The organism is Paenibacillus sp. Y5S-9, from assembly GCF_036894235.1.
Taxonomy (GTDB): Bacteria; Bacillota; Bacilli; order Paenibacillales; family Paenibacillaceae; genus Paenibacillus.
On record NZ_CP145887.1, the window covers coordinates 4,786,729 to 5,017,414 of the forward strand.

Below are 230,686 nucleotides of genomic sequence, written 5' to 3' on the forward strand. Positions count from 1 at the left end.
CATAATAGCTTTCCGTGCTGCTTCTGCGGCACGATTCTCACCAGTTGATTCACCAATCCCCATAAGGGCTGAACCACGTTCGTGCATAATCGTTTTGACGTCAGCAAAGTCAAGGTTGATCAGACCCGGTACAGCGATCAAATCAGAGATACCTTGTACCGCTTGACGAAGTACGTTATCCGCTTGACGGAATGCTTCAAGCATAGGTGTCTTTTTATCTACGATCTCGAGCAAACGATCATTAGGAATCACGATCAGTGTGTCGACTTTTTCTTTGAGAGCTTCAATACCTTGCTCTGCATGGCTGGAACGCTTGCGTCCTTCAAATGTAAATGGACGAGTTACGACACCAACGGTAAGTGCACCACACTCTTTAGCGATTTCGGCAATAACCGGAGCCGCACCTGTACCTGTACCGCCGCCCATACCGGCTGTAACAAATACCATGTCTGCACCTTTCAACGTGTTCATGATCAGATCGCGGGACTCTTCCGCTGCTTTTTTACCTACATCCGGGTTGGCGCCAGCACCAAGACCACGAGTCAATTTATCACCGATTTGCAATTTATGCTCGGATTTCGCCAGATGTAACGCCTGAGCATCCGTATTCACCGTAATAAATTCAACACCTTGTACACCATTTTCAATCATACGGTTGACTGCATTGCTTCCGCCGCCGCCTACACCGATGACTTTAATTTGAGCCAAGCTCTCCATCTCGAAATCAAATTCCAACATATTATTCCATCTCCCCCTCAATGTGCATGGATGGCCCGTCCAATTTTTGATTTGAACCGAATCAATTTCATATATCGACGAACGAAAGCGTTTATTTTAGTACCGGCGCATTCAGACGGCTTCAAGAATGTATGAAATGGATCCAACCTGTTATATAAATTCGCTGAACATATTCTTCAGCCGCTCGAACAGACCGGGTTTTTGCTCCGATTCCTGTGCCGTATTTGGCTTCGGACGGTTGGTCGGTTTCTTGTTGTTATTATTGTTGTTGTTATTTCCACCGCCGTTATTGATCGAGGGACGAATGCGCAAACTGCGAATTACACTGTGCAATATGCCGACTCCGCTTGTAAACCCGGGGTCACGCACACCAATATAATCCGGAACTGCAACTCGTACCGAAGCAGCAAGCTCATGCTGAGCGACCTGCAGAACCCCCGGCATAGAGACCGTACCTCCCGTTAGTATATAACCTCCAGGAAGCTCGTTGTAACCAAGACGCTTCACTTCTTGGGATATCATCTGGAATATTTCCTGAACCCTAGGTTCAATAATTGCTGCCAGATCCTCCTGTGAAAACTCCTTGTCTACATTACTGCCAATTCGGGTGACTTTGAACATCACATCCGCAGCAGCATCATCCAGCCAGGCGCAGCCATATTTCAGTTTCACTTTCTCTGCCTGATCCGTTAACGTGCGTAAGCCATAGGCGATATCATTTGTTACGAATTCCCCACCTATAGGCAACGTTGATGTTGCAACAAGACTGTCTTCTTCAAAAATGGCGATGGTTGTAGCACCTGCTCCAATATCAACAAGCACTGAACCCATCGTTTTTTCATCTTTGGACAAAGCCAGTTGACCCGCTCCAAGCGACATGAGAACCAGATCGCTTACTTTCAGACCCGCTTTTTCCACGCAGCGCAAAAGATTATGTATCGCGGTTTTTGCACCTGTTATGATCGTTGCTTCAACTTCCAGACGAACACCAATCATACCACGGGGGTCCTGTATGCCCTCCAAGCCATCTACAACATATTGCTTGGCGACAACATCAATAATTTCCCGTTCCGGCGGAACTGCAATGACTTCGGCTGCTTTCAACACCCGTTCCATGTCTTCTTCTCCGATTTCACGATCCTCGTTAGACACAGCCACGACGCCGTGACTGCTCATCAGTCCGATATGATTTCCCGAGATTCCAACATACACTTCGGATATTTGAATACCTACCATACGTTCTGCATGATCCACTGCGTTGCGAATCGACTGCACCGTCTGATCGATATCTACGATTACACCTTTGCGAATTCCCTCCGAGTCGGCAGATCCAACTCCTATAATATTAAAGGTTCCATTATTCATTTCCCCAATAATAGCGCGAATTTTGGATGTACCGATGTCCAAACTAACAATGATGTCATTGTTGCTCAAGTCTGTGGCACCTCCTGACTCCAATAGTAAATTACGTTCGAATTTAAACACTATTAAAACATATTCAACACACTTCAGGCTTTCCCTCTTTTTTCTACAATGTTTTTGGGTGTCAAAATCTGGTTGCCAGACATAAAACATTGAAGAAAAAAGAAGGAGGCAACTCATGTGCCATAAGTTCAAGTGTATCATTTTTTCTTCATCTCAGAAAGAACAAGTTTCATTGCTCTGACGGGGCCAAACCCCGACCTGCCTAGGCTTTCATATTCAGTCCAGCCTCATCATGGCAAAGATCAGGGGGTTGCTCCTAGTTCAGCATCATCTTCCGGGTCATCCGGGATGAAAGGGACATAGGTATCTGCCTCAAGCATGGTGATTTTCCCAGGCCGTTCGGTCTCAATCACCTGATTCAGATACTCCACTTTATCCGATAAAAGAGAGACGGTTGTAATCACTTCAAACTGCGATTTGGTATACATCCGAATCTGATCCGGAAATGAAGGCGTTGGATTCGGAATAATTTCCGAAATATCCGTCGTCAATTCATTCGGAATTTTAGCCAGTGTCTGGCTCAGTTTGGCTTTGAGTGGATCATCAGCCTTCCATTGGGTCAATATGGGCTTCTCCACAGCAACACCAATTGTTGCCGGAACCGTCAAGCTTGTCCCACTGGCTAATATCGCTTTTAACGTACCGTCAGAACCAAGCTCATAAGCAACCGTGGCATATTCCTGAACCTTGATATGGATAATACCCGGAAATTGCTTGTCCACGGTAACGGTGGAAATCGCCTTGATGGTCTTGAGACGCTCAATAACCTCGGCAGTACTTGTCCCAAAAAATTGTTCGCCTTCTTTCAGCCCGCTTTTCTCCAGCAGTTCTGAAGTTGCTGTATATACATTACCCGTAATTTCAATTGCCGAAATCCGACTCATGGAAGAACGAAAGAATAATACAGCGAGCAATACAATAAATAATAATAAGAGAATAATTACAATTTTGCGGCTTGTGTTTCCTTTTGGCCGATTCTTCTTCAGAACCGGAATTTGACTTTTAGGCATAAGTAGCGCTCCACAAAGCCTCAGGTCCCCTCCCTTCAAGAAGGGGACTCCAAGGACGTTAATTGGCAAAATCCAACTGTTTCGAAACGGGCGACTGTCTCTCAACCGATGCTCCAAGACTTTGGAATAACTTCTCGATTTGATCGTAGCCCCGGTCAATATGATGCACTTGCTCCACAACCGTTTTGCCTTGAGCAGCCAGACCAGCAATGACCAGAGCTGCACCTGCACGAAGATCGGTTGCTTCTACTGTAGCCCCGTACAGACGGGGAACACCACGGATAAATGCTGCGTTCAGATCGACTGAAATATCAGCCCCCATCACATTCAGTTCATCCACATGTTTGAACCGACCCTCGAATACCGTTTCCTTCATCACACTGAATCCGTCTGCCAGACTGAGCAGCACCATGATTTGAGATTGCAAATCTGTCGGAAACGAAGGATACGGAGAAGTCACAATACGGTCTACTGATTTGGGACGGCTCATACAGCTCACCGTCATTATATCATTGCAGACTGTGATTTGAACACCAGTGCGCTTCAATACATGTATAAGTGAAGTAAGATGAGCAGGATTGCAGTGTGTAAGCGTAACATTGCCTCGTGTTGCTGCTGCTGCAATCATCACGGTTCCGGCCACGATTCGATCCGGTATAATCTCATAGGAGCAAGGCTCCAGTTTCTCAACGCCATTGATCGTGATTGTATCCGTTCCTGCACCAATAATGCTTGCACCCATAGCATTCAAAAAGTGTTGCAGGTCTTGTATTTCAGGTTCTCTTGCCGCGTTGCAAATGGTTGTCGTGCCTTTAGCCAGGACGGCTGCCATCATGATGTTTTCGGTCGCTCCCACACTTGGGAAATCCAAATGAATATCTGTACCCACCAGATTGTGCCCATGACAGATAATCTGTTGGTCCTGCTCTTCAATCAAAGCTCCGAGCGCTTCCAGGCCCCGGAGGTGAAGATCAATTTTGCGTTCTCCAATGGCACAGCCGCCTGGCTGATACACTGACACTTGCCCAAACTTAGCCAGCAATGGTCCCATCAAAAAAATGGAAGAGCGCATCTGCTTCATTAGATCTTCTGGCACATCATATGACCGGATAGACGAGGTATTAATCGTCACTGTTCCCTGTTCATGCCGACACGTGCATCCAAGCCGTTCCAGGATATACAGCATCACCTCAATGTCCAGCAAGTGTGGAACGTTATGCAGTGTAACTTCTCCATCTGCCAACAAACTTGCGGCCATAATCGGTAAAGCGGCATTTTTTGCTCCATGGATGCGTATGGATCCTGAGAGGGGTTTCCCGCCTTCAATCACCAATTTGTCCAATGTATCACCTCCGGGGTTTACCGCTCACCCACTACGAAGACTTCCGGTACCAGGTTAATACCGTTTTGAGATGATATAGTGCTCTGTATCTGCTGCATTAGGGTGATAACGTCCTCTGCTGTTGCTTGGCCTGTATTAACAATGAAATTGGCATGCATGGTGGATACCTGTGCGCCTCCCTGGATCATTCCTTTCAGCCCTGCTGCTTCAATCAGGCGGGCTGCATGATCACCCGGTGGATTTCGGAATACACTGCCTGCACATGCCATCTGCAGTGGCTGTGTGCGGCGCCGGCGATCTTTGTAAGCCGCCATCGTTTCCGAAATGACGTTGCGCTCCCCATGCTGGAGTTCAAATGTGGCTTCCAGCACAATGCCTCTCCGATCATGCAGAACAGAGTGGCGGTAGGCAAAATCCAAGTCCTCCTTGCTGTAACGTACCAATTCCCCTGTCTCCAGTACAATCTCAGCGAATTTGAATATCCGTGACACATCCGATCCATGCGCGCCTGCATTCATGTACACAGCTCCACCGACAGTGCCGGGGATACCGCTGCCGAATTCCAGACCGGTCCATTCCTTTTTGGCAGCAACCACACTGAGTTTAACAAAAGAATGCGCCGCTCCGGCGGTTACACCGCCTTCGTGAAATTCGGCATAATCAAAGCCCTCGCCTGGTTTCACCACAACACCACGTATTCCTTTGTCTGACACCAGCATGTTTGAGCCCCGCCCAAGTTGCATCCACGGAATCTGATACGTGTGAAGCAATTGAATGAGATTCATCATCTGCTCTTTATTCTCGGGAATGACCAGTGCATCCGCAGGACCGCCGATCTTCCATGTGGTGTATTTGGCTAGCGATTCGTTTTCAAGAACTCTGCCAACATTATTCTGGGATAGTAACGATATCCACTGATGCATGTTTGCTTCCTCCTTTGCTTCAAAACCGATGAGCACGGTATCTTCTGTTGTTACAGACCGTGTTCTGGCGCCATGGAACGATGGTCACGATTTATACGGTATCTTATGTCAGCCCCGTCTTGTGTGTGACAATCGCCCACAATCGCACTTTATCGGCGTGCAGCAAGACGCTGAATTTCATGAACAAGCACTTCAGCTGCATCGGGTTTCCCCAGTTTCCGGGAGGCTTCAGCCATTCGTTTGCGTCCCGATTCATCATTCATAATCTTGGCGATGGCTTCATACAGGACTTTGCCTGTAAGATCCTTCTCCAGCATCGTGAGTGACGCACCTCCACCTTCAAGCGTGCGTGCATTGGCTTCCTGATGATTATTAGTCACGTTAGGTGAAGGAATCAGGATCGAAGGAATACCCAGTGATGTAATCTCCGCAAGGAATGATGCACCTGCGCGGTTTACAATCAAGGATGTGCAGGCAAGCACCTCAGGCATATTGTGCACGTAAGGCAGGACATGCAGGTGGTTTGGCATCGTACCCAATGAGCTGCGAATGGCTTCACGTGTTTCATCAAAATAGGTATCCCCTGTCACGTAAACTACGTGTACATCGTCCAGTTGTTCCAGCATTGGAGCCATGTCCACCATGGCCTGATTGATTGCTTTTGCCCCGCGACTGCCACCAACCACAAGAACAACACGGCTGTTCATCGGTACACCTAACGTGGCAAAACCACGATCACGGCTAGCCTGGGCTACCGTAGTCGCTCGCGGATTACCAGTGTAGATCACCTTTTTTGCGCCGGAAAACGATTTTTCAGAACCTTCAAAGCTAACGGCAACCGTGTCCACATAACGCATCAAAAATTTGTTCGTCAGACCAGGGATGGCGTTCTGTTCATGAATTATACTCGGAATTCCCAGTTTTGTTGCTGCATATACCACAGGTCCACACACATATCCACCTGTACCAATCACAACATCCGGTTTGAATTCCTTCAGCATTTTTTTGGACTTACGTACACCTTGAATGAAACGCATGACTGTTTTCAGGTTGTCGATGGACAATTTCCGCCGAAAGCCCGTAATATCAATGGATTTAAAAGGAATATTTTCCTGGGGTACCAGTTTACTTTCCAGCCCTCTGGTTCCTCCAATATATAGAAATGTCGAGTCCGGGTTCTCCGCCTCGCATTGTCTTGCTATGGCAACGGCCGGATAGATATGTCCACCCGTACCGCCACCGCTTAGAACGACTCGCATCGCATAGTCACCTCGCATAACGGGATAAATTCACTAAAATGCCCAGTGCTGTGAGCATGAGGGTCAATGATGATCCGCCGTAACTGATCAGAGGCAATGTAATGCCCGTAACAGGCATCATGCCAATGACAACACCAATGTTAATAATGACCTGTACGGCGACCATACCTACGATACCAACACCAAGCAGACTGCCGAAGGCATCCGGAACGGTCATGGCTACACGCATTCCTCTCCACACCAGCACCAGAAACAACAATAATACAATCATTCCACCTATAAAGCCGAGTTCTTCGGCCAAAATACTAAAAATAAAGTCCGTTTGCGGTTCAGGTACATAACTGTACTTCTGCCGGCTCATACCCAGTCCCAATCCCGCCAGTCCACCAGGACCAATCGCGTATAAGGATTGAATGATCTGATATCCGGCACCCAGCGGATCGGACCACGGGTCCAAAAACGCTGTGATACGCTGCAACCGATAGGGTGCTGCTGCAATCAAAGCTGCAAACCCCGCTACGCCGCCAAGAGCAAGCAAGCTCAGATGTTTCATTCGCGCTCCGGCTGTGAAAATAATAAGCATCGATGCGCCCATCATCACAGTGCCAGTCCCCAAATCAGGTTGCAGCATAATAATCCCAAAAGCCAAACCGATCAATCCCAGCGGTGGCAGAAGCCCCGTTGTGAAGGTTTTGATTTTGCCCGGTTCCTTGCTCAACCAGTGAGCAAGAAACAGAATCATGCCCAGTTTCATGAATTCTGAGGGCTGAATACCGAACGAACCAATGCCCAGCCAACTTCGTGCACCACCGCGAACCACACCGATGCCAGGAATGAGCACCGCGATGAGCATAATAAAACAGGCAATCAATATAGGTTTGGCATATTTCCTCCACACCCGGTAGTCAACGTTAGCAGTTACGAACATGGCCACAAGCCCAAGCACCGCAAACAGGGCCTGTCTTTTTACAAAATAAAATGAATCGCCATAGTCATGAAAGGCAAGCACCGAGCCCGCACTATATACCATAATAATGCCGATGGCAAGCAATGCCAAAATACAAATCAGCAACCAGATATCTGGTGCCGGTCGCGTCTGTTTCATCAGGAGGCCACCCCTTGCATGGAAGTAGGGGCTTTTCCACCCCCCTACTTACAAGTTATGCGCCGCCTCTTTAAAAATGCGTCCCCGCTCTTCATAGGAAGCAAACATGTCCCAACTTGCACATGCCGGGGATAACAAAACGACATCACCGGCACTGGCAAGTTTCGATGCTTCCTGCACAGCAACGGTTAACGTCCGGGCAGCGTCCTCCTCATTATCGACGACCTTAATTTGCTTTAATCCGGCAAGTTCCGCGACCTTGGCAATTTTTGTCCGTGTCTCTCCAATTGCAACGACAGCTTTTACCCGTTCCTGGAACAAGGGTAACAACTCCATCATGTCTGACCCGCGATCCAACCCTCCAGCAATCAATACGACCGGTTCCTTGAACGAATTCAGGGCCATAACCGTAGCTTTCGAATTGGTTGCTTTGGAGTTGTTGTAGTATGCAGAGCCGTTATGCTCCAGGACATATTCAAGTCGGTGTTCAACCGCCTTGAAATCTGCAAGCGGAGCAGCCAGCACTGCTGGATCAGCTCCTGCCGCTACGGCAATGGCCACAGCGGCCATTGCATTTTCCACATTGAATTGTCCAGCGATGCCAATGTTCTCGATGTCAATAATGGTGTGGTGATTTCCCTTTTCATCCGCGTAGATAATCTGACGCTTCACATCATCCTCTTCTCCATCCACATAAGGAGGATCTGCATACACACCTACATCCAACTTCTCAATCATTGAGAAGGGAAGCAATCTGCCTTTGATGTAAGGAACCAGGCCACGACATACCGCATCATCCCAATTCAGAATGGCCACGTCGTCAGGCTGCTGATTCGCGAACAGTTTTGCTTTGGAAGCCACATAATCATCCAGATCCCCATGATAGTCCAGATGCGTCTCTGCAACGTTAAGCAAGCTGGCAATCCGGGGACGGAAATCAACCGTTCCTTTGAGCTGGAAACTGCTAAGTTCAACAACCATCCAGTTATCTGGAGAAGCTTGCTCTGCCGCTTCACAGAGAGGTGTTCCGATATTACCGGCAACGATCGGGTTGAGGCCGGCATGTTCCAACATTTCCCCCACCCAAGTGGTTGTTGTTGTTTTGCCGTTCGAACCCGTAATACCGATCATGGGTGCAGCACATAGATGATAAGCAACCTCTACTTCGGTCACCACTTCAATGCCCAATGCCAAAGCTTGCTGCACAGGAGCTGCATGGTATGGGATACCCGGGTTTTTGACAACCAGCTTCACATCACTGTGAATCAGATCATCCGGATGCCCTCCGCATACAACAGAAATTCCCAAAGCCTCCAATTCGGAAGCTTCGGGACATTGATCTCTCTCTTTTTTATCATTTACTGTAACCTTCGCTCCGGCGCGATCCAGCACTTTGGCGACCTGTACACCGCTTTTGGCCAATCCGAGCACAACTACTTGTTGTCCGCGATATGATTCAGGATGGTTCATGATCTACAACCCCTTGTTGAGATAAAGTCCAAGAGCGGCCAAAATTGCGCCTACCGCCCAAAAGGTAATAACAACCCGCCATTCTGACCAACCACTTAATTCAAAGTGATGATGAATGGGGCTCATTTTGAATACACGCTTGCCACGAGTCTTGAATGATACCACTTGAATAATAACAGACAGGATCTCGATAACAAAAATACCGCCAATGATGACAAATAGAAGCTCTGTTTTGGTTACAATGGCTACCGCACCAATCGCACCGCCAATACCCAGAGAACCGGTATCTCCCATAAACACTTTGGCCGGATGTGCGTTATATACCAGAAAACCGAGTACGGCACCGATCATCGCTGCTGCACACACTGCTGCTGGCATCGACGTAGCTTGCATCGCCACAATGGCAAACGCGCCAAAGGCAATCGCACTTACCCCTGATAGCAAACCATCCAGACCGTCCGTAAAGTTAACCGCATTGGTAATGGCAAGCATCATGAATACAACAAACGGATAATAGAACCATCCGGTCCAGTCAAACGAGAATGACGTTCCCGGAATAGAGATGGCTGTGCTGTGTCCATTCTGGATCAGCAAGAAACACATCACTGCACTGAACAACAATTGGCCCAGCATTTTTTGTCTGGCCGTCAGTCCCAGCGAACGTTTGAACACAATTTTGATGTAATCATCCAGGAAGCCAATCAGCCCAAAGCCCAGCGTAGCCACGAGCAAGACATAAAAGTCTGTATTCTTGACTGCCGAAAATTTCAAAAAGGCCAATGTGAACGCAACTAAAATGACGACTCCACCCATTGTAGGTGTCCCGCTTTTTTTCAAATGGCTCTGAGGCCCATCTTCCCTAACTTGCTGTCCAAATTTCATTCGACGTAACAGCGGAATCAGGAGCGGTGCGGCAATCACCGCCAGAATAAATGAAACACCGATTGTTAACAGTAATACCTGAAAATCCATGGGTTCACCCCTCTAGTCTACTCGATTCTGTAATGGTGCTATTTGTAGTGCTTCGACCACGTCCTCCAGCTTCATGCCTCTTGAGGCTTTGAACAAAACAACGTCTCTGGGATGTAGTTTCTCCAGTAGATAACGGGTCATTTCTTCTTTATCTATAAAAGCATGCACAGCCTCTGCCGGCATATGCTTTCTTGCTCCTTCAGCAATATGTGCTGATAGCGGGCCATATACGAGCACCATGTCCATTTTGACAGATGTAATATACTCACCAATTCCAAGATGCAGATCCTGCTCCTCAGGACCAAGTTCAAGCATATCACCAAGCACAGCCACTTTCATACGGTATCCTTTCAGACCCTCTAGTACATCAATTGCGGCCTTCATGGAGGTTGGACTTGCATTGTATGCATCATTCAGCAGGGTTAGACCACTAACGCCTTGCGTAACCTCAATACGCATGCCTGTCAGTTTCAAGCGAGACAATCCCGCGGCAATCTGCTCCGTCGTCACTTTGAAATGACGGGCTAGAGCCAAAGCAGCCAGACAGTTAACGACATTATGCGTTCCCAGCAGAGGTAGCGTAAATGCATGTTCTCCAAACTGTTTGGTGGTGAAAACTACGCCGTTCTGTGCATTCATAAGTCCGGTAGGATAGTCATCATTATCGGTTTGCAGACCAAATGTAAACCGCTGCAATCCATCGGGTTGTTTCGTTGCGGGCTCTTCAAGGACTTGTGCAATTAAAGGCTCGTCTCCGTTGTAGATCAGTAATCCGCCTGGCTTCAATCCCGCGGCAATCTCGGCTTTGGCTCTGGCAATCTCCAGTCTGGACCCCAGCTGAAGCAGATGAGATTCACCAATATTGGTAATGATCGCTACATCAGGTTGCGCAATAACCGACAAATCGTTAATTTCCCCGCGACCACTCATACCCATCTCCAAAATGATAATCTCCGTATCCGGGTCCATACTTAATACAGTCAGTGGTAATCCAATGTGATTATTAAAATTGCCTTGCGTCTTATGCACTTTGAACGTCGTCGAGAGAATGGCATCAACGATGTCCTTTGTTGTTGTCTTGCCGTTGCTGCCTGTAATGCCAACAACAGCCGCTTTATTCTCCGCTAGATAAGCAGATGCGAGTGCTTGCAGTGCGATAAGTGTGTCGTCAACAACAATGACAGCTCCTTGCGGCGGAATACCATGATCCTTTTGCCAGATCGCGCCTGCAGCGCCCTTCTCTAGACAGGCTTGCACAAATTCATGTCCGTCAAACCTTTCACCCACTAGCGGGATAAACAAACTGCCTTCCAGAGGTTTACGCGAATCGGTAAACACCCCTTCGACCATTACATTGCCATGAGCGGCAACGTCACTTAATGTTCCTCCACACATCTCGGCCAATTGTGCCAATGTTCTTTTTATCAATTGGATTTGCCCCTTATCGCTTCTTTGGCTATGATTCGGTCATCAAAATCGGTTTTGGTTGTGCCGATAATCTGATAGGTCTCGTGACCCTTGCCCGCAATCAATACTACATCGGCTGGGCTTGCCATTTCAATAGCTTCATGAATCGCCTGGCGTCGATCCACAATCATCGTATAACGTTCGGCAGGAACAGATTCTTCAATCAGGCCCTGTTCAATGTCTTTGAGAATCAGATCCGGATCTTCTGTCCGTGGATTATCGGAAGTAACCAGTACAAAATCACTATAATTCGCAGCAATTTTCCCCATGAGAGGGCGTTTGGTACGGTCCCTGTCACCACCACAGCCAAACACGCAAATTACACGTCCTTCGGCAAATTCTTTCACCGTCCGCAACACATTCTCCAGTCCATCCGGTGTATGGGCATAATCGACAATAACAGCAAATGGCTGTCCTTCGTCCACTCCTTCAACACGTCCATCCACGCCCGGAACCGTCTCCAGACTGCGCTTGATCTCTTCCAGCGGAATACCTTCCACCAGCGCTGCAGAGATGGCTGCCATTGCATTGTACACATTGAATTTGCCTACCATGCGCAATCGAATATCCGCGCTGCCTGCAAATGTATCCACGTGGAAAGAAGTTCCCTGAGACGTGATTGAGATTTGGGATGCGCGTACATCCGCCTTTTCACCCATGCCATATGTAATCACTTCAGCCGCCGTCACAGAGATGAAATAAGCCGCAGCCGGATCATCTGCATTGATGACAGCGAATTTGCGCTGTGAAACATCTTCTGTATAACCGTTACCCAGACGTGCAAAGAACAATCCTTTGGCCCCGCGATATTCCTCCATGGAATGGTGGTAGTCCAGATGATCTTGCGTCAAGTTAGTAAATACCGCAGTACGGAAATTTGTTCCCTTTACTCGCCCTTGTTCCAATGCGTGAGAAGAAACTTCCATAACACAACAGTCCGTACCCTTCTGAACCATATCATGCAGACTACGCTGCAGATCAAGCGCCTCTGGAGTTGTTCCTGACATCGGGTAGGTGCGACCGTCATACCGCATTTGAATAGTACCGATCAATCCCGTCTTGCGTCCGTAATCACTCATGATTTTTTCAATCAAATAGGTGGTCGTTGTTTTTCCGTTCGTTCCCGTTACACCAATCATATTCATCTTCTGGCTTGGCGAGTCAAAAAAGAAATCTGCCAGAACAGCCATCGCAAATCGGCTATCCTTCACCAGCAATTGTGGTACAGGAAGATCCAGCTGCCGTTCAACCACCAATGCAACTGCACCAGCATTTACAGCTTTTTCTGCATAATCATGACCATCTACCGTATGTCCCGGAAGACAGATAAACAGATCACCCGGTTTTACCTGCCGGGAATCTGTCTGAAGGTTTTGGCATTCTGTATTTGATTCGCCCACGAGGCGGGCGGTGGTCAGCATCGATGCAAATTGTTTTAAAAGCACATGAATAACCTCACTTTTCCAATTATACTTCTGTTTTAACATATGTCTGTATTTATTAATATCGTCAATACAACCCAATAATGAAACGCACTTGGATGAATTTTGTTGCGCTAGAAGCCCCAAACTACCCCTAAGCCCCGTTATTCATCCTTTGTGTGATCATGTGCATCGTTCAGTACATTCCCCATATAAATGCGGATGGTTGATCCCTGCTCTACCCTCGCCCCAGGTTTGGGTGCCTGATTAATCACGTATTTACCACTGCCAGACTTCGCCAGCATAAAATTCATGTTCAGGTCTTCGTACAGATCTTCAACAGTAGCTCCTGTCAGGTCTGGGACTGTCACGATTTTGGTTTCACCATACTTGTATTCTTTGGCGACCTGATCCTTACGAACAGGTACATTCATATAATGCAAAGCATCTTCAAGGATGTTCTGCACAATCGGGGCGGCAACCACGCCTCCGAACTGAATTCCTTTGGGATTATCAACTGCGGTATAGACCACAATCTGTGGATCATCTGCCGGTGCAAATCCGATAAAGGATACGATATGCTCGGTTGAGGAATAACGTCCGTTGATAACCTTCTGGGCTGTACCTGTTTTGCCACCGACCCGGTATCCATCAATGAATGCCGGACGCCCGGTGCCTTTTGCGACAACACTCTCGAGTGCTTCACGTACTTGTTTGGATGTATTCTCCGAGATCACCTGACGAACCAGTTCCGGCTTGGCTTCTTCCATGACTTCTCCCGTTACCGGATGGACCCACGCTTTCGTAACATATGGCTTGTAAAGTTTACCCCCATTGATGGCCGCTGACACAGCTGCTACTTGCTGAATAGGCGTAACCGATACACCTTGACCAAAAGCAGTTGTTGCAAGTTCGACAGGTCCCACTCTGGACAGTTTGAACAGAATTCCACTGGCTTCTCCGCTGAGGTCGATCCCTGTCTTGGTGCCGAAGCCAAAGTCTTTAATATAGGAGAAGAGCGATTCTTTGCCCAGCCTCTGCCCCAAAGCCACAAAGCCCGGGTTACATGAGTTCTCCACAACTTGTAAGAAGGTCTGACTTCCATGGCCGCCCTTTTTCCAGCAGCGCAGACGTGCTCCACCCACCTCAACATATCCAGGGTCAAAAAATTGATCCTGTTGCAGATTAACCTTTTTCTCTTCAAGCGCAGCTGCCAAAGTAATGATCTTAAATGTGGAGCCCGGCTCGTAGGTCATCCAGATCGGCAAATTCCGATTGTATATCTCCGCGGGATATTGCTGATAATCGGCAGGTTCGTATCCCGGCCTGCTGGACATCCCCAAGATTTCACCCGTTTTGGGATTCATCGCTATGGCCAATGCTGAGTTCGCCTGGAATTTCACCATGGCCTGGTCCAGTTCTCTCTCCATGATGGACTGAATGGATTTATCAATGGTCAGCTTGAGGTTAAGGCCGTCCTTCGGTTCCACATACTTCTCGGATGAGCCCGGCATTAGCCTTCCGGCCGCATCGGACAAGTAGGACACACTGCCATTCAAACCATTCAGCTTATCATCATATTTCTTCTCGACACCGGTTAAGCCCTGATTATCAATGCCCGTAAAACCAAGAATATGGGCAGCCAAATCGTCATAAGGATAAAAACGTTTATTGTCCTCAGCAACAACGATACCCGGAAGCTTCAAATCACGGATGCGCTGAGCTTTCTCCATCGTAATTTTGCGGCCGCCGGGTTGTAGTCTTACAATGAGTTCTCGTTTCTTGATGGTTGCAAGCACTTTTTCTTCCGTCATCCCAAGCAATGGGGCCAGCGCTTTAGCTGTGATTTCAGCTTCTTTAACCTGAGCCGGAATGGCCATAATGGTCGGTGTTGTCACATTATAGGCCAGAGAGGTTCCATTTCGATCCAGGATCTCCCCCCGCTTGGCTGAGTAAGGAATATTACGCCGCCAGGATTCTTCTGCTTTTGCTGACAATTCAGGGCCTTCCCCGAGCTGTACATAAGCAAGCCTGATCATCAGGGCCGAAAATAACAAAACTAAAATCATTAAACTCCATAGCAACCTGCGCCGCAGATTTACGCTTGATCCCTTCACGAAAAGATCCCCCCACTCGTCCCAAAATCATGACATTCGTTCCATTCATGAATATTCAGGACAACCGGGGGTTAGAACAAGCTGTCAGAGCTCCCTAAGGAAGCGAAGCTCCGTTTGTTGCTGGATCGTCAGAGGATTCGGATTCATTGGCAGGAGCCTTGTTGTTATCTGTTTTGTCTGTTTCGTCGGTTTTACCTTCTCCGCCCGAAGCCTCTTGTTCCTTCACTTCAGCTTCTGACGACGGATCAGAAGAGATTGGAGCCTCATCGGCTATACCTGTCACTGCAGCTTTGGCAGTTTGCAAGTTTAACTGTACAGTTCTCTGCTCACCTGCGACCTGCTCGGTTTGCTTCACGACATAACCCTCGCCCTTGACCGTAACCCCCACTTTCATGAGAGAAAGTACTTCTAGGGCATCACGGAGAGATTCTCCTGTTAGATCGGGAATCTTCATCTTGCTGCTTTCTTCCGTTAGCAGATAGATTCGTTGGCCTGGATTCATAGAGGCGCCAGCAACCGGATACTGCCGAATTACATTATCACCTTGACCAAGAGTCACATAAGCAATACCTGCGCTTAGAAGCTGGCTTCTGGCCTGTTTGGCTGTCTTGCCACTCAAGTCAGGCGCCTTGGCTTGCACGACAGAGACTTCTTTTGACTTTTTGTCAGGAGTTTTGGCTGTATCTTTGGGTATTCCCATGTATTGAAGAGTCTGGCTGACAATCTTTTTGAACACCGGCGCAGCTGCGGTTCCTCCCCCAATGTTGGTTCCATCCGGTTGGTCAATGACAACAAGTATAGCAATCTTCGGATTATTCACTGGCGCGAATCCAATAAACGATACAACGTCTTTCGATTTGCTGTATTCTCCGTTAACGACCTTTCTTGCCGTACCTGTTTTACCAGCTACACGGTAACCTTCAATATAGGCGTTACGACCGGTACCAATCGTTTGATCTGCAACCACTTGTTCCAGATAACCGCTCACCAGTTTGGAAGATTCCTTGGAAATCACCTGACGAACAACTTTGGGTTTGATGACTTCCGTTGTTCCATCATTCGGGTTCTTGATTTCCTTCACCAGATGTGGCTCCAGCAATTTGCCGCCGTTGGCAATCGCAGAGATGGCTGCGACCTGTTGAATTGGTGTTACCTGTACAAGACCATGCCCATAGGCTGCCGTAGCAATCTCGGATTTGTAAACCAGTGGCTTGATCGGGGACGCTGCCTCATTTGGCAGATCAATACCCGTCTTTTTGCCGAAGCCGAATTCGTCTATGTAATGACGCAGACGTTCGCCGCCAAGCATGTTGTAACCCAAGTTAACAAAAGCAATGTTACTTGACCGTTTGACACCTTCGAGATACGAGATCCAACCATAGGAATGACCATTATCACTAATCGGGAAACCACCGATATACATGCGTTTGGATTCAAAACTTGCATTGGGATCAAAGAGTTTTTCTTCAACAGCCCCTGCTAGTGTAACTATTTTGAATGTACTACCCGGCTCATAGATTGATTGCGTAGCATGGTTGATAAAATTCTTTTGATCAGGTGTACTTCCATACGTATTCGGGTTAAAGGTTGGCCAGTTCGCCATCCCTAGAATCTCCATCGTGTTTGGATCCGCGGCAATGACCGTCATGCTCAGTGGATTATACTTGGCAACGGCTTCTTTCATTGCATCCTCAATGTAGAACTGGATCGTATCATCGATGGTCAGCGTAAGGTTCTTACCGTTCTGAGGTGGCAGATAGTTATCTTGTGAATCCGGAAGTTTAATGCCTTTGGCATCCTTCTGATAATTCAAATATCCGTCTGTACCTGTCAGTGCTTCATCATACGAGACTTCAAGTCCATTGACAGCTTTCCCATCACGGCTCATGTATCCCAAGAGGTGAGAAGCAAGTGTTTCTTCAGGGTAAAAACGCTTCGACTCCTGAGCCATCACAATTGCATTACGCGCCTTATATTCCTCTTGCAGTTCTTCACGCAACTCGTTGACTTGTGCGGCAAGTTCAGGACTTATCTTATACCCTTCACTGCGTACTTCACGTTGCTGATAGAACTTGCCATCTTCCTTTTTGGCTGTGACCAAAGCACGCATTTCACTCTCATTTTTCCCAAGAAGGGCAGAGAGCTTCTCCGTAACAACATCCTGAATTCCGAGTTCATTAATTAATAATGGATTAACGGAGACCGTATAGGCAGGGGCATCGGTAGCCAAAATATTACCGTTTCTATCCGTAATCGTTCCACGTGCAGCCTTAATCGTCTGTTCCCGCTCTACCAATCCGGCCGCTCGTTCCTGCCATACACCGCCATTCACAACTTGAATGAAAAAGATTCGGGTTACGAGTACAAGAAAAAAGAGGGTAATACATCCCCCTATAAGCAACGTGCGCATCTTTATTCTTTTTATCATCGGAACACCTCTTTACTTACTGCTTGCTGTATTGGAGGACGACTCAGTACCAGTTGATTTCGTACTTGTTGAGCGAGGTACATAAATGACATCTTTACCGGAAGCTTCAACGTAACCAAGTTGTTTTGCATTTTCGATGACCTGGTTGTTCAATGTTTCTTTTTCCACCTGCAGGTCTGCAATTGTCTTTTCATACCCCTTGATATCCGAAATAGTGGACTGCGCCTGCTTGTTCAGATCATAGATATGAGCATAACGAGACATCAAGGCTCCTCCAACAAGGATAACTGCAACCAGGGTAATCAGATACAAAATCTTCTCTCGTGCCGGAAGACCCGTACGACGGGTCACCACTTTGGTGGTTTCTTTGTATCGTTGCTGGGTCACACGTTCCTGGGACGCTTTTTCTTTTACAGCGAGATTACCACGTGTATATGCCATACTCCGACTCTCTCCTCCACTCTTGATCTACAATTTCTCGGCTACGCGCAGCTTGGCTGAACGAGCACGTGAATTTTCGGTCAATTCCGTTTCCGTTGGAATCAACGGTTTTCTGTTAACTAAACGCAGGCTCCCCTTGCCGCCGCATACACACAACGGAAAATCGGGTGGACATGTACATTTTTCCAGATAACTGCTGAAAATCTGTTTACATATCCGATCCTCAAGGGAGTGGAAGGTAATAACAGATACACGTCCTCCTGGTGCCAGACAACGAACAGCCTGATGCAAGCCTTCTTCGAACGCACCCAACTCATCATTGACGGCAATGCGTAATGCCTGGAAGCTGCGTTTGGCAGGATGTCCACCAGTACGGCGAGCTGCCGCCGGGATGCCTTCCTTGATCAGTTCCACGAGTTCACCTGTCGTCTCAATGGTAGACTGCGCTCGTTTTCCGACGATAACACGGGCAATTCTTCTCGAAAACTTCTCTTCACCATAGCGATACAAAATTCGAGCAATCTCTTCTTCTGGCCACTCATTCACAATCTCTTTGGCCGTCAGCATTGCATCCTGGTCCATTCGCATATCGAGCGGAGCATCGTGATTGTAGCTGAAACCACGTTCTCCTTCATCAAATTGCGGAGATGACACACCCAAGTCGTACAAAATACCGTCAACCTGTGGTGCACCATCCTTCATTGGTACATCCAGATCCTTGAGTACCTGTTCCAGATCTCGAAAATTGGTTTTCACCAATGTTACACGTTCTCCATAAGCAGCGAGCTTCTCGCGAGCATTATCCAAAGCCCAATCATCCTGATCAAGTGCGATCAGACGTCCCCCTGGACCGAGCTTGGAAGCAATCACGGAGCTATGTCCGCCACCGCCTAAAGTGCAGTCCACGTATATACCGTCCTGCTTGATGTTTAATCCCTCTGTTGCCTCTTCTTTGAGTACGGTTATGTGGTGAAACAACCTGCACCCCTCCTGACTTTATAAATCAAAATTAAAATCGACCAGCTTTTCGGCAATGTCGTTGAATGCTTCTTCGGATTGATTGAAATAACTCTCCCATATGCCTTTGCTCCAAATCTCCACCCGGTTCGACACGCCAAGAACAACACAATCCTTGTCCAGCTTGGCATACTCTCTTAAATTGCCCGGCAGATTTACCCTGCCCTGTTTGTCCAGTTCACATTCGGTTGCACCCGAGAAAAAAAACCGGGTAAACGCACGTGCATCAGATTTCATCAATGGCAGTGCTTTGAGCTTCTGTTCCATGACCCCCCACTCCTCCATGGGGTACACGAAAAGACACTGGTCCAAACCCCGTGTGACAACGAAAGACGGTCCCAGAGATTCGCGGAATTTAGCCGGAATGATAACCCGACCCTTATCATCAATGCTATGTTGGAACTCCCCCATAAACATTGGCCCACTCACTCCTCACCCGTTTCTCCCACTTTGCCCCACTTTCCACCACCTAAGCATAATAGATTCGCACAAAAAAATCAAAACCCTTCTTGCATTACTTGATTTTTTAATTTTTCAGCATAAAAAAACGTCCTTGATCCTGTCACTCAGGATCAAAGACGCTTCCCGTAAACGGGCAATCGTATGTCTACCCGCACATGAGCCATATCATCAATAAACCATTCTATACCTATTGAATCATTTCATCAGCTTGTAATTATTGGATAAAACTTAAAATTTCCAGCTATCCAGGTATTTCTCTTGCTCAGCTGACAAGGAGTCGATGCCAATATTCAGGCTTTCAAGTTTATAGCTGGCAACCTGCTGGTCAATATCATAAGGTACATTAACAACGTTTTTACCCAAGTTTTCATAATTCTCACTTACATAACGCAGACCAAGCGCCTGCAGAGCAAACGTCGTATCCATGATTTCGGCAGGGTGACCATCTGCTGCACCCAGGTTCACAAGACGACCTTCTGCAAGAAGGTACATTTTACGACCGTCTTTGAAACGATATTCCTCAATGTTGCGACGAACTGTGCGAATCGATTCGGAACGTTTAGCCAGTTCAGGTTTATTCACTTCAACATCAAAGTGACCTGCATTACTCAGGATCGCTCCGTCCTTCATCACATCGTAATGCTCACCTGTGATAACATCCTTATTGCCTGTAACTGCAATAAAGAAGTCGCCCAATTTGGCGGCTTCCACCATTGTCATAACACGGAACCCATCCATGTGTGCTTCTACCGCTTTGATTGGATCGATCTCGGTTACAATCACATTCGCACCAAGACCTTTGGCGCGCATCGCTACACCTTTACCACACCAGCCATAACCTGCTACCACTACGTTTTTACCAGCGATAACCAAGTTAGTTGTACGAATAATCCCGTCGAATGCAGATTGTCCAGTACCGTAACGATTGTCAAACAGATACTTGCAGTATGCGTCATTAACCGCAACCATCGGAAACTTTAATTGGCCTTCTTTCGCCAATGCTTTCAAACGAATAATACCCGTTGTCGTTTCTTCTGCTCCTCCGCGAATGGTTGCTGCGAGGTCAGGGCGCTCGGATGCAATAATGGTTGCAAAGTCTCCACCATCATCAATAATGAGATCAGGCTTCACCTCAAGCGCACGCAGTTGCAGTGATTTGAATTCCGCAGGCTCCGGATTGTACTTCGCATACACCGTAACGCCGTCTTCCACCAATGCTGCGCAAACATCATCTTGTGTAGACAATGGATTGCTGTGCGTAATCGTTACTTCTGCGCCGCCGGCTTGGATCACTTTTGCCAAGTAAGCTGTTTTTGCTTCCAGATGAAGACAAATGGCAACCTTCAAACCTTTAAAAGGAAGATCCTGTTCAAATTGGCGACGAATACGGTTCAGTACTGGCATATGCGCTTCTACCCAGTCAATTTTCAGATGACCCTCTGAAGCGAGTCCCATATCTTTAACAATACTGTTTTGCAATGCAGGTGTAGTCATTCCATGTCCTCCTCGTTTATGTGTTTCTTCTATTATAAAGGGCTCTATAGTGCAATAACCTTATGCTCTCCAAGGAATTCACTTGAGGCCTTAATCAGTTCGTCGATCCACTCGGTGCCATAACGATTCAGGTAAAAGAGTGCATTATGTACTCGTTCCTGTGGTTTGCCCGTTGGGAATAAGGAGTTCTGAATGCCGTTCCAGTGCCTTAGACTCACATTATGTTTGTCTTCGATGGCTTTGTGAGTCTGCTGTTTCAGATATTGCATTTGCTCGTTGATTTTACCCAAATTGGTATCGCCAATTCGTTCCAGCCCCGGATGAATCTCCGCGATCTCATCTAGCAATGGTCCATACAGATCAAGAAACGCTTCCTGAACCTTGTCAAACTGTTCATCTACCTGGAACGTCTCCTGTTGTGCGAGCCACTGTTCCTTCTTTTCTTCCATATGATATTGAACATCCTGATAAGAAAGTCCATATTGTTTCATATGTTTGTGATGAATATCTTCCATAATGGTGAAAGACAACCGCGGCAACAAAATGGGCATTTGCAGTCCGAACTGACGGAATGCTTCCCGAGTCAAACCCCAATATGCAATTTCACCATGCCCCAAAATAACAGCGGCTACAGGCAGCACGGAATCTTGCATTAATGGTCGTGTCAATACGTTGTTACTGAAGCGCTCCGGATGTTCTCCCAGTTCCTGAAGCAAACGTTCCTCTGTGAAAGAAACCAAACCTTTGCGATCACTATATAAACCGTCCTTCAACAACAAGAGCAGACGCGTACCTTCATGAATGTAGAACAGATTGGCTCCATCCTCCGCTACTTCGGCAGGCATAGCATAACCAGCTTGTTGTACCAGCGAAGCACCTTGTGTGTATGCGCTGCGCAGCACTTCATTTTTTCGTATCAACCGCTCAAACACGGGCTGTTCCAACCTGCGTAAATCTGGATCCGATGCATCCATTAGAACAAGTCCACTACTGGCAAACAAGGCAGATATCATGCGGGCAAATGCATCACTCAGATTTGAACTGGATTGATGGATCTCTGTGATACATTTCATCAGTCCTGGTTTATGTATCGTATCAGGTAAAAGATGTTCCACCTGTTCGAGTACATTCATCCACTGCTGCGTATCCACATGAACATTACTCACAGAATCCCTTCCTGCGAATCGTCCTTGTAACTTGACCTTCTTCATGTCTCCCTGATGATCAGGTAGATATGTGTGGTTAACCTCATCCCAGTCATGGTCTTCACCAGCAATCCAAAATACTGGGACTACCGGGCGTTGAAGTCTTTCTTCCGCTTCACGCGCAGCTGCCACTACGCTGGCGGCTTTGTATATGACGAACAGTGGTCCAGTGAGCAGACCGCTCTGCTGTCCTCCTGTAACCACTAGTGCATCTTGTTCTGCAAGACGTGTGATGGACGCATGAACCTCTCCATGGTCGTTCACCCGCTTATTATATATACGTAAATACTCTGCCAGATCACGACGATCAATACGTGTGTTTTCCGATTGGTCCAGCCACTCGGCACGCGCCTGAAGTCCTGATTCCCAGCGAATGTCATACTCGTAAAGGCCACGCGCAGCATCTCTTGAACAGATATAATCTTCTGCAAGTCTTGATCCGCTGCGGAGTGCCTCGGTAATACCGTTCATGAGGTCTGCCTCCTATTCTGCTTCAAAGAGCCTTTCTTGATTGTACCGAATTCAAGGCCTCTTCGTCAAAAGAAAGTGATTAAAATACGAAAAAAACCGCCGAACGAGTCGGCGGCATTTAATACATCAATAATAGCATATCGTATTAATATTCCTATTATACGTAAGGTTCTGCAACCCAGTGACCTTTGGAAACCTCAATCAATTGAGCATTTTCCAGGTTGTACGGGTCATTTGCAGGACCACCAGATCCATTCTGAATCGGGCTCATATGCTCTTCCGGCAACAAGATGCGACGTTTGTTCGCTTCCACTTCCGGATCAGGTACAGGGATTGCTGAGAGCAATGTTTTGGTATAAGGGTGGATAGGGTTCGCATATAGTTCTTCACTTTCTGCGAGCTCAACCACTTTACCCATGTACATTACAGCGACACGGTCACTGATATGTTTAACCATCGACAAGTCATGCGCGATAAACAGGTAAGTCAAGCCGAGACGTTGCTGAAGTTCTTCAAGCAATTTAACGACCTGTGCCTGAATGGATACATCCAGTGCAGACAATGGCTCATCACAGATGATGAATTTAGGGTCTACAGCGAGTGCACGCGCAATCCCGATCCGTTGTCTTTGACCACCGGAGAATTCATGTGGATAACGAAGAGCATGACTTGGATTCAAACCTACCAGATCAAGCAGTTCCTCCACTCGTCTCTTACGCTCTTTAGAGCTGGAAGCCAGACCATGAATATCGAGGGACTCCCCGATAATATCCATAACATTGAAACGCGGGTTAAGAGATGCATATGGATCTTGGAAGATCATCTGCATATCTTTACGCATTTCTTTCATTTTACGCGGGGACAACTTGTAGATATCCGTTCCGTTGAAGTTAACATTTCCGCCAGTTGGCTCATAAAGACGCAGAATGGTACGACCTGTTGTGGATTTACCACAGCCAGACTCGCCTACAACGCCAAGTGTTTCACCTTCAAAGATATCAAAGCTTACGTCATTGACCGCTTTGAGAATGTTACCTTTACCCAAATTAAAGTACTGTTTCAAGTTTTTCACTTGTACCAGAGGCTTATTGCTGCCTTTGATAATACCAGCCGGAGCTGGTTTTTCCTTTTTGGGCTCGTCCAGACGAGGCAAAGCATTCAGCAATTTAATGGTGTATGGATGTTGAGGGTTACTAAAGATTTCAGCAGTTGTTCCTGTTTCAACAACTTCGCCTTCCTTCATAACAACAACACGGTCACACATACCCGCTACGACACCAAGGTCATGCGTAATCAGCATGATCGATGTTCCCAGCTTTTGCTGCATGTCTTTCATGACATCCAGAATTTGAGCCTGAATTGTAACGTCAAGTGCAGTTGTCGGCTCATCCGCAATCAGAAGGGATGGACGACATGCAAGCGCTATTGCAATCATGGCACGCTGACGCATACCACCAGAGAATTGGTGAGGATAATGATTCATGCGAATAGCCGCATTTTTAATACCTACAAGTTCCAGCATCTCCAAAGCCGCTTTATTCGCCGCTTGTTTGGACATGTTCTGATGCTTGCGCAATACTTCAGTAATTTGTTTACCAATTTTAATGGTAGGATTCAATGAAGTCATTGGATCTTGGAAGATCATACCGATATCTTTACCACGAATCGCTTCCATTTGTTTGTCTGTCTTATTCAGCAGGTCTTGCCCGTGAAAAGTAATTTCTCCGCTTTTGACCTTCGAAGGCGGGGAGGGAATCAATTTCATGATGGTTTGGGCGGTAACACTCTTACCACTACCCGATTCACCTACGATCCCCAGCGTCTCTCCTTTGCCAAGTTCAAAACTCACATGTTTAACGGCATCAAATTCACCAGAACGTGTTGAGAACGACACACTCAGGTCTTTGACTGTTAAAATCGGCTCCATAATCCCACCTCCTGTTTCTATTTACGTAATTTCGGATCGAGTGCGTCACGCAGACCGTCTCCGAGCAAGTTAAATGCAAGCATTGTAAGAACCATCAGACCTGCTGGGAACCACATCCGCCACGGGAATAGCGTCCAGCCTGTAAGTGCATCATTGATCATAGAACCAAGTGAAGATCTTGGTGCAGATACACCCAATCCAAGGAAGCTCAGGAACGCTTCGGCAAAGATTGCATTTGGAATAGACAATGTCAATGTTACAAGAATCGGTCCTATTGCATTGGGCAGCAAATGACGGAACAATTGACGCCCTGTGCTTGCTCCCATGGACCTTGCAGCAAGAATAAAGTCTCTGTTTTTGAGTTGCATAATCTCACCACGCACAATCCATGACATGCTGATCCAGCCTGTGATGGTGAGGGCAATGATAATCGTTGTCAGACTTGGTTCCAGTACAACCAGCAACAAAATTACAACAAGCATGTACGGCAAGGAGTAGAGGATTTCGGAAAACTTGTTCATAATTCCATCTACACGTCCACCGTAGAAACCCATGATCGCTCCATAAATAACCCCGATAACAAGGTCAATCAAGGCTGCGGCCAAACCTACAGTAAGGGATACACGTGCTCCTACCCAAGTTCTTACCCACACGTCACGACCAAGCTCGTCCGTACCGAACCAGTGCTCCGCACTCGGCGCTGCATTGGCATTCAACAAATCATTGGAATAATAATTATAACTTGTGAACAAAGAAGTTGGACCAATCAAAGAGAAAATCACGACAAGAACCAATACACCCAGACTTATCATAGCAGCCTTATTGGTTGCAAGTCTGTACATGGCATCTTTAAAAAGGGATACACTTTCTTGCGGTTTTACCGCTGCCTGACTAGTCAGGTTCGTGTTCGCCGTTTCATTCTTTTTATTATTCGTGCCAGACAACGTTATGCCCCCTTCCGGCTTTCCAGCTTAATTCTAGGATCAATCAGCACGTAAGCGATATCCGTAAAGAAACGAGCCAACATCAGGAGGATACCATAGAAAATTGTAATCCCCATGATCATAGTGTAATCACGGTTTGTGATACTCTCTACGAATACTTTACCAATTCCCCCGATGTTAAAGATCTGTTCAATTACAACGGAACCTGTGATGATATTCGCTGTCATTGGACCAACATAAGTTACTACCGGTAGAATACCGTTTCTTACAACGTGTTTAAACATAATTGCAGGCCATTTCAGACCTTTGGCTTTAGCTGTTTTGATATAATCTGCATGTAAGACTTCAAGCATGCTCGAACGCGTCAAACGAGCGATAAAAGCAATCGGAGATGCAGATAGCGCTGCAACCGGAAGAACGTAATCCAATGGACCATCAAAGCCCATAACGTTAAACCAGCCTAATTTAGTAGCAAAGAGATACTGCAATAGTGACGCAAGCAAGAAGCTCGGAACAGCTATACCTATGACAGCGAGGATCATCGTGATATCATCAATGAGTTTACGATGGTAAACTGCAGCAATAAGCCCCAGCAAAACACCCACGATAATGGAGATAACAATTGCAAACACTCCAAGCTTCAGCGAAGCGGTGAATGTTTCGCCGATCATTCCGGCTACATCTCGATTGAGATATTTCATTGAGACTCCGAAATCGCCCTTAAGGATTCCACCCATATACTTCAGGTATTGTTCATACATCGGTTTGTCCAATCCATACTTCTGTTCCAGCAAAACCCGAATTTCAGGAGATACTTTTTTCTCGGATGTAAAAGGGTCACCCGGAATAGCCTTCATCAGGAAGAAGGTTGCAGATGCGAGTATGAAAAGCGATAGCAGCATAAATAATAGTTTTTTCAACACATACTTAACCAACCCTTGCACACCTCCACAAACAATATTTTGTATACAAATCGATTGTAGAATTAGACAGAAATAAAGTCCAATCCATTTATCGGAAATTTCAAGAATTATAAGGAAAATCGGTGCACATACAAAAAATCGGGATATATATGGAATTCCACATATATATCCCGAAGTATTCATATTAGACTTCAGAACAACTTATTTCTCTTCCAGATATGCACGCGTGAAGTCAATAGCTCCACTGAAATCAAGTTGTACGCCTTTCAGGTAAGGCTTGGTCAAAGATACGTTAGTGTAGTAATAGATTGGCATAACGCCCATTTCATCTTGAATCAGGATTTTCTCAGCGTCAGCAAATGCAGCCATACGTGCAGCTGGATCAGCAGATTTTACAGTGTCTTTAACATCTTTGTCATACTGTTCGTTGCTGAATTTGGAATCATTGTTTGTGTTTCCAGTAGTCCACATTTCCAAGAAGTTGTATGGATCGTTGTAGTCAGCAGACCAACCTGCACGAGCTACTTGGAAGTTTTGATTTTGACGGTTCTCAAGGAATACGCCCCACTCTTGGTTTTCTGTTTTCACATCAACACCAAGATTTTGTTTCCACATGTCAGCAACCGCCAAAGCGATTTTCGCGTGACCATCACTAGTGTTGTAGATCAACGTAACAGCTGGCAATGTTGTGTAACCTTCTTCTTTCATACCTTCAGCAAGCAATGCTTTAGCTTCTTCCACATTTTCTGTGAAGTAATCGTCTTTGTGCTCATCACGGAATTCGCCGTTTTCACCACGGATACCTGGAGGTACAAAGCCGAATGCTGGAATTTGTCCACCTTGTGTAACTTTGTCAACAATCAGCTGACGTTGAATTGCCATTGCAAATGCTTTACGGATTTTAACGTTGTTAAATGGTGCTTCGTTTACGTTGAACTGATAGTAGTACGTACTTGCAATACCAGTAGCTTTGAACTCGTCCGGCAATTCCGCTTTTACAGAAGGAATTTGGTCGGATGGAATTTCACCGTTAGGTGCACCAGTGTAGTCCAATTGTCCTGATTTGTAAGCTTGCAGTTCGGAAGCACTGCTGTTCGTCAGAGACATATCGATTTCAGCCAATTTAATATCGGCAGCTGCATGGTAACCATCGTTTTTCTTCACAACAATTTTTTGACCTTTGGAGTATTGATCCATTACAAATGGTCCGTTAACGATCATGTTTTTGTAGTCTGTGAAGAATTTGTCATTTGTGTCAGCAGATGCATGTACTGGGTAGTACGTGTAGAATGCTGTCAGACCCAAGAAGTAAGGTGTTGGGTTTTCCAAAGTTACTTCCAATGTGTGCTCATCAGTAGCTTTAACGCCTACTTGTGAGAAATCTGTGACTTTAGTACCTTTGTATGTTTCATCTTTGCTGAGGTTGTAACCTTCAGCGCCTTTGATGTAGTACAATTGGTATGCATATGGAGAAGCTGTTTCCGGTTTCAAAGCACGTTCCCAAGAACGAACAAAGTCTTCGGCAGTGATTGCATCACCGTTGCTCCATTTAGCATCCGGGTTCAGGTTGAAAACATATTTCAAACCATCTTCGGAGATTGTCCAGTCTTTAGCTACGCCCGCTTGTTCTTTACCATCAGCATCGATGCGTACAAGACCTTCATACAAGAATTTCAGAACTGTGTTGGTTTGGCTGTCTTTTGCTTGAGCCGGGTCCAACGTAGGAGGTTCAGCTGACAGGTTGATTTTCAGAATTTGATCTTTTGCAAGACCATTTCCTTCGCTTGCAGAACCAGTATCGGTGTTACCTGTGCCTTCGTTTTTCGATCCGCACGCTGCAAGTACGGTACCGAACGCCAAAATCAGCGTCAAAAGGACTAATAGACTTTTCCTTTTCATCTAACACGTTCCCCCTAAATTGATATGGTTTATATGTTTATAGATTATACAACCACCGGTCAAAAAAATCTACATTACTTTTTCAGAAAGTAATGTTTTTTTCAGTTTTCGACAAAATCGACACATTTTTTGCCTCTTTTGCGTTATGTAACCTCACATCTGTTTCATGAAGTATCTAAATAATCCAAATAAAGTAAACAAAACATACCCGAAACTCATAATGATGAAGGCCATGCGCCATACGGCCCGGAACATTCTCCCCCCATCGACCTTCCCCTTTAGTCGATTTTGCGCACCTCCGATGAATCCAAGTGCTAGTAGTATGAGTAATAGTGTCAGATAAAAACCAAAATTCGAATCAAATGTTAAGTTGAATAACGCCGATACTGAAAAAACAAGAAAAAAAGTGGTGACATCCATTGCCATCCGCATGGCGTTCCGTTTGTCTTTTTTCCATACGTACATGCCCCAATAGACAAGAAAGAACGGAAAAAAGGGCAATATGCTCAACACAATAAAAAGTCCCATTAATTCACTCCTTCCGGTTGCATTCCTTCAATCAGATGAAGCAGTATTTCATGTGTAGGTGCAACAAGGTCCAACTTCTGTGCCATCTTTACAACATGACCGTTAATTGACCTCACTTCTGTACCACGTCCAGCGAGAACATCTGCAAGCATAGAGGAAGTATTCGTGGCAGTAGAACGACAGACCGATATCAGTTGATCCCACATATCCTGATCCAAACATATTCCACTTGCAGAGTAGATTAACAATACTTCATCATATAACTGGCGCATTAGCCTCTTTCGTTCTTCCTTGACGATCAATTCTCCATTAGGGATTCGCCATAGTGCCGTAAGCGGGTTAATGACTGAATTAATCAATAGTTTCCTGTATATCAGCTTATCGATTTCATTCGACACTGTACAGTCAAATCCTGCCTGCTGCAACGATCCCGACAGAGTAAATGTTCTCTCCTCCTCTATAGAGGTAGAAGCTACTATATGTATGTTGTACCTCCCCAGCCTGGTTTCACCTGTACCTGCACGAGTTACCTGACTTTGTGTACGCTTCGCACCTTCTGTTGTAACCGCACTACACAAAAGCGACTTTGGCAAAGCTGCCTGAAGTTTTGCCAGATGGCCCATCCCATTCTGAAAACAAGCGATATTCAGCACATGATCTTGTAACGGACTAATCTCATGAATGAAATCATCAATGCTTGTCTGCTTAACCATGAGCAGTAACCATTCTCCTGGTGTGTTCATCCATGTGTCAGTCAGCTCACTTATTGGTTTCGCCTGTATTTGATCCGGTAAAATGTGTATCTCTTCGTCTTGTTCCACAATGGTTACTCCATTATGGCGGAGGAGGTCAGCCTGAGCTGTTGTTCTCGTCCAAAATCTGACCTGGTTACCTGACGCCAGCAGTCTCCCGCCATATAAAAGACCCAGTGCCCCCGCTCCTACGATGTCAATGATCATATGATGCACTCCTCTCCGCTTCAGTAGTTGCTCTTCTATTATCTATAATAGAACAAAAACACCAAACTAAAAACCCGTCATACCTGCCGTTGTGTAACGGAGGTGTGGCGGGTTCATACCTGACTTTCACAAATCAAACGTCTGAACTTGTTATTCAATTCGTTCCAGATTCCCGTTGGCATCCATCTTGAAACGTGTCTTAAGTTCCTCTTCTTCTTCGGACAAAAATGCGAGTCTGCGAGCCCGATCCATAATCTGAATCAAAGCTTTGTAGTCGTCATTCACCACACGGTAATCCGTCTGTACTTCATTCACTTCCTTGGAGAGACGGTCATTCTCAAGACGTAGTTCAAGCAATTCATCTTCTTTCTCGCGAAGCTCCTTCTCCAGCATCTTGAGTTGACGATTACTCTCCTGCACTGTTCCCTTCCATTGCCGCAGGAAGCGGATTACTGCATCCATCGATAATGAATCGTCTGAGATCCCATCTGATTTGTACAGATGTTCTTCAGTGTCCAGTGTAGACAATGCTGCAACCTGCGGTCCGAGCATAGCTGGCTGCTTTCTGAGATAACTTCGTTTTTGTCGTTGTGCCTTGGCGTTACTGATGGCAGAATCATACTTTTTACGTACACAACTGTTCCAGCGAAAACCGCATGCGGCAGATGTTCTGCCTATTTTTTCGCCCACCTCTTCAAAAGCGGCCAATTGTGTACTGCCTTCCCGAATATGACGCAAAGTAACCTCAGCCAATATCAAATCGTCCTCTGTACTCCAAGCATCCTGTCTCACTGCAGTCATGCTATAATACCCTCCTAACAACATCCTAAAATAACCGTCCGCATTACCGGAAGCCCGGTATGTGAATTAGGTATAAAAGCTGCTTCATTCATTCTTATGCCTCTCATAGAGTTCATAGAATTGATTTCATACTAAAATGTATTTCCACATTCAGGCTTGCTCATACGTGACATACGTAAAACATATCCCTATATACTTACTTTGAGTAAAAAAAGAATTCGCTTTCATATCCAAATTTGTTTACACGTTTTTCCTTTCCCGGTATAATGTTGTGTAGACAATCTATGAACGTACTTAGGAGAGGAGGATTTACCGTGGCACGCATGTTTCGGGTACTCGGGTTCTTCACGCTTGCAATTGGCCTGATGGCTTTTGCGGGAGATCTGGTCGAAATGGCTTTGCTTTTTTTCCTGCAGACTGCGTTTTTTGTCATTTTGGGATACTTGAAATTTACCGAGCGAACGTACATATTGCTCTTCTGGGGTTATATGATCGTAACATTCACGGGGTTCAGCTACTGGACCGTATTCGAAATGGGGTTGCCGCTCTAATCCACCTGCAGCATCAAAGTGATCCGATAACTGTCGGGTTGCTTTTTTGTTGTGTTCAGATTAATGAATGTTCATGGTGTTATGTAACCACTAAGGATATTTCACGTATTTGTTTCATATATTGTCTGGAAGACAACAAGCCTGTACGATTGTCATTTAAGAAGCGGAAAGGAGAATGGATCGGTGAATCGTCAATACGGCATTGCCGCCTTTATATTATGCATCATTTTATTCCTCCAGCTACCTTTAGCCCATGCCTATGGAGAGTCTTCACCTGAGGATACACGTGAGATATTGCAAAAAAGTCTATCCATCGTTGAAATCGATCACGAAATCGAACGGATCGCCGAAAGGCAGAAACAGCTGGCTCAACAATACGAGACATTATCCGTCCAGCTTCAGGAACAGGAAGAGCAGATACATATTCAGCAAGATCGGGCCGGAGCTGTCGTGAGGTCCTACTACACAGGAGAACGCGACAGCCTCCTCATGACGGTCCTGGGAGCCAGGTCGTTCAAAGACTTGTTTGTACTGTATGATTATTACCAGATTATTATCGGACGGGATCAGGCTGTGCTGGACAAGTATCAGGACCGTTATCACACCCTGCAACAGACTTCCACTCAGATTCGTCAGACTACAACAGAATTAACCGAAATGAAGACTAATCTTCAAAACCAGCGGGAACGTGTAGTCACCTTGCAAAAAGAAGTGGATGCCCAAATAGCCACCAGCGGAGATGCGGCAGCGATTCAGAAACTGATGGATGAATTAACCCTTTATTGGGAGAATATCGGCATCTATGAGGTGAAACGATATTTCAAAGCATTGGCATCTGCCATGCAGAACCTGCCCGATTTTATCCAAAAACAAAACGGAGGTATATCCACGACTGGAACAACGTATACGATTCGAATTGGGCAGGATGAGCTTAATGCATTTCTGCGTTCCCAAAATTCAATCTTTGAAGATTTTGCCTTTCAGTTTAATCAGGATAAGATTATAGCTTCCGGTCAGCGGGATCAATTGCAATTAAGCATTGAAGGACATTATACGGTAGAAAATGAACCTCAAAACTCCATTCGTTTTCATGTGGACAAACTTGTATTCAACCAGCTTGAATTACCAGACACTACTCGCCGAATGCTGGAAAGAGAATTTGACCTTGGGTTCTATCCACAGAAAATCCTGTCGTTTGTCAAAGCAACCGATGTTTCAACAAGTGAAGGCATACTGGAAGTAAAACTAGCTATATCCTTTTAAAGTTAGTTCGCCGTTCTAATACTGTCTACGTATTGATTCGCTGTAATTTCTCCCTTTAAGAATTGTTGTACTTTTTTATGAAAACGAGTTATTAGAGCATGACTTTCGGTCGTTGCAGCGGGGACATCTTGGGTGGTTGAGAACCAGGATTGTCCCTTTGTCATATCATAACGTCCAACGAGTTTCTCAGACTCCAAATCCAGCTCCTGTTGCTTTGCGGGCAACCGGTTAACCTGTTGGTACCATTTCAGCTGTGTCGTAGCGGACGTCATTCCTTCAATCCATCTACTGGCCTCCTCAGCCTCAACCGAACCCGCAGTAATAACGAGGCTTCTGGAGTTTACAGTTTCCAAGGTTTCGAAAGAAAACCGCTCCAAAGAATCTTCATCAACTGCACTCTCTTGATCTGCACTTAATAATTGAGATAACAATGATACAACCATCGGTGTGTCGTTCTGGTCAGCAGTTGGAGAAAACCCTGGATTGGTAGACTTGAGCCTAATAAGGGGCTGAATCTGATTCATCAACTGAATCCCCTGCTGAAGATCTCTTGTTTGCGAATCTATTTGCGTTTGACTAACTTGATCTAGCGCCATCCTTGGTTCCAAATGATTCAGCCACGCATTTGTCCCGTACATATCATTGATGTTCATTGTAATTAAAGGGATGCCTTCCGCAATGGCTTGTTGAGTAAGTCTGACCCACTGATCTTTATTGTGAGGTAATGACTCCAGACCAGATCTTTTCAGAAATGAAGATTGTGCAGCCAGAATGTACGGATCAAAATCAAAAGGCATCCCCCATTGATAACCATTCCACTCTGTCATTCCCCGTAACCCAACTACCGTATCTCCTAGCGACTTCGACAATGTTGTTCCGTTTAACGGATACAGGTACCCTTTTTGGGCATAGTATTGCACTTCCTCACTATCAAGCAGAACAACATCACCATTCTCCCCTAGTGAAAATTCAAGATCCAAAACATGCTTATATGTATCCGGCTTCTCATTCCGAAGATTAATCTCTACCAGCTGGGAAGCAGCAACTTCTTTAGCTATTTTTTGAAAGGCTTGGAACTCAACATCCGACATGGCCACTACAATCTCCAGCGGAGCTTGAGCATCTTCATTACGGGACAACGAACCCGGAAAGGTATCCTTCTCCTGGTCGCGTTCCTGATTGAGCTGTGAACCTCTAAAGTCAAAACTCGGTGACAAGATCGTTAACGAAAGCAGCAATACCGCGAACAAAACAACCTGATGTCTACGCTTCATTAACTTCCCTCCCTGTTCACCTAGTTTTTTCCTGCAGCAATTATTGTAACAAATAAGTAGTACTCTTGTCCTACCCTGCCGAAAAACACTTTTTCGGATTTTTGCATAATACGAGCATATCGAGTTCTGTGTAATAACGCTTACTTATTTTTTCAGCAAAAAGCCGGCTCCAGGAGCCGGCTTCAATAACAACATTTTCCGGGAAATAAATCCCCCTTAATTTTACAATAAATCAGCTGCAAGCTGTGCCAGCTTGGACCGTTCTCCTTTTTCGAGCATGATGTGTCCGCTGATTCCCTCTTGCTTGAACCGTTCCACGATATACGTCAGGCCGTTACTGGCAGAATCAAGATACGGATGGTCTATCTGCTCAGGGTCTCCCATCAAAATAATCTTACTGCCTTCACCGACCCTTGATACAATGGTCTTCACTTCATGGCGGGAGAGATTCTGGGCTTCATCAATTATGATAAACTGTCCAGGTATCGATCTTCCACGAATATACGTTAAAGCCTCCACCTGAATACTGCCAAGCCCCATTAGAATTTTATCGATATCTCCGGCTTTTTTGGTGTCAAACAAAAACTCCAGATTATCATAAATCGGCTGCATCCATGGACGAAGTTTTTCTTCCTTCTCACCAGGCAAGTAACCGATATCTTTCCCCATGGGAACAACAGGGCGAGCGATCAGCAGTTTTTTGTACTTATGATCATCCTCTACCTTAAGCAGACCTGCTGCAAGTGCCAGCAAGGTTTTCCCTGTTCCAGCTTTACCGGTGATGGTAACAAGCGGGATGTCATCATTCAAAAGCAGTTCCAGTGCCATGCGTTGTTGTGCGTTACGTGCGCTAATGCCCCAGACATTGTCATTACTGAGGAAAAGCGGCTCCAGCTTGGTTCCCTCTGTGTTCACTTTAAGCAAAGCCGATTTATTGGTTCCCATCTCATCCTTGAGAATGACAAATTCATTCGGATACAACGAATAAGACAATTGTAACGGTTTGATTGGTAAAAAACGATATGTGTAAAACTCATCAATCACTGACGGATGAACTTTTAGGGCCGTATAACCTGGATATAACTCACTGAGTCCTGCCGTCCGATCTGATAAGTAATCCTGTGTGAACAGACCAAGTACATCCGCTTTGATACGCACAAGTACATCTTTACTGACAAGCACGACCTGACGTTCGACTACTTCCTTTTCATTCTCCTCAATCTGATAATTCAGTGCGACAGCCAAAATGCGATTATCGTTGGACACTTCACCAAACATTTCCTGAACTTTCACGAAACTCCGATGATTCAGCTCTACTTTCAGGTTACCTCCATTAGCCAAAGGTACCCCACTGTGCAAGTGACCCAGCTCACGTAATCCGTCTAACAGTCTGGATACATTACGGGCATTACGCCCAATTTCATCGGCATTTCTTTTTTTGGAGTCGATCTCCTCCAGTACAACCGCGGGAATGATTACCTCATGTTCCTCAAAGGCAAATATGGCATTGGGGTCATGCAGAAGCACGTTGGTATCCAATACAAAAATCTTTTTCATTCAATCCCCTCCAAAGCGGCGTCGTTAAAGGCATGAATAGTGTGATCTTTCAGCAGCGGCATGGACAATCATGATCCCATACATAAATGTATTCGACTAGGGCAAAATAATTGTCAACCATTCTGAAAAACTCCAAGAAAGGATGAACATTTATGAAAATATGGGTTTGCACGCTGCTTCTGATCTTTATACTTACAGGTTGCAACAGTTCCACACGCAGCGCTTCGCCGAATCAAGGTACACATGCGAAAGGTTACGGAGGAAATGTAACAACTCAGCAAGATCAAGGGAAAGGATCTCACATGCTCAATGCACAGGAAGATCGGATGAATCCTTCACGTTTGGACCGCCTCAATGAGAATACAGGTGAAGTCCATGATACCAACATTGCGGATGATGCACAGAGTGGCCGGATGCCAAATGAAAAACGAATCAATCACCTTAAAGCCCTTGCCAAGCAAGTGGAAGGTGTTGAAGATGCGAACTGCGTCATACTCGGTAATACAGCCGTAGTTGGCATCGATGTTGATGGTGAACTGGAACGTGCTCGGGTTGGTACCATTAAGTACGCAGTTGCCGAAGCACTTCGCAAAGACCCCGAAGGTGTAGATTCCATCGTTACTGCAGATGCAGATGTCACCGAACGAATTAAAGAAATCGGTGAACATATTCGTCAAGGGCACCCAATCTCCGGTTTTGCTTCAGAACTTGCTGACATGGTGGGACGAATTATCCCTCAACTCCCGAAAGACGTCAAAGTCCGTCAAAATCCGGATGAAAACGTGAATCAAAAACAACAAATGCAGCAGCTGCATTCATCTGACAAAAGACAACAAAAAGCCCAGTGATCTCTCACTAGGCTTTTTTCATTGCAGCAAAAACCTGCTCATCTAATTTCTCAGCAGCACGCTGATCATATATTTTGACATATTGAGGCACAGAGGACAATTGAGCGCCGTAAAACAGAGCATTCCTCACCGCTTCAATTGTGATGTCGAAACAGCACATATTAAATGGAACATCCTGCAGCGGATCTTGTCGTACCACAGCACGTCCGTTCACTGCGTACACCATCTCTTCTCCAAAGACAGTAACCGTAATGAGCGGATTAGTAATCATGTTATTCACTAAACGTGAACGATGATCAATTGCTACACGAAAAGTAGAAGCATTCTCCGCATAAATCCAGGAGATGGCTGTTGAAGTCGGACCTCCGGATTCTACATCCACTGTGCTCAGAAGCACAAAGGTCTCATTCTTGAATTGCTGTAAAAGAGATTCAGTTAATTGTGTGACGGCTTCGGACATTCAACCAGCCCCCTAACCTTCTTTATGCAATTCTTGTACTTGGTTTATGTTATTATAGCATACCGATTAACGTGCTTCCAATCCCAAAAGAATGAAGGTTATTCGCCTGAAGGTGAAGCCGTTACTTTACCTGAAAGTGTATCTTGTAAAGCCTGCTTGGCATTGGCGAGTTCCGTCTCATTAATATACACATATGGACTTCTCCACTCTCCGGTAACCGGAGTATAATGTACATCCGAAGTGGAAATGTTCCAATACGTCGAGATAAAGTTTTTCATTTGTTCCGATTCCACATCTGTCGTCATATTCTTGTCAACTGCACCAATCACCTTGCTGATCTTTGTAATGCCCCCAAGAGATTTCATCTGATCCAGCATGGAGTTCAGCACTTGGTTTTGACGTTTGTTACGATCAAAGTCATTGGATTCATCAGTCTTTGGATTACAATTGGATTTGCGGTAACGAACAAAATCTAGTGCTGCTTTACCATCGAGATGTTGTGCGCCTGCGACCAGATTGATATCTGTACCATCGGCTGTATCTCTATAACACATATTTTTATCCACAGTCACATCCACGCCACCCACGGCATTGACAGCATCACGGAATGCCTGGAAATTCAGAACGGTTGTATAATTAATATCTACATCCAAATACTTGCCCATCATTTCTTTCATCTGATCCTCTGCATTTTTGCCAGTAGTTTTTTCTTGTGCTTTGAATCTTGGATAATAGGAATTCAGCTTGTTGGATTTGTACCCATCCAATTGAATACGCGTGTCTCGAGGCAAAGATACAATGGTTGCCGTCTTGGTCTCCGGATTCAACGAAGCCACCATAACAACATCCGAGAGATATGTGCCAGTTTCAGGACGGTTATCTGTGCCTAATAACAGCATCGTGATCGGTTTGGTTGTGGCTGACATCCCGGGAGGTACCGGTTTATCGATGCCTGTATCCACGACTTGATTGTATACCCAGTACGCATATCCACCACCTACCACAATGGCAATAACCAATAGACTTAAAAGGATTCTGCCAAAAGCATTCATTCTCTTTTTCTTCTTAGGCTGCTTGCCCTTGCCATTCTTCGATCCAGAAGCACCGGATTGCGTTGGTGCCTGTCTCCGTGGAGGCAGTCCGTTCGAATTTGAGTTCATATCTTCAACACCTTTATCACATCTGTTTTTGTCTAAATAAAAGACAACCGCTTTCCCTAAGGAAAACGGATTGGTCTGTACAAGACAGGATTTATGAGTTTCGAGCGGCAGCTTCCGCTTTTTTCTTTTGACGACCTTCAATAAAATAACGCACTCTCACTAACAACATCAAACCAACCGCGACCAACAAACATTGAATGATGGGCAGCTTGTCGATCTGAAAAATAAGAAGCATGAATGTGCCCATCGCCATCAAAATATAGAGAACGATTTCCTTACCAAGTGGCAATTTCTGACGTACCCGAAACACCTTGTTATATACGTAAGTAATCAATACAAAGATGACGATGTAGGCTACGATCGGGTTTGATGCGAACCATGCTTGCATGCACAGCCAGCTCCTTTCGTGTTCATGCTAGGATATAAGTTAACTGGTTGATGGAAAAACACCAACAACATTAATTACAAAGCTCTGCAATGTGACCGTTTCGGATTCGGATCGTTCTTTTGGTCGCTGTTATCCCCAGATTTTTTTGATCCATTTTTCAATGGTAAAATCCGGGGATAAAGGCGAACGCTTCGCTCCTACAGAATCGATTCCGTATCCTCCACTACTTTAGTGGGTTGTAATTAACGCCGATGGTGCATATGTGTTCCATCAAACGTTAACTTATATATATTATTTTGTTGTTATTAAGCTTTAGAAGCCATTTTGCGTTGTTTTTCTGCACGCTCACGCTCGGATTTATTCAGGATCTTCTTACGAAGACGAATAGATTTTGGTGTAATCTCACAATATTCATCTTCATTCAGATATTCAAGCGCTTGTTCCAACGAGAAGATAATTGGAGTTTTAATTTTAACCGTATCATCTTTACCGGAAGAACGAACGTTAGTCAGTTGTTTTTCTTTGCAGATGTTAACAACGATATCATTGTCACGTGTATGTTCACCAACAATCATACCTTCGTAGATTTCAGTACCTGGCTCCAAGAAGAGCGTACCGCGATCTTCAACGCCCATCATGCCATAGAACGTAGATGTACCAGTCTCAGTTGAGATCAGCACGCCTTGGTGACGTCCACCCACTTGACCGGATACTACTGGAGCGTAGCTGTCAAATGCATGGTTCATTACACCGTAACCACGAGTCAATGTCAGGAAGTTTGTGCTATATCCGATCAAACCACGTGCTGGAATCAGGAACTCCAGACGAACTTGACCACTACCTGTGTTAACCATGTTAACCATCTCTGCTTTACGTGCGCCCAGGCTCTCCATTACGGAACCCATGCTCTCTTCAGGGATATCAATCAACAAGCGCTCGAGAGGTTCCATTTTCTTACCGTCAACTTCTTTAACGATAACTTCTGGTTTGGATACTTGCAATTCATATCCTTCACGACGCATATTCTCAATCAGGATACCCAAGTGAAGCTCACCACGTCCGGAAACGACAAATGCATCCGGGCTATCCGTTTCGTCAACACGAAGGGAAACGTCTGTTTCCAATTCTTTTAACAAACGCTCACGAAGTTTACGGGAAGTTACCCATTTACCTTCACGACCTGCGAATGGACTGTTGTTCACGAGGAACGTCATTTGCAGTGTAGGCTCATCAATTTTCAAAACTGGAAGTGCTTCTGGATTGTTAGGGTCGGCAATGGTTTCACCAATGTTGATGTCCTTGATTCCTGCAATGGCAACGATGTCGCCTGCTCCTGCTTCTTCCGTCTCAATACGTTTGAGACCTTGGAAACCGAACAGTTTCTCGATACGTGCAGTTTTGCTCTTACCATCACGCATAATAACCGTTACCGATTGTCCTTGACGGATCACACCGCGGTTAACACGACCAATGGCAATACGGCCAAGGTATTCATTGTAGTCCATCAAAGTAACGAGGAATTGAAGTGGTTCTTCAACATTTTCGGTAGGGTGTGGGATATGACTAACGATGGTATTGTAAATCGCCATCATGTTGTCATCCTGTTTTGCAGGATCATTATCCATGCTGGATGTTCCGTTCAATGCGGAAGCATATACAACAGGGAATTCAAGTTGTTGATCGTTGGCACCCAGTTCAATGAACAGGTCCAATACTTCATCAATAACCTCAGTCGGGCGAGCCGCTGGACGGTCAATTTTGTTAACAACAACGATTGGTGTCAGGTTGTGCTCTAGAGCTTTACGAAGTACAAACTTCGTTTGTGGCATACAGCCTTCATATGCATCAACAACGAGCAATACGCCGTCAACCATTTTCATGATACGTTCCACTTCACCACCGAAGTCGGCGTGTCCTGGTGTATCCACAATGTTGATCAGATAATCTTTATAAGTTATAGCCGTGTTTTTGGCCAAAATCGTAATACCGCGTTCACGCTCCAAATCGTTGGAGTCCATTGCGCGCTCCTGTACCGTTTCGTGATCACGGAAAGTACCGGATTGCTGGAGCAACTTGTCGACGAGCGTAGTTTTCCCGTGGTCGACGTGGGCAATAATCGCAATATTGCGAATGTGTTCTCTTGAATGCATGGTTTGTATCCATATCCTTTCCAATTTCAATTCTTATCTACTAAACTTCCCGCAATTTCGCAGGTTACTCACAAAATAAGCGTCGGTGATATCCCGACGCATGTCTATATCCCTTATATTATAGTTTATTATAGGTAAAAATCAAGATATTTCGCACGAAAAGACCAATGGGAATGTTACCAGCCTCTCCCTTGACGTCCTCGCCCAAGCAATAACCAGACTCCGGCCAAGATCAAAAGGACAGCAAGTACATAGATTATTCCCGTTTGCAGCAAGGTAAATCCGAATAATATGATGGACACCGCACCAAGGATCAAAGCTGCAGGTAACACATATTCCGGTCTTCGCCGTTCAGCCATTCCATATTCGAGTAACCCTATGGCGAACCCAAGCAAGAATGCTGGCCACAGCCTGCTCATAAGTCCAGCGCCCCATGTATTCGTTATACTGAATAAAACACCATACACCGTTAGTATGCCGGCAGGGACAAGGGACCACGATGGTAAAATGCGCGCATAATATAACGCATGAAGGGCGATTCCTGGCAGCAGGATCAGCAAAGGCCAGAAATTGCGACCTATAAATCCAAACACGCCAAACTTGCCAAGCAGAATAATAATTCCCGCAGCTGCAATAAATAGTCCAATCGCTTTTTCATTTCTCATCCTCATCTGCAATCACCTCTTATACTATGGCTATGTACTTTATTTCCTCATAAACGATACGCATTTCATGCTGACTGTTGATTTTAAACCTGTAATCCTGCTTCTAGTGTATCCGATGTTTCGGCAAAAAACTATACTTTATGTCGCACTTTGCGTGCGTCCTTTACCTTTATTACCCTAAAATGTGCAACTTATGACTAGCCCAATGGTTGTTGTATTCACAAGCGTATTCTCTCAACACAAAACCGCCTAAACCGGACGGTTCAGACGGTCATATGTTCAAGCTTTTATCCAAAATTAAACTATGCGTTCTTCCGCACAAATTTATGTGCGCCTCCAATCGCAACCACAAGACAAGCCATTGCTGCGGGTAACAGCGTATGCACCTCTGATGCCATACCTCCCAGCCATTCTCCTAACTTGGGGTCTTTCATCACCATCTCACCTGCTGTGAAGGCTAGGATGCCTGAGCCAGCGAATACAAGAATCGGAAATCGCTTCAACAAACCAACAATTAACCCGCTCCCCCATACAACAATGGGGATACTGATTGCAATACCGATGACAATCAAAGCCAAATCTCCATCTGCCAAAGCCGCTATGGCCAAAACGTTATCCAGACTCATTACAAAATCCGCAATCAGAATGGTTTGAATAGCTTTCCAGGTCGTAGAAGCTTCTCGAATATGTACCTCATCCTCATTTTGAAGCAGCAGCTTTACTGCAATCCAGAGTAACAACAGCCCACCTGCCGCTTGGATAAAGGGAATTCCCAGCAATAATACCGCTACAAAGGTTAATACACAACGCAGCAGTACCGCACCAAAAGCTCCCCACCATACCGCTTTTTTGCGTTGTACTGGTGGCAGATCCTTGCTGGCAAGCGCAATAACAACCGCATTATCTCCACTCAATACCAGATTGATCATTAAAATTTCAGTTAACAGCCATAGTGTATCCATGTCCTCATCCCCCCACATTAACTTGTATGTCAGAGTTGTCCATGCTATTCTTAATGATTGAACCGTATATAAGGAGTGACATATCTCATGGAGCTATTTAGTCCCACATTCTGGCTGGCTTTGCTGAACGTTGTCTTTATTGATCTAATTCTGGCTGGGGATAATGCCATCGTCATTGGTCTCGCAGCTCGAAATTTGCACCCTTCCGTGCAGAAAAAGGCGATTCTATATGGAACTGGCGGCGCACTTTTGATTCGAATTTTAGCAACAGTTGTTGTTTTATGGTTGCTTAAAGTTCCGTGGCTCTTGCTTGTGGGAGGCATACTTCTGATCTGGATTGCCTATAAATTATTGGCGGATCAGGGAGATGAACACAATGATGTCCAGGCGGGAACTTCCTTGTGGACCGCTATTCGTACCATCGTGATCGCGGATGCAGCCATGGGACTCGATAACGTGATTGCAGTTGCTGGAGCAGCGCAGCAGCATCTCGTGCTTGTCATCCTTGGACTCCTGATTAGTGTACCTATTATCGTCTGGGGCAGTACCCTGTTTATCAAGCTAATTAATCACTTTCCTTGGATCATCTATGTCGGAGCCATCGTTCTCGGGTATACGGCTTCCAATATGATCACTGAGGAACAGCGACTCTTGCCTTACTTTACTGAACATCCGGCATTGCGCATTCTCTTCATCGTTGTGGTTATTGCAGGCGTAGTCTTTGCAGGTTATCGCAAACGCTCCAGCAGTTCCAGCCACAAGGGATCTGGCGGGGAACAGCAGCGCTCCTATTCGTAGGCTAATTTAAACTAAAATTTTATCTGAATACAGCAAAGGACTGAACGATATTTCATCGGACAGTCCTTTTTTGCAGTTAACATAGCCCTTATTATGTCAGCCATGCTAAATTTTATTGAGTTTAGAACCAGTCATCCTTCATGCCATTGTCGCCTGTCTGATTCGTTACCACAGAAGTTTCACCAGCGTGTAATGTGATCGTTTCAGTTTGTTCCACTGCTTGATCCACCCATTCTGAGAGATGGCTCATTGTTGATTCAATTTTATCAACAATTCGAAGATTTGGATTGGTTGAAGGTGACTTTGGCACAAAGAGAGTACAGCAATCCTCATATGGCAAAATAGATATGTCATACGTTCCGATCTGTTTTGACAGGGTAATGATCTCCTGTTTATCCATCATAACCAGTGGTCGCAAAAGTGGCAGATCCGTCGCACGACCAATGACATTCATACTCGGAAGAGTCTGACTCGCTACTTGGCCCAAGCTATCCCCGGTGATCAGTGCGATTGCCCGCTCACGCTCGGCAAGTTTGGATGCAATTCGCAGCATTGAACGTCGCATCAGCGTAATAATCAGATTGTCCTGACCCAGTTGGGTAAATGCTGTTTGAATCTCTGTAAATGGAACCAGATGCAACTTGATTGTTCCTGCATGATCAGCAAGGGCACGTGCCAAATCAATGACTTTCTCTTTGGCACGCTGGCTTGTGAACGGGTAACTGTAAAAATGTACACATTCCACTTCAAGTCCACGGCGCATGGAAGACCAGGCTGCAACCGGGCTGTCTATTCCACCTGATAGCAGTACCATCGCTTTTCCATTCGTGCCCAGCGGAAACCCACCTACTGCCGGAATGGTTTCGTTGAAAATATAGGTGCCCTGATCTCGAATTTCCACTCGTAGCTCAATATCAGGCTCGCGAACATCAACACTCAATTGCTGGAACTTTCGAAGGATCGGGGAACCAACCAGATGGTTCATTTCATGGGAAGAGTTCGGAAACTCCTTCCATACCCGCCTTACATTCACCTTGAATGTGGTGCCTTCCTTGAATTCGTCCTCCCTTTCGTCCATAAATGCGACTGCTGTTTTCACAATCTCATCAAGCTCGGATGGAGTAACTTTAACCGGACTAATCGACATCACGCCGAATACCCGCTTCAGCACCTTAATTAGTTCAGTATGTGATTCACCGCCAAGATCCACATAGACACGGCCATATTCTTTGCGAAGGCTCGCTCCTGGATAAGGTTTAAGCAAAGCTTTCACCTGTGTAATGATCGTTTTTTCAAATCGGGCACGATTTTTCCCTTTTAACATAAACTCTCCGAAACGGAGAAGCAGCATATCATATTTCATATCCATTACATCCGCCTTTCGAGGGGCCGCAACTGCGCCACCATCTGATGTAAAGCCTGTTCAAGCAAGGCTACATCTTCTTCTGTATGTTCATTTCCAAGACTAATACGCAATCCGCCACCAGCACAAGCTGCATCTCTGCCCATCGCAAGTAGAGCCCTACTCGGTTCAGCCGAACGCGAAGAACAGGCAGATTGGGTCGATATGGTTACACCAAGTTGCTCCAAGGTGTGCAGCGCCACTTCTGCCTTCATCCCGGGATAGGAGAAGTGCACAATATGAGGTGCACCCTCTGGGCGACTGTTCAATTCAAATTCAGGAATGGCACGTATCGTTTCCATCAATCGATCACGGAGCACCGTTGTACGCCGGGCAAAATCAACCTGATCTTCTGCTGCCATTCGCATCGCCTTAGCCATGCCTACCAGTAAGGCCACGTTTTCTGTGCCTGCTCTTAGGCCCTGCTCCTGTGATCCTCCTGACAATAGTGGCGTAAGCTCCACTCCACTTCGCACATACAGGAGACCTGCTCCCTTCGGTCCACGAATCTTGTGAGCAGACAGACTGTACAGATCTGCACCCCAAGCCGCAGGTGTTGCCTTCATTTTTCCAAAGCCCTGAACACCATCCACATGGAAAAGCACGCGTGGTGCTTTCTTTTTGAGCTGTTTGCCGATCTCTGCAATTGGATGGATGGCACCTGTTTCATTGTTTACATGCATCAGACTCACAAGCACCGTATCCGGTCTGATCGCGTCTACAACCTGCTGAGCGTTGACCACACCATTGGAATTGACAGGAATTAACGTCACGTCCCATCCCCATTGCTGCAATTGCATAAAACTTTCATACACCGAGGCATGCTCGGTAGCCGTAGTGATGATGTGTCTGCCTCGTGACTGATAACGTAATGCCGCACCTTTTATGGCCAGATTATTGCTCTCGGTCGCACCAGAAGTAAACACAATCTCTTCAGGCTTAACGCCGATTGCCGCAGCACATCCGGATCGTGCACGACGCAGCAACTGATGAGCACGCTCTCCATACCCATGGATGGAGGACGGATTACCGAATTGTGTCTCCATAATTTCGGCCATCGTACGAATCACATCCGGATGAGGAGGTGTGGTTGCAGCATAATCAAAATATTTCAAATGAGGTTAGACCTCCCTTTATCTCTTCGTTCATGAACCTACAGTGAGCATTGTAACATGATACCCATACAACACAAAAAGACCAACCGGGAACAGGCGTTTCAAGCGCTACTGCTCCCACATTTGATCTTGGCTTGCCTATCATGTGTTTTCACAAATGTCTATCTGTGAGTTTAGATCACATACTTTGACTGTGCCTTCTCCACCTTGGAGATATAATTCTGAGTTTCGGAAGGCAGACGGTTAAGTACACTCATCAGTTCGCTATCACTCGACACGCCCAGGCGTGAAACGCGCCCTGGTCCTGCATTATACGCGGCAAGCGCCATCTTCACTTCTCCACCGAAACGCTGGAGCTGAAGGGAAAGATACTTCGTACCCGCATCAATGTTCTGGGCAGGATCAAATGAATTACTCACACCCAGCCCTGCAGCCGTGCCATCCATTAATTGCATGAGCCCTTTGGCACCGGCGGAGGACACGACATTTGGATTAAAATTGGACTCTGTGTCAATGACCGCCTTGATCAATGATTCAGGAACACCATACTTCGCACTTGCTTCCGCAATCAAAGATTCATAATCCGTAGGTACAGATGCTCCGGAATCCACGATTCCTGCATTGGATGAAGATAATAAAGACTCAACGATGTTATTGGAGACAGAGGACGATCCTGCCGTATTTATATCCGGATTGTACGTGCTTCCGAGTTGCAGCCACAACAGACCATCACTGGATCTTTTGGAGACCGTAGCGGTAGAATCTGTATTGCTCGTCGAATTGGCACCCGTACCTAACAGCCCGTCCATCACATTGGCGAAATCCACTGTTGAACCAGCATTTGGTTGTGATCCACTGGTTTGGTTATTCACATTGGACAATTGCAGTTCCAATAACTGCCGCGATCCGCTTGGATCAATCTGCATGAGTTATACCCACTCCCGTATAATTAAGCGTATTATGACCTTATTCTACATCCTTTTACAGCAAGGTTCCATTGTTTTCAAAAAAATATATGAATCTTCCCACTTAACCTGCGCATATACGAAAGAAACCTTCTGTAATTCACCACATTTGGGTGAGAACAGAAGGCTTGTGAGTGAATCATTTTACAATTTAGCGAGCGAATGGAATCATGAAAAAATAACTCAGCGTGGCTACAATACCCAGTCCAATGGACCAGGCTCCCGCTGTCTTACGACCATTCACATAAGCATAGTAACCCAGTACGGCTGCGGCCGGCCCAAGTACGATTGACCACATGAACAAGGACGCAATCCCGAAGGCAAGTCCCATGTAACCCGCGACCTTGCCTGTTGATTCCATGACCCGGTCTGCCTCATGTTTCTCCGGTACAGGCTCTGCCCGTTCGGTACCTCCAGTTCTTACAACAGTCGGAGGAGCGACCTCTGCCCCGTATTCTTCCCGATGTGCTTTTCTGGGATAATCGACGCGCATACGCTGTTTTTCACCGTCAACATTGATTTTAGGACGATCTTGAAAATTAAACTTATTATCGTCATTTTTCATTGGGAAGCACCTCCGTTATGAATAGGGATGACTGCTCACTTGGGTTTGAACGTGTGACAGCATGTTGCAGAGGATGTGCGTGCATGATCATGGTGATCGGAGTCAAATGTCTCACCGGCAAATTCCTCATGCAGACGACGGGTGGCATGTTGGTCGATGTCAATCATGATGGCATCAGCGTGGCAGAAGTTGTTCTCTCCCCAAAAGTTGCAGTTGGAGACGCTGCATTTGACAATTGGTTTGTCTTGGCTCATTTTTTATCACCTCGACTACTATTGTCTCCCCGCCACAAACCTGATATTCCCCGTCAAAATGCCAGATGATGACATGATTACACCTCGTCTGATTCTCACTAAAAACACAAAAAAACCGCCACAAGGGCGGTTTCGTCCAATTTCATATTCAGGTTTAAACGTTAATTAGGCGTGATTCCGTTGATTTTGCATACGGCGCTGGGTCAGGTAATCACTTTCATAATATGCCAGATCATCGCGCAATTCTTCGTACGTTTTGGAAACCTCAAGAATAACATCCCGTACTGCACGGATTGGCTTGTCACGGAAACGAATGGCATCTTGTCCTGTGTAAGCGTATCTTCCGTCTTCGGAATAACATTCATTTTTGGGATAGAAAAAGCTGTTTACGCATTGGTGATACGTATTATAAAGAGCCTTTTCGGCAAAATCGACATCAAAGTTGGCACGACGCAGCACAACGCCAAGTTTTTCGTAAGAAACTTCAGAAAAAACGAGCAAATGACGGAGATCTGAAAGAAATCCTTTGTAGAAGGCTGTTGATTCTTCCGTCTGATTCTGATCCAGTTCAGGCAAAGCATTATCATTCAAAAATTTTTCAATCCGATCGATAGCCGGTTTTAACTTTTCCCTAGTTGACTCACATGTTTTCTGTACATTGGCTGCTGACATAAAGGTAGCTCCCCCTTAAATAAGTCCTTACATATAGGTCGGCCAACGGTGGTTTTCCCCTGACCTTTGAATTCTCAGCTATAATCCTACCATAAAAAGATGACGAGCGGTATCCCTTAATCATGCTTTCCGCTTCTGCCGTTAAACATGCCTATTATACGCAGTTAGACTCGAACTCGCCTGCATAAAAATATCCGCTTTTTCTAACGATAGATATAACCAGTGACAACGACGAAGCACTGTTAATGATTGTCCAAAATGAACGAAGGAGGTTCCATCCACCATGTCCAGACCGAAATGGATTAACTGGGCCCTTGCAGCTGGTGCGGGTGCACTCGCCCTGACGCTCCTGCTTCCAACATCCAATCGTCCCGAATCTAAGCCAGGTGCCCTGTCAGACTCTGCTCATGAAGAGCACACGAGTAAACAGCGTCTGAAAGTGCAGGATGTCAAAGCAACCGATCTTCTGACCCGTATGGATGCCAAGCAACATCTCAGTATCATGCTGGAGAAAACCGCCACAATGAATGCTGCGCAGGTTAGCCGATATGTGAATGATCTCCAAAGTTCACATGAACATATCAGATCCATTCATCTCATGAATACCAATGGCTCTTTTAACAAGCCCTTTGATCACGCCTCCACACAAGGAAGCAAGTTGGAACAACAGAAGCTTCAACATTCGCTCAACCTTGCCAAAAAAGCGGTAAACAAACGTCAAAGTTTTGAATCCTCTTCTTTTCCTTTGGGAAAAGAAAAATATTTTGTTATGGGGCAACCCTCCAAAGATGGCAAAAGAGCTGTGATTGCCTTGTTCAGCCAGAACGTATTAAATGCTGTTGAACAACATCAGCGGAAAAATCTGCGCATGATCCCTTATCCGCGTGAGGGTAAATTCAAAATTGAGTCTGTTCACCCGGATACGCTTAACGAAATCACAGTAAAGACCGGACATGATAATGCAAATGCCAGTCATTTTTACGAAAATGAAATCGTCATCCGTTTTCGCCAGGATCCCGGTGAACGGGATATGCGTATCATTAAATCCGATCTAAGAGCGCAATCTGCGCGCAAGCTGGGATACACGTATGTTTTTCGGTCAGAACACATGAGTTACAAGCAATTGCATAGTTATTTCGAAAGCAAATGGAATCCACTCTATATGGAACCCCACTATATGTATTTAACCAATGATACTGTAACTGAACAAACAGATGTAACGATACCCAATGACATTTTGTTCTCCGATTATCAGTGGAACCTGCCTGCGATTGAGACAAACAGAGGTTGGAATATTAGCAAGGGAAACAAAGATGTCATCGTAGCAGTGGTCGACACGGGGGTTGATATGAATCATCCTGACCTGAAGGGCAAGCTCCTTGAGGGTTATAATGTGGTCGAGCCGGGAAGCCAACCGATGGATGATGTGGGACATGGGACACACGTCGCAGGCATTATAGGCGCTATTGTCAACAATAACGAAGGCGTGGCAGGCATGAGCTGGTATAACAAGGTACTACCGGTTAAAGTACTCGACAACTCAGGTTCTGGTACCACGTATGCCGTTGCCGAAGGCATCATCTGGGCAGCCGATCATGGAGCCAAAGTTATCAACATGAGTTTGGGTAATTATGCTGATGCGCAATTTCTTCATGATGCCATTAAATACGCTTTTGACCGGGATATCGTCCTGATTGCAGCCACGGGGAACGATAATACCGAGCGTCCAGGATACCCAGCTGCCTATCCGGAAGTATTTGCCGTATCTGCTACGGACCCGGATATGAGCAAAGCTTCCTATTCCAACTACGGGGATTATGTAGATGTGATGGCTCCAGGGTCCAGTATCGCCAGTACCTATCCAAACAATCAGTATGCGGCCTTGTCTGGAACGTCCATGGCTAGCCCCCACGTAGCCGCACTTGCAGGTTTGATTCGTTCATTGAACCCGGACTTGACCAACACGGAAGTGATGGATTTGATGCGCCAAAGTGTTATTGACCTCGGTGATCCGGGTCACGATAAGTATTTTGGCTATGGCCAAATCGATGTCTATAAGGCACTGCAAGCCGCATCAGGCAACAGCGCTCCTTTGCAATTCTGGCCGCAACATGTCAGACAACAAATGGATAATACGATGAAAAAGTATACCCAGTAATCGTAATGACTCTACTCAGTAAAAATACAAAAGCAGCTGCGCCCCGGGGCGTACGCTGCTCTTTTGGTTTATATTCAATTCCCCGGGGCACCCGCTGCGCTTAGCGCTTGCGAGAAGATGTGCGGGCTTTACTTGATTTTTTCACGGATTTTTTCTTCGGATTATGGCTGGATACATAACAAGGGTCTTCTTCTTTGACAACAACAGGATACATGTGGTGATGAATCGGAACACAGTGATGTTTTTTGATCACTTCAATCGGGTGAATTACAGGCACGATTTGTGGGATGTAATAATCCTCAACAACCTGGATCGGGTCACAGACAATCGGGCAAAGCGGTGGACAGTAATGGTTCATTTCAAAACCAACTCCCTTTCTGGTGATACTATAACCTATTGCAACAGATCGAAAGTGGATTGGATGTATGTCCATAGTCCGAAAAATTATATGAGCGGTAGCCTGTCCGCCACTGTCCCACCCTGCCCAGGTGTTACTCTGTCAATGACTTGGCACAGTACACGAAGTCCTTCACACAAAAGCTCAACGTTTGTTACCGTGAAGCAGATACGCAGACTTGGTGTATCCATCTCCCCTACATAACAGGCGGAACCGGGGAGGAAAGAAACCCCTGCAGCAAGTGACTGATGATGCAACTCACGCATATCCAGGTTACTCGGAAGTTGGAGCCACAGATTAAGTCCTCCCTCTGGCAAGCGCCATTGCATGCCCATAGTAGCATGCTCTTCCAGCACTTCAGATGCTGCGCATAAGCGAGAATACAATTCATCCCTCAATCGGGATACATAGGCATCGTACTGATTCTGAATGAAAGATTGCAATGCCTTTTGTGTAAGCAGCGGACTCCCCAAGTCCGCCGTAGATTTCGCGGCCACAAGCCGGGTCAATACACTTCCGTCTGCGATGGCGCAGGCTATACGGCAACCAGGAGACAGTACCTTGCTGAAGCTTTTGATATATACGACATGACCAGTCCCATCCATCGATTTAATGGAAGCCGGGGGAGGGGCCCGAAAATAAAGATCTGCAAACGGATCATCCTCCAGAATGAGGCAGTGGTAGCTTTGCGCGAGATTAAGAAGCTGTGCTCGTCTTCTTGCACTCATCGTGATACCTGTTGGATTGTGATAGGTCGGGATCGTATAGATCAGCTTGGGTGGATAGGTATCACATAATCGTGTCAACAGATCAATACGCATGCCTTCGTCATCCATCGGGACCGTAATGATCTTCGCGCCTCTACTCGTAAATACATCAATGGCTCCGGTATAGCTTGGTGCCTCCATGTATACAACATCCCCAGGTCCGACAAAAGTCCGTGCCACAAGATCGATCCCCTGCTGTGCACCACTTGTAATTAACATGCGTTCAGGTGCAGCCTGTAGTCCACGCTCGGCAAAATGTTCGGCAAAGATCTGTCTAAGCTCCCGATCCCCCTGAAAAGATCCGTAAGCTGCCATACGCTCTGTGTGATCAGAGGAGAGTCGGTAGGCGCTGTCGATAATCTCGCGTGTAGGCAACAATTCCGGCTGAATCGCTGACATATGAAGTTCATACCGCACTTGAGGTGACGTATCAAAATGTCTCCAGAGCTGCGCTCGAGGTAAATAATCCACCAGTGCCATCTGCCAATTCCATGACGTACTGGATTCACTGTTGGCATTATTTCGCTGCGCTCGGTCCATATCCTCCGTCTGATCCACGTTCAATGTACCTCTCACATAACAACCTTTCCCCTGGGAGCAGGTGATCAATTGAATCGCTTCAAGTTCAGCATACGCTTTGGATACAGTGACCAGGCTGACACCCAAATCCGTGGTCATTTTACGAACAGAAGGAAGCCGGGTTCCGGGTTCAATGAGTCCTGATCTGATGCGATCGGCAATCGTTAGCGCAATCTGCACGTACAATTTGGTACTGCTTCCCCGCTTTAATTCAATATGCATGTGTGCTCCCCCAACTGTTATGATCTTCATTTTACTGTTATAGTGTAGTCCGTCTATTATAGTTTATAATATCAGTATAACAGTGAATAACAGGAGATGAGAATAACATGAGTATCCCTTGGTCCAAAATGGCACAAAACACCCCGTCCTCTGTCGTTCGCGACATGCTCCAGGCCGCTCAGGCACCTGGAATGATCTCACTAGCCGGTGGATTACCAGCCCAGACTTCATTCCCGCTGGAAGCCATCCGCGTTGCATATGAAAAAGTATTTATGAGCGGAGCAGCCGCTCTTCAATATGCGGAGACTGAGGGTTACCGTCCTCTTCGCGCCAAAATCGCCGAACGTCTTGAATCCAAGGGCATTCCCGCTTCACCCGATCACATGCTTCTCACTACGGGTTCACAGCAATCCATTGACTTGGTTTGCCGCATCCTTCTTGACCCGGGTGACCGTGTATTGGTTGAATCACCAACCTACCTCGCTGCTCTGCAAGTCATTCATTCCTATCAGGCTGAATCTCACGGCGTAGCCTGTGATGATCACGGTATGTTACCTGTATCTCTGGAGGAACAGCTCCAGTTGCATCGTCCAAAACTTGTCTACATTAATCCCACGTTCTCCAATCCTACGGGAAAAGTATGGTCCCGAGAAAGAAGACAGCAGGCTGTGGATCTGTGCCGCAAGTATGGTGTACTCATTCTGGAAGATGACCCCTATGGTGAAATTCGGTTCAATCCGGAGCAATTGGATGTGCCTGCTCTCGCAGAACTGGATGCAGCATCCTATGACGGCCCTTCCAATGTTATCTACACCAGTACATTCTCCAAAACGGTAGCACCTGGCCTTCGTACGGGCTGGATACTGGCTGCTCCCGATATTGTCAAAATGGCAGCACGAGCCAAACAAGGTGCCGACTTGCACTCCAGCAGCATTGACCAAAGAGCGCTTCATGCACTGCTTGAATCTTTCGATCTGGATGCGCATATTCGCCGTATTTCAGAGGATTACGAAAAACGCATGAAAACACTGACGACTCTTATGGCAGCCAAAGCTTGGGAAGGCATCTCGTGGAATTCACCACAAGGTGGCATGTTCTTGTGGCTGCAATTGCCTGAAGGCATGCTTGCAAGCAATCTGTTCACTTACGGGATCCAAGAGAAAGTGTGCATTGTGCCAGGTGATTCCTTCTATGCAGGTACACCAGAGTTAAACCGCATGCGGATCAACTTTACTCATACGGACCCTGAGCTCCTTCCGGAAGCCGTGGAAAGAATGGATCGCGCCATCCAACGCTGGCATGCTTCCTTAACATCCGACAGTGTTGTTACACTGTAATGAACTGTCATAAACGTTTCGCGATTCTTTAGCGTATAAAGGTTAGTTAACTTGATATGAGAAATAAAAATAAGGCGGCAGGCCCGAGAATCTCGGAACTGCCGCCTTATTTTTATAGAACCTGTTATCAACAGGAGTTATGTTTTTTCGTTCATGGGTCCTTCTGATCAGTCAGGCCATCGGATGATTCATACGAGTTGTCCTCGACTGATAGGTGGACTACATTGTGTTGCTATGGTGTTGTTGTTGCAGTTAGGAAAGCTTACCGTAAGCCGGGTTCTGTGCTCTTCGTGGTTCATACGGGAACTACCCTCCCACCAGAAGCGACAATCATCTATCTAGGCCATACATTGCTGCACAGCTCAAGCGACCAACCTAGACACACCTCGGGCTAAGGTTGCCTCCTCCGAAAAGGGGGCTGTGTCCCATTAGGTCTTGCTCCAGATGGGGTTTACCAGGAACGAAGTCACCAGCGTTCCTCGGGGTCTCTTACACCTCGGTTCCATCCTTGCCTGTGCCGGAAAATCCGGCCATCGGCGGTCCATTTCTGTGGCACTATCCTTCAACTCGCGCTGACTGGACGTTATCCAGCATCCTGCCCTGTGGAGCCCGGACTTTCCTCTCGTGGCAACAAAGGCCACCAGCGATTGTCTGTCAAGCTTTCCGAACAACATTACATAGTATACAGGCAATTGGGTTCCCAGACAAGCTTAATATTACTGGGAATCACACAGCAACTGTCTTTTTAGATAAACTGGAATACTTCCGTATTTACCTCTGAAGCCGTAACTTTCGTATCATATCGTTTCTCTTCCAACCGGGAACGAAGCCAATCAGCTGTTTTTGGTTTCATAATCTTCTCGGAATTATGTCCAGGGTCGATGATACACATACCTGCCATTAACGCATCATGAGCCGTGTGATAATCAATATCTCCGGTCACAATAACATCCGCACCTTTGAAACGGGCAGTGAGCGCGTAACGGCTGCCAGAGCCGCCAAGAACCGCTGCTTTTTTGATCTGTTTGTTCAGATCTCCTACTACACGCACATGAGGCACATTGAATTGGGTCTTTACGACCTCCACAAGCTCACCTAATGTCTTAGGTTCCCTAAGGGGTCCCAAGCGTCCCAGACCGAGTGTACGGCCTTTTAAATCCATGGCATAGAGGTCGTAGGCCACTTCCTCATAAGGATGAGCCTTAAGCATCGCCTGCACGACCTTACTTCTCAGACTTTGGGGTACGATGGTCTCAATCCGCATTTCTTCCACACGTTCCATCTGCCCTTGGGTACCGATAAACGGTTGAGTCCCTTCACCAGGTACAAACGTTCCTGTACCTTCCGTATTAAAGCTGCACTTGTTATATTGACCGATACTCCCCGCTCCGGCTTCCAGAATGGCCTGAAGAACCTGTTCATGATGGGTACGAGGCACAAACACAGCCAGCTTGTACAGATGATCTGTGTGTACATCTTCCAGCGATTCTTTACTCTCGATGCCAAGTGCCTCGGCCATCCAGTCATTCATACCACCCTCGGCCACATCCAGGTTCGTATGACTGATATAAACAGCGATATCATGCTTAATCAGCTTTTCATACAATTTACCCATAGGTGTATCTGTACTCAGTGACTTAACCGGACGGAAAATGATGGCGTGATGAGCGATAATCAGGTTAGCACCAATACGAATCGCTTCGTCCACCACTTCATCCGTCACATCCAAAGCAACTAACACGTGACTGATTTCTTTTTGCAAACTGCCGAGCTGCAGACCAATGCGGTCATCCGGTACAGCCAGATGTTTTGGAGCGAGTTGCTCCATCAATTGAATTACAGTTTGACCTTTGGCAAACATGCCAAAACCTCCTTCAAGTTTGCGATAAGACGCTCTACCTCAGCCGCCTTGTCCCGGGAAGAATCCTGATCGGATTTGGAGATGGAGTTAACAACCCCTTGCAGTTTGACGATCTCACTTTCCCATTTGGCAAAAAATACATCCGTTGGACGATCCACCAAATAAGGTCCCATCCGCAGCAGCAAATCTTCCGTTAATTCTGCCCCGCCTTGAAGCGGACGTGCACGATACACCTCAACATTTGCAATCGGGCTTACGGATTGTGGCATCGCTGTTATAATCTCATAAATCTTGCCATCTTCTTCGAGCAACTGTTCTGCTACAACCACCCAGTGATGCTCCAGCAACCAACGTCTGAGGATATCCTCTCCCACATTTGGTTGCAAAATAAGTAACTGGACTCCTTCCAGTTTGGATAAACCTCTGTCCAAAATAGAAGCAATCAGGGCACCACCCATGCCTGCGATGGTAATGACATCAACTTCTCCTGCAGAGATTACATCCAATCCGTCTCCACGGCGTACCGTTATTTTTTCTTTCAGGCCAGCATCACTGACTTGTTTGCATGCAGCATCATAAGGGCCTGGATTGACTTCCCCAGCTACTGCACTTGCAGCTTTCCCACTGCGGATTGCAGCTACTGGCAGCAACGCGTGGTCTGAACCGATATCAGCCATGCGGCTGCCATCGGGAATTTGATCATGTATTCGCTGTAATCGATTCGAAAGTTTCATGAAGCACCTACACCATTCATTTAATTTATTGATTTGCATTGAACAAGGAAAAGCGATAAAATAAAATCCAATAAAACATTTCAAGGATGAATTTCCAAAACCAAGAAATCAAGACGTTTAAATTAAAAATAAAGGAGACCCCGCCGCCGCTAAAGCGTCTTGCGGAAAGTCTCCCATAGTTCGATTATTCGAGGAAATCCTTGAGTCGTTTACTACGACTCGGGTGACGCAATTTACGAAGAGCCTTGGCTTCGATCTGACGAATACGCTCACGCGTAACACCGAATACCTTGCCGACTTCCTCCAGCGTTCTCGTCCGTCCATCGTCCAGACCAAAACGTAGACGAAGTACGTTCTCTTCACGTTCAGTAAGTGTATCCAATACATCTTCGAGCTGTTCTTTCAGCAACTCATACGCAGCAGCATCCGCCGGAGCAAGTGCTTCCTGATCCTCAATGAAGTCACCAAGATGGGAATCATCTTCCTCACCAATCGGTGTTTCCAGAGAAACCGGTTCCTGTGCAATCTTCGTAATTTCACGAACTTTCTCTACACTCAGATCCATCTCAGCAGCAATTTCTTCTGGTGTCGGTTCACGACCAAGTTCCTGCAATAGCTGACGGGATACCCGGATCAGCTTATTAATCGTTTCCACCATGTGCACAGGGATACGAATGGTACGCGCCTGGTCAGCAATAGCACGAGTGATCGCTTGGCGAATCCACCATGTAGCATACGTACTGAACTTGTATCCTTTTTTGTGGTCGAACTTCTCAACCGCTTTGATCAGACCCATATTACCTTCCTGAATCAAATCAAGGAACAACATTCCACGTCCAACGTAACGCTTGGCGATACTGACTACAAGTCGAAGGTTCGCTTCAGCCAAACGACGCTTGGCTTCTTCATCCCCGTTCTCAATCCGTTTAGCCAGTTGTACTTCATCATCTGCCGACAACAGTGGCACACGACCAATTTCCTTGAGGTACATACGGACAGGGTCATTGATTTTGATACCTGGCGGCAAGCTCAGGTCATCATCAAAGTGGAATTCGTCCTCTCCCTCTCTGGTGTTGTTCTCGGAATCTTCACTAGGACGAAGTGTAACCTCTTCATCATTTTCATTCACTACATCGATACCCAGATCGCTCAGTTGCTCATAGAACTCATCCATTTGCTCTGCATCCTGCTCAAAAGGAGAGAGTTTCTCTATAATTTCCTTGTAATTCAGCGAAGCTCTTTTCTTACCTGATTCAATCAATTGATCTTTAACCTGATCCAGTGTCAATTCTGTTTCTAGTTCAGTATGCTGATCATTCGCCATAACTCGACTCCCTCCTCCCTAGAAACATCTAATCATCAGACGTTCACTGTCTCTCTAGGGCAATCATTTCAATTGCAATCTGTGCCGCGCGTACAGAATCACCTGCCCGCTCTGCAGCAATCATTTCTTCTTTTTTCAAATCGTACTCTTTCTTACGTGGATACTTCAGCACTTCCCTGATGCAATCATCGAGCATTTGAATACTCCATTCACCTGGACCATCCATCATCGAGATTGAACTGACCGTTTTTTCCAAGCGATCGTCATGCAGTGAAGACATAAAACGGCTTGTATCCGACGGTTTGCCTTGCGCATAGTAGGCATATAGATAAGCAGCAATAGCTGCATGATCATCCAAGTTAAAAGCTTCACCAAGATGCTCATTCACGTACTGGGCAGCCTCATCATCCTGCAACATCCAGGCAATCAGTTTGCGTTCGGCAGCGTGATAAGCCGGCAACAGATTGGGTGTAGGCACCTGCCTATTTTGTTGCCTACCATTATTCCACCTTTTCGGGTTATTATCCCCATACTGGAGGTTATTTTTCATTGCCTCCCGTTCTTCATTACACTCCTGCTTCAATGTTTCGAAGGATACGTCCACTTCTGCAGCCAGTTCACGAAGATACACTTCCCTTTCTGTTGGAGAAGGTAAGGGGGCAATCAATTTTACTGCTTCTTTCGAATAGGCGATTTGTCCGCCACCCTCTAGCAGTATATGGCTTTTTTTTAAGTTTATAAGTTTAAATTTTGTAGTTGTCACGGCACCGTCCACAATCTGGTTTCGGAACCGTTCACCACCATGCTTCCGGATAAAATCATCCGGGTCAAGTCCCTCGGGAATGAGAGCCACTTTGACCTGCAATCCGGCTTCCTCAAGAATAGGGAAGTTTTTGAGTGCAGCAGCCTGTCCTGCTTTGTCGCCGTCATAACATATGATGACTTCGTCGCACATCCCTTTGAGCATCAGTGCCTGATTCTCGGTTAACGCAGTACCCATTGCCGCTACACCATTCTGGATGTCCTGATCCCATGCGGAGATGACATCACCATATCCCTCGAACAAAATGGCTTGTCTTTGTTTGCGAATTGCATTTTTGGCATGATGCAGATTATAGAGAACACGGCTTTTGTTAAATAACCGGGTTTCCGGTGAATTTAGATACTTCGGTTGCCCATCTCCCAATATGCGTCCTGCAAATGCAATCGGCTTACCGCTCCTGCCATTAATCGGGAACATAATCCGGTCTCGGAATCGATCCACATATCCCTGACCTTCATTTCGCGGTGACAGAAGTCCACCCTTTTCCATCTCTTCAAGCGGATAGTTACGTTTCTCGAGAAATTGTACCAGTGTGTCCCAACGATTTGGTGCGAAACCAATCTGGAACTGGTCGATCAATTTGTCGCCAAAACCTCTTGAGCGTAAATACTCCATGGCTGACTTGCCGTGCTCTGTATTTTTCAACAAAAAATGATACAGCTTCGCGGTAAGCTCATAAGCCTCCAACAGACGTTCAGTCTCCGGATTCACATGAGCAGATTCACGCCCTTGCCAGTCCCCCATAGAGATGTGACTTTCTTCCGCCATCGTCTTGACAGCCTCGGGAAAGGATAACCCTTCGATTTCCATCCTGAATTTGATGGCATTTCCACCCGTGCCGCAACCGTAGCAGTAGAAAATCTGTTTCTCAGGTGTAACGGTGAACGAAGGCGTCTTCTCGGAATGAAAAGGACAGAGGCCTTTCATATACTTCCCCTGCTTGGTCAGATGCACAAATCGGCTCACCGTATCGACAATATCATTCTGCTGTAACACCGATTCAATAATACTTTCGGGTATACCGCCTTGTCCGGTACTCATCTCTGGCCACCTTCATCTCTTCAACACGTAAATATAATTCGATAAACTTACACATTCTCCTGCAAATCTTTTAAAAGTTTTGTCAGTTTATGTTGAAAAAATTCTCGATCCTGCTCTGTGAAAGGCTTTGGGCCTTTCCCGTAATGGCCTCTTTTTCGTGCTTTGGCCGCAGTATGACGAGAATCCAACATGAAATCAATGTCACGATCGTTGAACTCACGACCACGAAAGGATAAAACATAACAACGTTTGCCGAGCGCAAGTGCCGCAAGTCCATAGTCCTGAGTGATAACCACATCGTATGGCTTAATATGATTAGCAATATACAGGTCTGCGCTCTGATCACTGCGATCCACTTGCACGGTGCGTACCCCTTCTCCTCCTTGAAGCAAATGATCAAATGAAGAGACTAACAATACGGGGATGTTGAAAAGGCGAGCGGTTTGCGCAATCTCGGTTTTGACCGGGCAAGCATCACCATCCACAACAATGTGGCGTATATTTAACTCACTCAAACCCAGACCACCCGGTTTCATAAAATAGCTGCATATTGTTATATACGACCCCGGCCAGGCAAAATCCTTCTGCCGGAACGAGGGAAATCAAAGGCTAAAATACGGAGCGGTTGTCAAAAATACATTTCACAACCCGTTCCGTATATTTATACCCTCATATATCCTTCTTTAATACTGAATTTTAGCTTTGTGCCAAGTCTGTGGAAAAGGACTCATGAAATACGCCCAATTACCAAACCAACTTGGAAAAATCAGCAAATCCTTTCAAGTCACGATCAATAGCCGCAAGCAGGGCAAGTCGATTCGCCCGAACAGCTTCATCTTCGGCCATAACCATGACCGAATCGAAGAATGAGGTAATACCATCCTTCCAGGCAGATGCAATAGCCAGTGCTTCAGCAGCATGATGCTGAGTCAACGCCTGACGATATTCTGCATTCGTTTTGCTCCATGCGTCATGTAGCTGACGTTCTCCATCTTCTGTGAACAGTTCTGGATGTACGGAAGCATTTGATGCTTTGGCAGCCAGATTACCCACACGGTTGAACGATTCAACCGTTGTTTTGAATGCGTCTCCTGTCAGGACAGCCGCCATCAACGCTTCACCTTTTGGAACCACAGCGCTGATATCATCGAATCCGGAAGAAATTACGGCATCCACTACGTCGTAGCGAACGGTTTCGGACAACAATTTTTTCACACGAAGACCAAAGAAGTCTTGCAGATCTTTACGAACCTCTTCGTCTGCACGTTTCAACAGGTTCATCTGGGCATGCACTTGAAGTGCTACTCCGAACACGTCTGACAATGTCAGCGGAAGGTTGTGATCCAGCAAAATCTGTACAATCCCTGCAGCCTGACGGCGCAACGCGTACGGATCCTGAGAACCCGTTGGAATAATGTTGATGGAGAAACAACCCACGATTGTATCTATTTTGTCAGCAGCACTCACAATGGCACCAACCAGAGAAGCAGGGGATTGATCTCCAGCGAAACGTGGCTGATAGTGTTCAAATACCGCTTTAGCCACTTCTTCTTTTTCGCCAGCTTTACGAGCGTAATCCTCACCCATCACACCTTGCAGTTCCGGGAATTCTCCCACCATCAGTGTCACCAGGTCGAATTTGCAGATATCTGCTGAGCGGCTAACGGATTCGGCAACATCACCGGATACTTGCAGTTTGGCAGCAAGCCCATCGGCAATCTTGCGAATACGACGTACTTTATCTCCAACTGTCCCCAGTTCTTCCTGGAAGACGATACTTTCAAGCTTCGACAATGCATCCTTAATCTGAAGTTTCTGGTCTTCCTCATAGAAGAACTTGGCATCAGACAGACGTGCACGCAGAACTTTTTCATTCCCTTTGGCAATAACGTCCAGTGAATCACTTCCACCGTTACGTACCGTAACGAAGAATGGCAATAATTGACCCTCATTGTCCAGTACAGGGAAATAACGCTGATGCTCACGCATGGAAGTAATCAATACTTCTTGTGGAATATTCAAGAATGAAGAGTCAAATGTCCCGAACAATACGGTAGGTGTTTCCACCAGGAACAGGACTTCCTCCAGCAAGTCTTCTTTAATCGCGATATCCCATTTTTTCTCAGCAGCCAGTGCCTGAATCTGGGATACAATCATCTGTTCACGTTCCTGTATATCAGCAATGACATGTTCTGCACGCAACACTTCCACGTATGAAGACGGAGTGGAAATCACGGCCTCCTTACCGAGGAAACGATGTCCACGAGTTACATTACCCGATTTAACACCTGTCACTTCCAGATCGATAACATCACTGCCGAGCATAGCCACAATCCAGCGGATTGGACGTACAAATTTGAAATCATAGGAAGCCCAACGCATGAATTTCGGGAACGTCATGGCATGTAATACAGAAAGTAATCCTTCGCCAACCACAGAAGCCGTCTCCACACCTTTGCTGCTCTTCGTTGCATAGATATATTCGACACCGTTCAGTTCCTTGAACGTGAACTGGTCCGGTTCAACACCTTGACTGCGAGCGAATCCGAGTGCAGCCTTGCTCCAATTGCCACTGTCGTCCAGGGCAATTTTGCGTGAAGGACCTTTCACTTCTTCCTCGATATCTTCCTGCTTTTCAGCCACATTCTGAATCAAAACAGCCAGACGGCGCGGTGTAGCATATGCATTCACTTCACCATAAGCAATGCGGGATGCGTCAAGCCATTTCACGACACGCTCTTGCAGCTGTGCGATCGCTACGCGCATAAAGCGTGCAGGTACTTCTTCCAGCCCGATTTCAAACAACAGATCATTAGACATGCTCGGCTCCCCCTTTCTTGATCAGCGGGAAGCCTAGCTTCTCACGCTCTTCCATATATGTTGCAGCGACTTGGCGAGCCAGATTACGGACACGTGTGATGTAGCCCGTACGTTCCGTTACACTGATGGCTCCACGTGCATCCAGCAGGTTGAACGTGTGGGAACATTTCAACACATAGTCATATGCCGGGAATACCAGATGCTGCGCCATAGCCTTGTTTGCTTCTTCTTCATGCATGTTGAAGAGTGTAAACAGCATTTTGACATCAGATACTTCAAACGTATATTTAGAGTGTTCGAATTCTGGCTGACGGAATACATCACCATAAGTGATACCTTCCACCCATTCCAGATCAAACACATTCTCTTTATCCTGAATGTAAGAAGCCAAACGCTCCATACCATACGTAATTTCAACAGCTACCGGATTCGTCTCGATTCCACCAACCTGTTGGAAATACGTAAATTGCGTAATTTCCATTCCGTCCAACCATACTTCCCAACCAAGCCCTGCACAACCAAGGGAAGGATTCTCCCAGTTATCTTCAACAAACCGAATATCATGTTTGAGCGGATCAATACCCAGACGCTTTAGACTTTCCAGGTAAATTTCCTGAATATTGTCCGGAGAAGGTTTAATGATTACCTGGAACTGATGATGCTGGTACAGCCGGTTAGGGTTCTCACCATAACGTCCGTCCGAAGGACGACGGGAAGGCTCAACATAGGCTACTTTCCAAGGTTCGGGTCCAAGCGAACGCAAAAAGGTCATCGGGTTCATCGTACCTGCCCCTTTTTCCGTATCGTATGGCTGGACAATAATACAGTTATGCTCGGCCCAGAATTGTTGCAGCGTTAGAATCATCTGCTGAAAATTCATAATCATGCTCCTTTTCAATGGTTTGTTAGCAAGCTTAGAACGGTGCAGACAACAATAAATAGCCCCCGTCCTACGCCTGTTGTACAGACGTAGGGACGAGAGCTATTCCCGCGGTTCCACCCTACTTGGCTTGGATCAAACAGAAAATTCTGTTCGTTCCAGCCCACTTTTCCGTGTCCATTCATGCTCCCGAGTGCCGTTTCAAAGACCGATTCAGCCAGGCTTCCACCATCCCCGGCTCGCTCATTCATGATTCACAAGAGTTATATAACAACTTGTCTCCATAAATGCAATAAATCCAGTCTTTTACTTTCTCGTTCAATGCATGTCTCATAAAGAGAAATTATATTTCATAATATATAAAATCTAGTATGAAGTCAAGATATAGTTTCGCTTTCACCAAAACGCCTCAAATCCCGTACTTCTCCATCTGATCGAGGAAAGAACGGGATTTGAGATTCAGACCGAGCTGATGATCCATAAAGGCACGCATCAACTTTTTGATCTCATCACGGGTAGACTCACTCACTGATATATTCCCCAAGCGCTGCAGATCCAACTGCGCGAACAAACGCAACAACTTCAGAGCCTTTGGACTTACTGACATCGCTGGAGGATCGAAATGTTTGCATGCTCGACACAAGACGCCACCAAGTCTGGGACTCATAAACAACTGCTCATCTGGTCGCTCCTGGTTGCAGGAGATGCACTCATCGAACTGTGGACCATATCCGGATGCCTGTAATATTTTCATTTCGTACAGACTTGTAATAACAACCGGATCTTTTTCTTCCTTCAACGCCTGCAAACACGCCTTTAACTGTTTGAACCAAAATGTACCCGTTTCTTCATCCTGAAGCACCCGATCCAATAGTTCACACGCATAAGAAGCATATGAGGCCTTGACCAGATCTTCACGCAACTCATGATAAGATTCAACAATTTCTCCAGCGTTCAGTGTGCCTAGACCTGTATTGCGAAAATATACATATTGACCATACGTAAACGGCTGCACCAGTGCAGCATGTCGGCTCTTGGGCTTTTTGGCACCGCGGACGAGTACCCCTACTTTCCCGCCACTTTCGGTGCAAAGCGTAATGATTTTGTTCCCTTCGCCGTAGTCCATGCTGCGGATGACAATCCCTTCCACCCTGTATAGCATGCCTCGTCACCTAACCATTCCCGAATCAGCCAATTATCCTTCGGCTTCTTCATCTTCAATCACTTCCCTTGCATTATCCGACTCCTGTCCTAATGAGTTACATGCCTCGGTATATAACAAATAGGACTCTACATCCCCCGTCATCGCAAAAACCTTCCACGAAAAATCTCGCATCGGAATTTCATCCTCTCTTCGGAAATGACGTCTGCATCTACCAAATAGGATGGAGTCTTGCAAGGTAAACTATGTGTTGCAATTACTGGATACAATTCCGACGATCAGTCGCGGCCAAAGCCAAGGTCACGCAGAACTCTATCCTGATTTCTCCAGTCTTTTTTCACTTTAACCCACAGGTCCATGAAAATTTTGGAGCCGAGCAAGTTCTGAATATCGTGTCGAGCTCGTTTACCCACTTCTTTCAGAAGGGCTCCCTGCTTCCCAATAATGATTCCTTTTTGCGAATCCCGTTCCACAAAAATGACAGCTGAGATATAAACGACACCGTTATCTTGCACTTTCATATCCTCAATCGTTACGGCAATGGAGTGTGGCACTTCTTCACGAGTCATCTGCAAAATTTTCTCCCGGATCAACTCTGCACATACAAACTGCTCCGGATGGTCAGTAACCTGGTCATCAGGATAGTACTGTGGACCTTCTGGCAAATACTTGCCGAGCTGTTCCAATAAGGTGCTTACATTGCTGCCGAGCATGGCGGATACAGGCACGATTTCAGCGAAATCATGCAGTTTGCGATACTCCTCAATAAGAGGCAGCAGCGCTTCCGGCTCAATTTTGTCAATTTTATTCATGACAAGAATGACAGGCGTACGGATATTTTTCAACTGTTCGGCAATATAACGGTCACCGCCACCCATGCCTTCCGAAGCGTCAATCAGGAACAGCGCTGCTTCTACTTCTCCAAGTGTGTTCAGAGCAGTCTGGTTCATGTAATCGCCAAGTTTGGATTGACGTTTGTGAATACCCGGTGTGTCCAAGAATACGATTTGCTGATGTTCGGATGTGTACACACCATGAATTTTATTACGTGTGGTTTGTGGCTTGTCCGACATGATCGCAATTTTCTGTCCGATCACCTGGTTCATCAGTGTGGATTTACCTACGTTTGGACGTCCAATAATAGCTACAAAACCGGATTTAAATGCTTGTTTTTTCATATGTTCCTCCTCAGGCGCCTAGGCCTGGAATATTGGTTTATTTTTTGGCAGAATTCAGATCAGAAGGCCCAAAAGCCCAAGGTAACAGTTCAGCAACGGTGGTCTCTTGCAGATCACCTTTCATGTTCCCCAAGATGACTTTCATATCCGGTTCACACAGTTCGTACATGACCTGACGACATACGCCACATGGAGCAATCGGACCATCCGTGTCTCCCACAATGGCGATCGCTTTGAAGCTGCGAGGCTTCTGCCCACCTGCAATGGCACTGAACATCGCTGTACGCTCAGCACAGTTACCTGGGGTATAAGCAGCATTCTCAATATTACAACCATGATGCACATGACCTTCACTGTCAAGCAAAGCCGCGCCTACACCAAAATGGGAGTAAGGCGTATACGCCTTCGTACGTGCCTTAATTGCTTCTTGCATTAACAAACCGTTATCCATTCATATTCTCTCCCTTAGGGTGCAATATAAAGTTAGTACCTACGAATTAAGTTCAACCAAAGCCAATTTTACACTAGCCACTCCGAGTCCAGAATAACCCTTCGATCGCTGTTATCCCCAGATTTTTTGATTCACTTTTTCAAAGTGAAAATCCGGGGATAAAGGCGAACGCTTCGCTTCTACAGGTTTATTTCTGTCCTCTTCATTATCGTGTAACGTCTATAAGTTCAACTTAAAAAAGGTCTAACTTTACAAAGTTGTGTAGTATTAAAATCACAAAACGAATCAAAATCAAAACAAAATCAGTACAAACCCAGCCAGCTCATCACCGGCTTAATGAAAACGATACAACCGATGATGACGGCGAATACCGCAGCCAGCAGAACTGCCCCGGCCGCGGTATCCTTTGCCGCTTTTGCCAGCGGATGGATATGGGGGTGTGCCAAGTCAACCACTGCCTCTACAGCCGTGTTCATCAATTCAGTCACCAGCACCAAAAAGACAGCGGTCAGCACAAACATCCAATCCGTTCTTGAGATTCTGAAAAAAAAGCCGGCTACACACATCAAAATAGCCACTCCCGTGTGAACTCTCACATTACGCTGAGTCCGCAACCCATATGCGATTCCTTCCGCAGCATTGCGGAATACCAGACCCCAGGAGCGTCTTTTCATTATCGTGTCAACCCGGCCTGGGCCAATACCGCTTCTTGTTTGCCCATCATTTCAGCCTCACTGGCTTCATCCTGATGGTCGTATCCGAGCAGGTGCAAGAAACCATGGACAAACAGAAAACCAAGCTCACGTTCAAATGAGTGTCCATACTCTTCACTTTGCAGGATGGTCCGTGGTACGGAAATGATGATGTCTCCAAGAACATCCGGCATTTCTTCCATTTCTTCATCTTCGTCAAGCTCATAGATAATATCGAGCTCTTCATCCACCGTTTCGTTCATCGCAAAAGACAGTACATCCGTAGGACGGTCAATGCCGCGATAATCACGGTTCAACTCATGGATCTGCTCATCGTTTACAAAAGTCAGAGCCACTTCCCCGTCTGTAACACCTTCCGCTTCTCCCGCGAGATTAAGCAACTGTTCCAGCATTGCAATCATTGGGTCTGTAATTTCTTTATCCTGTTGTTCATTATTCCATGCCAGATTAAGACTCATTCTTTCATAACTCCTGTCTGCTCATATTATTAAATTAGCCCGCTTCGGGTGAAGTTGGCTTTGGTTTCTTAATCTCCTCCGGATATTCTATCCTGGAGTGGAAGATACCCATCACCGTTTCCTTTAATGTTCTGGCGACGATATCCAGCTCACGCATCGTAAGGTCACAATCATTGAATTGGTGATCGTCCAATCGTCCTTTAATAATCTTCTCAATCATGGACTCCACTTGCTCCACTGTCGGTTTGCGCAAAGATCTCACAGCAGCCTCCACACTATCGGCAATGCCAACAATAGCCGATTCCTTGGACTGAGCCTTCGGCCCAGGGTAACGGAAATCTTCTTCCGTGAAATCAGGCTCAACGCCTGCTTCTTCCGCCTGGCGCAGTGCTTTGTGATAGAAATAGTGGAGAAATGTTGTGCCGTGATGCTGTTCCGCAATATCCCGAATAGGTCTGGGCAGCTTGTAATCCTTCTGCATTTCCACCCCATCGCGCGCATGGGCTACGATAATGGATTTGCTCAGTTTCGGATCAATTGAATCATGCGGATTCTCCATATTGTTCTGATTTTCAATAAAATAGATGGGGCGCTTCGTCTTGCCAATATCATGATAATACGAACCCACTCGGCAGAGCAATCCGTTAGCTCCTATGGCTTCTGCTGCTGCTTCGGACAGATTGCCTACCATAACGCTATGATGATAGGTACCCGGTGTCTCCGTCAGCAACTTGCGTAGAAGCGGATGGTTCGGATTAGACAGTTCCACCAGTTTGAGCGCTGACAAGATACCAAATGATGTTTCGAAAAATGGCATCAGCCCGATGACCAGTATGGCAGTTAATACGCCACCAGCAAATGCAAATCCAACGCCATACAATGTCGTGGTTCGATTCCAATCGCCCGAGTCAATCAAAGCCAAGGTGAAGACGGCTATGGACCCGAACAGACAGACCATAATGGCCCCTTTCAGGATCGTTGATCGCTGGCTAGCCTTATGAGTGGCGAAGATCGCAACAAATGAAACCAATACAGCGAAGAAACCTAATTCGAAGTCAAAAAGCTGACCCTGATGGGTATTCAAAATGATGCTGGACAACATACCGATCAATATCGAACATACAAAGGCAAGCGAGGTATCCAGTAACAAGGCAATTAACATCGCTCCTACCGCAACTGGTGCAAGGAAGCCAACATAAGACCTCTCATTGGTCTGGATAATCGCCGTCACATGCATAACTACAATCGTAATAATAAAAATGAGAACAAGCATCAACAGCTGCGCATTATTATATTTGAAATGCGTTCCGCTGCCTTGCTGAATATACATCAGAATGGCTGCCGACAACAGGCAGGAAAACATAAGAAGTCCAAGCTGTGGCCAGTAGTTTACTTCATTTTTCAACAAATCATTCTCATCCAGCAAAGTATACATCTCCGGGGTGATCATCTCACCCTTGGCAACTAATGTGTCCCCTTGCTTGATAAAGACGGTTTGCGTGTTCTCACGCGCCTGAACTTTCGCTTCCTTGGTTCCCTCTTCATCGTAGAAGCGGTTAGCGGTCACCACGAGGCGAGCAAGCTCTTGCACGACCTCACGTTGCGTACGCTTACCAAGAGAGCTGACACTCACCATCTCAGCTACTTTGGCACGGGCAGTGGTTGCATCGCTGATCTGATCCGTCATTAACCGGGCAACAATATCCCTCGCAACCGGTTTCATCTCCTGGATATCATCCGATGTGAGACGCGAGATTTTGATGTAAGTTTCTTCAGGAATACGGTAGCTTTGCTCCTGTACCACATTTCTGATCTCTTCCAACAGAGTCTCGGAGTATGTACCGGCTTTCCGATTATTATTGATATAGTTGGTCACAAAATCCTTCTGGCGCTGCGGAATTTCATCCCGATAAATATCAATCTTGTCCTGACTTGAAATCTGATCATCCTGATTTAATCGATCTACACGATCAAGCAGGGTAGTCATCAAATTTTCGTTTCGCAACTGGACAATCTGAAATATCGGCTGTACCCGTTCAGCAGCTTCTTCCTGTGCTTTGAGTGTGGCCTTGTTATTCGGAATCTGCATGGGCGCAGCAATGTCCACTTCACTCCGTGTCCCTTCCTGAATATCATAGCGCTCAGGGAGCAGCTTGGAAGCCAGACTGACGTAGAAAAGAATCACCAGAAACAAAAACAGAAGATAGCGTGCCCACACGCTATACTTCCATCCTGTAGCCTTATTCTGAAAAGATTTGCCTTTTGACGGTTCCTTCGAGGTCACTTTAGACAATCCCTTTCTATGCTTGATTTTCTGCGGCGTGGTTGTAAGCCACGATAATTTTCTGGACAAGGGAATGCCGTACAACATCTTGCTCGGCAAAATAGACAAATCCAATCTCGTTAACTTCGTTCAAGATCGCATTCGCTTCCACAAGCCCGGATTTCTTACCACGCGGTAAATCAATCTGTGTCACGTCTCCGGTGATGACCATTTTGGAGCCAAAACCAAGACGGGTCAGAAACATCTTCATCTGTTCCGGCGTTGTGTTCTGTGCTTCATCAAGAATGATGAAGGAGTCATCCAGCGTACGCCCCCGCATGTAGGCGAGTGGTGCAATTTCGATTAACCCACGCTCCAGTGCCTTCGCAGTCTGTTCTTGTCCCATAACGTCATACAGAGCATCGTACAGCGGTCTCAGATAAGGGTCTACCTTCTCCTGAAGATCACCTGGCAAAAACCCAAGACTCTCTCCTGCTTCAACTGCAGGCCGTGTAAGTACAATCCGTTTGACGCTGCCTTCTTTAATTGCGGCAACAGCCAGTACAACAGCAAGGTAGGTTTTACCTGTACCGGCAGGACCAATGCCAAATACAATATCACGTTTTTTAATTGTAGTTACATAGTGTTTCTGTCCAATGGTTTTAACACGGATTGGTTTACCTCGGTATGTCGTCGTAATCTCGCCCTTGAACAGATCCAATAGCTGGTCTGCCCGCATATCCTTGGCAAGTTCAATCGCATACTTCACATCTCTCTCGGTTAACACATATCCATTGCGTATCAATTGCAGTAACACATCAAATAATTGTTCAAGCGATTCCACCTGCTGTGCGTTGCCAAAAATCACAATCTCCGCTTCACGGGATGCAATCTGGGCGGGAATCTCGGATTCAATCAGTTTAAGAAAAGTATCTTGGGGTCCAAAAAGAGATTGGCCCTCTCCCGCACTCTGGAGGGAGATTTGTATGCTGCGTGTTTGCTCTGACAAATATCCTCATTCTCCTTGACTATGGACTAACGGAAGTTCTTCCGCAATGCTTTCTTCTACTTCAAATAAGACTTTCATATAAACTTTACCATTCTCTTTCTTCTCATGCAAAATTTTTTCACTTATAATTTTTGTTCCTTTGCCGTTTTTGGCGATAATATCGTTCCTTGCTCCTTCCAATCCTTTTGTTCTGGCCCATTCTATCGTCTGTTGTTGCTCATGCTCTCGGGTCTCCAGATCTTTCTCTGTCAGCCAACCCATGGGAAGTGTAAAGGATCGCCACGTCAATGGTTTATGATTACTCTCGGTATCAAATGAACTGAACGGTGTACTTCCGTACCCCCACAGTTGGATCGCCCAATTTCCCAGCACCATGTAAAAACGTTCTTTACTCTCACCTGTCATTGTATTATGTTTTTGCACCAGCGGAACCTCTACCTGATACTCACGCCATACCAGGCCACGAACTTCACCTTTGGCAACGATGGTTTTGGTGTTCTCCTCATCCCCGAGAATTCCCGAGATCAATACCTGACCCTTTTTGACACGCATGTCCTTCTGAACAACAGGGCGTCCCTGCTCCGCATAGATTTGAGTGACCACAGCATCTGACTTACTGATCAAATGTCTGGGATTCAGCAATGGTTCGCGCTTTGGTTGCGCCGATTCTACGACCTGAATGGTAATGGTTGTCCCCTCTTTGCTCACGCCAATCCAGGTTACATCCGGCAGAGCGAGTGCAAGCTGCCTGGAGAGCTTGTCTTGGCTTTGCAGACGGAACCCCCATTGCAAAGGATATATCCCCTCTTTCTTCGCTGCTGCAAGCACCTCGTCGGTGGGAATGGTGACGTTACCCTTGACCTCCACACTCCATACCATGGACGACAACGCAAACAAAGCTGCCACAAAAAACAGCATCCCCCCAAGAAAGAACTTCCTCCGCAATAATCGGGCCGCAAAAAAGGGGAAACCGCTGCGATGGGTTACTTTCACCCTGCAGCCTGTCCGTTTCAACACAGGACGCAACCTGAAAAAATGCGGCAGCAGAATGTTCATCTCTGCCACGCGTCCATCGTGAGCACGCAGGTTCCACACTTCCAGTCCCTGCTCTGCCACCGTGTTGATCAATGTTTCAATGTCTCCCCCAGTGACCGTGATTCGGACTGCTCCCCGCAGTTTGTACAGACTGGGCTGCTTCATCCGTTCCCCTCCACTCCATTCATATGAATATCCAGAATCGTTCCTTCAACAGCTACTTCATCCGGCAAAATGTTACGTATCACCAAGGCAGTTCCTTTGATCTCCAACTGGCCTTGGGAAAGAGCCAGCACGATGCGATCCGGGGTGAAATGGATGACACCGCGATGATTCTCTATATACAGTTGCTTACTGCCGATCAGGGTTAACCGTGGCATATCATAAAGCACATCCTGCGGCAGATCCAACACTTCACTGGTCCATCTGCGCAGCTTGCGGCTGATCCGGGTCATTCGAAGGTCTTCCCCCTTCCTCTACAGTTCAACTTATGCGCAGATTCATGAATTTATGAAAATTCCGGGGCGTGTTAGGGACGAATGTTGAGAAAAAAGGATCGCACACAGAAAAAGCCGTCTCCGGCGGCTTTATGCTCACCAGAGACGGCTTTATTTCCGTCCAATAAATTGACTTCTTTACAGTTTTCCTCTTGTACCAAACGGTTGCTTGGAACGAGGAGAACCCAGTACTTCTGCCCACAGGACACCTGTGCGAATATCAGCAGGACGAAGCGGAGACGCTCCCGATTCATCGATGCTGGTCTCATCCCAACTGGAATCAGACACAACTGGCCGATTCGCAGAAGAGATGCGATTCAAGCGTTCTTCAATCAAGCGCTGCTGTTCTTCCATGCCTCTCATCTGTTCCTCAAGTGAATTTTCCATGGCACTCATCGTGCCCTCACTTCTGTAGCCAGTTGCAGGGCGAGAAGAAGCAGCAGGCTCTGAATACGGCTCATCATACTGATTCTCATATTGCACGTCATCATACCGATCGTCATACTGTTCATCATAGCGGGGGTCTGCAGGTCCGGAAGACTGCTGCTGCGGAGATGAGTTGTCTCTTGAGCGTTCATCCCGGCCTGAATCACCGCTACCTCCAAACGTAGGCATCCCGTTGGCAGGACGCTTTTTGTTCGGATCAGCCGATTTGGCAGCTTTCCCCAAGAAGGAGAAGAGTGCAAAACCGATGACGGCCACAATATACAGATTATCAAAAATCCATTCAAATAGGCCCATATGCACTCACCGCCTATCTTCCGTTTTTGGAATCACCCTGATCGTTGGAATTCGAACCTTCACCAGGTTTTCCCAATGTGTTACGCATTTGAGTATCCGCTTCAATATTCTTCAGGTTCATATAGTCCATAACACCAATCTTACCACTACGCAGAGCTTCAGACATTGCCAAAGGTACTTGGGATTCGGATTCAACAACGCGTGCTCTCATTTCCACTACGCGTGCTTTCATCTCTTGCTCTTGGGCTACGGCCATTGCGCGACGCTCTTCCGCTTTCGCTTGTGCGATACGTTTGTCAGCTTCTGCTTGCTCTGTTTGCAAGAAGGCACCAATGTTTTTACCTACATCAACGTCCGCAATATCAATGGACAGGATTTCAAAAGCAGTACCTGCATCCAGACCTTTGGACAATACGGTACGGGAGATCAGGTCCGGATTTTCCAGGACGTCTTTGTGAGAATTGGATGAACCGTTTGTACTTACGATACCTTCACCAACACGGGCGATGATCGTTTCTTCACCAGCACCACCGACGAGACGGTCAATATTGGCACGAACCGTAACCCGTGCTCTAACTTTAACTTCAATACCATCTTTAGCTACCGCAGAGACAATCGGTGTTTCGATAACACGTGGGTTAACGCTCATTTGTACGGCTTGTAATACGTCACGACCTGCGAGGTCAATGGCAGCAGCACGTTCAAATTCGAGTGGAATGTTGGCACGTTGTGCAGCAATCAGAGCGTTTACAACACGGTCAACGTTACCACCGGCCAAGAAGTGACTTTCCAATTGGTTCATTGAGAGTTTAAGACCGGCTTTGGTTGCTTTAATCATTGGATTAACGATACGGCTAGGCGTTACACGTCTCAGTCTCATCGCTACCAGTGTAATAATACTTACACGTACGCCGGATGCAATCGCTGAAACCCAGAGCATAACCGGGAAAAAGCTGAAAAATACGCTCAATACGATAATACCTACTACCGCAATGAGCAAAATCGTAATCATAGATGTGTCCATTGTTTAATTTCCTCCATTTGCAAATAGAATTTGATAAAAATATTTGAGAAGGCATTCATAAGTCCGCTGCTAAAATTAAAGAATGCACCACGCTGGCAGCTTCAGCTAATGGTTATGTACATTGCCAAAGCGTTAATCCGCTTCGACAACAGAGCGAGTTACACCGGCAAAGCTTGCTGAACCACAATCCGGGTACCTTCCGCTTTAATCACAATAATCGGAGTATCGATGGGAATAAAATCTCCGTCCGTCACAACGTCAATTCGTTCCCCTTCAAACATCGCTGTTCCAGAAGGACGAAGTGGTGTCAGACTGATTCCTTGCAGACCAACCAGCTCTTTGCGTTCTGTGGCTGATGAATAACCCCGATCCGCAGACATGCTGTCACTCAATATGAACCGATTCCATATCCCTCGATCCTTAAAGATAATTGAGATGATCGCAATGACTACCAATGCTGCTCCAAAAGCGATACCCAGAGATACAAATGCATCACTCGTATCATAAGCGGCCCTTACAACACCGGCCACAAGCGCAATTGATCCCAAAATTCCCAGAATACCAAAGCTCGGAATAAACATCTCCAGAATCATCATGATGAGTCCGACGGTAAATAGCACCCATGTCTCTGCTCCGGCAAATCCCGCAATGTAATTACCCGAGAAATACAACACGAAACACACGATACCTACAATACCAGGAACTCCAAAACCAGGAACAATCAATTCAATGATCACACCCGCGATTCCGAGGAACAATAACACAGTCATGACAACCGGATTGGTAAGAAAAGAGGAGATATTCTCCGCTGTTGTTCGTTCTACCTTAAATACGTCATCCTGACTGTAACCTGCCCAAGCTGCCGCTTCTTCCGGTGTGTTGCTGATGTGGTCGGCATAACCAACTTTCAGCGCTTCTTCAGCCGAGAGAGCAATAATTTCACCTTTTTGCTTGGTTTTATTAATCTCTGGCATTTCAACAACGATGTTAACATCCGTCATTCCAGCTGCAATCTTGCCATCACGACCACTGATTTCTGCCGCTCCCTGCATTTTGCTTTTCCAGAATGCAACAAGCTTTGGATCATCAACATGTTTACCCGTACTGTCCACCATTGCTGCCGCACCAATCATACTGCCTGGTGACATTACGATCTTATCTGCATTCAGAGCCAGAAAACTCCCGGCTGAAGCAGCATCTCCACGAACAAATGCAACAGTCTCAATCGGACTGTCCTTGATCAGGGTACCCAATGCTTCTGCAGTGTCGACACGGCCTCCCGGCGTATTGATATCAAGAACGATCAGGCCAGCATTCATCTCTTCTGCTTGTTTGAACCCGCGTTCCATAAACTTGCCAAGTCCCTGCTCGATTGGTTTATCAACCGGAATAATATATACGGCGCCACTCTTCTCAGCTGCATGCGCTGACGGTGATCCAATCCAGACAGGAAGCAACAGCGTCAGCAGCATTAAGAGCATCAATGGCCCCGTAAGCTTCTTCCGGCGCTTTCCCTTCACAATAGTCCCCCCTTTTCCATTAATGTTATACTGTCCAGCTTATGGTATTTATTACGTGCAATGCAACATTTCGTTTCAAAATCTTAAAATTATATTTGAAATCTCGATCAATTGCAAGAATAAAAATCCATAATAATATATATTAACCATTAAAAAGAAATTTCATCATCCCAAGGTTATCATGCCTTCTGGTAAATGGAAAAAACACCTCCTGACAAGTCAGGAGGTGTTTATTGATTTGCTTTATTGCAGAAATTGTTGAACTGCTTGATTTACCAGTTTGCCGTCCGCTTTGCCTTTAACTTTCGGCATAAGGGCCGCCATGACTTTCCCCATCTCGGCTTTCGAAGAAGCACCGGTTTCCTGGATGGTCTGCTGTACAATAACTTTAATTTCTTCTTCGGTAAGCTGTGTGGGAAGGTACTGGATGAGTACTTCAATTTCCGCTTTTGCATTTGCCGCGAGATCTTCACGGCCCGCTTTGTCAAATTCTTGGAGGGCATCTTTGCGCTGTTTGATTTCACGACTCAGGATATCAAGCACTTCGTTGTCATCCAAATCTCTTTTCAAATCTATTTCAAGATTCTTGATCGTCGAACGAATCAACCGAATGTTGGAGAGTCTGAACTTGTCCTTACTCTTCATCGCTTGCTTCATATCTTCGTTCAATCGTTCGCTAAGATTCATGTAATTAAAATCCTCCTAAAACTTTCTCTTACGAGCAGCCTCGGACTTTTTCTTGCGCTTTACGCTTGGCTTCTCATAATGCTTACGTTTCTTCACCTCAGCCAATACGCCATCTTTAGCGATGGAGCGTTTAAAACGACGAAGTGCAGCATCAATAGTCTCGTTTTTGCGAACTTTAGTTTCAGACACCAGTTTTCCCTCCCTCCGACCAGACCGTCCAAGAGCAATAACACGGTTCATCATCTTACATTATAGGCGAAAGATAATAAAGGTGTCAACCTCAATGTAATGATCACTTATTTGAATCCATTTTATAACTCAAAGGTATTATGAAATGGATTCATTATATAAGCATTTGGTCACACATTCATGGATTTAATGCATATGACTAAATCCTCAATAGTAGTACCCATCAGCTCGTTTATTTGTGAGAATCGGACAGACTTGTCAACACGCCAAGTCTGGTACCACCCAACAAGTGGTAATGCAGATGATGAACGGTTTGTTCTCCATCCTTACCACAATTGTTGATTAATCGATATCCTGTTTCCTCCACGCCAAGACGCTTCGCCGCTTCTTGAGCAGCCAGATGAATCTCGCCGATCAATGGCAGATCTTCTGCAGTAACTTCATTCATGGAAGCAATATGTTTCTTCGGAATGACAAGAACATGTGTCGGTGCAGCGGGCTGGATGTCATGAAAAACGATAACATGGTCATTCTCCAGTACTTTATTGGAGGGAATGCTGCCCTCTACAATTTTGCAAAATAAGCAATCCATAGTTCATACCCTCCTTTGTATTCCAGTGTATGTATTCCCCTCTATCATACTAAAAGTAAAAACCCACGTCCAATCTCTAGACACACAACCAGGTATTCTAGGTCAACTCTCCATCTATCATCGAGCCGAACACTATACAACATTGGATGTATACCAAGCCATTTTATCGAAATATGGTTTTATCACGCACTTTTCCCAATTAAACAAATATGTATGGTTAATGACACACAAAAGGAGATTGGTTAATTTGACCGTTTATCAACATGTACAGGAACTTATAGGAAATACACCTTTGCTTGAATTAACTCGTTATCCATTACCGGAAGGAATCCGCCTGTTCGCCAAACTGGAATTCATGAATCCCGGAGGAAGTGTGAAAGACCGGATCGGCAAGTTTTTATTGGAGAAGGCCTTGGCAAGAGGAGATGTTAAGCCAGGTGGAACAGTGATTGAAGCTACCGCAGGCAACACAGGAATTGGGCTTGCAATGGCGGCTGTAGGCCTAAATTTAAAGGTCATTTTCACGGTACCTCAGAAGTTCAGCGTTGAGAAGCAGCAGTTGATGAAAGCCCTTGGTGCTACGGTCGTCAACACACCCACATCCGAAGGAATCACTGGTGCCATACGCAAGGCGGAATCGCTGGTGAAAGAAATACCGGGTTCGTATATTCCAGGTCAGTTCTCCAATGCGGATAACCCACTCGCACATTATGAACATCTGGGCCCTGAGATTTGGCGTGATCTGAACGGGCAGGTGGATGTATATGTCGCCGGAGCCGGGTCTGGCGGAACTTTCATGGGAGTGTCTCGCTATTTGAAGGAGCAAAACCCGTTAATTAAAACATGTATCGTAGAACCCGAAGGTTCGATTCTCGCAGGAGGTCCATCGGGACCACATCGGACAGAAGGAATAGGGGTCGAAACGTTATCTTCTTTTATGGATGTGAGTTACTTTGATGCCATTCATACGATCTCAGATGTAGATGCCTTTGAGCGGGTGAAGGATCTAGCCCTATTGGAAGGCTTACTGGTAGGAAGCTCATCAGGTGCAGCTATGCAAGCCGCATTAAACGAAGCCGGCCACGCAGCCCCCGGAAGTAACATCGTCGTTATTTTCCCGGATAGCAGCGAACGGTATTTAAGCCAAAATATCTATGATGGAGGACAATAACATGAGACCAAAAACAAAGCTGATTCATGCAGGAATTGTTGGTGATCCACACACTGGAGCAGTGAGTGTACCTATCTATCAAGTAAGCACGTATGAGCAGGAATCGGTTGGCGTACACAAAGGATACGAGTATTCACGTACAGGCAACCCTACCCGTCATGCGTTGGAAGAAGTCATTAAAGAGCTGGAGGATGGCGTTCGAGGTTTTGCTTTTAGTTCGGGCATGGCTGCAATTCACGCTGTACTGTCTCTGTTGAAAACTGGAGATCACGTCATTCTGACGGATGACGTATACGGCGGGACTTACCGCATTTTCACCAAGGTTCTAAATCGTCTGGGGATCGAGTCTACCTTTGTAGATACCACCTCACTACAAGCAATGGAGCAGGCTTTGCAATCCAATACAAAGGCCATTTATGTAGAAACACCTACCAATCCGTTACTCAAGGTCACCGATATTGCTGCTGTAGCGATGTGGTCGAAACAACATGAATTGCTGTTCATCGTGGATAACACGTTTAGTACGCCTTATTGGCAGACCCCGCTGGCTCTGGGGGCAGATATTGTACTGCATTCTGCAACAAAATATATCGGTGGTCATAGTGATGTCGTGGCAGGACTTGCGGTTGTTAACAGCGAGCAACTTGGAGAAGATCTGCATTTTATCCAAAATGCAATCGGCGCAGTCCTGGGACCCATGGATTCCTGGTTGTTAATGCGAGGTCTTAAAACATTGGGATTGCGGATGGAAGCGCAGGAACGGAATACAGAGCAGCTTGTGACATTTTTGAATCAGCATCCAACAGTGAGCAAAGTTTATTATCCCGGGTTGCCCGACCATCCGCAGCACAAGCTCGCTTCCACGCAAGCGAGAGGATATGGCGGCATGGTTTCCTTTGATGTAGGCAGTGCTGAAAAAGTAGATGAAATATTAAGCAAAGTTCGTTATTTCACATTGGCTGAAAGTCTGGGCGCGGTGGAAAGTTTAATTTCTGTCCCTGCCCGAATGACACATGCTTCCATTCCGTATGAACGTAGACAAGAATTGGGCATCACGGATGGTTTGATTCGTATCTCCGTTGGGATCGAGGATGTTGAGGATTTACTTGAGGATTTGAAATCTGCATTAGGTTAAGGGCATTTTGAAGTCCGTACTGGCTGATACTCGTGAATGGGTAGTCGAAGATTTTCTAAGGAACACAGGACGTCTTATTTGATGTTCAGGTCCTCATTTGAAATTATAAGGAACATCAGGCACGTTATTTCCCAAAATAACCTCACAACAATGCTGAAAAAGGCTGTTTATCCGGTTATAACGTGTCTCAGATTCCTTAGATTGCTGCTGACGCTTCAAAACCTTGAATAAGATGTCTCAGATTCGTCAGCGCTCGCACACCATGCTCCGCTCCTCTAACCGTGGGCAAGAGAACAGCAGCGATTCCACCCGAAGCGAAGATTTTTATCGGGATAAAGAATTAAAGCTTTATGTCTTGATCGTTTGCTCGCACTTAGGAACGTTCTCACATATTCAGGATGTGGTATGGATGTGGTATACCTCTGCTGCGACACGTTTAGACCTGCTTCTGCTTTCAGCAAGGTTTGAATACACGCTATATACTATCCGTTCATCCTCAACCTTACACTAATTAGGTTCAAAAAAAGGTCATGCCTTACAGAAGTTCGCTTCTGCACAGGCATGACCTTTTTGGATGTTCGTATGTTGCCAGTTGTATTGCAATGACTGTTGCGATACATCAGGCTGAGACTCCGTATGTGATAAGACCTCTCTGTTTCATGTTGTACGGTACCATGAATGAAACCGCCATCCTCAGCTAGTTATTTTTCGAGGATTTTCATAGGATGCCCATAGGGTACATGAGATTGAATCACGTAGTTATGCCTGCTTTTTTAATTTCAATAGTACGGTAAAAGAGTTAACGCTGTAAGCGCAAATAACGGGAGCACCAGTCGGTTAAAACGTCTACGGCCATAACCATAATACGGATAAGGAGTAGGGTACCCGTATCCTGGGTAAAATCCGCGAGTATGACCTATCGGATAGTTTGCTCCCGGCATTGCATTTGGAGCCCAGTTCGCATGATTCACCATGACTTCCGGTCCAACGGGAACAGCCAGGTAGATCATTTCGTCATCCACATTTTCCATAATGCCATCGTAGTGCATACCGTCATTCATCTGTACACATACATAACGGTGCATGTGTTCCTTGCATATTTTCTTCGCTTCCACTTTTTCCACTTGCCAACGCCTCCCTGATTCTGCTCTTGATCACCTTTTCATGGTATTCAGAACTGGGCGAATTGACACTACTGACGAGAAAACACAAAAAAAGAAGCACCCCGTGAGCGGCTTCCTTGGAAGTCTGCTGCGCGGACATCTATTCAGGAAACGTCCTGATCAGATGTCCGCCGGGGTACTTAAATAAAGTTTGTCGGCTTAGCTGTAGTATAACAGCGGGATGAACCTGTATCTGTGATGTAACTCACTCCGCTAAGTTATAAAAGCAAGAAAAGAAATATTTCTACAAAAATAATATTCCGTAATAGTGCGTGTTTAAAAAGGGCGGTTTTCAGTACCAAAAAGACGGGATAAAGCTAGAAATGGAGTAGCGGAGCATAGATAGAGCTACGTGAGCAACCGCAATGTTTCCGAAGGAAAAACCTCCGTAAGCCCCTACTTATTTCAGCTGAATTCCATATTCGATGTTGATGATGCCGCCAGGCACCATTCGTAATCAAAAGCGGACTTTTTGAACAACCTCTAATATTCATTTTGCTTGGACTATTAGAGGCGCTTCTATGATCTATATTGCTTACACATTGCCCTCTACAGGGTCTCCAAGACCACACGTGAGCCGTTTCCTGCCTCACCTGCCGGAATCACCACAAGTTTGCGCGGCAAGCGTGCACGCAGTTCAGGCACGTGACTGATTACACCAACAGCCAATCGGTCGTCATGCAATTTTTCCAGAGACGTAATGACGGTATCCAACAGTTCAGGGTCAAGAGTACCAAACCCTTCATCCAGGAAGAAGAATTGAAGTGGGTACTGACCTCGCAGCTGAATCTGGGCCGACAGTGCCAAGGCCAGTGACAACGAAGTCAAAAATGTCTCGCCACCTGACAACGTTGATACCGGTCGTTTGACTCCCCCGTTGGCATCATCACAGATTACAAAACCACCACCGGAATCCACCTCCAGTGAATAACGCTGTTTGGTCAGAAAGCGCAGACGCTGAGATGCCGCATGGCTAACCTGCATCAGTTGTTCTTCGGCAATATACTCAACAAAAGCATTACCTCTGAACGCGGATTGCAGTTTGCTGAGCAGTTCGCCTTGACGGCTTACCTCCACCCGCTTGTTCTCAAGTTCGGTCCAGCGAACATGTCGCTGCTCCACATCCTCCAGATCACGTTCTGCACGTGCTTTAGCACGAAGGGCAGCCTCGTCCTCAATTCGGACCTGCTGCAAACGTTCGGTGCAGGCTAACCACTGTTCCTCCGATACGACAGCTCCAGCCAGCTTTTGTTCCAATTCACGCAACTGGGATGCCAGTTCACGCTCACGTTCACGGTGCTGCTGGATCTCCCCTGCCAGTCGCTCTGCTTCCTGGGAAGGAATCGCCGCGGATACAACAGCATCATCCGAGTCAAACGGGGATTGTTCCAGCAATTGCTTCCACCGTTCCTGTGCCTGCTGCAGATGTTCTGTGGCCGAGGCGGCTGCCTGCTGAGCCATAACGTCTTTCTTGGCTGATTCCTGCTTCAGCGTGTCCGCTTCTTTGAAGCGTTGTGCCAAGTCTGTAGCTGCTTTCCGCAGTCCATCCAGACGAGCCTGAGCCGCAGCAATCAGATCCTCTACCCGCTGCTCCCCTACCCACTGGCGTAAACGTTCTTCCTTCTCGGCCAGCTGTTTGCTATTGCCCTGCCACTCCGTTTGCCACTGAATCAGTTGTTTATCCAATTCAACCAGCTTCTGCTGGAGAGATTGGATGATCTGGTCTTTTTCCTCAAGGAACGTCACGCTTTTGTTCAGACGTTCCTTGATGTCTTCGGCGCGTGCATCGCGCTCCTGCATCGCCTGATAGAGGGCCTTGGCCTCCTCCTGTGCGATGCCCGGCAGTTCCGCGGCCCAGCGGCTCTGCAAGGCAGCCGCTGTGGCCTCGCTCTCGGCCAGCTTGCGCTCCGCCTGGGCGAGCCCGGCACGGCCGGCCTCTTGCGCAGCTGCCGCTTCCATGCGGCGCTGCTGCGCGCCCACAGCCGCCTGCTGCAACGCGGCGGCTTCGGCCTGGAGCGGCGCTGCTGCGGCAGCCAGCGCCTGCGCGGCTTCGCGCAGCGCAGCGGCACGCGATGCCCAGCCTGCCGGGGAGCGCCCGTGTTCGGGCGACCCGGCGGGCTCGGGCTCCGCTGCCGCAGGCGCGGCCTCGGCTGCGGCCGGAGCTTCGCCGGCCGCAGCGCCAAGCTGCGTCAGCAGGCTGCGACGTTCGTGCAGCTGCTGGCGCAGCCCAAAGCGCAGCTCCTGCAGCTCTGCGTGCAGGCTGCGCAGCAGTTCCAGGTCCGCATCGCCTGCGTGCGGACCTTCTCCCGGCGGCGCAGCCGGGAGCGGGTGATGCGGCGAGCCGCACACCGGGCATGGCTCGCCGTCACGCAGCTCGGCGCGCAAGGCGGAGGACAGCCGGTGCAGCTCCTGCTCACGCATCGTGCCGCGCAGCTGTTCCTCCGCAAGGGCCAGCAGGTTCTGTTCGCGGCTAATATCCTGCTCACAGGCAAGCAAGGCCTCAAGACCTGCTGACGCCTGTTCTACCAGATGCTGACGCTGATCACTCAGGCGTTTTTCTTCCTCAGCCGCCGCCTTCAGCTTGTTGGCTCCCTGTTCTGCCGACTGCTTATAGGCTTGCATGTCAGCCTTGTTTTGCTGCAACTGCTCCGCGGCAGTATCCACACGATGCTTCAGTTCAAGCGCAGCCTGAAGTTGCCTGCGTTCCTCTGACTTCACTTCATTTGGTTTGAGGCTCTCCTGTAGTTCTTCACGCCGTTTGCGTCCGCGCTGCTGCAGCTCCTTTTCTTTCTCAAGCTGCTGTCCCAGAGCAGTCTGTTCGCCCTGCCCCTGTTCCAGCAGCTGCGTGAGGCGCGAGCAATCGGCCTGAAGCCCGTCCCGTTCTCGTTGCAGCTCTTTTGCTTGTTCGAGTTGCTCCAGGCGCAGCAAAAGTTTCGGTTCTTCCTCCGTCATTTGCTTGCGTGCCGTCTCGGCCTTCTCCGCTTCCTGAACAGCCATACGCTCATGTTCCAACGCTTGCTGATGAGCTGTCTCGGCGGTATCCTGCCGCTGCTTCTGTGTAGCTGCGGCATCTCGAACCGTCTGCAACGCAGGCAGTATTGTATCTGCCGCAACGGATTGTTTCAGCCGTTGTTCGCCTGCCTCTATCTGTGGTTCCAGTGCTTTCAGCTTCTGCTGTTCATCCGTCCGGGCCTGCCGTTCGTTACTTAACTCACGAATTTTGCCCAGTTGTTCAGCTTCCTTCGCAGCTTCATCCAGCGCTTTGCGGGACAATTCAGACTGCTGAACAGCCGCTTGAAGAAGACATTTCGTTTCTTCCAGCGTCTCCTTGCTGGCATTGCCCAGTCCCTGTTGCTCCGCAGCAAGAGATTGGTGAACCATATCATTATCCTTGACCCGCCGGCTTAATTTGATAGCCAACTGGTCCCCATACTTCTCCAGATGGAATAATCGTTGCAACATCTGGCGACGTTCACTGCCTTTGAGTGACAAAAACTCGGCAAACTTTCCTTGCGGAAGCACCACTGCCCGTGTAAAATCATCCATCTTCAAACCGATCACATCTTCAACGCAGCGATTAACATCTGCCAATTTGTCGGCAAGTACCTTTTCTTCGCCATTAACAGTCTCTATGAATTTGCTGATCGTGTTACTCACCGACACTTCATTATTTCGTTTGAAACGTCGTTCTACCCGGAACCTTCGAGTGCCTTCCGCCGACATCAGTTCAAATGTAAAAGCAACCGACAACGAATCCTCTGCATGATTCATAATGCCTTGCGTCCCGTTCACAGCGCGTTCCACTTTTCCGTACATGGCGAGTGTGATGGCATCGAGCAAGGAAGATTTACCACTACCCGTTGGACCGAAAATACCGAATAGCCCCGTCTCTGTCAGCACGGTAAAATCAATCTCCTGCATCTCCCGATAACTTTGCAGTCCGGCAACTTTTAATAGAATCGGCTTCATCTTTCCTCAACCTCCTCACGCACACCCGGCTCATCTTCATCGACAAGTTCCAGGAAAAGCTGTACCAGACTGTCTTCCGGTTGTGCGCCACCGGTCTGACGCTGATAGAATTTACGGAACAGTTCATGTACAGGTAGCTCGGATCGTTGCTCCAAAAGTCCTGCTGCAGCCATCTCGGGATACACCGGGCGAATATGGATGATACCTTCATGTGATTTTCGCAGCTGCTGAATCTCCTTCAGAGACATCGCCTCGTCCAGCCACACTTCCATGTCGATAAAAGCCTGCGGATCACGTCCCTCATCCAGCCAGCGATATACTTCTGCCAGACCACCACGCGCCTGCCAACGCACAAGCGGACGCCCGGATGTTAACAAAACTTCCTCTACCTGTGCTGCTCCACCCGGTGCCAGATCAACCATCGTGACAGACTTGCTCTGCCCTGCTTCGGAGAAGCTGTAGGCTAGGGGAGAACCGCTATATCGAATCACACCGTCTCCTTTGACAGCCTGTGCGCGATGAAGATGTCCGAGCGCCGTGTATTGCGCACCAGTCGATAAAGACGAAGGGTCTACCGTGTAGGCCCCACCGATCTGAATCGGACGTTCCGAATCGCTCTCAAGTCCGCCGAGCACATAGATATGGCTCATGGCCAAGTTCACGGTATCCGGGCGAAAAGAAGCGGCCAGACGCTGCATTAACATGCCCACACGGTGACTGTATGCCTGACGAAGCACATTTTCGTCACCATCCGTTGTCAGCAATTCATTCAATCTGGCTTCAGAAGGATAAGGTAATGCGGCAATCTGTGCAATTTCTCCGGTTCGCTTTGCATGAATGGTTACCGCTTCTGAAGTAGGCATCCCTACGAGTGTGATGCCCTGTCTGTTCACAAGTGGAGTTACAGAAGCTACACGTTCTGGCTGATCATGATTTCCTGCAATCACCACAAGAGGTCTTCCATGCTCCGTCAGACGCGCTGCCGCTTCATAAAAAAGCTGTTCCGCCGCTGCGGGAGGATTCACCGAATCATACACATCTCCGGCCATCAATATAGCATCCGCCTGCTGCTCATCAGCCACCCTGACGAGTTCATCAACGAAATCTTCCTGTTCACGCAGTCGGCTTCGTCCTTCCAACGTTTTCCCCAAATGCCAGTCCCCTGTATGCAAAATACGCATCGTCCGTTCCACCCCTCTCCCATATGAAATCCATAGTTTTAAATTCCGATCCAGTTCTTTTACAATTTCACTGCATGTCCACCATCAAAAAAGTACAGCCATTTCCGGTCAACTTTCCGTCCCAATATATCTTCAATGGCCCGTCCATACAGATCCAGCTGGAAGCGATATTTTTTGGTGAGTTCATCCAAACCACCACGATGCTCCAACACCCGATCCGTCTTGTAATCAAGCAAGACAAGCTCGCCGTCCACCTCATACAGACAATCGATAATCCCTTGTACAAGCACGGTTTCACTTTCAATCGTTGCCTGCATTTTGCTATCTTCATTTAGCATCTGCATATCTGAGTTCGCCGCCTGTTCATGTAGCCATTCCACTGGAGACTGATGTGCCGGAAGTCCATACACAAACGGAATTTCCCGTTTCACCCACGCTGCATGCAATAATTCTTTTCCTGGTTCTGTATTGAAAAATCCGGCCAGTTCTTCAGGTTCGATAGCCGCAGCATGATGGGGCAGCAAAATCTGAAGCTTAATCAACCGCTCAATCGTCTGTTCAATAAGCTGTGAATCAACGGATGAGCCATCTATAGGAAGATGCTGAATCAACGTATGATACACGTTCCCCCGTTCTGCCCCTGTCAGCTGCGTTGCCTCCATGAATTTGGGACGACGCAGGTGCAGTTTGAAAGACGTACCCGCAGATCCCGCATCCGAAACGTTCACAGTACGGTTTGAATCTGACCCTAACCCAGCCTCATGCTTGATAGATTCACTGGATGCATCACGATGAGCATGACTTGTTTCATCCTTGATGTTATTGATTCCTGAGGTGTTATAATCCAATAATTTCTCGGACTTCTCCCCCAGTTCCTCCATCACCTCTACGGACTGGATGTCCTGCATCGCAAGTAACGTTTTCAACTCCGTGACAGATGTACTGGCTGCTACTTGAGTTGCTGATTCATAGGGATACGTCCATGAAAGCCGTTGATCAACCTCGTTGATCAGGCGTGTCTCCTCTTGTTGAAGAGCTACTGTAGCTGCACCTTCATCTCCAATGTTTTGGTTAGCCGTGACTTGTGCACTCTTCGTCAGCTCTTCTACTGTTGAGGCTGGAACCAACTTCACAGGCTGAACGGCTTTTAGTGCAGCAATTCGTTCTTTCCGCACCTCAGTCATCCCGTCTTCTTCTCCGAGTGTCAGATCTACCACATGATCACGGGATACCTGATCGGCGGAAATAATAGAAATCGCCCAGCGTGATTGATCATCTGCAAGACAGGTTGAGAACGAATCATTGCTTCCAGCAAGTTCACGCAGCACAGCCGCATCTGGATGTCTCATCAGGGATGGTCCAATCCAGTCCAGGTAGCTCCGTCCTGCAGCAAGCAGATAGTCTGGCAATGCCAGTTCAGGGCTATCTTTGACCTGAGACCACGCCAGCGCTTTTTTCGCGGCATCTTTTACAGTACCCAGCAGAATCATTTTCTCTTTGGGACGGGTCAACGCAACATACAGCACACGCATCTCTTCAGCAAGCAGTTCAAATTGCGCACGACGACGAATCGCCAGATTGGCTAATGTAGGATAGGCAACGCGGTTCTCACGATCCACAAACCTCGGGCCAAATCCCAGTTCCTTATGCATTAGAAACGGTGCGTTCAAGTCCTGCTGATTAAACATCTTGGATATGCCACCGACAAAGACAATTGGAAACTCCAAACCTTTACTCCGGTGAATCGTCATGATCCGTACGGCGTTGTCCTGCTCGCCAGAACTACTTGCTACAGTCCCGAGGTCTCCCCCGTTTTCCCGCAGTCTGGAAACATAGGTCAGGAAACGGAACAAGCCGCGATTCGCAGTTGATTCCTCATATTGTCGTGCGCGATCGTACAATGCCTTAAGATTACTTTGACGTTGCAGTCCTCCTGGAAGGCCACCAACCCAGTCCAAATAACCGGTTTCCCGATACATACGCCAGATCAGTTCACTTAGACTACCTTGTCTTGCCTCAAGTCTCCACTGCTCCAATTGACGCATAAAGCGAATTAACTTTTGCTGTAACTCCGAGCCCGAGATCTCCGTTATGCCCGGATCCTCACTTGCATGTCCCGCAATACCAGCATCTTGCATTTCATCTGTATGCAATGTGTGCACATCGAATTCATAGACATCATCCAGGATCTCTGCCTCGAATGAAGCTGCTGTCTCCCGCTGTCCCTGTTTCATCTCTGACCAGGCTTCCGGCCACTGTAACTGGACGATATTGGTATCAGGATGATTATCCTGCCGGGATTGTTGTACGGCATTAGTGGAAGAATCGCTCCACTCTCCAGCAGCCGATATAACCGCATCATAGAATGACTGTCTTTTGTCACCAAGCCGAATCTGTGCCAGTTCTTCTTCATCCAGTCCTACAATCGGGGAACGAAGCACGGAAGCGAGCGGAATATCCTGCCTTGGATTATCAACAAGCTGAAGCAGAGACATCATGATTTCCACTTCTGTAGCCTGAAAATAGCCCTTGCTCTGTTCTCCTCCAGCAGGAATTCCCTGCTGTCTGAATTCCTCAATCATGAGCGGAGCCCACATCAAGGTCGAACGCAGCAAGATGACCATGTCACCGTAACGTGCCAGGCGCATCGTTTGCAGGGCTTTGTCATATACATGGAGGGCAGGTTTGTCCGTATCCCCAACCATCTCACGAATACGCCTTGCGATCGCCCTTGCTTCCAACTGGGCTGTTTCAAGTTCGGCACTCTCCAGTTCTGCGGAGACCGATGCATCCCCATTCTCATCTGTACTCTCTGTCAGATCAGGACCACCACCCTGACGATCGATCAGCATGATTTCAGGTGTATACGCCTCATCACCAAGCGTTTCTGACGGGAACGTAGCTCCATATGCCAGTTGAGCTCGTTCATCGTAAGCAATCTCTGCCACACCTTCGTTCATGAGTTGCCGGAATATCATATTGACCGAATGCACGACTTCCGCACGACTGCGGAAATTCCGCGCAAGATCAATACGTTGCCCTGTACGATTCAGGCGATCTTCATTATTTCCGTTCTCACGCGTGCTCGCTCCATACTGGCGATACTTGTTCATAAACAGACCCGGCTCTGCCAACCGGAAACGATAGATACTCTGTTTGACATCACCGACCATGAATCGGTTCCCCGGGTTTTCTCTGGAGATTAGTCTCACGATATCTTCCTGAACCGTATTGGTATCCTGATATTCATCAAGCAACACTTCATCGAATCGCGAACGGTACTCCATAGCGGCATCAGAAGGCATTGACAGTTCAGGCGTTGAATCCTCATGTCGCAAAATGTGAAGGCAATAATGCTCCAGATCACTGAAGTCAACTTGCCCACGTTCCTGTTTGGCCTGTCGATAACGTTCTCCAAATGTACTAACCAACCTCGACAACTCCTGCATGAGTGGTGCCGCCTGCTCCAGCTCCTGCCAGAACGAAAACGCAGTTCTTCCGAACAGTGAGCCTTTCAGGTCAGTAACTGCCTTTTTTGCAGCCTCCCGAAGTTCCTTCACCTGATCCTGTAAAGCCGGGTCCGTCTGATCTTTTTTGCACGGTTTCAGTTTGCCAAATGCAGCGGGTTGAAACACTTCAGGCAACCTCTCCCATGGCATAACCTGGACCGCAGACAATAGCTCTTCTACCATCACCAGGTCTTCTTTTAACGTATCTGCATAAGGTGCCGGACCTTCAGGCTGCATGGAAATATGGATGCCTTGACGAAGCAGTCCTGCTGCACCACTTAAAGCAAGAGCCGCATCACGCAAAATACTCTGAACCCATGCTGAATGTCCAAGCGCCTCTACACTTTCCACCTGAAAAGCGGATGCCATCTCGGAGAGCCAATGATCCGGCCAGGAATGACTGCGGGAGAAATCATATAATCGTTGCACCAGTCGATGCATGGCATCATCATTTCGTTCTCCACTGAACCAGTCCACCAATTCGCGGAATGTACTCCCTTCATCTTCTTCGCCATACTTTTCCTCAAATAGTTCTTCGAGTAGTTCCTGGCGCATGATTTCCGCTTCATTTTCATTCAGGATACGGAAAGCCGGGTTCAACGGAATTTGCTGATAGTAACGGCGAATGACTTCCATACAGAATGAATGTAGCGTTGTAATAGATGCCCTTCCAAGCAACGACAGCTGCTTACGCAGATGCTCTTCTCCAGGCTGTTCTTCAAGCGCACGTTCCAGCGCTTCCCGAATCCGTTGTTTCATCTCGGCGGCGGCGGCTTTGGTAAATGTAGCTACAAGCAAACGATCCACACTGTATCCTTGGGAGGGATCTGCGATCTTGCGAATAATTCGTTCAACCAGTACGGCTGTCTTGCCTGATCCCGCCGCTGCGGCAACAAGGATGTCTTCTCCGCTTTCAGAGATGGCACTCCACTGGTCATCACTCCAGAAGCTACCCTCCGGTTTTGGCATATTCGTCATGATGTTTCCCCTCCCTTGGTGTGAGATAACATATCCCAGATTTGCTGTTTGCCCGGTTTGGACAACAGGTTATATTCATTTCCTTCTATATTCTCATCAAACTGACAAACAGGCTTATACGGACAGAACGTACACGCCACTTCCTGCTGAATACGATAAGGTTCAATGGCCACATCCCCATCCGTAATCCGGGTACCAATCTCACGGATATTACTGCGAACCGAAGCAAGCAGCGTATCCCATTGCTCTGGTGTGGCTACAGCGGCACTGCTATAAAAGCTACCGTCCGCCTTAAGAGCAACTGGAATAATAGCTGAATACCCCTTATCCAGGGTATTGTCCATTTGGGCGATTGCGTCCCGATCCGCCAGCAGCAAACCTTTCATTTTGAACCGTTTCAGCAGTTCTTGTCCTGCCTGCTCTGATGTCATGCCGTTTGCCGATTGCAACAGCGGGTTATGCACATGGAAATACAACGTTCCTCCCGGCATAGCCGTTTCCCCAAGCCATTCCTCGGCAGCACTAAGCAGCACCTCCAGATAGGTGAGCATCTGCAACGACAGACCATAGTACACTTCATGTAACTTGAGGTCCGTCTGGCTTGATTTATAGTCAATGACACGCAAGAGCAGACCATTCTCGCCTTCTGCCACATCCACACGGTCAATCCGACCCACGATCTCCATCACACATCCGTTCTCCAGTTCAAAACGTAGTGGCGGCAGTGTTTTATCCGGTCCAAAATCAAGCTCCAGCCCAATCGGTTCAAAACTTCCACGTCTGGACTGTTCACCGAGAATAACGGATGCCCGACTAACAATGTCCTTCAACTTACGGAAAATATAACCGTATCGCTTGGTGCTTAGCAAAATCTCCCCTTGCAGCTGTGGTGCAATCTGCTCCACAGTTTGCTCGGCTTCCTGACGGCATTGGTCTGGAGTCAAACTGCCCCAACTACGATTTTCTTCGCGCAACCGCATAGCCAGCTGGCTTAGTGCAGCATGAAACAGCTGTCCGATATCAGGAGCCTGAAGGCGGTACAATTGCCGTTCTTTGAGGCGTAGCCCATGCGAAGCAAAATGAGAGAACGGACAGGCTACGAACCGCTCCATTCGCGAGACACTCGTCCTTACCTCTGTGCCATACAGTCTGCGACTGGTGGCTGTCCGAAGTGGTAATGCCCGATTACGATAAAAGATCGATCCCATCAACCGCTCCAGTTGAGGTCTGCTTGTCTCCCGAGATACATGCCAATTGTAGACCGCCCACCACATTTCAGGGATGTCTTCTCCGCGGCGCCATTTGCGCAATTGTCCAATGAGCGTAGACAGACTCTGACCTGGATGGGTGACATAGGACCAATGCGCTTCTTCCGAGTTCGCAACCGGTGGTTGAGCGAGCAATGGCTGTTCTTGTAGACCAAACATCTTCCGTACATGGCGGACAATCTCGGAAGGAAGCAGTGTTTTCCCCTCATCATCAGCAACAGGGTAACTCAGCCACAACTGGCTGCTTGCCGCTGTAAGTGCCGTATAGATCAGGAAACGTTCATCCAGCATCTGCCTTGTTGCACCTGGTCCAAGTGCCACGCCTCTTTCCGTCAGTAACGATCTCTCCAGTTCCGTTAATACGCCATCATCCTGAGGTACGGCAGGTAATTCACCATCAACCGCGCCGAGGATAAATACGTATTTGATGTCCTGAAGGCGTGTACGGTCCATGGAACCCACCAATACTTGATCAAGTGCTGGTGGTACCAGACCCAGCTTCAGTTCCGTCAATCCGGTCTCGATCATTCCGGCAAACAGCGTGATATCCAGCCGTTCATTCCCCATCATATCGACCATCTGATCCAATAAATCCAGCACAGCTCCCCACATCTGCCGATGTTCTCTCGACCGTTCGGGGTCACCCTGAGCCTTAGCTTCAGCAGACATATTCTCCAGCTTCCATGGAATCTCAGCATCTTCCAGCAGTCTGTATAGTGCCTCGCATTGGGCTTTAGCTGTCTTTGCCTTTTTCATCCGTTTCTCAAAAACACCCAAGGAATCTGTAATGACCGTTCGGCAGCTCTCCATTAAGGAAAGCATCTGGTCCCGTCCTCGACTCCGACCATCCTGACCGTTGTCTTCCAGCGACAGGCTTGGTACATACTTCCACGGTTTGCCGTCAGTCCAGCGATACCCGTGAATACCACAAGCCAGTACATAATTCTCAAGCTGGTCCATATCTTCACGAGTGATGGAACCATCACGCGGAAGCAACAGATCCGTTTTGACACAGCGAAATACATCCTCGTAACGCCAGTGGCGCCGAACAATATCCAGTGCGGAACGGATAAACTCGGATAATGGATGATGAAGTTCATTTCTTCTGCGGTCCAGAAAGACGGGTACGTCATAATCCCTGAATAGAGATTCAGCTATATCAGCGTAGGTATCCAACTGACGAACAAGTACCGCCATATCCCGATAACGCGCACCTTCGTTTTGCGCCAGACGCCGCATCTCACGCAGTGCTCCCTCCATCTCAGCTCGTCGGTTCTCCGCTGCAACCAGTCGGATTCCGGAATCAAGGCCATCACTTTTCCAACGAATTCGGCGGTCGAAACCAGCCTCCAGATGAGCAAGTCCCGGACGATCCTTGTATCTCGGTGGAATCTCCGAATCTAGCACGGTTATATCGCTCGGTACACCCAGTTCGTCAGCCATCCCTTTGAGACGCGCGTAGGCACTTGCCGTAGGATAAAACAGTTCCAGTTCTCCAGGCAGTGCGCCGTGATCATAAGGACGATCCAATGTCAGTGCAATGGTCACGGAAGAGGACTGCAACATCAGCCGACCGATCACACTCATCTCCTGTGGTGTGAATCCCTGAAAACCATCAATCCAGATCTGGGCATCCTGCAGCAATGCACTTTCCGACAAACGATCTGTCAGCTCGGTCAACGTGTCTTCATCATCAATATATAAATTGGTCAGTTCCTGTTCATAGTCACGATATATCAGATTCAAGTCATGCAACTTGTCCTCCAGAATTGGCGAAGTGGACGAGATATTCCCTCCAGACAGCCCTTCTTCCAGCAATGATGGATCAACTTCATAACGTTTAAATTCACTATATAAATCATTTAATTCGCCTATAAAACCCAGCTGGCTGCCGGATGCACCAAACAGCTTCAATTCTTCCTTACGGCGCTGGATGACTTTGTAAAGCAGCATTTTTTTTCCTTCGGCTCCGATCGGAATACGAGCAGAACCACCTGCTTCTTGCATTACACGATAGGCTAAACGGCGAAAGCCGAGCACTTCTGCACGCATGGTACCTTTAATTGCTCCAGAAGACACCAATGCCTGCTCTGTTCGAAAAGAACTCTGTTCGGGAACGAGTACAATTAAAGGTTTACCTTGTGGCTCCTTTTGAAGCAGGGATGTAATTTCCCGGGTAATCAGCGAGCTTTTACCGCTGCCTGCCCGGCCAATAACAAAACGAACGGACATGTCTAATCCTCCAAACCACACGTACAAGATTTTAATTCCCAGTATAACATATCTGACTTGGTTCGGAACATACGTTTGCCACTATTCGGTAAAACCGGAGATCATCTCCGTTAACACAGCAAAACAGCAAAAAGCCCGCAGCTATCACACTGTGGACTTTTGACTTGATCTATACTTGATTGGAACGGAAATCATACAATTAATTCTTTTTACTGCGCACTTCGAAAATAGCAAATTTCAAGTAATGTCCTTCATCCACGCCCAAAATTTGCGGGTGATCCTTACCGGCTGCTTTCCAGTCGATCAGACGAAGCACTTTGCCTGCATCTTCTGCTGCATCCGCAATCGTGTCCAAGAAAAGGTCAGGACGCATGTGATACGAACAGCTCGCTGTTACCAAATATCCGCCCTCATTAACCAGTTTCATTCCTTGCAGATTGATATCCTTATATCCACGGCATGCACCTTTGACTGCTGATTTCGTTTTGGCAAATGCAGGAGGATCGAGGATGACCACATCAAATGTTTTACCGCCAGCTGCCAGCGCTTTGGATGTATCCACTTTCTGTTCGCCTGCACGTGCACGTGTGGTACGTTCATCCAGCCCCTTCACTTGTTCACGCAAGTACTGGAATGCATCAGCAACTACAAATTCGACCCGGTCGGTAAAACCGTTCAGCTCCACATTTGTTCGTGCACTCTCAATGGCATGCTCCGAAATATCAAGACAAGTCACTTTTTTGGCTCCATACTTGCAAGCATTCAACGTAAAGCTGCCCGTGTGTGAGAAACACTCCAGTACAGTAGCACCGTCCCAATAAGGGAATGTAACTACCTTACCGCTTTTATTCACAGGCAAGAGCTGCTCTGTGCCATCCTGCTCAGTCGTTTGAAGTGTGATTCCACTCTTGTAGCCCCAACCCTTCATGAGCGGTTCGATGGCTGCACGATTCTCACGTTGGTCGAAGAAGTAACCTGTCTTCTGCCCTTCCACGATATCCACTTTAATGAGTAGTCCATTCTCTGTAACGGTGACATGTCGTGGGCACTCTCCGTACAGCGGACCTTTGGTCTGCTCCAAACCTTCGAGTTCACGAATTGAGACATCACTGCGCTCATATATGCCTTCCGGCTGCATTACTTCAATGAGCGCCTGTACAATCGCTTCACGGCAACGATCCATGCCAAGTGTAAGCAACTGTACAACGAGGATGCTGCCGAATCGATCAACGATCAATCCTGGCAGAAAATCAGCTTCTCCGTAAACGAGACGGTATGCCTCTCCATCCTGGATAAAACGTTCCCGATGACGCAAGCAATCACGGAAACGTGCTGCAAAAAACGCGGTGTCCATCTGTTCGGACTCCAGCGGTTGATAAGCTACAACTCTTACTGTGATTTGAGATGCAGGATTGTAATAACCTGTCGCCAGATAGCGACCTTGATGATTCAATACATTGACCAGATCTCCCGGTTCCGGGTTTCCGTCAACAGAGGCAATTTCATTGTTAAATATCCATGGATGGGCATGTTCAAGTCGCTTTTTGCGACTGCGTTCGAGTGTAACTGATGGCAAGGTAGATCCACTTCTTTCATAGTTAGTTGAAAAGATAGGTTTGGTACAAAGGAGACGCTACGGCGACGAATTGTTCCTCTGATCGCTGTTATCCCCAGATTTTTTTGATTCCCTTTCTTAAAGGGAAAATCCGGGGATAAAGGCGAGCGCTTCGCTTCTTCGGTAACAATTTCGTCTTCTTCGCTACGTTTGCACGAATCACCGTATCTTTCGAATTGTGTTTGGGTAGTGAAGACGCATTTCCGGACTTTTGGAATTGAGGGGCCGATAATGTAGGTCGCTTCCCTATGAATTCCTTTAGGCTTGTCATGGTTGTCTTTTCTTACTCATAGGATGAGTTAAGGAACCGGACGGAAGGAATGATATTTTTATGTTTAGAGATGTGATATTGCCCCTACTCTATGGGCTTATTATCTTTTTTGGTGGCATGAAGCTGATGGAGACGGCCTTGCAGCGCATGGCAGGGCCCATGTTGGCAGGTTGGCTCAATCGCGCCACCTCTGCTCCATGGAAAGGCATGGCCTTCAGTGCAGGTGCAACGGCCTTGTTACAGAGCAGTACTGCGGTCACCGTGCTCACCATTGGACTGGCTAATGCCAGATTAATTACCTATGGACGCACACTCGGCATCATCCTTGGCACCAACATCGGGACATGTCTGACGACGGAGCTGGTGGGATTGCAGATCGGACGTGCTTCCCTGCCGCTACTCGTCCTGTCGCTAACGGGCTGGGCCATGTTTGTTGTTCTTGGTGAACGCAATCTGGTCGCTCCTGAACGCACACGCCGGACTCTGTTTAACATACAGTACAGCTTCCTCGCAGCTGCGGGATTTGCACTTGTTATGACAGGCATTCAGGTGATGCAATCCATTGCTTTACCCTTGCGGAGCATGGGCGTATTTCAATGGTTTCTCGACCGCTCGGCAGACAGCTTGTGGTGGGGCTTCCTGGCAGGTGCCTGTCTGACAGCGCTCATTCACAGCAGCGCAGCTGTCATTAGCATGGCGATTACGCTCGCAGCCACAGGGGTATTGCCTGTGGAGATCGGCATCGCCATTGTGATCGGGTCCAACGTGGGGACCTGCATCACCGCTGTGATCGCTGCCGCGGGCGGAGCATCCGCAGGCAAATTTGTCGCAGCCTCCCATGTTGTATTAAACATTGCGGGAGCGCTGCTGTTTATGCCGCTGATCGGCCAGCTGCATGCAGCTTCGGCCTGGCTGTCAGCGGACAACGGGGCACAGATTGCGCATGCCCAGACCCTTTTTAACATCACCAGTTCACTGCTTGCTTTACCGTTCTGCTACTTGCCAATCTGGCACAAAAAACCACCGGTCCACGCCCCTGCGGCGAAGTCACCCGTGGCTTGATGATCTGCCTATCCAGACCCACAGAACGCGCGGCTAACTGACTCGAACCAGAACAATAATGCGTTATACGTTAATGCCTAACTTGTTCAGGGCTACACGCAAGATATCATCGTTATTATCATATCCGTTCTGCTGCTGTCTGGACCATGCTTCTTCCGGAGCATACCAATCAACACCCTTGATTTCTTCAATCTGAGGCTGCAGATCTCCACTCTTGGCTTCAACGAGATAATAATGAACTTCCTTGTCCACCGGGCCAAAATCTGCATGTTGGTACGTGTAAGCAATGATATCGACCGGTTCTACAATGCGACCCACCATACCTGTCTCTTCCAAAATCTCGCGCAGTGCCGTCTGTTCAATTGTTTCTCCCTCTTCCATTTTGCCCTTGGCGAGAGTTGTTTTACCATAACGATCTACGATAAGCTGAATTTGAAGACGTCCGTCTTCCCCTGTTCTATAAACAACTCCGCCTGCTGAAATTTCTTTTTTGTTCATCATGCTCTCCCCCATCAACTTCGATATCTTTATCTTATTTTTTGCAAAAGAAGGACCTCATCTCCCCGGGTAAGCTCCCCAAGGAAATGAAATCCTTGTTTCTGACGCCTCGATTTACATCGCGGCGGACTTAAGATTCTCTTCCAACACACGTACCAGTGTAGCCTGACTCTCGTTGACGCCAGCTTCAACAACTTTAACTCGGCACACTTTACCGACCATATCCATGGTTCCGTCAAAGACCAGTTGAATGTAGTTGTCGCTATAACCATGCAGCTTGCCACTTCCCTCGCGGCCTTTGGCTTCACCTTCGGGAATAACATCCAGTACCTGTCCAACAAACTGCTCAGCGTACTCCAGCTGCATCTGCTCAGACAAGTCAATTAGTTCATGCACACGTGCATTTTTGACCTCTTCGTCCACCTGATCTTCCATTCGTGCTGCTGGCGTACCCGTACGCTTGGAATAAGGGAATACGTGCATTTCGGAAAAACCGATCTTCCGCATCAACTCATAGCCATTACGGTACATCTCATCGGTCTCACCCGGAAACCCAACAATAATGTCTGTTGTAATCGCTACATCCGGCATCGCTTCCCGAATGCGAAGCATCTTATTGTAAAACTCTTCTGTCGTATATTTGCGGCGCATGCGTTTCAACACCGTATCATCCCCAGCTTGCAGCGGAATATGGAAATGACGAACGAGTTTGTCCGAACGTTTGATCACGTCAAGCATGCGGTCATCGATCTGGCTGGCTTCAATCGAGCTGATTCGAATACGCTCCAAACCCTCTACCTTATCCAGGTCCCACAGCAGATCGGTTAGATCATAATTCTCCATGTCATCGCCATACCCACCTGTATGAATACCGGTCAGAACAATCTCCTTGTATCCGGCGTGTACAAGCTGATGCGCCTGTTGAATAATGCTGTTCGCCTCACGGCTGCGTGAGAGACCACGAGACCATGGAATAATGCAGAATGTACAGAAGTTATTGCAACCATCCTGAATCTTCAGGAATGCGCGGGTACGGTCAGCAAAATCCGGTACGTCCATTTCTTCAAACACACGGGTTTTCATAATATTACGCACCGCGTTAACCGGTTGACGGGACTCCTGAATTTCATTTACATATGGCAAAATCTTGTCACGGTCCTGTGTACCGATAACCAGATCCACCCCTGGGATGTCCAGAATCTCTGCCGGAGAAGTCTGCGCGTAGCAGCCTGTAACGGCCACAATCGCCTCCGGGTTGCGCCGAATGGCACGACGAATAATTTGACGGCTCTTTTTGTCGCCGGTATTGGTTACTGTACAAGTATTAATCAAGTATACATCCGCTGTCTGTTCATCAAAGTCCACTTGATCGTAACCTTCGTTTTTGAACAATTGCCAAATCGCCTCTGTATCATAGAAATTAACTTTGCAGCCTAAGGTGTAAAACGCCACGGATGGCATAATTACATTCCTCCCATTTCTCCGGATTCATATAGCACGCAAGTTAGTGCTGCCATTCCAGCTGTCTCAGCACGCAAAATGCGTTTGCCCAGTCCAACAGATACAGCACCTGCCTGATCAGCCTCTGCCGTCTCCTTCTCAGAAAATCCACCTTCCGGTCCAACCACGATTAATACTTCTGCACTTGCACCAGGTGCAAGTTGCTCTACAAACGGCTTCAGTACATCTCTCAGCTGTTTACCGTTTTCTTTCTCATAACAATAACATACCAGGCTATAGCCCTCAAAAGAAGATAACAGCCCTTTCCAGGAAAGCGGCTGCTCAACAGTTGGAATACGATTCCGGTGACTCTGTTCGGCAGCTTCCTTGGCAATTTTCCGCCACCGCTCCAACCGTTTGCCTTCTTTCTTGGCATCATATTGCACAATCGTACGTTCTGACAGGAAGGGTACAAATGATACCGCCCCAATCTCAGTACATCTCTGGATGACTGTTTCCATCTTGTCGCCCTTGGGCAAACTCTGTGCCACGGTTACACGAATCCGTGCTTCACGGTCCATAACCAGAGACTCTACAATATTTGCAGTAACTTGGCCAACTTCAATAGTTTCAATTTCCACGAGTGCTTCTTTGGAGTTTCCGTCACTGACAATCAGTTTATCTCCAGGTTTACCACGCATGACCTTGCCGATATGGCGTGCATCATCACCTGTGATGATCACAGCGTGTTCATTAAACTGTTCTGCAGATACAAAATATCGCTGCATTAGTCAATCCACCCATTCTGTCCTGTTATGACTGGAATTCACCCCGCCTGATGACAGGCGTGAATCCAATCGCCACAGATGATCATACAACTTTTACGTGTTTCTGACCAGTATATCAGCCCAAAACACGATTCGCTTTTAGCGATATAATTCAATAACCAGCTTTGCCAGATCCACATACATCGTTTGCGCAAACTCATACAAAGGTTGAATCGTCACATTTTGCAACGGAGGTATAACAAGAATCAATAGGAAGATAAAAATGGACCATTGCTCCACTCCTTGCAGCTTGCGGCTGATTGAAGGTGGCACTACATCTTCCAGAATCCGATAACCATCAAGCGGGGGCAACGGAATCAAGTTAAACAGGAACAGGAAAAAGTTAGTTAAGTTAAAGATAGCGAAAAACGTTGTGATTGCTGTCAGCAACCGCTCATTATCAATGCCGCCGAGTGCTCCCGAACCAACCAGTGAAGCATAGATGATTGTACCGATGATCGCGAGCAACAGATTGCTCAGAGGCCCTGCTGCGGATACGATGATGCCCATCAATCTAGGTTTGTCGAAGTTAGCACGATTAACCGGAACTGGACGTGCCCAACCAAAGCCGGCAATAATGAGCAACAGCACACCAAACAAGTCAAAGTGTACAACCGGATTCAGCGTGACCCGACCCAACAGCTTGGCTGTCGGATCACCGAATTTGTTGGCAAAATACGCATGCGAGAATTCATGCACCGTAAATGCGATCAGGATGGTCAGCAGGAAAAACGGAAGCTGATCGATCGGATAACGAAAGAACGAATTCCAAAAGTCCATACGTTACCCCTTTCTGGCTACAAACGCCAGCCAATCCTCATCACGGTGGATCGCACTCACTTCAAACCCGGAGGCTACCAGTGCATCATGTACAACCTGCTCTTTGTTTTTCCAAATTCCGGATACAATATAGGTCCCACCAGACTCAAGCGCATTATAGACATCGTCTACGAACAACAAAATGATCTCAGCCAGAATGTTCGCCACGACAACCTTAACTGGCAGTTGCACACCAAGCGCAGGGTCCTGACTCCCGAGGACGGACAACAGATCACTCTCTTTAACCGTAATTTGTTGCTCCAGCCCGTTCAGTTCCACATTCTCCCTGGCACTGATTACCGCAACCGGATCAAGATCAAGCGCCAGTACATGTTTTGCGCCAAGTTTTATCGCTCCTATAGCCAAAATCCCAGAACCTGTACCTACGTCAATAACTTCCTCGCCGCCCTGAACAACCGTTTCCAGTGTACGCAAGCAGAGGGAGGTCGTTGGATGTGTTCCTGTACCAAAAGCCATGCCTGGGTCAAGCTCAATAATTTTCTCATCCGGACTTTCTGGCGTATACTCTTCCCACGTTGGTTTGATCGTCAGACGTTCCGATACGCGTACCGGCTTGAAATATTGTTTCCAGGCTGTTGCCCAGTCATTTTCATCCACTGTACGCGTCTCATAACGAACCTCACCAGTATCAATTCCAAATTCAGAGAGTTCCTCAATTCTCGGATTAACTTCGGACTGTAGTGCAACCATATCCGTACCTTCGGAGAAGTACCCTTTGATGACCGCAAAGCCTTCAGGAATATCATTCAAAGGAACGTCGTATAACTCACCATACGTTGTGTCCCGTTTTTTATTTAAAGTACCGGACTCTTCAATCGAAACCCCTCCAGCACCCGCTTCATGTAAAAAATTCGAAATCATCTCCACAGCTTCTTCTGTGGTATGTATTGTTAGTTCATGCCATAACATACTTGGTTTTTCCTCCTCATTTTTCAAACATCCCAACTATTGTACTACACAAGCTAGCCAGAGCACAAAGCCGCACCAGTAAAAGAAAAACAAAACAGGATATCCGCAGCCTGACTGCTCGAATATCCTGTCATCTATTCATACATATCTGTTTCGTTTACTACATTTTGCATATTTCGAATCTCACTTAGCAAAAACGTCCACCGTTCTGTGTGATCATCTCTGCGGCTTGCGGGAGCGAATCGTTGGATACGGACACGGTCAGCAAAATTTCTTGTTTTAGCCTGTTTGCCGAATCCTCTTTGGGTGCATCATACACCTGACCATTGGACAACATTTCCGTTTCATCACTGATCAAGGCAAGTACATTCAGTTCGCCACTAAATCCTCCAACGACGGCTGTAGGGGAATTATCGAAGCCCTTAACATCGTTTGAATCCAATGCAGACGCTTCATTGCCAAGGCTCTCGATACTCAATTGGTTCGGGTGCAACAATTCCAGGGCTCTGCGTGCAGACTCAGCCTCAGTCCAGCTTGTAAAAACAGCTTCGAGGGTCACCGCCGAGCGATCTTCAGTCATGAAGCTCCCGTCCCTGACGTCGATCAGCCGCTTCACTGCGGCGTAGTGCTTCGATATCTTCATGATCCGCAGCTTCAGCGCTGAATTCCACGTCCTCATTTTTCGCGGATTGCATACGTTTCATCTTTTCCGTTTTGGTTAGAATCTTGCCTGGACGTTCATGTTCTGCCATTGTAATGCTCCTCCTTCAAATTAAAATGAACTAATACGTGTTACACTGTAACACTCCGATTGTAGTCCCATCCTCCGATCGCTGTTATCCCCAGATTTCTTCAACTCCCTTCTTAAAGGGAGAAATCCGGGGATAAAGGCGAACGCTTCGCTTCTTCAGATTGGTTCTACACTCTCCGTTAAAGTGTAATTCTCTGTTCATCTTACATGGATTTCTTGAAACTAGATCAATCCACCGGCTTGTTCGATAATAGACATAGCACGGTGATGTACCGATTCATCTACGATGACCGTTAGTAATACATCCCTTCCTGTAGGTCCACCCTGTCCACCATCACTCATGCCGCTTGCAGAAGGGTCCGCCGCAGCCATGATTCCAGCACTGGCATTTGTTTGCATCGAATCGGGCACCCATGATGAAAAACTACCGGAAACGCCCGGCTTGTAGGAAGCCCCGCTTGGTCCTACACCCGCATATCGGCTGAATCGATTAATTGACAGGTCCTCCACTCGCAATGCCTCCAGTTTTTTGGCTGCCCCTTGAGCCTGTTCCGGGCTGTGAAAGTACGCCAAAATATTTTTCTCGGTCATCCGCTTCACCTGCTTCCCTAATTTCTCGCATATCAGCTATGCATATCATTCTCGCCATGCTATCTTTCCGCAAGTTCGCTCAGAATATACCGAAATGCTCCCACAAATTGCTGTCGTTCTTCGTAGCATAAATCCATGGATTTCACAAAAACCACTGAACCACAAAAAAAGGCGCACAAAAAAGGACACCCCGCGGTAAAAACCGCTATGGTGTCCTGTTGGGCTTGCTTTATTTTATTCTTAGTCGCCGCGGAAGGCGCGTTTCACTCTATCAAAGAAAGATTGTTCATGCTCATGTGTTTGCTCTCCATCCAGCGCAGCAATTTGGCGAAGCAGATCCTTCTGCTCGTCATTCAGCTTACTAGGTGTAACCACAACCACTTTCACATGTTGATCCCCTTGCCCCATACCGCGTAAGCGTGGTACACCTTTGCCTTTGAGGCGGAAATACGTTCCCGTTTGTGTACCAGCTGGTACTTTCAACTTCACTTTTTCAGTCAACGTTGGGATTTCAACTTCATCTCCCAGAGCTGCCTGTGCAAAGGTAAGTGGGATTTCGCAATAAATATCGTCACCTTCACGCTCGAAGAAATCATGTGATTTCACGCGAATGACAATATACAGATCTCCCGCTGGTCCGCCACGCAGGCCTCCCTCGCCCTCACCTGTCATACGCAGTTGCGCGCCATCATCTACACCCGCTGGAATGCGGACATGGATTTTGCGTTGCTTGCGGACTTTACCGCTACCACTGCACGTTGTACATTTTTCTTTGATAATTTGGCCCGAACCACTACAGTTCGAACATGCACGGCGATTAACCATACGACCAAACGGTGTATTTTGCACGACTTCCTGCTGACCGCTACCTTGGCAGACCGAGCAGGTTTCCGGTTTCGTTCCAGGTTTGGCACCTGAGCCATGACAGGTATCACAGCCTTCGGTACGCGGAATCGTAATATCGGTTTCTTTACCAAATACAGCTTCCTTGAACTCAATCGTCATCGTATACTGCAGGTCATTCCCCCGTTGCGGAGCATTTGGATCACGTCGTCCACCGCCACCGCCGCCAAAGAACATGTCGAAGATGTCGCCAAATCCGCCGCCGCCAAAATCACCGCCACCACCGAATCCACCTTGATTCGGATCGACATGACCATATTGATCATATTGTGCACGCTTCTGACCGTCACTCACTACGTCGTAAGCTTCTTTAACTTCTTTGAATTTAGCTTCCGCATCAGCAGCCTTGTTTACGTCAGGGTGATACTGACGGGCAAGCTTACGGTAAGCCTTTTTAATCTCATCGTCGTTAGCCGTTTTACTAACGCCAAGCACCTCATAATAATCACGCTTTTCAGCCACTCTTCCACCCCCATATCATTCACCATATCGCACATCGTGACAAAAGGAAAGCCAAAGCGCGGGAGCCCCGGCTATGACTTTCCCTCTAATTCGAACGTCACCGATGTTTAATTCGCGTAGAACTACGAATTAGTTTTGTTTTTTATCTTCATCCACAACTTCGTAATCAGCGTCTACGACGTTGTCACGTTTAGCAGAACCTTGTTGCTCTTCAGCACCTTGCGCTTCTTGCTCTTGCGCCTGAGCTTGCTCATACAGTTTCACGGACAGTTGTTGAACGATCTCTGTCAGTTCTTCTGTAGCAGCTTTGATATCTTCCAGGTTGTCGGAAGCCAGCACGCCTTGCAGTTTTTCTTTGGCAGCATTTGCTTTTTCAACTTCGCCAGCATCTGCTTTTTCGCCAAGATCTTTGATCGTTTTGTCAACAGAGTAGATCAATTGATCTGCACTGTTTTTCGCTTCAACGAGTTCTCTGCGTTTTTTATCTTCTTCAGCGTGCAACTCAGCATCTTTCATCATTTGCTCAACTTCTGCATCGCTCAAACCGCTGGAAGAAGTGATTGTGATTTTTTGAGTTTTGTTAGTACCTTTATCTGTTGCAGATACGTTAACGATACCGTTGGCATCAATATCGAAGCTAACTTCGATCTGCGGAACGCCACGTGGAGCTGGTGGAATATCACCCAACATGAAACGTCCAAGCGATTTGTTACCCGCTGCCATCTCACGCTCACCTTGCAGAACATGAATCTCAACGCTTGGTTGATTGTCTGCATATGTGGAGAATACTTGAGATTTGCTTGTAGGGATCGTTGTGTTACGCTCGATCATTTTAGTGAATACGCCACCTGCTGTTTCGATACCCAGGGACAGTGGAGTTACGTCAAGCAATACAACGTCTTTCACGTCACCTGTCAGTACGCCCGCTTGTACAGCAGCACCCAAAGCTACAACTTCATCCGGGTTAACGCCTTTGTGAGGCTCTTTACCCGTCAGTTTTTTGATTGCTTCTTGAACTGCAGGAATACGTGTGGAACCACCAACCAATACGATCTTGTCGATATCGTTAGCTGTCATACCCGCATCACTCAATGCACGACGAGTTGGTTCAAGCGTACGCTCAACCAGACCTGCAGAGATTTCTTCAAATTTCGCACGGCTCAGGTTCAACTCCAAATGCTGAGGAACGCCATCAGCAACCGTGATGAACGGCAAGGAGATCGTTGTAGTCAATACGCCGGAAAGTTCTTTTTTCGCTTTTTCCGCTGCATCTTTCAAACGTTGAACCGCTGCTTTATCTTTACTCAAGTCAATGCCTTGATCTTTTTTGAATTCACTTACGAGGTAATCAATGATTACTTGGTCAAAGTCATCCCCACCCAGTTGGTTGTCCCCGCTAGTTGCTTTAACTTCGAAGAAGCCGTCACCCAGTTCAAGAATGGATACGTCGAACGTACCGCCACCCAGGTCATATACGAGAATCGTTTGGTCTTCGGATTTCTCCATACCGTATGCCAAAGCTGCTGCTGTAGGCTCGTTGACGATACGCAGAACTTCCAAACCTGCAATTTTACCCGCATCTTTAGTCGCTTGACGCTGACTGTCATTGAAGTAAGCTGGTACAGTGATAACTGCTTGAGTTACCGTTTGACCCAGATAAGCTTCAGCATCAGTTTTCAATTTTTGCAGGATGATTGCAGAGATCTCTTGTGCAGAGTAGTCTTTGCTATCGATTGTTTCCTTGTGGGAAGTACCCATGTGACGTTTGATCGACATGATGGTACGATCCGGATTGGTGATCGCTTGACGTTTTGCAGTTTCACCAACAACACGCTCTCCATCCTTTTTGAAACCAACTACGGATGGAGTTGTACGTGCGCCCTCCGGATTTGGAATTACGACAGCCTCGCCGCCTTCCATTACTGCTACGCATGAGTTTGTTGTTCCTAAGTCAATACCAATTACTTTGCTCATCCGAAAATTTCCTCCTCAACAATTTAAAATGAATGGGTCTGATCTGACCCTTATTTAGATGTTCATGTTGCTAATCGTGCTCTATGTGTACAAACCTTTATATTAAACTTCGCCCACATTGTTCAACCACGGAGCCAACTCATTCCTTCCTATAAGGGAATTATGAGCTGACTTTTACCATAGCTGGACGAAGCACTTTATCTTTCAGCATGTAGCCTTTTTGGACTTCCTCAACAACGATACCTTCTTCGTACTCGTCGCTCTCCACTTGCATAATTGCTTGGTGGAATTCAGGATTGAACGGTTGTCCTACCGATTCCATAGCCGTCAGACCTTCATTATTCATCACGGTTTCCAATTGACGGAAAATCATTTGGATGCCTTTTGAGAAAGATTCGACCTCTGCTCCTTCCGGTACAGTAGCCATGGCGCGCTCGAAGTTATCAATAACCGGTACCAGTTCGGTGACCAGCTTCATCGAAGCATATTTAGCCAATTCTTCTTTTTCCTTCTGCGTACGACGACGGAAGTTATCAAAATCAGCCTGTGCACGGACATAACGCTGCTGTTGCTCCTCAGCTTCTGCCTTCAGACGTGCAAGCTCATCCTGCTCCTGACCAGCCATCTCTTCAGCTTGTGCTTCTGCAGCGCCAGCTTCATTAATAGGCTCCTGCTCAGCTGCTGTTACCTCTTGTTCTTCTGTAAATGATTGCTCCTCTTTCAAGATGTTCACCTCCTTATACGAATGAAATGGTTCATTCCCGAATCTTATTTGAAACGATGTGTCAGCATCGTCGTCAAGTCACGGGATAGTGTATTTAGAATATGAATGACACGTGCATAATCCATCCGCGTGGGTCCTAAAATACCGATCGAACCCAATGCCTCACCGTCCAATGAATAGGAGGCTGTAATCAGGCTGCAGTTGGCAAAGGCTTCATGATCATTTTCAGTGCCGATTCGCACTTGAATACCAGATCCACCCGGCACGGGCATCATCAATTTCATGAGTGTTGGTGTCTCTTCCAGCAGGTCAAGAATATCTTTTACCTTTTCGATATCTTTAAACTCCGGTTGAGTCAACATGTTGGTGGCACCACTGAGGAACAGACGATTATCATGTTCGTTGTCAAAGGCACTGTTCAGCACCTGCATAACTTCCTCATAACGTGTAATATGCCGTTCCATCTCTTGACCAAGTTCGGTATAAAGACGGGATTTCAATTTGTAGATTGGTACGCCCACAAGTTTGGTATTTAACAAACGAACCACATTTTCCATCTCGGCTACCGAAATTTCTGGTGGAATCTGGACCGTCTTGTTCTCCACCTGACCTGTATTGGTCACAATGATTGCCACAGCTTCACTTTCATTCAACGGAAGCAATTGGAAGTGACGTAGGGACGTATGGAATACTTCCGGTCCAAGCAGGATCGAAGTATAATTCGTCATATGTGACAAAATATTGGATGCATGCTGAATAACTTGCTCCATGACGTTCAACTTTTCAGCGAAGAACGACTTCAGATCATCCAACTCCTGAGGCTCCACCTGATTCCAGGGAACCAAATGATCGACATAATATCGATAGCCTTTATGGGATGGAATGCGTCCAGCCGATGTATGCGGCTGTTCCAGAAAGCCCATATCTTCGAGGTCCGCCATTTCATTACGGATCGTCGCCGGACTGTATCCAACATCTCCCCTTTTGGAAATGCTCCGGGACCCTACGGGCTCAGCTGAACGGATATAGTCATCCACTATAGCGTTCAGAATCATTCGTTGACGCTCTGTTAACATGGTGAGTATTCCCTCCTTCTGACTGTACTGTCCCATGTCGTTAGCACTCCGGTTAGATGAGTGCTAAGCGGTAATACAAAAATACCAAACTGACGTGAACATTGTCAAGTGAGTTTGATGAGTGGGCTCATCTATTTATAGTATAGACCAATGTCAACGAGTCCTAACAACTTTATTGTACATACTTTAAAGTAAAAAAAGGACTGCATGTAAGGCAGAGGCTGACTCGGCTCGATCCATGCAGTCCATTCAGTTATTAGGCTGAAACGTTAAGCTCTTTTAATACCGCGATCTCATCACAACAATCCTGCTTGCTGCAATGAACACAGTCGGTCCATACTTTCTCGGGGAAAATCTCCTTTTCCACCACGGCAAAGCCGTTTTTGAGGAAAAAGGACACTTCATATGTCAACGCCATAACCTTAGGAATCTGTTGTTTCTCCGCTTCTTCTACCAGTCGGTCCAGCAATCGGGAGCCAATACCGAGCCCTTTGTGCCCTTCCGAGATACCGAGTGATCTGACTTCTACCAGATCATTCCCCAGACGACAAAGCGATCCGCAACCCACCACTTCACCATCAACTTCGGCTACAACAAAGTGCTCCAGCTGTCGGTGCAGTATTTCCCGTGATCGCGGAAGCATGATCCCACGCTCTGCATAGCCCTTAATCATTTCATACAGTGGTTCAACATCTTCCGGCACGGCTTTTCTGCATATTACCGACATCCTGCTCTCCTCCTATTACCAAGCTTTCCAGAGGAAAGCTGACTTCGTAGTTGTTAAATTAACACGCTCTGTAAAATCAATATGAATAAATATACAACAGAGCGTATAGAATTTCAAGCTATGAATTCAGCGATATGGACCCGATAAACTCCGCAAAAACGTCATTTCCGAACAGGATACCCTGCTCGCTCAGTCGGAAGCCGTCTGCCGTCCGCTCAAGCAGCCCTGCGTTCAGCATTTTGCCCAAAGGCTTCGCAAACACTTCTTCCATGGACTCTCCGAACTGTTCGCTAAAACGTGAGGCCGAAGCCCCCTCCAACATTCTCAGTCCAACCATCAGATAATCTTCCATGGCCTCAGGGCGAGCAATCTCAAAATGATCCAGACGAGGCAGTCCTGCACGCGAAGCTTCAACATAAGGATTTATACCTTTAATATTCATATGCCGTTCGCGGCCTACATATCCATGCGCACCTGCACCCAGACCATAGTAGTCCTCATTACGCCAGTAGGTAATATTGTGACGACTCTCAAAGCCCGGCTTGGCAAAGTTACTGATCTCGTATTGTCCATAACCTGCTTCTTTCATACGTCTCATTAATAGAAGATACATCTCCAGCTCGTCATCTTCATGAGGAAGTGGCAACTGGTTCTTCTGATACAGTGTATGGAAAAGTGTATTCTCTTCCACTTTCAGGCTGTAGATGGAGTAATGCGGCAGATCAAGCTCCAGCGCTTTGTCGATACTCTCATTTAACATCTCTACGGTCTGGTTCGGCAAACCAAACATCAGGTCAATGGACAGGTTATTCAATCCTGCTTTACGAGCATTCTCCAAACTGCGATATACATCATCCGTATTATGAATACGGCCAATGCCTGTCAGCAGATCATTCTGAAATGCCTGTACGCCAAAGCTGACACGGTTGACGCCGCCTTCTTTCATCGCAGCGAGTTTCTCCGCATCTGTTGTTCCCGGGTTGGCTTCCATTGAAAATTCAATATCATCCGCCCAATTTGGGAAATACGTCTTCACGGAACGAAGAAATACTGCCATCTCATCCGGTTTCAGAGCCGTTGGCGTACCCCCACCTACAAATATGGTCTTGATCTCCCCCGGTGGATTGGCCTTAACTGTATGTTCCATCTCCCGTTCCAGCGCTTCGAGATATTGCATCACGGGCTGATCTTTCAGAACGTAGGAGTTAAAGTCGCAATAAAAACATTTATTCGTGCAAAAGGGAATGTGAAGATACACCGCTTGGGGCGCACCTGTCTTCCGGCTGTGTGCTGCCAATGTCATGGCAAGTCCCCCTCTATTTGAAAAAAGGAAAGCCATCCGGCTTCCCTTTCAGCTTAGTTATTTAATATTCTGTGTTGTACCAATTCAATTTCGATACACACACTCTGTGATGTACCCGAAATTGAATTCTCCTAATCTAGTTTGAATACTCACATTCTGTGACGTATTTCAAATTAGATTATTTAATCATCAATTTTCAGTACCGCCATGAATGCCTCTTGTGGCACCTCAACGTTACCAACCTGCTTCATCCGCTTCTTACCTTCTTTCTGCTTCTCAAGCAGTTTCCGTTTCCGCGAGATGTCACCACCATAACACTTGGCAAGTACGTTTTTACGCATTGCTTTTACCGTCTCACGAGCAACAACCTTGGTACCTACAGATGCCTGAATTGGCACCTCGAACATTTGCCGTGGAATCAGCTCGCGCAGTTTCTCACAGACAATGCGTCCGCGATTATAGGCACGGTCACGGTGAACGATGAAGGACAGAGCATCCACCTGTTCGCCATTGAGTACAATATCCATTTTCGCCAGATTGGACTGACGGTAACCGGACAACTCATAATCCAAGGATGCATATCCTTTGGTACCGGATTTCAACTGGTCGAAGAAGTCATATACAATCTCGGACAACGGAATCTCATAGGTAATGGTAACCCGGGTCGTGTCCAAATATTCCATATTTACATATTCACCGCGTTTATTCTGACACAGCTCCATAATGGTACCTACATAATCATTCGGTACGATAATATCTGCCTTGACGTATGGTTCCTCGACGTAATCAATCCGTCCCACCTCAGGATAGTTGGATGGGTTGTCGATTTTCATCACTTCACCGTTCGTTAAAGTGACGTGATAGATTACACTTGGTGCCGTTGTGATCAACGGAATGTTAAACTCCCGCTCGATCCGCTCCTGGATAACGTCCATGTGAAGCAGTCCAAGGAATCCGCAACGGAATCCAAAACCGAGTGCACTGGATGTTTCCGGTTCAAAGCTAAGAGACGCATCGTTCAACTGCAATTTCTCCAACGCTTCACGCAGATCAACATAGTCCGATGTTTCGATCGGATAGAGACCACAATACACCATTGGGTTAATTTTACGATAACCCGGCAAAGGTTCCGGTGTTGGATTTTTGGCATCTGTCACCGTATCCCCGACTTGTGTATCGCCAACATGCCGGATACCTGCAACTATAAATCCAACATCCCCGACGTTCAGCTCGTCCACGATGGTCATACGAGGTTTGAACGCTCCAACTTCAATGACTTCAAATGATTTACCTGTTGCCATCATTTTGATTTTGGAACCGGATTTGATTTTGCCATCAACAACACGCACATATACAATTACACCTTTGTACGGGTCATAGTGCGAGTCAAAGATCAGCGCTTTCAAAGGCTGGTCAGGATCACCAGTTGGAGCTGGAACACTTTTCACCACTTGCTCCAAAATTTCTTTGATTCCGATTCCTGATTTGGCCGAAGCCAAGACCGCATTACTTGTGTCCAAACCAATAACGTCTTCCACTTCCTGCTTCACCCGTTCAGGATCAGCGCTTGGAAGGTCAATTTTGTTGATTACTGGTAAAATTTCAAGGTTGTTATCCAATGCCAGATACACGTTGGCAAGTGTTTGGGCTTCGATTCCCTGAGCCGCATCCACAACCAGCAAAGCACCTTCACATGCAGCAAGACTGCGTGATACTTCATATGTGAAGTCTACGTGTCCCGGTGTATCAATCAGATTCAATAAATACTCTTCACCATCATCCGCTTTGTAAGTCAAGGCTACTGCTTGTAGCTTGATCGTTATTCCACGTTCGCGTTCAAGGTCCATCTTATCCAGAACCTGTTCCTGCATTTCACGTGACGTGAGCGCACCTGTGTGCTCCAAGATCCGGTCCGCAAGTGTTGATTTGCCGTGATCTATATGTGCAATGATAGAAAAGTTACGAATTTTACGTTGTCTTGCCCGAATGTCAGTCATTCCTTACCCCCAGAAACAGCCTAGTGTCAATCACTTCATTATAACAGTTGAAGCACAGTGCATCAATCCCGTGTTGTCTCAACTTTATAATAAAGTGTGATCATACACTCCTAGAGGTAATATTGTACCTTTAACCCATGGTATTTTATTCAGCAACGCCACTAAAAAGAGAGACTACCCATTTGATGCCACTATGTGAGAGATTTTGCAATAGTCCAGCCGTTTTGTCTGCCAACACATCGACCGGAGCCTTACTCTGATCTGCCCCAAGCACTTGGCTTGGTGACTGAACAGGTACAAACGTTGGTTCTTTGATCTCCTTCTGGACAGGTGCAGTTGGAACAGATTCGGTAACCGATGAAGTTGGCTCAGTTGTCACCACGGTTGACGTGCCTCCTGATGGATTGCCCATATGAAAGTTGCTGCCAGCCAGCTGCATTCCGAACAGAACACCCAGCAACATTAATACAGCCATGGATAACAGTCTTTTACCGAATCTGGACATATGCTTTGCCTCCTGTCACTCTACTATTTTTATCTTCTTTACATATATAATTCCTATCCACCCTGCGACGAGGTTTCCGCACTAGCTTTGTCCACCTTCTGATCTTCCCAATACACTTGGGCAATCATGTCTGCTAGAATCTTCGATGTCCGTTGTAACTCAGCTCCTGTGTTGTCTATGCCGCCAATCTCAATCAAAATGCTGTTGGGTGAAAGGGTTTGATTATACTCTCCATTGTTGGCTCCTCCGCCATCCTTGCCCCACACACCACGGGATACCCCAGGATACTTGGCTTCCAGTTTCTTATGAATTTTCGCTGCAAAGGCTTCATTCTGCCGCCAATTTGGATTTTCATGTCCAATAATGAAATACACTTTGGCATAGCCCAAGTCATTAATTGTTGTTGTTGTTTTGCCATGACGCTGTGAATCACGATGAATGTCTATGAGATACGTCAGATCATCATTTTGAGCGAGTGCCGCTTTTACCGTTTGACGGGAGTATTTATAGGAATAGTTCCAGTTGTAGTCCTTAACTTTAGTGGGGTAATCATCCTTGGCGTGTTCTACGCCGATTCCCAGCTTCTCCAGACTGTCTGAGAGGTAGGTTCCCACTTGAAACACATTGCCTGTTGATTTGCCTGATGATGGATTATCACTTTTCGTACCTAGCAGTGGATTGTAGCCTTCCCTTGGATGGGAATGATAGATAAGAATTGACTTTTTGCCTGTTGTCGGTGAGCCTGAATTGTCTTTCTCACCATTCTTCGCTGGAGGATCTTCTTTACCTTCTCCATCTCCAGGCTCACTCGACTCAGGTGGATCCGTATTGTCTTGGCCTGGTGGAATATGCAGCTCACTACCAGGTTTTCCTCCACCTGCGGAAGCCGTATCCGTAAGACCGGGACCGGGCTGATAATCCTCGGGAGCCTCTGCTTTTTCGTTACCAGATCCAGGACGGAGCAGAACAGGTTGGTTGGAACCCATGCCCGGCATTTCTCTCGCAATCAGGCTCTTCGGATCTTGAGGATTTACATTCGTTAGTAATTGGAAAACAAAAGAGGTGAGATTCTCACCGGATATGGCAGAGGTCTGTTCCTTCTGGGTGAGATGAGGCATCTCCATACCGAGCATATCGACGAAAAAGCGGCTTGATACGGCACTCGCAAATCCTTTCATGGAAGAAACGGGTGAATTATTCAAGCGTTTCTCTGCCATGCCCCCCAGACCCAATACGACAAAAAATAAGGCAGATATGATCATAAGCAACAACAACGTACGGCCCATGGCCAGCACGTGCAGACATCTTTTTTTCCACTTTCCAATATTCCAGGCCAATATCTTGTTCATTCTGCTGTCTCCTTCCCTGCTGGACAACTCTTATACTTCAACTCTATGAGCCCGCCCAATTTGCTAGAACAGGAAAATGAAAGATTCCAGAAACAAAAAAAAGAAAGTCCGATAGATTCGGACCTTCTTCTCAGCAGTTTTAAGTTTTAATGTGTATAGGCGGCTACGTTATCCGGATTCACTGCATCATGGAGTGCGGCGTTAAGTCCTGTAGCGATAACATTGGCAATTCCCTCAATAAACTCATCGATTTCCTTTGGGGTAACAATGAGGTCATGACCCAGTGGCTCCAGTACCTCTTTCACCAGACTCAAGCGATCTTGCTCACCGATGTCGTCCAGCATACCCATGATCTGTTTGGTCTGATCCGTTTCCTGGCGGAAGTGTGAGCGCATCATCTCAATCACATTGTTCACAATGGTGGACGCATAACATACGGTTGGTACTCCGATGGCGATGCAAGGCACACCTAATATCTCACGGGTCAGGCCACGCCGTTTGTTTCCAATACCGGAACCCGGGTGAATACCAATGTCCGCTACCTGAATCGTTGTATTTACACGTTCCAAGGAACGGGAGGCCAGCGCATCAATCGCAATAATCGCATCCGGCTTGGTCCGGTCTACAATCCCCTGTACGATGTCACTGGATTCAATGCCCGTTGTACCTAACACGCCGGGAGCAATCGCGCTGACTTCCCGATACCCTGGCGCAACCTGATCTGGCACTAATTCGAAATACTGACGGGTTACCATCAGATTTTCCACAACAAGTGGACCGAGTGAATCCGGGGTGACATTTAAGTTGCCCAAGCCAACAATCAAAACCTTGGATGTTTTGTTAATTCCGGCCTTAACCATAAAATCTTCCATTTCACGTGTGAACTCGGCAGCAACTCGCTCCTGTAACTCGGTATCACCATTCCGTAGTGAAGGTACTTCCAAGGTGACATAGTGACCTTTCACCCGACCAATAGCCGTGGCTGCTTCTTCAGTCAGGACATCAATACGTGTAATCGTAATGCCCTCTTTTTTCTCTACATCTTCCTGTAGTCCGGGAATCGTCTGTTTCTGTCCACCTTGCGCCATTTCCTTGGAGTCGATCGCCAAATCGGTACGAACTGTATAGTTTTGCAAATCCAGTGTCATTCTGTCCCTGCCTCCCTTACCGCATTTGAGCATATTGTGTGGGAAAAAGGGTTTCTTTATACAGCATGTCGAACATCGTAGGAATATCTGTTGCATTTTACATGCTAGCGTGATAGAATATTTTAAGTTGTGAAACGTTTGTATTCATGCAAATGCCTTACAGGAGGTGAATGTAATGCCAAACATCAAATCCGCTGTTAAACGCGTAAAAACGAGCGACAAGCGCCGCGCACTCAACGCTTCTCAGAAGTCTGCACTCCGTACAGCTGTTAAAGCTGCTGATGCTGCTCTGGTAAGTAACGAAGTTGATACTGCAAAAGCTGCGATTCAAGCTGCTTCCAAAAAGCTGGACAAGGCTGTAACTAAAGGTCTGGTTCATAAAAATGCTGCAGCACGCAAAAAGTCTCGCTTGGCGAAAAAACTGAACGCTCTTTCCGCACAAGCGTAAGAAGCGTTACTTATACGATCCAATGGAAAAATCCTGAACAGCATAGGCTTTCAGGATTTTTTAGTATCTGATTCGATAAGTATAAGACACAAACAAAAGCGACCTTTATTCCGATGATTTAACGATCATGGAGCAAAGGTCGCTTTGTTTGTTATTCACACTAGTAATCTATTACGTTTACTTGTCCATTCATGCACCAAGTCTCAATAAGAACAGCTCCAGACCAAGTACTTTATCCACCGCTCCTGTTTTCATCTGGTAATCCAGTTCGCTGAGGTGACTCAGAATCATTCTCAGACGTTCCGGTTGAAATTTACGAGCTTGTTCACCCGCAATCTTAACGGCATATGGATGCAGACCAAGCTGACTGGCAATCTGCTGCTGGGAGTAACTTTGTTGGCCCAACTCTTTCACCTGGATCATGATCCGAAACTGACGTGCGATTAAAGCCGCAATTTTAATCGGTTCTTCCCGCTGCTTCAGCAACTCATAGAAAAGAGCCAACGCTTTCTCCAGTCGCAAATTAGCGAGTTCTTCCACCAGCGAAAATACATTCTGCTCTGTACTACGGGCAACCAGTGACTCGATATCAGCACGCTTGATTGTCCCCCCATTTCCCGCAAACAAACATAACTTGTCTACTTCAGCAGACAGGGTCTGCAGACCTGTTCCCGCATAGCTGATCAACGTGTCCGCCGCTCCCGTCTCAAAGGATACATCCCGCTGCTTCGCCAGTTTCACTATCCAATTCAACAGCTCATCTCCACTAAGTGGAGCAAAAGCAAGAACTACTGCCTGTTTCTTAACAGCCTTCACCAGTTTCTTACGCTCATCCAGCTTATCCCCTTGGGCCAGAAAAACAATCGTACTGTAATCTGCCGGATTTTCCATATATGTAAGCAGACGATCAACCTGATGTTCAATCTTGGATTCTTTACCTGCAGTGAACAGGCTCGCGTCCCTTACAATAATTAATTTGCGTGGAACCAAAAAAGGTACAGTCTCTGCTTCTTCAATAACAACCTCCACAGCCGTTTCAGACAAATCATATGGAATAATCGCAAAATCACGATGTTCTTCTTCAATAACCTGTTCTTTTAACATATCCGTAAATTGCTGTATCTGATACTTTTCCGTTCCATACAGCACATAGATCGGAGCCGGTTCTCCATTACGTATTGCCTTTGTTGCACTTTTTACATCCATTCACGGTGCCTCCTTATCCCTCTTATCCTACCAGAAAAAGTGCAAGACAACAAAGGGACCTTACATCCAGTTTACGGATGAAGGTCCCCTGTCCTACATCTATATAAACGCAGACACCAGCAGTTCTAGAAAAAGCCGGTGCGCGGTCATACGACGTCAGTTGTTTGAACTGAGATAGGACGTTTTGTTAATTCCACTATATGCTTGTCATACTGAAAATGTTCTTTCGTTTGGAGAAGCGCACTCCCCATTTTTTAATTATTTCGCAGGAGCTCCACTTGGAACGACAGGTACATTAAACGAGTTCTTCGCCGTTGTTCCGTCCTTGTCCGTCTCGTAATTAAATAGGGTACCATCCTTGGACCAACTCGCTGACTTCAGTGTCCCCTCTATACTGCGTTGTTCAACCAAATTCAGAACATCCGGTTCATTGGCAGGTTTGGAGTATATGCTGAGTTGATCACCAATAAGCATAACTACATAGGAGCCGTCAGGTGATTTCCATTCTTTTGGTGCTGCCGTTGTAGCCATTCCCTGATCCGGTCCTGCTGCAAAACCTTTGTTTCCTCCAGATGCGTCTGTACCTGCACCGGAATCAGGAGCAGAACTGCCTTCCACCGGAGCATCTTCATTTACATTCGGTACGATTGTCTGAGAAGTGAAGGAATCTCCATTTTCTGTTTCTGTTACTCCATTCTCTTCCCCATCTGCAGAAGATTTGGGAGCATCTCCTGATTCTTGATTTCTCTTCTCAGAATCTTGGTTCTGAACCTGACTCTGCTGATTATCGGTCGAAGGAGTTTTAGACGAATTATCCTGAGTTCCTTTATTCCGAGCAGGTGTTGATTCGGTAGCCGGTTGTTGAGGTTCCGGATCTGATTGAACTTCAGGCTCCTGTACCTTATCTCCACCGTTCTCTTCAGGCAAGGTTTCTACGCCTTGGTTGTCTGGTTCAGTCGGTGAAACATTCGATTGATCCACAAACACATCGTTGCTGCTTGGTTGGGATGAAGTGGCAGGATCAGAATTTTCAATACTCTTGCTTAATGGATTCTCATCCACATTGCCACTCTCTTGAGAAGCCCCAGAGCTCATCAGCATGGAATCGGCATTCTCGATCTGTTCAGGATTATATCCCCAGATGGCGAATCCCAATACAACTGCCGCAGCCGCTGCACCCATGGACATACGTCCTGCCATCGAGTTAAGCCATTTTTGCTTCGTTTTCCGCTCACTTGAACGTTGTAAATTCTCAAATGCAGCGGGGACAGGATTCATTTCCTGTATGGTGCTACTTTGTTCCTTCCGCGCTTCGTCAATGGCATCAAGCTGTGGCATAATCGCATCAACCAGACTAAATTTCGGGCTTACTTGCGGTAATTCTTCCAGTTCTCTGGAAAGAGCTCTGAGTAAACTAAAATTTTCGGCGCACTCCGGACACTTTGCCACATGCTGTAGCATCTGCGCGGTTTCCGCCTCGCCCAGATCATGATCCAGATAGCGGTGCATCCATTCCACCACCTCTTCGCATTTCATCCTGTCACACCACCTTTCTGATATTCCTGTAGTAGATTCTGTAATTGCTGTCTGGCTCTAAATAAATAAGATTTCACCGTATTCAACGGAAGATCGAGACAATCCGCAATTTCATTGTAGGATAAGTCCTGCAAATATCTTAGAACAATAACGGTACGATGATGCTCGGGAAGCTTGTTGATCGCATCCTGAATGTCTTGGGCCACATATGTAGACATGACCTCGTACTCCACATCCTGATTATCCTGAAAAACCATGTCATGTTCGTCAATGGAGACGGACGGTTTGGTTCTTCTGAATTTATCAATACAGATGTTCGTGACGATGCGTTGTACCCATGTTTTGAATTGGGCCTTTTCTTCGTATGAATTGATTTTGGTGTAAATTCGGATCAACGCTTCCTGAGCAGCATCCAAAGCGTCCTGTTCATTATTTAGAATGTAATATGCGGTCCGATAGACATGTTGTTCAATCTCCCGCAATAGGGTAATTAGAGCGTCGCGATCGCCCGATTGAGCGGCTCTGATGAGTTCCGGCTCTACCACAAAGGATCCCCCTCTCCCTGCAACCTTACAGACGTGATCATCAATAAAATTGTTGCAAAGTTAAGTATTTTTTTTAATTTGCCATAACAAAATAACGGCGTATGTATTCGGGCCGCTGAAATCTTCTCTTAGAATAACAGAAATTGCATAATGAGTCACCAAACGTATCCAAAAGGGATTCCATTACTTACACGACTCAATTCAAATGCAATGGCATACATTATAGCTAAGCACTTTTTTGGTTCTGAAAATAAAAAAAGTCGAAATTTGTCCAAATTTAAGCTATTTTTAATGCAATTTTCATGAAAATGGTGTATTGTAAATTTACATTCATAAACACGAGGTGATGAGCATGCCAGCTCTAGCGAAAATTCAAGCTTTAAAAGAACAAATGCCCAAAGAATACCAAAGTATTTCCCACTTTGTAGAACATGCATTGGAGTCCATTGATACTCTGGTCGAGGAACATCGGAAATACGTTGCTGCACAGGCATTATACGGCGATAAAATCGTTGGATCGGAAGAACGCTTGTACAGAGAAACCGTACTTGATGTCAGAGCACAGTTGTTGATGACTCTTGAGAAAACGGTAGAAGATCTGTTGCACAAGGGCGACAAACACTGGAACAAACACTTTAAGGATGGCGTGGAGTAGTTCTTATATTTCTTCTACATTTTGAAAAAATGGCCCGTTTTCCGATATTCTCCCTCGTGGAGTGTAACGGAAAGCGGGCTTTTTTTGCTGTGACTTACAATCAAATGAAGTGATTAATTGGTATATTCATCAGTAAATCGCCATCAGTTTGCCATTGAGAAACCCCAAAGCTCTTATGCCTGCGGAGCTGGCATACACCCAAACCTCGATTTTGCCTTTTGAACTCGTTTCATACGTAATGCTCGATGGATCTCCCCATGCAAGGCGCACCTGAGTTATGTTCATTCCTAAAGCTACTTCTCCAGCAATGATTTTATTCCAAGTGGACTTGGACCAATTGCATTTCTTATACGGATCAGAAGTGAAGAATTGGTTGGAATCGGCAAGCATCTCCGTCACACTGGAAGGTGCACCTCCTGCGTAGGCAGAAACGGTTTTTCCTTTTGCATTACGGAAGATAATAGAGTAACTTCGATCACCGTATTTAATCTTCTCAATTTTGATATCTGATATGGTCACTTTACTGAAACGTTGCCCTAAACTCGTATCACTGTTGATCCAGTAGGACTTGCCAATGAAGCGAGCAAGATTCCCCAGCTCTTTTTTCTTGATCAGTGCAAGTGTGTCCTTCGATTCCACCAGAATAGAAGAATTTCCAACCAGCACCTTGGCCTGCTTTAGCTCAGCATCCCATATACATTTCCATCCAACAATGTGGCGCCTGTTAACTTTTGCTGTGAATCAACGTTCAGTTGAAGACTTGAAGCCAAACCTCCTATCTTCAACGTCACTTTGGTTGTTCCCATGCCCGTAACCTCTAGTTTGCCTCCTGCCTGAATCTGTGCAACTTGGGGCTGCTCCACTATAAGTTCTTCAGGCAAAGGTGAACGTTTGTTCTTGAAACCATTACTATAATTCTCCTGAACGGTAAGGGTGATCATATCCCCAATAAAAGCTTCCTTGGAAGATGCCGTAAGTGTCACTTGATTTAACCCGGGAGCTGATAGAGGAGTTAACTTTCCATTATCATATGTAGCCCATGATCCATCTTGTAACTATGTATATAGCTCATCCAGATTAGGCGCATACACCATCTACGATACGTTACTTAAACCAGGCAGTTGCTCGCCCTTATATTTGGCAGTTCGATCATAGCTCCAGACGGTTCCATCCTGTTTCACCGTGAGCAGCTTATGCGTACCCCACCACCAAATCAAAGATTGCATATTATTCGCAACCGTGATGTAGTCATCCTCATACAGCATACTTACAATCACTACCGAGCCTTCATTTTTCAGCACAGCTGCGTAAACACCATTCGTTGCAATTGCTTTACCATCAGGTACATTTCCAGCTTTACGTATTTTGTTGTATTTGTCATAATATATATCTCCTGATGAAGATAATGCGCTATAAGAAGAATCGCTTCCAGCACTACTCCAATAAGAATCCGCATCGATAATCGATTCCAAAACCTTAGCCTGATCATCCACTTGTGGCCCCTTTAGACCAAAGTGTACCATCGTCCAGCAAATAGTCATTTCGGTCAAGAACTGAAGTGATGGAATTACCCGACCCAGATGATGCAAAAGCGGAGGACTGTCCTGCGATCAAACCGATAACTAAAAGTCCAATGCATAGGGCTATCGCTTTTCTAATCCATTTCACTCTAAACTTCTGAGTTGCATTTCTGTTCTTTTTACTTTGCGACATTTCTACAAGTTCCATTTTCTTGATCCCTCATTATTATGTATAGTGCTACGATCCCTAAGTATCTCTATCCCTCCTCTAAGGTGGGACTAACTATTATTTGGTAAAAAACCATAATCCTGCAACAAAAACCACCTACCAATAATAAAACCCCAACTCAAACCATATTTTTACACGAAATTAACGATTAACATACAAATACTTCTATTCAATATTCTAGAATGAAACATATAAACGTACATCCGCAACAAAATTTAAATTCAATATAGGGAGATTAAATGAATCTAAAAATCTTTTTCAAATACTTCCTGGGATTCTTTTTACTCTGTAGTGTGTTACTTTTTGCATTTAATATGATAATAGGACATAAAAGTTGGGATCAAATCGATCACATACTTAACTTATTCAGCGCAACTATAATTAGCTTGGTAGTTGGCATCTCAAAGGCAAGAGAGTAATTTGTTTTTAGTTGATTCCACTAAATGACAATCGAATAAAGTGCATCACAATTGGAAATGTCACCACCATGCAATTCAAAAAGAAGTCGTTCGCAGCGGAACGACTTTTTTCTGTTATTGGTCAACCAAGTACTACTTTCTCAATGTCCCTCACTCATTCTTTCTCAGCCTGTATATGCTAAAATATAGTAACTCCCCAAGTCTATCAGTTGTTTAATATAGTTATTCAAGATGGAGGTCAATATTTAAATGACAAACACCCATAGAATCAATAGGCCGCGCGGAAAAATACTTGCAGCTGTATTAACTGCAATTTTCATTTCACTTGCAATGGGGATATATCACTATGTCCCTATAGATGAAAGATTGGAAAATACTTACTATTATTCATTCGGGTATAAATTTGCAGTTGGATTATTGATTAACCTCGCTATTTTACTTTTCTTAATTATGCCACTTTCCATATTGGTGGATGGATTACTTTTATACAGAAAAAAAGATAATACGTATATAAGATTGCTCGTTGCTATTGCCGCATATGTTCTATTAGGCTTCACAGGTGGGATCATCTACTCGATATTTACACTTAACTTCAATACTTTTTCTGCTCAAACTCTCTACATCATTGTAGGTTCTCTTGTCTTTTTAACCTTCCAATTGGTATTAGATCGGCGTTTTTTCATTTTTCATCACACCGATAAATAGGTTGCGTGCCGTCACTCAACTCCAAACAACTTGTACCGAATATCAATCTTCCCATCTTTCACTCTCATCTGGACCTCACCCATCTGATCCGTCCGATAAATATCTGACCCGATAGCCTCCAGACGTTCCATCACTCCCGGATTGGGATGCCCATATGTATTGTTAACTCCAGCAGATATCACAGCGGTTTTGGCATTCCAGTATTGGAGCCAGGCTTCGGTTGAAGACGTTTTACTCCCATGATGAGCTACTTTTAAAACGTCAATGGAGACAAATGCTGCTGAAGCATCTTTTGAATCAACCTGCAACGGTCGTGTAAGTATCCTTTGTACAACTCCCTCTGTAACTCCAATATCTGTACCTTTCTGTTCAAACTGGGCAGCTAACGAGCCATCCTGAATCATATAGAGCAGGTCCTGCTCGGCTGCTGCATCCATATCTCCGGTGAACAACATGGAAGCCCCGGCCATTTCCAGCAAAAAGACAACGGAATCATGATTCTGATGTTCAGATACAGGTAAACTGCCTGATGCATTTACATCCATATGTGCCAGATCCGGAGCTATAAAATGTAAAAATGTCTCTTTATCAGCCTTATAGGACATGCCCTGCTGAATGGCGTACAGAGGTATTTTCCGTTCCATGGCTGTATTCAGTAACTTATCAAAGTTATCCTTACCGCTGGTCGTGCCATTAAACATGAAACGTTTAACCGGAATCTGTTCCAGCACAGCCTGTAGCCCTCCGGCATGATCCTGATCAGCATGTGTTACAATGACAGCATCCAGTTGATGGATGCCTCTTTTTTTCAATAGAGGAACAACCACCTTGGCACCTACCTCATACGGATCACGTCTTGTTTTCCACGATTGTTCGGTGTTCCCAAAACTAACCGTTCCCCCGCCATCCACCAAAATATGTTTGCCTTCCGGGGTTGTAATCAACGTGCTGTCCCCTTGTCCAATATCCAAAAACTGCACGATGCCGGTTCCAGCAGGCTTGGGAGTCTGATATGCCCACCATAATCCAGCAATAAAGCTGATTGCGAGCAACCCGCACAACCATCGCTGAGCTTTACTCATTCGTTCATGTGCATAATATCCTGCACCTCGTGCGGTAAATGCACTTATATATTCCGGCCAGGCAATACTGGCTCCTAATGTCGTTAATGAAGTTTCTTTTCCACCTACACGGTTCTTACCTTGATCCTGTGCCACGGTAGACATCGAAGAGCGAATGCCCATATTCGCCATTGAAACTGAAGGTTGTCCCCTCACAAGAGGAGCCGTCTCTTCCTCAACAAACGCTGTTTCTTGCTGCTCACCATTGCCACGATGCAACAGGTAGAGTAAGGCATACAACACAGCATAATATGCGGCAATCCATAACAAGGGCGGTGTTGCCCAGATCAATACAAAACCTGGCAGGCTATTCATCCACTCCACGCTTATAAATGTCAGTTGATTCAGTTGCATCGCAATCCATGCGAGAGGTTTCGCCAAGGGAACCCATATGAATGACAATAACATGGCGACCGTCCCCAGAGGTAATACAATAGCACTAATCAAAGAAACCAGCAGAAAGTTAGCTACAAATGAAAGCAATGAGAACTGATTGAAATAGAGAATGGTTACTGGGAACGAAATCAGCTGAGCGGTCACCGTTACGGATGCTGTTGCAGCCAGTGATTTCGGCCAGCTGCTGAACAGTCGGTTAATCAATGGCATGTAGATCATCAAACCTGCGGTCACAAGAAAGGATAACTGGAAGCTCACGCTTAATAAAAAGTACGGGTCCCACCACATCATCAGCAACGCTGCTGCACTGATCATCTGAAGGCCATCTCTAGCGAGACCGCGACGTGCCATGTACAACCCAATCATGGACATAATTCCTGCCCGAATTACTGAAGGTGAACCTCCGGATAACAGTACATAAGCTGGCACCAGGATCAGAACAATCGTGAGTGCCGTCTCTCTGGTAAGCCTTAGCCAGGATAGAATAAGGAGAAGAGAAGCGACATATACAGCGACATGGGTCCCGGAGATTGCCAGGATATGCGTTAAACCCAATTGTGAAAACTGACCATAGGTACCTGGATCGATATCAGTAGCCATCCCGATAATAAGACCCTTCATATATCCTGCATGAGGCTCTGGAAATAAATGCTCAACCGCCGAGCCCAACGTATGCCTTGCCCAATCCGTCCATCGTAGTACGTTAAATTGTCCAAGCCCCTCAGGAGGCGTAGCTGTTACCGAACCGGCTCCCTTCACTTTGAACAACCAATGGATATGCAAGGTTCGCAAATAACTGCGATAATCAAACCCGTCAAAGTTCCTGGCTTCGCCAGGAAGGGCAAAAGAACCATTAAGCGTGATTGTATCGCCCCTCTTCCAGCCCGCTGCTACCTGTTGTTCTTCTTCCTCCAACAGTCTGACTTGTACCATCAATTGTTCATCTATTTGGAATGCAGACGCTGCCAGATCTGTATCTGCTGATGAATCCGATATGGGCAATATTGAAGACATCTGCATCTTAAAGTCAGCCCGATCTCCATCAATACGTACATCTGACACAAGCTCACCCTGAATTTCGGCTACCAAACCGTCTAAGTCTCGAATAGCAATATGGGTAGTCTCGGGCAGACTGCTATGATTGCGTGCGTCATTCCATTCCCAATGTGCAGCACCTCCAATAAAGGCAGAGAGCAAAAATAAAATGGACCATCCACGAACATCCATAAAACGAAGTAGAAGTGGCAGACATGCCAGCGCTCCAATCATCCCCCAGATTAACGTCCAGCCTGTTAACGCACATGCCATTCCGCTACCGCATAACCAGCAAATCGTAAAACTTAACAACGGTCTGCCTTTCATTTGTCCCACTCCTTCATGTCACCCGTTGAACGCAGAAAAACCCCCGGAAAGCCAATTCAGGCTTGCCGGAGGTTCTCCCTCACGTATTCGATCATATTTACATTAATTGCTCACAGTCATCATCGTTTCCCGCGGGGGCTGGTAATTCTCCAGCCTGCGGAACGTTATGCCCTTCTGTTCCATCATATTTGTAACCTTGCCGGTATCTTTAGGATAAGAACGATGAAACACGATTTCTGTAATCCCGCTATTCGCCAGCATATTGGCACATGTCCAGCACGGTTCGTCGGTCACATACACGGACGAACCTTCGCGGTCGATTCGATCTGTGAATAAAAGCAAATTTTGCTCCGCATGAATTGTACGAATGCATCGTTGCTTTTTCACCATTTTTTCTTGCCCATCGGTTACGACCAACTCATACTCTTCCGATATCATGCAACCTGCCTCAGAACAATCCGGGACGCCGGTGGGTGCACCATTATAGGCTGTTCCCAGCAGTTTCTTCCCTTGAACAAGAACGGCACCCACATGACGACGCGAACAGCGGGAACGGGTGGAAACCATATACGCGATGTCCATAAAATACGTATCCCAGTCCTTGCGTACCTCTGTACTCATGCTGTTTTCCTCCCGCTTAACACAATTTATATTTTAATATTAACGGATCTGCACATACGGCGCCATCTTCTCCAGCATCTTCATGCCGATTCCTTTGACCTTTGTCAGATCACTAACTTTGGCAAAAGGACCATGTGCATTCCGGTAGTCCACAATGGCCTGAGCTTTCTTCTCCCCAATTCCGGGAAGCTCTGTAAGCTTGGAGACAGGTGCCGTATTCACATCAATCTTGCCATTGTCGCTAGTTTCCTCACGAACTACAGCTGGGTTACTGCTTGATACCGTCTCGGAGGAAACCGAAGGATTCGAATTCGTACCCTGCACAATCGGTTCAGTCGAAATAGCCGTATCTGATGGATTATCGTTCGTCTGACTTGTAGTTTGAACTCCCGAATCACCATCAACTGAAGCGCTCGCAAGCTCTTTAGACTTATCTGCCTTTGCCTCATTCCCAGTCTGCACCCCACTTGCATCCGTTCCCGAAGATGATCCCGTGTTGCCCTGAACCGAAGTAGCCGACTGTACAGCAGGAAGTTCCTGCTCTATCGTCGGCTTCTCGGTGCCGAGCTGCAAGGGTTCCCAGCCACTAGGTGGTTGTTCACTTTTGCCCGACCATAATATAAGTATACTTCCAACCACTGCAGCAGCAATGGTCATCCCTTTATTCCATCTCATTCTTCCACACCTCTCCCTGAATTCAAAATCATTCATTTCGAACACGGGCGGTGCTTCCGAACCGTTGTACTTTCCTGATGAAACAAGTTGTGCATTTTTCATGTCATGTGAAACAGGTCCTCACGCATAGAATAGAGGGAATGAACTGCGCCAGTACCGTAAAGCATGAAAGGAGGCCTGAAACAATGAAGGTTGGATTTATCGGAACCGGCAGCATGGGCAGCCTGCTAATCTATGCCCTGATCCAATCGGGTGCACTGGAGCCCCGGCAGATCGCGGCCAGCAATCGAACCCCGTCCAAAGTACGTCAGTTATCCCTCCGTTACCCCGGTCTGCATGAATCCCAGAGCAATCGGGAAACGGTGATCCGAAGTAATATCATCTTCCTGTGCGTGAAGCCGCTTGAATTCAAACATGTCATTGACGACATCCTGCCTGTCGTGAATCCCAATCATATAATTGTCTCGATCACCAGTCCCGTGCAGCTGCGACATCTGGAATCTTCACTTCCTTGCAAAGTCTCCAAGGTAATTCCCAGCGTCACACACCAAGTCGGCAGTGGAGCATCCCTCTGCATACATGGCGAACGAATGACCAGTGAAGACCGCGCTGTGTTGGAAAGTCTGCTCAGTCATATCGGTAGGCCGTACCAAGTGGATGAAGCCTGTACACGAATCACATCCGACTTCTCCAGCTGCGGACCTGCATTCATATCGTTCTTTTTGGAACAGTGGATCGAAAGTGCGGTGAAGCTGACAGGCATCAAAAGGGCAGATGCCTGCGCTCTGGCTGGCGAAATGCTCCTGGGAACAGGCAAGCTGCTCACCGAAGGAGGATACACGCCGCAAGAGCTTCAGGCTCGTGTCGCTGTACCTGGCGGTATTACCGCTCAGGCACTTGCACTGCTGAAGGTAAGTCTCGACGGTGTTTTCGACAGCCTGATCCACACGACACATGACAAATATGATGAAGATTTGTTAAAGCTGGATGAACTATTTCGAGCCGGTGAGATTAACCGGCAACAATATTAACGAGTTTGCCTGGAACGGCAATGACCTTACGAATGGTCTTGCCTTCCAGCGCCTGCTTAACAGGTGCCAACTCCATCGTAAAGTCCTGCATACCCTGTGCATCCAGATCCTTCGCAATCGTAGCACGAGTTACAATTTTACCATTTACCTGAACAACGATTTCTACTTCCGCATCCACTGTCATGGACTCATCATATTCAGGCCAAGCCACGTAAGAGATTCCACCTTCATGACCCAGACGGCTCCAAAGTTCCTCTGCCATATGCGGTGCCAGTGGTGACAACAGTTGCACAAAGTTTTCCATCGCTTCGCGAGGCAGTGTATCTGCTTTGTATGCATCGTTGATGAAAATCATCAGCTGGCTGATGGATGTATTGAAGCGCAGGTGTTCCAGATCTTCCGTAACTTTTTTGATCGTTTTGTGAGCAGTCCGCTTGAACTCATCCGTTCCACCGTCCACCGTAATCTTGTCATTGATGGCTCCTGTGTCTTCGTTAATGAAGAGACGCCATACACGTGACAGGAAGCGGTGCATGCCTTCAACCCCGTTTGCATTCCACGGTTTTGTCGCTTCCAATGGTCCCATGAACATCTCGTACAGACGCAATGTATCTGCACCGAATTCATTGACGATTTCATCCGGGTTAATGACATTACCACGAGATTTACTCATTTTCTCATTATTGGTACCCAGGATCATACCTTGGTTAACGAGTTTATGGAAAGGTTCTTTGGTCTCCACAACACCCAGATCATACAGCACTTTGTGCCAGAAACGAGCGTACAGCAAGTGAAGCACCGCGTGCTCTGCTCCGCCAATGTACAGATCAACTGGCAGCCACTGCTGCTGTTTCTCCTTGGAGATCAGTTCCTTGTCATTGTGCGGATCGATAAAGCGCAGGTAATACCAGCAGCTACCCGCCCATTGTGGCATGGTGTTGGTCTCACGACGTGCCTTCATTCCCGTTTCCGGATCTACCGTATTCACCCACTCCGTAACATTCGCCAGTGGTGATTCTCCAGTACCCGAAGGTTTGATCTGGTCGATATCAGGCAGCAGCAGTGGAAGTTGATCCTCAGGTACCGTCTTCATCGTTCCGTCTTCCAGATGCAGAATCGGGATTGGCTCACCCCAGTAGCGCTGACGGCTGAACAGCCAATCACGCAGACGATAGGTTACTTTCCCTTGCCCTTTACCGTTCTCTTCCAGCCAAGCAATCATCTTGGCAACCGCTTCTTCATTATTCAGTCCGTTCAAGAAATCGGAATTCACATGCGCGCCATCACCGGAATAAGCCTCTTGTGTAACGTCTCCACCTTGAATAACCTCGATGATATCCAGACCGAACTGCTTCGCAAATTCCCAGTCACGTGCATCATGACCCGGAACAGCCATAACCGCACCTGTACCGTAGCCTGCAAGAACGTAATCAGCTATCCAGATCGGCAGTTTTGCACCATTAACAGGGTTGATTGCATAAGCGCCAGTGAATACACCTGTTTTGTCTTTGGCCAAATCCGTACGTTCCAGATCACTTTTACGAGAAGCCTGCTCCTGATAAGCCTGAATCGCTTCACGTTGGTCATCGGTTGTAATTGCTTCTACCAATTCATGTTCCGGAGCAAGTACTGCAAAGCTCGCACCGAACAATGTGTCCGCACGGGTAGTAAACACCTTAATAACTTCCTCGCGACCTTCAATGGCAAATACAACTTCTGCACCTGTCGATTTACCGATCCAGTTGCGCTGCATATCTTTGATGCTTTCAGACCAATCCAGCTCTTCCAGGTCTTCCAACAGACGCTCTGCATACTCGGTAATTCTCAGAACCCATTGACGCATTGGTTTGCGTACAACCGGATGTCCACCACGTTCACTCTTGCCATCAATAACCTCTTCATTAGCAAGTACCGTTCCAAGGGCTTCACACCAGTTAACTGCAACTTCATCCACATAAGCCAGGCCCTTATTGTACAGCTGGATAAAGATCCATTGTGTCCATTTATAGTATTCAGGGTCCGTTGTGCTGATCTCACGATCCCAGTCATAAGAGAAACCGAGCGATTTGATCTGGCGACGGAAATTGTCAATATTACGGAATGTAATATCTCGTGGATGTTCACCTGTATCCAGTGCATGCTGCTCAGCAGGCAGACCGAAAGCGTCCCAACCCATTGGGTGCAATACGTTGTAACCGCGCATACGTTTGTAACGGGAAACGATATCCGTTGCCGTATATCCTTCCGGGTGGCCTACGTGCAGACCTGAACCGGATGGATAAGGGAACATATCCAGTGCATAAAATTTCGGTTTAGCAGGGTCCTCACCCGTTTTAAACGTTTTATTTGCATCCCAGTATTGCTGCCAACTTTTTTCCATGACTTGTGGCTGATAGCCGTGTTTCGGCTGGTTATTCTCACTCATCTATTGTTCCTCCTTCAGGTTATTCGCTTTAGCTTTAATTGCAACAAAAAAACCTCAGCATCCCGTAGCGTTTGCAGCGCTAGGGACGAGAGGTTGAATTCCCGTGGTACCACCCTAGTTAGCGGACGAACGTGCTTCGTCATCCACTCCCTTTGGACCTGTAACGGCGGTTAACCGATGCGGATTTCCATTCCTGAACCCAAGCTTTATACAAGCAGGTTAAACAGAATGGTGTAATCACCGCATTTCTCCAAGGCGAGTTCGCAAATCACTGTCAACCGGCTTGCACCAACCGCCGGCTCTCTGTTATGTACAGGAATTACTACTGATCCTTATCATCGAAATATGTATACAATATCGGGACCATTATATAAAAAAGCAAGCCCAAAGTCAATATTACACGTTATAATCGCTATCTTGAAGTCTACGTTTCGTATCGTTCATAACACTGGTTGCTGTTCAGGATAAGCGAAAACGCTCAATGCCTTCCTCCAGATTATGAATGGTCCAATTCACATGTTCCTGATTATCATATTGGCGATAAGCGCATTCAATGCGTAATACCAGATCAAAATACAAGTCGTATAAACTTCTTCTTCTCAGCTCACTTTCAGTTGTAATCGCATGCCCATACCCTTTCACAAAACCGGGAGTATAGTTAAAATGACTGAAATAATGCTCCATCAGAGGATCTGCCCACAGTGAACGTTCAAAATCAATAATCGCTGTAATGCGACCTTTGTCTACTAGAACATTGCCATCCCACAGATCCCAACTCACAAGCACAGGTTCTTTGACATCGTCCAGTACATTGGATTTTTCTTCAATCAAACGTCTCAATTCAGGGTAATCGATCGAAAATGTAATTCCGGCTTCTTCACCATCGGTAAGAATGTCATCCATCAAATTCATAAATGCTTCTTTCCATGTGGAATAACGCTGTTTTTGCTCCGAGAAATATCCAAACTTCTCACCCTTGATTTCATTAATTCGACGATTGTACCGACCCAGCTGGTGTTCAATGGCTTCCTGCTCTTCTGCAGAATATTGATCCTTAACCTGATTATAGGGTGTTCCAGACATGTATTCCATGATAAAATAACGGGCTGAAGCCATAGTTAACGAATCATCATAAGCCAACACTTGGGGTACGGGAACATCCTGTAGCTCCGTAATAAGGCGCAGGGCCTCAACTTCGGCAATCATGAGATCCTGCTCACAGCGCATCAGATTTGTCGAAGCTGAAGGAGCAATTTTGAGTACCACTCGCTGTGCGTCACTGAGTGTAATGAGATATGCATGATTGGCCCAGCCATCCACCATTTCCTTGTAGTCCTGTATACTTGCAGAGAAATGCTGCTTTATTATGGCATTCAACTGTTCTGACGAAAGTCTTGTTTTATATGTACTTTCCACTTCTACACCTCACATTGACATTTGATTTGTTTTCTCAGAAAACGCTTTCTATCCGACTATTATCGCCTCCTTTACTTTAACTGGCAATACTTTTTGTCACGTCGATATATCTTTTCTTGCATTCCTTTACCCTATTTAAGAATATTGCTATTCATTCTCCATGGAAAATCAAACAAAAAAAACTGCCCTTATGCAACATACATAAGGACAGTTCTCATTATTCGCTCTTACTTCACAGCCACGTAGAACAAGCGCTGTGCGCTGTCTTCGGCCTCTTTCCATTCAAAATCCGCATATACCTTCACGTCTCTAAAGCCTGCTTTGGACAACTCCAGCTTCATCCAGTCCGGATTATATGCACGCTGGACATGAACTTCTTCAAAGCGCTGGTACATATCCTTGTTACCATTATCCACACGCGAAAAAATACTGAGATGATGCTCAATCTCACAGCGATCCTGATCCAGATCACAAGTCCAAATATACGACACGGAGCGCTCATCCAGTACAAAAGGCTGCTCTTCATCATAACGAATAAGGGTATTAGGATGATGCACATCAAACAGGAACGTTCCACCAGGCTTCAGCATTTCGTATGTCCGCTGGAAAGTACGAACGACATCTTCTTGTTCAAGCAAATAATTGACACAATCACAGAAAGATATCACCGAATCCACAGGTTCCGGAACTCGCCAGTCTCGCATATCCTGCTGCACCCAACGTACGCTGCCTTCCCGATACAAGCGATGGCCCTGAGGCGTAGCCTCCATCTTGCTGCGTGCAACCGACAGCATATCTGCTGAGAGGTCAATGCCTGTAACTTCGAAACCGGAGTTCACGAGCGGGATCGTAATGGAGCCCGTTCCACAGCCAAGTTCGGCTACACTTTTGGGCATTCCATGCTTTTCCCATGCTGTTCTTGCAAACCTTATCCAGTCCGGATAAGGCATATCTTCCATTAATTCATCATACACATAGGCAAATTTCCGGTAAGACATGTCAGGCACCGCACTTTCAATTTCATTTTCGAATTGATCTATATAAATTGAACTAAAGAATATTTACACTGGACACTCCAATGACAGAACAACCTTCCGATCGCTGTTATCCCCAGATTTTTTTGATTCCTTTTATAAAGGATTAAATCCGGGGATAAAGGCAGGTTTATGCTTACGAAGTAGCTTTCCATAGAAAGCTTGTAGCTACACTTCTTCAGGTTCTTTCTGTCCTCTCCGTTTCGTGTAAATGTTTAGTTCAATTTATATAACAAAAGCAAAGACAGGGGTATCCGGTATTTACCCAGCCTAGCCCTGCCTTCTCCGAGTTTCATATTACGAAATATTCAATCAAGAAAATTACTTATTTTCATTCTGATCCGCAGGAGCAGATTCGGACAGATACGTCCAGCTTTCCTTTTGGACCACCAATCCGTCCTTCATCAATTTGCCCAGGGCACGCTTGAAAGCGGACTTACTGATGCCAAAGCGCTGCTTGATGATATCCGGCGGAGTTGCATCCGAGTAAGGCATGCCGCCCATAGGACGCTCTTTCATAAAGGCGAGCAGCTTGTCTGCATCTTCGTTACGTCCAACTTGTTTGAGTTGAGTCATGGCCAGATTCACACGTCCGTCTTCACGTACCAGTGTAACCCGACATTTAACTTTCTCACCAAGACGCAACATATGACTACGTTCGGATGAATGAATCATACCAATCGCGCCAAAGCCCAGCACACCGCCCTCTACAAGTACAAAAGTACCCATCTGCAGTGGCTTGTATACCGTCGCTTCAACCCACTCGTTTAACCATGAAGTTGGAGCATGGAAAGCCAACGGTGAAAGCTCACGTTCCCCGGCCAATTTGGCACGCAGACGTCCCTGCTTGTCATGTTCCATGATTACAAAGACTTCATCCCCCACTTGAGGACGAAGTTCTTCCAGTTCAGGCAATTCACGAATAGGAAGCAGCAATTGCCGTCCAAGTCCCATTTCCAGGAAACAGCCCAGTCGTGGGTGAACATCAGCCACAACCAGTCGTGCCATTTCGCCAAGCATGAGATAAGGCTTTTTCATCGTTACGGCAAGACGATCTTCGGTATCAAAGAATACAAATACCTCAAGCGTCTCACCAATTTTAATATCCCGTGTTAACTCAGTGTAGTGAAGCAGTACATCTTCCGATCCTGTCGTCAAAAAGAAGCCAAACGGAGACACTTCACGTGAAACCGGCAGAGAGACGACTGTTCCAGCAATCAAACTCATACAGTTTCCACCACTTTGGCATCAGACCATAGTCGTTCAATGTTGTAGTATTCACGCTCGTCACGGTGGAAGATATGAACAACAACATCGCCCATGTCCATCAATACCCAACGTGCGGAATCCATACCTTCGATACCTTTAATCGTCGCTCCGGCTGCATGAGCCTGTTTGCGAATTTCAGTGGCAATGGCTTGTACCTGTGTATCGGAATTCCCGTGACAAATAACAAAATAATCTGCCACCAGGGAAACATTAATCAGATCCAACGCTACAATGTTGGATGCCTTTTTGTCGTCAGCGGCAGCAACCGCCATATTCATAAGTTCTTTCGATGATACTGTCATGAACCAACCTCCATAATCTATAATTGTGTGTTCAAAAAGATCAGTTTTCAGTACCGAGAAGATGGAATAAAGCTAGAAATGGAGTAGCGGAGCGTAGGCAAACTACGTGAGCAACGGACATTTCAGCTGAATTTCATCTTCGATGCTGATGATGCCGCTAGGCATCCTTCGTAATCAAAAGTGGACTTTTTGAACAACCTCTATAATTGTGCAATTAAGTCATTCCGCGACAGCATAGTCAAAGGATAAATGACACGTCGCTGCGAGATCAGCAAGCTGATCGTCGAATCGAATCCGGCAATTAAACCTTCCTCCAGACTACGTTCAGCCTGTTCGCGAATGTGTTCCACTCCCGGGAAATCCCGTCCCGGTTCAATGTAATCGGCAAGACATACCACTTTGTCCAGTAAGCTCATGCCTACCCGACCCGAGGTATGCCACCGGATGGCATTAATAACTTCGGAATCTTCCACACCGTAATCACGCTTGGCTACAAAAGCACCGACTTCGGAATGCCAGAGCTGCTTGTCATGCTGCAGAAGTTCCTGGTTTAATCCGTTATCACGGATGACCGCTTCCATCTCCGCTACGGGCCAGTACTTCGCCACATCATGCAATATCGCTGCCAGATCCGCTTTTACAGGATCAGCCCCGTATTTTTCAGCCAACATTACTGCCGATTCCATTACACCCAGTGTATGCTTCCAGCGTTTTTCCGGCATTTGTCCGGATACGGCTTGAATCAGTTCCTCACGGCTTAGTGCCATATAAACCGCTCCTTACAATGTATTGGTGCACCTCATCAGGAATCATGAAGCGTACCGAATGTCCTTTGGCCAGACGTCTGCGTACGGCTGTCGATGAAATATCGACCAAGGGCATCTCGGCCAGCAAGACCCGATCCTGTAACTCGTCTGGTAAATCATCCAGATGTAACTGGAATCCCGGCCGACCAACTCCGATAAAGGTTAAGCGTTCGGCAAGTTCTTCAATCTGCTCCCATTTGGGAAGATAGTTCACCATATCCGCCCCGATAATGAAATAAAATTCATGTTCAGGATGGCGACGCCACAGTTCCTTCATCGTATCAATGGTATAAGACACTCCACCCAATTCCATCTCGATACCCAGCACCTCATATTGCTGCACACCCTTCACAGCCGCTTCCGTCATGTCGAGACGTTGCTGTCCCGAAGCTCCGGCTCCGCGTTTGTGAGGTGGAACATGGGAAGGCATGAACCAGATTTCATCCAGTGCATGTGAATCCCTTGCCGCTTCAGCTGCCAGGAGATGTCCCATGTGGATCGGATCAAACGTACCACCCATGATGCCGATCTTCACCTGCGTCACGCTCCCTTATCTAGGTAATTCGATTTGTTTGTTATCGCGCGATTCTTTGTACAGGATGATTGTGTTACCGATGAGTTGTACAAGTTCACTTCCCGTTTCACGGGCAACTTCTTCTGCCATCTCTTTTCTGTCCTCGTCATTGTTGTTCAACACTTGCACTTTCATCAATTCGCGCTTCTCAATCGCATCTTCGATGTGACGGAACAGGTGCTCGTTGGTTCCACCTTTACCAATCTGAAATACAGGGGTCAGGTGATGTGCCTGTGACCGCAAAAAGCGCTTTTGTTTACCGTTTAACATGAATACTCCATACTCCTTATGTTGAGCAGGCCCTGATCGACAGCGCAAAAACTGTCCGGACCTGACCATTCAATTATTATTTTTCAATGGTGAAAATGATCACTGAGTACACAAGGTGACTCCGATTGCAGTACCATCTTCCGATCGCTGTTATCCCCAGATTTTTCTGATCCCTTTTCACAAAGGGAAAATCCGGTGATAAATGCGACCACTTCGTTTCTTCAGATTGGTTCTGCACTCGTCGTCTGCATGTACTCTTAATATCATTTTCACACTTCAAAACTGTTTAGTACAGCACGTCTCATCGTTTCCACAGGAGCCGGGATGCCAAGCCAATATTCAAAGGCCACTGCGCCCTGGTATACAAACATACCCAGACCACCGTGCACCGTGCATCCGCGCATCCGCGACTCTTGAAGCAGACGGGTCTCCAGCGGATTGTAGATCAGATCACTCACCGCTGCTCCTTCACGGATCAGTGTGGGATCAACCGGTACGTCATCAACATACGGGTGCATTCCTGCAGCGGTTGTGTTAATCACGATATCAGCCGTAGCCAGTACCGTCGCAACGTCTTCCATGCCACTGCCCGAGATTTCTCCCAAGCCATGCCCCCGCAAATCCGAAGCAAGTGCAATAGCCCTGTCCGCTGTACGGTTTAGGATATGGATCCGCTCAGGCTTCTCCAGTGCAAGTGCATATATGACACCTCTTGCTGCTCCTCCTGCTCCGAGTACAGCAATACGTTTACCAGCAAGCTCAGGCACAGCCTCTTCCTTCAGCGATCGGACATAGCCAATACCATCTGTATTGTACCCTGTCAGTGTTCCACCTTCATTAACGATGGTATTCACCGCACCAATCAGGCGAGCACTTTCATCGATCACATCCAGATACTGCATTACCTGCTCTTTGTGCGGGATGGTGACATTGACTCCACGATAGCCCAGTGCCACAATTCCCCGAACTGCTGCTTCCAGTTGATCCGGATGAACATGCAGTGGCATATACATTCCATTCACTTCTGCAGCCTGGAGAGCCGCATTGTGCATTGCCGGAGACTTGGAGTGAGCAATCGGATCACCCATAACACCAAGCAGCACGGGAAGTGAAGAGTTGAATTTTTTCTGCTCAGACATAGGTCCGCCTCCGATCCATCTGATGTACAGATTCTGAGAATTTACTAGATCAAGGATGGGCGGATCTGTACACGAATGCCTTTTGGAGCATGAACAGCAACAAGCGCTCCAATATCGCCATTAACCTTAATCCAGCCCAGACCCGAGATGAATACATCCGATTGACTGCCGCGTTTGATGCGGAATTCATGTCTGGTCCATTCAGCCATCTCTGCTGCATCCTCACGGGTTGGCGGAGACAACAATTCTCCCAGATGGTCGCGGTACAGATCATCTGCACGCTCCAGCTTCGTCCGGTGAATATCAAGCGCAGTGCTAATAAAACAAGTGAACGACTGGCGATCACCTTCCACAAAGTCAAATCGAGCCATGCCGCCGAAGAACAGCGTCTGACCGGAATTCAGCTGATACACAGCCGGTTTAAGCGGTTTTTCCGGCATGATGGCAGCGAGATCCTTACGTGAAACAATCTCGCTGAAACGCCATGGATACACGATTCCAGGCGTATCAATAATATATTTTCCATCATCCAACGGAATGTTCACCATATCCAACGTTGTTCCCGGATAACGGGATGTGGTCAGTTCCTGCTCCAGATCGCTGTAATCACGGATCAGACGGTTAATCAGTGTGGATTTACCCACATTGGTACCACCAACCACGTACACGTCACGATCTTCGCGATACGTTCCTACAAGCTCAAGCAGTCGGTCGAAGCCCTGATTTTGCTTTGCACTGCACAAGACTACATCCACGGTACGCAAACCCTGTTCTTTGGCTTGCTTCTGAACCCAGTTGCGAACCTTGTTCCAGTTGGTAACTTTCGGAAGCAAGTCCGTTTTGTTCACAGCAAGCAATACCGGATTGTTGCCTACAAAACGTTGCAGACCGGAGATAATACTGCCATCAAAGTCAAACAAATCAACGATATGGATGACAAGTGCATCCTTATCCCCGATTTTGCTAAGCAGCGCCAGGAATTCGTCCTGATCCACCGTAACGGATGATGACTCATTGTAGTTTTTGATGCGGAAACAGCGCTGGCATATAACCGGTTCACGATCCAATGCCTTCTCGGGGATAAACCCTGGTAATTCCGAATTTTCTGTTTGCAGATGCACGCCGCATCCGCTGCACCTTACGGCAAGATTGCCGTTATGCGGTTCTGTCATTTCTTCTTTTCCTCCTCAAGCCATAAGCCTTTCCTGCGTAAACTCGTTAGAGCAATCCGTTCCACGCGTCGATTGAAGCGGGTCATAAATCCTTCGTCCCCAATGGAGATTGGCAGTACCAGAACGGTATATAACCCCATTCGGTTCCCTCCATAAACGTCCGTAAGCATCTGATCGCCTACTACAATCGTGTTTTCAGGAGATAACTCCATCATTTTCATTGCTCTACGAAACGGTACATTCGATGGTTTGCGTGCACTATGCACAAACTGGATATCCAGCGGGGTCGCAAACAGGGATACACGATTCAAATTGTTATTGGACACAATCATCAGCTTGAAACCTGCCTCTTTCACACGTGCAAACCATTCAATCAGTTCGGGCGTAGCGTCAGGGGCTTTGGCTCCAACGAGTGTGTTATCCAGATCAGTTATAATTCCACGGTAGCCTTGAGCGTACAGCTCTTCCAGATTAATGTCAAAAACCGTGTCTACACGCAGCTTGGGCATTAACATTTTAAACAAAGAAGTCACCTCAGTTTCATACGACACACTATATCACAAATCCGTCTTTCCTGAAAATGCATACAGCGCCTGATGGCATAGGAAAAAAGGAAAAACGGGACGGGCAACAACTATGCCCGTTCCGCTTTCAGTTCCTTCCGCAGCTTCAAGGCAGTCTGATAGACGGCCTTCCAGTCGTCGGCTTTTACGGACGCCGGACTGTAACGAGTCTGTTCAAATTTCGTGAGAAGCTCATGCAATGTAGCTTCTGCAGCAGGTTTTGCCTGGCTCCAGCGGGCTACCGATTCACGAAGTGTCTCGTCTCCGCTCCGGGTCAACCCTTTGCGTTTCACATACTGAATCCAACGTTCGGTCTCTGCCACTACCTTCTGTTCAGGGGTGAGCGGTCCACCTGTCCGTAGACGAAGCAGGAAGAATCGCATGGAGAAACGATTACGCCAGAACATATAGGCTACCCACAATACAATAATGGCTCCAGCAGCCCAGATAACAATAGTCGGGATGGCAGACGATGTCTGCTCAGGTGCAGGGGTCTGCTCTTCCTCTTGTACCGGCTCCTCTTCTGGCTCTTCTTCTGGCTCATCTACAGGCTGTACATCAGGCTGTTCCGTCAGCAGCGGCATATCAAAGCCCGGCGTTGCTTCAACAGGAATCCATCCATACTCACCAAAGTAAACCTCTGCCCAGGAGTGTGCATCTGCATTGGTAACGGTGTAGGTCGTCTCAATCTCCGCGCCAGGTTGACGTGGAGCCTGCATGTCCGAATTCAGGGACAGTTGTCCAGGCGCATAACCTTTAACCCACCTTGCAGGAATGCCCTCCGAGCGCGCCATCATCACCAGCGCAGTCGAGAAGTAATCACAGTAGCCTTCCATAATATCGAACAGGAAACCTTCCACAAAGTCGCCGCTTACTTTTCGAGATAAATCCGGATTGTTCGTGTATTCAAAATTAGTTTGTAAATAGTTTTGCAGTAATGCCACTTTTTCATACGGAGTATTCGCAGATGCCGTTATCTCGGCTGCCAGATTCGACACCCGGTCAGGGAAACGGGATGGTAACTGCAAGTACATATCATCTGCCGGATTACTGTTATACAGATCTTCAAATGACTTTGTACGAAGCTCATCTTCCACAATCACAGGGGCTTCCGACACGATAGTATATGTCTTGGGATACTGTGGTTGCTGACGGTCTGTCACCACATGCAGTTCAGCCTGTTCGGCATTCCACAACATCCGATCCGTTCTGTCTTCACCATTAATCGAGCTAACTTCCGAGATTGAATAAGCACCAAAGAGAATCGGATAGACATTATCATTCAGCATCGTTACGTTCTGAGTCACTTGTTTGGTATTCACATTACCGGATTCTTGGTTCTCGAGAGGCTGTCCGGCTTCAACATTCTCTGTCGCACCCCGTCCACGGTCATCCCAGCCTGTACCTGTATACTCTGCACGTGTCTCACCACGCCAGTAACTGCGCTCATTGGTGGTGACAGACATAACAGGGGTATAGTCGAAGTTGAATCCTCCACCAAGCTGATTGTCTTCCCTGCTGTATCCCGATTCGGTAGCCGCGGGAATATCAAGGTTTCCGTTACCAGCCTGACTTGTGGAAGTTCCGGTATAGTTACGCCACGCCGTATATGGGTCCGTCAAGGTGGGTGGAATCTCCGGCATATTGACGCTGGCTACAATAATTAAAGAAAAGATAATGGCAATATTGGCCAGGACTTTATAAGGATAACGGATGATTCGTTTCCAACCTTGTGGATACTGTAGCTGATAGTTACGGAAATGCTGGCATACGAGCCATCCCATCCCCGCAAACATCACCCAGGCGATTTCAATCCAGAGTGGAATCTGGGTGAAAGAATCGAGAATCCCCATCGAAATGATGTTGACTCCCAGAAAAACAAGAATGCGACGTGTTGTGGTCACGAGTCGAAGCGCAGCTTCAAGCATTACCCATGCACACAAAGAGAACCAGATGTACGGCGTCATATGCAATATAAATTGCTCCGCTCTGTCTGTTAAAGAGCCATAAGGGATGTACACCGTATAATCGATCAGCGTTTTATGCAAAATGTAACCAACAACGACCGCCTTGATCATCGCGCGATATATCGTTTTGAAGGGCAGAATGACCTCCAGCACACTGACTGCTGCAAGTGTCCATAACACCAGAGAAGTGGTCTCCGTGTACCACGATTCCTGCGTAAATGAAATCCACTGCATTCCAATGAGGAAAATCCAGAGCAATGACGCTGCATGATACCAGGATCGTTTGCCTGCAACACTTTCATTTCCTTTTGTACTCATGCAGAACCTCCCCCCATCACCGTTGGAAGCTCCTGCAAGTGAGAAACAGTGAATGACCTCGTGCCTCTTCCACGCAACATGGCATTCCACTCGGCACTCCGGCGGGATTCACTGGTATCGATCAGAATATGACATGGAGTCATGCCCCGCGTATCGGCCCAGCGCAACAGTTCCATTATTTTTTCATCCTTCTGGGGAGAAATCACAACAAAGTAAGCTCCCTGAGGCAGTTGACGTGCAATTCTTTCCACGCCGGGCAACAGATGGGTATCCTGGCCGTTATATTGAATATCCACCAGATGATGCATCATCTTCTGTCGTTCCATCAGACTTTCACTGGGGGCCATGAAGGAGGTCTGGTCTGACAATGTCAACAACCCCATCCCCATTCGTTCCCTGACACCATACTCCAACAGAGAGGCAGCCGTGGAAACGGCAATTTCAAATGCATCCCCATGTTCGTAACTTGATGCCAGCGCATCCAGAACCAGAATGGTTTTGGGCACAGACTCATGTTCAAACTCCTTGGACTTCCAGTTCCCTGTCTTTGCCGTTGCATTCCAGTGAATGCGGGAAAGTCGATCTCCGTATACGTAGTCACGTACACCATTGATCTGAGTGGTCTCCCTCCGTGAACGGGTTAACGCCGTCTGAGGACCGGATAACCGTGATTTGCGGTCGTAGAGCTGCCAATATGGAATAAATACCGTTCTTGGCAGGACGCGAAACTCACCTTTGGCCTTAAACTTTCCTCGATGTTCGATCAGTCCAAATATGTCCTCGCTGGCACATTCCGTTTCTGAAAAAACATACTTCCCCCGCTCAAGTGGTGGCGTCTGGAATGACAGCTCCCCATTACCTCGCATATTGGGAATCAAACTTTCCTTGAACGACCACGATTCTCCGTTATGCCGATGCAGCATTTCACGTACAACAACATAGGGAAGCGGGAGGAATCCCGGAATCGTCAGACTCAGCTGTACTTGAACCTGGTCACCCGCATGCAGCAATTCTTCGTGGTCTGGACCAGAAGATAACCTACGATTTCCTTGAGCGCGTCTTACCCCGCTAAATCCAGCAATGGCAAGGTACACACAGAGGAGGGTCACCATCGACAGTAACATAAGGGATGTCTTCCCGCCCTGAAACAAAACATAAGCCAGACAGCACATCCACACCATTGCGATGCTCCATACGCGTGGGTGGCGTAACCCTCTATTAACTGTTCTCAAAAGCGGCTTCATGAACTATTGCCCCATGGAGACGGGCACGCGTACTTGCTGGAGTACGGCATTCAAAACGGCCTCGGAACTCATACTGTCCAGTCTCGATTCGGGACGAAGCACAATACGATGAGAGATCACATAAGGGGCCATCGTTTTCACATCATCCGGAAGCACATAATCACGTTCCTGCAGGAAAGCAAAGGCTTTTACGGCCATCATGAAAGATATGGCTGCCCGTGGGCTGGCACCCAACAATACAGATGGGTGGGAGCGGGTTTGACGAACAACATCCAGCAAATAGTCCATAACCGGATCACCGATAAAGACCTCTTTAATCTCCTGTTGAATTGCAGAGATCTGATCCATATGAGTCACGGATTCAAGACGATCTACAGGCTGACCCATCTGATGCTGTTTCAATAGGATTTTCTCAATTTCCTTATCGGGATAACCTAGACTTATTTTCAACATAAACCGGTCGAGTTGGGCTTCCGGCAAAGTATACGTACCTTCAAAATCAATCGGATTCTGAGTTGCACAGAGCATGAATGGATGTGGCAGATCATACGTATCGCCATCAACGGTTACGCTGCGCTCCTCCATAACTTCGAGCAGAGCCGATTGGGTTTTTGTTGTGGCCCGGTTAATCTCATCAGCTAGCAAAATGTTGGTCATAACAGGACCTGGCCGGAAATAAAAACGCTCATCCTTCGGATGGAACACAGATACGCCTGTAATATCACTAGGTAAAATATCAGGATTACATTGAATACGCCGGTACTCACCACGCATGGATTTCGATAATGCCTTGATTAACTGCGTTTTGCCGGTTCCCGGTACGTCTTCAATCAGAACGTGCCCGCCTGCAAGCAAAGCTGTAAGTAAAAGTTGAATTTCAAAGGATTTCCCCATAATGCAGGATTCCAGATTTGAACGAACTGCGGATATGATTTGGATCGACTCTTTGCGCACAGGCATGTGGTCTAACCTCCTAAAAAAGCATACAGATTTCCTTTTATTGTACATGATCCAGAGTCACGAGTACACTCGAAGGAACTCACAATTTGTTTCCAGCCCGTCAGATTCACCGCAGTTCTCGCATGAATACGACAAAAAAGGCCCGGATAGAAGTTATCCGAAGCCTCTGCTGAATCGCAATATGTTCAAGTAGATTTCCCATTCTATGTTAGCCTTTTGGCCTAACCACCAATGCCGCGAGAAAAGAAAAGATGATCGCTGACGAAATTCCCGCCGCAGTCAGATCAAAAATCCCCGTAATCACACCCAGCCATCCCTCTTTTTCCAGCTCCGTCAATGCCCCGTGCACCAAGGAGTTACCGAAACTTGTGATGGGGATTGAAGCACCCGCACCTGCAAACTTAACCAAGGGGTCGTACAGGCCAAATGCATCCGCAAGCGCACCTGCTACAACAAGTGTGCTCATCGTATGTGCCGGTGTCAGTTTGACACCATCCATTAGAAGCTGTCCGACAACACAGATCAAACCGCCAACAATAAATGCCCACAAGAATTGCATTACCTTTATCCCTCCTTTTCTATGGCTACCGCATGAGCAATACAGGGAATGCTCTCACCCTGCTGGTACGAAATCGGAGATAACAGCGCCCCGGTAGCAACGACGAGCACCCGTTTAAGATCACCCTTTTGCATGCGGTTCAAAATGTGACCATAGGTGACGGTGGCAGAACATCCGCAGCCACTTCCTCCGGCAACAACATAAGGCTGTTTCTCCCGATCATAGATCATCAGGCCGCAGTCATTAAAAACCGTCTGTTCCATGGGAATGCCTTCTTTTTGCAAAAGCTCTTTCGTAATTGGCAGACCGACGGAAGCCAGATCCCCAGTCACAATGAGATCATAATAGCCGGGTTCCAATCCCGTATCCCTGAAATGAGAGATTATAGTGTCGGCTGCTGCTGGCGCCATGGCTGAACCCATATTAAAGGGATCTTTGATGCCCAAATCCATAATGCGTCCAATGGTGGCTTTGGTAACAACGGGACCATCACCAGTAAGGGAGACCACACCACACCCTGCTCCTGTGACGGTATATTGAGCATAAGGCGGCTTTTGGGAGCCATACTCCGTCGGATACCGAAATTGTTTTTCCACCGTACAGTTGTGGCTCACCGTTCCTGCAAGGACATAATCTCCAGCTCCCGAGTCAATAATCATCGAGGCCAAAGCTAATGTTTCCATGGATGTGGAGCAGGCTCCAAAGACACCCAGGTAAGGCACACCCAGTTTTCGTGCTGAAAAGGAACTGCTGATAATCTGATTCATCAGATCACCACCAACAAAAAATTGAAGCTCTTCCTTGGTGATATTTGCATTTACCAAAGCCAGCTGAGATGCCTGTTCGAGCAGTTTGCGTTCTCCCTTTTCCCACGTTTTCTCGCCGATCTCGAGGTTGTCATAGACATAATCGAAATCAGATGACAGTGGACCCTCGCCTTCTTCTGGTCCTACAACTGCGGCTTTACCGATGATCCGAGGACGATTCTCAAACTGCCATGTCTGGCGACCCAATCGTTTCACAGGTGCCCACCTCCAAATCCCAAAAAGGCGTAAACGATCCCTACGACAAATGCTGCCACGACACCAAACACGATAACGGAACCAGCAAGTTTAAACATGTTGGCCCCTACACCGAGCACCAGTCCTTCAGCACGATGTTCCAGTGCAGCAGAACACATGGAATTGGCAAAGCCGGTAACCGGCACAGCAGTGCCCGCTCCTGCCCATTGAGCCATTTTATCGTAAACGCCGAGACACGTTAGAATAACTGATATGAGAATCATGACCGCCACCGTAGGACTGGAAGCTTCCTTCGATGTCATGTCGAAACCGGCCATAAAAGCCTCTTGAATGGCCTGTCCAATCAAACAGACGGTACCCCCAACCAGAAATGCTTTAAGGCAATTTTTCAGGATTGGACGAGGCGGCTCATGTTTTTTTGCGACTTTTTTGTACTCCTTTTCATCCATGGACAGGGACGACGTTTTTTTTTCGCTTCCGGATGCAGATTGAGCTGGCAAGATACAAGACCTCCTCTATGTGAAAATGGTTCAAAGCTACGGCTGAATGCCAATGTGTGTAATCCTATATTCATTGTTTGTTAATAATCGGAAGGTTATGTATCCGGCGACAGACAGCATATGTTTCCAACAAGATCATGTTGTGGAAGCAAGATGGGAATACGCCGGATCTGAGGACTTTTAGATACGTCTATAAATAAAGAAGAACAATCACGAGCAAGATAAAAAGAACGATAAACAGTACTTTTTCCGTGCCCTCTTCTGGAGGCTTCATTGGATATTTAGCTCCTTCCTGTAAACAGACAAACAAATATTGAAATAAAGAAGTTCACAAAATGATGACATCTCCTCCATATATTCATATTCATTGAAGTGGCATCAGGACTGCGACTACAGCGGATAGAGTCATGAAACTTGGACACGGTAAGCGCCCAAAATATGCCTTAAATACGTGACATAAACATGGACAATCACTTGCGCAAGGTTCATACTGTAATGTGACCAGTGGTTAAATAACAAGTCCTCAGCATATTAAAGTGCATGTTCAAAAAGATAAAAGACTTTTTGAACTACATCTTAAAAGGACAACAGGCGGGTAGCCGTTCTACTGTGACCTGAAATACATACCAACAGAGGAGTTGTTGACACATGAATGAAAAAACGATGGATATGTTCCGTACGTTGACGGAATTCCCTTCCGCATCCGGTTTTGAACGTGAGCTTCGCGGCTGGATGAAAGATAAGCTTTCCGCTTATACCGATGAGTTCGTCCAGGATCGCCTGGGGAGTCTATTTGGTGTATTACGCGGGGAGGAATCCGGTCCTAAAGTTATGGTAGCCGGACACTTTGACGAAGTTGGTTTCATGACTACAGGCATTACGGAAACGGGTATGGTCAAATTCCGTCCATTGGGTGGATGGTGGAGTCAGGCTGTACTGTCTCAGCGATTGGAAATCATCACACCGGATCGTCGCATTACCGGAGTTGTAGGTTCTACACCTACACACTTGTTGGACGAGTCCCAGCGGAACAAACCTGTTGATCTGAATTCCATGTATCTCGATATTGGGGCAGACAACCGTGCGGAAGCAGAATCCTGGGGCATTCATCCAGGGATGCAGATCGTGCCAATCTGTGAATTCACGCCGATGGCGAACCCGAAAAAAATCATGGCCAAAGCATGGGATAATCGTTACGGCGTAGGACTTGCACTTGAACTGGTTGAAGCGTTGCACAAGGAAAAACTGCCTAACACGCTTTACGCTGGTGCAACGGTTCAGGAAGAACTGGGGCTTCGCGGTGCACGTACGGCGGCCAATCTGATTCAGCCTGATATTTTCTTTGCACTTGACTGTAGCGCGGCGAATGATATGACAGGTGACAAACAGTCATTTGGACATATCGGAGAAGGCGCATTGCTTCGTATTTTTGACCCGGGTATGTTCACCCATCGCGGAATGGTGGAATATGTTCAAGATACGGCTTCATCCAATCAGATCAAAATGCAGTATTTCATCTCACCAGGTGGTACCGATGCAGGTCAAGTACACCTGAGTGGAATTGGTGTACCATCAACAGTTATTGGTATCTGCGCACGTTATATCCACACCTCTTCTTCCATCATTCATACGGATGACTACGATGCGGCCAAAGAACTGATCGTGAAACTGGTCAAAGGTCTGGATCGGACAACAATGAATACCATTATTAATAACGCGTAACAGTTGATAAGAGACCTCCTAACTATTCGAGAGGTCTCTTTTTTATATCCACAACTATATCCGTTGGACACATTTACACGAGAAAGGCTATTCTGTCATTCGGAGTGGCACGTGAAAATATTTTTTCGTTCAACGTACGTAGATTAATAGGCCGAACATTATAGGGAATTACACATAAGATACAATAACGGAAGATGAATTAAACACCAACCAGTGGGGGACCTGTTATGGCAGTGGGAAGGAACGGAAAATCAAATAAAGGTTCTAACAAAAAACCAAACGCTGCTAATACCCTCCTTAATGGAAGCCTTAAAGGGAAAAATCTCGAACTGATTGTAGCAGCGCTATTGGTGAGCGGAAAGTTGAGAGTGGATGCTGTCACGTTGTTTCGTGAGGCTACATTGGTTGTAGAATTGGTTGGTCAATATAAAACACTTCAAAAGGTCACACCCTCCAATTCAGACAAACTGGTACAATTCCTGGATGAAACTGGCGGCGATATGACGCTTAATGATGTTATACAGGCATTTCAACAGAGAATCAATTCTTAATGGTCAAGAAATGAGGTGGATGTCATGTCCGAGTTTGACGGAATCGGATTTGCCGAGCTATTAATTGTGCTTATTCTTGTTGTTTTATTTGCATTTGGCTCTTCTGATCTTGACGGTTTATCAAGCACGCCAACAACGAGTTGACCCCCATAATCCTCTCATGGCTTACAGGTAAAAGAACAAAATAAGAAATACCAGTCCTTAGACAGGACTGGTATTTGGTCATTACAGAAATAATGGCGAGAATGCAATCCAGGCCAAAATAAGGGTAAGCACAATGCAGACATTCTCTACAACGGCCCCACGCTTGGTCCCTGTACTCATCAGATTCACCCGTATGCGCCACTTGAGCGGTGGTAACGGACGAATCCCCCGATTGGTTAGTGAATCGGCCAACAGATGCATCGCATATGCCGTGCCTCCCGCTACCCAGATCTCCGGTCCCTGCTGCTGGGTCGTGCTGTAAAGTAAGCCGGCCCATATCGCAGTTCCATATAAGGTATGCGTCAATCCCCTATGAGTTAGCGTGGTGCACAGCATAAGCAGGCTACCTGCAATCAGATTCCACGGGGCAAATGCGTGACCGTAGAACACCAGACCGAGTCCAATGGCAAACATCAACACTTTGCGAAGCGAACGCGAAGGCAGGAATGACACGAGCGCAATAAGGATTGCAAGCAACAGGTTCCATGGTTTGGCATGAACATAAAAGTACACAAATACAGCTGTGGGCAACAGAATCGTCTGTAACAACCTGATCAGACTGTTAGGCAAGGCTCTGGATACCAGCAGCGAATTTGGCTCATCGATATCAGGCAATAACGAACCAATCAGAGCAACCGTAACGGCCGGCGCAGTAACTGGCATACCGGCCAACTGCAGAACAGAAAGCGATACGCCTGTCCCGATAATGAGGTGGGATCTTCCCATCATGATGCAAAAACGTCCTTTCGAAGAAATCGGGAACATACGGCCCAGTTCCGATTTTACAACGAAAACAAAATAAGAACAATAGTTCGCATTTCTTATTTTAGTGACGATCAATTTGTCAACAACACGATACGGGAATGCCTATCCTCTCATACAACACGGCTTCACACGCCATCGCTGTATCTTTCAGACAACAGAACGGCAGATTCCAGACTGGTCATTTGTAGTGCAGCAGTACGTGCCTCAGCAAAAGCCTCTCTCGCCAGATCTGACAGAACCTGTCCCGGAGGCATCTCCAGAAAAAGTCTTCCTCCCAGTTCATAAATTAGCGTGGACACCTCATCCCAACGAACGGGATGTGCAATGTTGGTTGCAAGATCCTGTCCAATGTCATTGGCCGTCCGCAGTACACGTCCTCTGACGTTGCCCGCGTAAGGAATCAGAGGTTCTTTCATTTGGATACGACCGATGGCTTCCTTTAACTTCAGCGAAACGGGGTCCAGCAGCTTGCAGTGGGAAGGCACGTTCATATTCAGCCGTATGCCTTTGCGGGCTCCGTTCTTAAGACATGTAGCGAGCACCTTGTCGATGGCCTCCAGCTTGCCTGCGATCGAAATCTGGGTAGGTGCATTCAGATTCGAGATGTACACCGGATTCTCTTCAGTATGAATCTGATTCACCACAACCTCTACCTCACGCCGAAGAAGTCCGGTCACAACGCCCATGCCATAACCTTCGGGGTAAGCTGTCATCATGCCTTCACCTCGTAACCGGACCAACGGCAACGTGTCCTTGAGCGTTATTGCACCCGATATAACCGCTGCCGCAAAAGCCCCAGCAGAATGACCCGCAACATAGGCCGGCTTCACGCCTTCCTCCAATAGGGCCCGAGCCACAGCAACGCCGCTGATACATAATGCCAGTTGTACGTGGTCGGTTGTTTCCAGCGATGCCTGTGTGTCCAGTTCCAGCACGTCCATGTTCAGAATCTCACTGGCCTCATGCAGTGTCGCCTGAATTGCCGGATGAGAGGGTAATTCATGGAGCATGCCTGGACGCTGGGCTCCCTGACCAGGGAATAAGAAGACTACGCTCATTCCATTTCTCCTCCCTTATTTCGAAATCTCCCATGGATCATTCGTAAGTATAGGACCTGAGCATGTTTTTAACATCACCTGCGAGCCCCCTCTGGCCCACTCCGCCAGCGAGAACGATCCTGCCGCAGTTTCTGCCTGAAGATCCAGCCGAACTCCGCTCCATTTATCCGAGATGCTCAACGGTGAAGTTAGCTTTGCCAGCAATTCTGTTGCCTGCTCAGGTGTAAGTCGTTCGGGTAAACGAAGAATCAGATCCAGATCGCTTTCCGGACGTGCGACCTCTTGCCCTGTAGCCAGCTCAAATCCAATACTGCCTCCCGGACCCCAGATCCGTTCCGTCCTGCTCCAGAGTTCAGCAACCTGTTGTAGCATACCGATCGCAGGAATATTCCAACGTTCCTCCGGGAGGTTATACCATGCTTGATCTGCCACCAACTGCTCAGGGCTTACTCTGGCAATAACATCTTCCGTGGAGATGGAAGCGGCCCAGCGTAAATGCCGCTCTGGCCCCCGAACACCAACTGGAATGTTCCCCGCCATCTGTTCTGCCCTGCGAACTACAACCCAAGGGTTTTTCCTCATCGTAGTGGTGACCCACGCTGGAACCGGCTGCTCTCCTCTCAGCACGGCATTCCCGTGAATCTTTAACAGGTCATGCACTTGAAAAGATCTAGCTATTGGTTCCACTGTTCCTTCAGCAGCTTGCGCACATGAACGGAAGCTGCACGACCAGACTGAGCCGCCTCGGAGGTCAGACGGGAACGGAGGTCCACCGGGGACTGACGTATTTCCTGTATGGTATCCGTAAGAATACGCTGAACCTTCTCTACATCAGACGGACCGGGTGAGGATGCGTTGATCCCATCGACCAGTTGGTGTAGGGCACCCAATTTGGCAAAAGACTGCACATCATATGCCGCCCCTGGCACTTTGGTCGCTGCTTCATTAAGCTCATCAATACTGCGACGAGTGATGCGCGCGGCAGATTGTTTGGACATGACCTGAACCGTAACCTCTGGGTCATTGAATGCGATAAGGCGATTGGACTGCATTCCGTGTGCCAGGAAAGCACCGGAGATCGCGTTGCCCACAATCAGGGCAATCACCGGATGGCCTGCTAATCGAGCCGATGCATAAGCATCTGCTGCTGCTGCGCAAGCCAGGTGTATGCCTAGCAGTTCCTCACGATAACCATAGGCCTGACTTGGTACATCAACGATGGCTACAATTGTACGGCGCTGACCATCTTGATCTGCTTCCATGGCTTCACGCACGTAAGCTGCAATACTCCAGCCCTCGTCCAGCCCCACTTCGCCGTTGCGGGCACGAACAAATCTGGCATTGGGATCAGGAACAACCGAGATAAATCTGACGTTTTCCTCACCGATCCGTCCATCTGCGCACAGCACAGAAGGGGCTTCTCCCTGTCTGATATCGCCATGATCCGCCAGCAGGTTGAACCACTTTTCTCCCCGTGTACCTGACGCATTGGAAATGGAGGCCCATCCTTGACGAAGCTGCTCCAGCTTCTCTGCGCCCGTCTCGTCCCTGTGATTCTTCCACAACTCGCGCACATCTTCCGGCTTGAGATTCTCAGCGCTGCCAATCTCGGCAAGCAGATGCTGATAGAGCTTCACTTGTGCGCTCCGGTTTATTTTTTTGACACCTTGCTCGAATGAATCCCGAATGGCTTGTTTAATCTGGCCGATATCATCTTCAACCAACTGATCTGCAAATCCGGCTTCAACACGCTGTTTACCACCCACCATGGACCAGATCTTTTGTTTGTCACCAGAATCGAGTTCGGCGATCCCTGCCTCTTGTTCAATAACCTCGGACCCGTTCAGCTGCATGCGGCCCTGACGTGTCATGATTAGATGACTGGACAAACCTGCTGCACAGATCGACATCCCGCCGTAACAGCCAATCATCCCCGAGATCACACTGACGACAGGTGTATGCGGACGCAAAGCAACAATCGCTGCGCCAATCTCGGCAATAGCCAGCAGACCATAATTCCCCTCTTGCAGACGTACCCCGCCGGTTTCAAGCAATAACACGGGACGTGTCGGCACACCCTGTTCATGATCCTGCAACGCCAGCTCCAGAGCCCCGGCGATTTTGGCACCACATACCTCGCCTATACCGCCCCCCTGGAATGCACCCTCAAGCGCAATCACAACAGCAGGTTGTCCATCAATGGTTCCCCGAGCAGTAACTACACCATCATCACTTTGCGGGACGATGCCCTGAAGCGGAAGATGTGGGGATTCCACACGCTGAAACGGATCAATCAATTCGCGGAATGTGCCTTCGTCCAATACCGACTTGGCACGATCACGCGCACGCAGCTCAATGAAGCTCTCTTTTACCGCCATCCATTCTGCCTTATTGTTCATGGGTCAGCACCTCCATCGCTTGGGCCAAACGCAGATTCACAACACCCGGCGTTGCGCCGAAATCATTGATTTGGATCGATACCGCCACGTCGTGCTTTTGAAAAAAACGGTCCAATCCTGCCCGCCATATATCGCCAAATCCTTTGGCCGTTGTTCGGATCTCGACATGTGCCTGCCCGTCCGCAGACGGTTCCATCAACAGCTCCAGATCTCCTGAACCAGCTACCCCTACATGGGCTTTACCTTCCAGCTTACGTGATGTTTTATAATTAAAAGTCATGGTTTCCATGGTGTCCTGCACCTCCAAATTGTTTCTGTTATAACTGACTCGTTGCGAGCGGACATGCACCAAGCTCGGTTGACGCACTCTGATCTATGCGGTCGAGAAACAAGACCGCAGCCAGCAAGTCCGCGCTTCCGCCAGGGGAAGCGCCGATGCCAACAAGGCGGCTGCCCAGTTGTTCCAGGGCAGCCATGCCTTCCGCGGTGCCGCTGCCACCCCGCGACAGCACGGTGGCGGCACCGCTTCTTGCGGCGGCGAGGGCATCGTGCCCGCCGCGGTGCAGCAGGCAAGTATCTTCGAGACTTGCCATGATGGCCAAAAGCGCATCCAGACGCGCCTGCGTCTCTGTGCGCCCTGCACTCCGGGCTGCGCGTAGCGCTGGCAGCCCGATGTCCACGACGTGCGGGAAGCCTGCTTCGGCTTCTTCCCGCGCGCCGCGTGCGCCGTAGCGGCGCTGCACACGCTGCCCGTTCGACGTCCGCTGCTGCGGAGCATGCCGGTCGGGCAGCCGGGCAAGCGCCCCGGCGACGGCTGCAATCTCAGCCGCGCCATGACCGGGCCCACTCACCGCGGCAGCGCCGGTGAGCAACCCAAGTGCCCACACAGCTCCGCGATGTGTGTTGGTTCCGCCTGTGGCTGCGAGCATACTGGCTTCGCCGTCACGCCCGATCGCAGCCAGGCGTTCACGCAGCGATTGATCCGCAGGCTGTGCCCATCCTGCCTCACCCATCGCTGTAAAGGCAGGCCGCAGCGCCCGTGCCGAGCGGCGCATCAGCTCCACGTTCAGATCTGTATGTGCGCCATTGTCACGCAGATCTACAAGCCCCGGTTTTGGCGTCAACTCCGCCTCATCAATCAACGCCTGCACGGCCAGTTCACCGAGCAGCACGCCGCATCTCTGTGCTGCCGAACTGGCCCAAGCTAGCTTCATCGGCTTCAAGTCCTGCCACATAGAGACAGGTGTATTCCTCTTAGGGCTTACCAACTGCGGAACTTGGATGGCGGATTGTACAGCCCACCGGACCATTCCACCAACTCCTCGACACTTTTGGCCGCCAGAAGCGACCGTTTGGCATCCGTGCGGCGAATGTCCAGTTGTTCCGGGAACGCAATCAGTCCATCACTGATCAGACGTTCATTCAAGCTTGCATCATGAGCCTGTCCGAGCGGAGTAACACCGGCAACCGCCGCGAGTGCAAGTTTGCGTTCTTCGATGTTCTGTGCCTTGTACAGATAGGCAATTCCCTCTTCCGTCACTACATGTGTCACATCCTCACCATAGATCATGACAGGTGCAATGGGCAGATGGGCTTCTTGACCAACATGAATGGCATCCAGGGAATCTACAAAGGTTGGCCGCTCTCCGTTCTGGAATGTTTCCACCATCTGTACGACCAATTTTTTACCCCGAACCAGCGGACCATCTCCATTCATCATGTTCAGCCAGGCTTCGGTATCATGTCTGCGTCCATGTGGATCATGTCCCATATTGGGCGCGCCGCCAAATCCACTGAGACGACCGGAGGTCACCGTTGATGAGTTGCCCTCGGGATCGATTTGTAATGTTGAACCAATAAACATATCTACGGCATACTGACCTGCCACTTGGCAGAGTGCACGGTTAGAACGCATGGAACCATCAGGCCCTGTGAAAAATACGTCCGGACGAGCCGCTGTATACTTCTCCATCCCTACCTCGCCGCCAAAAGAATGGATACTTTCAATCCAGCCACTCTCAATTGCCGGAATTAATGTGGGATGGGGATTCAGCGCCCAGTGTTTGCATATTTTGCCGCGCAGTCCAAGTGACTCCCCGTAAGTCGGAAGCAATAATTCAATGGCCGCTGTATTAAACCCAATGCCGTGGTTCAAAGATTGAACATTATGTTTGGCGTATATACCTTTGATCGCCATCATGCCCATGAGAATATGAGTCTCTTTGATCTGGCGCGGGTCCCGTGTAAACAGAGCTTCCAACTGATACGGCCGATCCGATTCAACAACCAGATCTACCCATGCGCCAGGAATATCTACCCTTGGAACCTCATCCACCAGTTCATTCACTTGCACGATGACGATTCCGTTACGGAAGGCTGCTGCTTCGATAATGGTTGGCGTTTCCTCCGTATTGGCTCCGGTGTACAGGTTCCCCTGACGGTCTGCTTTATCCGCCGCCACGAGCACAACATTTGGAATCAAATCAATGAACAGTCGACCATATAACTCCAAATAGGTGTGAATCGAGCCAATCTCGATACTGTTATCCTCAATCATCTGCGACATGCGGAGACTTTGTGAACCCGAATAGGAAAAGTCAAGCTTGGAAGCGATCTTTTTTTCAAAGATGTCCAGATGATCCGGACGTGAAATACTCGACATAATCATGTGTAACTGATTGACCTTCTCCGGATCGACCTGAACCAGTGCAGCGGACAAAAAACTGGCCTGTTTCTGATTATTTCCTTCCAGTACAACACGATCACCCGGTCGGATGAGCAACTCAAGTGCATTTACAATTTGCTCTGTCGGCAGTACCTTTCCCTTGAGTAAAGACTCTACCTTCTGCATTCTGTTATGTTTCTCATCTCTTCTGGTCGTCCAGCTTGATGGGCCCAAGGGCTGTTGCTGCTGTTTGGTCGTACTCATCTCTGACCAGCCTCCCTTAACTATGATTTAATGTTCATCTGCCATTTGGTTTCATTATCATGTTCTCTAATTCAATCTGAAATTCGTTCATTCACATGCGGTACAGGTTTTATTTTACTCCTCACATTAATAATGTATAATATATAGTTATACATATATACATAACCAAATTGATATGGATGGTGATTGGCATGGATTTACTTCAACTTCGTTATTTTTGCAAAATCGCCCGGCTGGAGCACATCACACGAGCGGCAGAAGAACTGCACGTCTCCCAGCCAGCTTTGAGCAAAACGTTGAAAATGCTGGAACAGGAATTGGGAACCGAGTTATTTGATCGAACAGGAAAGTTCATCCGGCTGAACAACTATGGTCGTGTATTTCTGAAATATGCCGAGCAATCTCTTGAAGCACTCGAAAATGGAAAACGGGAACTTGCGGATATGTCATCTGGTCAGGCAGGCGATATCCGTCTTGCATTCCCTGTAGGCTCTCACGTGGTGCCCGACCTGTTATCTCGATTCAGACAACAATACCCAGATATCACATTTACGTTAATCCAGCATTTTGGTCCTTCTGATCCTCCGAGGTTTGATCTCTGTATCTCTTCGCTGCCCTTGCAGATTCCCCGAGTAGAGAGCTTGCCTCTTCTGACAGAGGAACTGTTCCTGGCCGTGCCCGCTGACCACAAGCTCGCCGGGAAAACATCCATCCGACTGGAAGATGCAGCCGAGGAACACTTTGTCACGCTACGTGCAGGGAACGACCTTCGTGAACGAACCGACAGCCTGTGCCGGATTGCCGGTTTCAATCCGAAACGTATTTTCGAAAGTGATGATCCGGCAACCGTACGTGGACTCATTCGCGCTGGACTTGGTATTGCACTTGTTCCCGCGGTATCCTGGGATGGATCTGTGGGTGAACATGTACGATTGATTCGGATTGAACAGCCTGTATGCGAACGAACGATTGGGATTTCCTGGTTGGAAGATCATTACCTGTCCAAAGCTTGTCTGATTTTTCGCGAGTTTACGGTCGCTTATTTCCGTGAGCTGGCGCTGGCTGATGCCCTTGGTGATTCCTCGCTCTGAGAAGTCGCATCATTGCCTTGCACAATTTCTCAATGTAATACACCATCGTGAAGGCTAGAATCGCAGTGCAAATCAGCAAAAACACGATGCTGATGCCGAGCGGCATCTCCTTCACATAACTGCCCATCATCCAGATCGTCAGATTCAGTGCAAAATAACTGGCGAGATATGCCCGAAAGGCGTATTTGGCAATCCAGCGAAAAGTAGGTAGAAATCGGACATTCATACGAATCAGTCCCGTTGCACCAGCGTACAGGAGCAAGATGAGCGCCATGTTAAACAGCACCATCGACGGTTTCAGATACGAAGATTTCAACAAATTCATATCCTCAAATCCATAAGCAAACAATTCCCGGTTCACCCAAATAAACAACAGCACACCGATGGGCAGCAACGCCCACTTCATTTTGTCCAACCAGACAAGGCAAACTTCCTTATATATGGATGTACCCATTCCCAGCAATGCAAATAGTCCATACATGGCAAAGATTCGATCCGTGTAGACCAGATCGGGATGCAAAAGATCCAGCAGAACATATCGGTCATAGAGCAGAATCAGAATGGCATACACGATGATGGATACCACCCATGACACAGCTGCTTTTTTTCGATTCCGAATCATGAGCAGAGCCAGTGCAGTCACCAGCGGAATGAGCAAATGATATTGGAACATCATGACCGTATACCACAAATGCGGGGCTGCCGTTCCCAGCAGAAAGGCTTGTACAACATCCCCCACCTGCTCATATCCGCCTGCATTCACCGTTATTATATATACGGTAGTCCAGAAGAGATAAGGCCCGATGATCTCTTTGGCTTTATGCCATACATAGTGTCCATACTTTACGTCTCGCAGCTGTGCCACATCATACAAAATGGCAAAAATAAAGGCAGGTGCCGAGAACTTCGCCAGATTGTACAACATGCCAATCTCTATTCTGTGAGATACATCGGGAAACTGCTTTAAGAGAACCGACAGGATCAGCTGCATCATCACAGCAGTTACTGCAACCGCTTTAATAATCTCCGGCTGGGTTGCAGCCGGTGAGGTATCGTCCATTCTTTTTACACCCATAGGTGATCTCCTTTCAGCCATGTCAACACAATGAGAATTCACGTCCCCATCTTCACTTCTGAAACTTCATTAAGCCCTAGTAGTGTGTTTCGTGTTAGCAAAAAAAATACCAAATTTTGAAAATATCATATCGACGCGTCGTTATGCCTCGTAGTATATGCCTTGATTAATCAGCCTGTATAATATCCATTTGGATATGTATATATGTCGCTCTGGAAATATATATAAAAATCTGTGACCGGGATCACACCAACGAATAGTTGACTGAACTATCTTTATTAGTGAATTAAATCACATAAACTGTCGTCAACTACTTGTATAATTTCAAATATAAACCACTAAAATTTTGAGTAATGTACAGCGTCTATTCAAGGAGGCATACACACATGAACGGAAAAAAAGAGAACCTCATCATCATTGGTAACGGTATGGCAGGAATCAGTACTGTTGAACAAATTCTGAAATTAACTACGCGATTTGATATTACCGTTTTTGGCACCGAGCCCTATCCTAACTACAACCGCATTATGTTGTCGTACGTACTGGAAGGAAGCAAAACGCTGGACGATATCGTGCTGAACGACCTTCACTGGTATGAAGATTACGGCATTACATTGCACACAGGCACAACGGTTACACGAATCGATGCCGAGACACATGAAGTTGTAACTGAAGATGGAACTCGCGTTCCTTACGACAAAATCATCATTGCAACAGGCTCTACCTCCTTTATTCTCCCCGTACCGGGGCATGACAAAGAGGGTGTTGTCGGTTTCCGTGATATCGCCGATTGTAATGTCATGCTGGAAGCTGCTAAGCAGTATAAACGAGCGGCCGTTATCGGGGGCGGTCTGCTGGGTCTTGAAGCTGCCAAAGGTTTGGTACAACTCGGCATGGAAGTTACCGTAGTTCATCTGATGGAAGATCTGATGGAGCGTCAGCTTGATCCGCAAGCTTCAGCCATGTTGAAGGCAGAACTGGAACGTCAGGGTATCCGCTTCAAGATGGGTGCACAGACTTCCGAACTGCTGGGCGGCGAACGCGTTGAAGGGATTCGTTTTGCAGATGATACGGTTCTGAATGTTGATTTTGTGGTCATGGCTGTAGGCATTAAACCCAATACGGCTGTAGCCCGCGAAAGCGGTATGGAAGTGAACCGTGGGATTGTCGTGAATGACTATATGCAGACTTCACTTGAGAATGTGTATTCGGTCGGGGAATGTACAGAGCACCGCGGGGTATGTTACGGCCTCGTTGCCCCATTGTTCGAGCAAGGCATGATTCTCGCGAAACATATCTGCGGTGTTGAGACGGCTCCGTATGAAGGTTCTGTAGTATCCACGAAATTGAAAATTTCAGGTGTGGACGTATTTTCAACTGGTGAATTCATTGACAGTCCTGAGCACACCGTAATTTCGCACAAAGACGACTGGAAACGGGCTTACAAAAAAATTCTGCTCCGCGATAATAAAATGGTTGGTGCCGTTCTCTTCGGTGACATTACGGATTCTGCCGAATTGCAGAAACTGATCAAACAACAGGCCGAAATGACCGAAGAATTGTATGGTTCACTCATGGGTACAGGCTGCGGCGGTCATAAGAAAACCACCTCTGTAGAAACGATGGCTGAAGACGAGATTGTCTGTGGCTGTAACGGTGTAACCAAAGGAACGATTGTTGATGTCATTACGAATCAAGGACTAACCAGCGTAGATGAGATCAAAGCCTGTACAGGTGCAACCCGCTCTTGCGGTGGATGTAAACCGGTTGTGGAACAGATTCTGCAATATGTACTTGGTGACAGTTTCAGCAGTGGAGCCAAACAGGGAATATGCGGATGTACTTCCATGGGACGGGATGAGATTGTAGCCGAGATTCGCGCAAAGGGATTACAAACGACCAAAGAAGTCATGCATGTACTGGGCTGGAGTCAACCTGAAGGTTGTTCCAAATGTCGTCCGGCGATCAACTACTACCTTGGCATGATTGCACCAGACACACACGAAGATGAGAAAGAATCCCGTTTTGTTAACGAACGGATGAATGCAAATATTCAAAAGGATGGAACGTATACGGTTGTACCTCGGATGTACGGCGGGGTGACTACTCCAGCGGACCTCAAACGCATCGCTGACGTTTCAGTCAAATATGATGTGAAAGCAGTCAAAGTTACCGGCGGTCAGCGTCTCGACTTGATTGGTGTTAAAAAAGAAGATCTGACTAAAGTCTGGGCTGAACTGGATATGCCTTCAGGTTATGCATACGCCAAATCGCTGCGTACGGTCAAAACATGTGTCGGCTCCCAATTCTGCCGATTCGGTACACAGGATTCCATGGCCATGGGCGCTCGCATCGAACGTAAATTCGAACGTCTGGATCTGCCAGCCAAGTTTAAATATGCCGTCAACGGTTGTCCACGGAACTGTGCAGAGGCATGTACCAAAGATATCGGTATCGTTGGTAACGACGGAGGCTGGGAAATCTTCATCGGTGGTAACGGCGGTATTAAAGCAAGACTTGCTGATTCCTTATACAAAGTGAAAACAGATGAAGAGTTGATTGAACTGTGCGGAGCCATCATGCAATATTACCGCGAGACAGGTAACTATCTGGAACGGACTTCCGAGTGGGTGGAACGCATGGGTCTGGAGCATATTCGTTCGGTTGTCGTGGATAACCTGGAGGAACGCAAAGCGTTGATGCAGCGGATTGAATTTGCACTTGAGCATGTTGAAGAACCTTGGCAAAAAGCGATTCGCAATGAGGAAGGCGAAAGCAAAATGTTCCATGGAATCGAAGTATCGGCTCGTCCATAAGCAAGCTTGCAGGATTAATACTGGAGAATGTTAAATAGATAAGGAGTGGTTTAAGATGACGACAAAACAATCAGGCATCTACTTCCCCGCCGGAGTAGTTGAAGAATTCCTGCCACGAATTGGAAGAGTAGTTGAGATTCGGGACCATCAGCTTGCTGTCTTTCGTGCATCGGATGGCACCATCTTCGCTGCGGATAATCACAACCCCCACCCCAAGGGTGGGCCGCTGGCAGAAGGCATCGTGTCCGGACATTATCTGTACGATCCGCTGTATGATTGGAAAATTGACTTGACTACCGGTGTTGTGCAAGCACCGGACAATGGGCAAGTGCAGATGTATCCGGTGAAGGTAGAGAACGGCCAGGTCTGGATTGAAATATAGCTCCATCGAAACGTTCAAAGATTGATGCAAAATAATGGGGGAAACCGTGATGTATACACCAAGTGTTGAGGGAATTATTGAAGCTGCGGTTAAAAAACGGGATCAGATGAATTCAAATCTTTCACGCTACATGGTTGCCGCCTTAATGGCGGGTGCCTATGTAGGGCTTGGCATCGTACTGATCTTCAGTATTGGTGCCCCGCTCCTTGCGGCACAGTCACCACTGCAAACCATGTTAATGGGCATGTCCTTCGGACTCGCCCTCACGCTGGTCATCTTTGCCGGATCGGAACTATTTACAGGCAACAACATGTTTTTCACCATGAGCACGCTCGCAGGCCGGACCACAGTTAAAGATACACTGAAAAACTGGGGACTCGTCTTCCTGGGCAACCTGCTAGGTGCGATCCTGCTCAGCCTGCTTATTGTAGGCAGCGGCCTGTTCAAAACGGCTGCGCCTGAACATCTTTTATTTGTCGCTTCTGCCAAAAAGATGGCCGCTCCCGTATCGGAGTTGTTCTTCCGCGGCATTCTCTGTAACTGGCTCGTCTGTCTGGCGATCTGGATGGCAGCTCGCACGAAAGAGGATATCGCCAAAATTGCTCTCATCTGGTGGTGTCTGTACGCCTTTATTGCAAGTGGGTATGAGCACAGTGTTGCCAATATGACTTTGCTGTCCTTGTCCTGGCTGCTGCCAAACCACCCGGATACCATTACTCTGGCGGGCTGGTTTCATAACATGATCCCGGTAACACTTGGTAATATCATCGGCGGTGCCCTCTTTGTCGGAATGGCGTACTGGTATACTTCACCGGTACGTAAAAAATCATAATTTTTGATTCAACTGAACTTATGTAGCACTAGGTAACACAACATCTACACACTAAAGCCACGATGGATGCTGAACTCACGTTCAATCACACATCGTGGTTTTTTATTGTTTGTTGATAACCTGCGTACTCTCTCGTACGTTTCCCATTCATCCTCTCGTCTTTTACCTTCGTCGCTATCCGCGTTAATCCACAGTTGACATAACTGGCGTATAGTCGATGGATACTCACACTTATACTACTCAATCAGCAAAGGATGATCGCTTATATGGGAATCCATACGTACTTCAGGTCACTGAATGATCTTGAACGTATTATTCGTACACCTGGCAAATTCAAATTCGAAGAACACAGCGTATCCGCTCATTCCTGGAAAGTGGTACAGTACGCCAAAACACTTGCAGATATTGAGGAGCAGCATGGAGTCACCATTGATTGGAAGAAGTTATACGAAATCACCAGCAGTCATGATTATGGCGAAATCTTCATCGGTGATATCAAAACACCAGTCAAACATTATTCACTGGAGTTGCGATCGATGCTGCAAAAGGTGGAAGAAGGCATGGTTGAACATTTTATTAATGAAAATATTCCTGAAGAGTTCCAGCCTATTTTCCGCAGACAACTGCGTGAGGGCAAAGACCAATCAGTCGAAGGACTGATTCTCGAAGTCGCAGACAAGATGGATCAGGTATACGAAGCCTTTGCCGAACTCCAACGTGGCAATACGGAGAAAGAATTTATCGTCATGTACCGTTATGCCTTGGTCAAAATCAAAAATATCGACCTCCACTGTGTGCAGTATTTCCTGGAACAGATTCTCCCCGACATGATTGAAGAAGGTATTCGCTCCCCGTTTGATATTCGCAAAATAACCGAAGAAGCTCTGGCCCTCTAAATCAGCTCAAGTCAACATGGTCTTCATCATCCATGGACAGGGCTTTTTTTCGTTCCTGCAATTGCAGTCTGTACTCACTAGGGTACATGCCCGTTTTGTTTTTGAAAATCCGGCTGAAATAGTGGGAATCACTATACCCTACCGCTCCACCAATGGTCTTGATATCCATATTCTCGTGAGTAACGAGCATGCGCTTCGCTTCATTAATCCGCAGGCCTGTCATATATTTCAGCGGAGTCTCCCCTGTTACTTTTTTAAAACACTTTCCCAGGTAGTCCACACTAAAATGCATCTGTCCCGCCATGTCCTGAAGTGTAATCTCATGCATGTAATTCTGCTTCAAATACAACTTAACGGCCTCTGCGATATCCTCCGGCTTCACCTGTTCATCCAGCACGGCACTGACATGGGCAAGCGAATCCACAGCGCTCCCAAGCTTCAATTCCATCGCATCCAGCAGTGTACGAAGCTGTTCTTCCGATAATGGTTTGAGCAGATAATCCTCCACCTTGTAACTGATCGCCTGCCGTGCATATTCGAATTCATGATAACCGCTCAGAATGACAATTTTCACATGCGGATAGGCAAAATACAGATGTTTGGCGAGTTCCAGTCCATTCATTACCGGCATCTGTATATCCGTTACAACCAGATCAGGTACGGAATGTTCAATGAGCTGTAACGCTTCCTGACCGTTCCGCGCCTCACCAATCACCTCGAACCGGGTGTCCAACTCTCTGAATTTGCGTGAGACATTCCGGCGAATCAGGGCTTCATCTTCCACAATAATCGTTCTATATTTGATTGTCATGGGTTCAGTCATGCTCCTTTCGAATGGAACCACCTATGGTAATCTGGACACCGCCGGAAGGCTTGTTTGTAATCAGCATGTGGGCTGCCGTGCCATACCATAATTTCAATCGGACCCATATATTCTTGAGTCCCATTCCGTTAATTTCGAGGTCAGGCATACGCTCCCACTCCTGTGATTGTTCGATGTAATGCATGATCTTGGCAAGTGCTTCTGGTTCCATGCCAGGCCCGTTGTCTTCCACGTGAATCTGCCAGGTCTGCTGTACCGCATCCATATCTCCAGTAATATTCAGTTTCCATGGAGGGGTATCACCCAGTCCATATTTCATGGCATTTTCGAGGAGTGGTTGTACCATCAGCATCGGAACCTGAATAAGCTGCATTTCTTCCGAAATATGAAACTCGTAGTGCAGATCATCCTCGAACCTAATCTTCATACACTCCAGATATCGCTCACAATAATCCAGTTCTTGGGACAGTGGAACCCCATTCTTTCCCGGAGTAGAAATATAACGCAGCATAGACGCAATATTGGCGCAGAACGCAACAATCTGCTCATTCATGCCTTCTTCCGCCATGATGCTGATATTTGTGATGTTGTTATAGAGAAAATGCGGGTTCATCTGGGATTGCAGCGCCAGTAATCTTGCTTCTGTCTCCTGAGATTTCATCGCCAGCCTGTCCTGAAAAGACTGCACAAGCTGTTGATTCAGCCGGATAAACGTATCATTCAGCTCATCCATCTCCCGGATAGAACCGGGATGCTCCAGTTTGAACAACTGACCGGAATCCTGTCCCGATAACAGATCATTCTCACCCGTTTTCTGAATAATGCGCTGCAAACGATGTAGCGGCAAAGTAACCCGTTTGGAAATCAGATACGAGAGAACCAGAATCAGCATGAGAGTAGCTAACGTGGCACCGATAAACATCACAGCCATCCGGTTGAGACTTGCGAAAAGGGACTGTTTGGACTGCATGACAATAACGGTCCATCCCGTCTCCTGTGACGTCATGTACGTCATCATTTGTTTGGACTGACTCAAAGGATCGGTGATCTCCTGCATCGTATCCGGTGGAAATGAAAGATTCTGAATCAAGTCCACATCATCGAAGTGGCTAGCTTGAGAAGCATCAGCATCCGAAGAAAGTGGATACAACCGTGTATTTTGTTCATCCACTACATAGATCCTAAGATCATCGTTACTCGCCTGTAAATCATTCAAATGCTGGAACAGGGTTCCGGCATCCTGCAAAATCTCAACAACACCCTGGCTGACATAGTTGCCATCTTTGTACACCCGAGTAAGGGAAATGTAGGATTGATCTGATTTCCCCTCACCTGTTGGCATGGGCAAAGCTCCCCCCTCTAACAGTTGAATCACCCGCCAGCCGCTCCGCTCCCAGGTTTCCTTGTACCACGGTCGCTTAGTCAGATCCACAGACAGTTGACCGTTGAATGCACCCGCTCCCAGCATCTTGCCATTTACATCATAGATATTGGCCTGTTTGGCTGTATTGGAGCTGCTAATGATCGCGAGAATGACATCAATTAGTGTGGTTGTATCCTTATACAATGCCGGATCACTCGTCATTGTCTGCTCACTGCCTTCTGCTGGTGCCAAGTAGTGACTGAAGTGTTCTTTGACCAGATTGGAATACACAATATTCATGGAGAAGTTGTTCATTTTCACCACTTCCTGATCCAGGTTACTGACGATGGATACCCCCAGTTGTCTCTGCTGTTCTTCACTTCGATGACGAATGTCACTTGCAAGAAAAACATACAGAAGCCCCGCCACAATGAGCGAAAAGATAATAAATACCGCAGAGTAATAGGCAAACAGACTTTGCTGAAGCGTTCCAAATCGATACCGCAATCCCCACACACCTCGTCCTATGATGATATTGGTTACACCCATCGAAAATGTCCACCCAACAGAACGCTTTTGTCTATTGAGCACATCCCTTGTTCACAGTAAAGTTATCCACATAAGAATACGCTTACATTAACCGTTTCGGCAAGTGACAATTTTCTTTATATTCCGGGAGGTTTAATGATGAGAAAACGATTTCTATTTTCGCTTGCAAGTGTGCTCCTGCTCTCCACTCTGCTGCTTGCCGGGTGCAACTCAGGTAAAAGTACGGAAGGTTCAGGTAAGGTGACGCTCACGTTTGGAACAAGCCAATCCGGTATTCCGCGTACAGGCATCATGCAGACAATGGCCAAGGAATATGAGCAGGAGACCGGTGTCAAAATTGATTTTCAGGTCGTACCTGACGCACAGTGGCGTGACCTGATCAAGGTAAAGCTGGCCTCTGGCGAAGCACCTGACATTTTCAATGTCGATGTTGACCCACTGAGCATGCCGGCTAACGTAAGACCAGAGGAAAATGCCATTGACCTGACCAATGAGGAATTCACAGGTCGGATGTCTGAAGAGATTTTGCCAACCGTCAGTCACAATGAAAAGGTGTATGGGGTTTCTTTTGCGCCAACGAAAATCTGGTATGTGTACTATAACAAACGTATCTTCCAAGAGCTCGGCATAGAGCCTCCTACATCCTATGCCGAATTCAAGGCGATCAGCCAGAAAATTAAGGATAAAGACATTATTCCGTTCTATCAGGCACCTGCCAGCGGGTGGTATCAGGTTCTGCCTTTGTTCGAAACGGGACCTAACTATGAGCAAACAACAGCGGGAACCTACGAGAAATTAAACAACAATGAGATGAACATCGCAGATATGACGCAACTCAAAACGGTCATTGAACAATTGAAGGAATTTGCGGATCTCGGTTATTTCGGCAAAGACTTCTTGTCCAATACGGTAGAAGCGGGAATTGAAGCGTTTGGTCAGGAAAAAGCTGCTATGTTGCTGCGGGTTCCAGGGACGGAAAAGGAAGTTTCCGAAGCGTATCCGGCAATGAAAGACAATATGGGGTTCTTTGTCATGCCGTGGGGAGATAATCAGACGATTGGTGTGAATCCCGGCGGTTCAGCTGCCATGTTTGGTAACAAAAACAGTAAACATCCCGAAGAAGTGCTGAAATTCTTCCGCTGGATTACCGAGCATGATCATCTGCAACGTGTGTTCGACGAAGGTGAAGGTAATCTGACGATCTGTTGGCCGGAAATCGAACCAAAGCTGACACAGGATTATATTGATTATGAGAAAAATCATGAAAAAGGTACGGTCATGCAGGCAGCTGTGAAATATATTGATCCACAATGGATGGATATTGGCAAGGACTTGTCAGGCATGTTCGCCGGAGCCATGACACCGGATCAGATTCTGCAAAACATTGATAAACGCCGGGCTGAACAAGCCAAAGTGTTGAAGGATGAGAAGTGGCAGTAACAGCGCATATGGCAGATAAACATAAATTCTGCACAGCGTTACATGCAGCGGGCGTTTGCCCGCTCATGTATTTTGGCAGGAAGGAAAGGTGTTACCGGTTATGAATGCAAACAAAATCTATCCCTGGTATTTCTCATCTGGAGCGATTGTATTATATCTGCTGTTCATCGTTGCTCCCGCCCTGCTGGGCATCTATTATTCCTTCACTGACTGGAATAGTTATAGTTCGGAGAAGAACTTTATCGGTCTGGAGCATTTCCGCACTATTCTGGCGGGTGATCCGACCTATCTGCTTTTTATCAAAAATACAGTCCTCTTCACCCTGGTTACATCAATCGCCAAGACGGTTCTCGGCTTGTTCCTGGCCCTGCTGCTGGTCAGCGGTGTAAAGGCCGCCAATCTGCACCGGATGATCATTTTCTCCCCGCAGGTACTGTCGTTCCTGATTGTTGGACTTGTGTTCAAAAGTCTGCTTGACCCCAACAACGGGTTCGTTAACGTGACCCTGCGTTCATTAGGACTGGACGTTCTCGCCCAGAACTGGCTGGGCTCCCTGACCTGGGCCATGCCATCCATCATGGCGGTGGATACGTGGAAAGGCATGGGGTACATCATGGTGCTGTTCATCGCCGGACTGCTCGCCATCCCCCGGGATTATTACGAGGCAGCGTCCATTGACGGCGCCGGGTTCGGACAAAAACTGTTCCGGATCACCATTCCGATGCTGATGCCTACCATTACCATCGCTACCGTGCTTAATATTACATACGGGCTGAGAGTATTCGATGCCGTATACGTGCTAACCAACGGTGGCCCCGGTAACGCGACAGATGTGATTAACACGGCGGTCTATTCCTCTTTTGCCAAAGGATATTGGGGACTCGGAAGTGCGCTATCTACCATTCTGTTTGTCATCATGGCGATCATCTCCTTTTTCATCATTCGTTTGATGAACCGAAAGGTGGAATACTGATATGCGATTGAGAAAAAGACTGGCTTCGATCGGGTTAAATGTACTCGCCTGGCTGCTTAGCCTGGTGGTCCTGATTCCTTTTATCGTCATCGTACTGAATTCATTCAAGTCGGACGCCGAGGCCAAAGTGCTTAAACTGACGCTGCCCGAGAAGTTTATTTTCGAAAATTACAAAATCGTCTATGAACAGGGACATTTGGGCGGTTCTTTTTTCAACAGTCTGCTGCATTCAGGGGCTTCTTCTCTGCTACTGGTGTTTGTTGTGGCCTTCTCAGCCTTCACGTTATCCCGTAACCATTCGAAGCTCAGCAAGTTTCTGTACTTCTTCCTGATTCTCGGTATCACACTGCCGCTCAACTACATTCCGTTGATGGAAGTCATGAAGTCCATGGGTATGATCAATTCACATGTCGGCATGATTCTGCTCTACACGGCCATGGGGATTCCGATCTCGCTGTTCATTACGTATGCGTTTGTGTCTAACATCCCGAAGGAGCTGGATGAAGCCGCGATCATGGACGGATGTAATGGGATCAAGCTGTTCCTGAGAATCATTGTACCTTTGTTAACCTCGGTGCTGGTAACGGTATTTGTTCTTAATTTCCTGAGTGTCTGGAATGAGTTTACTGCCCCACTCTATATGCTGAATACAGTGGAGATGTGGCCGATGACACTGGCTGTATATAACTTCTTTGGACAATTCAGTGCCCAGTGGAATCTGGTTAGTGCCGATATCGTGCTCACGTCATTGCCTGTGTTGATTGTGTTCCTCATTGGGCAAAAGTATATTGTAGGGGGACTAACTTCAGGGGCGGTTAAAGGGTAAGCTCCACCGACAATCCAAATACACAAACACATCTTGTCTAAGTACATCTGCTGACTCCTCAGCACAAAAAAAAGCCCTTGTCTGCTCATCGTGTGAATAACTTCTTCGTACAGAAGAAGCATCGCACGCTGCTGCGGACAAGGGCTTACGCTGTTGGATTCGAATTAATCGTGCGCCAACCCGCCAACATCGGATGGAGCCGCTATATCTGGGCTCTGCTCCAGAGATTTGATCATTTTCAAACGGGATGTAATTATTGCGATCAGAATAACAAACAGACCCGCGATGATAAACAGAAAGGCAATACCTCTGCCTGGCCCAGTTCCAATAATTTGACCAACAGACGAAGCCAGTGCTCCCCCCTCCATCAGCAACGGATTAAACACATGGTCGGCCAGAAATCCAGCCAAACTGTACGCGATAATAAACCCGAGTTGTGACAGAATACCAATGATTCCCCATACCCTGCCCTGCTTATCGTTGGCGATATTGTTTCGCACCAGCACATCTGCGCTCATATTGACAAACGGCAGTGATGACAGGAACAGAAAACCTGCGAAGATAATAAAATAAATGTTGGTGGATATCCCCAGAAGCGAAAAGGACAAACCGCACAAAATCAGACCCATCACAAGCACACTTGCATATCTCTTTGTTATTGTAAATATGCCGATGCACAAGCTGCTAATCAGCATGCCGATGGCGCTAACAGACTGAAACGTTCCAAGTGTCTTTGCATCCGTGAATGACAGAAGCATCGGACCAATGAGTGTCTCCAGGAATCCCAGATAAAAGGTGACAAGTGAAATAATCACCACCAGCAACAGTACTCCCTTGTTGGTTACAACTTCCCTCCAGCCCTCTTGCATATCGGTGATCCAGTTTTTGTCTTCTTGATCCTCTCGCTCCACCTTCATGCTCTTCCGAATAACCAGCACAGCCAGAATGGCAACCAGGAATGTCAGAATATTAATAACCAGAATGACTTCAATGGTTGTTATACTAAGCAGAATGCCCGCAATGATGGGTGAAAACAGAAACTTCGAGGATTCAGCCAGTTGTACAAGACCGCTTCCTTTCGAGAACTGATCCTTATCCAGCAGGTCCGTAGCAGAGGCCTTATATGCCGGGCTCTGCAGCGCGGAAAACACGGAACTAAAGGCCACTCCCACATAGATATGCCATAATTGGATATCACCTGTGAGCATAATCGACAGAATGAAAATCAAACCGGCTGCCGACCCCAGGTCGCCGATAATCATCATCGTTCGACGGTCGAATCGGTCTGCCAGTACCCCTCCAATAGGTCGAAGCAGGATATTCGGCAGAAACGTGAATAAGGTAATCAATGCAACACTTGTTGCCGTATTCGTTTTTTCGAAGGCATACACCCCCAGGGAGAAGGCTGTCAGTCCAATCCCAATCATGGAGATGAGCTGACCGAACCATACTACCAGAAACTTTTTAAATGATTTTTGAACGGTATGTTCCATGGATGATACTCCTTTCTCGGCTAACCTTGATTCGGAAAATAAAGACGAGTGACGTAGGCGAAGCTTCCTTTTTCTGCTCCCAGCACACGTTCCATAATATGTGTGAATGCTTCAACCTTTTTTTGGAGTTCTTCCTCCTCCCATTGAAAGATGCCTCGATCCAGCAAAAATTGTGACGATACAAGCAGGAACTCGATGGATTCCTTTGGGTTAGGTGTATGAAATACCCCCTCCTGAATGCCCTGCTCTACCACCTCGGCCAAGATGGGACTTAATCGAATTACCGTCTCTACAAGACTCTTTTGGTGCATCTCCACATTATGAACACTGTGCAATTGCTCGATGAGATCATGTTTTCTGCCGTCTGGCTGATTCTGCGCCATCATGATGCGAAAAATTTTGTCATGGGCGTTCAGTTTGGGGTCAGACACCACGTGCCTGGCCGATGCCTCACCGCTCAGAATAAAACGCATAACGATGGCGTTCATAACCTCTTCCTTGGACTGAAAATAATAATAAAATGTACCCTTGGCAATGTTGCACGCCTGAAGGATATCCATGACCGTAGCTTTGGTATATCCCTTTGTTACGAACAGAATCTCGGCGGCATCCAAAATCTCGTTCCTGCGTTCTTCCGGGTTTTTTATCAGTCTCATATCCTGGCCTCCGATACGTTCGACCGACTGTCGGTCTATTGTAGTCATGAAGTTCTTTTTTTAGAACCCCATTTCAGTCAACCATTGCGCCAAATGGCTTTCCCTTGTTTTCAGATCCTGACGCTCTCTTGCATATTTTCCAATATTTCTGTCTGCAACCAGCTTACCGTCCATCATAAACAGTACACGTTCCGATCTGGCAGCGACTTTCACATCATGGGTCACCAGCAGAATGGTTGTACCTGTTGCATTAATATCGCCCAGAATATCCATGATCTCATACGTTGATTTGGAATTCAGCGCCCCCGTTGGTTCATCGCCGAATAAAATATCTGGATTATTGATCAGCGCACGGCAGATGGCAATCCGTTGAAGCTGTCCCCCTGAGGCTTGGGTGATGTTATGCCCAGCAAGCTCATCAATCCCCATTTTTTTCATTAATGACATTGCCCGTGTATTAATCGTTTCTCTACTGCTATTTTTGGCCAGATACGCGGAAAGTACGATATTGTCTAACAGATTCAGATTTTTGAGCAGATGAATATTTTGAAAGATGAATCCCATCTTGGTCAAACGTAGACTTGCCAGATCTCTCTCCTGAAATGCCGATATTTTTTTGCCATTAAAATAGACACTTCCAGCGCTAATCTGATCCATACCACTTATGTTGTACAGTAAGGTAGACTTGCCTGAGCCAGATGGCCCCATGATGGAAACAAATTCTCCCTTTTTTAATTGAAGATTGATATCTTTTAAGATGTTATGTTCTTCATTCTCGCCGATCGCTACGGATTTATTCACGTCTTTAGCCTCAAGTATAGTTGTCATCGTTGATCCTCCCTATTCGACAATCATTTTGGATATGCTCGTTTCCTTGATCGATTGGATACTAATCCATGCTGTCAGTACAATCGTGCCTGCAAGTAACAATGGACACAAGATATATGCCTGTAACGGGTTAACAACAAAAACAATATTGGAAGCACCAAACGTCGACATAATGGCACTAACCAGCAACGGACCCAACGTATTGGACAATATCGTTCCAGTAACAACCCCTAAGATTAATATGACAAGTGACATCACGACATACTTGAACTTGATTTTAGACAAGGCAAACCCAAGGCTTCTTAATACAGCAATGTCGTTGTTATCCTTGGCTACTAACATCTGGAGGAACAATGCTGTAATTAAAATAGATATGAAGACACCGATGACCAAGGCCAGCATCGTCACCAATTTCAATTGTTGGATGGTTCCGCCTAACGTCTGATCCAGATAACCTTGAAGATCGGTTACTTTGGCAGGCGAGAAAGCCGCCTCATATTCAGCAATTTTGGTAGCCATGTCCCCGCGATTATTCAGATCCAAACTGACCACATACCACAACACACTATCCTTGTTGTAAGGTAATAAGGCCTTCGCCGTTTTCCCACCATTCGTAACGTCCTGGTATATTCCGCTGACCGTCATCATCTGGTCCTTGCCATTAACCAGCAAGGTAAGTTGCTCACCAGTCTTCAGGTGCAGCTCGCTACTGTTTGCATCAGATAACGCGATTTCATTTTCGGTTGTTGGCGCATTACCGCTAACATAAGACAATGGGAAAATACTGAAATCCCCAGTTTCTACACTCAGATTGTCGTAACTTCCTTCCGCATTTTTAATCTTGAACTGGCTTGTCACCAATGGGGAATACGTTTTGATGTCTTTATCATTTTGGATCTGGGCAACCAGATTGTCATAACGCTGCTCCACATCGTCTGTGTGCCTCAAGTCAATGCGAATATCACTTTGTCCAACACCCATATAAGAGATAAAACTTGGCGCCTGCAAAGTGTTCAGGAAGTTGACCGGCACAATCATGATAAATGAACTGACTACAAAGACGAACAACAATAATCGGAACATCTTGATTCGCTGTATCACTTCCTTCAGACCAAGAAAGACAGGTACGGAAGACCAGCGATTGCGGGACAAACTAAGCCGGTTTCGAATGATCTGTGTATCTCCCAGGCTCCCGGTACGGAGAGCATCCACCGCGGAAATGGAACGAAAACGCCGCAATACCGTTCGACAGAACAGAACAACCATGGCAAATATTATGCCAGCGGCTAATAACGGAATCGCGAAATGCAACAGGGTTGCAGGTGCTTTTCCCATATACAACATGATGTTGGAAACAAATAGTCTGTTAACGCCAAGTGATGCAATGTAACCAAGCACGGATGCAAATCCGGCCATAAATACATACTTCATCAGATACAGTCTCTTAATATCCTTCTCTGCGATCCCAATCGCCTTCATGACACTAATCTCACGATAATCCTCTTCGATGGTCGCAAGCATTGTGAATCGGATGCAAAGCATCGCGATCAGAATCAGTACAAGACTGACCAAAATAATAACGGCTGCAATAACTCCGTCGGTCATGGCATTCAGTACCTGGAACAGCCCATAGGTTACGACTGGACCCGCGTTGGGGAGTCCGGCATTTTGATAAGCCTGGGTAAATTCACTCGTTAGTCCGGGATCCGTCAACCGGAATTCGATGAGATACTCCATCTCTCCGATGCTCTGCTTCAGTTCCTGCAAATTCCCTGCACTCACGATAAAACGTTTGGAGTGCACAACCGATGGATTCATCTGAGCATCACGAACAAAATCAACGATGGTGTAAGAACGCTCAAATTGACCATTATCGATCCGAACCTGGTCGCCCACGCTCAATTTTTTTTGCTGCATGTAATATACCGGAACTGCGATCTCGCCATCGTTCACCTGAATAATCTCACTGTCCAGATTCAACAAATAGTCGAAACCCTCATTCTGTGTAACAAAGTCAATGTCCATAACACTGTTCTTTTCGGACTCTGCTCCGAGAAACAGATTAGAGCCGTCAATGTTGACCATTTCCACAATCTGATGCTGCTGGACCATGGCATTTTCTTCAGCCCATGTGTTCACTTTGGCCTGATCGAGTTCTCCGGCATGCATTTGCACAAAGTGTGGTGTTTTGGATTCAGAAAATAGATATTGGATGGAACTCGTCAGTTCCATAATCATTCGTGACCCCGAAGATACCAGCAAGGCGGCCAGCAGTACAAAAATAAATAACGCAGCCGTAATCCCTTTTTTTCTCGTTATATCGTTTCTCAGCATTCGTAGCAGCATAAACGAACATGGCTCCTCTCATCTACAAGTTGTTCCTATTTATCTGGAGTCATAAAGCTTGTCAGACAATGCGCCACCGTTGAAGGTTGATGCATCATGAACATGTGAGCACCCTCTTTGATGGTTTGAAGCTTCATGGATGATTCAAAATATCGGCCCCATCTCAACGCTGATTGAAGGGTAACGGTACGATCCCGTTCTCCCCACAGATACAATACCGGCAATGAGAGCGGCTCATATTCAAGTGTTGCTGCAGATTCCAGCATCCTGAAATCCGCCCGGATGACGGGCAGAAAATAATTCAATAATTCTTTTTCATGTATCAGTTCTTGCGGAAGAGCTTCATAGGAAAACAGATGATCAATCAGATTTCCGTCTGACATCTGATCATAATTCTGCATCCCGCATTCGTCAGGCGTGTTGCAGGCAGATAATACAAGCCGTAGCGTTTTAGCTACATCTGGACGTTCCTGACATAAGCGCTGTGCAACGAAGTAGGCTGTAATTCCTCCCAGACTATGTCCAAATAACAGACTGCCGGGCTTTATAACATCCAGCAGCTTGCTGGTATACAGTTCTACGAGTTGCTGCATATGCTCCAGGGGTGTTTCGGTGTTCAGACCATGACCCGGGGGCGTAAACGCCCAAATTTCCGTGTCAGGAAGGTACGGCACTAGGGGCTGAAAACTGTTGGAGTTGCCACCGAGATAAGGAAAACAGACTATTTGTCTGTTTCCCTCCCCCTTTTGTAACTGCTCCAAATAGATCGGTTCCATCACTTATCCACCACCATAACTAGGCTTACTTTCTTTCCAGAACATATGCAGGGAATGTCTGAAGTGAAGTATCCACATTTTTACGCTTGAAGATGACATGTATGACAATAGCCGATATTACAAAAAAGAAGAATTGCATAATTTGAACTTGCGGATTAAAGTAGTACAAATCAATTTGACTTCCTGTGGCTACAAGCCAGAATGCAAGCAGATAAAACAGAAGTGTACCTTTGGTTGCATTGAAGATATAACTTTGGAACACGATAAATGCCATAAGCTGAACAACGTAGTATATGTAAGTGGTTGAGGTGCCAAAAGAGGAAATCAAGTATCCCGGAAGCACCCATAATCCGAACAGCAGGCCGGTAAGCAGACCACTTGTTATATTATTTTTTAACTTCCCTTGCAAGAATGGAAGCAAAAATCCGATCCAACCAAACAGCCCACCAATCAGCCCCGTCTCCTTGATCAGATTCACAATCCCCAACCAGATCATTTCAGGTACACTATATGTCAACTCAGGGACCGGTATGCCGAATAACAAGGAACCAAAGTGCATTGTTGATGCAAAGATGATGGAAATTCCAATAATGAGCGGTATCCAGAACAGGTCCTGTCTGCGCGGAACCAGCTTCATAAACATTCCTTTTAATGCTTCCGTTCCGCCCATCACATAACATGTAATTAATCCGGCAATGGAAGGTGAATACAGAGCAACGATCGCAAGTGGATGCATCAAGGTTAACTCACCAGTTATGGGTACAATAAAATCCGCAAAGAACATGAACAAACTTGCGATTCCATAACATGTGCCAAAGGAAATTCCCAAAAACAAATACATATATTTGTTGGACGGGCTGGTTGCCGGACTTGTGACTGGACGAATGGATGCCTGATTAGCTGTAATCATAATGCCGCCTCCTTCTCAGTCAACTTTCTCTCAATAAGATCATGCAAACGGTTAATCGTGCAGAAATTAGCCAAATCCAGATCTTCATTTGCTATCTCAATCTGGAATCTACGCTCTACAAAGTCCACCAAACGCATCGCAAAGAGCGAATTGACGAACCGCTGCTCAAAATAATTGTCATTATCATTAATTTGAGTGTCCTCATGATCCATGGTGAGGTTGTTCCCGATAAACTCCCGAATTTCCTGACGATAATCCACTGCCCTTCCCCCTTGTTATTGATGTTGCCCCTCAGGCACTAAAACCTCAATGTAATCTGGAAACTCTACAGCCTGCTGCAAATCATGATAAAATAGTACTCTTCCTTCCTGATCTGCAGATTGCTGCTTGAAACCGGCAAAGCGATAGCTGATATTCATCATCCGGTTCCTTCCGGTATCCCTGAAGTCCGCAAGCATCTGTTTGCCCTGCTTCTGAGCTTCGCGCATGATGTACGTTAGCAGTACACTCCCTGCTCCTCTGGACATCACTCTGCAAGACATCAGAAGCATGTTTAGCCGCCATACTTTCTGCTGCATGTGAATAAGTGCAAGCCCAATTTTGCCATACGTTCCGTATTTGTCTTCGAGTTCACACACCAATAACAAATGGTCCTGTGAGGTCATCAGTTGATGCAGCTCCTCGTAACTGTAGGTAATTCCCGTTGCGTTTAGCTGATTGGTGCGAACAGTAAGTTCCTCTGCACGCTGAAGATCATCCTCAGTAGCCTCGTAGATGGAAAATTTCATGCCAAGCGTAGCCAGAAATTGTTCTGAAGGTCCTTCATACTGTTCCTCAGCCTGTTTACGGAGTGTATCCGCCTGATACATCTGCCTTCTGCACGCAGAGTCGGCTGTAATAAATCGGGGCATCAGCCTTGGGTCATCAAGCATGGTTTCATATTGATCCGCATGAAGTACCTGGATGTCAGCATGTACACTTTGCACTTCTTCCAGTTCAAAAGGTTGATCATCCACAAACAGAATGGCATCCATACCGATATTAATGTTCTGCTGAATCCGCTGAACAGAGACGGATTTTGCATCCCAATGGATTTCGGGATATAGAAAATATTCGGCGATGCCCAATTCGTTTAGTTTCGCCCAAGCCAGCTCTGCATCATTTTTACTGGCAACAGAATGCAAAATACCTCGCTGGTCCAGTTTTTCAATCACCTCCTTTAAGCCCGGCTTCAGTTGCACATCTGCAGATTCAAGCAAAACTCCATCCCATATGGTGTGGTCCAGATCCCAAACGATGCATTTGATATCCTTGAGCTTTTCCATGGTCATGCCACCCTTCATCTTAGTAGGCATAGAATCCTTGACCCGTCTTCCGCCCCCACTGTCCTGCATCAACCATTTTCTGCAACATCGGACAGCATCGGAATTTGGGGTCCTGATAGCTGTCGTACAATACTTTCAATGAATGCACGACCGTATCCAGACCAATCAGATCCGCTGTCTCCAGCGGCCCCATCTGATAATTGAAGCCCTTCTTCATAATGGCGTCCACCTGCTCGGGTGTAGCGATTCCATCCTGTACAATGTACGCCGCTTCATTCATTAACAAGTGTGAGAGGCGATTAGAGACAAACCCGGGCAGATCCTCTATGACAACTGGACTTTTATCAAGAGTTTCCAAAAACGCTACCATCTCATGTTCCGTAACCTGCGTTGTATGATGTCCTTTGATCACCTCCACCATGGATTTAACAGGAACCGGATTCATCAGATGCACCCCAATGACTCGACCTGGGTCAGGCAAAAATGAAGCGAGCTTTGTCACGGAAATACAGCTTGTATTTAGCGCATATAAAGCATCCGGACGAACCTTGTGGGATAGTCGTGCGTAAACTTCCTTTTTCAACTCCAGGTTTTCGGTTACATTTTCAATAATGATACTTGCCTCTTCCACACCTTCATCTTGTGTCTGGAACGAGATTCGTTCCATGATCTGATCCAGGGGGACCTGACCGTACCCTTGCTTCAGAAAGCAAGCTGAACGATATTCACGACGTATAACATCAGGGGCATGTTCGATGACCGACGCCGAAATATCCTGCAAAATTACACGATAACCAACCCTCGCTACATCCAGTGCTGTGGCGCATCCCATCACCCCTGCGCCAATGATTGCAATGAGTCGATTATGCATACCTAATCACCTCCTTATTGAGCTACCATTAGATCAGCTCGTCGTAGATCTCTTTCATTTCTGCAAGTGCTGCAGGGACACGCTCACTGAACCAGGCAACATCTTGCATATCAAGCAGGATATTTGGATACATCCGCGAGAGCGTAGATACCAGAACACCGTGCTCAGCAAGCTTGCTATTTAACAAAATATCAAAAGACATTAATTCAAACGTATATTCAGCCGTATCCGTAAGCGGCTCCGTGCAGCAGTGATAAGAAGCACAGCCAGACGGCCCTTGAACAATTAAAGGCAGACCTACCTTCACTGCTTCCTGGCAGAGTATGTCATGCATCATCTCAGCGTGGCGGTTCATGCTGTGCATTGCCTGTCCTCCATTGCGTCCTAACATTTCCAGCGTAGCTTTTACAGCAGCTGTACCTAATGGATAGCCATTAAACGTACCCGCATGAATTACTTTTTTGTCTACAAGCAATTTCATGATATCCGCTCGGCCAACCAGGGCTGACACTGGAACTCCGCCACCCGCGATTGCCTTCCCAAGTGTAGTCAGATCAGGCGTTACACCGAATAACTGTTGGGCACCACCGAGACCCATACGGAATCCTGTTATAATCTCATCAAAAATGAGCACGACCTGGTACTGATCACATAACTGTCTGACTTTTTGCAGATAACCCGGAGCAGGCATGACTCCGCCTCCATTTACACAAACCGGCTCCATGATTACTGCTGCAATGTCGTCTCCATGCTGGCGAAATAGTTCCTCCAGACGGGGTGCGTCATTCCATGGCAAGAGGTAGGATTGAGATTCCATGGCATCCCTTGCCCTCCCCTTTGTTCCTTTCATGTCACCAGGATAGTCTGAAGGTACAGGCAGACCTGTACGTGCAGTCTTGCCACCCATAATATTGTCCGCATTGCCATGATAATGGCCTTCAAAACGTACAAAGCGATTTTTACCTGTCCACGCCCGGGCAAGACGAAGTGCATTCTGGACAATCTCCGTGCCTGATAACCCAAAACGAATCATCTCTGCTGAGGGTACATATTGATGGATCAGTTCCAGAGCCTCTGCATCCAGGTCGCAATGACTTACGGAAAGAACACGGTCAATGGTATCCTTCAGACACTCGTTATACTCCTCGTTGCCGTGGCCAACAATGAGGGCACCAAAGCGGGCATATAGATCCAAATACTCGTTGTCGTTCATGTCCGTCACTCTGCTTCGGGAAGCATGCTTGAAATGGAGCGGTGTCTCTTCCCAAGGAAGGTGAAAATTATAGTGCACACCTCCAGGCAGCCATTGTTTCACCCGCTGATTGTACTGCATCATCTCCGTGATCATCCCTTATCGCCTCCCCCACTTGTCTGGTTTACTGCTTCATATCGCTCCAGTAACCTGGACCGATCTTGCGGATCATCCAGCGAATAGGCTGCAGGCAAGGTCTTATTCTCAGCCAGCATATTTCTTACGCTCTGGCCTGGACCGATATCGATCCATACCGTTGCTCCCAGATTTTGAACGCGTGCCAATGCCTGATTCCAGCGAATGGGTTGCAAAAGCTGGCTGCTCAGCAGCTTAGGAATGTCCTCGGCTCCGCGAATGAACTCCCCATGTACTGTAGAGCAGATGGGAAACACCGGTGCAGAGAAGGAAATCCCTGCAAGCATCTCTTCAAGCTCAGGCTGAATGAACTGCATCAACTCGCTATGATAAGGTGCATCTGCCTTCATTGGCATCATGCGAAAAGGAATGAATTCCCCACCGTAGCCATCCACCTGATCATCCAGCAATTGAAGCCCCTTCGCAGTACCTGCGACGACAAACTGTCCCGGTGAATTATAACCGGAGATCGTCACATACTCGTTCTGACGAATATTCTCGACTAATTCTTCAAGCGTTTCCTGGGTTACATCAACAACAATACCCGCTCTTCCTTTTTGCTCCTGAATGGAGCGATGCATCAATGCACCACGCTGAGCTGTAAAACGGATTCCATCAGCAAATCGCAATGCTCCCGCCGCTACTAAAGCCGAAATCTCCCCCAAACTGTGACCTACTGCATAATCTGGAGTCATTCCTGTTCGGCGAACAAATGAATCAAATAAAACGTAGCTTGCTGTCAGTACAGCAGGCTGAGCATATTCAGAGACCGTCAATTGATCCAGGGTTCCTTCCATAACGAGTGCCTTCAAATCAAATCCGATCACCTCGCTCGCTTCCGCAAAGATCTGCTTCGCCTCTGGCTCACTGTCCAACAACTCACTGCACATTCCGATATACTGGCTTCCCTGGCCGGGAAATAGCGCACAGAACGTCATACGCTACCGCCACGCTTGTAATAGGCTTTTAATCCGTAATGCGAGATCATCTCCTGCTGCATCTGAGAAGAGCCTTCAATAATCTCCAGAATTTTGGCTTCCTTATACAGCCTGGCAACAGGATATTGGTTACTAATTCCGTTCGCACCATGCACCTGTAGCGCATCGCTTGCAACTTCAACAGCAACTTTGGACGTAAAATATTTGGCGATCGTTGTCTCCATAGCGGCCTGCGGGTCCTTGGCTTCTCTCAGCTCGGCTGCCCGTAAACATAATGCTCGTGCTGCATGGACTTTTGTCACCGCATCTCCAATCATGCCGCGAATCAGCTGAAAATGACTCAGCTTCTGATCAAATTGCTTCCGCTTCCTTGAGTAAGTCACCATAGCATCCAGTGCTTCCTGCGCAATCGCCAGCCCTGCCCAGGCTATGCTATATCTGCCCTGGTCCAGCGCCCCGGTTACGATGTACTCAAAACCTTCATTCAGACGTCCAATAATGTGATTCTTTGGTACACGCACCTCATGGAGATCAATCTCAGCTATACCTGTCTCTCCCGCAACCATGACACCTTCAATAGGTTTGGTCTGTACACCCTCAAACTGGCGTTCGACCCAAAAAGCAGTGCTTCGTCCCTGATTCGAGGCAATAATGATAAATACATCTGCCAGATGTCCAAACGTAATCCACTTCTTTTTTCCATTCAAAACATAACAGTCCGATTCTTCTCTCCACTCGGTCTTTACACTTTTGGCATCTGAACCAACTTCCGGTTCAGTCAGGCCAAAGGCAGCAATCCATTCTCCCTTCACCAACTTGGGCAGCCAGGACGATTTTTGCTCAGGCGTTCCGAAACGTACCAAAGTTTCACTTACAAGTGAAGTATGTACCGTTAACAAGCTGCGAACGGCTGGAAGAGCCTTGCCAAATACTTCAGTCAACAGCCCGTACGCCTTAGGACCGAGACCCATGCCGCCATATTCAGCCGGGATCGAGGCAGCCAAGTAACCTTTTTCAGCCATGGCACGGATCAATGTTCTGGGAATGGCTTGCTGCTCTTGAATCTGTTGAGCATAAGGACGAATTTCACGGGCAGCAAACAATTCAGCTTCATGAATGATCTCTTGCTCTACATCCACTTCAATCATTCCGCAACCCCCTCTTGAAGGAGAGATTCATTGAGATATGCGGCGAACTCGGCAATTGTTTTGTATTCAAACAACGCAACCGGACTGATGTCAACTTGAAGATGCTTACGCGCACGATTAATGATCTTGAGCGCCTGCACAGATGAGACACCAATTTTCAAAAAATTCATCTCTTCATCGATGTCCTCTGGCTCCTGATTCAACGCTGCAGCAATCTCGCTTTTGAGAAAAAGCTCAATTTCTTCTTTTGTCATATCATGACCTCCGTTCCCTGATTCACATCTATCCAATGTACATACGGCTCGAATGGATGTGCTGGCAGATGTACAATCTGGCCAGAGCCATTCGGATGTAACTGTTCCCAATCCAGCGCAGCACCACGTACATAAAGCTGTCCCAGCAATGCAGCAAGCTGCTCCTCCATGGTAAGTGTCGGCTCGGCAGACAGGCGGATGAAGCTCTCCTTGCCACTGTATTCAAGCTGCTGCACTGTCTGATCTGCAGCAATCATAATTACAATGTCGGCGTTTGCCATCTTGCCAGGTGTGTCTTGCAAACTGTCTAAAGTCACTCTGTTGTTCACTGGAATGGATTGGCTTGCATGAGCGTTGTGATGTTCCTCGCCATCCAGATGTAAACGGGATACAAGCTCCTCTCCTGCAGCTATTCCTCGAATCTCCTGAATGGAAGGGACCAGACGTACAAGTGTCTCAAGCAAGGTCACCCAATAGTTCAAGGTAGATACCGTATCTTCATTAGAAACGTCTGGCCTGATTACTTGGCGTGCTTCCGCTTCATCTTCTCCGCGAATCTCATGCCCCCCAACCACAATATTGACACGAGCAGCTCGGTTTCTAGGCTTAAAGCCAAATTCCATCTCTTCGATGTTCCACTCTCCGGTGGGGCTGACAGCTACTGCTGCACGATACCGATAATGTTTTCTATATCTGTTCCGGGTAAAACAAAGATCCTCTAGTGCCAGGTCCGCATGTTTCTTCACATACTGCTCCGTATTATCAATCAGCTTTTTTAAAGCCTGCTCTGATTTCGCAGAGAACGTTAACAATTGGCCTCGTGCCGGGGCATCTGCACGGACAGGGGCTTTCCATTCTTCCAGCACAATGTGGGCATTCGTACCTCCCAGGCCAAACGAACTGATGCCTGCCTTCCGTGTTTTTCCTTCAGGTACATCCCATGATCTACGCTCGCTAACGATATGGAACGGCGATTGCTCCAGTCGGAGGGCTGGATTCGGATTATCCATATGCAGACTTGGTGCCAGTTCCCCATGCTGCATACTGAGCAGAACCTTGGCAAGACTGGCTCCACTGGAGGCTGCAAATAAATGACCAATATTGGTTTTGACTGAACCTAATCCAATTGAATTGTCGCTTGTATATCCCTTTTCCCGGAATAGTCGGAGCAAGGCATTCACCTCAATTGGATCTCCAATCCTTGTCCCTGATCCATGTGCTTCAATATAAGAAATCTCGCTCGGGTTTAGGTTGGCATCGCGATAAGCGGCACGGAGTACCTCATATTGCCCCTGAGGGTTGGGTGCCATAATGCCCAGGGAATATCCGTCGTTATTCACCGCTGTCCCGCGAATCACACCATAAATATGCTTATTGTTGCGAACTGCCTCTGTTAGCGGCTCCAGATATACAACAACAGCACCTTCCCCCAAGACTGAACCATCTGCTTCCCGGTCAAATACCTTCGTATGTTGAGTGGAAGAACAGATTCCAGCATTGCGTGATAGTTGATGAACATGCGGTGTAGCCAAAATGTTCGCTCCACCTACAACCGCCCCAGAGATACGCTTGTCCTGAATGGCCGCCACAGCTTGTGTCAGTGCTACCAGAAAAGAAGAACATGCCGTATCTATGGACAGTGCCGGTCCTGTGAAATTGTACATGTGTGAAATGGAGGCAGCTGCTATATTGGACATATTGCCTACCATAGCGTGAGAATGAACAGCCTTTCCAAGACTCCGGTTCATATAATCAACAACCAGATCGAAGTATGTGCTTGGGTTAATCCCTACATACACACCCACATCACGCTTATCCTCATGGTCCACGAGCATACCCGCATCCTCCAGCGCCTCATGAGCAACTTCCAGCAGCTTGCGATGCTGCGGATCCATAAATGCAGCTTGTTCAGACGGGATTTCAAAGAACTCATGATCAAACGTATCCGGTTGCTTCAGTTCCCCAATCCAGTCATCCCAATCGGGTTGCTTGGAACGTGTTGCACGCTCTAAACTAACCCGGTCAACACTATCTAACCCGTTAACCAGATTGCTCCAGAACTGCTCTTGGGTGTCGGCATCAGGCAGACGCAGAGACAGTCCGGTAATAGCAATAGCACGATGTACATTCAGGTGATTATCTGTTGTTTCAGCCTGTTCAAAGTCCTTCGTATCTGCTGGAAGTTCCTGCAGATATTCCACCATCTCACGTACTGTACTACAAAAAACAAGTAGTTCTTGTCCTAATTCACGTCCCATATGTGCAGACAGCTTGTCAAGTAATTGATAGGAAAGAATGGAATTGCCTCCAAGTGCGAGAAAAGAAGTATCCATCTCAATCTTTCCTGCGGGCAATTGAAGAATATCGGCCCAGGCTTTACGTACGGTATACTCCAAAGACGATGCGGAAACCGTCTCGTGTTGTTGCTGTTGTGTGTTTTCGCGAATCAGCTCTTCAATGGCCTCGATGTCTTTGGAAAATACTCCACGCTCATATTCGTTTCTCAGCATGAAGCGCTGAACCTTGCCACTCGTCGTTTTGGGAATAACCTTGATCGGGAGAACATGGGTGATCTCAATACCCAATCCAGCCCTCATACGTTGGATCAGATCCTGTCGTACCTCCAGAAACTGTGGAGTGCCCGATTTGTATTTAACAAATACAAGTAGCTCCTCTACTTGTTTGAGGCTGTTAAAGTGCCCAACTACCGTCAGATTCCCTCTCGGAATGCTGCTATTCTGGTACAAAATTTCTTCAAGATCATGCGCATAATGGTTCTGTCCCCGAATAAACACAATGTCCTTGATTCGTCCGCTTACAACCAGGGAGCCATCAGCCATATAACCCAAGTCTCCAGTGCGAAGCCACCCATCCACATACATTTCACGATTGATCTCCGGGAGACTGTAATATCCAGAGGTTACCGATTCACCACGGATCTGGATTTCGCCAACAACCCGCTCATCCAGCACTTCACCCTGTTCATCCGCAATCCGGATTTGAATCCCTGTCATGGGATATCCTTCATGGACAAATTCGATCACATCCGAAGTATGGCTATCATTGCTAGGCGGCTGGACTGGTACAGCCAGTCCTTCCTGCACCAGCCGCGAACGCGAAATACGTTCAATTCGTGGCTCTTCCCCCAGTCTGGAGGTACATACACCTACTGTCGCTTCGGCCATGCCATACGCAGGAAACATCATATTGGGACGATAGCCACAAGAGCTGAATTTTTTGACAAATCGCTCAATAACAGACGTTGATATAGGCTCTGCACCATTCAAGGTCATACGCAGTGAAGACAGATCAAGCGTTGAGAGCTTGGAATCCGGGATCTTCTGAACCATCCATTCGAAACCGAAATTGGTACAGCAAAACCATTTCCCCTGATGCTCCGTAATCTTGCGCAAGAACAGATAAGGCGACCGTACGAAAGTATAAGGTGACATCACCATGATGTTGGCTCCACTCAGGACGGGTGTCAGGTGTTGTCCAAATATCCCCATATCATGCGTATGCGGCAACCAGGTAAACACATTATCTCCTTCTTCAGCTCCAAGAAAAGTCTTGCATGCAATACTGTTGGCGATAATATTGTGATTTGTTAACTGCACGCCTTTGGGAATTCCCGTGCTTCCTGATGAGAATTGCAGGAACACAATCTCATCAGGAGAGGTTGGGCATAGATCAGCCATCTGCTGGCCTGCTTGAAGCTGGTTCACGCTAATCAACATAAGACCTTTGAATACAGGACTTTCCCCAAGCTGCTTATACTTGGGCAGGTAGGCTTCTTCGACGATCACTACCGGACGCCCGAGTACCTCCCACACTTTCGTGAATTTCTCCAGACCGGCTGAGCCTGGTTCCCAGGCAGCCGGAGGACTAACCGGGGCGACAATAATGCCCCCCAGCATACAAGCCCAAAAGGTACGGTAAAATTCCTGTGACTGGTCAATCTCCAAAATAACAACCTGTCCTTGTTGAATGCCTTGCTCCTGAAGAGACTGCAGGTACTTGCGCGCCTGCATCAGTAATTCAGGATAGGATTCAAACTGTTCGTCACCTGAAGAGCTGATATAGGTTATTCCCTTTTCTGGATGAGTATCTGCAATGTAGATTAGCATCTCAGCCACTGTTGAATAATGCTCTGGCACAATCAGCTCGGGTCCTCGCTGTATGGATTTACTGGACATGTTGCACCTCCATTGCCTCATTGTGAACTACCACTTTCACTTCGCTACCAAGCTTGTCATCAATCAGTTGTTTCATACGTTTGATGTCCAGACCAGCCTGACAGGCCAGATGTACGTACAGACACTCTTCATCGTAGCGAATAACCCATTCGAATTGGGCGAGTCCCGAATTCGAATCTTGGTCATCCGACGACTGAGACGACATTGGGATCGCTTCGCTGCTGGAGATGAAGCCTTGATAATTAAACAGAATCATCTGACGCGGCTCCTGTTCTGCTTGCCTGTAGGCAGTTCCCAATTGTTCCTGTATGCCATCATATTGTGCCGAGAGGGAAGAATCATGTGTAAGTGCCATAAAGTTAATGCTGTGTTGCTTCGTAAATTCCAGACGTTCCAACAGATCTTCCTGTGTGAATTCACTGTCTACCAGCACTGGAATCAGATCAAGGAATTCTCCCACATAATCATAGTAGGATTCTTCGCCGTACTCCCTTCCGTAATGCACGAGGGCTATTGGCAATTGGCTTATGTCCAGATAAGCCGCAATGATGTTGGCAAAAGTTTCAAAGCATGTCCACCAAACATCGGCAGGCTCCTTCCCTGCAAGGGACAACTCGGCAGTCATGGCTGAAGGCGACAATGTTTCTGTTTCCTTCAACTTGTTCATGACGATGGTGTTACATCTATTCCATGCCTGAAGCGAAAATTGTTTCTCTATTTCATCTTCTGATACCCCTATGGGGCCTTGAGACAGAAAATTTACATAATCCTCATAATTTCGTACTTGGTACAGAAGATTACTCTCGATCTCTATACCTTGCGGTCTATATAATGCCTTCGATTCAAGTTGCTGCTTGATGATTTCAGCACTCATACCATCAAACGCAAGATGATCAAAACTCCAAATCAACTTATGCTCTGTGGCTCCTGTACGCAAAATACACAGACGCCAAGGTAGTTCCTTCAGCGTATACGTTTTGTATAACAGAGACTGAACCAGTTTGTACTCCAACTGCTCAATCGTATCCGAAGCATAATGACGAATATCAAGATATGGGATAAGCTGTTGCAGTATGTCCGCCGCTAATGACATATCACATGGATGCCAATACAATTGTTCTTCCTCATATATCATGCTGTGCAGCAACTGATGCCGGGATATAACCCCAAGGATCAGGTGTTTTACAGCTTGTTCATTCAATTCGCCTTCCAGCGTTGTTGTAAATCCGCTTGCTCGTGAAGTCGTAGAAGCATGTGCTTGTTGAATTGGAGATAGTGGGTATCGACCCATAGGGGTCATGCCCGCCATAAAAGATGAAACCTGATTGCAGCTGTTTAAAACGTGCAGGACCAGGCTGTCCAGTTGTTTCTCATGAAGTGTTATGTCCTGTGGTATGACTATCGGGGACTGAATATGCAGGCTATCATCTGACCAAACTGACGCCGGAGGATTAATGTCTACCAATCGGGCAAGTCCTCTAACTGTCGGATATTGGAATAATTCGTTCACATTGATGGCAATTCCTTCTTTTGCCAAAATTTGAGTGAATGCAATCGCTTTGAGCGAATGCCCCCCATTTTGAAAGAAGTGATCTTCCACACCAATGCCCGGATTACCCAGGATCTGTCGCATGGCGGCAAGAATAACACGCTCCGTTTTTGTCCGAGGTGAATTCACTTCCAGAGACCTCTGCTGCTCCTCAACCAAATGCTCGGACAATGCTCTTCGGTCCACTTTTCCATTGGCATTAATCGGAAGATGATCCATTCGAATAATTCGTGCAGGTACCATGTACTCTGGCAGCTGCTGGTGAAGTTCTCTTCGAATATACTCAGCATCTGCTCCAGTATCGGTTGTATAAAAAGCGGCAATGTGTAGACTTCCTGATGGTTCTATAGCTGTCATGACAAAGGCATCACGAACTCCCGAAAGACGCTCCACGCAGTTGCCTATCTCCGATAACTCAATGCGGAAACCTCTAATTTTGACCTGGAAATCCGAACGTTCAATAAAAATCAGACTGCCGTCAATCAGACGTTTGACGATGTCACCTGTCCGATACATTCGTTCTCCCTTGCGGAAGGGATCATCAAGAAAGTGTTTCCGGGTAAGATCCTCACGGTTAAGATATCCAATACCCACCGCATCTCCACTGATATACAGTTCCCCTGGAACATTAGGTGGCACAGGCTTCAGCTCATCATCCAGAACATACAAGGCTGTGTTAGACAGGGGGTATCCTATAGGCAATGAGCCAGTATAAGGCTCTGTTTGCTGTAATAAGTGGTAGGAGGCAAAAAAGGTTGCTTCCGTTGGCCCATATCCATTTAACAGCCTGCCCGGCCCCACGCATGCAAGCGCTTTGTTGGCATGGCTCACCGATGCAGCTTCACCACCAAACATCACTCTACGCACATTATTCAAGCATTCAGCATCCCAATCCACCAGCATATTAAACAAGGACGTCGGAATATAAAATACTGAAATCCGTTGCTGTCGGATGACATCCGCCAAACGAGCCATATCCAAAATGGTCTCTTTTGAGATTAATACAAGAGTAGCGCCATTTATTAATGAAGCAAAAATATCGAAAATGGAACCGTCAAACGCATAGTTAGAAATTTGCAGGATACGATCCTCTGGCACGACGGTGACAAAATTGCTATTTTTCATGACTTTGCTCACATTGCGATGACTCATCACAGTCCCTTTCGGGGTTCCTGTTGACCCTGATGTATAAATGATATAAGCCGGGTCAAGAGCAGTCTTGTTCATATGTTCAACGGGCTCCTGCATATCTCCTGAATCAAATGCTGCCAGTTCATCTGCGGGCACGATACAAGGAACTACAGATTGCCATGTCGAGGCATACGCCGTTTCAGTCAATAACACAGCCGCATCGCAATCTTGCAAAATAAATTCAATTCTCGATGGCGGCGAAGCCGGGTCGATCGGGACATAACTGCAACCCACTTGGAGTGTAGCAAGAATACTGATCATCTGGATCGGTCCACGGTCCAGAATGAGAGCAATACTGGAGCCTGATTTTACCCCTTGTCCAAGCAACCTGAACGCCAGCCACTGAACACGTTCATACAGATCCGCATAGCTCCATTCACCGTCTTCCCAGACCAATGCTGTCTTCTGTGCATGCACATGAACTTGTTCCTCGAATAATTGGGAAATGGTCGCATCTCGCGGATACTGAGCGGCATTATCGTTGACTCCGTACAGCAGCCATTCCTCTTCCTCCGGTGTAGTGAGCTTAATCTGACCAATTCGTTCATTATCCCCTGTTGTGATCTGAGACAGGATATACCGGAATTTATCCAGCATCAGTTCCATGGACTCCGCTTTAAACAAATCCGAGCGATAGTCAAGTTCAACCGTGTAACATTGCTTGTGCTCCACCAGTGTCCAAGTCAGATCAAATTTGGCATCCACCTTACCTTCGACCCATGGTTCAAGTATCAGTTCCGCGGCTTCAGGATCATCGGTTCCCATATTAATGTAATTTAGCACCACATCAAATAGGGGGTTGCGGCTTAAATCACCGAATAGACCAAGTTGTTCCACCAGTGCTTCATAAGGATAATGCTGATGTTCATAACAGGATAACAGCTTGCCACGCATCTCATTCAAATACGTCTCGGTGGACCATTCTCTGTCCATGCTGGTGCGAATGGCGAGCATGTTCACGAACATCCCCATAACGTTATTGAGTTCTGGCTTCTCACGTCCCGCAACCGCTGTACCTACGACCAAATCGTCTTGACCCGTATACTTCCAGATTAATAGATTCAAAGTTGCCATAAACAACATATAGGGTGTAAGCCCTTGTTGAGTACAGAAATCATTGACTTGTGTGCTTAACGACTCACCAAGTTCAATGGAACGTCGGTCTCCGCTGTAGGATGATGCGCCATGTCTTGGGAAGTCTGTAAGCAATTCAACCAGTGCAGGCTTGTCCTTGAATTCCTGTATCCAAAACTCGGCGTCTACAACAGATTGTGCATGTGACGCAGCTTCATCACGCCATTCCGCATAATCCTTATACTGAATGTTAAGAGATTGCAATGTTTCTCCTCTGTACATGCGTGCAAAATCCTGCATCAGGATGGCAATGGAACTCTGATCCGAAATGATATGATGCATGTCGATGAATAAGATGTGTTCCTCTTGAGAAAGGCGAATGAGCTTAACACGAACCAATGGTGCGCTGGTCAGATCAAAAGGCTTGATCCATTCCATGACCTGCTCTAACCCTGCTGTTTCTAATTCCAGCAACTCCACAACGCTTGGAACCTGATCCTCCACAATTTGGAAAAGCTCACCATCAATCATTTCAAACCTGGTACGGAATGCTTCATGTCTCTCTACCAGTGCATCCATTATTACTCTGAATTTGGCAGGGTCAAGTTTTCCCCTTACCCTATAGGAACTGGCGAGATTATACGCCGTACTCTCACCTTTCATCCACTCATGCACCACATACATTCTTCGCTGAGCAGAAGTGGTCTTGTATTTCTCTTTCTTAGTAACAGGCAAGATTGGGTTCACTGAATCAGAGTCACTTGTAGCCTGATGTTCAGTAATCCATTGAACCATGTGTTCAAACACTGAATGATCAAAAACCTCTTCCAGCCCCAAATTCAGTCCAAACATTTCTTTAATCCTCGACGCCAAGGAAATCGCTTTTAAAGAATGACCTCCAAGCTCAAAGAAATCATCTTCAAGGCCGACTTCTCCATGACCAAGCAACTCCTGCCACAATTGCGATAATACATGCCTTATCTCATCATCAGTCCGTTGAATCCTGACTTTCCCAGATGGAGATTGGTCTAATGCTGCGATAGAACCCGCTGCAACCTGTGACATACCTGCAAGCTGATACAACGCAACATCATGTTGATGAACAATGGGATCAAAGGAATACGTCGGCAGGGAGATTTTTTGCCTCCCCCCCGTTCCGTTTAACTCTTCCCAATCCAACTCCATGCCAGAGCACCAGCAAAAAGCAAGTACTTTCATTAAATACACGTCTGCCTCAAGCAAGCTATGACGATCTCCAGTAAGAGCAATGATGTTTGACTCTGAAAATGAATCCGGGGCTATTTGGTCTGTATCCTGCTGCTGATTCGAAACGATCCACAACGTATGCCCATCAGATTCAGAAAGCGTCTTGCGATTTAGCAGCGTAAACAGGAAATTTGGAGATAACAGTGGTGCAATACTCGACGCATGGTCTGTTACAGTTGCATCTGTCATCCTTCCAGTCAAAGCATCTGACAATGCTCCTTCTTCTAGTGACCAATGCTCCAAATTGTATAAAAGCCCTACGGCATGTACTGGATCAAGTGCATCACTAATAACCAACCCCACCAGTTCGCCAACGCCTTGTCCACAAACAGCATCTGGCTTGACACCAAGCTGCATCACGGTTTTATAAAGAGCATATTGCACAACAAAGCACTGCATGCGCTCAAGCCTTGAATCAGTTAACGATCGCCCTATGCCTTGGCGAATGGCATACTGTTCCTTGGACTCAAAGAGGTTCAGTATCTCTTCAAAGTGCTGTTTGAATATCTCTGAGACCTGGCTCCGATACACAGAAGCATATAGTTCCCGAATCTTGCGCGCTTCCCAATTTGCATTTCCGCTTAGGTAAAACATGACCTTAGGCTTCCCATTTATCACACTTGCCTGTGTCTCAAACTCCACAGACTGCTCGCTTGGCGGAATATAACCGTCTACAACGATTAGTGCTTTACGATGAATGAATCTGCTTCTTCCCTTCTGTAGCGTCCACGCAGCATTGGGCAACTGCTCAGGCAATGCATGCATCGCCTGTAGAACCGAATCGTACGTGCGTTCCAGCGCCGATTCACTTTTGGCCGAGAAGGGCAGCAGAAGCAATGACTCATAATTGGCTTGGCTCTCTTGAACAGGAGGCTGCTCCAGAATGACGTGAGCATTGGTACCCCCGATCCCAAACGAACTGACACCTGCTCGCAAAACATGCTTCGCGTCTTCTAATGGCTGTGGCTCCCTGTTGATATAGAAGGGACTATGCTCCAGCTCCAACATTGGATTCGCCCGATTCATGTGAATCTGTGGCGGAACCACCCGGTGATAAAGCGTCAGTACGGTTTTAATAAAACCGGCGACACCTGCTGCCGCATCAAGATGCCCGATATTGGCTTTTACAGAACCTAGAGCACAATAATTCCTAAGATCTGTTCCCCATGACTGCCTGAGCGCTTCGATTTCAATCGGGTCCCCCAGCTTGGTTCCTGTTCCATGCGCCTCCAGATAGGAGATCTCTTTAGGAGACACTCCCGAACGATGCAGGGCAGATTGAATAACCTTGACCTGCCCGGCCACACTCGGTGCCGTATATCCAATTTTGTCCATGCCATCATTATTAATCGCCGAACCTTTAATGACTGCATAGATATGATCTCCATCTCTCTGCGCGTCGCGGAGTGACTTGAGCACAACTATTCCGCATCCATTACCAGACACAGTACCAGATGCCTGCTCATCAAATGGTCTGCAATGACCATCCTTTGAATAAATCATGCCTTCATGCCAGTGATAACCTTCTTTGAGCGGATAGGAGATAGAGACACCTCCCGCAAGTGCCACATCACACTCCCCCCGAATCAGCGATTCAGCAGCTTGGTGGATAGCAACCAAAGAGGTCGAACATGCGGTCTGTACGGCCATACTCGGCCCTCTCAGATTTAATTTGTGAGATACCCGAGTTGTAATATAGTCCTTTTCATTTAAAGTCATGGCTTCAAAAGCCTGTAGCAAATTACCGGAACGACCTAGAAATTGCACCATCCATGGTAAGCTTAGTCCACTTCCCGCAAACAATCCTATAGATCCCTCATAACTGTAAGGATCACACCCGGCATGCTCAAGCGCCTCCCATGAGCACTGATGCAGCAGCCGTATTTGCGGATCCATCATGTTGGATTCCTGATGTGGATATTCGAAAAATCCGGAGTCAAAATACTCAGTATCTTGCAGTACACCTTTGGCCCGTACATAATCAGGATGTTTGAAGTCTTCCGGTCGTACACCCGCAGCGGTTAGATCCTCCTCATTTAGACGGGTGATACCATCCTTACCTGCCATTAGGTTATCCCAGAACTCATCAATATTTCTTGATCCGGGAAAATGCCCTGCCATGCCAATGACTGCGATATCCGACGAAGAAGAAATTCTGCTACTGTGTTCTGAAGCAAACGGGATAATCTGTTCCGGTCTGCTCTGCTCCACTTTGCTGTTTTCAACTGTGCTCCTCACATACTCTTTTGGAGCTGTTGTCGGCTCCGGGTTCGTAACAGGATATCCAGCCGAAGCGATATGTCCGCTCTCCTCTTGTACCTGTTGTGTAACTGTCGGCAGCATCTGCTCAGCTACCAGATGATTGACCAGTGATGCAATAGAGGAATGCTCAAACAATTGCACCAGCGGAACGCTTTTATCCAGATAGGCATTCAGGCGATTATTGATCAGAATAAGCCCCAGCGAGTTGCCTCCGATGTCAAAAAAGTGATCATGGATATTAACCGTATCCAGATTCAACATTTCCTTCCACGCTGCAATGAGCATCTGCTCCAGATCAACCTTTGCCCGCTCGATTCCTTGAATGGATGAGCCATAAACCTGAGCCGGATTAGCTTTCTCTCCCGTTTCAAAATCAGCCAGACGAAGGGCATTGCGATTCAGTTTGCCATTAGGCAGCACAGGCAGATTTTCCAGACGAATCAAGCGAGAAGGCATCATGTACTGTGGAAGCCGCTGCTTTAACCAGGTCCGAATCTGTGCGTCTTCATCTTCCATAACGGACAACCCAATCCCAGGCTTCAGACTGTAGAAAAGGATTAATTGCAATGAATGTGGCTCGGCCCCTTCTACCTTAACGACAGCCTCCCTTACACGTTCATAATTCATCGCTGCCTGCTCAATCTCATTCAGTTCAATCCGGTAGCCACGAATCTTCACCTGCTGATCCAACCGTCCCATTAACTCAACATCCCCATCCGGCAGTATACGGGCCAGATCGCCAGTTCGGTATAAACGGCCTCCCAAAACATTGGGGTTTGCAATGAATCGGGCATCGGTCTCAGCTGCATTGTGCAGATAACCGCGGGATAATCCTTTTCCTGCAATGCACAGCTCTCCATAACTTCCAGGTGGCAGTATTTCACCTTCATCATTCAGAATATAAATCTCTGTATTGGTAATGGGCTTGCCAATGGTAATCGCAGCTGTGTCATTCAATTCTTTGGTCGTTGACCAGATCGTAGTTTCCGTTGGTCCATACATGTTAAAGACTCGAGCGGGCGTAAGCCGCTTCAGATCGGTGAGGAGTCCCACAGGGACATTTTCCCCTCCGGTAAGAACACACCGCAGATTGCCCAGCGCCTGAGCGAATTCCCGATTTTCGACAAATGCCTTAATGCGTGAGACCGTGCTAAGAATGTGTGTAATACCATGTTCACGTATTCGACGTGAAGTAAGAGCCGGGTCAAGCTGCTCCTGCTCATTGGCCAGATACAGCGAATATCCGGTGCATAATGGTGTCCACACTTCAAATCCGAAAATATCAAAAGATATGGTCGTTACACTGATAATGCGATCTGTCTCATGTGTAAAAATATGTCGGTGCCTGATGTCCTCAACAAAATTGACCATCGCCTCATGAGTAATCATGACCCCTTTGGGACGACCCGTTGATCCTGAGGTAAAAATCACACAGGACAGGTCCGAAGACAGGAAGCTTAAGTCCGGGTTAACGGATGAGCGCACATCCTGGGCAGTTGGATCATACACAAATCGCTCTCCGCTAAAAGTCACTGTGCCTTCTTCATCAGGCGTACACAGCAATACGTTCATTCGGCTATCTTCGATCATATTCACGATGCGCTGCGGTGGAAAAGCAGGATCCAGAGGCACATAAGCCGCCCCAGCTTTCAGCACTGCCAATAGCATAATGATCAATGATTCATCTCGTCTGGATAATATGCCCACAGGTTCATCCCGGCGCACACCTTGATCAATCAGCTTCCAAGCCAGCGTATTAGCTTTTTCATTAAGCTCCCTGTAGGTAAAAGAGGCTCCGGATGATACAAGGAGAGCTTCCTTGTCTGGTGTGTGTTCTGCCTGCAACTCAAACAGCCGATGCAGACCCCCCGCAGAATTGTAATCCAGACGTGGACCAGCAAGACGATGGACTGGGTGCTCATGAGAACGTTCGTTTCTCTCAAACAGTTCGCTCAGAGACAGATTAGGCTGTTGTACAACCTCTTGGCAGAGTCCGATAAACTCCTGCATCATACCTTCCACTGTGTCCCGGTGGAACAGATCCAGCGAGTATTCGATATATCCTTCAATCACCTGCTTCTCCCTGTTTTCTTGACAAGTCATTAACAGATCATAAGTAGACGTACCTGTCTCCACCGGAAAAGAACTGAATTGCAAACCATGAAGTTCAAGTCCATGCAAATCCATGTTCTGATAATCAAAACAAACATCAAATACCGGATTTCGGTTCAACTCACGTGTCACGCCCAGTTGTGCCACAAGCTCATTAAACGGATACTCCTGATACGCAAAAGCATCCAGAGTATGTTGTTTAAGTTCGCGTAAAAAATCAGTGTACGTACGATCAAACGTTGGAAAATTCCGCATCGCAATCATATTGACAAACATGCCTACCGTCTCTTTCCACTCCTCTTGCATCCTTCCTGCAACAGGGGTTCCTACCACAATGTCCTGCTGACCTGAGCGGTGTGCGAGAAGAAGATTCCACACACTTAGCATTACCATATACATGGATGCTTCCGATGAGGAAGCCAGCTCGTGCAAGTTTTGTGTTACCGAACGATTCAACGTGAAATGGAAACGTCCCCCTTGCATGGATCGCTGTGATGGACGCTCCTGGTCAAGTGGAAGCTCCAGCACAGGTAAAGAAGGGCCAAGATGGTCCAGCCAGTATGTTTGATGTGAATTGTATTCCTGTGATGCGAGACGCTGCTGCTGCCATACCGCGTAATCTTTATACTGCAATCGGACTGCTTGCTCTTTGCCAAAATATAAATCGTTGAAGTCACGAGTGATGATTTCGACAGATGTACCATCTGCGATAATATGGTGAATATCAAAGAATAGCAGATGCTTGCGCTCGCCTATCTTAATCAGTTCAACCCGCATAAGCGGAGCACTCCCCAGATCAAAAGGACGAATCAATGTCTCGATCATCGCAGGCAACTCTTGGTCATCTGCCACATGTTGCTCTGCATAGCCCATACTTAAGCGAACCGAAGGTTGGATGATCTGAACGATCTGACCACCCCGTATCTCAAACAATGTTCTGAGCGCCTCATGATGCTGTATCAACTTCTGCAAAGCAGCCTCAACTCTTATACGGTCCAATTCACCTTCAATAATGGTTGCAGATGGTAGGTTGTATGCCGTATTGCCTGGATCAAGCATCGCTTGTGTGAACATACGCATCTGTGCAGAAGAGATTGGATACGCATCCATAGTGGGTGCTGATTGAATGGTCTGTTGGTCCACTTTTGGTTTCGCCATGACATAGAGATGCTCCGCCAGTTGAATAGGCGTTGAATGATTGAAAATATCTGCTACCTCAGGCTGAATTCCTAAATGAGACCGGATCCATGCAGACAAGCTGACTGCTTTGAGAGAATCTCCTCCGACCGCAAAGAAATTAACCTCTTCATCTAGATCATTGATGCCAAAAATCGTTCGATATGCGTCCAGGACAATCTGTTTCAGTTGGTCGGAATCACCTGTATAAACTGTCCCTTTTACTAGAGTAGAGCCACTTCCCATACCCTGCTCTGCATGCCCCGTATCATCCCCGGTACCCATTCCTTCCGCTGCTGATGAGCCAGAAAGAGAAACACTGACAGGATAGGATTGTTTGTTGAAAACATAAGTAGGCAGAGAGCATTTGCGTCGTACCGTCTGCCCTTTGAGCACCTTCCAGTCCGGTTCAATGCCTTCGCACCATAACTCCGCAAGTCTGCGGTTCACATAGATACTATCCTGCTCTGTCTCCCTTACGTGACGTAGCATATTCAGTACCGTCTGGGAATCTCTTGATTGACTATGCTGTCTGGCAAAAGAGCTTAGCGTTCGTCCTGCACCTACTTCAATTAATACAGCCCGCTCATCCTTCAACACTTCAGCCAGGTTTGATTCAAACAACACCGGCTGTAAAATATGACGGGACCAATAGTCAGGTTTAGTGATTTCATCTCCAAGCGCCCATGTTCCACTGGTGTTGGACAGTAATGGAATCTGTGGCGTATGAAGTGAATGCTCTGCTAGATAACGTCTAAATTCCTCGGCAGCCTGATTCATCATTGGCGTATGGAATGCATGGGAGGTCTTCACACGAATGCACTTCCAGCCCAGTCCTTCAGCCTTGGCTTCCATCCGTGAAATGGCTTCAGCTGTCCCACCAATCACGCTCGAACCTGTAGTATTCACCAGGGCAAGCCACATGTCTTCCTCCAGTTGTGACTTCACCTGCTGTGCATCCGCCATAATGGCAAGCATGACCCCGGGTTGTTGTTGCTGCATCAGACGTCCGCGAAGTCGAACTAACTTGACAGCATCTCCGAGTTCGAACACCCCCGCTACCGCTGCGGCAGCCAATTCACCAATGCTATGCCCGATCATGCCATCTGGCTTGATGCCCAGATCCAGCAGCGACTTGGCCAGCGCATAACTTGTCATGAACAGTGCGAATTGGCTGTACTCTGTCTGGTTTATTCGCTCAGGCTGCTGATCTCCGTATACAACGGACAGCATTTCTTCTCGTTCTTCCGCGGGCAGAAGGTCCAATATTTCCTGGATATAACTTCTGAAGATTGGGGCCAGGCCTGATTGCTCTGTAGATCTGTATAGTTCTGCACCCATTCCCTGATACTGACTGCCCTGTCCGGGGAACATAAAGTATACGGGACGAGTTCCTTGAGCCGAATGGTATACTCGTGCTTTCCCCAGCTGCTGTATCAGCTTGTCCGGATTATCCTTCCATTTCTTATCCAGAATGAGTGCCTTACGATACGCAAAAACAGATCTACCTGATTGCAAGGTCCACGCTGCGTTCGATACAGATTGATCCGGCTGCTGAGTCAGATGTTCCATAATCCGTTCAGCGGTGCGGTTCAGCGAGTGCTCTGTTTTGGCGGAAAAAAGCAATATATTTACGTCATCATCGGGACTGCACTTCTCCATCTCGGGAGCCTCCTCCAATACCATGTGAGCATTCGTGCCCCCCACACCAAATGAATTGATTCCTGCGCGCATGACTCCAACATTACCCTGTTTCCAGTCCACACCTTGTGCATTAACTTTAAAAGGCGTATTCAAAAAATCAATTTTGGGATTAGGCTGCTCATAATTCGCTGTTCCAGGGATATAACCTTGTCCAAGACTGAGCGCTACCTTGATTAAACCAACCACACCTGCGGCTGTATCCATATGTCCCACATTGCCTTTGACCGAACCCAGATAACAAAATTGCTTTTGGTCGGAAGCAAAGGCCCGAGTTAACGAGTTTACTTCAATTGGATCACCAAGCAACGTTCCCGTACCATGTGCTTCGATATAACTCACCGTTTCCGGGTCTACTCCGGCTACCTTATAAGCATCCTGAATGACTTCAGCCTGTCCGCTTACGCTAGGAGCAAGAAAACTGAGTTTCTCTTGTCCGTCATTGTTAATTGCTGAGCCTTTGATGACCCCGTAGATATGATCTCCGTCCCGCAGAGCATCGGTTACCCGCTTCAGCACCACAATTCCCATACCATTGGAGAAGACGGTTCCACTGGCTGCCGCATCAAATGGACGACAGTGTCCATCTGTGGAGAACATCATGCCATCCTCAAATATGTAACCCCCTTCATTGGGCAACTCCACGGTGATCCCACCAGCCACGGCCACATCACATTCTCCAACGATCAAAGATTGACATGCCAGATGAGGTGTAACCAGTGAAGTAGAACATCCCGTCAGAGCGGTATAGGCCGGCCCTTTTAAGTTAAGCTTATAAGCCATTCGGGTAGCGAGAAAATGATTGGTACTGAGGGTAAATGCTTCGTATTTACTGCTATAGTTAGCATCGTTAAAAAGTACTTGACGGTACCATTCGAAGTCATCGGACCCGCCAAGGAACACACCCACCTTACCTGCTTCATCCGGTCTGCAGCCTGCATCCTCCAGCGCTTCCCATATTCCCTGATACAAAAGTCTGAATTGGGGAGACATCATTTTGGCTTCACCGGGAGTATAATCAAAGAACCCTGCGTCAAACTCATCGATGCCGTTGGCACGTCCTTTTGCCTTGACATAACGAGGTGAACGCAGCAATGCTTCCTCCACACCAAGCTCCCTCAATTCATCATCACTATAAAAGTGAATGCTTTCCCGCCGTTCAACAAGGTTACTCCAGAACTCCCTTATATCCTCAGCACCCGGCACATTCACCGCCATGCCCACAATTGCAATGTCCTCACGCATAATGCCGTCTTTTCTTTGAAACAATTGTTCCCTTTCAGTCGGTATCCGAACTCCCTCATCTTTTGATCCCAGCGCCGCAAATTGACGCAAAGTCGGGCATTCGAAAAAACGAGGAACGGGGAACTCCACATCGGTATAATGTTTTAGTTTATTGTGAGCCTGAATGACAGAAAATGAATTTCCGCCCAATTCAAAGAAATGGTCATCGCGCCCTACTCTCTCAACACCGAGCACTTCGGCCCACACTTCAGCTATAACCTTCTCAAGCTCAGAAGACGGGGCGGTATAAAACGTACTGGAAGCGTGAGCATGCGTGATATCTGCCATGAGTGCCTTCCGGTCAATCTTCCCACTGCTATTCAATGGAAATTCGGATTTATGTACAAAAACGGATGGTATCATATATGCCGGTAACGAACGAGACAGGTGCTCTCTCAATTCGACAGAAGGCAGCTCCTGCTCTGACAGATAGTAGGCATACAGCAAGCCGGACCTACCTTCAAATGATTTCATGACTACCACGGTCTGGATGACACCCGGATAGGTTGACAGGGTATTCTCAATTTCGCCTGTCTCCAGTCTGGCGCCCTGAATTTTAACCTGAAAATCAATGCGTCCCAGATATTCGATCGTACCGCTTGGGAGTGAACGTACCAGATCCCCTGTGCGGTACATGTACCTGAAATGTTCTGCGTCCTGTCCTTCTTGAAAGAAAGGATTAGGGATAAACTTCTCTCGGGTCATCTGTTCCAGATTCAGATATCCACGTGCAAGCCCAACACCGCTAAGACAAAGCTCCCCTGGAATACCTAACGGCTGAAGCTCATCATGATGTCCGACGACATACCATCTGGACTCATTGAGCGGGTAGCCAATCGGTACATTGCCCAAGCCTTCATAATGGCTTAACGGATAATGAGAAACCCATATGGTGCATTCGGTTGGACCATATACATTTTCCAGACTTGCTCTAATGCCTAACCTGTTAAATTTCTCAATGATGTCTGGCGTGACTGCCTCTCCGCCAACAAACATCCATTTTAGCGTTTCCAATGCTGACAGATCGGAGCGAAGCTCCATCGTTTCCAGAAAAAGACGGAATAACGTTGGAACAAAGTTAATGTGCGTCACCTTATGTGATGCCACCGTAGACACAATACGAGCAGGGTCTTTTTCTGCTCCAGGCTCAAGAATACTTAGTGCGCCTTCACCCATGAACCAGCCGAAAAGTTCCGTGGCGGACACATCAAAGGTATATGCTGTTTTCAGCAAGTAAACATCCTGCGCCTGCATTGGAAAACGACGCTCCAGATCAAGCAGTGTATTGACTACGCTATGATTTTCAACCATGACTCCTTTTGGCTTGCCTGTTGATCCGGATGTGTACATGATATAGGCAAGGCTATGCGGATTCAGCGCCTCTTCAAGATTTGAGGCATCCCCCGTATAGGCCTGATCTCCCTCAACGTAGATGTACTGGACATCCAGAGTCTTGTCATCTTTTTCGGGCTGCATAGCCAGCACTATGGATATGTCTGCATCCGACATAATATAGGCCTTTCTGGACAAAGGATAGGAAGGGTCTACAGGCACAAAAGCACATCCGGCTTTTAATACAGCCAATAGGGCAATGACCATATCCGAGGAACGTGGCATCTGCACGCCGACTGCCGCGTTATCACTTTTCTTACTCGCAACGATCTGCCTAGCCAATTGATTCGCTTTTGCGTTGACCTGCGCATAGGTCTGATGCTGCTTCCCTTCCATTAGAGCTACCCGCTCCGGGAAACGCGCTACTTTATCGTGAAATATATCCATAATATGTTGTGGAGTGTAGGGAAAATAAGAAGTTTGATTGAATCGGTACAATAGGTTTTCTTTCTCATCCTGCATCAGAAGGCTGAACTCACTGATTTTTTGATCAGAATTGGTTACTAGTTGATTCAGCAAGTATAGAAATCGTTGGCCCATTCGCTCCATTGAATCTTCACGGAACAAGCTCGGTTTATATTGCAGCTTCAACTGAGCCCCTTGCGGTAGACGACTCAACACCACCATTAGATCTCCTGGAAATGTAACCTTATCCTGATCCAGAATACGAGTTCCGAGCATATCTTCCTCATAGGAATCATAAACAAAGGAGATATCAAACAACGATGGTGATCCGGGTTGAGCCTGTAACATGCTGTCTCTGACAATGAGGTTATTGGGATATCCGATGTTCCTATACGTATCCATCCAGGTTGTGGCTACTTGTTGCAGCAGAGGTTTTAGAGTTGATTCGAGGTCAATATGGAATCGCATAGGCAGCATATGGACAAAACATCCAATCGTTTCTTCCAAGTCCATACCGGGACGATGAGAATATGGGGAGGCAAAGGTGATATCGTCTGTACCGACATATTTGCTCATAAGAATGCCAAAGGCACCCATAAAGAACATAAAAACGGTTACTTCATTATCTTTGGACATCTGTGTAATATCAGCCATTAACGATTCCGAAATATCAAATCGCAGTTCATGACCAATACCTTCTTGTACAGAACCTGCTGGAAAGTCGTGCTTTAGAGAAAGAGGTTCCGCTCCCTTCATTTTGTTTAACCAGTATTCCCGCTCTTTGGAATACTTGTTTTCGTGCAGTTTCTTGTTCTCTGCCTCAACATAAGAGATGAACCCTTCATCCAGCTTGACATCCACAGGCTGATCTTCAAGAAGACATGTATATGACTGGATAAGTTTGTTTTTCATCAGTTCAAGCGACAAGCCATCACATATTAAATGATGAATACATAAGGTCAGAATATATCGGCTTTTATCCATCTGAACAATCATTATACGGAACAGAGGACCTTTCTCCAGCACAAAAGGTGTCCCGATGCATTCATCTACCAATGCTTCTAACTGTTGTTCCTTTGGATTCTCCTGATGCTCGCTACTTAGGTCCCACAAGGCAAGTGAGTAGTCCATATCTTCATGAACGGATAACACGGGTACATCATTTTGAATCTCAATCCGAGTACGCAGCACCACTTGCTCATACATAAGCAATTCGATGGCCTGGCGAAATATCTCCATTTGAAGATAATCAAATTGTATTGAAGCTGAGATGTTATACGAAGTGGGATCATTCACCTGACAATCAAAATAGATTCCCTTTTGTGTTTCGGAAAGTTCAACGGTTTTTTGTACCATCACGACCACACCTCATCGTTTAATTGAGATTCAAGCTGTGTAAGGCAAAAAATCAATTACAGCTTAGTGCATTACCCAGATTCCGCCAGCCAATACGGAGAGAACCGTGATAAACGTTTGATACACCACATCCATAATGAGATTCCCGATACTGTCTCCATCTGCCTTGCGATTTTTAATCATGACATAAGTATGTGACCAAAGACCACTTAATCCGTATATGTACATCGTTACCAATACACCCACCCAAAAGTTCCCCTGGAACCAGATGGCCATAATCCCCATAACTCCAAGCCCTACCTGGGAAAAACCGTATTTAACCTGAAATGGTCCACCAGGCCATCCTAACATTTTGGCTGTCTGATCCGCTCTGGCAATGTTGACAACATAACCAATCACTCCAACCAATCCAAACGTAACCACAAACTGATGAAGCAGCAATACTCTGCTAATCTCGCTCATTTCCCCGGGAAAACCTAACACATATAGGTGTACTCCCCCTGAGATTAGACCTAACAACCATAGAACCAAAAACCACATGCCTGTCCCACTCCCGCCGTTTGTTATTTGGAATCATTTGTAACTAAATGTACAATCTTGTAGATACACACATTATATAATCGCTTTTACATTTGTCAATTAATACATAATTTTCTATTTTGTCGAAGCTTTTGTCATTTTTATTCTTCTGTACGCAAACAAGAAAACCATATAGTTCCATTTAACTTGAAAATAATAGGAATTAAGCCCTATTATTACATTAAAAGGTTTGAAACCTACTTCTTTTTTAACGCTTCAAAAGAACCACAACTCATTTATTTGACATAGGTGATAGTTCAATTATCATCTACGATTACAGGATAACAGCAACGATCAATTCACATATGATATAAAAGAATTGACATCCGATCACTTTGTAACTATTATAGTTACAACGGTGGTGATTATCCCATGAGACAAATCAGCAGTCGCTTTTCCATTGCGGTTCATACCCTGTCCCTGATCGCTGTTATGCCTAATGAATGCACCGGAGATGTGATCGCGCAGAGTGTGAATACAAATCCAGTGATTATTCGGCGGATTATGTCCAAGCTGAAACAGGCTGGTCTGATTGACGTCAGACCCGGTGTGGGCGGTGCTTCCTTGTTGAAAGATCCGGCTGACATTACCCTTCTTGATGTATATCGAGCGCTTGAGGTCGTGGAGGATGGGGAATTGTTTAACTTTCACAAACATCCGAATCCGAAATGTCCGGTCGGCAACATGATTGAACACACTTTGCGTGCCGAACTCATTGAGGCTCAGACAGCCATGGAACAGCGCTTGAATCGTGTAACCATACAGCAGATGATGGATCAGATTCATGTCTCTGAATAAAAAAAAGCTCATAATGAGCTTTTTTTAACCCTTTCGTTGTAATCACACCTGTTATAACATTTTTGATTACATCTATATGCAACCAACAACACATACCCTAGGAGGAAAAGAAAATGAAAATTTTGGTTACTGGCGCAACAGGTCAATTGGGTTCACTGGTTGTAGAAGCATTGTTAAAAACGGATTCTGCCAAGGATGTGGCAGTAAGTGTACGTAATCCCGAGAAAGCGGAAGCACTCCGCACCCAAGGCATTGACGTGCGTCACGGTGACTTCGATCAACCGGAGACGTTGCAGAAAGCTTTTGCCGGTGTAGACCGCCTGTTGCTCATCTCCACCGATGGTGACAATGAAACGCGTATTCGCCAACATCAGGCTGCCATTGACGCTGCCAAGAGCGCAGGTGTGGGTTTCATCGCTTATACAAGCGTTGTGAATGCAGAGGAAAATACCCTTTCCCTGGCGGAAGTTCACCGCGCTACAGAAAAAGCTATTCGTGAATCCGGTATTCCGTATTCCTTCCTGCGCAACAACTGGTACCTGGAAAATGAAGCAGGCAGTGTGCAAGCCGCTACACAAGGCGCACCTTGGGTTCATGCCACCAATGACAGCCAAGTAGGCTGGGCTACCCGCAGTGATTATGCCCATGCTGCAGCAGCTGTACTTGCAGGCGAAGGACATGAGAATACCGTATATGAATTGTCCGGCAAACTACGCACGCAAGCTGAACTGGCTGCCATTGTTGGTGAAGTGCTTGGGCAGGAAATCAACGTGCAGAACGTGGACGATGCCGCTTACGCTGACATCATGAAAGGTGCAGGTCTACCGGACTTTGTCGTATCGATGCTTGTTGATATGCAAAGTGCCATCCGTGAAGGCGCATTGGCTGTAGAAAGTGATACATTAGAGAAATTGCTTGGCCGTCCGGCTCAGCCACTTAGCGAAGGTATTAAAGCGATTGTAGGCAAGTAAGTTTTGAATATAAGAAAGGGACACACCAACAAATGTTGGATGTGTCCCTTTCTTGTGTAGCTAGAGATCAATACAATGATATTCCCGTTGTAAGAATGACCGTACACTCACCCGTTGATTGCGACTGCTGTAATTCGAGATAGGTATTTATGTTTTCCACAACAGTTCATCACTCATTGTACACTGCTCACTGCTCAAGAATATAACGTGCGGGAATATGATCGGCCAGCCAGATATTTTCGTTTCCATGATAAAAGAGGATTCCATCTGTGGCCGCTTGAGCAGCATTGATTTTCAAAATAACAGGCTGATCATCCCGTCTTCGTCCCACCTGATTGGCCGTATCGATATCTGCGGACAGATGTACATATTGCCTTTGCCGCGGCTGTAAGCCATGTTCCATAATAGAATTCACTGCGCGTGCCGGAGTCCCATGGTACAGGGTTTCCGGTGGCTCAGCAGATAACTTCGATATCTTATGGGGTGTCGAATGTCCATACAATGCCCGGATACGGCCAGAACGGATTTCATGTCTCTTTTTCTCCGAGGCTTGGATCATCTGCTCCAGATCGGCTTGCGTGACTTCCTTCCACTGCGGACTTTCATGTAAAGCCACCAGCAATTGCGAGATTTCCACCCAACCCTCTTCATCCAGTTCCAACTCATACTCCCATGGTGCATGTCGCAGAGCGTATGAGAGTTCTTTGCTTAATTTCATCAGATCCAATGCAATCATCTCCCACATCTAATAAAACCCGTATATTACTGCGATTGAACCGCTGTTAAAATCTCCTGAATGTTACGTTCCAATCCTTCATCGTCTTCCTGATTGAATTGGCGGTGTCCATCAATCCCACGTTGGATAATCGTATTCATCACCGGATGAACCTCACGATCGGAAGCCACACGAATCAGATCATCGGCAAAATCAACCGCCTGCTGTTCACTATAATTAAATGGTTTAATCAGCATCCGAATGCTCAAGGCATGGGCCTGCGGCTCTGCTAGCTGATCCCGATGAGTGATGCCATACACCGCGCCAAAACCAAAAGCAGCCATTACCTGACGCTCCAGTTCAGTCGTCTGTTCCAATGGCGTGCCAATCAGCTCACACATTTTGTCCACCATCTGCTCCAGCTCGTTTGCTGCCGCAGCCAGAATTACGTCATTAATATCGTCAGCGTTGATAAAATCAGTCATATTGGTTTTCTCCATTTCTGCACCGTATTTGATCCATTCTCTCAGACTCTATGAGAACATTGTATCGGAGTTGGGGTGTTCGTTTCAAACCACTCATATGTCGTCGACACTTCTCTTAGTCTTATATTACCCTTATATAAGGGAAGTCGCTTGTGATTTGAAGCGATTTTTGGCGAGCCTGAGCGCCTTGTCCTTTTCACCATGATCCATATAGTACTGAAACAATATCTCTTCATAACGTTCAGCGAGATACTGGGAACCAAGTTCACGATAATAAGGAAGAATTCGCTCTTCTATCATTTCGTAATACGTTTGCTCCTGCCCTTGTAAAATGACAGACTGGAGTTCCAATTCCATATAACTTGCGTCTGAAATAAGTTTAGAATTGCGCAAGGCTTCCAGAGACATGTCCAACAGCTTGTTTGCAGGAATGAGGTTACCCAATCTATTCGATTCTATGTAATTATTGAGTACCATCAGGTATAACGGTTGTTTCTCCGGAATGATATCAAGCGCTTGTCTGTACCAGTAAGCAGCATCCTCATATTGCTTCCGCCGGTTATATTCATAACCCAGATTGTTCAACAGCTTGGCTTTTCGGTCAGGGAGCCCACAATCATCACTAATCCGAATCAGATTCTCATATCTGCGTTTCGTCTCAGGAAAATCATGATACTCACGGGAATTGAGCTGAACCAGCATAATGGTTTCGGTGTCAATGATCCGCACCATATTGAGCGTTTTCCGAAAATGCTGAATAGCTTTCTCAGCGTAATAGTACGACGTAATATTCGAATATATCGAGTGATATGCCAGAGACAAATGATAGAAGTACTCATGATTCGTATATTTGGACTGATTAATTGAAGTTAACGTCTCAATGGACTTGCGATAATGTCCTGTAAGGAAATAATAAATCCCCATCACATGGTGATAAAAATAATGTTCATATGAATGCTCCGATTCATCAGGAATTTCAACTTCGGCTATAAGTCTCTCGGCTTCATTGATATTATTCATAAACAAGTAAAATCGGATCCGCAGCAAGTCATAGGATAAACGCAAATCAGGTATACCTTTTAACGGTTCTTCTTCCAACTTGTCTTTGAGACGAATAGCTTCAGCTGTTCTCTGCATAATAATGGCCTCTTGCCATGAATCCAGAAGATCGTTCATTTGATGATATCTCGCTACTTCTCTTGCCATATCAATACATAGTCGATCACAGAGCATGTCCATAATTTCTTGTGAATACTCTGTCATTCCCCGTTCAATTTTGCTCAGATGTGTGACTGAACAGATCCCTTTCACCAGTTCGCCTTGAGTTCGTCTACTTTTCTCCCGGTAAAATTTAATAATCTTCCCTTCAATCATCACTACACCTCGTTTTAATCCATCATTTTATTCCTAATTATAGGGTTCGAATATGGACTCTGCCAGTTATATATTGGAGTCTGACATACTTGGGAAGAGAATTTCAGGAGCTTAACTAAGTAAAATAACAATAAAATAAGAGGCCCCTCTAATGTTAGAGGAACCTCTTATCCTTGTACTTCTTATTTCAGCAGCGCAAGTAAATTGTGAACCGTTTGGGCCGTTTCGGCACGAGTAGCACTATTTTGGGGTTTGAATTTCCCGCCAGTAGAACCTTTCATTACACCAAGCTCGGAAGCTTTCGCCACAGCTTCTTTTGCCCAAGATGCAATGTCTGCTTCATCCGTATAACCGGCAACAGCCGACTGGGTATCGTTTGATTGGGATTGATATTCGTATGCTCTCATTATGAGCACTGCCATTTCTTCACGTGAAATGGTTTGGGTCGGAGCAAACTTATCATTCGCTATTCCCTGAACCAAACCTGCTTGATATGCAGCTGCAACGCTGTCTGCATACCAGGCATCCTTACTAACATCACCAAATGGCAATTCGTTACCTTTCACCTCTAAACCAAGAGTTCTCACGATTAAAGCAGCGAATTCGGCACGAGTCGTTTGACCTTGTGGATCAAACGCGGTCTCTGTTTTGCCTGTCAGCACATGTTTCGCCGAAAGAGACTTGATTGCTTTACTTGCCCAATGCGTTGGTACCACGTCTTCGAAGGATTTATCGTAAACGAACGGTGCATACATGCCCATATCAGACAATTGGGAAGTAACGGTACCCTTCTCTTCATCTACAATCCCACCTGCGTAATCCCATTGATCCGCAGATGAATGTTCATGATACATTCCAATCAGATCGCTGTTTAACATTCTGTCGTAATGGAGTGTCAGTGAAAAATCTTCAGGAAGCGAGGACAGAGATAATTTCTCACTGGAAACCTGGAGATACAGTTCAACTTCATAAGCAGCACCTGCGGTTGTCCACGTAAGACCTTGTTTCGTTTCTGGTGCTTTCACATCTTGTTTCAATATATCCAAAATGATCTTGCCCCCAGCAGCACCAGAACCTCCTTTGGTCTGCAGTTCTTTCAATACGCTAGATGGAATGGTGAGCGATAATACACCTTGCTGAGAAATTGTGAGTGAATTCGCACCCAACAAGTCCCCCGCATTAACAGGCAACTCAATTTTCTTACCAACTGTAATATCCACATCTGCGGTACCGTTTGTCACAGCTTTCAATTCTTTTTCTGTAATGACCTGATTTTGGCTTGGATCTGGGTCTGTGGTTGGTGCAGGTGTTGGGACAGGTGCAGGGGTCGTAGAAGATCCGCCGCCACCGCTATTTCCAGAACCACCCCCATTGTTACCAGAACCACCATTATTCATTTCCTGAATTTTATTGAGGAAGTACCCTAAGTCTTTGTCCCCAATTTGCAAAACAGGCTTCTTGGTAGAATAGTTAGCAGTCATTCCAAAGTTATTTGTAATATAATTCACTTCGGCGTCTCCTACAGAGCCATCCTGGTCAATATCGGCGATCTCATCCGAAGTATGATAATGTTTCGTTACAAGCTCCATGTCATAGATATCGATGACTCCATCCCCATTAATATCTCCTGCATACGTAAAGTCTGACGAATTCATTTGATTAATGCCATAATATTCGCCATCAATCGTCTTGCTCAGAACCACTGCCAGCCTGGAAGGTAAATGACCCGGAACTCGTGTGTAGATGGTCGTCATTTCTCCTGTTGCCGGAATCCCATCGATCAGGAACTCACCATAATTTTGCACAGTCCCCTCATATTTCTCACCGGAAGCCGTCTCGGCATAAACTTCAATGCCCATTGCCGAATAGTCATTTTCAAAATCCAGATACTCTCCATCGACCATAAAAGCTTCCGGACGTACAAAACCATATGTTCTCGAGGATTTGGAGATCACTTCATAACTGTCTGTGTTAAACGCGGTTAATGCCAATTTCTCTTCGTTCTCTTTCATGCCAACAGTCGTGTATTTCACTTCAAGAAATGGTACGTCACTTTTCTTAAAATAGAATTCATCCTTCGGTACATCAAAGACAACATGGAACAAATCAAGATCCCCTGTGATTCCTTCAAAGGACCCACCTGAGATGGATGCCTCAAAGCTGAGTTCTCTTTGGTCCACTACAGGCTCACTGATTTTCACTTGAGCACCTGTGGCATCCAGTAATGCCTGCAGCTCAGGCGTTGGCTCAATCCGGTTAAATTGTTTATAGTCATACATCGATTCCAGGGTAAACGAAATACCGTTTAACTTCTCGACATTGTTCAATTGAATAGTTTGGGTAATTGTATCTCCTTTACGCACTTGTTCTTTGTCATATTTGCTGGTCACATAAGGTTTACCTTCGGAAATAAAACCATAGCGGTGGTCCTTGACGGGATTGGCCGCTGTACCCACATCCAATCCAAAGAGTCGAAGTTCGTAACCATTATCATATTCTTCTTTGGTAATACCAAAAGATATATTTCCTTCTTTGGAAACAGGCAAATCACCGGAATAAAAGGGACTGCCATTCTCGTAGAAAATGACACGATTGGAGGATTGATCATAAGCCGTGATCCCATTATCAACAAAGGTTTGGATGGTTGAATCGATAGCTGTGCCATCATACCAGACGCCCTGTCCACCTTCCCTTTCCGTCAGCATACTATCATTGAGTTCGTGTACACCAGGCTCAATACCCAAATCAATCTCGGGGGCTGTATTGTCCACAACTACCAATCTTTCGGATGAATACTGCTTGGCGTCCGAATCTGTACCGATGAATTCAAGTGTGTAGTTGCCCTCAGGGACAAATCGTGCAACGTTGGAGATCTCCCCGTTGTCAATCGGAAATGCATAACCTCTAAACACATTCAGGATCAGATATTCCACTCCCGGTAGCAGGGACTGCGAATTCAAGGTACCTACAAACCCGATTTCCTCGCCGGTTTTGCGATCCTTCAGCAATACATCCACAGAGTCAATGGGACTTCCCAATTGAATAGCACTCAGTGTAATACGATTCAGGAACTGATGGAAAGGAGTATCGTTTGTGATGGATGGTGGAATCAGTTCCACCGAAGTTATACCCTTTTCGCTAATACGGATGGAGAATGGGATCTGAATATGATCCGCCGCATTTTCCGTATCCAGATATACATATCCTTCATAACGACCACTTGGCGTGTCCTGTGGTATATCCACTGAAACAGTCATCTCTTCCGTACTTCCGCCACTTACAGTAATGGATTCTGGAAGATGAACATTTAAGTTCATATCGTTTAACAGCTTCATGGAAGTGTTATACGTTTTGGCACCGTCCCCTTTATTCTCGATCTTAACTGTTCGGCTGTCAGATACGATTCCCTGGTCGTTTTCTTCCAAATATGCACTATCAAATACGATGGAACCTGTAATTTCATCAATAAGGATGGATTCGTCATTCGAGAAGTGAATCGTTTTATCCTGAACTTTGGCAAATACAGATGTGTGGACTGCCCGGTACGGATCTACTCGGCCTGCACCTACTTCATATACGGAATAATTCCCGTTCAGATCAACAGCTGTATTCATAAGAGCAGTCTTCACATCAAAAGGTGTATATTCTTCATGTGCCTGAAGCATAAGTGCAGCAATACCTGCCATATGCGGGGTTGCCATGGAAGTACCCGAAATTCGTGCATAGGCAATATTATAATTCTCACCCGTATGATCATTCACAAATACAGGATAGGTTGAAAAAACAGCTACGCCCGGTGCAACGATATCGGGTTTAATATCATCATTCACGGCGGCTGGGCCTCGGGAACTGAAATCGGCCAGTTTATTCCCTTCCGTAACGGTTTGGCCTGCTGCGCCAAAGGTGACCGTCACACCGTTCAACTCTTTTAGTTTTTCTCCAAGCTCTCTCATCATTTGGAATGTAGGAATATACCCGTTCATTTCACCCAGATAATTAGGGATTGTTCCTTCAACATTGTTATAAATGATTGCTGCTGCCGCCCCTGCTTTTCTTGCGTTGACAATCTTGGCATCGAGTGCAATATCTCCCCGAGCGATTAGGGCCACTTTGCCTTGTACATCAATACCTTCAAAATCAAAAGCATTACCAAGCCCTGCATAAACAAGTTCGTAGGTTTTGCCTTCAAGCGTGGTCAGATCGTCAGCAAAATCTTTACCAAACAGTGTTAACACCTCAGTAAACGTTGAAGCAGGTACTTCTTTTGTTGGCGCTTCTTCTCCTGCTACAGGTGTTTCATCTTCTTCTGCTGGCGCTTCTTCTTCAACTACAGGTGTTTCTTCTGCTGCTGGTGGTGCTTCTAATTCTGCATCAGGTGCATCTTCTACTGATAGTGGAGTTTCTACATCTGCTGCTGGTGTCTCTTCTTCTGTTGCCGATGCTTCTACATCTGCTGCAGATGGTTCTTCTACTGTTGGTGAAGTTTCTTCATCCACTATAGGTGTTTCTTTTTCCTCTGCCGATGCCTCTTCTTCTACTGCAGGTGTTTCCTCACCCCGAATAGGTTCTTCTTCAATTACAGGTGTTTCCTCTGTCTCTCCCGCACCTGGATTGTTATACACATCCAGAGTCACTGTAGCCGTAGGAATAGTTAACGGGACATCGGAAGCACCAATCGTAATGGCCAGCGCGCTCGCGCCTGGTGTACCTAACGTACCTTCATTGGGTCCATCATTACCTGCCGCAACCATACTCACCACGCCTTGCAGCATCGCATTATTCAGTGCAATTGAAGAAGGATCCAGCGGATCATTCGTGGCTGCCCCTAAGGATAGATTGATAACATCAAGTTCATCTTCAATAGCCTTGTCAATTCCGGCAATAATGCCACTCATCTCACCACTTCCACCAGGGCCAAGTACACGGTACACATATAAGTCTACGTCTGGAGCGACACCTTTTACAGCATGCCCCACATCATTTTTGGCCTGCCCAGCGATGGTTCCCGATACGTGTGTTCCATGGGAAGTATAATAATCTTCTGCTAATACACCTTGCTCCTTATAGCCCGAATTCTCCCAATCTTTATAGGTCGTCTCCATCGGGTCTGCATCGTTATCAACAAAGTCCCATCCTTTAACTGTCGTTGGATCTACTTGCTTTGGATCCTCACCCGCATGAGCGCGATACCCTTTATACGCCCCTGTTAAATCCGGATGATTATAATCAATTCCGGTGTCCAGTACACCCACTTTGATTCCCTTACCAGTGATACCCTCTTCATGAAGTTTGTCGATTCCGAGATATGGCACACTATCAGCCATTCGAGGTTGTATTCCGGATGCAGATGCAAATTCACTTGATGTGTCTGTTTCTGGCAGATCAAGTACCACTTCCTGGTCAGCCCATACTTTTTTCACAACTCCGGATTTCATCAGATCTTCTACGGCTACGCCAGGGACTGTTAACGCAACACCATTTAGTGCGGTTTCATACTCCTGAGTGATTTGGATCGAGGCAGCATCATAAGATAGCCCTCTCTTCTGCTGCAAAGACTTAATGTGCTGCTTGAATTGCTGATGATTTTGTTTTACTCTGCTTGCGGCCGTAAGCTCTGACAACTTCTCATTTTTTAGTCCAGCCCGTTTCAAGGCAACGGCAGCGGGTTCGCTATTGAATTGGATGATCACTTTGACCAAATCGTTACTTTTGGTATTCACCTTGGAGTCGATCACTTCACCATCCATGACTTGAAGCTGATTCAAAGCTTGTCTTTCCTCTGGCGTCAGTGATTGAAGAATGGACTTAGCGCTTTCACTCTGCTGCAGAGGACCATAAGAAGGTGCTGCGTAAGCAGGTAAGGAGAACATGGAAGACAACATGACTCCTGCTGCTACTAAACCGGATAACCATCGGGTTGATTTTCGTTTCATTTTATACCTCCTGCGATTTACGATCAGATTAGGCTTATCGTATTCCGCAGCGTAGGGGATGTAAATTGGGGTAATTGAGTATGTTAATAGAAGAATCAGTTTGTTACCCTTCGGAAAAATTTACATATAAATAGACCGAATTATCTAATTTAGTGACTTTATTTAACAAATTCAGGATTCTATTCTTTTATTCACAACTGAATTTGATAAACAAGTTTCTTTAGACCTAAAATCACTTTCGAAAATGAAGAGTTTTTTCAAAAATAAATTACTTTTTTTGTTATTTTTTGATTGGATTCAATTAAATATCTGTTAAAAAACGCGAAAAAAGCTTACACCATTGTTCTAAACAGAACGAGACATGTAAGCTTTTTTAACGTATATCTCGAATGGATGGCATTGGTAAAGAATGATGTATTCTATAAGCTATAAAAGAAAACAAGCCAGTTCGCCCCATATGTAAGGGGAAGAACTGACTTGTTTATGTTTTACACCTATTTAACAGCTATGCTTTCATTTAAGCGTCTCTAAACATAGGTCATGACTGCTTACGCCGTCTCATGTTGCTTTTTCGACTCCACTTCATAGACCTGCGTATGTTCATTCTCGGCTAAAGACCATTCCACTGTACCTGGCTTGCGCACTTTCCATACCCAGGCTTGAATTCGCAGCGAGCTTCTGACCCAAGCTAAAGAGGCACAGCGTTTCTCAGAACGAACCGTCAAACCCCAATGAATAACACGAGCGAGCCAAGGATTCACATACTCATTATGTGAGCGAACTGATGGTAATTCATCTTGGAACAACCGCTGTTTCACGTCCATAGGGGGTTGCCCGCATGTCCAATAATGGAGCAGAGCTGCCAAACTATAGATGTCCGACATCGGTCCCTGACTGGATTTCTCCGAATAGAACTCCAGCGGAGAATAACCTGCCGATGTAAATATCACCTGTTTCTCTCCGGATTGCATAGGCCAACGGGTAGCTGAGCCAAAGTCCAGAAGTTTGGGTGTACCATCCTCCATCACCATAATGTTGGAAGGTTTCACATCCCGGTGAAGAATGCCTTGCTTATGTATGTAATCCAATGTATCCACCAGTGGAAGCAGCGTCTCTGTTATGAAGGCAGCATCAAGAGCATGGTTGTGTTCATTCAGATACTCGGTCAATGTGATTCCCGTGCAGTATTCCATAACCAGATACCCCGTATCATTTGCTTCAAAATGATCCAAATACGAAACAATATGAGGATGATCCAGTTTCGATAACAGTTCACCTTCGAGCAGAAATGCAGCCAGTAACTCCTGATATTGCCCACCGTATCCTCGCGAAGAGCAGAACACCCCACGCTTGTCTGCCTGACGTTCAGCCAGTCTCTGTGGGAAAAATTCCTTAATGGCTACCTTGGCACCCGTATTACGATCTCGCCCTGCATATACAATAGCCAACTCACTGCTGGCTAATACCTGTCTTACCTGATATGTATCATTTATAATCACATTGCGCTGCAATGCCATTTTACAATTGTCTTTTCTCATAACAGACCTCTTTTCAACCTTGTCGATCGGAAGACTTTCCGCGTAAATGCATCATTTGGTTCAACCAGTCAGCAATTCATCGCCAACTATACATATAAACCAAATGATGCAATTTGAAACACCTTAACGCGAAATATTTAAATATTGATGATATCAAGCCTTCTACGATCCACTGCTAATCCCTATCCACACTATTCTATAGAAGAAAAGGACTCTCTTATATAGAGTATCGACAGAAGGATGTAATTACTTAATTAAACTGGAGAAAAACATTTCTCATCCTTCATTTGCAGCTTTTATTAATAATTATTCTGTAAAAAACGTCCGATTTCCTCGTTCATCTGAACCAATACGTCCTGTGAAGGAAAATGTCCTGTATCATACTTGATGGCTTTTACATTCGTAATAATCTTTTGAGCTCGCTCAATACACTTATCCGCAGGGAAAAAGACATCCTTCTCCCCTACCAATAACAAGGTTGGTGACGTATAATTCACCAGTTCTTCTCGATCCGTGAGCTTGGGCAGATCCTGCTCTATGCTGACGTATTTAAAAAGTTTGCCGATAATGTTTTTATCCATTTCTTTCATGCAGTTGCACGACATGTTGTCCGTAATTTTTTGCAAAGAAGATGGTGAAGACGTCATGCGGTACTTGACGAGCGGCAGCGTGATATCCTGAGCTGTTTTAATTTTGGAATTGACCGCAAGACCAGCAGGAGCAACCAATACAGCACACGAGATGCGTTCCGGAATATAGGTAGCCAGTCTGAGGATAATGCCTCCTCCAAACGATGGACCGATAAATGCACTCTTTTCAATATCATAGTGATCCAGCAGATCCGACACCCATAAAGCCAAGCTATCAAACCGTGTGGAGATACTCGCTTCCTCACTATAACCAGGATGACCAATCGTATCAGGAGCAATAATCCGGTATTCCTTAAATAAGGAAGAGAACCATGACAACGTCATCGGATTCACACAATTACCGCCCTGGAGAATAAATAACGGCTTGCCATCTAGAGGACCCGTCAGTAAAACATGCGTCTTGCCAAAACGCGTCTCTACATACTCACGCGTAAAATCCTCACCCAACTCGTTCAAATAAATCTCATACTCTTCAAGTATGCTGCTCTTGCCTTCTTCACTTCTATAAATGGAACTCATGTCTGCCTCCTGCAATATATACTCAAATAACCCATTCTAGTGAATGGACTTGCTAATCGATGGACCAAAAAGATAAAGAGGGCCTGCAGATGACAGGCTCCTCCATATGTTTAACTAATCATATTCAGATGATTATAGAGCGGAAACTGGAAATTGTAAATAACGATTCTAATAGACCAAAAATAAAGGAGGCATCCTTTGGTTAAATCAATTTTATAACTCACTAAAAATGGATTTTTGTGACTAGATATAGACAAATTAAACCGCTTTGATCTATATCTAGCCTTGAGTGAAGTAGCTACAGGTATTATGAAATTGATACGGATAAATACTTACTTCCGGCCGTAATCCGCCTTGATTTCGCCCCACTGCTTGGTCTGCCATTTTAGCACTTTATTGCTGTACGTATTTGTCTGGAGCCACTGCTCCGCACGATCGATCATCAGCCAGATTTCTTCCGTGGAGTTGTCTCTTGGTAACGTTGTGGCTACTTTTTTCTGCTTTAGCCATTTCATGGCATTGACCGAGTCGGTATACACCGTTTTGGTACTGCCTTCTTTTTTCAAATGTGCGAGGGCATGTACAATGGCCAAAAATTCGCCCAGATTGTTCGTGCCTTTGGAGATCGGTCCGACGGAGAAAATAATCTCACCTGTGCGGGTGTCTACCCCTTTGTATTCTACAGGTCCGGGGTTACCCCGTGTCCCCACATCAACAGAGATACTGTCATAATCCACTTCTTCCGACGTTTCCATGCCTGCACTTCTTCCGGTACCAGCCGACTTCGTCTTCGACGCTCCGCCTGCACTAGAACCCCAGTTCCCTTTCCATCCGGCACGATACGCTTCTTCTGCAGCTGCTTTGGACTCATAAGATTTATATTTAGCTCCGGTATACTGATCCGTCTGTGCTTTGCATTCTGCCCATGTGTTATATACGCCTGGCTTCTTACCTTCCCAGACAACATAGTATTTCTGTTTTGCCACTGTGACCCGCTCCTTTGTTCACTTCATCAATACCCTATTGTAAACGATCCGGTGGGCGGAATGAAAGCTATGGATTTAGCCAACTGCATAATTCCTCCAACTCCAGAACAGTCTAAGAAGCAAAGCGCATACTGGAATAGAAAGGAATATACGTATGGACTGGATATGGAAATCCGTTTTACTTGTACTTATCGGCATGATTCTGCTGCGAATTGCAGGTCGCAAGTCGATCTCACAGATGAGTGTCGCCACAACGGTCATCATGATCTCCATCGGAACAACGATTGTACAGCCCATCGCGAATCATGAGCTTGGCAAAGCGATTGGATCAGCATCAGTCTTCATTTTGACATTGCTTGTAGTGGAACAACTGCAATTGAAATTTAATATTTTTGAACGGTTAATGAGTGGCAGTTCCAAAATCGTGGTAGAAGACGGAAAGGTCATTATAGCGAATCTGAAACGTATGCGTTATACGATGGATCAGCTCGAGATGCATATGCGACAGAACGGAATTACAAGTGTAGACGATCTGGAGACGGCAACGGTGGAACCCAATGGCCAACTCGGTTATGTCCTGAAACGACATGCTCGACCCGTGACGATTGGAGATCTGGAAGAGATCCTACGAAGTTATGCAATTACAGGTAGTAGCCCAGCAACGGGAGAACACTCCCAACAAGACAACAGCAGTAAGTCTTCAACGCATAGCGATAACTCCTCAGATGTTTTCCAAGAAGTCAGCAAAGGTGCTCATGCTCAGCCCGTCGACCCGAAGCTTCAGTAGACGCGCCCTCCCCTCCAAAAAAACAAAAGACCGCACCTATGAGCACTTATCAACAGCGCTCAAAAAGGTACGGTCTATTTATACTTCAATTGATTATTTCGAAGATTACTCCACATCATCCAAATGAAGATATAGTCCTAATCACCGTGTACTCAGGTAAGCGATGCCCAGGCCGCCCGTAACCGGATTTGTATAGATTTCACATTCTACATCAAATACCTCACCAATCATCTCACGAGTCAGAATATCAGCCGGTTTGCCGTGGACCACAATCTGGCCCTTTTTCACCACATAGAGATAATCGCAATATTCTGCGGCGAGTTCGAGATCATGCAGCGCTGCTAATATGCCAATGCCGAGTCCGCGGACAATATTTAGAATCTGAAGTTGGTATTTGATGTCCAAATGGTTCGTTGGCTCGTCCAGGATCAGGAATTGAGGTTGCTGTGCCAGGACACGCGCCAGTATCACACGCTGTTTCTCTCCACCAGACAGAGACACGTAATTGCGGTCTGCATGTCCAGTCAGATGTACTTTTTCCAAAGCCTGCTCCACGATTTCGTGATCTCGTTCATTATCCGTCTCCAACATTTTTTTGTGCGGGGTACGGCCCATCATGACCATCTCGCGCACTGTAAAATCAAAACTCAATTCATTAAACTGACCGACAACGCCCATATGTCTGGAAACAAGCTTTGGACTGGATTTGAGAATATCGGTATTGTCCAGAAAGACCTTACCTTGCTGCGGTTTAATCACTTTATAGATACTCTTAAGCAGCGTTGACTTGCCACAACCATTGGGTCCGATCAGTCCCACAAATTGTTTACCGTTTACCTGTAATGAAATATCCTTGATGATGTCCGTGTTCAGCACAGAGATGGATACATTTTCTACGTTCAGTTTCATGGTTAATTCCCTCCAAAACCGTAGCCTTTTTTGACCAGCATATACATAAACATCGGCGCACCAATCATGGCTGTAATGATCCCGATCGGCAACTCCACGCTGGATATGAGGGATCGTGCAATAACATCCGTCCAGATAAGGAAAATGGCACCAAACAGCACGGATACAGGCATCACTTTACGATGGTCTGAACCCACCAGACCCCTGACGATATGTGGAATAATGAGTCCGACAAAACCAATCATGCCACAGCTCGCCACCATGACTCCTGTCACCAAAGCGGTTAACAACATGTACACTCTTCGGTACACACTCAGATTAATACCCAGTGTAACGGCTGCTTCATCCCCCAATAACATCGTATTAAGAACTCTGGACTGTAAAAGGAAGAATAGAATCGCCACCAGCACGACGATACCCACGAGTGGAAGCTTGTTCCATCCAGAAGCCGCCAGGCTGCCCATGGTCCAGAATGTCACCGTTTTGATGCCTTCAGCATTGTTGGCAAAATAAATAATAAAGTTCGAAAAAGCGCTGCATAACGCGTTAATCACCATTCCGGCAAGCACCAGCTTGACCGACGTCATTTTCCCCCGAATCCCTGCCAAAGTCAGGACCAGTAAGGACGCACCCATTGCACCAGCAAAGGCCCAGAAAGCCACCCCGGTTTGACCAAGCCACCCAATTGCACCAAATCCAATGAGAATTGCAAAGGTTGCTCCAAGTGAAGCACCTGAGGATATACCCAGTATGTAAGGATCAGCGAGCGGATTCTGCACAGCAGCCTGCATAACAGCACCGCACAAGGCCAAGCCTGCACCGATAAACATCGCCATCAGCACCCGCGGGAAACGAATCTGCCAAATGATATCGGTAAAGGAACCTGCCTCGATGGGTGTTGTTCCCCACTGAAATCCCGTTAATTTGTATAAAAGGATACGATACGACTCCGCCAGTGGAATTTGTACCTGTCCAATGGAAACTGCAATACCTACAGAAATAATCGTGATTATGACTAAAGCTGCGATCAGTAAAGCAAACCCGGATTTACTATGAATCAGAGACTCTCTTTTCCCCATACGCTGTGTCTGAACCTGAACCGTCTGTGCCATCTCTTCCCCCATCAATTCGCGTAAAATGTAGAACAAATTAAATTTAGCTATTTACAAAGCTTTTTCTCGGATTATAATTGAGAATGATTATCTTTGTCAATTTAAAACACATAGAAAAGGGGTTCATCATTTAATGAAATTCACATCCAGAACCATTGGCTTCGCTGCTCTAAGTCTCCTGTTAATGCTGCTTGCAGCCTGTTCGAATGCATCAACTTCTTCCCCTGCCGAAGAAACAACTTCAACAACTAATACGACAGAAACTTCAGCTCCTGCTGAGAATACAAATAAAACGACGTACCCGCTCACCATTGAGAACTTCACAATCTCGGGTGAGGGCCGCGAGTGGAAACCAAAAGTGCAAGTATTTGATAAAGCACCTGAACGTGTGGTTGCGAATACCCAATCTGCGGCTGAGATGCTCATCAAATTGGGCCTTACCGATAAAATGGTTGGTGTAGCTGCTCTATACGGTTCCGTTACACCGGATGTGGCTGATGATTTCGCCAAAATTCCGGTATTGTCCAAGGATTATGTAGGTAAAGAACTGGTTGTAGGTGCAAGCCCGGATCTGGTACTCGGACGGGGTGACCTGTTCGCTGATGCAGACTGGGGTGTAGGTACCGTCGATGGATTAAATGACATGGATATCCGCACGTTCCTTCAAACGACGAATCACAAAGGCACACTCGATAGCCTGTATAGCGATATTGCACAACTTGGGCAGATCTTCGACGTTCAAGAAAATGCCGCAACATTCACAGAAAATCTGAAGACTCGTGTTGAAGCCATTAAGGCAAGTGTAGCCGATCAGCCTGAGCGTACTTTTGCCTATATCGTACCCGCTACAGAAGACACCATTACGGTAAGCAGCATGCAGAACGATACGTATCAGCTTGATGCACTTAGTCTGTTGAAGCTAAAAAATACGTTTGATGGTGTGCAAGGTGAGGTAAGTGTTGAGCAACTGATCACAGCGAATCCAGACTATCTTCTTTTGTCCGCGTATGCCGGTTCACCGGATATCGACAAGCTGATTCAGAATCTGTATGCCAACCCTGCCCTGCAAAGTATGAATGCAATCAAGAACAAACAGATCTATGTCACGGATTTCAGCCAGTTCTGGGGTTATGGATATCAAATTCTGGACGGTATTGAGAAAATGGGACAGGAAATGAAAGCTAATCCGATTAAGTAATCGCCGGATGTTGGCTTGTAATGTCATATTGAAGTATTAAAATGAAATAAAAGCAAAGGAGCAGGAGAAGAAATTCTCACTGCTCTTATACAATATTGCGCATGCAAGAAATCAAGGATCAAAGCTTGACATTAGTTTGATAACAAACTATATTACACATATGAAAACAAGAGACGCTATTTCACTCATATCCAAAATTAAAGAGAAGGTCAACCGCTTCATCCTTACTGAGATGGCTGAGCAGGGAATCCAGGATCTCGCCACGTCCCATGGGGATATCATCTATGCCCTGTACAACAATCACAGGATGACCATGGCTGAAATCGCCAAAAAAATTGGCAAGGATAAATCCACAGTGACTGCACTTGTGGACAAATTGGTGCGGACAGGATACGTCCTCAAGGAGCGTGATGCAACAGATTCACGAGTTGTTCATGTGGCTTTGACTGCAAAAGGCGAAGAATTAAAACCTGTCTTTGAAGAGATATCTCAGCGCATGTTGGACGCGTTCTATGCGGACATTACGGAAGCGGAGAAAAAAGAACTGCTGCGAATTTTAATGAAAATTCATGGCAACTTCTAATTTTTTTTGGAGAAATAGTTTGATATCAAACTAATAGTTTAGAGGAGGTTTTTGGTATGATGGACTACACTCAATTATTACCGGAACATGAGGTAAAGAAGATCGGAGAACATGATTTACACTTGGAAATATTCCAAGGAACCCCGCCTCATGACGAAGAAACAACGACCAAGAAGCCCCCACTGCTGTTCGTTCACGGTGCATACACAGGCAGCTGGATGTGGAGTAAATATATCCCCCACTTTGTCCAGCACGGTTGGACCTGTTATGTCATGAACCTGAGAAGTCACTACAAGAGTCGGGTCATGGACATGACAAAGATTACGTTTGAGGATTATTTGGAGGATATTCGTGAAGTGTTGGCCGAATTCAACGAACCTCCTGTTCTTATTGGCTTTAGCATGGGTGGGATTCTCAGTCAAAAGATTGCAGAAACCGTTACCCTGGCAGGCCTGGTTGTGATCGACGCCAGTCTGAGCAAGCAAGTCCATGAGCTAATCCCCTACCCGGAAAGCAATCTTATCACACCTGGGATCATCATGCCTGCACCTGTCCGTGATGAACTGACCAGTATAGATGAGACGACAGAAGACATTGCTTTTTAGCGAAAATATCTGCAAACGGAGTCTGCGAAGGCATTTGCTACCTTTTCAGTTCTGTGTGGAGCCGATGGAGTATCCATTAATGGTGATCTGATCTGTTGCCCCAGCTTGGTGATTAAAGCTGTTTCCTGTGAAGACGAAGATCGGAGAGGCAAATTAACTGCCAAGCAGCTGCATGCCGAATATGCCGGACTCTGGGATACAACACATACGGGTTTACTGGTAGGCCAACGGTACATGGAACCTGTCGAACTCATCCTTGGATGGTTGAACAGACAGCATCTTTTGAATTAACGGAGAAAATTTCAAAATAAAGTAAATATCATATTAAAACCTCCTTCCTGCCTTTCATTAAGGCTGCAAGAATATAAAAAATATAAATACCCGCCCAATCTGATTGGACGGGTCTACTTATTAACAAAGCTAAGTTCTACTGTCTGTTACTGCTCAAGTTTCTCTTTTTGAGAAGGTAGATCCCCGCAACCAGGATAAACCACACCGGCGTGACAAATAACGCCACTCGCGTGTCCTCAGCCAAAGCCAATACTACCAGCACAAATGCCAGAAAAGCTAAGATCAAATAGTTCGAGAACGGATAAAGTGGCAGTTTGAAGCGGCTGCGACTCGCCAGTTCGAGCTGAGTACGACGATATCTGAGATGACAGATCACCATGATGCCCCAGACAAAGATAAAACACACGGTAGACACGCTCGTGATCAGCGTAAATACGCCTTCTGGCATGATATAATTCAGAACAATTGCGATTAAAATAACAATCGTGGAGAAAAACAACGCGTTGGAAGGAACCTTCCTGTTATTCAGTCGTGCAAACGATTCGGGTGCGTTGCGATCCTTTGCCATGGAGAACACCATACGGCTTGTACTAAAAATCGCACTGTTACACGCTGACGCTGCGGACGTTAGCACCACAAAGTTCACAATTCCAGCGGCGGCCGCAATACCTACAGCTGCAAACACTTGTACAAACGGACTTTCAGTAGGTACAATGGCGTTCCACGGGTAGATACTCATAATAATCAGCAATGCGCCAACATAGAAGAGCAGTACCCGGATCGGAATCTGGTTAATCGCTCTAGGAATAACCTTCTCCGGATTCTCCGTTTCCCCCGCTGTGAGTCCCACCAGTTCCATGCCTACAAAGGCGAACACCACCATCTGGAACGATATGATGAACCCATGCAGTCCATTCGGGAACCATCCCCCATGACTCCACAGATTGGTGAAACTCGCTGGACCCTGATCCGTTGTAAAACCTTTGAAAATCATATATAAACCAACAACAATGAGTGCCAGAATAGCCACGACTTTAATCAGGGCAAACCAGAATTCCATCTCACCAAACAACTTGACCGTTGCCAAGTTCATGATCAGCAAAATGACTAACGCAATTAACCCTGGCATCCACTGAGGTACATTTGGAAACCAAAACTGTGTATACAATCCAACGGCCGTAATATCAGCCATGGCAATGGAGATCCAGCAGAACCAATAGGTCCAGCCTGTAATAAATGCCGCCATATTTCCCAGGTAATCACGCACAAAATCGACAAAGGAATGATACTGCAAGTTGCTTAACAGCAGTTCCCCCAATGCACGCATGATCAGGAACAACACCACACCCGTAATGATGTAGGCCAGCAAGATGGATGGCCCTGTCAGTTGGATCGTTTTGCCTGCTCCGAGAAACAGACCTGTACCGATCGCACCACCTATCGCCATCAACTGTACATGCCTGTTCTTTAATCCCCTTGTTAACGTTTCTTGCTGCATGATCAACCACCACTCTCTTTCTGTACATGCTCTCTACGATGCAAAATATTATTACTCATCATATAATAATCTGCTCAGAATACATATCCCCCATTTATAAATTTTTGCACAGCAAAGAGGATGTGCCATAAGTCATGGATATGACGGGAGACATCCTCTTTATTGTGTTATTTTGTTTTAATGAACCTGACACACGCTATTCGCTCCCATTTCCCCAGATCTGAGATCTAACGAATCACAGAGACGCTATTTCGTCGATTCACTGGATTTTTTAGGTTTGGAAGTCCATTTATGATGAAATAGCGCTACTGAGGTTCGTTAATTCTTGTAACCGTTGATAATCTGCCTTTTAAGGTGCGGTAGGTTCGTTAGCGCTTGGGCGAGGCGGAATCCCTTTTGAGACTCCCTGATTATGTACACATTTATCATACATACCTAATGAAATATATTAAAATATAAACCAAGCTTAGAGCGGCAACGACTAGAAAGGCAATGGCTAATGAACGTTCGGTTTTCCAAACTCGAATAGCATTAGCAACACTAATCATCAATAGCGCAATCAAGTTAATATTACCCGAGTTTGATTGGAACATGTTAAAAACGATCATCATAAATCCTACGATCCAGATTAACAAAAACCACAGTGGAGTTTTCCGAAAAAGCTGCTTCATTATGATTTACTCCTTTTATATTAAATTGATCTGTGTATAAGATATTCTTCAACAGGAATGAAAATTCCTTTATTTAGGTTATAATCCCAAATAATTAATACTATTCAGAGCCAATTTTAAGCATCTTCACAGTAAAAAGGGCTCCCGATAAAGGCGCCCTCTAATCTGTTCAGCTATTCCGCTTGCCTTATTCAATCTGTTCTGAGGATATCAATTAGTGTAATTTCATTTCCCTCTTTGTCCGTACCAACTTCAGAACGCGCAGTGTATCAAATTTTCGATCTTAATGCATCTCCCTACAAATGCGGAAGGTTCAGAAAGCACCATCTTTTTAACGAAAAGTGCTATCTATCCAACAACTATTTTTGCTTATAAAACTCATGATACAGCTTCATTAACGCTCGTTTCTCAATCCGTGATACATATGAGCGTGAAATGCCCAGTTCCTTCGCAATTTCGCGTTGAGTTCGTTCCTCCCCGCCTGCTTCCAGACCAAATCGACCGATTACAACTTCCTTCTCCCGGTCATCCAGGATATCTAGATTGCGATAAATTTTGCTTTTTTCAATCTTAAGCTGTACCCGATCTACAACATCATCAGCTTCTGTGCCAAGGATATCGATTAATGTAATTTCATTGCCTTCTTTATCCGTACCAATAGGGTCATGCAAGGATACGTCTTTTCGTGTTTTCTTCAGGGAACGCAGATGCATCAAAATTTCGTTTTCAATACATCTCGCGGCAAATGTGGCAAGCTTTGTGCCTTTGCCTTGTTGAAAACTTTCGATCGCTTTAATCAAACCAATGGTTCCGATGGAAATCAGGTCTTCCTGATCTTCACCCGTATTGTCGAACTTTTTGACGATATGCGCGACGAGGCGCAGATTGTGTTCAATGAGCAGATTGCGAGAGTGAGCATTGCCTTCAGCCATAAGGCGCAAATGTTTGGCTTCATCATCCTCAGCCAGTGGCTGGGGGAACGCATTATTTTTGACATACGAGACGAGTAACGTTAACTCTTTAATGAATAGAGCAATTGCGGTAAACAATCCGGGCACAGATGACACCTCCTGCAGTTTTACAACGATCTGGCCTGAGCACATGTGGGAACAGGGTCGATCTATTGTATGTAGGCAGAGGCCCAGAAGTGCATGTACGGGGAAATAGGTACGGGCTATACAGCTTTTAAAAATATTATTTTATGTAAATGGAGTGGGTAGCATATCCAACCTTTTAATATTGTCATTCTCCTTTCTTAATGAATTATCAATTTTATTAAGATACGATAAAAGAAATTTATTCCATTAAAGTTGTAAACATGCTAACATAATAAAGCGCTACTTTTCGACTAGCAAAATAGTACATAAGACTCAGGAGGTTGTTATGGGAACCGTATCACAACAGAAAGCGAAAAAGGAAATCAAGAAAGTAGACAGACTTGGCAGAGCAGTAGTATCCTTTATATTTAGCTTTATTGGATTAGCCTCCCTAGCTTTATTCCATATGGCAATGGAAGCAAATAAAAGCTACAATGCAAATGGAAACGGAATAATGATCACAATTGCATTGGTTTTATTAATTAACGCAACTAGTTTTTTTCTTGGCATGAGTGCTAGACGCTCAACATCGGGAAGAGGGTTGGCTATTGCGGCAATTACTATAAGCGCAATCCCACTGACTCTTATGCTTCTATTAATAATAGCTACATTACTTGCGATGCTTTTAATGAACTAAGCCCTCACTGGGCTTATATTTATTTCATCAGTACTATTGTCAAGTGGCTAGATCCCAGTAAACCATTATAAGTGGTGTTAGATTCCTTAAGTCACAACTGATTATACTTCTTTTGGGTTTATACTTTTATCTACTCTTTTGGTTACATAAATAAGACTTGTTGTTTTCGCGAATAAATTTATTTTTCATCTCTATCCCCCTTCACTCTAAATGTCTATTTTAAAGAAAACTAAAAAAAAGCGACACCCTAGGGCCAAATCACACTAAATAAATTTTCAAAGATCTCGCGAAGAATTCACAGACTCACAGAAACTATGGAGCCAACCCGCTGAAGCAGAAGAAATTCTTTTTCCACACTTTCGATAAAATACTTCTTTTCACCAAATAGGACAACATCATTCTGGGCTAATGAAACATCGCTTTTAAAATAGATCACATTGTCCGTTTCACGGAACGCACCTTTGTAATAAAACATCATATCCCTCTCCTTCATAACACTACCTATGTAATCAATTAAACCATTACTTACACTCTCATTAACCCTATCCGCAAAAATAAAAATACCTCATATGTTCCATTCCGATCACTTGATTCATAACAAAAACCCCAGCTCTGTACAAAACAGAACTGAGGCCTTTACTCACCCTATGAGAATCCCCGTAAATATTCGTGAGCCCCTAAATCCCTAGGAATACCGGTTAATTACTTGAAGATTCGTTGTGAGAACTGATACAAGCCGCTGTTCCAGACAGATGGTTCATGTCCACCTACATCCAGATACCAGGTATGCGGAATGTTCATGCTGCTCAAGCCGTTTTTGAAATTCTGGCTGACCCATAACAGACCATCACTTGATCCACAGGAGATCCAGAGCAATTTGAGTTGGCTGGCAACTTGTCCCGGGTTGGAAACCAGCTGCGATACAGATTGCGTATTCGGTGCAGCCGAGAAGGCCCCTACCCAGGCGAAGGTATTCAGATTTTTCAAACCAAAGTTAAGCGACTGCCCACCACCCATGGACAGACCGGCCAACGCACGACTATTCTTGTCTTTGTACACCGGATAATTGGCCTCGATATGAGGAATCAAATCCTTGAGCAAGTCTTGCTCGAATCGTTCAAACGCAGCCACTTTGTCCGGAGCAAAAATGTCACCAACTGGACGGTCGTCCTTCATGGCACGGCCATTCGGCATGACAACAATCATATCTGACAGCTTACCTTCAGAATACAGGTTGTCCAGAATGTTCTTCGGTTTCATGGCGTTTACCCACTCGTGCTCATCTCCGCCGATACCGTGCAAGAGATACAGGACGTTATACTTTTTATTCTGTGAATATCCTGGCGGTGTATACACCGTCGCTTTCCGTGTATTGCCTACCGTTGTGGAATAATAGGAGATCAGATTGGTATTGCCGTGTGGAATATTGTTACGATACGCATCATAACCCGGCGGTGCAGGCACAACCGGAGTGTTAGCCAGCGCATTTTGTCCCGTATTATCCATGGTGCCGGTCGCTCCCTGATCGATCACCGCCTGAATGGGGGTTGTAGCTGGAGTTTCCTGCATATCGGCTGCAGACGCCATCGTTGGTACAAGGAGTGCTGCTGTGATGGAGAGACTCAGAATCTTGGACAGACGTTTTTTCATCAATATCAATCTCCTTTGGAATATGATTTTCAACCGTGTACAAACCTCATAACAGGTCTTTCAGATACACACAAAACCTCAATTGAAAGCCCTTACATTTTAAAGTAAAGTTCCTCCTTTCCACGCATGAATACGGACCGCCATCCTTTGCCTTTCCCAATATGGAAGTAAAGATCCACGATCCATAATTTACAATCAATTCCAATTACAACTTTATTATATCACCTCCCAACACTTGTACATCATCAAAAAACTTAAATAACTATATCTTATACTTTAAAAAGTATACTTCTGCACACCACCATACCCTCTATTCGCTTCCCCAGCTTCGGATCTCATCATGATATAAAAAAAGCCTCAACTCTCCGTGTTCAACGGAAGAATTGAGGCGAACGTATTCCATTTTCAACTTGCCGACGCTGCCTCTGCTACCTGGGCAACCTCTGGTCCATGATGTTTACGATCCATGAACAGACTGAAGAGCAGTCCTAGCAAACCCAATCCGGCAATAACTGCTGCATACAAAGGTACCGATACAAGACCCGTGTGGGTAATTGCATACCCGCCCAGATAGGCACCACCTGCATTTCCCAGGTTAAATGCGGAGTGACTTGATGTTGTCGCCAGCAGCGGCGCTTCGCGGGTCATATTCATGATTCGAATCTGCAATCCCGGCATGATGCCAAAAGCTGCAACGCCCCACAAGAATATAGTGATTACAGCAAGATAAGGGTTCTCCAGAGTAAGTGTAAGTGCAGCCAGAAGCACCGCCAGTATCCCAAAATTGACGATCAGGGAAGGCATCAGCTTCCAGTCCGCCAGACGGCCGCCAACCATGTTCCCCAAGGTAACGCCGAAGCCAAAGAGCACCAGAATCCAGGTCACATTCTGTTCGGCAAAACCACTAATGTCCACAAGCATCGGCGTGATGTAAGTGAACACGGCGAATAGACTTCCACATCCCATCGCTCCAACAAGCAGAACCAATAATACTTGGGGCCGAACCAAATTCCGAAATTGCTGTCCGAGGTTTGCTGGTGCTCCTTGCGGGAGCACGGGAATGAAACGAATGATGCCAATCAACGAAATGATGCCCAAGATCGTAATCGCTCCGAAAGATGAACGCCATCCAAGTTGTTGCCCGATAAACGTACCAAAAGGAACACCAATAATGTTGGCAATCGTAAGCCCCGCTAGAACAACCGATACCGCTCCTGCCCTTCTCTCGGGTGCAACAAGCCGCGTTGCCATGATTGAACCTACACCGAGGAACGTACCATGGGCAAATGCCGTTAATATCCGTGCCGAGATTAACAACCCGTATGTGGGAGCAATGACAGACAATGCGTTACCGATAATGAAAATGCACATGAGCAGCACCAGCAGTTTCTTCTGTGGAATCTTGTGAGTAAACACGGTTAATATCGGTGCACCTACCGCTACACCCAGCGCATATCCCGTAATGAGTTGTCCTGCCTGTGGAATGCTTACATTCAAATCTGTTGCTACATTGGGCAGCAGGCCCATAATAATAAATTCAGTCATACCAATCGCAAAAGCTCCAATAGTCAAGCATAACAGGGACAATGGAAACGCCCCTCGTTTACCTGACTGTGAAACCTGTGGTTGTATTGTGTGTCCAATCGTGCTCATAGATGTTCTCTTCTCCTATCTCTTAATCAACGATGTTCTGTCGCCTTCAACCACAAGGCATCTGTTAGTTGTTCGAACGTTTCACGCATAGCCAGCTTGTCCCGCCAGTGTGCCGGAATACCACTCAGTCCATAATAAGCACCTGCAATCTGCCCATACACCGCACCTGTAGTATCCGCATCATCACCCAGATTCACAGCTAACAATGCGCCTTCTTCAAAACTTGCCGACTTATGGAACGCCCATAGTGCTGCCTCAAGTGAACGAACCACATAGCCACTGCCCTTAATTTCGGGCGGTTCTTTCCTCTGATAGGAGCCCCTAACAACCTCTTCAATAGCGGGTGAAAAAGAAACCTCTTCCCTCCACTGTCTGCATGTCTCCGGCATCAGCATGACGTTTTTGTCCGCTCCGCGCAGACCGGCAACAATTATGGCGGCCAGCACTTCACATGCTTCCACGCTTTCCGTTGCAGCATGTGTTGTACGAGAGCTCAACCCAGCATAGCGGACCGCCTCGTTAGGTTGATTGGCATAAGCCATCACGACAGGAGCAAGCCTCATGATAGAGCCATTACCCGCCGTCATCGGGTCAGTTGATCCGCTGTAGGCTTCCCCAGTTACCTCAAACCTCTCCAAGGCACTTCGGGTGGCCCCGCCGATATCAAAGCAATCGCCTGTGCTGCTCATATACCCGACCTTGTACCAATTGACGTATCTGCGCATCTGATCCGCAGGATCAAAGTCTGCCTTGCGTACCAAACTTTCTGCCAGACATAGAGCCATGGATGTATCATCTGTCCACTGCCCTGCCTCCAGCCCGAATACGCCACCTCCCACCATATCCGTTACAGGTTCAAACGTGCCCGGGCTGCTGAATTCCACGGTAGTTCCGAGCGCATCACCCACTGCAAGCCCGATGAAGCAGCCATTGAAACGGTCTTTTTGCAGCATCCTTATCTTCCTCCCTTACTCCATATACTTTCAGAATCTTTCTTCCATTCTCCCACAGGGCCTGATCCGGCGTAAAGCTAATAAAATCCAATCAATTAAGCTCCATTTCTTCTATTATAAAAGTGTCGAAAGCTGTTGAACGGCCAGATTATCAAATTTTCATAAAAAAAGTTTTATTTTTTTGAGCTGTAAAAACAGTTTATTCAGTACACCGCTTACATGCAAAAGGGTTAACGGTTTGCAACGTTCATCATTTTCTGAAAACAAATCACACATGTGAAAATTTTCAATGTAAACAATCATGACGCGCTTGACCCCTAGGTTTGTCCTATGTTACGGTTTTATTAGCTTAAAACGCATATTTTTTCCCAAATTAATATTCATTTTCGATTTACTGCGTCAACTAACTTCCCGCAGGTTAATGAATATACGGAAATGAATTTGCAGAAAATTTTCATTCGTTTTTTTATTCCCAAACTAATTCTGAAACAGGAGGAACAAATTTATGATTAAGGCACTGGTATTTGATTTCGACGGAACGATTATTGATACAGAGACAGCATGGTATATTGCTTTTCGTGATGCTTACAAGGAACATGACGTGGATCTAACCCTGGAGATGTATTCACAATGCATCGGGACCAGTCTGAAAACATTTAATCCGTATGAGTACCTCATCACAGATTTGAATCTTCCGATCGATCGGGAAGCGTTCAGGGAATCCGTTCAGTTGCAGCACGCTGCATTGATGAACAAAGAGAAGGTTCGTCCTGGTATTCAGGAATATCTCGAACAAGCACGTGAAGCCGGACTGAAACTCGCTGTAGCATCCAGCTCCAAACGGGATTGGGTTGAACAGCATCTGGAACAACTGAAACTGAAAGATTATTTCGAAGTTATTTGTACCGCAGATGATGTTGCCAATGTGAAGCCTGACCCGGAACTCTACAATCAAGCGCTTGAAGCCCTTGGAGTAACTGCAGACGAAGCCGTAGCGATTGAGGATTCACCTAACGGCGCGCGTGCAGCTGCTGCGGCTGGTATGCACTGCGTAGTCATCTCGAATACCATCACAGGAACACTGGAATTCGATATGCCTCACCAACGGCTGTCTTGCTTGACTGACCTCGCATTTAACGATTTGATTTCGAAACCACTCGTCACTACCGTCTAAAGGTCTGCACGAATTTCGCGATTTAATCCTTAAAGGGGGAGTTCACACATGAAAGCTGTACATTTTGGTGCGGGCAATATAGGCCGCGGTTTTATCGGTCATATGTTGTCCGCTTCCGACTACGAAGTCTGCTTTGTCGCACGTAACCCGAAGAAAATCTCCATGCTTCAAGAGAGACAGGAATATCCGATTACACTTGCCAACAGCGAACAGGATACAACGATTGTCAACAACGTGACGGCTATCAATGTGAGTGAGCAGAATCTGGTTGCTGAAGAGATCGCTTCAGCCGATGTGATCACAACCGCGGTGGGTGTATCTGCACTCGGAGATATCGCCGAACCTATCGCCAAAGGCATTCAACTTCGCATGAAAAACAATATTCAGGCTCCACTGCATATTATCGCTTGCGAGAATGCTATAGGTGGGAGCACCCGGCTGAAGAAACGCATCTATCCATTTCTGGATGAACAAACTCGAAAAAAAGCCGAACGTTATGTTTCTTTCCCCAATGCAGCTGTGGACCGGATTGTTCCGGCTCAGAACCACAAAGACCCGCTGCAGGTCACTGTTGAACCTTTTTACGAATGGGTCGTTCATCGTCCAGCACTTCTGGATGGTTTTAAGAAAATAGATGGCGTCCACTATGTGGATTCGCTTGAACCTTATATTGAGCGTAAAATGTTTACTGTAAATACAGGCCATTGTGTCGCAGCATACTTCGGCTATCTCGAAGGATTCAAGACGATCCGCCAGGTGATGAGTAATTCCACCCTGCGGGCCAAAGTGCGCCATGTTATGGAAGAGACCGGTCAGATGCTCAT

187 protein-coding genes, 1 other RNA gene and 1 other annotated feature (2 of these 189 running past the window's edge) are annotated in these 230,686 nt (G+C 46.6%); of the genes, 32 read left to right on the top strand and 156 right to left on the bottom strand.

Features of this window, described 5'->3' with window-relative positions:
* The 25 genes from ftsZ to V6669_RS21290 all read right to left on the bottom strand — a co-directional run.
* Positions 1–738: the 5' portion of a cell division protein FtsZ gene (gene ftsZ, locus V6669_RS21170; protein WP_017687306.1), read on the bottom strand. Its footprint begins 378 nt before the window's first position; 738 of the gene's 1,116 nt are visible here — the first part of the coding sequence; it begins with the start codon at positions 736–738; the stop codon falls past the left edge of the window.
* 150 nt (positions 739–888) lie between these two features.
* Positions 889–2,172, bottom strand: a complete 1,284-nt coding sequence (gene ftsA, locus V6669_RS21175) for a cell division protein FtsA (protein WP_036614863.1) — start codon at positions 2,170–2,172, stop codon at positions 889–891.
* A 293-nt stretch (positions 2,173–2,465) separates the two neighbouring features.
* Positions 2,466–3,233, bottom strand: coding sequence for an FtsQ-type POTRA domain-containing protein (locus V6669_RS21180; RefSeq protein WP_149846753.1), 768 nt, complete (start codon positions 3,231–3,233; stop codon positions 2,466–2,468).
* A 58-nt stretch (positions 3,234–3,291) separates the two neighbouring features.
* Positions 3,292–4,575: a UDP-N-acetylglucosamine 1-carboxyvinyltransferase gene (gene murA, locus V6669_RS21185; protein WP_338587958.1), complete on the bottom strand. Its 1,284-nt coding sequence runs from the start codon at positions 4,573–4,575 to the stop codon at positions 3,292–3,294.
* Between the two features lie 17 nt (positions 4,576–4,592).
* Complete coding sequence (gene murB / locus V6669_RS21190) at positions 4,593–5,498, bottom strand: UDP-N-acetylmuramate dehydrogenase (RefSeq protein ID WP_338587960.1); 906 nt, start codon at positions 5,496–5,498, stop codon at positions 4,593–4,595.
* Between the two features lie 149 nt (positions 5,499–5,647).
* Complete coding sequence (murG, locus tag V6669_RS21195; RefSeq protein ID WP_074095850.1) at positions 5,648–6,757, bottom strand: undecaprenyldiphospho-muramoylpentapeptide beta-N-acetylglucosaminyltransferase; 1,110 nt, start codon at positions 6,755–6,757, stop codon at positions 5,648–5,650.
* A 7-nt stretch (positions 6,758–6,764) separates the two neighbouring features.
* A complete protein-coding gene (spoVE, locus tag V6669_RS21200; RefSeq protein ID WP_062835457.1) occupies positions 6,765–7,862 on the bottom strand; it encodes a stage V sporulation protein E in 1,098 nt (365 codons plus the stop codon).
* Positions 7,863–7,910: 48 nt separating this feature from the next.
* Entirely contained in the window at positions 7,911–9,332 is a 1,422-nt protein-coding gene (murD, locus tag V6669_RS21205; RefSeq protein WP_338587962.1) for a UDP-N-acetylmuramoyl-L-alanine--D-glutamate ligase, read from the bottom strand.
* 3 nt (positions 9,333–9,335) lie between these two features.
* A complete protein-coding gene (gene mraY, locus V6669_RS21210) occupies positions 9,336–10,304 on the bottom strand; it encodes a phospho-N-acetylmuramoyl-pentapeptide-transferase (RefSeq protein WP_338587963.1) in 969 nt (322 codons plus the stop codon).
* Between the two features lie 12 nt (positions 10,305–10,316).
* Positions 10,317–11,729 (bottom strand): UDP-N-acetylmuramoyl-tripeptide--D-alanyl-D-alanine ligase, encoded by a 1,413-nt coding sequence (gene murF / locus V6669_RS21215; RefSeq protein WP_338595006.1) that lies wholly within the window; start codon positions 11,727–11,729, stop codon positions 10,317–10,319.
* The gene (locus V6669_RS21220; RefSeq protein WP_124116018.1) at positions 11,729–13,216 is read right to left on the bottom strand and encodes a UDP-N-acetylmuramoyl-L-alanyl-D-glutamate--2,6-diaminopimelate ligase; all 1,488 of its coding nucleotides are present in this window, start codon (positions 13,214–13,216) and stop codon (positions 11,729–11,731) included. Before V6669_RS21220 ends, murF begins: the two co-directional genes overlap by 1 nt.
* Positions 13,217–13,356: 140 nt before the next feature.
* Complete coding sequence (locus tag V6669_RS21225) at positions 13,357–15,309, bottom strand: stage V sporulation protein D (protein WP_338587965.1); 1,953 nt, start codon at positions 15,307–15,309, stop codon at positions 13,357–13,359.
* Between the two features lie 94 nt (positions 15,310–15,403).
* Positions 15,404–17,737: a penicillin-binding transpeptidase domain-containing protein gene (locus V6669_RS21230; protein ID WP_338587966.1), complete on the bottom strand. Its 2,334-nt coding sequence runs from the start codon at positions 17,735–17,737 to the stop codon at positions 15,404–15,406.
* Between the two features lie 12 nt (positions 17,738–17,749).
* Positions 17,750–18,178, bottom strand: coding sequence for a hypothetical protein (locus tag V6669_RS21235; protein ID WP_036674831.1), 429 nt, complete (start codon positions 18,176–18,178; stop codon positions 17,750–17,752).
* Between the two features lie 27 nt (positions 18,179–18,205).
* Positions 18,206–19,156: a 16S rRNA (cytosine(1402)-N(4))-methyltransferase RsmH gene (rsmH, locus tag V6669_RS21240; protein WP_338587969.1), complete on the bottom strand. Its 951-nt coding sequence runs from the start codon at positions 19,154–19,156 to the stop codon at positions 18,206–18,208.
* Between the two features lie 18 nt (positions 19,157–19,174).
* Positions 19,175–19,612: a division/cell wall cluster transcriptional repressor MraZ gene (gene mraZ / locus V6669_RS21245; protein ID WP_017687291.1), complete on the bottom strand. Its 438-nt coding sequence runs from the start codon at positions 19,610–19,612 to the stop codon at positions 19,175–19,177.
* 273 nt (positions 19,613–19,885) lie between these two features.
* A complete protein-coding gene (locus tag V6669_RS21250; protein WP_047843755.1) occupies positions 19,886–21,151 on the bottom strand; it encodes an adenosylhomocysteinase in 1,266 nt (421 codons plus the stop codon).
* Between the two features lie 44 nt (positions 21,152–21,195).
* Positions 21,196–22,827, bottom strand: coding sequence for a bacillithiol biosynthesis cysteine-adding enzyme BshC (bshC, locus tag V6669_RS21255; protein ID WP_338587970.1), 1,632 nt, complete (start codon positions 22,825–22,827; stop codon positions 21,196–21,198).
* 157 nt (positions 22,828–22,984) lie between these two features.
* Positions 22,985–24,754: an ABC transporter ATP-binding protein gene (locus tag V6669_RS21260; RefSeq protein WP_091028470.1), complete on the bottom strand. Its 1,770-nt coding sequence runs from the start codon at positions 24,752–24,754 to the stop codon at positions 22,985–22,987.
* Between the two features lie 17 nt (positions 24,755–24,771).
* A complete protein-coding gene (locus tag V6669_RS21265; RefSeq protein ID WP_083657091.1) occupies positions 24,772–25,698 on the bottom strand; it encodes an ABC transporter permease in 927 nt (308 codons plus the stop codon).
* 2 nt (positions 25,699–25,700) lie between these two features.
* Positions 25,701–26,633, bottom strand: a complete 933-nt coding sequence (locus tag V6669_RS21270) for an ABC transporter permease (RefSeq protein WP_076211567.1) — start codon at positions 26,631–26,633, stop codon at positions 25,701–25,703.
* 189 nt (positions 26,634–26,822) lie between these two features.
* Positions 26,823–28,520, bottom strand: a complete 1,698-nt coding sequence (locus V6669_RS21275; protein ID WP_091028467.1) for a peptide ABC transporter substrate-binding protein — start codon at positions 28,518–28,520, stop codon at positions 26,823–26,825.
* Between the two features lie 153 nt (positions 28,521–28,673).
* On the bottom strand, positions 28,674–29,048 hold the full coding sequence (locus V6669_RS21280; protein WP_047843759.1) for a DUF3397 domain-containing protein: 375 nt from the start codon (positions 29,046–29,048) through the stop codon (positions 28,674–28,676).
* Entirely contained in the window at positions 29,048–30,007 is a 960-nt protein-coding gene (locus tag V6669_RS21285; protein ID WP_338587973.1) for a 2-dehydropantoate 2-reductase, read from the bottom strand. Before V6669_RS21285 ends, V6669_RS21280 begins: the two co-directional genes overlap by 1 nt.
* 150 nt (positions 30,008–30,157) lie before the next feature.
* Positions 30,158–30,808: an RsfA family transcriptional regulator gene (locus tag V6669_RS21290; RefSeq protein WP_076211575.1), complete on the bottom strand. Its 651-nt coding sequence runs from the start codon at positions 30,806–30,808 to the stop codon at positions 30,158–30,160.
* Between the two features lie 314 nt (positions 30,809–31,122).
* On the opposite strand from V6669_RS21290, the gene V6669_RS21295 reads away from it, so the two are divergent.
* Both V6669_RS21295 and V6669_RS21300 read left to right on the top strand, forming a co-directional pair.
* The gene (locus V6669_RS21295) at positions 31,123–31,359 is read left to right on the top strand and encodes a DUF2626 domain-containing protein (protein WP_017687281.1); all 237 of its coding nucleotides are present in this window, start codon (positions 31,123–31,125) and stop codon (positions 31,357–31,359) included.
* A 183-nt stretch (positions 31,360–31,542) separates the two neighbouring features.
* A complete protein-coding gene (locus tag V6669_RS21300; protein ID WP_338587974.1) occupies positions 31,543–32,622 on the top strand; it encodes a hypothetical protein in 1,080 nt (359 codons plus the stop codon).
* Between the two features lie 2 nt (positions 32,623–32,624).
* On the opposite strand, the gene V6669_RS21305 is transcribed toward V6669_RS21300, so the two are convergent.
* Both V6669_RS21305 and V6669_RS21310 read right to left on the bottom strand, forming a co-directional pair.
* On the bottom strand, positions 32,625–33,896 hold the full coding sequence (locus tag V6669_RS21305) for an extracellular solute-binding protein (protein WP_338587975.1): 1,272 nt from the start codon (positions 33,894–33,896) through the stop codon (positions 32,625–32,627).
* A gap of 222 nt (positions 33,897–34,118) precedes the next feature.
* Positions 34,119–35,453, bottom strand: coding sequence for a PhoH family protein (locus V6669_RS21310; RefSeq protein ID WP_024628438.1), 1,335 nt, complete (start codon positions 35,451–35,453; stop codon positions 34,119–34,121).
* Between the two features lie 152 nt (positions 35,454–35,605).
* Between V6669_RS21310 and V6669_RS21315 the strand changes: the two genes are divergently transcribed.
* Positions 35,606–36,301, top strand: coding sequence for a YhcN/YlaJ family sporulation lipoprotein (locus V6669_RS21315; RefSeq protein ID WP_133385545.1), 696 nt, complete (start codon positions 35,606–35,608; stop codon positions 36,299–36,301).
* Between the two features lie 7 nt (positions 36,302–36,308).
* Here V6669_RS21315 and V6669_RS21320 read toward each other — a convergent pair whose 3' ends face one another.
* From V6669_RS21320 to V6669_RS21345, 6 genes are all read right to left on the bottom strand, one after another.
* Positions 36,309–36,761, bottom strand: coding sequence for a pyridoxamine 5'-phosphate oxidase family protein (locus V6669_RS21320; protein ID WP_338587976.1), 453 nt, complete (start codon positions 36,759–36,761; stop codon positions 36,309–36,311).
* A 98-nt stretch (positions 36,762–36,859) separates the two neighbouring features.
* Complete coding sequence (locus V6669_RS21325) at positions 36,860–37,921, bottom strand: LCP family protein (protein WP_036614987.1); 1,062 nt, start codon at positions 37,919–37,921, stop codon at positions 36,860–36,862.
* 91 nt (positions 37,922–38,012) lie between these two features.
* Positions 38,013–38,309, bottom strand: a complete 297-nt coding sequence (locus V6669_RS21330) for a YlaH-like family protein (RefSeq protein ID WP_047843765.1) — start codon at positions 38,307–38,309, stop codon at positions 38,013–38,015.
* A 305-nt stretch (positions 38,310–38,614) separates the two neighbouring features.
* Positions 38,615–40,459, bottom strand: a complete 1,845-nt coding sequence (gene typA, locus V6669_RS21335) for a translational GTPase TypA (protein ID WP_091028450.1) — start codon at positions 40,457–40,459, stop codon at positions 38,615–38,617.
* Between the two features lie 176 nt (positions 40,460–40,635).
* Positions 40,636–41,130 carry a hypothetical protein gene (locus tag V6669_RS21340; RefSeq protein ID WP_338587977.1) on the bottom strand — a complete coding sequence of 165 codons (495 nt, stop codon included), beginning with the start codon at positions 41,128–41,130 and terminating at the stop codon, positions 40,636–40,638.
* A gap of 296 nt (positions 41,131–41,426) precedes the next feature.
* On the bottom strand, positions 41,427–42,086 hold the full coding sequence (locus tag V6669_RS21345; protein WP_091028445.1) for a TerC family protein: 660 nt from the start codon (positions 42,084–42,086) through the stop codon (positions 41,427–41,429).
* Positions 42,087–42,173: 87 nt separating this feature from the next.
* Between V6669_RS21345 and V6669_RS21350 the strand changes: the two genes are divergently transcribed.
* On the top strand, positions 42,174–42,884 hold the full coding sequence (locus tag V6669_RS21350) for a TerC family protein (protein ID WP_047843768.1): 711 nt from the start codon (positions 42,174–42,176) through the stop codon (positions 42,882–42,884).
* Positions 42,885–43,005: 121 nt separating this feature from the next.
* Here V6669_RS21350 and thiI read toward each other — a convergent pair whose 3' ends face one another.
* The 6 genes from thiI to V6669_RS21380 all read right to left on the bottom strand — a co-directional run bounded on the left by thiI (position 43,006) and on the right by V6669_RS21380 (position 47,857).
* A complete protein-coding gene (thiI, locus tag V6669_RS21355; RefSeq protein WP_338595007.1) occupies positions 43,006–44,247 on the bottom strand; it encodes a tRNA uracil 4-sulfurtransferase ThiI in 1,242 nt (413 codons plus the stop codon).
* Positions 44,248–44,252: 5 nt separating this feature from the next.
* Entirely contained in the window at positions 44,253–45,401 is a 1,149-nt protein-coding gene (locus tag V6669_RS21360; protein WP_338587979.1) for a cysteine desulfurase family protein, read from the bottom strand.
* 173 nt (positions 45,402–45,574) lie between these two features.
* The gene (locus V6669_RS21365; RefSeq protein WP_338587980.1) at positions 45,575–46,327 is read right to left on the bottom strand and encodes a lytic transglycosylase domain-containing protein; all 753 of its coding nucleotides are present in this window, start codon (positions 46,325–46,327) and stop codon (positions 45,575–45,577) included.
* Between the two features lie 190 nt (positions 46,328–46,517).
* Positions 46,518–46,859, bottom strand: coding sequence for a hypothetical protein (locus V6669_RS21370; protein ID WP_240768140.1), 342 nt, complete (start codon positions 46,857–46,859; stop codon positions 46,518–46,520).
* Positions 46,860–46,966: 107 nt separating this feature from the next.
* Positions 46,967–47,185: a DUF1540 domain-containing protein gene (locus tag V6669_RS21375; protein ID WP_074095869.1), complete on the bottom strand. Its 219-nt coding sequence runs from the start codon at positions 47,183–47,185 to the stop codon at positions 46,967–46,969.
* A gap of 165 nt (positions 47,186–47,350) precedes the next feature.
* Entirely contained in the window at positions 47,351–47,857 is a 507-nt protein-coding gene (locus V6669_RS21380; RefSeq protein ID WP_338587982.1) for a YpuI family protein, read from the bottom strand.
* Between the two features lie 283 nt (positions 47,858–48,140).
* Here V6669_RS21380 and V6669_RS21385 point away from each other — a divergent pair, with 283 nt between their 5' ends.
* Entirely contained in the window at positions 48,141–50,015 is a 1,875-nt protein-coding gene (locus V6669_RS21385; protein ID WP_338587983.1) for a S8 family peptidase, read from the top strand.
* Positions 50,016–50,115: 100 nt separating this feature from the next.
* On the opposite strand, the gene V6669_RS21390 is transcribed toward V6669_RS21385, so the two are convergent.
* Together V6669_RS21390 and V6669_RS21395 are read right to left on the bottom strand one after the other, a co-directional pair.
* Positions 50,116–50,373 (bottom strand): hypothetical protein, encoded by a 258-nt coding sequence (locus V6669_RS21390; protein WP_076211601.1) that lies wholly within the window; start codon positions 50,371–50,373, stop codon positions 50,116–50,118.
* A gap of 86 nt (positions 50,374–50,459) precedes the next feature.
* Positions 50,460–51,980: a PLP-dependent aminotransferase family protein gene (locus V6669_RS21395; RefSeq protein ID WP_338587984.1), complete on the bottom strand. Its 1,521-nt coding sequence runs from the start codon at positions 51,978–51,980 to the stop codon at positions 50,460–50,462.
* A gap of 107 nt (positions 51,981–52,087) precedes the next feature.
* Between V6669_RS21395 and V6669_RS21400 the strand changes: the two genes are divergently transcribed.
* Positions 52,088–53,317: a PLP-dependent aminotransferase family protein gene (locus tag V6669_RS21400; protein ID WP_338587985.1), complete on the top strand. Its 1,230-nt coding sequence runs from the start codon at positions 52,088–52,090 to the stop codon at positions 53,315–53,317.
* Positions 53,318–53,570: 253 nt separating this feature from the next.
* On the opposite strand, the gene rnpB is transcribed toward V6669_RS21400, so the two are convergent.
* The 24 genes from rnpB to V6669_RS21520 all read right to left on the bottom strand — a co-directional run bounded on the left by rnpB (position 53,571) and on the right by V6669_RS21520 (position 76,319).
* Positions 53,571–53,980: RNase P RNA component class A (gene rnpB, locus V6669_RS21405), an RNA gene on the bottom strand.
* A gap of 82 nt (positions 53,981–54,062) precedes the next feature.
* On the bottom strand, positions 54,063–55,178 hold the full coding sequence (locus V6669_RS21410) for a Nif3-like dinuclear metal center hexameric protein (RefSeq protein ID WP_338587986.1): 1,116 nt from the start codon (positions 55,176–55,178) through the stop codon (positions 54,063–54,065).
* Entirely contained in the window at positions 55,154–55,912 is a 759-nt protein-coding gene (locus tag V6669_RS21415) for a class I SAM-dependent methyltransferase (protein WP_036615026.1), read from the bottom strand. Before V6669_RS21415 ends, V6669_RS21410 begins: the two co-directional genes overlap by 25 nt.
* Before the next feature lie 184 nt (positions 55,913–56,096).
* Positions 56,097–57,236 (bottom strand): RNA polymerase sigma factor RpoD, encoded by a 1,140-nt coding sequence (gene rpoD, locus V6669_RS21420; protein WP_062835490.1) that lies wholly within the window; start codon positions 57,234–57,236, stop codon positions 56,097–56,099.
* A gap of 43 nt (positions 57,237–57,279) precedes the next feature.
* A complete protein-coding gene (gene dnaG, locus V6669_RS21425; RefSeq protein WP_338587987.1) occupies positions 57,280–59,100 on the bottom strand; it encodes a DNA primase in 1,821 nt (606 codons plus the stop codon).
* A gap of 47 nt (positions 59,101–59,147) precedes the next feature.
* Entirely contained in the window at positions 59,148–59,636 is a 489-nt protein-coding gene (locus V6669_RS21430; protein WP_338587988.1) for a DUF188 domain-containing protein, read from the bottom strand.
* Positions 59,637–59,844: 208 nt separating this feature from the next.
* Entirely contained in the window at positions 59,845–61,920 is a 2,076-nt protein-coding gene (gene glyS / locus V6669_RS21435) for a glycine--tRNA ligase subunit beta (protein ID WP_338587989.1), read from the bottom strand.
* Positions 61,913–62,800: a glycine--tRNA ligase subunit alpha gene (glyQ, locus tag V6669_RS21440; RefSeq protein WP_017687252.1), complete on the bottom strand. Its 888-nt coding sequence runs from the start codon at positions 62,798–62,800 to the stop codon at positions 61,913–61,915. Before glyQ ends, glyS begins: the two co-directional genes overlap by 8 nt.
* A 409-nt stretch (positions 62,801–63,209) precedes the next feature.
* The gene (gene recO, locus V6669_RS21445) at positions 63,210–63,962 is read right to left on the bottom strand and encodes a DNA repair protein RecO (RefSeq protein ID WP_091028417.1); all 753 of its coding nucleotides are present in this window, start codon (positions 63,960–63,962) and stop codon (positions 63,210–63,212) included.
* A gap of 33 nt (positions 63,963–63,995) precedes the next feature.
* The gene (locus tag V6669_RS21450; RefSeq protein WP_074095877.1) at positions 63,996–64,136 is read right to left on the bottom strand and encodes a YqzL family protein; all 141 of its coding nucleotides are present in this window, start codon (positions 64,134–64,136) and stop codon (positions 63,996–63,998) included.
* Between the two features lie 104 nt (positions 64,137–64,240).
* Positions 64,241–65,140 carry a GTPase Era gene (gene era, locus V6669_RS21455; protein ID WP_062835494.1) on the bottom strand — a complete coding sequence of 300 codons (900 nt, stop codon included), beginning with the start codon at positions 65,138–65,140 and terminating at the stop codon, positions 64,241–64,243.
* 37 nt (positions 65,141–65,177) lie between these two features.
* On the bottom strand, positions 65,178–65,591 hold the full coding sequence (locus tag V6669_RS21460; protein ID WP_076211616.1) for a cytidine deaminase: 414 nt from the start codon (positions 65,589–65,591) through the stop codon (positions 65,178–65,180).
* A gap of 302 nt (positions 65,592–65,893) precedes the next feature.
* Positions 65,894–66,265, bottom strand: a complete 372-nt coding sequence (locus V6669_RS21465; RefSeq protein ID WP_338587990.1) for a diacylglycerol kinase family protein — start codon at positions 66,263–66,265, stop codon at positions 65,894–65,896.
* Positions 66,265–66,762: an rRNA maturation RNase YbeY gene (gene ybeY / locus V6669_RS21470; protein ID WP_074095880.1), complete on the bottom strand. Its 498-nt coding sequence runs from the start codon at positions 66,760–66,762 to the stop codon at positions 66,265–66,267. Before ybeY ends, V6669_RS21465 begins: the two co-directional genes overlap by 1 nt.
* 34 nt (positions 66,763–66,796) lie before the next feature.
* On the bottom strand, positions 66,797–69,046 hold the full coding sequence (locus V6669_RS21475; RefSeq protein WP_036674803.1) for an HDIG domain-containing metalloprotein: 2,250 nt from the start codon (positions 69,044–69,046) through the stop codon (positions 66,797–66,799).
* Between the two features lie 16 nt (positions 69,047–69,062).
* On the bottom strand, positions 69,063–70,034 hold the full coding sequence (locus tag V6669_RS21480; protein ID WP_036615039.1) for a PhoH family protein: 972 nt from the start codon (positions 70,032–70,034) through the stop codon (positions 69,063–69,065).
* 6 nt (positions 70,035–70,040) lie between these two features.
* Positions 70,041–71,234, bottom strand: a complete 1,194-nt coding sequence (yqfD, locus tag V6669_RS21485; RefSeq protein ID WP_282320716.1) for a sporulation protein YqfD — start codon at positions 71,232–71,234, stop codon at positions 70,041–70,043.
* Entirely contained in the window at positions 71,231–71,524 is a 294-nt protein-coding gene (yqfC, locus tag V6669_RS21490) for a sporulation protein YqfC (RefSeq protein WP_017687241.1), read from the bottom strand. Before yqfC ends, yqfD begins: the two co-directional genes overlap by 4 nt.
* A gap of 180 nt (positions 71,525–71,704) precedes the next feature.
* Positions 71,705–72,307, bottom strand: coding sequence for a hypothetical protein (locus V6669_RS21495; protein WP_338587991.1), 603 nt, complete (start codon positions 72,305–72,307; stop codon positions 71,705–71,707).
* 13 nt (positions 72,308–72,320) lie between these two features.
* The gene (gene floA / locus V6669_RS21500) at positions 72,321–73,331 is read right to left on the bottom strand and encodes a flotillin-like protein FloA (protein WP_076332307.1); all 1,011 of its coding nucleotides are present in this window, start codon (positions 73,329–73,331) and stop codon (positions 72,321–72,323) included.
* 158 nt (positions 73,332–73,489) lie between these two features.
* Positions 73,490–74,812, bottom strand: a complete 1,323-nt coding sequence (locus V6669_RS21505; RefSeq protein ID WP_051447387.1) for an NfeD family protein — start codon at positions 74,810–74,812, stop codon at positions 73,490–73,492.
* 282 nt (positions 74,813–75,094) lie between these two features.
* Positions 75,095–75,538: a GatB/YqeY domain-containing protein gene (locus V6669_RS21510; protein WP_017687237.1), complete on the bottom strand. Its 444-nt coding sequence runs from the start codon at positions 75,536–75,538 to the stop codon at positions 75,095–75,097.
* Positions 75,539–75,553: 15 nt separating this feature from the next.
* A complete protein-coding gene (rpsU, locus tag V6669_RS21515) occupies positions 75,554–75,727 on the bottom strand; it encodes a 30S ribosomal protein S21 (RefSeq protein WP_005547957.1) in 174 nt (57 codons plus the stop codon).
* Positions 75,728–75,959: 232 nt separating this feature from the next.
* Positions 75,960–76,319 (bottom strand): histidine triad nucleotide-binding protein, encoded by a 360-nt coding sequence (locus V6669_RS21520; protein ID WP_024628477.1) that lies wholly within the window; start codon positions 76,317–76,319, stop codon positions 75,960–75,962.
* A 247-nt stretch (positions 76,320–76,566) separates the two neighbouring features.
* Between V6669_RS21520 and V6669_RS21525 the strand changes: the two genes are divergently transcribed.
* Both V6669_RS21525 and V6669_RS21530 read left to right on the top strand, forming a co-directional pair.
* Positions 76,567–77,490 (top strand): cysteine synthase family protein, encoded by a 924-nt coding sequence (locus V6669_RS21525; protein ID WP_338587992.1) that lies wholly within the window; start codon positions 76,567–76,569, stop codon positions 77,488–77,490.
* 1 nt (position 77,491) lies between these two features.
* Entirely contained in the window at positions 77,492–78,625 is a 1,134-nt protein-coding gene (locus V6669_RS21530) for a bifunctional cystathionine gamma-lyase/homocysteine desulfhydrase (RefSeq protein ID WP_338587993.1), read from the top strand.
* Positions 78,626–79,404: 779 nt separating this feature from the next.
* On the opposite strand, the gene V6669_RS21535 is transcribed toward V6669_RS21530, so the two are convergent.
* The 6 genes from V6669_RS21535 to V6669_RS21560 form a co-directional block, all read right to left on the bottom strand.
* Positions 79,405–79,749 (bottom strand): hypothetical protein, encoded by a 345-nt coding sequence (locus V6669_RS21535; protein ID WP_338587994.1) that lies wholly within the window; start codon positions 79,747–79,749, stop codon positions 79,405–79,407.
* A 588-nt stretch (positions 79,750–80,337) separates the two neighbouring features.
* Entirely contained in the window at positions 80,338–83,757 is a 3,420-nt protein-coding gene (locus V6669_RS21540; protein ID WP_338587995.1) for an SMC family ATPase, read from the bottom strand.
* Positions 83,754–84,938, bottom strand: coding sequence for an exonuclease SbcCD subunit D (locus V6669_RS21545; protein ID WP_036615059.1), 1,185 nt, complete (start codon positions 84,936–84,938; stop codon positions 83,754–83,756). The genes V6669_RS21540 and V6669_RS21545 overlap by 4 nt, the downstream gene beginning before the upstream one ends.
* Before the next feature lie 59 nt (positions 84,939–84,997).
* Entirely contained in the window at positions 84,998–89,425 is a 4,428-nt protein-coding gene (gene addA, locus V6669_RS21550) for a helicase-exonuclease AddAB subunit AddA (protein ID WP_338587996.1), read from the bottom strand.
* Positions 89,422–92,925: a helicase-exonuclease AddAB subunit AddB gene (addB, locus tag V6669_RS21555; RefSeq protein WP_338587997.1), complete on the bottom strand. Its 3,504-nt coding sequence runs from the start codon at positions 92,923–92,925 to the stop codon at positions 89,422–89,424. The genes addA and addB overlap by 4 nt, the downstream gene beginning before the upstream one ends.
* A gap of 199 nt (positions 92,926–93,124) precedes the next feature.
* The gene (locus V6669_RS21560; protein ID WP_338587998.1) at positions 93,125–94,501 is read right to left on the bottom strand and encodes a class I SAM-dependent rRNA methyltransferase; all 1,377 of its coding nucleotides are present in this window, start codon (positions 94,499–94,501) and stop codon (positions 93,125–93,127) included.
* Positions 94,502–94,871: 370 nt separating this feature from the next.
* Between V6669_RS21560 and V6669_RS21565 the strand changes: the two genes are divergently transcribed.
* Positions 94,872–95,873 (top strand): Na/Pi symporter, encoded by a 1,002-nt coding sequence (locus V6669_RS21565; RefSeq protein ID WP_338588000.1) that lies wholly within the window; start codon positions 94,872–94,874, stop codon positions 95,871–95,873.
* A 63-nt stretch (positions 95,874–95,936) separates the two neighbouring features.
* On the opposite strand, the gene V6669_RS21570 is transcribed toward V6669_RS21565, so the two are convergent.
* The 18 genes from V6669_RS21570 to gpr all read right to left on the bottom strand — a co-directional run bounded on the left by V6669_RS21570 (position 95,937) and on the right by gpr (position 113,897).
* Positions 95,937–96,374: an NUDIX domain-containing protein gene (locus V6669_RS21570; protein ID WP_338588001.1), complete on the bottom strand. Its 438-nt coding sequence runs from the start codon at positions 96,372–96,374 to the stop codon at positions 95,937–95,939.
* A 111-nt stretch (positions 96,375–96,485) separates the two neighbouring features.
* Positions 96,486–97,832, bottom strand: coding sequence for a tRNA (N(6)-L-threonylcarbamoyladenosine(37)-C(2))-methylthiotransferase MtaB (gene mtaB, locus V6669_RS21575; RefSeq protein ID WP_047843791.1), 1,347 nt, complete (start codon positions 97,830–97,832; stop codon positions 96,486–96,488).
* Between the two features lie 2 nt (positions 97,833–97,834).
* Positions 97,835–98,599: an RsmE family RNA methyltransferase gene (locus V6669_RS21580; RefSeq protein WP_338588002.1), complete on the bottom strand. Its 765-nt coding sequence runs from the start codon at positions 98,597–98,599 to the stop codon at positions 97,835–97,837.
* 138 nt (positions 98,600–98,737) lie between these two features.
* Positions 98,738–99,418, bottom strand: a complete 681-nt coding sequence (locus V6669_RS21585) for a site-2 protease family protein (protein WP_074095894.1) — start codon at positions 99,416–99,418, stop codon at positions 98,738–98,740.
* Between the two features lie 3 nt (positions 99,419–99,421).
* On the bottom strand, positions 99,422–100,387 hold the full coding sequence (gene prmA / locus V6669_RS21590) for a 50S ribosomal protein L11 methyltransferase (protein ID WP_338588004.1): 966 nt from the start codon (positions 100,385–100,387) through the stop codon (positions 99,422–99,424).
* Between the two features lie 187 nt (positions 100,388–100,574).
* Entirely contained in the window at positions 100,575–100,967 is a 393-nt protein-coding gene (locus tag V6669_RS21595) for a hypothetical protein (protein WP_091028377.1), read from the bottom strand.
* Positions 100,960–101,139, bottom strand: coding sequence for a YfhD family protein (locus tag V6669_RS21600; protein ID WP_017687220.1), 180 nt, complete (start codon positions 101,137–101,139; stop codon positions 100,960–100,962). Before V6669_RS21600 ends, V6669_RS21595 begins: the two co-directional genes overlap by 8 nt.
* Before the next feature lie 221 nt (positions 101,140–101,360).
* A complete protein-coding gene (locus tag V6669_RS21605; RefSeq protein WP_338588005.1) occupies positions 101,361–101,729 on the bottom strand; it encodes a hypothetical protein in 369 nt (122 codons plus the stop codon).
* A 240-nt stretch (positions 101,730–101,969) separates the two neighbouring features.
* Positions 101,970–103,094 carry a molecular chaperone DnaJ gene (dnaJ, locus tag V6669_RS21610; RefSeq protein WP_062835521.1) on the bottom strand — a complete coding sequence of 375 codons (1,125 nt, stop codon included), beginning with the start codon at positions 103,092–103,094 and terminating at the stop codon, positions 101,970–101,972.
* 129 nt (positions 103,095–103,223) lie between these two features.
* A complete protein-coding gene (gene dnaK, locus V6669_RS21615; RefSeq protein ID WP_338588006.1) occupies positions 103,224–105,068 on the bottom strand; it encodes a molecular chaperone DnaK in 1,845 nt (614 codons plus the stop codon).
* 160 nt (positions 105,069–105,228) lie between these two features.
* Complete coding sequence (gene grpE / locus V6669_RS21620) at positions 105,229–105,801, bottom strand: nucleotide exchange factor GrpE (RefSeq protein WP_133385571.1); 573 nt, start codon at positions 105,799–105,801, stop codon at positions 105,229–105,231.
* A gap of 35 nt (positions 105,802–105,836) precedes the next feature.
* On the bottom strand, positions 105,837–106,868 hold the full coding sequence (gene hrcA / locus V6669_RS21625) for a heat-inducible transcriptional repressor HrcA (RefSeq protein ID WP_338588007.1): 1,032 nt from the start codon (positions 106,866–106,868) through the stop codon (positions 105,837–105,839).
* A gap of 256 nt (positions 106,869–107,124) precedes the next feature.
* A complete protein-coding gene (locus tag V6669_RS21630; protein WP_017687214.1) occupies positions 107,125–107,595 on the bottom strand; it encodes an N-acetyltransferase in 471 nt (156 codons plus the stop codon).
* Between the two features lie 118 nt (positions 107,596–107,713).
* Complete coding sequence (hemW, locus tag V6669_RS21635) at positions 107,714–108,898, bottom strand: radical SAM family heme chaperone HemW (RefSeq protein ID WP_036668565.1); 1,185 nt, start codon at positions 108,896–108,898, stop codon at positions 107,714–107,716.
* Positions 108,899–109,080: 182 nt separating this feature from the next.
* On the bottom strand, positions 109,081–110,895 hold the full coding sequence (gene lepA / locus V6669_RS21640; protein ID WP_076211672.1) for a translation elongation factor 4: 1,815 nt from the start codon (positions 110,893–110,895) through the stop codon (positions 109,081–109,083).
* A gap of 145 nt (positions 110,896–111,040) precedes the next feature.
* The gene (locus V6669_RS21645; RefSeq protein WP_338588008.1) at positions 111,041–111,400 is read right to left on the bottom strand and encodes a hypothetical protein; all 360 of its coding nucleotides are present in this window, start codon (positions 111,398–111,400) and stop codon (positions 111,041–111,043) included.
* A 53-nt stretch (positions 111,401–111,453) separates the two neighbouring features.
* Positions 111,454–112,749, bottom strand: coding sequence for a stage II sporulation protein P (locus tag V6669_RS21650; RefSeq protein WP_338588009.1), 1,296 nt, complete (start codon positions 112,747–112,749; stop codon positions 111,454–111,456).
* Positions 112,750–112,895: 146 nt separating this feature from the next.
* Positions 112,896–113,897, bottom strand: a complete 1,002-nt coding sequence (gene gpr / locus V6669_RS21655; RefSeq protein WP_036615103.1) for a GPR endopeptidase — start codon at positions 113,895–113,897, stop codon at positions 112,896–112,898.
* Positions 113,898–114,072: 175 nt separating this feature from the next.
* Here gpr and rpsT point away from each other — a divergent pair, with 175 nt between their 5' ends.
* Complete coding sequence (gene rpsT, locus V6669_RS21660) at positions 114,073–114,345, top strand: 30S ribosomal protein S20 (RefSeq protein ID WP_024628504.1); 273 nt, start codon at positions 114,073–114,075, stop codon at positions 114,343–114,345.
* A 189-nt stretch (positions 114,346–114,534) separates the two neighbouring features.
* Here rpsT and holA read toward each other — a convergent pair whose 3' ends face one another.
* From holA to V6669_RS21675, 3 genes are all read right to left on the bottom strand, one after another.
* Positions 114,535–115,551, bottom strand: coding sequence for a DNA polymerase III subunit delta (gene holA, locus V6669_RS21665; protein WP_338588010.1), 1,017 nt, complete (start codon positions 115,549–115,551; stop codon positions 114,535–114,537).
* Between the two features lie 258 nt (positions 115,552–115,809).
* Entirely contained in the window at positions 115,810–117,087 is a 1,278-nt protein-coding gene (locus tag V6669_RS21670; RefSeq protein ID WP_338588011.1) for a zf-HC2 domain-containing protein, read from the bottom strand.
* Positions 117,084–117,632 carry a sigma-70 family RNA polymerase sigma factor gene (locus V6669_RS21675; protein ID WP_017687205.1) on the bottom strand — a complete coding sequence of 183 codons (549 nt, stop codon included), beginning with the start codon at positions 117,630–117,632 and terminating at the stop codon, positions 117,084–117,086. Before V6669_RS21675 ends, V6669_RS21670 begins: the two co-directional genes overlap by 4 nt.
* A gap of 352 nt (positions 117,633–117,984) precedes the next feature.
* Here V6669_RS21675 and V6669_RS21680 point away from each other — a divergent pair, with 352 nt between their 5' ends.
* Positions 117,985–118,287 (top strand): hypothetical protein, encoded by a 303-nt coding sequence (locus tag V6669_RS21680; protein ID WP_062835531.1) that lies wholly within the window; start codon positions 117,985–117,987, stop codon positions 118,285–118,287.
* Positions 118,288–118,416: 129 nt separating this feature from the next.
* Here the strand turns inward: V6669_RS21680 and V6669_RS21685 are convergent, their stop codons facing one another.
* From V6669_RS21685 to V6669_RS21695, 3 genes are all read right to left on the bottom strand, one after another.
* Positions 118,417–118,953 carry a hypothetical protein gene (locus tag V6669_RS21685; RefSeq protein WP_338588013.1) on the bottom strand — a complete coding sequence of 179 codons (537 nt, stop codon included), beginning with the start codon at positions 118,951–118,953 and terminating at the stop codon, positions 118,417–118,419.
* Positions 118,954–118,964: 11 nt separating this feature from the next.
* Positions 118,965–119,270, bottom strand: coding sequence for a hypothetical protein (locus tag V6669_RS21690; RefSeq protein WP_338588015.1), 306 nt, complete (start codon positions 119,268–119,270; stop codon positions 118,965–118,967).
* Between the two features lie 111 nt (positions 119,271–119,381).
* Positions 119,382–119,876: a hypothetical protein gene (locus V6669_RS21695; protein ID WP_338588016.1), complete on the bottom strand. Its 495-nt coding sequence runs from the start codon at positions 119,874–119,876 to the stop codon at positions 119,382–119,384.
* 828 nt (positions 119,877–120,704) lie between these two features.
* On the opposite strand from V6669_RS21695, the gene V6669_RS21700 reads away from it, so the two are divergent.
* Positions 120,705–121,160 carry a hypothetical protein gene (locus V6669_RS21700; protein ID WP_338588017.1) on the top strand — a complete coding sequence of 152 codons (456 nt, stop codon included), beginning with the start codon at positions 120,705–120,707 and terminating at the stop codon, positions 121,158–121,160.
* An 11-nt stretch (positions 121,161–121,171) separates the two neighbouring features.
* Here V6669_RS21700 and V6669_RS21705 read toward each other — a convergent pair whose 3' ends face one another.
* The 3 genes from V6669_RS21705 to V6669_RS21715 all read right to left on the bottom strand — a co-directional run bounded on the left by V6669_RS21705 (position 121,172) and on the right by V6669_RS21715 (position 125,335).
* A complete protein-coding gene (locus V6669_RS21705; RefSeq protein WP_338588018.1) occupies positions 121,172–124,039 on the bottom strand; it encodes a ComEC/Rec2 family competence protein in 2,868 nt (955 codons plus the stop codon).
* A gap of 102 nt (positions 124,040–124,141) precedes the next feature.
* Positions 124,142–124,660: a dCMP deaminase family protein gene (locus V6669_RS21710; protein WP_338588019.1), complete on the bottom strand. Its 519-nt coding sequence runs from the start codon at positions 124,658–124,660 to the stop codon at positions 124,142–124,144.
* 39 nt (positions 124,661–124,699) lie between these two features.
* The gene (locus V6669_RS21715; RefSeq protein ID WP_338588020.1) at positions 124,700–125,335 is read right to left on the bottom strand and encodes a helix-hairpin-helix domain-containing protein; all 636 of its coding nucleotides are present in this window, start codon (positions 125,333–125,335) and stop codon (positions 124,700–124,702) included.
* 185 nt (positions 125,336–125,520) lie between these two features.
* On the opposite strand from V6669_RS21715, the gene comER reads away from it, so the two are divergent.
* Positions 125,521–126,366: a late competence protein ComER gene (gene comER, locus V6669_RS21720; RefSeq protein ID WP_036615122.1), complete on the top strand. Its 846-nt coding sequence runs from the start codon at positions 125,521–125,523 to the stop codon at positions 126,364–126,366.
* Here comER and leuS read toward each other — a convergent pair.
* The 17 genes from leuS to spoVAC all read right to left on the bottom strand — a co-directional run bounded on the left by leuS (position 126,347) and on the right by spoVAC (position 143,855).
* Complete coding sequence (gene leuS, locus V6669_RS21725) at positions 126,347–128,791, bottom strand: leucine--tRNA ligase (RefSeq protein WP_124115957.1); 2,445 nt, start codon at positions 128,789–128,791, stop codon at positions 126,347–126,349. The two genes, comER and leuS, sit on opposite strands and share 20 nt — an antisense overlap.
* A 78-nt stretch (positions 128,792–128,869) precedes the next feature.
* Positions 128,870–129,139: a binding site (T-box leader), on the bottom strand.
* A 111-nt stretch (positions 129,140–129,250) separates the two neighbouring features.
* Entirely contained in the window at positions 129,251–130,207 is a 957-nt protein-coding gene (locus V6669_RS21730) for an aminoglycoside phosphotransferase family protein (protein WP_338588021.1), read from the bottom strand.
* A gap of 227 nt (positions 130,208–130,434) precedes the next feature.
* On the bottom strand, positions 130,435–131,205 hold the full coding sequence (locus tag V6669_RS21735) for a class I SAM-dependent methyltransferase (RefSeq protein ID WP_338588022.1): 771 nt from the start codon (positions 131,203–131,205) through the stop codon (positions 130,435–130,437).
* Between the two features lie 357 nt (positions 131,206–131,562).
* Positions 131,563–132,468, bottom strand: a complete 906-nt coding sequence (locus V6669_RS21740; protein WP_338588023.1) for a S1-like domain-containing RNA-binding protein — start codon at positions 132,466–132,468, stop codon at positions 131,563–131,565.
* Positions 132,465–132,812 carry a ribosome silencing factor gene (gene rsfS, locus V6669_RS21745; protein WP_036615136.1) on the bottom strand — a complete coding sequence of 116 codons (348 nt, stop codon included), beginning with the start codon at positions 132,810–132,812 and terminating at the stop codon, positions 132,465–132,467. Before rsfS ends, V6669_RS21740 begins: the two co-directional genes overlap by 4 nt.
* A gap of 200 nt (positions 132,813–133,012) precedes the next feature.
* Entirely contained in the window at positions 133,013–133,579 is a 567-nt protein-coding gene (yqeK, locus tag V6669_RS21750; RefSeq protein ID WP_338588024.1) for a bis(5'-nucleosyl)-tetraphosphatase (symmetrical) YqeK, read from the bottom strand.
* Positions 133,563–134,153, bottom strand: coding sequence for a nicotinate-nucleotide adenylyltransferase (locus V6669_RS21755; protein WP_074095918.1), 591 nt, complete (start codon positions 134,151–134,153; stop codon positions 133,563–133,565). Before V6669_RS21755 ends, yqeK begins: the two co-directional genes overlap by 17 nt.
* 15 nt (positions 134,154–134,168) lie before the next feature.
* Complete coding sequence (yhbY, locus tag V6669_RS21760; RefSeq protein ID WP_017687186.1) at positions 134,169–134,462, bottom strand: ribosome assembly RNA-binding protein YhbY; 294 nt, start codon at positions 134,460–134,462, stop codon at positions 134,169–134,171.
* A 269-nt stretch (positions 134,463–134,731) separates the two neighbouring features.
* Positions 134,732–135,601: a shikimate dehydrogenase gene (gene aroE / locus V6669_RS21765; RefSeq protein WP_338588025.1), complete on the bottom strand. Its 870-nt coding sequence runs from the start codon at positions 135,599–135,601 to the stop codon at positions 134,732–134,734.
* A 44-nt stretch (positions 135,602–135,645) separates the two neighbouring features.
* Complete coding sequence (yqeH, locus tag V6669_RS21770) at positions 135,646–136,773, bottom strand: ribosome biogenesis GTPase YqeH (RefSeq protein WP_017687184.1); 1,128 nt, start codon at positions 136,771–136,773, stop codon at positions 135,646–135,648.
* Positions 136,770–137,297, bottom strand: a complete 528-nt coding sequence (locus V6669_RS21775) for a YqeG family HAD IIIA-type phosphatase (RefSeq protein WP_036615148.1) — start codon at positions 137,295–137,297, stop codon at positions 136,770–136,772. The genes yqeH and V6669_RS21775 overlap by 4 nt, the downstream gene beginning before the upstream one ends.
* Positions 137,298–137,407: 110 nt before the next feature.
* Positions 137,408–139,621, bottom strand: a complete 2,214-nt coding sequence (locus V6669_RS21780) for a transglutaminase domain-containing protein (RefSeq protein ID WP_338588026.1) — start codon at positions 139,619–139,621, stop codon at positions 137,408–137,410.
* Positions 139,618–140,802, bottom strand: coding sequence for a DUF58 domain-containing protein (locus tag V6669_RS21785; protein WP_338595009.1), 1,185 nt, complete (start codon positions 140,800–140,802; stop codon positions 139,618–139,620). The genes V6669_RS21780 and V6669_RS21785 overlap by 4 nt, the downstream gene beginning before the upstream one ends.
* A 66-nt stretch (positions 140,803–140,868) precedes the next feature.
* Positions 140,869–141,825 carry a MoxR family ATPase gene (locus tag V6669_RS21790; protein ID WP_338588027.1) on the bottom strand — a complete coding sequence of 319 codons (957 nt, stop codon included), beginning with the start codon at positions 141,823–141,825 and terminating at the stop codon, positions 140,869–140,871.
* 208 nt (positions 141,826–142,033) lie between these two features.
* Positions 142,034–142,384 carry a stage V sporulation protein AE gene (gene spoVAE, locus V6669_RS21795; protein ID WP_062835568.1) on the bottom strand — a complete coding sequence of 117 codons (351 nt, stop codon included), beginning with the start codon at positions 142,382–142,384 and terminating at the stop codon, positions 142,034–142,036.
* A gap of 5 nt (positions 142,385–142,389) precedes the next feature.
* The gene (gene spoVAD, locus V6669_RS21800; RefSeq protein WP_338588028.1) at positions 142,390–143,406 is read right to left on the bottom strand and encodes a stage V sporulation protein AD; all 1,017 of its coding nucleotides are present in this window, start codon (positions 143,404–143,406) and stop codon (positions 142,390–142,392) included.
* Positions 143,403–143,855, bottom strand: a complete 453-nt coding sequence (gene spoVAC, locus V6669_RS21805; protein ID WP_047844446.1) for a stage V sporulation protein AC — start codon at positions 143,853–143,855, stop codon at positions 143,403–143,405. The genes spoVAD and spoVAC overlap by 4 nt, the downstream gene beginning before the upstream one ends.
* Before the next feature lie 699 nt (positions 143,856–144,554).
* On the opposite strand from spoVAC, the gene V6669_RS21810 reads away from it, so the two are divergent.
* Positions 144,555–145,628, top strand: coding sequence for a M42 family metallopeptidase (locus V6669_RS21810; RefSeq protein WP_074095923.1), 1,074 nt, complete (start codon positions 144,555–144,557; stop codon positions 145,626–145,628).
* A 227-nt stretch (positions 145,629–145,855) separates the two neighbouring features.
* Positions 145,856–146,179: a hypothetical protein gene (locus V6669_RS21815; protein WP_074095924.1), complete on the top strand. Its 324-nt coding sequence runs from the start codon at positions 145,856–145,858 to the stop codon at positions 146,177–146,179.
* Between the two features lie 225 nt (positions 146,180–146,404).
* On the opposite strand, the gene V6669_RS21820 is transcribed toward V6669_RS21815, so the two are convergent.
* The 7 genes from V6669_RS21820 to mdcA form a co-directional block, all read right to left on the bottom strand.
* Positions 146,405–147,112, bottom strand: coding sequence for a metal-dependent hydrolase (locus tag V6669_RS21820; RefSeq protein ID WP_036615169.1), 708 nt, complete (start codon positions 147,110–147,112; stop codon positions 146,405–146,407).
* Between the two features lie 161 nt (positions 147,113–147,273).
* Positions 147,274–148,206 carry a malonate decarboxylase subunit epsilon gene (locus V6669_RS21825; protein WP_338588029.1) on the bottom strand — a complete coding sequence of 311 codons (933 nt, stop codon included), beginning with the start codon at positions 148,204–148,206 and terminating at the stop codon, positions 147,274–147,276.
* Positions 148,207–148,221: 15 nt separating this feature from the next.
* Positions 148,222–148,893: a malonate decarboxylase holo-ACP synthase gene (locus V6669_RS21830; RefSeq protein ID WP_338588030.1), complete on the bottom strand. Its 672-nt coding sequence runs from the start codon at positions 148,891–148,893 to the stop codon at positions 148,222–148,224.
* Entirely contained in the window at positions 148,881–150,605 is a 1,725-nt protein-coding gene (locus V6669_RS21835; protein WP_338588031.1) for a biotin-independent malonate decarboxylase subunit beta, read from the bottom strand. The genes V6669_RS21830 and V6669_RS21835 overlap by 13 nt, the downstream gene beginning before the upstream one ends.
* Complete coding sequence (locus tag V6669_RS21840; RefSeq protein ID WP_211080846.1) at positions 150,595–150,894, bottom strand: malonate decarboxylase subunit delta; 300 nt, start codon at positions 150,892–150,894, stop codon at positions 150,595–150,597. Before V6669_RS21840 ends, V6669_RS21835 begins: the two co-directional genes overlap by 11 nt.
* 28 nt (positions 150,895–150,922) lie before the next feature.
* The gene (locus V6669_RS21845; RefSeq protein WP_338588032.1) at positions 150,923–151,819 is read right to left on the bottom strand and encodes a triphosphoribosyl-dephospho-CoA synthase; all 897 of its coding nucleotides are present in this window, start codon (positions 151,817–151,819) and stop codon (positions 150,923–150,925) included.
* A gap of 47 nt (positions 151,820–151,866) precedes the next feature.
* Entirely contained in the window at positions 151,867–153,534 is a 1,668-nt protein-coding gene (mdcA, locus tag V6669_RS21850) for a malonate decarboxylase subunit alpha (RefSeq protein WP_338588033.1), read from the bottom strand.
* Between the two features lie 191 nt (positions 153,535–153,725).
* Between mdcA and V6669_RS21855 the strand changes: the two genes are divergently transcribed.
* Positions 153,726–154,625, top strand: a complete 900-nt coding sequence (locus V6669_RS21855) for a LysR family transcriptional regulator (protein WP_338588034.1) — start codon at positions 153,726–153,728, stop codon at positions 154,623–154,625.
* Here V6669_RS21855 and V6669_RS21860 read toward each other — a convergent pair.
* Complete coding sequence (locus tag V6669_RS21860; protein ID WP_338588035.1) at positions 154,564–155,700, bottom strand: acyltransferase; 1,137 nt, start codon at positions 155,698–155,700, stop codon at positions 154,564–154,566. The two genes, V6669_RS21855 and V6669_RS21860, sit on opposite strands and share 62 nt — an antisense overlap.
* A gap of 386 nt (positions 155,701–156,086) precedes the next feature.
* On the opposite strand from V6669_RS21860, the gene nirB reads away from it, so the two are divergent.
* From nirB to V6669_RS21880, 4 genes are all read left to right on the top strand, one after another.
* A complete protein-coding gene (gene nirB, locus V6669_RS21865) occupies positions 156,087–158,516 on the top strand; it encodes a nitrite reductase large subunit NirB (protein ID WP_338588036.1) in 2,430 nt (809 codons plus the stop codon).
* 55 nt (positions 158,517–158,571) lie between these two features.
* Complete coding sequence (gene nirD / locus V6669_RS21870) at positions 158,572–158,898, top strand: nitrite reductase small subunit NirD (protein ID WP_338588038.1); 327 nt, start codon at positions 158,572–158,574, stop codon at positions 158,896–158,898.
* A 49-nt stretch (positions 158,899–158,947) separates the two neighbouring features.
* Positions 158,948–159,730 (top strand): formate/nitrite transporter family protein, encoded by a 783-nt coding sequence (locus V6669_RS21875; RefSeq protein WP_338588039.1) that lies wholly within the window; start codon positions 158,948–158,950, stop codon positions 159,728–159,730.
* A gap of 266 nt (positions 159,731–159,996) precedes the next feature.
* Positions 159,997–160,626 (top strand): YfbR-like 5'-deoxynucleotidase, encoded by a 630-nt coding sequence (locus V6669_RS21880; RefSeq protein WP_338588040.1) that lies wholly within the window; start codon positions 159,997–159,999, stop codon positions 160,624–160,626.
* Between the two features lies 1 nt (position 160,627).
* On the opposite strand, the gene V6669_RS21885 is transcribed toward V6669_RS21880, so the two are convergent.
* Complete coding sequence (locus V6669_RS21885; protein ID WP_338588041.1) at positions 160,628–161,437, bottom strand: response regulator; 810 nt, start codon at positions 161,435–161,437, stop codon at positions 160,628–160,630.
* A 4-nt stretch (positions 161,438–161,441) separates the two neighbouring features.
* Positions 161,442–163,361, bottom strand: coding sequence for a histidine kinase (locus tag V6669_RS21890; protein ID WP_338588042.1), 1,920 nt, complete (start codon positions 163,359–163,361; stop codon positions 161,442–161,444).
* Positions 163,362–163,496: 135 nt separating this feature from the next.
* Between V6669_RS21890 and V6669_RS21895 the strand changes: the two genes are divergently transcribed.
* The 3 genes from V6669_RS21895 (at position 163,497) to V6669_RS21905 (ending at position 166,600) form a co-directional block, all read left to right on the top strand.
* Entirely contained in the window at positions 163,497–164,801 is a 1,305-nt protein-coding gene (locus V6669_RS21895; RefSeq protein ID WP_338588043.1) for an ABC transporter substrate-binding protein, read from the top strand.
* 100 nt (positions 164,802–164,901) lie between these two features.
* Positions 164,902–165,774 carry a sugar ABC transporter permease gene (locus V6669_RS21900; RefSeq protein ID WP_091028318.1) on the top strand — a complete coding sequence of 291 codons (873 nt, stop codon included), beginning with the start codon at positions 164,902–164,904 and terminating at the stop codon, positions 165,772–165,774.
* Between the two features lies 1 nt (position 165,775).
* The gene (locus V6669_RS21905; protein WP_338588045.1) at positions 165,776–166,600 is read left to right on the top strand and encodes a carbohydrate ABC transporter permease; all 825 of its coding nucleotides are present in this window, start codon (positions 165,776–165,778) and stop codon (positions 166,598–166,600) included.
* A gap of 164 nt (positions 166,601–166,764) precedes the next feature.
* On the opposite strand, the gene V6669_RS21910 is transcribed toward V6669_RS21905, so the two are convergent.
* The 16 genes from V6669_RS21910 to V6669_RS21985 all read right to left on the bottom strand — a co-directional run bounded on the left by V6669_RS21910 (position 166,765) and on the right by V6669_RS21985 (position 201,036).
* A complete protein-coding gene (locus V6669_RS21910; protein WP_338588046.1) occupies positions 166,765–168,093 on the bottom strand; it encodes an MFS transporter in 1,329 nt (442 codons plus the stop codon).
* A 20-nt stretch (positions 168,094–168,113) separates the two neighbouring features.
* Positions 168,114–168,749 carry a TetR/AcrR family transcriptional regulator gene (locus tag V6669_RS21915; RefSeq protein ID WP_133385585.1) on the bottom strand — a complete coding sequence of 212 codons (636 nt, stop codon included), beginning with the start codon at positions 168,747–168,749 and terminating at the stop codon, positions 168,114–168,116.
* Between the two features lie 60 nt (positions 168,750–168,809).
* Positions 168,810–169,577, bottom strand: coding sequence for an ABC transporter ATP-binding protein (locus V6669_RS21920; protein ID WP_017687160.1), 768 nt, complete (start codon positions 169,575–169,577; stop codon positions 168,810–168,812).
* Positions 169,578–169,589: 12 nt separating this feature from the next.
* Positions 169,590–171,923: an FtsX-like permease family protein gene (locus V6669_RS21925; protein WP_338588047.1), complete on the bottom strand. Its 2,334-nt coding sequence runs from the start codon at positions 171,921–171,923 to the stop codon at positions 169,590–169,592.
* Between the two features lie 35 nt (positions 171,924–171,958).
* Positions 171,959–172,699 carry an alpha/beta fold hydrolase gene (locus tag V6669_RS21930; protein ID WP_338588049.1) on the bottom strand — a complete coding sequence of 247 codons (741 nt, stop codon included), beginning with the start codon at positions 172,697–172,699 and terminating at the stop codon, positions 171,959–171,961.
* 25 nt (positions 172,700–172,724) lie between these two features.
* Positions 172,725–173,609: a hypothetical protein gene (locus V6669_RS21935; RefSeq protein WP_338588050.1), complete on the bottom strand. Its 885-nt coding sequence runs from the start codon at positions 173,607–173,609 to the stop codon at positions 172,725–172,727.
* Complete coding sequence (locus V6669_RS21940) at positions 173,606–173,869, bottom strand: acyl carrier protein (protein ID WP_017687156.1); 264 nt, start codon at positions 173,867–173,869, stop codon at positions 173,606–173,608. Before V6669_RS21940 ends, V6669_RS21935 begins: the two co-directional genes overlap by 4 nt.
* Before the next feature lie 15 nt (positions 173,870–173,884).
* Positions 173,885–174,934 carry an HAD-IIIC family phosphatase gene (locus tag V6669_RS21945; protein WP_338588051.1) on the bottom strand — a complete coding sequence of 350 codons (1,050 nt, stop codon included), beginning with the start codon at positions 174,932–174,934 and terminating at the stop codon, positions 173,885–173,887.
* Positions 174,935–174,953: 19 nt separating this feature from the next.
* Positions 174,954–175,805, bottom strand: coding sequence for a 3-hydroxyacyl-CoA dehydrogenase family protein (locus V6669_RS21950; protein ID WP_338588052.1), 852 nt, complete (start codon positions 175,803–175,805; stop codon positions 174,954–174,956).
* 28 nt (positions 175,806–175,833) lie between these two features.
* Entirely contained in the window at positions 175,834–177,153 is a 1,320-nt protein-coding gene (locus V6669_RS21955; RefSeq protein ID WP_338588053.1) for an aminotransferase class III-fold pyridoxal phosphate-dependent enzyme, read from the bottom strand.
* The gene (locus V6669_RS21960; protein WP_338588054.1) at positions 177,150–178,130 is read right to left on the bottom strand and encodes an ACP S-malonyltransferase; all 981 of its coding nucleotides are present in this window, start codon (positions 178,128–178,130) and stop codon (positions 177,150–177,152) included. The genes V6669_RS21955 and V6669_RS21960 overlap by 4 nt, the downstream gene beginning before the upstream one ends.
* A complete protein-coding gene (locus tag V6669_RS21965) occupies positions 178,127–179,278 on the bottom strand; it encodes an acyl-CoA dehydrogenase family protein (RefSeq protein ID WP_221821913.1) in 1,152 nt (383 codons plus the stop codon). Before V6669_RS21965 ends, V6669_RS21960 begins: the two co-directional genes overlap by 4 nt.
* Positions 179,275–179,532, bottom strand: a complete 258-nt coding sequence (locus V6669_RS21970; protein ID WP_036668520.1) for an acyl carrier protein — start codon at positions 179,530–179,532, stop codon at positions 179,275–179,277. Before V6669_RS21970 ends, V6669_RS21965 begins: the two co-directional genes overlap by 4 nt.
* A complete protein-coding gene (locus tag V6669_RS21975) occupies positions 179,529–183,728 on the bottom strand; it encodes a beta-ketoacyl synthase N-terminal-like domain-containing protein (protein WP_338588055.1) in 4,200 nt (1,399 codons plus the stop codon). Before V6669_RS21975 ends, V6669_RS21970 begins: the two co-directional genes overlap by 4 nt.
* A complete protein-coding gene (locus V6669_RS21980) occupies positions 183,718–200,496 on the bottom strand; it encodes an amino acid adenylation domain-containing protein (RefSeq protein WP_338595011.1) in 16,779 nt (5,592 codons plus the stop codon). The genes V6669_RS21975 and V6669_RS21980 overlap by 11 nt, the downstream gene beginning before the upstream one ends.
* 63 nt (positions 200,497–200,559) lie before the next feature.
* Positions 200,560–201,036 (bottom strand): DUF6790 family protein, encoded by a 477-nt coding sequence (locus tag V6669_RS21985; RefSeq protein WP_026080959.1) that lies wholly within the window; start codon positions 201,034–201,036, stop codon positions 200,560–200,562.
* Between the two features lie 411 nt (positions 201,037–201,447).
* Between V6669_RS21985 and V6669_RS21990 the strand changes: the two genes are divergently transcribed.
* Both V6669_RS21990 and V6669_RS21995 read left to right on the top strand, forming a co-directional pair.
* Positions 201,448–201,873 (top strand): Rrf2 family transcriptional regulator, encoded by a 426-nt coding sequence (locus V6669_RS21990; RefSeq protein WP_036668516.1) that lies wholly within the window; start codon positions 201,448–201,450, stop codon positions 201,871–201,873.
* A 113-nt stretch (positions 201,874–201,986) separates the two neighbouring features.
* On the top strand, positions 201,987–202,844 hold the full coding sequence (locus V6669_RS21995) for an SDR family oxidoreductase (protein ID WP_338588056.1): 858 nt from the start codon (positions 201,987–201,989) through the stop codon (positions 202,842–202,844).
* Positions 202,845–203,031: 187 nt separating this feature from the next.
* Here the strand turns inward: V6669_RS21995 and V6669_RS22000 are convergent, their stop codons facing one another.
* The 7 genes from V6669_RS22000 to V6669_RS22030 form a co-directional block, all read right to left on the bottom strand.
* Positions 203,032–203,571, bottom strand: coding sequence for an RNA 2'-phosphotransferase (locus tag V6669_RS22000; RefSeq protein ID WP_338588057.1), 540 nt, complete (start codon positions 203,569–203,571; stop codon positions 203,032–203,034).
* Between the two features lie 35 nt (positions 203,572–203,606).
* Positions 203,607–204,044 (bottom strand): Imm48 family immunity protein, encoded by a 438-nt coding sequence (gene imm48, locus V6669_RS22005; protein ID WP_338588058.1) that lies wholly within the window; start codon positions 204,042–204,044, stop codon positions 203,607–203,609.
* Positions 204,045–204,176: 132 nt separating this feature from the next.
* Positions 204,177–205,418 carry a transcriptional regulator gene (locus tag V6669_RS22010; protein ID WP_338588059.1) on the bottom strand — a complete coding sequence of 414 codons (1,242 nt, stop codon included), beginning with the start codon at positions 205,416–205,418 and terminating at the stop codon, positions 204,177–204,179.
* 182 nt (positions 205,419–205,600) lie between these two features.
* Entirely contained in the window at positions 205,601–211,351 is a 5,751-nt protein-coding gene (locus tag V6669_RS22015; protein ID WP_338588060.1) for a S8 family serine peptidase, read from the bottom strand.
* A gap of 548 nt (positions 211,352–211,899) precedes the next feature.
* Positions 211,900–212,889, bottom strand: a complete 990-nt coding sequence (locus V6669_RS22020) for a serine/threonine-protein kinase (RefSeq protein ID WP_338588061.1) — start codon at positions 212,887–212,889, stop codon at positions 211,900–211,902.
* A 299-nt stretch (positions 212,890–213,188) separates the two neighbouring features.
* Positions 213,189–214,058, bottom strand: a complete 870-nt coding sequence (locus V6669_RS22025; protein ID WP_338588062.1) for an alpha/beta hydrolase — start codon at positions 214,056–214,058, stop codon at positions 213,189–213,191.
* 332 nt (positions 214,059–214,390) lie between these two features.
* Complete coding sequence (locus tag V6669_RS22030) at positions 214,391–215,044, bottom strand: ribonuclease H family protein (RefSeq protein ID WP_338588063.1); 654 nt, start codon at positions 215,042–215,044, stop codon at positions 214,391–214,393.
* A 154-nt stretch (positions 215,045–215,198) separates the two neighbouring features.
* Between V6669_RS22030 and V6669_RS22035 the strand changes: the two genes are divergently transcribed.
* Complete coding sequence (locus tag V6669_RS22035) at positions 215,199–215,831, top strand: DUF421 domain-containing protein (RefSeq protein WP_338588064.1); 633 nt, start codon at positions 215,199–215,201, stop codon at positions 215,829–215,831.
* A gap of 141 nt (positions 215,832–215,972) precedes the next feature.
* Here the strand turns inward: V6669_RS22035 and V6669_RS22040 are convergent, their stop codons facing one another.
* A complete protein-coding gene (locus V6669_RS22040) occupies positions 215,973–216,740 on the bottom strand; it encodes an ABC transporter ATP-binding protein (protein WP_338588065.1) in 768 nt (255 codons plus the stop codon).
* A 2-nt stretch (positions 216,741–216,742) separates the two neighbouring features.
* Positions 216,743–217,852, bottom strand: a complete 1,110-nt coding sequence (locus tag V6669_RS22045; RefSeq protein WP_338588066.1) for an iron ABC transporter permease — start codon at positions 217,850–217,852, stop codon at positions 216,743–216,745.
* A gap of 133 nt (positions 217,853–217,985) precedes the next feature.
* Between V6669_RS22045 and V6669_RS22050 the strand changes: the two genes are divergently transcribed.
* The 3 genes from V6669_RS22050 to V6669_RS22060 all read left to right on the top strand — a co-directional run bounded on the left by V6669_RS22050 (position 217,986) and on the right by V6669_RS22060 (position 220,238).
* The gene (locus V6669_RS22050) at positions 217,986–219,050 is read left to right on the top strand and encodes an ABC transporter substrate-binding protein (protein WP_338588067.1); all 1,065 of its coding nucleotides are present in this window, start codon (positions 217,986–217,988) and stop codon (positions 219,048–219,050) included.
* Positions 219,051–219,186: 136 nt separating this feature from the next.
* A complete protein-coding gene (locus V6669_RS22055) occupies positions 219,187–219,633 on the top strand; it encodes a MarR family transcriptional regulator (protein WP_338588068.1) in 447 nt (148 codons plus the stop codon).
* Between the two features lie 56 nt (positions 219,634–219,689).
* Positions 219,690–220,238 carry an alpha/beta fold hydrolase gene (locus V6669_RS22060; RefSeq protein WP_338588069.1) on the top strand — a complete coding sequence of 183 codons (549 nt, stop codon included), beginning with the start codon at positions 219,690–219,692 and terminating at the stop codon, positions 220,236–220,238.
* A 427-nt stretch (positions 220,239–220,665) separates the two neighbouring features.
* On the opposite strand, the gene V6669_RS22065 is transcribed toward V6669_RS22060, so the two are convergent.
* Both V6669_RS22065 and sigK read right to left on the bottom strand, forming a co-directional pair.
* Positions 220,666–222,027 (bottom strand): amino acid permease, encoded by a 1,362-nt coding sequence (locus V6669_RS22065; RefSeq protein WP_338588071.1) that lies wholly within the window; start codon positions 222,025–222,027, stop codon positions 220,666–220,668.
* A 1,030-nt stretch (positions 222,028–223,057) separates the two neighbouring features.
* Positions 223,058–223,756, bottom strand: a complete 699-nt coding sequence (sigK, locus tag V6669_RS22070) for an RNA polymerase sporulation sigma factor SigK (protein ID WP_090915017.1) — start codon at positions 223,754–223,756, stop codon at positions 223,058–223,060.
* 325 nt (positions 223,757–224,081) lie between these two features.
* On the opposite strand from sigK, the gene V6669_RS22075 reads away from it, so the two are divergent.
* Positions 224,082–224,432 carry a hypothetical protein gene (locus V6669_RS22075; protein WP_338588072.1) on the top strand — a complete coding sequence of 117 codons (351 nt, stop codon included), beginning with the start codon at positions 224,082–224,084 and terminating at the stop codon, positions 224,430–224,432.
* Positions 224,433–224,727: 295 nt separating this feature from the next.
* On the opposite strand, the gene V6669_RS22080 is transcribed toward V6669_RS22075, so the two are convergent.
* The 4 genes from V6669_RS22080 to V6669_RS22095 all read right to left on the bottom strand — a co-directional run bounded on the left by V6669_RS22080 (position 224,728) and on the right by V6669_RS22095 (position 228,688).
* A complete protein-coding gene (locus V6669_RS22080; protein ID WP_249912092.1) occupies positions 224,728–224,910 on the bottom strand; it encodes a hypothetical protein in 183 nt (60 codons plus the stop codon).
* Positions 224,911–225,134: 224 nt separating this feature from the next.
* Positions 225,135–226,082 carry an alpha/beta hydrolase-fold protein gene (locus V6669_RS22085; protein ID WP_133385683.1) on the bottom strand — a complete coding sequence of 316 codons (948 nt, stop codon included), beginning with the start codon at positions 226,080–226,082 and terminating at the stop codon, positions 225,135–225,137.
* A 405-nt stretch (positions 226,083–226,487) separates the two neighbouring features.
* Positions 226,488–227,735 carry an MFS transporter gene (locus V6669_RS22090; protein ID WP_338588073.1) on the bottom strand — a complete coding sequence of 416 codons (1,248 nt, stop codon included), beginning with the start codon at positions 227,733–227,735 and terminating at the stop codon, positions 226,488–226,490.
* Between the two features lie 26 nt (positions 227,736–227,761).
* On the bottom strand, positions 227,762–228,688 hold the full coding sequence (locus tag V6669_RS22095) for an ADP-ribosylglycohydrolase family protein (RefSeq protein WP_338588074.1): 927 nt from the start codon (positions 228,686–228,688) through the stop codon (positions 227,762–227,764).
* Positions 228,689–229,193: 505 nt separating this feature from the next.
* Here V6669_RS22095 and V6669_RS22100 point away from each other — a divergent pair.
* Together V6669_RS22100 and V6669_RS22105 are read left to right on the top strand one after the other, a co-directional pair.
* The gene (locus V6669_RS22100; RefSeq protein WP_338588075.1) at positions 229,194–229,862 is read left to right on the top strand and encodes an HAD family hydrolase; all 669 of its coding nucleotides are present in this window, start codon (positions 229,194–229,196) and stop codon (positions 229,860–229,862) included.
* Positions 229,863–229,910: 48 nt separating this feature from the next.
* Positions 229,911–230,686, top strand: partial view of a mannitol-1-phosphate 5-dehydrogenase gene (locus tag V6669_RS22105; protein ID WP_338588076.1) — the 5' portion only. It continues 397 nt past the right edge of the window; only the first 776 of its 1,173 coding nucleotides appear in the window; its start codon is at positions 229,911–229,913; the stop codon falls past the right edge of the window.

Coding starts and splice junctions, on each gene's coding strand:
- V6669_RS21180 (WP_149846753.1), bottom strand. CDS start 3,233: ATGCCTAAAAGTCAAATTCCGGTTCTGAAGAAGAATCGGCCAAAAGGA.
- murB (WP_338587960.1), bottom strand. CDS start 5,498: ATGCATCAGTGGATATCGTTACTATCCCAGAATAATGTTGGCAGAGTT.
- murG (WP_074095850.1), bottom strand. CDS start 6,757: ATGCGAGTCGTTCTAAGCGGTGGCGGTACGGGTGGACATATCTATCCG.
- spoVE (WP_062835457.1), bottom strand. CDS start 7,862: ATGAAACAGACGCGACCGGCACCAGATATCTGGTTGCTGATTTGTATT.
- murD (WP_338587962.1), bottom strand. CDS start 9,332: ATGAACCATCCTGAATCATATCGCGGACAACAAGTAGTTGTGCTCGGA.
- mraY (WP_338587963.1), bottom strand. CDS start 10,304: ATGGATTTTCAGGTATTACTGTTAACAATCGGTGTTTCATTTATTCTG.
- V6669_RS21230 (WP_338587966.1), bottom strand. CDS start 17,737: ATGATAAAAAGAATAAAGATGCGCACGTTGCTTATAGGGGGATGTATT.
- V6669_RS21235 (WP_036674831.1), bottom strand. CDS start 18,178: ATGGCATATACACGTGGTAATCTCGCTGTAAAAGAAAAAGCGTCCCAG.
- mraZ (WP_017687291.1), bottom strand. CDS start 19,612: ATGTTTATGGGGGAGTTCCAACATAGCATTGATGATAAGGGTCGGGTT.
- V6669_RS21250 (WP_047843755.1), bottom strand. CDS start 21,151: ATGACTACACCTGCATTGCAAAACAGTATTGTTAAAGATATGGGACTC.
- bshC (WP_338587970.1), bottom strand. CDS start 22,827: ATGAACGGTATTACCGAGGCACTCCGCAGCGGATCAAGACTTGCAGAA.
- V6669_RS21260 (WP_091028470.1), bottom strand. CDS start 24,754: ATGGAGCCGATTTTAACAGTCAAAGACCTGAGTGTGTCGTTCTCAACA.
- V6669_RS21275 (WP_091028467.1), bottom strand. CDS start 28,520: ATGAAAAGGAAAAGTCTATTAGTCCTTTTGACGCTGATTTTGGCGTTC.
- V6669_RS21280 (WP_047843759.1), bottom strand. CDS start 29,048: ATGGGACTTTTTATTGTGTTGAGCATATTGCCCTTTTTTCCGTTCTTT.
- V6669_RS21285 (WP_338587973.1), bottom strand. CDS start 30,007: ATGATCATTGACATCGTAGGAGCGGGGGCACTGGGTCTTTTATATGGC.
- V6669_RS21290 (WP_076211575.1), bottom strand. CDS start 30,808: ATGACTGCAGTGAGACAGGATGCTTGGAGTACAGAGGACGATTTGATA.
- V6669_RS21305 (WP_338587975.1), bottom strand. CDS start 33,896: ATGAAGCGTAGACATCAGGTTGTTTTGTTCGCGGTATTGCTGCTTTCG.
- V6669_RS21310 (WP_024628438.1), bottom strand. CDS start 35,453: ATGAAAAAGATTTTTGTATTGGATACCAACGTGCTTCTGCATGACCCC.
- V6669_RS21315 (WP_133385545.1), top strand. CDS start 35,606: ATGAAAATATGGGTTTGCACGCTGCTTCTGATCTTTATACTTACAGGT.
- V6669_RS21320 (WP_338587976.1), bottom strand. CDS start 36,761: ATGTCCGAAGCCGTCACACAATTAACTGAATCTCTTTTACAGCAATTC.
- V6669_RS21325 (WP_036614987.1), bottom strand. CDS start 37,921: ATGAACTCAAATTCGAACGGACTGCCTCCACGGAGACAGGCACCAACG.
- V6669_RS21330 (WP_047843765.1), bottom strand. CDS start 38,309: ATGCAAGCATGGTTCGCATCAAACCCGATCGTAGCCTACATCGTCATC.
- typA (WP_091028450.1), bottom strand. CDS start 40,459: ATGCATTCAAGAGAACACATTCGCAATATTGCGATTATTGCCCACGTC.
- V6669_RS21340 (WP_338587977.1), bottom strand. CDS start 41,130: ATGAGGATGAGAAATGAAAAAGCGATTGGACTATTTATTGCAGCTGCG.
- V6669_RS21345 (WP_091028445.1), bottom strand. CDS start 42,086: ATGGATACACTATGGCTGTTAACTGAAATTTTAATGATCAATCTGGTA.
- V6669_RS21350 (WP_047843768.1), top strand. CDS start 42,174: ATGGAGCTATTTAGTCCCACATTCTGGCTGGCTTTGCTGAACGTTGTC.
- thiI (WP_338595007.1), bottom strand. CDS start 44,247: ATGAAATATGATATGCTGCTTCTCCGTTTCGGAGAGTTTATGTTAAAA.
- V6669_RS21365 (WP_338587980.1), bottom strand. CDS start 46,327: ATGCAGATTGATCCAAGCGGATCGCGGCAGTTATTGGAACTGCAATTG.
- V6669_RS21370 (WP_240768140.1), bottom strand. CDS start 46,859: ATGCGCGTCGATTATCCCAGAAAAGCACATCGGGAAGAATACGGGGCA.
- V6669_RS21375 (WP_074095869.1), bottom strand. CDS start 47,185: ATGAGCCAAGACAAACCAATTGTCAAATGCAGCGTCTCCAACTGCAAC.
- V6669_RS21380 (WP_338587982.1), bottom strand. CDS start 47,857: ATGTCAGCAGCCAATGTACAGAAAACATGTGAGTCAACTAGGGAAAAG.
- V6669_RS21385 (WP_338587983.1), top strand. CDS start 48,141: ATGTCCAGACCGAAATGGATTAACTGGGCCCTTGCAGCTGGTGCGGGT.
- V6669_RS21390 (WP_076211601.1), bottom strand. CDS start 50,373: ATGAACCATTACTGTCCACCGCTTTGCCCGATTGTCTGTGACCCGATC.
- V6669_RS21395 (WP_338587984.1), bottom strand. CDS start 51,980: ATGCATATTGAATTAAAGCGGGGAAGCAGTACCAAATTGTACGTGCAG.
- V6669_RS21400 (WP_338587985.1), top strand. CDS start 52,088: ATGAGTATCCCTTGGTCCAAAATGGCACAAAACACCCCGTCCTCTGTC.
- V6669_RS21410 (WP_338587986.1), bottom strand. CDS start 55,178: ATGTTTGCCAAAGGTCAAACTGTAATTCAATTGATGGAGCAACTCGCT.
- V6669_RS21415 (WP_036615026.1), bottom strand. CDS start 55,912: ATGAAACTTTCGAATCGATTACAGCGAATACATGATCAAATTCCCGAT.
- rpoD (WP_062835490.1), bottom strand. CDS start 57,236: ATGGCGAATGATCAGCATACTGAACTAGAAACAGAATTGACACTGGAT.
- dnaG (WP_338587987.1), bottom strand. CDS start 59,100: ATGAGTACCGGACAAGGCGGTATACCCGAAAGTATTATTGAATCGGTG.
- V6669_RS21430 (WP_338587988.1), bottom strand. CDS start 59,636: ATGAAACCGGGTGGTCTGGGTTTGAGTGAGTTAAATATACGCCACATT.
- glyS (WP_338587989.1), bottom strand. CDS start 61,920: ATGTCTAATGATCTGTTGTTTGAAATCGGGCTGGAAGAAGTACCTGCA.
- glyQ (WP_017687252.1), bottom strand. CDS start 62,800: ATGAATTTTCAGCAGATGATTCTAACGCTGCAACAATTCTGGGCCGAG.
- recO (WP_091028417.1), bottom strand. CDS start 63,962: ATGCTATACAGGGTGGAAGGGATTGTCATCCGCAGCATGGACTACGGC.
- V6669_RS21450 (WP_074095877.1), bottom strand. CDS start 64,136: ATGCGAGATTTTTCGTGGAAGGTTTTTGCGATGACGGGGGATGTAGAG.
- era (WP_062835494.1), bottom strand. CDS start 65,140: ATGAAAAAACAAGCATTTAAATCCGGTTTTGTAGCTATTATTGGACGT.
- V6669_RS21460 (WP_076211616.1), bottom strand. CDS start 65,591: ATGGATAACGGTTTGTTAATGCAAGAAGCAATTAAGGCACGTACGAAG.
- V6669_RS21465 (WP_338587990.1), bottom strand. CDS start 66,265: ATGAAAAGACGCTCCTGGGGTCTGGTATTCCGCAATGCTGCGGAAGGA.
- ybeY (WP_074095880.1), bottom strand. CDS start 66,762: ATGAGTCTTAATCTGGCATGGAATAATGAACAACAGGATAAAGAAATT.
- yqfD (WP_282320716.1), bottom strand. CDS start 71,234: ATGAAGCAGCCCAGTCTGTACAAACTGCGGGGAGCAGTCCGAATCACG.
- yqfC (WP_017687241.1), bottom strand. CDS start 71,524: ATGACCCGGATCAGCCGCAAGCTGCGCAGATGGACCAGTGAAGTGTTG.
- V6669_RS21495 (WP_338587991.1), bottom strand. CDS start 72,307: ATGGGCCTATTTGAATGGATTTTTGATAATCTGTATATTGTGGCCGTC.
- floA (WP_076332307.1), bottom strand. CDS start 73,331: ATGGACACATCTATGATTACGATTTTGCTCATTGCGGTAGTAGGTATT.
- V6669_RS21505 (WP_051447387.1), bottom strand. CDS start 74,812: ATGCTCTTAATGCTGCTGACGCTGTTGCTTCCTGTCTGGATTGGATCA.
- V6669_RS21510 (WP_017687237.1), bottom strand. CDS start 75,538: ATGAATCTTAGCGAACGATTGAACGAAGATATGAAGCAAGCGATGAAG.
- V6669_RS21520 (WP_024628477.1), bottom strand. CDS start 76,319: ATGGATTGCTTATTTTGCAAAATTGTAGAGGGCAGCATTCCCTCCAAT.
- V6669_RS21530 (WP_338587993.1), top strand. CDS start 77,492: ATGAGACCAAAAACAAAGCTGATTCATGCAGGAATTGTTGGTGATCCA.
- V6669_RS21540 (WP_338587995.1), bottom strand. CDS start 83,757: ATGAAGCCGATTCTATTAAAAGTTGCCGGACTGCAAAGTTATCGGGAG.
- V6669_RS21545 (WP_036615059.1), bottom strand. CDS start 84,938: ATGCGTATTTTGCATACAGGGGACTGGCATTTGGGGAAAACGTTGGAA.
- addA (WP_338587996.1), bottom strand. CDS start 89,425: ATGACGAATATGCCAAAACCGGAGGGTAGCTTCTGGAGTGATGACCAG.
- addB (WP_338587997.1), bottom strand. CDS start 92,925: ATGTCCGTTCGTTTTGTTATTGGCCGGGCAGGCAGCGGTAAAAGCTCG.
- V6669_RS21565 (WP_338588000.1), top strand. CDS start 94,872: ATGTTTAGAGATGTGATATTGCCCCTACTCTATGGGCTTATTATCTTT.
- V6669_RS21570 (WP_338588001.1), bottom strand. CDS start 96,374: ATGATGAACAAAAAAGAAATTTCAGCAGGCGGAGTTGTTTATAGAACA.
- mtaB (WP_047843791.1), bottom strand. CDS start 97,832: ATGCCATCCGTGGCGTTTTACACCTTAGGCTGCAAAGTTAATTTCTAT.
- V6669_RS21580 (WP_338588002.1), bottom strand. CDS start 98,599: ATGCAGCGATATTTTGTATCTGCAGAACAGTTTAATGAACACGCTGTG.
- V6669_RS21585 (WP_074095894.1), bottom strand. CDS start 99,418: ATGGACTTTTGGAATTCGTTCTTTCGTTATCCGATCGATCAGCTTCCG.
- prmA (WP_338588004.1), bottom strand. CDS start 100,387: ATGTTATGGCATGAACTAACAATACATACCACAGAAGAAGCTGTGGAG.
- V6669_RS21595 (WP_091028377.1), bottom strand. CDS start 100,967: ATGACTGAAGATCGCTCGGCGGTGACCCTCGAAGCTGTTTTTACAAGC.
- V6669_RS21600 (WP_017687220.1), bottom strand. CDS start 101,139: ATGGCAGAACATGAACGTCCAGGCAAGATTCTAACCAAAACGGAAAAG.
- V6669_RS21605 (WP_338588005.1), bottom strand. CDS start 101,729: ATGACCGAGAAAAATATTTTGGCGTACTTTCACAGCCCGGAACAGGCT.
- dnaK (WP_338588006.1), bottom strand. CDS start 105,068: ATGAGCAAAGTAATTGGTATTGACTTAGGAACAACAAACTCATGCGTA.
- hrcA (WP_338588007.1), bottom strand. CDS start 106,868: ATGTTAACAGAGCGTCAACGAATGATTCTGAACGCTATAGTGGATGAC.
- V6669_RS21630 (WP_017687214.1), bottom strand. CDS start 107,595: ATGTCGGTAATATGCAGAAAAGCCGTGCCGGAAGATGTTGAACCACTG.
- hemW (WP_036668565.1), bottom strand. CDS start 108,898: ATGACATTGGCAGCACACAGCCGGAAGACAGGTGCGCCCCAAGCGGTG.
- lepA (WP_076211672.1), bottom strand. CDS start 110,895: ATGACTGACATTCGGGCAAGACAACGTAAAATTCGTAACTTTTCTATC.
- V6669_RS21645 (WP_338588008.1), bottom strand. CDS start 111,400: ATGTCCAGATTCGGTAAAAGACTGTTATCCATGGCTGTATTAATGTTG.
- V6669_RS21650 (WP_338588009.1), bottom strand. CDS start 112,749: ATGAACAAGATATTGGCCTGGAATATTGGAAAGTGGAAAAAAAGATGT.
- gpr (WP_036615103.1), bottom strand. CDS start 113,897: ATGACACTGGATTTGCAAAACTATACAGTTCGTACCGATTTGGCGATC.
- rpsT (WP_024628504.1), top strand. CDS start 114,073: ATGCCAAACATCAAATCCGCTGTTAAACGCGTAAAAACGAGCGACAAG.
- holA (WP_338588010.1), bottom strand. CDS start 115,551: ATGGATGTAAAAAGTGCAACAAAGGCAATACGTAATGGAGAACCGGCT.
- V6669_RS21670 (WP_338588011.1), bottom strand. CDS start 117,087: ATGAAATGCGAAGAGGTGGTGGAATGGATGCACCGCTATCTGGATCAT.
- V6669_RS21680 (WP_062835531.1), top strand. CDS start 117,985: ATGCCAGCTCTAGCGAAAATTCAAGCTTTAAAAGAACAAATGCCCAAA.
- V6669_RS21700 (WP_338588017.1), top strand. CDS start 120,705: ATGACAAACACCCATAGAATCAATAGGCCGCGCGGAAAAATACTTGCA.
- V6669_RS21705 (WP_338588018.1), bottom strand. CDS start 124,039: ATGAAAGGCAGACCGTTGTTAAGTTTTACGATTTGCTGGTTATGCGGT.
- V6669_RS21710 (WP_338588019.1), bottom strand. CDS start 124,660: ATGAGTACAGAGGTACGCAAGGACTGGGATACGTATTTTATGGACATC.
- V6669_RS21715 (WP_338588020.1), bottom strand. CDS start 125,335: ATGAGATGGAATAAAGGGATGACCATTGCTGCTGCAGTGGTTGGAAGT.
- comER (WP_036615122.1), top strand. CDS start 125,521: ATGAAGGTTGGATTTATCGGAACCGGCAGCATGGGCAGCCTGCTAATC.
- leuS (WP_124115957.1), bottom strand. CDS start 128,791: ATGAGTGAGAATAACCAGCCGAAACACGGCTATCAGCCACAAGTCATG.
- V6669_RS21735 (WP_338588022.1), bottom strand. CDS start 131,205: ATGTCTTACCGGAAATTTGCCTATGTGTATGATGAATTAATGGAAGAT.
- V6669_RS21740 (WP_338588023.1), bottom strand. CDS start 132,468: ATGAGTTTGATTGCTGGAACAGTCGTCTCTCTGCCGGTTTCACGTGAA.
- rsfS (WP_036615136.1), bottom strand. CDS start 132,812: ATGACAGTATCATCGAAAGAACTTATGAATATGGCGGTTGCTGCCGCT.
- yqeK (WP_338588024.1), bottom strand. CDS start 133,579: ATGGCACTAAGCCGTGAGGAACTGATTCAAGCCGTATCCGGACAAATG.
- yhbY (WP_017687186.1), bottom strand. CDS start 134,462: ATGTTAAACGGTAAACAAAAGCGCTTTTTGCGGTCACAGGCACATCAC.
- aroE (WP_338588025.1), bottom strand. CDS start 135,601: ATGTCTGAGCAGAAAAAATTCAACTCTTCACTTCCCGTGCTGCTTGGT.
- yqeH (WP_017687184.1), bottom strand. CDS start 136,773: ATGACAGAACCGCATAACGGCAATCTTGCCGTAAGGTGCAGCGGATGC.
- V6669_RS21780 (WP_338588026.1), bottom strand. CDS start 139,621: ATGAGTACAAAAGGAAATGAAAGTGTTGCAGGCAAACGATCCTGGTAT.
- V6669_RS21785 (WP_338595009.1), bottom strand. CDS start 140,802: ATGGTGTGGATGTGCTGTCTGGCTTATGTTTTGTTTCAGGGCGGGAAG.
- V6669_RS21790 (WP_338588027.1), bottom strand. CDS start 141,825: ATGCCTGTGCGCAAAGAGTCGATCCAAATCATATCCGCAGTTCGTTCA.
- spoVAE (WP_062835568.1), bottom strand. CDS start 142,384: ATGCAATTCTTGTGGGCATTTATTGTTGGCGGTTTGATCTGTGTTGTC.
- spoVAC (WP_047844446.1), bottom strand. CDS start 143,855: ATGGATGAAAAGGAGTACAAAAAAGTCGCAAAAAAACATGAGCCGCCT.
- V6669_RS21810 (WP_074095923.1), top strand. CDS start 144,555: ATGAATGAAAAAACGATGGATATGTTCCGTACGTTGACGGAATTCCCT.
- V6669_RS21815 (WP_074095924.1), top strand. CDS start 145,856: ATGGCAGTGGGAAGGAACGGAAAATCAAATAAAGGTTCTAACAAAAAA.
- V6669_RS21820 (WP_036615169.1), bottom strand. CDS start 147,112: ATGATGGGAAGATCCCACCTCATTATCGGGACAGGCGTATCGCTTTCT.
- V6669_RS21825 (WP_338588029.1), bottom strand. CDS start 148,206: ATGAGCGTAGTCTTCTTATTCCCTGGTCAGGGAGCCCAGCGTCCAGGC.
- V6669_RS21835 (WP_338588031.1), bottom strand. CDS start 150,605: ATGAACAATAAGGCAGAATGGATGGCGGTAAAAGAGAGCTTCATTGAG.
- V6669_RS21840 (WP_211080846.1), bottom strand. CDS start 150,894: ATGGAAACCATGACTTTTAATTATAAAACATCACGTAAGCTGGAAGGT.
- V6669_RS21845 (WP_338588032.1), bottom strand. CDS start 151,819: ATGAAGCTAGCTTGGGCCAGTTCGGCAGCACAGAGATGCGGCGTGCTG.
- mdcA (WP_338588033.1), bottom strand. CDS start 153,534: ATGAGTACGACCAAACAGCAGCAACAGCCCTTGGGCCCATCAAGCTGG.
- V6669_RS21855 (WP_338588034.1), top strand. CDS start 153,726: ATGGATTTACTTCAACTTCGTTATTTTTGCAAAATCGCCCGGCTGGAG.
- V6669_RS21860 (WP_338588035.1), bottom strand. CDS start 155,700: ATGGGTGTAAAAAGAATGGACGATACCTCACCGGCTGCAACCCAGCCG.
- nirB (WP_338588036.1), top strand. CDS start 156,087: ATGAACGGAAAAAAAGAGAACCTCATCATCATTGGTAACGGTATGGCA.
- nirD (WP_338588038.1), top strand. CDS start 158,572: ATGACGACAAAACAATCAGGCATCTACTTCCCCGCCGGAGTAGTTGAA.
- V6669_RS21875 (WP_338588039.1), top strand. CDS start 158,948: ATGTATACACCAAGTGTTGAGGGAATTATTGAAGCTGCGGTTAAAAAA.
- V6669_RS21880 (WP_338588040.1), top strand. CDS start 159,997: ATGGGAATCCATACGTACTTCAGGTCACTGAATGATCTTGAACGTATT.
- V6669_RS21885 (WP_338588041.1), bottom strand. CDS start 161,437: ATGACAATCAAATATAGAACGATTATTGTGGAAGATGAAGCCCTGATT.
- V6669_RS21890 (WP_338588042.1), bottom strand. CDS start 163,361: ATGGGTGTAACCAATATCATCATAGGACGAGGTGTGTGGGGATTGCGG.
- V6669_RS21895 (WP_338588043.1), top strand. CDS start 163,497: ATGATGAGAAAACGATTTCTATTTTCGCTTGCAAGTGTGCTCCTGCTC.
- V6669_RS21900 (WP_091028318.1), top strand. CDS start 164,902: ATGAATGCAAACAAAATCTATCCCTGGTATTTCTCATCTGGAGCGATT.
- V6669_RS21905 (WP_338588045.1), top strand. CDS start 165,776: ATGCGATTGAGAAAAAGACTGGCTTCGATCGGGTTAAATGTACTCGCC.
- V6669_RS21910 (WP_338588046.1), bottom strand. CDS start 168,093: ATGGAACATACCGTTCAAAAATCATTTAAAAAGTTTCTGGTAGTATGG.
- V6669_RS21915 (WP_133385585.1), bottom strand. CDS start 168,749: ATGAGACTGATAAAAAACCCGGAAGAACGCAGGAACGAGATTTTGGAT.
- V6669_RS21920 (WP_017687160.1), bottom strand. CDS start 169,577: ATGACAACTATACTTGAGGCTAAAGACGTGAATAAATCCGTAGCGATC.
- V6669_RS21925 (WP_338588047.1), bottom strand. CDS start 171,923: ATGCTGCTACGAATGCTGAGAAACGATATAACGAGAAAAAAAGGGATT.
- V6669_RS21930 (WP_338588049.1), bottom strand. CDS start 172,699: ATGGAACCGATCTATTTGGAGCAGTTACAAAAGGGGGAGGGAAACAGA.
- V6669_RS21935 (WP_338588050.1), bottom strand. CDS start 173,609: ATGATTACAGCTAATCAGGCATCCATTCGTCCAGTCACAAGTCCGGCA.
- V6669_RS21945 (WP_338588051.1), bottom strand. CDS start 174,934: ATGGAAAAGCTCAAGGATATCAAATGCATCGTTTGGGATCTGGACCAC.
- V6669_RS21950 (WP_338588052.1), bottom strand. CDS start 175,805: ATGCATAATCGACTCATTGCAATCATTGGCGCAGGGGTGATGGGATGC.
- V6669_RS21955 (WP_338588053.1), bottom strand. CDS start 177,153: ATGATCACGGAGATGATGCAGTACAATCAGCGGGTGAAACAATGGCTG.
- V6669_RS21960 (WP_338588054.1), bottom strand. CDS start 178,130: ATGACGTTCTGTGCGCTATTTCCCGGCCAGGGAAGCCAGTATATCGGA.
- V6669_RS21965 (WP_221821913.1), bottom strand. CDS start 179,278: ATGATTGAAGTGGATGTAGAGCAAGAGATCATTCATGAAGCTGAATTG.
- V6669_RS21970 (WP_036668520.1), bottom strand. CDS start 179,532: ATGACAAAAGAAGAAATTGAGCTTTTTCTCAAAAGCGAGATTGCTGCA.
- V6669_RS21975 (WP_338588055.1), bottom strand. CDS start 183,728: ATGTCCAGTAAATCCATACAGCGAGGACCCGAGCTGATTGTGCCAGAG.
- V6669_RS21980 (WP_338595011.1), bottom strand. CDS start 200,496: ATGGTACAAAAAACCGTTGAACTTTCCGAAACACAAAAGGGAATCTAT.
- V6669_RS21985 (WP_026080959.1), bottom strand. CDS start 201,036: ATGTGGTTTTTGGTTCTATGGTTGTTAGGTCTAATCTCAGGGGGAGTA.
- V6669_RS21990 (WP_036668516.1), top strand. CDS start 201,448: ATGAGACAAATCAGCAGTCGCTTTTCCATTGCGGTTCATACCCTGTCC.
- V6669_RS21995 (WP_338588056.1), top strand. CDS start 201,987: ATGAAAATTTTGGTTACTGGCGCAACAGGTCAATTGGGTTCACTGGTT.
- imm48 (WP_338588058.1), bottom strand. CDS start 204,044: ATGACTGATTTTATCAACGCTGACGATATTAATGACGTAATTCTGGCT.
- V6669_RS22010 (WP_338588059.1), bottom strand. CDS start 205,418: ATGATTGAAGGGAAGATTATTAAATTTTACCGGGAGAAAAGTAGACGA.
- V6669_RS22015 (WP_338588060.1), bottom strand. CDS start 211,351: ATGAAACGAAAATCAACCCGATGGTTATCCGGTTTAGTAGCAGCAGGA.
- V6669_RS22020 (WP_338588061.1), bottom strand. CDS start 212,889: ATGAGAAAAGACAATTGTAAAATGGCATTGCAGCGCAATGTGATTATA.
- V6669_RS22025 (WP_338588062.1), bottom strand. CDS start 214,058: ATGAGTTCCATTTATAGAAGTGAAGAAGGCAAGAGCAGCATACTTGAA.
- V6669_RS22035 (WP_338588064.1), top strand. CDS start 215,199: ATGGACTGGATATGGAAATCCGTTTTACTTGTACTTATCGGCATGATT.
- V6669_RS22040 (WP_338588065.1), bottom strand. CDS start 216,740: ATGAAACTGAACGTAGAAAATGTATCCATCTCTGTGCTGAACACGGAC.
- V6669_RS22045 (WP_338588066.1), bottom strand. CDS start 217,852: ATGGCACAGACGGTTCAGGTTCAGACACAGCGTATGGGGAAAAGAGAG.
- V6669_RS22050 (WP_338588067.1), top strand. CDS start 217,986: ATGAAATTCACATCCAGAACCATTGGCTTCGCTGCTCTAAGTCTCCTG.
- V6669_RS22060 (WP_338588069.1), top strand. CDS start 219,690: ATGATGGACTACACTCAATTATTACCGGAACATGAGGTAAAGAAGATC.
- V6669_RS22065 (WP_338588071.1), bottom strand. CDS start 222,027: ATGCAGCAAGAAACGTTAACAAGGGGATTAAAGAACAGGCATGTACAG.
- V6669_RS22075 (WP_338588072.1), top strand. CDS start 224,082: ATGGGAACCGTATCACAACAGAAAGCGAAAAAGGAAATCAAGAAAGTA.
- V6669_RS22080 (WP_249912092.1), bottom strand. CDS start 224,910: ATGATGTTTTATTACAAAGGTGCGTTCCGTGAAACGGACAATGTGATC.
- V6669_RS22085 (WP_133385683.1), bottom strand. CDS start 226,082: ATGAAAAAACGTCTGTCCAAGATTCTGAGTCTCTCCATCACAGCAGCA.
- V6669_RS22090 (WP_338588073.1), bottom strand. CDS start 227,735: ATGAGCACGATTGGACACACAATACAACCACAGGTTTCACAGTCAGGT.
- V6669_RS22095 (WP_338588074.1), bottom strand. CDS start 228,688: ATGCTGCAAAAAGACCGTTTCAATGGCTGCTTCATCGGGCTTGCAGTG.
- V6669_RS22100 (WP_338588075.1), top strand. CDS start 229,194: ATGATTAAGGCACTGGTATTTGATTTCGACGGAACGATTATTGATACA.